The organism is Mycolicibacterium baixiangningiae (assembly GCF_016313185.1).
GTDB lineage: Bacteria > Actinomycetota > Actinomycetes > Mycobacteriales > Mycobacteriaceae > Mycobacterium > Mycobacterium baixiangningiae.
In genome coordinates, this window is record NZ_CP066218.1 from 227,188 (window position 1) to 457,873 (window position 230,686).

Genomic DNA, 230,686 nt, shown 5'->3' on the forward strand with positions numbered 1-230,686 from the left:
GTCGCGGCAGCAGCGTCGCGGCGGGTCTCCCGCGCGTCGCTCGTCAACGTCACCTCGCCTCCTCGAGCATGGCCACGGCCACCGACAGGCAACGCTGCCTGACCAGTGCCCAGTCGGACTCCGTGTCCGGGTCCGAGATCGCGGCGTCGTGCTCATCGGACGGCTGCGGATCGGCCAGGCGGCGCACCAACTGCGTGGCCACCCACTGCTTTTTCGGCTGTTGACCACAGTAATACCGGTCCATCCCGGACAGTACGATAGCGGCGGTTTGAGTTTCCATCGACTCCACCAGATCGGCGAACTCCGCGTAGTCGCGGCTGCTGTTGCGGCACATGATGAGGTAGCTCTTCAGGCGCAGGGTCTCCGCGCCCGTCGGGATCTGCAGCCGGTCACCGGTCGGCAGCTGCACAGTGGTGGTCTCGACCGGGCTGCGCCGTTCCACCGGGGCGGTCTCGGTCTCCGCCTCGGTCTCCAGCGCGTCGAGCGCCACCGAGAGCCTGCCGCGCCACAGCGTGACCGGGTGCACCGGCAGCGTTGTGCGCACCGTCGTGCCCCTGCCGTCGATGGCGCCGTCGATGTGCCCGTTGCGGCCGACACGCCGGAAGCCGGCGCCGGTGCGCACCTTCACAGTCTGGTCACCGCCGTTGCGGGCCACCAGCCGCTGTTTGATCGGCTGGCAGCCGCTGAACGCCAGCGGATCGGCGACGGTGACGGTCTTGGGCGCCAGGTTCTTCATGCGTGCGGCGGACTTCACCATCATCCGCAGGTCGGCACCCGAGGGTCCGAGCGCGGAGATGTCGTCGGGGATGATGACCAGATCGTCGATCTGCACCTTGGGCAGCGGCTTCTCGAAGTCCACCGACGGCAGGATCCGGTCCAGCCACTTGGGCAGCCACCAGTTCCACTGGTCGAACATCGCCATCAATGCGGGCACGAGCACCAGCCGCACGATGGTCGCGTCGACGGCGATCGCCACCGCACACGCCACGCCCAGCTGGGCGACCAGGGGCATCCCGGCGAACGCGAAGCCGATGAACACCGCGATCATGATCAGCGCCGCGCTGGTGATGGTGCGGGCGCTGGTGCTCACGCCGTAGGCGACCGCGTCGCGGGTGTTGCCCGTCTGCAGGAAGCGTTCCCGGATGCGGGTGAGCAGGAAGATCTCGTAGTCCATCGACAGACCGAACGTCATCGCCAGCACCAGCGGCGGGATCGTGCTGTCCAGCGACGGGATACGTTCGAAGCCGAGCGATTCCAGCCACCCCCACTGGAACACGGCGACAAGGCTGCCGTAGGCGGCGGCGACCGACAGCACGGTCATCACCACCCCCTTGAGGGCGAGGAACACCGACCGTATCGAGATGAGCAGCATCAGGAACGCGATCAGAGAGACGAACCCGAACACCAGGGGCTGCGTCACCGACACCCGGTCGTCGAAGTCCTTGATCAGCGCGGTGGGCCCGCCCACGTCGACGGATACGTTCGGGCCCGCGGCCGACGGCAGGTTGGCGCGCATCCAGTCGACGGTCTCGCGGGCGCCCATGTCCTCGGGGTCGACCGTCAGCACCGCCGACAGCAGGGCGCTGCGGTCGTCCTCTCCGAACACCGCGGGTGTGATCGCCGAGACGTTGGGCGCCTTGGTCATCTCGGCCCGCACGGCCTCCAGCGTCGGCGTCTGGCCCGCCGCGGATGCCGCGTCGCCGTCGGGGAAGGTCACGAGCACCCGGACCGGGCCCAGCGCACCCGGACCCAGCGCCTCCGCGGCCGCGTTCACGCCACCGCGGATCTCGTGGGTCGGCTCGAACTGGCGCTGCATGCTGTTGCCGAGCACCATCATCCAGGCCGGCGCCGCCATGCTGAGCAGCACGACGGTCGCCGCCGTCGCGGCCACCCATGGTCTGCGCATCACCCAACCGGTCCAGCGGGTCCAGAACCGGGACTGGGTGGTGTCGGGCCGCCGGGAGAAGTGCAGATACGACGAGCGTTTGGCGGCTGCCCGCCCGAATGTCGCCAGCACCGCGGGGGTCAGCGTCGTGGAGGTGAGCACCGCGACCGCGACCGCGAGGATCGCACCGGTCGCCATCGACGTCAGTACCGGGGTGTTGATCAGATAGATGCCCGTGACCGACGCGATCACGGTCATACCCGAGAGCAGCACCGCCAGCCCGGAGGTGGCCATCGCGGCGTCGGCGGCCTGCTCGGCGTCGCGGCCCGCGCGCAACTCTTCCCGGAACCGCATCAGGATGAACAGTGAGTAGTCGACGGCGAGGGCGATGCCGAACATCGAGACCGTCGAGGCGACGAACACCGACATCGTGGTGATCGTCGACAGCAGATAGACCAGTCCCATGGTCACGGCCACCGTGCACACCCCGAGTAGCAGCGGCATCGCGGCGGCTGCGAACGATCCGAACACGGCGAGCAGCACGATGAGGACGATCGGCAGGTTCCACTGCTCGGCCTGGGCGACGTCGGTCTTGATCGCCTGGGAGGCCGCCGCACCGAGGGCGCCCTGCCCGATCACGTACATCTTGACCTTGCCGTCGCGGAACTCCCCGGGGTCCTCGCCCTCGATCCCGATGCGGTTTCGGAGCTCTTTCGCCACGTCGGTGGCGCCGGTGTTGTTGAAGTCCAGCGACAGCGTGATCACGTACGGCCGGTCGGGCTGCGGCGCCGGCTGCTGCGGGTTGGGGCTGATCGTGACGCTGGGCACCTCGGCGGCGATCTCCTCGAGATGCGCGACGGCGGCGTTCATATCGTCGTACGACGCGTCAGCCCGGGGTGCGGCGACCAGCGCCAGCGGCGACGCCCCCTGATCGGGGAAGTGGTCCTCGAGTTCGTACTGCACGTGCAGCGACTGGGAGCCCTCGACCTCGAACCCGCCGCCGGTCAGATTCGACGAGTGATTGATCGCGAGATAGATCGAAGGGATGATGAGCAGCGCCCAGGCAATGAAGACCGCCCAGCGGAATCTGCGCAGGGTGCCGCTCAAGCGCATCATGAACTGCTGGATGGCGTCTCCCCAAGATCTCCCGGCGTTTCGCGGCCCGTCTGAGCGAGAGCGTACCCCAGCGTGCGGTAGGGTACCGCGCCCTCAACTCAGCTGAGAGCAAGCTGTGACCAAGCCTCTAACCTGCTCTGATTGCTTCTCGCACGCGAGGCCGACGGCGTTACGTCGGCGCCGTCGGGCCGGGTGGGCCGCCCGCTGAATTGGCGGGCGCCGCCGCGCAGATGGCAGGATGACCGTCGGCTGTCCATATGTCGGGGGACCACTGGGACGCCCGCCGACGGCGTCGTTCGTTGCCCGGCGGGCAGTCCGGAACTTTCCGAGGAGTGCCATGAAGTCGATTCCCCTGACCCGCCGAAGCCTTCACACCGCGTTCGCCGCCACCGCCGCGGTCGCGGTGTTGACCGTGCCCGCGCCGCCGGCGGGCGCGGCACCGGACCCATGTGCCGCCAGCCAGATCGCCAAGACCGTCGCCGCCGTAGCCACGAACACGTCCAACTACCTCGCGGCGAATCCGGAGACCGACCAGGCGCTGACCACCATCTCGCAGCAGCAGGCGGGCCCGGCCTCGCTGGCGGCGCTGAAGGGGTACTTCGACGCCAACCCGCAGGTCGCCTCGGACATGCAGAAAATCCAGCAGCCGTTGACGAACCTGTCCGGGCGGTGCAAGCTGCCCGTCACCATTCCCCAGGTGCTCGGTCTGATGCAGGCCGCCCAGCAGCCGGGCGGCGCCGCACTGCCGGCCGCCCCCGGCGCGGTGTCACCCGCCTCGCGGGCGCCAGTGACGGCCGTGACTCCGGGAGGGGGCCCGCTGCCCGGGCCCGGTACGGCCACCGACCGCTGACATCCCGGCCGCCGCCGATCACGTCGACCTGCTGATTTGAGACTTTTTCCTGCGCTTTGCACCTAAGGCAAGAAACTCCTCTCGAGTTCTGATTAGCTGTGCTGTGGCGACAACCATTGTGGTTTCGGCCTCTTGGATCAGACGAAGGAGCATGTCCATGTTGCTTCCTACGCGTATCGCTCGACGTGTGGTAGCTGGAGCCGCCGGCGCCGGTGCGGTTGCCGGTGCGATGATGTTCGGCGCGGTGCCCGCGATGGCCCAGCCGGCTCCGCCGCCGCCCCCGCCCCCGAACTGCACCGCGGCCGACCTCGCAGGGGTTTCGTCCGGGGTAGCCGCGTCCACATCGGGGTACCTGTTCACCCACCCGCCGGTGAACGACTTCTTCACCAGCCTCGAGGGTCTGCCCCGGGATGAGATCAGGCCCAAGGTGGAGGATTACCTCAACGCCAATCCGCAGGTGAAGGCCGATCTGACGGGCATCCGGCAGCCGCTGGTGGACCTGAAGAACCGCTGCGGGACGGCGACGCCGCCTGAAGACGTAGACAACCCGTAATCCGCGTGCGGACTGGATCCGGGGAGCAGTCCGAACACGCAGCGCATGACAGCACCGGTCGTACGGTGCTGATGGTCGATGACGACCCGGACGTCAGGACGTCCGTCGCGCGCGGGCTCCGACATTCAGGCTTCGACGTGCGCGTCGCGGCCGACGGTAAAGAAGCGCTGCGGATGCTTTCCGCAGAATCGCACGATGCGCTGGTCCTCGACGTGCAGATGCCCGAACTCGACGGTGTCGCCGTGGTGACCGCGCTGCGTGCGCTCGGCAACGACATTCCCATCTGCGTGCTCTCGGCGCGCGACACCGTCAACGACCGCATCGCCGGACTCGAGGCGGGCGCCGACGACTACCTCACCAAACCGTTCGACCTCGGCGAACTGGTGGCACGGTTGCATGCGCTGCTGCGCCGGGCCAGCCACTCCGACCGCCCGTCGGACACCATGACGGTCGGCCCGTTGACCATCGACACCGCGAGGCGTCTGGTGTTCGTCGACGGGGAGCGGGTGGACCTGACCAAGCGTGAGTTCGACCTGCTCGCGGTACTCGCGGAGAACAACGGGGTGGTGCTCTCACGCCAGCGGCTACTCGAGCTGGTGTGGGGTTACGACTTCGACGTGGACACCAATGTCGCCGACGTGTTCATCTCCTACCTGCGGCGCAAACTCGAACGCGATGGTCTGCCCCGGGTGATCCACACCGTGCGCGGGATCGGATACGTCCTGCGCGACGAGCCCTGACGTCGTGTGGTTGCCCCGCGTCTTTCGCTCGGCGTCGCTGCGCACCCGGGTGGCTGTGGCGTCGGCCGCCGCGGCGTCGGCGGTCGTCGCGGCGTTCACGATCCTCACCTCGGTGGTGCTGGCCAACAACGACGCCGCCCAGCTCGACCGCCGGCTCGATTCGATCGTCGACGCCAGCATGTACCCCGAGCAGCTGCAGGATCCGCGCCGCGGTGTGCTGACGACGGGGCGCTCCCGCTCTACCGGTGAGGTGGTGTTCCAGCGCGGGTTCCAGCTGCCGGAGCTGCCCTCGGGCACCGAGACCGTCGAGGTCAACGGGGTGGAGTACCGGGTGCGCACGCTCACCGTCGACCAGGAGGGCGGCGTGCTGGTGTCGATCGGCATCCGCGCCGACAGCATCCTGCTCAGCCGCGGCCGCATCCCGGAGTACGCGCTGGTGGGGCTGGTGACGGTGTTGATCGCCGGCGGCCTGGGGTGGCTGCTCGCCGGTCCCGCGATCCGGCCGCTGCGCAAGCTCACCGAGCAGACCTCCAAACTCGGCACGGGCACCGACGAGATGCCCGAGGTGCGGGGCGCGCGGGAGGCCGAGGAACTGTCCGAGGCGATGTCAGCGATGCTGCGCCGGCTCGCCGCCGCCCAGCAGGCCACGACCAACTCGCTGCAGGCCGCGCAGGACTTCGCCGCCAACGCAGCCCACGAGCTGCGCACCCCGCTCACCGCGATGCGCGCCGATCTGGACACGCTGCGCATCCACGACCTGCCGGACGACGAACGTGCCGAGGTGGTCGCGGACCTGTCGCGCGCGCAGCGCCGGGTGGAGGCCATCATCACCGCGCTGGGGCAACTGGCGTCCGGTCAGCTGGCCCAAGCCGCCGACCGGGAACTGATCGACGTCACCGACACCCTCGACCGGGTGGCCCGGGAGAACATGCGCGCGGCGCCGCAGGTCGAGATCGTGGTCGACGCCGACGATCTCGGCACGGTGTGGGGGTGGCCCGACGGGTTGCGCCTCGCCGTCGACAACCTGGTGCGCAATGCGATCGCCCACGGCGCGGCCGGCCGCGTGGTGCTGAGCGCGCAGCGCAGCAACGGGCGACTCACCATCATCGTGGACGACGACGGACGCGGGCTGCCGGCCGAGGAGCACCAGACAGTGCTCGGGCGGTTCCGCCGGGGCAGCACCGCGGCTTCCGGCGGGTCGGGCCTCGGGCTGGCGCTCGTCGCTCAGCAGGCCGAATTGCACGGCGGCACCATCGAATTGTCCGGCAGCCCGCTCGGCGGGCTGCGCGCCACGCTCACGGTGTCCACGTCACCGGAGCGCAGCGAACCTCAGGTGCTCTGAATCTGCCTGTGCCGCAATGCTGTTACGGCACCGCGCCACCCGAGCAGCAGGAGCGCGGTGACCAGTGACGCGACGATGACGAAGCTGACCGCCACGCCCTGGCCGCTCAGTTTGCGCAGCACCATGCCGACCGCGACGGTGCACACCCACACCAGCACACCGGTCGGGGTGAGCGACAGTGGCCGCCGCCAGGCGCGGGCGGCCAGCCACCCGACGGCGGTGCCGGTGAGGAAGGGCCATGCGGTTTCGGCGACGCCGGCGACCGACAGTCCTTCGGCATGGCTGCGGCGCCCGATCGTGCAGAAGATCACGACGCAGACCAGATCGGCCAGCAGGGCGAGTGCGGTGGTACGGCGGTCAGTCATAGGTCATCACGTCCAGGAACAGGGGGCTGACATCGGTTTCGTCGCGCGGGGGGAACCCCGGTTGCAGGCCCGCGGGTTGTCCGCCGACCAGCGTGTCCACCGCATCACTCCAGGCCCTCGCGGGCGGTCTGCGCTGGCCGGCTGCGGGTCGGCTCCGCGGCGTCGCTCCCGCCGTTGCCCGGCGCGTCCGGGTCGATGTCCTTCTCGGTACGGAACATGAAGAAGAACACCACCCAGCCGATGGCGGCGAGGAAGATCCAGCTGACCAGCCGGTAGATGAGCATGGCCGAGATCGCGCCAGCGAGCGTCATCCCGCTCGACACCAGGCCCGGCACCAGGACCGCCTCCACAACCAGCAGGCCGCCGGGCGTCAGCGGGATGGTGCCGACCGCGCGGGCGGCGGCGTACGCGACGGTCAGACCGGCCAGCGAGGGGTGACCGCCTGCGGCGTAACACGCGAAAGCCAGGCAGGCGACGTCGGCGATCCAGTTGAACAACGACCACCCGAACGCCATACCGAGGTCGCGCCGGCCCAACTGCACCGACTCCAACTGCCGCAGCAACTCCCGCCATTTCGCCAACCCGGTGTCGACGGGCTTGTTGCGCAACGAATTGAACCGGGCCAGCAGTCGCGCGCCGATGCCGTCGATCAACTCGGGCCGGCTCGCGACGGCCTGCGCGAGGATCAGCAGTGCGGCGAATCCGCCGAGGGTGAAGATCAGGGAGAGCGGGTTCTTGGTGGCGCCCAGCAGGAACGCACCGCCGAGGCCCAGTAACGCCAGACCGACACCCTGCAGCACCCCGGACATCACCAGCTGCCAGGACGCCACGACCGGGGTGGCGCCCCACAGCCGCTGCTGCCGGTAGAGGAACGTCGCCGACAGCACCGGGCCGCCGGGCATCGTGGTGCTCAGCGCGTTGCCCGCGTAGTACGCGGCCTCCGACCGCCACTGCCGCAGGTGCACACCGGCCGACCGCAGCAGCGTCCGTTGGATCTGGGCAAAGCTGTGCATGGACGCCAGGGAGGCGACGACGGCGGCGAGCACCCACCACCAGTTGGCGGAGAGGAGACTCTTCCAGGCCTTGGCCAGCTGGTCCCAGACCAGCACCACTTCGACGCTGAGCACGACGACCGCGACTGCGATGAGCACCCAGCGGACCCACCAGTACTTACCGCGGGTGGATCCTTCGGGGTCGGCCCGTCCTCGCTTGGCGTCGTTCGCCGGCGCGTCGTGGGACACGCCCTACAGAGTAACGGTGTGCCCCCGCGGAACGGCCCGGCCTGACGGGCGCGCCGCGGCGAGTGGGCCGGCAGTGACGGCGGTTACGCTCGTCGCATGTCAGAGGGTGCGTTCATGGACGATCAGTCGGTGTCGCCGCTCGTCCGGAAGGCGGCCGCGTGGTCGTGGCGGCTGCTGATCATCTTCGGTGCGCTGCTCGCGGTGCTGTGGGTAATCGGACAGATCGAGATCATCGTCGTGCCGGTGGCGTTGGCCACGATGCTGGCGGCGCTGCTCATGCCGGCGGTGGACTTCCTCGACCGCCGCGGCGCCCCGCGCGGCGGTGCCGTCGCGCTGGTGCTGCTCACCGGCATCGCGGTCGTCGGCGGCCTCCTCACCTTCGTCGTCAGCCAGTTCATCGAAGGTATGCCGGCGCTCGGTGAACAGATCACGCGAAGCATCGACGGGTTGCGGGTGTGGCTGGTCGAGGGTCCGCTGAACCTGAGCCGCGAACAGATCGACAACGCGGGCAACGCCGCGATCGAGGCGGTCCGCAACAATCAGGAACGGCTGACCAGCGGTGCGTTGTCGACCGCCGGCACCATCACCGAGATCGTCACCGGGGCGCTGCTGGTGCTGTTCACGCTGATCTTCCTGCTGCACGGTGGCCGCAACATCTTCAACTTCATCACCAAGGTCTTCCCGCCCGACGTGCGCACCCGGGTCCGCGGGGCCGGGCGCGCCGGGTTCCACTCGCTGATCGGCTACGTGCGGGCCACGTTCCTGGTGGCGCTGGTCGACGCGATCGGCATCGGTACGGGCCTGGCGATCATGGCTGTGCCGCTGGCGCTGCCACTGGCCTCGCTGGTGTTCCTCGGTGCGTTCGTCCCACTGATCGGCGCGGTGCTCACCGGTTTCCTTGCCGTGATCGTCGCACTGCTGACCAAGGGTTTGGTCTACGCGCTGATCACGCTCGGCCTGATCCTGGCTGTCCAGCAACTGGAAGGCCACGTCCTGCAGCCGCTGGTGATGGGCCGCGCGGTGTCGATCCACCCGCTGGCCGTGGTGCTGGCCATCACCGGCGGCGGTGTACTCGCCGGAATCGTCGGCGCGCTGCTCGCGGTGCCCGCCGTGGCGTTCCTCAACAGCGCCATCCGGGTGCTGCTCGCGCGCGACCAGGAGGCCGAGGTCGAGAACCTCGAGGCCGACGACGGACCCCGCATCCAGGCGGAACCCGACGACGTCGAGGAGAAGGTCGACTAGCTGTCGTGACCTGACACGTTGTTGTCAGGCGGCGAGCCGGCTGATGGGTGGTTTTCCGCCGAGGGCGGAGTGGCCTCGTTGAGTGTTGTAGCGGCGTAGGAATCGGTCAAGGCCTTGTGTGCGCAGACTGTTGGATGACCAGGGGCGCGCGTAGGCCCATTCGGTGAGCAGGGTCCGGTTGAATCGCTCAGCTTTGCCGTTGGTCCAGGGGCAACCTGGTCGGATGAATCGGCGTTTGAGTTGCCATGCCGAGCACACCCAGCCCCAGTTCGTGCCGCGCCGGTAGACCAGGGCGTTGTCGGTGAGTAGACGCCGCACACGCACACCGTGGTCGGCGAACCAGGCCAACGCCCGGTGCAGGAATCCGGCGCAGGTCAGGTCCTTCTCGTCGGGCAGCACTTCGCTGTAGGCCAGCCGGGTGTAGTCATCGATGGCGGTGTGGACGTAGTCGTAGCCGATCCTGGTCTTCTTGTGTCTGTGGGCAACTGAGACCGCAGCGTCGCGCCCGTGCAGCCGCCACCCGCCCCCTGCAGGGATGCGGCCGAGCTTTTTGACATCGACATGGACTAGTGATCCGGGTGTGCGGTGTTCGTAGCGGTTGGCGCTGCGCCGCGATGACCGCACCGCCTCTCCCGTGATCGGGTCGATCGCAGACAGATGGGGCACTTCGTGGCGTGCCAGGATCCGTCCGACCGTCGACGGATTGAGACCGAGTTCGGCGGCGAGCACCACCGCGCCCCGCTTGCGGCGTCGCCGAGCTGCCAGCACTTTCTGTTCGACCCGCCTACTGGTGCGCTGGGGCATCCGGATCGGCCGCGAGGACCGGTCGGCCAGCGCCGCGTCGCCGCCCTGGGCGTGCCGGCGTAGCCACTTGTACACCGTTGACCGCGAAACACCCAGCTGTTCAGCCACATGCGCGGGCGGCCAACCAGCAGCGACACGCTCAACGATCAGGCGACGAGCGAACAGGTTGGTACGGGCGTTAGCGTGAGACACGAGGACCTCCTACGGGTGAATGCCAGACACATCCACTCCGTCAGGAGGTCCTCCCAATTTCAAGCAGGCACGCCGTCAACAACCTCCCGGGTCACGACAACTAGCCGGGTTCAGGCGGCCGCGACGAGCCGCCGACGACGTGCCGTCCCACCGAGCAGCACACGTAGCTGTCGTCGCGCCCGGTGGAGTCGTGACATCACCGTCCCGAGGGGTGTGCCCATCATGTCGGCGATGACCGCGTACGGGTAGCCCTCGACATCCGCCAGGTATACGACCATCCTGAACTCGTCGCTCAAGGCGGCCATGGCTGACTGCACCTCGGAGTCTGGTTGTGCGACAAGAAATGTCACCTCGGCGGGCGCCGTGCTGCTTGCCTTGTGAAAGGCAGGCTCATCGGCGAAGTCCTCGATCGGCACTTCGCTCGGGCGCCGCTGCGCGGCTCGGTGGTTGTTGATCCAGGTGTTCTTCAGAATCCGGTACATCCACGCTCTGGTGTTCGTGCCGGGACTGAAGGTCGCGAAACTGCGGTATGCGCTAACGAACGTGTCCTGAACCAGGTCTTCGGCATCGGACGCGCGGTTGGTCATCCGCATCGCCGCGCGGAGCAACTCGGCGCGCAGTGGAATCACTTCTATCGCGAAACGCGTTGTGAGTGAGTCGGTGTCGTGGTCGAAGGCGGTGCTGTCACTTGATCTGTCTTCTGTCGCTACGGATCTCATGGGTCCGACGTTAGGCACCGCTCTGAGCGCAGGCAGCGTTCTCACACCGAACTCAAAGATCTGTAGGGCAAATATCTCTGGCGCAGAACAGATCTCACCCGACCAAGACATCCGGGACGACCCATATGGATCTCCTATGAGTTGTCGGGGCGAGCCACGTCTCGGGTGATAGTGGGCTGACCGAACCGTCCCCCGAGCAGCGCGGGGTCGGACACCTCGAAACAGCTCTATGAGATGTCTATGAAGACTGGTACAGGCCCCGGCGAAGGCGCGACAATGAGGCGATGACGTCCGCGCCCGTCAACGACCACCGACCCCGTCGCGCAATCCTGGGCCAGCTGCCGAGGATGTACCGCGCCGACGGATCGGCGATCCGCGTCCTACTCGTCGACGACGAACGCGCCTTGACGAACCTGGTCCGGATGGCTCTGCAGTACGAGGGCTGGGACATCGACGTCGCTCACGACGCCGCGGAAGCCGTCGACAAGTACACCGCCAACACCCCGGACGTCCTCGTGCTCGACATCATGCTGCCCGACACCGACGGGCTCGGCGTGCTTGCCCAGATCCGCGACTCCGGCACCTACACCCCGACCCTGTTCCTCACCGCGCGTGATTCGGTGGCCGACCGGGTCACCGGGTTGACCGCCGGCGGTGATGACTACATGACCAAACCGTTCTCGCTCGAAGAACTCGTGGCCCGACTACGCGGACTGTTGCGAAGGACGGCTTACCTCACTCCGGCCGACAATGAATCGCTGCGGGTCGGCGATCTCGCACTCGACGCCGCGAGCCACGAGGTGACCCGCGGCGGCGCGCCGATCTCGTTGACCTCCACCGAGTTCGAACTGCTCAGGTTTCTGATGCGCAATCCGCGACGGGCGTTGAGCCGCAGCGAGATCCTGCGGCGGGTGTGGGAGTACGACTTCGGCGGACGGTCCAGCATCGTCGACTTGTATGTGTCGTATCTGCGCAAGAAGGTCGACACCGGCCACCAACCGATGATTCACACCGTGCGCGGCGTCGGATACATGTTGCGGCCACCGGAATGAAACGTATGTGGCAGAGCTGGTCTCTGCTCCGGCAACTGTTGGTCGGTGTCTCGGTGGTGGTCATGATCGCCATGGCGACTGTCGGGGCGATGTCGGTGGTGACCCTGCGTTCATCGGTGCTCGGCGTCATCGACACGCAACTGGCAGCCTCGGCCGACGGGTTCGGCAAGACGGTCACCAAGTACCGGACCACGCCATTGCCCACGGGAGAGCTCCCACCACCGGGAACGATGAAACCGCTCGGGCTCGTGATGGGCCAGTCGCCGGGGAACGTCGTGGCGATGATCCGGGGCGGGGATGTCGTCGACTCGGCGCACTTCGCCGACGGTGAGGCGCAGGCGGTGCCGCCCACGGCTCTCGCGGCGATGGTTGCCGAGTCGTCGACCGGCGCCGCACCTCGCAGCGTCGAACTGCCCGGACTGGGTTGGTACCGGATGGTCAGTCAACCCGGCGACGGCGACGAGATCCTGGTGACCGGGGTTTCGTGGGCACCGGCATGGGACGCGATGATGCGGGTCACCGGCATCATCTCCGGGATCACGGTGTTCGCGCTGGTGCTCACGGCGTTGAGTACCGTCGCGATCGTGCGCTTCGCGCTGCGCCCGTTGCGCCGGGTCGCCGCGACCGCCGCGGAGGTGGCGACGCTGCCACTCGACCGGGACAACCATGCGATCGCGGTCCGGGTGCCCACCGGTGACACAGACCCCCGCACCGAGGTCGGCCTCGTCGGTGACACGCTCAACCGGTTGCTCGACCACGTCGAACAAGCACTGGCCGACGTGGCCGCATCCGACCGACGGATGCGCCAGTTCATCACCGATGCCAGCCACGAACTCCGCACCCCGCTGGCCGCCATCCACGGCTACGCCGAACTGACGCGCCAGGACAGTTCGGTGCTTCCCGAGACCACCGAGTACTCGTTGGCACGTATCGAATCCGAGGCGCGACGGATGAATTCACTGGTCGCCGACCTGCTGCTGTTGGCCAGGCTCGACGAAGGCGACGATCTCAACGCCACCGAGGTCTCTCTCACGCAGATCGTCGTCGACGCGGTCAACGATGCGGCGGTGTCCGCACCGACACACCGCTGGTTGACCGCGCTGCCCGATGCCGTGGTGTGGGTGCGCGGTGATCGGGCCCGGCTGCACCAGGCGCTGGCCAACCTGCTGTCCAACGCGCGCGTGCACACGCCGGCGGGCACCACGGTGGAGACCTCCCTCGAAACCGGACAGGCCGACGACGGCACGGCGTACGTCGAGCTGACGGTGACTGACGATGGCACGGGGATCGACGAAGACTTGCTGCCCCACTTATTCGAGCGGTTCGTCCGCGCCGACAAGTCGAGATCGCGCCAGGCGGGAAGTTTCGGATTGGGGCTGTCGATCACCGCGTCCATCGTCGAGGCACACGGTGGTTCTATTCATGCCCGATCCGACAGGGGGACAACGATGTTCACCGTGCGTATGCCGACAGTCTCGGCGGCTGTCGAGTACGCCACCTCAACGTGAATCGTCACCGCGGCCGTGGTGACGTCAGGGTCGAATGACCACCGCCGACAGCGGATCCGACTGCCCGGCGACGATGTCGCGCCACACCGGTTCGGTGGCGGTCAATCCGTTGACCGTCGTGATCCGCAGCCACCGCGCTGCCCACGTGGTCAGGTCCGCACGCGCGTCGTCGTACATGGCTTGCACCGCTTGCCAGCCGCGTTCACGCACCATGTCCACTTCGCGGTCACCGGTGTTGAAACGCGTCAGCGCAGGCCCCGGGGTCGACGGCAGTAAACGCAGATGTGTACCTCCGACGGCGATGCTCTCCACCAGCCGGCTGCCGAGCCGGTCGTGTACGGCGGTGGTGACCTCCGCCGATCCCGCGACATCCACGTACACGGACCCGTCGCGGATCTGGTCGACCTCGTCATAGCCGAGAACCTGGGTGTAGACGGCCAGCGACTGGGCAACCGGGCGGTGCCTGCTGCTGGTCAGTCCGATGACGTCGACCCCGGCGCGGGTCAGCAGTCGACTGAGCGCTGCCGCGCTGCGACTCGACGCGCTCGAGACCACCACGGTGCGCGCCCCGGTGGCGGTGACGTCGGCGGCCAACAGCGCGGCGAAGGGATGAACGGCCAGCAGCACCGTCTCGATGTCTGCCTCGATCGATCGAGGATCGCTGACGACGGGGGTGAGTCGACGGTAGATCGGGAGCATGCCGACGCGCTGCTCATCGATCGACAACAAGCCGGTCTCGGTCGAGGTGAGTCGCACCTCCGCATGTGTTGCCATCGGGAGGAAGCCCCCGACGCGGGTACCGACGGTGGCCACCGACGGGTCGGCGGCGATGACTTCGGCGATCCCCCATACCGGTACCCGCCCGCGGTCCGGCTTCGGTGACGGGAAGGCGTCCAGAGTCCGCAGCACGTCGTTGACGATGACGTAGGTGAGATTGTTGGCGGCAAGGCTGAACCGTTCGACGGCCAGGACCACGTTTCCCGTCAGGCCGGTGGGAAGCGGCTCCTGCACCGTCACGAACCCGTCGAACGGACTGTCACGGTGGACCTCCAGGACGGAGGATTCGCCGACGCCCGTCAGCCCCGGTGTGTCATGACTGCCGACCAATGAAGTGCCTTCCACGAGGGAACCTTGATCGGTGGAGCAATGTTCATGGACACGGTTATTCCTCGAACAGCTGACGAGGCGCGCTACGGCTGCGCGCTCCTACATCCGGCCCTCTCGGCGCAGCAGGTCGGCGGCGCTCATGCCACCACCGCGGCGCTTCGGATCCTCCGGGGTGTTGAGCTTCTCGGTCGACTCCGGATCCTTCTGGTTTGGATCCTTCTGGGCTGGATCCTTCTGGGCCGGGATCTTTGTCGTCGCGTCACCCTCGGGCTGCTGAGGCGGCTGCGGCTGAGGCGGACGCTGCACCGGGATCGCCGTCGTCGGCTCGTTGCCCTCGGGTTCGGGCTGCGGCGCCCCGGCCCGCATGGCCGTCGTCGGTTCGGCCGACGGCTGCGGTGGGCGCGGGGGCTGGCCGCCGGAACCGGACGGACCGCCACGCAGTTCGCCGAGCCACGACTCGATCTCGCGCTCTTCGCGCTTCGGCCCCGGCCCGGTGGGCCGCGGCGTGCGCTGCGTGGTCGCGGTGTTGACCGCACCCCGCACCGCGTTCTTCGCCACCGACAGCCGGGTGGTCGGCGGTTCCTGCGCGGGACCGGGCCGGTTGGTCGGGATCCGGGTTGTCCCCGCGACCGAGGGGCCGTTCAGCCGGGGCGGGCCCGGCGGAATGCGGGTGGGGCCGACGCGGCCCTCGACACCGGGGTGGGTCGGGTCGTGCGGCGGCCGCGGCCGCTGCGGCACCGGGGCGCCGGCGCCGACCAGCGCCTGATCGTCGGCGGGGTCGCGGACCAGCGGGCGCTTGCGCTCGTCGGGCAGTTCGGTCTCGCCGAGGCCGAGCCGTTCCTGGATCCGCTTCATCCAGCGCGGTGCCCACCAGCAGTCGTCGCCCAACATCTTCATGACTGCCGGCACCAGGAACATCCGGATGATCGTCGCGTCCAGCAGCAGCGCGAGGAGCAGGCCGAAGGCCAGGTACTTCATCATCACCAGATCGGAGAACACGAATGCTCCGGCGACGACGGCCAGCACCAGTGCGGCACCGGTGATCAGGCGGCCCGTGGTGGCCGTGCCGACCCGGATGGCCTCGGCCGTGGACAGTCCGCGGGCCCTGGCCTCCACCATGCGGGACACCAGGAACACCTCGTAGTCGGTCGACAGACCCCAGATGACCGCGATGATCAGACCGATCATCGGTGCCATCAGCGGCTGCGGCGTGTAGTTCATCAGCCCGGAGCCGTGCCCCTCGACGAACATCCACGTCAGGATGCCCATCGTCGAACCCAGCGTGAGGGCGCTCATCAGCGCGGCCTTGATCGGCAGCACCAGTGAGCCGAACGCCAGGAACATCAGGATCGTCGTGGTGACGATCAGGATGGCGACCATCAACGGCAGCTTGTCGAACAGGCTGTGGATGCTGTCCTGTTCGAGCGCCGGTGTGCCGCCGACCCACACGCTGACCCCGCGCGGTGGGGACAGGTCGCGCAGCTGGTCGATCTTCGCCGCCGCCTCGTTGCGGTTCTCCAGACCGTTCTGGATCACCCGCACCGACGGGTCCTCCGAGCCGCCCTCCTGGACCGAGCGCTCCTGCCACATCTTCGACGGATCGTTGTCCGGGTCGATGAACCCGTTGATCGTCATGGCCTTGGCGCGCATGTCCGCGAGCTGCTGATCGGTGATCGGCTCGCCGTTGTCGCTCTTGAGTACCAGCGTCAGCGGTTCGGTGCGGAAGCCGGGGAAGCTGCGGTCGAAGTCCTCCTGCGCCGAACGAACCGAGTTGTCCGGTGGCAGGTACTTCTCGCTGATGCCACCCAGGGAGAGCTGTCCCAGCGGAATGATCAGCAGGATCATCACGATGACGATCGGCACGGCGAACGCCGCGGGTCGCTTCATCACCCGGGTGACGAGCTTGCCCCAGAAGCCGTTCTCCACCTCTGCGCGCGTCTTGTTCTTCTGCGTCTTCTCCGCAAGCCAGTGCAGCCACCACACGATGGGGCGGCGCGCCAGCGGTACGTACCGCGCAAGGGCGAGGCCGAAGGTGACGACCACGAGGAAGATGACGATGCCGAGTAGCATCCAGTAGACGCCGCTGCCGATGACGCCGTTGTCCTTCAGCGCGATCACGCCGTAGGCCATCGCACCGTACAGCGCGGTATAGCCGAGGATCAGGCCGATCGTCGCCAAGTTGGCGCCCTGCTCACCTGTCTGCTTGATGCGCTTGCGGGCGATGTGGCCGAGCGCGATGCCCACGGGCGGCACCAGCAGCCCGAGCGGGATGGACGCGATGGCGAACGTGTTGGTCTTGTGGTTCGCAGGGTCGGCCTCGATCGGATCGGGCAGCGCGAACTTGATCAGCGTCTTGACGCCCAGCGCGTCGACCCTGGGGCCGAGGATCGCCAGCGCGGCGGCCAGCACGGTGATCGACAGAATCGCCGCCAGCATCACCGAGGCGATGATCGCGTACGTGATCGACTTCAAGAACCCCTGCGGGAACAGCAGCAGCGGGACGGACGAGGCGACCAGGATGACCGCGGAGAACATGACGGTGCGGCCGGATGTCATCACGGTGCGGCGTACTGCCGCCTCGGTGTCGTAACCTTCGGCGAGTTCCTCACGGAATCGGCTGACCATGAACAACCCGTAGTCGACGGCGATGCCCAGGCCCATGAGCGTCACCACCGGCTGGGCGAAGAAGTGCACGGGGATGAATTCGGCGATCAGCCGCATGATGCCCAGCGCGCCGGCGATGGTGAGGCCGCCGATGAGGCCGGGGAGCGCCGCGGCGATCACGCCGCCGAAGACGAAGAACAACACCACGCACACCAGTGGGATGGCGGCCACCTCGGCGCGCTTCTGGTCCTCGCCGATGCTGCCGGTCAGTTCGCTGGCCAGTGGGTTGAGGCCCGCCAGCTGGATGTCGCCGCCGTTGATCTGCTGCAGGTCGGGTTCGACGATCTGGTAGTTCTTCAGGATCTCGTCGTCGGTGTCGCCTTTGAGCGGGATGCTGACGAACGTCTTGGACAGATCGCCGGTCTTCATCTGCTGCACGGTCTCGCTGGCGGCGTCGGGCGCCCGCAGCCAGCCGACCCAGCTCACCACCTGATCCGGGTGGTCCTTGACGAAGGTGTCGAGTTCGCCGACGACTTCCCGCTGCCACTCCGGATTGTCGACCTTCTCACCGTCCGGCGGGGTCAGGATGGCGACGACGTGGCTGGTGCGGTCACGGCCGTACACCTCGTCGCCGGTCACCGAGGCCTTAACAGACTGGCTGCCCTCGTCGTAGAAACCACTCTGCGTGACGTTGTTACCGAGACTGATCCCGTAGATACCGCCGCCGACGCACAGTGCGACCATGACACCGATCACGATGTACCGATATCGGTATACGTTTCGACCCCACCAGGCGAACACGTAAGCTCCTCACCAATTCATTTCGACCGCGCTGTGGCCACAGTTGTCACACACGCGAGGTCAGCAGCGCGGACAGCGGCCGGAACGGCTGCAGCCATGCTCCCTGCTCAGGCAGCGAATCCAAGCCGATCCGCGGTAACGGTTCCCGGAAAACACCAGGAATGTCCTCCAGATCGACGAACTCCAAGGTATCCGACGCTAGTGCCCAGCTCGCATGTTCGCGAAATCCGAGCACCTGCACGGGGATCCCCTCGCGGGCGATCTCTTCCAAGGGTAGGCGGAACGCCTGGCCGTCCGCCGAGGCCACCAACACGGCGGCCAGCCCCTCGCGGCGGCGCAGGGCGATGTGCTCGAGCATGTCGCCGTCGACGTCGCTGTCTTCGTCGATCTTCGGTTTGGCGAAGACCGCGAAGCCCACGTTGCGCAGCGCCTCCACCCAGGGCCGGACGACGTCGGCGCTGCCCGGGGCGATGTTGGTGAACACCGTCGCCTCGGGTTCGAGCGCCACATCCTGCCGTCCGGCGGACAGATCGGCCGTGCGGGCGAGCAGCCAGCGGCCGAGCGCGTCGAACCGGGGCCGGTGCGCCGCCGTCGGCCTGCCGCCGATGATCGAGCCGAGGCCCATATCGAGGTTGGGGGCGTCCCACACCAGCAGCACCCGCTCGGTTCCGGGAGGCGGGCCTGCGGGCGGGGGCGGCGGCGCAACCTGCGGAATGTCCTCGGTGAGGCTCATGGCACCTTCTCCCAGAGCAGTTCGGTGATGTCGGGACCCGCCAGGGCCTTGCGCTCGTACTTGGTCACCGGGCGCTCAACCGAGATGGGCACCTCGTCGCCGGGGCTGACACGGCGCAGCAGCGGTTCGGCGTCGCCCACCTCCGCGATGTGTTCGGCGTAACCCTGATGGTCGGTCGCGGCGTGCAGGATGCCGCCGGGCCGTAAGCGGTCGGCGATCATCGCCACCGTCGCCGGCTGCAGCAGCCGGCGCTTGTGGTGGCGCGCCTTCGGCCACGGATCGGGGAAGAACACCCGCGCCCCGGTCAGGGAGGCGCTGGGGATCATGTACTCGAGAACGTCGACGCCGTCGCCGCGGATCATCCTGATGTTGCGCACCCCGGCGCGGTCGATGCCGGTCAGCAGCTGAGCGAGGCCGCGCCGGTACACCTCGACAGCGATGACGTCGATGTCCGGTTCGTCCTGCGCCATCGCCAGTGTCGAGGTCCCGGTGCCCGAGCCGATCTCCAGGACGAGTGGGGCGGACCGGCCGAACCACGCCGCGGTGTCCAGCAGGGCGGCGGGGTGTCCGTCGGCGTCCCGGGCCTCGGTGCCCAGCTCAGGCCAAAGCCGTTCCCACGTGGCCTGCTGGCCGCCGGACAGCGCCGCGCGGCGGGACCGGAAGCTCGTCACCCGCCGGAGCTGGTGTGCTGCGGGGGCGTCGTCTTCAGTCGGCGAGTGGCCCGCGGCCGGTGACCCGGCCGGGTCGACGGCCGGCTCGCTCGCATGCATCCGTCCATGGTGTCTCATCAGTGGCGGGGTACCCCCATCGTGGTACAGATTGATACCCAACAGTTGCCTTCAGCTGGTATGTGAAACATCCGTACGGGAGGCGCCCCGGCGGATGCCACGATGTCCCCGGGGCCCGAGTCCAGGACGGGCCGATGCAGGGAGGGCCTGTCATTTCCGTCGACGTGCTGACGCGGTTCGCGCAGGAGTGCGGAGACCCCGGGGTGCCGGAGGTCGCCGCCCGGCTGGCGGCGCCGCTGCGGGTGGCCGTCAGCGGTCGCGCCGGGGTGGGACGGACCACGGTCACGCGGGTCCTGACCAGCGCCGGATGGCTCGCTGTCGACAGTCCCGACAATCCCGACAATCCCGACAGTCCCGACGGTGCCGCCGATGTCGCGGTCGTCGTCGTCGCCGAGGCGGTGAAGCCGGAGGACCGGTCCTCGGTGGCGCGATGGCGTGGCAGCGGCGTGCCGGTGCTGGTCGTCGGCAACAAGGCCGACCTCACCGGAGCGGTGCCGCTGGAGGCGCTGCGACGGGCGGCCGGTGCGCCGGTGGTCTCCGCGGCGGCGCTGCTGGCCGACGTCACCCTTGACGACGACGCGGTCGGCGCATTGCGTGCCCTGGTCGCCCACCCGGCCGATCCGCGCTCACCGGACGCCTTCCTCGACGGCGCCCACCCGGTGGCCCGCGAGCCGCGCCTTCGGCTGCTGCGCCTTCTCGGCCGGACGGGCATCGCCCACAGTGTGCGCGCGCTGAGCGACGGTGCCGACCCCGGCGACCTGCCGGCCCTGCTGCGGGAGGCCAGCGGCGTCGACCGCGTCCTCGACCGGTTGGACTCCCTCGCGGCGCCGGCGCGGTACCGCCGGGTGCGCGCGGCGCTCGCCGAACTGCAGGCGCTGGCCGCCGGCTCCCGGCAGGTGGCCGAGTTCCTGGCCTCCGACGACGCTGTGCTCGCGACGATGACGGCGGCGGTCGACGTGGTGGAGGCCACCGGTCTCGAGGTGGACCCGGCTGACGACCCGGCCGCCCACCTGCGCCGGGCGGTGCGGTGGCGCACCTACAGCCGTGGGCCGGTGAACCCGCTGCACCGCGCGTGCGGTGCCGACATCTGCCGCGGATCGTTGCGACTGCTCGAGCGCCGCCGATGACCGGCGAACCGGGACCCGTCGAGGCCGCCGACGCGGTGGTCGCCGCCGTCGACCCCGCGCTGAGTTCGCCGGGCGTGCGCAGCAGCGATTCCGTGCTGGTCACCGGTCCGTGGCTGGCCGGGGTCAGCAGCGTGGTGGCGGTGCTGCGTGCCCGGCTGCCGGAGGTGTCGTTCGTCGAGGCCGACGAACTGGCCGTCGGCGCCGCACCCGTCGCCGTGGTGTTCGCGGTCTCGGCGGTCTCCCCGCTGACCGAATCCGACTGTGAACTCCTCGATCTGGCGGCAGACCACACCGACTGTGTCGTCGGTGTCGTGACGAAGATCGACGCGCACCACGACTGGCGTGAGGTGCTGGCCACGGACCGCGATCTGCTCGGCGCGCACCGTCAGCGATACGCGCGGTTGCCATGGGTCGGTGTGGCGGCCGCTCCGGAGGTCGGTGATCCGGTGGTCGACGAGCTGGTCGACGTGTTGGGTGGCACGCTCTTCGACCCCGATGTACTGCGACGAAACCGGTTGCGGGCGTGGGAAAGTCAGCTGGAGAAGGTGATCGCGCGCTACCGCGCCGACGGTGAGGGCGCCGACCGGCAGGCACGGGTGTCGGCACTGCGGGCCCAACGCGAGGACATCCGGCGTAGCAGGCGGATGGATAAGTCGCAGCGCGCCATCGCGCTGCGCAGCCAGATCCAGCAGGCGCGCGTGCAATTGACGTATTTCGCGCGCAACCGGTGTGCGTCGGTGCGCAGCGAACTGCAGGAGGACATCGGCGGGTTGGGCCGGCGCGGGTTCGCGGCGTTCGAAGACGGGGTGCGCCGACGCGCCGCCGAGGTGATGGCCGAGGTCGACGAAGGCGTCACCACTCACCTCACCGCCGTCGCGGCCGATCTGCACGTGGATCCCGTGCCGTCGCCTCCGCAGCCGACGCCGGTGCCCGACCTGCCGGGGCCGCCGCTGCGGTCACGCCGCCTGGAGACCCGGCTGATGATGGTGCTCGGCGCCGGCTTCGGGCTCGGTGTGGCGCTCGCGGTGAGCCGGCTGTTCACCGGTGTCGACCCGGGGCTGACTGTCGCCGGGGTGCTCGCCGGCGCGGCGGCGGGGCTGGCGGTGGCGGTGTGGGTGGTCGGTATCCGGGGCCTGCTGCACGACCGCGGCGTGCTGGACCGCTGGGTGGTGGAGGCGACCGCGACGTTGCGGTCGGCCGCCGAGGAGGCCGTCGCCACCCGCGTCCTGGCCGCCGAGGCGGCGCTGACCGGTTCGTTGGCCGCCGAGGAGTCGGCCGAGGCGGACGCCGCGGCCGGCCGGATCGCCGAGATCGACGACGAACTACGGGAACACGCAGCCGCCACGGCCCGCGCCGCCGCACAGCGCGACCGCAGGATCCCCGCCTTGGTGCGCGCGCTGGAGGCGGTGCGCCACGCCCTGTACGACAATTCGCCGGGTGAATTCACCGACCCGAGCGAACCGAATTCCGGGAAAACTGTCGGTTACTGATCAGTACGAGCGTTATTTGCTTTTCTGAATCGTTCCTGTGAGTCATCGGACATAGATCCGAATTCCTTCGGGTATGTCACCCACGTTAACCTCGAACAAGGGACGACCGTGATCGCCGTTGATCTCGTTCATCGGCGTCATCGTGGGCCTGCGTCCTGGCGGGAACCGAGTGCAGGAAGATGCAGGAGAATCACAGTATGACTTCAGCCACCATTCCGGGTCTGGACACCGCTCCGACGAAACACGAGGGACTGCTGGCGTGGGTTCGGGAGGTCGCCGCGCTGACCGAACCCGATCGCGTGGTGTTCGCCGACGGTTCTCAGGAGGAGTACGACCGCCTGGCCGCCCAACTGGTCGAGGCCGGCACCTTCCAGAAGCTCAACGACCAGAAGCAACCGAATTCCTACCTGGCGCTGTCCGACCCGTCGGACGTCGCGCGTGTCGAATCGCGCACCTACATCTGTTCGCAGCGGGAGATCGACGCGGGTCCGACCAACAACTGGATGGACCCGGCCGAGATGCGCGGCATCATGACCGACCTGTACCGCGGGTGCATGCGCGGCCGCACGATGTGGGTCGTGCCGTTCTGCATGGGCCCGCTGGACGCCGAGGACCCCAAGCTGGGCGTCGAGCTCACCGACTCCGAGTACGTCGTCGTCTCCATGCGCACGATGACCCGCATGGGCCAGGCCGCGCTGGACAAGATGGGTGACGACGGCTTCTTCGTGAAGGCGCTGCACTCGCTCGGCGCACCGCTCGAGCCGGGGCAGCAGGACGTGCCGTGGCCGTGCAACGACACGAAGTACATCACCCATTTCCCGGAGACCCGCGAGATCTGGAGCTTCGGGTCCGGCTACGGCGGTAACGCGCTGCTGGGCAAGAAGTGCTACTCGCTGCGGATCGCCTCGGCGATGGCGCACGACGAGGGCTGGCTCGCCGAGCACATGCTGATCCTCAAGCTGATCTCGCCGGAGAACAAGGCCTACTTCATCGCCGCGGCATTCCCCTCGGCGTGCGGTAAGACCAACCTCGCGATGCTGCAGCCCACCATTCCGGGCTGGCGCGCCGAGACCGTCGGGGACGACATCGCGTGGATGCGGTTCGGCAAGGACGGCCGGCTCTACGCCGTCAACCCCGAGTTCGGTTTCTTCGGTGTCGCGCCCGGCACCAACTGGGATTCGAACCCGAACGCGATGAAGACCATCGCCGCGGGCAACACCGTCTTCACCAACGTCGCCAAGACCGACGACGGTGACGTGTGGTGGGAGGGGCTGGAAGGGGAACCCGACCACCTGATCGACTGGAAGGGTAACGACTGGATCCTGCGGGAAACGGAAACCAAGGCCGCGCATCCGAATTCGCGGTACTGCACACCGATCTCGCAGTGTCCGACGCTGGCGCCGGAGTGGGACGATCCTCAGGGTGTGCCGATCTCGGCGATCCTGTTCGGCGGTCGCCGCAAGACGACCGTTCCGCTGATCACCCAGGCCCGCGACTGGCAGCACGGCGTGTTCATCGGGGCCACGTTGGGCTCCGAGACCACCGCTGCCGCCGAGGGCAAGGTCGGCACGGTGCGACGCGATCCGATGGCGATGCTGCCGTTCCTCGGCTACAACGTCGGTGACTACTTCCAGCACTGGATCGACATCGGCAAGAACGCCGACGAGTCGAAGATGCCCGCGGTGTTCTTCGTGAACTGGTTCCGCCGCGGTGACGACGGACGCTTCCTGTGGCCGGGCTTCGGTGAGAACAGCCGCGTGCTCAAGTGGGCGATCGAGCGCATCGAGCACAAGGCCGACGGCCGCACCACCCCGATCGGGATCGTGCCGACCGCGCAGGATCTCGACCTCGACGGCCTCGACGTCGAGCCGGCGGATGTGGATGCCGCGCTGGCCGTCCGTCCCGACGAATGGCGTAAGGAACTGCCGCTCATCGAGGAGTGGTTCGAGTTCGTCGGCGAGAAGCTGCCCACCGGCATCAAAGACGAGTTCGACGCCCTCAAGCACCGGCTGGCCGAGGAGGCCTAGCCGCGAGTAGACGCAAAAACCCCCGCACGCCCGGCCGGCGTGTCGGGGGTTTTTGCGTCTACGCGGCGCGTCGGCAGCCCTGTATTCCCCGCCACAGATGTGCTCTTGACACGTGTCAACTCACCCCTAGTACAGTCAGCGCATGCAGATCCGTGAGCATGTCAGCGCCGACAAGCCGGCAGTCATCCTCCACCCGTCGGGCACCGTCCTGACCTTCGGCGAACTGGAGGCGCGGGCCAACCGGCTCGCTCACTTCCTACGCGAACACGGTCTGCGGGAAGGCGATGTCGTCGCCATCCTCATGGAGAACAACGAGCACATGCACGCCGTGATGTGGGCGGCGCGCCGCGCGGGGCTCTACTACGTGCCCATCAACACCCACCTGACCGCGGCCGAGGCCGCCTACATCATCGACAACAGCGGCGCGTCGGCCGTGATCGGCTCGGCGGCCCTGCGCGCGACGTGCGAGGGTCTCGGTGAGCACCTTCCCAACGGTCTGCCGCGGGTGCTGTTGATCGCCGACGGCCGGTTGGACGGCTGGCTGAGCTACCCGGAATGCGTTGCAGATCAACCGGATACGCCGATCGAGGACGAGGTCGAGGGTGATCTGCTGCAGTACTCGTCTGGCACCACCGGCAGGCCCAAGGGCATCAAACGCGCACTGCCGCACCTGCCCCCGTCCGAAGTCCCCGGCATGATGTCGCTGCTCATCAGTGTGTGGATGCAACCCGACTCGGTGTACCTGAGCCCCGCGCCGCTCTACCACACGGCTCCTTCGGTGTGGTCGATGAACGTCCAGGCCGCCGGACACACCGTCGTGGTGATGGAGAAATTCGAACCCGAGAGCGCACTGCAGGCGATCCAGCGCTACGGCGTCACCCACGGTCAGTTCGTTCCGGCCATGTTCATCCGGATACTCAAATTGCCTGAGCAGGTGCGCAATTCATACGACGTGTCGAGCCTGCGCCGCGTCATCCACGCCGCCGCGCCGTGTCCGGTCGAGATCAAGAAGCAGATGATCGACTGGTGGGGGCCGATCATCGACGAGTACTACGCCTCATCCGAGGCCCACGGATCGACGATCATCAGCGCCGAGGAGTGGTTGACCCATCCCGGTTCGGTGGGCAAGCCGATGACCGGTGTCCTGCACATCCTCGACGAGGACGGCAACGAACTGCCGCCGAATCACGCCGGGGAGATCTACTTCGAGGGCGGCAACGCCTTCGAGTATCTCAACGACCCCGACAAGACCGCCGCATCTCGGCACGACAAGGGTTGGGCCACAGTCGGTGACATCGGCTACGTCGACGAGGACGGTTACCTGTACCTCACCGACCGCCGCCACCACATGATCATCTCCGGCGGGGTCAACATCTACCCGCAGGAAGCCGAGAACCTCTTGGTCACCCACCCGAAAGTGATGGACGCCGCCGTATTCGGCGTCCCCGACGACGACATGGGCCAGCGCGTCGAGGCTGCGGTGCAGACCGTGGACCCGACCGACGCCACCGACGCTTTCGCCGAGGAACTGCTCGGTTGGCTACGGGACCAGTTGGCGCACTATAAATGCCCGAAGTCGATCTCTTTCGAGACGCAGTTGCCCCGCACCGATACCGGCAAGCTCTACAAACAGGAGCTGGTACAGAAGTACTCGTGACCGTCATCGAGTTGCCTGCGGGCATCGTCGTCGGAGTCGAGACACCGGTCGACGATGCGGCGTTCACGCTGACCGAAAGTGCCTGCGGCGACCGCAGGACGGTCACGGTCGCATCCGTATCCCAGACGCTCGACGAACTGACCGAGCGGTGCGGGCGCTGGCCGCAGACCGCGGCCGTATGCGACGACGTCCTGCGCTCGGTGGATCCCACCGGCCCCACCCGGGCCGGTGTCGTCGCCGAATCGCTGGCGTACTCCACACTGCAGGCCGGAACGGAGTTCGCGCGGTGGCTCGCCGAACGCGGGCCCGCCACCGCGCCCCTGCTGCCCGACCCGGTGCGCGCCTCCCGCGTCGACGGCAGGCTCTCGGTGGAGTTCAACCGGCCCCAACGCCACAACGCGTTCTCCACCGACGCGCGCGCCGCCCTGCTCGAGGCGCTCGAGGTCGCCCGCCTCGACCCGTCGGTCGAGGAGGTGGTGCTCTCCGGTGCGGGGCGATCCTTCTGCAGCGGAGGCGATCTCGATGAGTTCGGCAGCTTCGCCGACCCCGCCAGCGCCCATCTCGCCCGCACCCGGCACAGCCCGGCCCTCGTGCTCGACGAGCTGACGGCCCGCCTCGGTCGGCGCTGCCGCGCACGGGTGCACGGTCAGGTGCTGGGCAGCGGGCTGGAGATGGCGGCCTACTGCGGGTGGGTGGTCAGCGCGCCCGACGCGGTGTTCGGACTACCCGAACTGAGCCTCGGGCTGATCCCCGGTGCGGGCGGCACCGTGAGTGTGACCCGGCGGATCGGCCGGTGGCGCACCATGTTCCTGGTGCTGTCCGGGCGCGCGATCGACCCGTCGACCGCGCTGGCCTGGGGACTCGTCGACGCCGTCGAGTGACGGCGCCGTCGAGCTGATCCGGACAAGGGACGAGGGGCGCCCGGGGGGGATTGGGCGCCCCTCGTCGTTCATGGGGAGGTCAGCGGACGGTGACGTACACCCGGCGGTCGCCGTTGTCGTAACGCACCGAGACGACGTCGGCGTGATCGAGTGCGCCGACGGCGCCCTGCTGGTTCACCGCGACGCGGTAACCGCGGCCCTCCAGTTGGCTGACGGTGTCCTGCGCATTGCCCGGACCACTCGGGGCCGCCTGCGCGGGCGCAGCGAAGCCGAGGAAGCCTGCGGCGAGTCCGCCTGCGGCGAGGGTGGCGAATCCGAACGTGTTCATGTCCCTACCTGATTCCTGTGCTGATGTTCGAGCCGTGGCCTTCAGTCGCGGTCCGGAAACCTCCTGGCGGCCGGTCCGTGGTGCCTGGCTGGTCTGTTTGTTCAAACGGTGTCGACCGACGGGTTGATTTCCGATGGCAGTAATTTATCGGTGGGTGGCAGTCTCGCCTCATCGCTGGCGCGCGGGCCGCACGATCACCTCGTTGACGTCCACCCCCTCGGGCTCTCCGATCGCGTACGCGATGGCGCGGGCGATCGCCTCCGGCGGGATCGCGGCGGCGCGGTACTCCCGCATCGCCGCCGCGGCGTGGTTGTCGGTGATGGACCCGGCGAGCTCCGACTCGACCACCCCGGGGGACACCGTGGTGACCCTGATCGACGGGTCGACCTCCTGGCGCAGGCCCTCGGTGATCGCCCACGCGGCGTACTTGGTGGCGCAGTAGACCGCACCGGTCGGCACCACCTCGTGGGCACCGATCGACGCCACGGTGACGAAGTGTCCTCCGCCGAGGCGCTGGAAGTGCGGCAGCGCCGCGGCGATGCCGTGGAGCAGGCCCCGGACGTTGACGTCGATCATCGCGTCCCACTGGTCGACGAGCAGTGCGTCCAGGCGCGACAGCGGCATGATCCCGGCGTTGTTGACGATGACGTCGATCCGCCCGTGCTGGGCCACCGCGGCGTCGACGAAGGCGGCCACATCGGCGCGGTCGGTGACGTCGAGCCGGCGTACGGATACGCTGCCCTCGGTGAGATCGGCAGTGCTGTCGGCGAGTTCGCGCAGGCGGTCCTCGCGGCGGGCTCCAGCGACGACGTGGTGACCTTCCCGGGCGAGGTGGGCGGCGACGGCGGCGCCGATACCGCTGCTGGCGCCGGTGACGAGGATGATCTTCGATTCGGTCATGGCTTCCAGCATCGACAGGCGCCCGAGCCGCCACCAGGACGCACTCATCCTGGGTGCGCCACACCCAGGCAGCGCCCCCGCCGGGGACCTATCGTGGGGGCATGTCCGAACTCGGTGAGTATCTGCGCAGCCGACGCGCGCAGGTGCGGCCCGAGGACGCCGGGTTGGTGTCGACGGGCATCAGGCGCGTCCCGGGCCTGCGTCGCGAAGAGGTGGCGTGGCTGGCCGGTTTGAGCGTCGATTACTACGTGCGGCTGGAGCAGGGCAGGGAGCGGTCGCCGTCGACGTCGGTGCTCGACGCGCTCGCCGCGGCGCTGCGGCTGGACCACGACGGTCACCGGCACCTCTTCCGACTGGCGGGTCTGGCGCCGCGCCTGGAGAGCACGCGGACACCCGACCGGGTCGATCCGGCGCTGTCGCGGCTGATGGCCGTGTGGCCGGACAGCCCGGCCCTGGTGTACAACCGCGCCTATGATGTGCTGGCCGCGAACCCGTTGGCGGAGGCCCTGTTCGGTGGTTTCGGTGCCGAGCAGAACCTGATGCTGCTGGTGTTCGGCGAGCCGCGCGCCCGCGAGTTCTACGTCGACTGGCAGGACATCGCGGAGAACTCCGTCGCCGGTTTCCGGCTGAACTACGTTGCCGCCCCGTCCGACCCGCGTGTCCAGGCGGTCCTCGCCGAACTGCTCAACGGCAGCGGCGAGTTCCGCACGCTGTGGGCACGCCACGAGGCGCGTGGAAAATCGCTGAAGAGCAAGGTGTTCCGGCATCCGTCGGTCGGGGTGCTCGAGCTGACGATGCAGACGTTCGACGTGCGATCCGCGCCAGGCCAGGAACTGGTGGTTTACGACGCCGAACCGGCCAGTCCGAGCGCCGACGCGCTGAAGCTGCTCGGCAGTATCGCGGCCACGGCCGCTACCCAGTGATTTCGGCGTGCGCAGTTGCGCTCAGCGCGACCAACCACGCCGAAATCGCCTCCACCTCAGCCCGAGCGGCGCAACGTCACCCGGTAGGTGTACTGCTCGGGCAGGAAGTGGCTGACCGCCAACTCGACCGGCCGGCCGGCACTGTCCGAGTACACCCGGTCGACGCGAAGCATCGCATGCCCCCGCGCACAACCCACCGCGTCGGCGACCGCGTGGTCTGCCGGTGCGACGGTGATCGACTGTGCCGCTTCGGCGATCGGGTCCGGCAGGTGCGGTTCGAGCAGTCCGATCACGGTGTGCGTGCTGACCGCACCGGTTCGTAACGCAGCCTCGCCGTCGATGGTGCGGGCGACGGAGGCGGGCAGGTGGACGGTCGTCGACACGAACGGAACCCCCTGCCCTGGCGGGCCGTGCAGCCGGCGGAACACCACCGTGTGCACCACGTCGTCGTCGAGGCGCAACCGGCTCGCCGCCTCGACGTCGACCCGTCGCATCAACCCGCACACCACCTCCATCGTGGTGTCCTGCGAGAGGCTCATCAGGTCCTCGATGGAGCCCAGCTGGCGCAGGTAGCGTCCGGACTCCCGCGCATAGGTGCCCCTCCCCGGAACCCGGTACACCACCCCTTCCGCGACGAGGTCCTGGAATGCCCGGCGAACCGTTTGTCGCGACAAGCCGTGCAGGGCAACGAGTTCGGATTCGGTGGGCAACCGGGTGCCGTCCCGGTAGCGGCCCGCGGCGATATCACCGCGCAACCGGTCACGCAGCAGCTGGTACGCCGGCTCGTGACGCACGGCCGCCTAGATCCCGCCCCTGGCGACCAGTTGGGCGGCGATCACATTGCGCTGGATCTCGTTGGTGCCCTCACCGACGATCATCAGCGGTGCGTCGCGCAAGTACCGCTCGACGTCGAATTCGGTGGAGTAGCCGTACCCGCCGTGGATCCGCACCGCGGTGAGCGCGATCTCCATCGCGACCTCGGAGGCGAACAGTTTGGCCATCCCGGCCTCCATGTCGGCGCGCTCACCGCTGTCGTAGCGTTCGGCGGCGTACCGGGTCAGCTGACGGGCCGCGGTCAACTTGGTCGCCATGTCCGCCAGGTAGTTGCCGATCGACTGGTGCTTCCAGATCGGCTGGCCGAAACTCTCCCGGTCCTGGGCGTAGCGCAGCGCATCCTCGAGCGCGGCCGTCGCCACCCCGAGCGCCCGCGAGGCCACCTGGATACGGCCGGTCTCGAGGCCCTTCATCATCTGCCCGAAGCCCTTACCGGGCACCCCGCCGAGAATCGCGGTCGCCGGGAGTCGGCAGTCGTCGAAGGTCAGCTCGCAGGTCTCCACACCCTTGTACCCGAGCTTGGGCAGATCGCGCGACACCGTGAGCCCCGTCGTGCCCTGTTCGACGAGCACCACCGACATACCCCGATGGCGCGGGGTGGCGGCGGGGTCGGTCTTGCACAGCAGCGCGATCAGCCCGGACCGGCGCGCGTTGCTGATCCACGTCTTGGACCCGTTGACGACGAGCCCGCCGCCGTCGGCCGGCAGGGCAGTCGTGCCCATGTTCTGCAGGTCCGAGCCGCCTCCCGGTTCGGTCAGCGCCATCGTCGCGCGGATCTCCCCGCTGGCCATCCCCGGCAGGTATGTGCGCTTCTGCTCCTCGGTGCCGAACAGGGTGAGCAGTTTGGCGACGACGGTGTGTCCACCCATCGCCCCGGCCAGGCTCATCCACCCGCGGGAGAGTTCCTGGGTGACCTCGACGTAGCAGGGGGTCGACACCGGGGAGCCGCCGTACTCCTCGGGGATCGCCAGCCCGTAGATGCCGATGCGCTTCATCTGCTCGATCCACGCCTCGGGGTATTGGTTGGCGTGTTCGACCTCGCGCACGGTCGGCTTGACGTCGCGGTCCACGAACGCCCGGACCGTCTCGACCAGCATGGTCTCTTCTTCGCTCAATGGGCTGCTCATGGTCCCCTGCCGCTCGTGCACACCGCAAATGTACGGCCATATTGACACAAGCGAACCGTGCGGTGCAGCATCGCCCTGTGACTTTGTACGGCCATATTGTAGGCGGCCCCTACTTCGACGACCTCACGGTGGGGCAGGTCTTCGACTCCGCGCCGTCCATGACGTTGTCGACGGGCGCCGCCGCCGTGCACCAGTCGATCCTCGGCGACCGGCTGCGCCTGGCGCTCGACGCCGATCTCGCTGCCGCGGTGACAGGCGCGACCGCACCGCTGGCCCACCCGGGTCTGGTGTGTGACGTCGCGATCGGACAGTCGACGCTGGCGACCCAGCGCGTGAAGGCCAACCTCTTCTACCGCGGGCTGGCATTCCACCGCTATCCCGTCCTCGGCGACAGCCTGTTCACCCGCACCGACGTGGTGGGCTTGAAGCAGAACGCGGCCAAACCGGGGCGCGCCCCGACCGGGCTCGCGGCGCTGCGGATGAGGACCGTCGACCAGCTCGGCCGCCTGGTGCTCGATTTCCACCGCTGCGCGATGCTGCCGTTGCGCGACGGCGCCCCGGACACCGGACACGCCGACGATCTGTCGGCCGTCGGCACCGGGACACGGGTGCCCGATCCGACCGCGGAGTGGGATGCGGACGCCTACCGGACCCGCGTGCCGTCCTCGGCGTTCGATCCGCAACTGGCCGGGACGGTGCTGCACAGCACCGCCGACGTGGTGAGCAGTGCACCGGAACTCGCCAGGCTCACGCTCAACATTGCCGCCACACATCATGATTCGCGAGTCGACGGCACCAGGAGGCTGGTCTACGGCGGGCACACCATCGGCTTGGCGCTGGCGCAGGCCACCCGCCTGCTGCCGGATCTCGCGACGGTGCTGGCCTGGGAATCGTGCGATCACACCGGCCCCGTGCACGAGGGCGACACGCTCTACAGCACCCTGCACGTCGACGGGGCCACGCCGCTGCCAGGCGGTCGCGGCGGCGTGCTGAGGCTGCGGTCGCTGGTGTACGCCGTCGACACCGAGGACCGCCAGGTGCTGGAGTGGAAGTTCTCCGCGCTCCACTTCTGACGGCGAGCAGACACAGAATCGCCCTCTTCCGTGCCTCCGAACGCGATTCTGCGACTGCTCGCGGGACAATGGTGCGGTGAGTGCGTTCGCGATCCCGGCCGCGGTGCTCACGCATGCCGCAGAGATCGCATCGGTCCTGCCTGTCGATGTCGACGTGCCCGAGCTACTGACCGGGCGGGCCGCACTGCTCAGCCTGCCGCCGCCCGGCCGGATCTCGGCGGGCGGCGCGTCGCGGCTGCTGGCGGCGCGCGACGGGTGGTGCGCGCTGACGCTGTCGCGGCCCGACGACCTCGCCGCCGTCCCCGCCCTGCTCGAATCCGACGAGATCGGTTCCACCCCGTGGCCGGCGATCGGCGACTGGCTGGCGTCCCGGCCCGCGGAGACCGCGGTCGCGCGGGCGCGGCTGCTGGGGATGCCGGCCGCGGTGCTCGGCGAGACGCCTGCCGCGCAGCCCGTGATCGCGCGCGTCGGGCCGCCCGCGCAGCCGCGTACCTGGGCCGACCTGCTGGTGGTCGAGCTGGCGTCGATGTGGGCCGGACCGCTGTGTGGCCGGATGCTGGCTCGCGCCGGTGCGACGGTGGTCAAGGTCGAGACCCCGGCGCGGCCGGACGGCACCCGCGCCGGATCGCCCGAGTTCTTCGACTGGGTGAACAGTGGAAAGCTTTGCGTGACGGCTGATTTCGATCTTCCGGTCGAAGTGCGGGCGTTGCTCGCCGCCGCGGACGTGGTGATCGAGGGCTCGCGGCCTGCCGCATTGGCCCGACGGGGGCTGGGGCCGGACACCGTGCCCGCGCGCGACGGCCGGGTCTGGGTGCGCATCACCGGCCACGGCACCGCGGGGGAATGTGCCGACCGCGTGGCGTTCGGCGACGACGCCGCGGTGTCCGGCGGCCTGGTGGGCGGCACGGATGCCGCGCCGCAGTTCATGGGAGACGCGATCGCGGACCCGCTCACCGGTCTGGGCGCCGCACACGCGGTGTTCGAGTCGCTGCGCCGCGGCGGCGGCGAGGTGCTCGACGTCGCCATGGCGGCCACCGCGGCACGTTACGCCACCCTGCCGGACCGGGGCACCGCCGAGGTGACGCCGCGCAAACCCGCCCCGTGCGCGCCCGCGTCGGGGCTCGGCGCCGACAACACCGTCGTCAGCGGGATCCTCGAAAGCCGTTCGCCCGCATGCTGATCCAGCGCGCCACACTGCTCGACGGGACGCGGGCCGACATTCGGGTGCACGACCGCATCCACATCGTCGCCGAGACATTGGTGCCCGAACCTGGAGAGACCGTCCTGGACGCCGCCGGCGCCACGGTGATCCCGGGTCTGCACGACCATCACGTTCATCTGCACGCCGCCGCAGCGGCCTTCGATTCGGTGCGCGTCGGGCCCGCCGACGTGGGGGACCGTGCCGGACTCATGCAGGCGCTGACGACCGCGACACCCGGCGACGACGGGTGGATCCGTGCCGTGGGGTACCACGAGGCGGTCGCCGGACCGCTGGACCGCGGGCTGCTCGACGACCTGACACCGTCGGTACCCGTGCGGGTGCAGCACCGCAGCGGGGTGCTGTGGACGGTCAACTCACCCGGGTTGGCGCGGCTCGGGCGCAGCGCTCACCCCGACGGCAGACTGCGCAGTGCCGATCCGGGGTGGAGCGCCGAACTCGAGCGCCGAGAGGTGCCGCTCGCGGAGCTCAGCCGGCAACTCGCGGGATTCGGCGTCACCGGGATCACCGACGCCACACCAGATCTCGAGGCCGACACACTTGCCGAAAGCGATATCGTGCAGCGCCTGCATGTCCTTGCCCCGGGTAAGCGCATCCTGCACGACGATGCCCTCGATCTCGACGAACTGGTGGCCTGGATCGCCGGCCGGCACGGCAGCGGTGTGCCCGTCGCGGTGCACTGCGTCACCGCGGCGCAACTGGTGGTCACGATCGCCGCGCTCCGCACCGCGGGCGTGCACCACCGGGATCGTGTCGAGCATGCCGCCGTGGTGCCCGACGACTGCATCCAGGGTCTGGCGGACCTGGGCGTGACGGTGGTGACGCAGCCGAACTTCGTCGCCGAGCGCGGTGACGAGTACCTCGCCGACGTCCCGGCGGGAGAACACCACGAACTGTGGCGTGTCGCAACGCTACTGACCGCGGGCATCAATGTGGCATTCTCGACCGACACTCCCTTCGGTGCCGGCGATCCGTGGGCGGCGATGCGGGGGGCCGTCGACCGGCGCACCCCCTCCGGCGCAGAACTGGGCGCCGACGAATGTATAGATGCCGCAACGGCATTGGCCCTGTTCCAGGGCACCGCCGAACACCCCACGACGCCGCGCACGATCACACCCGGACAGCCGGGCGACCTGTGCGTCCTGGACGGCTCGCCGCGGGCGGTCCTGGCCGAACTCGACCGTGACCGGGTGGCCGCCACGATCATCGGCGGCAAAGCCGTCTCGCGGTAACTCTTCGAGAGGCCGTGAGCGCGAATGCCGCTACCGGATGCCCCTGCTGCGCGATCTCGACCAGGTGAAGGCGGGGCGACGGGGGACCGGCGAAGGTCACCCGAGCGCGTCGGGGCGGGTGGCGACGATCTGCTCGACATCGGCGCGCACCCGGTCGAGTTCGGCCCGTTCCTCCTCGGAGTATTCGCGCGCCGTGTCATCCAAGACGCAGACGGTGCCCACGACGCGTCCCTCCCCGTCGTGCACAGCCACGCCCAGATAGTTGTGAAGGCCGAACTCGGTCTCGTCCTCGTTGCCGGCGAACGTCTCGCTCTCCCGGGAATCCCGCACATAGAGGGTCTCATCGGTGTCGACGACACGTTCGCAGTACAGCGGAGTGCGGCCGGCGTCCGCGCCGGCCTTCTTGCCGGCCGCCCCGACGGTGTAGTGCTGGGTGGCTTCCCCGGCGGTGGCGGCCACCACCATGGCGTCAGGCTCCGAACGCATCACCAGAACGGACTTGACCCCCAATGTGGCCGCCAGCGCTTCCATCTGCGGGGCGATCGCCGACAATGCCGGCGTCGAATCGGTTGTGAAGGGCTCCGCTGGGCTCATAGCCGTATTGTGCGCACTATCCGGATACGGCACAACCGACCCCCGGCGGTCACGAGGTTTTGGCGGGCCAGGGCTCCTTCGCCGTCGTGTGAGTCAGTCCTCTTTGCGGATCAGCCGCCCGAGCGCTTCGCGGTCCGACGCCAGCAGTTCCTCGATGCGCGCGTGGTTGACGTCGGCGACGATGATCTCCCCGACGTCTTTGTGCACATCGCTGAAGATGCCGTGCGACTTCATCTTCTCGGTCTGGTAGACGTTGTCGTCGGTCGGCGTCACGTAGTACACCGCGTCGGCCTTGAACCGGTGCACCAACCACAGGTGCACCAGCGTCATCAGCCGCTTCTGGCGCAGCTTCTCGGCGTAGGTGTTCTGGTCACGCACCGTGAGGATGCTGCGGCCGTACCGGTCCTTGATGGGGTCGACCAGCACGTCGGCGAGCTTCTCCTCGCCGTCGGCCCGCTCCCCGTAGATGCCGAGCTCGAGCACCTCACCGCCGGCGCGCCGCGGGCGCAGCTGCACGCGGAGTTTCTCGTCGAGGCGATAGTGCTCGCTCCACAGTGCGAGCCAGTCCTCCAGCAGCTTCTTCGGCACCTCGGTCTGCACCAGGTGCTGATGCTGTGTGGAGCCCTTGCCCATCGCCTTCGTGGTGGCGGTGCGGCCGGACGACGCCAGCAGTGCCGCATCGCTGCGGGGCCCGCCGACCAGCGTCTGCGGTGTGCGGTAAGGCGATTCGACCAGACGCATCTTGCGCTGCAGCCGGGCCAGCGCCAGCATGCCGTCCTGCCGCAGGGCGGTGGCGAACTCCTCGGAGGCCACCCCGTCGACCTGATGGCCGCCGTAGGTGATGAAGTTGAACACGAAGCCCATCCGGCCGAGTTCCTCGGGGAAGGCCCGCATCTCGTCGTCGGTCATACCGGTGGTGTCCCAGTTGAACGACGGCGAGAGGTTGTAGGCCAGCATCTTCTCCGGGTATTCGGCGTGGATGGCCTCGGCGAACTCCCTGGCGTCGGCGAGGTCGGCGGTCTTGGTCTCCATCCACAGGATGTCGGCGAACGGCGCGGCGGCCAGTTGTTTGGCGATCGCGTACGGAATGCCTCCGCGCAGTTGGTAATAGCCCTCGGGCGTCTTGGCGAGCTCGCAGTCCCACGCGACGTCGACGCCCAACTCCCTTGCCTTCTTCCCGGCGGTGTACAGCGACGCCCGCTTGGCGAACTGCGTCCACTCGTCGACGCCCATCGCGTACGCTTCGCCGTCGCCCTCGGCGAACTCGAGGCGGGCCGCCACCGCCTCGGCGTAGGTCTTGAGACCGGCGTCCTCCTCCCACGCGGCGATGAACTGCGATTCGACGTCGTCGTAGAGTGCGTCGTTGCTGGGGTCGCCGTCGTGCCGCCAGTGGTCGGCGGCCTTGGCGATGACGTCCGCAACACCGTTGCGCCGCAACCATTCCCGTGCCGTATCGTACTCGCCGTCGGGCAGCCAGTACACGAGGTGGCCGTTGAGCGCGGTGACGCCGGCGTCGTAGAAGCTGCGCATCATGGCCAGGAAGCACGACTTGTACGACGGGATCGACAAGTTCGTCGCGCCGAGCAGGAAGGGCTGGTCGCGCTCGTCGGCGCGGCTGTCGATCAGGTTGGCCGCCTCGGCGTCGGTGCGGGCCACGATGATGCCGGGCACGCCCATGATGTCGAGCTGGAAGCGTGCGGTGTTGAGCCGCTTGATCTGTTCGTCCGAGGGCACCAGCACCTTGCCGCCCTGATGGCCGCACTTCTTGGTACCCGGCCGCTGATCCTCGATGTGGTATCCGGGCACGCCGGCTTCGACGAAACGGCGAATCAGGTTGCGGATGTGCGGATCTCCGCCGTGCCCGGTGTCGGCGTCGGCGATGATGAACGGCCGGAAGTCGTACACCGGTGTGCTGGCACGCTGGGCCTCGTCCATGCGCAGCCGTAGGTACTGCTGGTTGCGGTCGGCGGTCAGCAGCGCCCGCACCAGGCCGGCGGCCTCGTCGGGCACCTGGCTCAACGGATAGCTGGCCAGGTCGGGGCCGGGATCCTCGTCTTTCGAGCCCTTGGCCGACGTCGCCCACCCGCCGAGGTAGATGCCCTCGATGCCCACCCGTTTCATGGTGACGGCCTGGCCGGGGGAGTAGGGGCCGAACGTCGTGATGCTCTTGCCGTGGGCGAAGAGTTCACGGAGGCGCGGGTAGAAGGCCGTCGCCGCCTCGCGCGCCACGGTGTGGTCGACGGGGATCGTGCCGCGCTGTTCGACGACCTGCCGGGCCGTGTAAAGCCGGATGATGCCCTCGAACCGCGGGCTGTCGACGTAGCGCTGAGTATCGGCGACGTCCCGGTCGAAGGACGATGTGCCTCCGGATGTCATGTCCTGAGATGCTGTTCTTGATTCCGCGATGGTCATCGTGGCGCTCCTCGTCGAGCAGTTCCGATCCGGCCCCGCGACCCGGAGCCCTCCATCTGCCCGACGATACGACGGTCGGTGCGCGCGGGTGGTTACCTTGGACCAATGAAGGTCGAACCATGAAGCTCGCCGGGTACACCGCACTCGTCACCGGCGCCAGCGGCGGCATCGGTGAAGAGTTCGCCACGCGGCTGGCGGCCGAGCGGGCCAATCTCATCCTCGTCGCGCGGCGCACCGATCGGCTCGAGGAGTTGCGCAGCCGGCTGCTCGGACGTCATCCCGGGATCGACATCGACGTCGTGTCGGCCGACCTGGGTGTGCCGGGGGCGGCGGCCGCGCTCGCACAGCAGGTGGAATCCCTCGGCCGCCACGTCGACGTCTTGATCAACAACGCCGGGATCGGGCTGCACGGCAGCTTCGCCGAACAGGACCCGGCGGCCAACGCCGCGCAGATCCAGCTGAACTGCGTCACCCTGGTCGAATTGACCGGCCACTTCCTGCCGGCGATGGTGGCCGCGAAGCGGGGTGTCGTCATCAACGTGGGGTCGACGGCCGCCTTCCAGCCCGTACCCAGCATGGCGGTGTACGGCGCGACCAAGGCGTTCGTGCTGTCGTTCTCCGAGGCGCTGTGGCAGGAGACCCGGGGCTCGGGCGTCAAGGTGCTGACACTGTGTCCCGGCGCCACCGAGACTGAGTTCTTCGACCGCACCGGCAAGAGTTTCATGACGCGCGGCCGCCAGACCTCCGCCCAGGTGGTCGACGTCGCGCTCAAGGCGCTCGACCGGCCGTTCCCCACCGTGGTCTCCGGACTGCAGAACCGGATTCTGGCGCTCGGCTACCGAATCGCCCCGCGTCCGGTGCTGGCGATGGTGTCCGAGCAGCTGATGAAGGCCAACGGGCAGGGCTGAAACGGTCCGGTCAGACGGCGAGTTGGCTCTGCAGCGTCACCGACGCGGTGTTGGCGTCCCGGCCCTTGCCGATGCCTCTGCCCTGTGCGGTGACGGCGAGGTAGATGCGGTCACCGCGGAACAGGTCGCGGGAGAATTCGCACGGCGTCCCGGCACTGTCATAGGTGATGCGTGTGATCAGCAGCAGCGCGGATTTCGGCTTCACCCCCAGCAGCGACGCCTCGCTGCTGGTGGCGGTGACGGCCTCGATGCGTTCGTCGGCACGTTCCGGCACCAGACCGTACCGGCTTTCCAGGATCTCGTAGATCGAGCCGCCGAGTTGCTGTTCGAGCAGACCGGGGAACGTCTCGGCGGGGAACTGCGCGAGTTCGAGCGAGATCGGCGACCCGTCGGCGAGCCGGAGCCGCTGGATCTCGACCACGAAATCGCTGGGCTGCAACCGCAATGCGGCCTGGGTGGCCTCGTCGACGGGTGCGATCTTCGTCGACAGCACCCGGGTCCCGGCGACGTACCCCTGATTCGCCAGGAACGCGGGAACGCCGACGACGTCGGCGAGGTTTCGTTCGACCTGCCCGTGGCTGATGAAGATGCCGCCGGCGCGCCCGATCACCCGGTGGACCATGCCGGCCTCCTCCAAGGCGGCCAGCACCTGCCGCAGGCTCGACCGGCTGGTGCCGTACCGCTCGGCGAGGTCGCGTTCGCTGCCCAGCTTCGCCCCGGGTGCACCCGCGTTGATGTCGGACACGATCCGGCGCCGCAACTCTTCGCTGTGCGTCGGCACCGGCTGACCTCCCCTGTCGCGGTGATTTGGTAGAACCAATTCTAGCGGCCGAACCTCGGCGGGCCGGGCTACAGCTCCGCCATCGCCTGATGCGATTCCGGAAGGATCTGCCCGCCGTCGACGATGAGGCTCTGGCCGGTGATGTAGGCCGCCTCGTCGGTGGCGAAGAACAGTGCGGCGTTGCCGATGTCGGCGACGCCGCCCAGCCGCCCGGCGGGGATCGCCGCCGCCATCTGGTTCATGTAATCCTCGCCCATGTCGACCAGGCCCTCGGTGATGATGTTGCCGGGCAGCACCGCGTTGATGGTGATGCGCTTGGGCGCCAACTCCATTGCTGCCGTCCGGATGAAGCCGAGCTGGGCGGATTTGCTCGCACCGTAGTGCGACCAGCCGGGGTACCCCGTGACGGGTCCGGTGATCGACGAGGTGACGACGACGCGGCCGTGGCCGCTGGCCGCGAGCGCCGAGAGCGCGGCCTGCACGATGTACACGGTGCCCTTGAAGTTCACCGACAGCACCTGCTCGATGTCCTCGGGGGTGAGTTCCTCGAGCCGGCCGGACGGGAAGATACCGGCGTTGGCGCAGACGATGTCGAGTCCACCGTGCCGCTCGACGGCCGTGTCGACCGCGCGGCGGCAGTCGGCCGGATCCGCCACGTCGGCGGCCAGGCCGCTGACGGTGCCGGCCCTTCCGCTCAGCTCGGCGACCGTGGTGTCGATATCGGCCTGTGTGCGACCGGTGATCAGCACGTCGACGCCGGCGTCGGCGAAAGTCTCGGCGATGCCCCGGCCGATGCCCTTGCTGCCGCCGGTGACGATCGCGGAACGGCCCTGCAGTGAGGTGAACATGTGTGTCCTAAAGATGAGGAGGGTGGGCGGTCAGACGAGTCGCTGACCGTTGGTGCTGAGATACCGTTCGGCGAGCGCGCAACTGCCCGCGGCGTAGCTGATGGCTTTGGTCTTCGATTCCCTGGAGTGGCTGTGGGTGCCCATCCAGGCGAGCAGCAGCAGTCGCCGCAGGAAGACGAACGAGGCCAGCATGTCCTCGTCGGCCGGGGTCATCGGGCGCCGGCTTCGATAGCCCTCGACCCAGGAGGCCTGCCATTCGGGAAGCGCCGGATCGTCTTCGATGAACGAGACCGCGGCGCCGAAATCGTAGAAGAACCAACCGAATCCGCAGTCGTCGAAGTCGATGACCGTGATCGTGGGCGGGTCTACCAGCAGGTTGGCCAACCGCAGGTCGGCGTGGACGAGGCCGTAACGGTCCGGCCCGGCGCCGTACTCGGACAGCCGCCGCTGCAGCAGATCTTGCGCGCGTTCGAGCAGGTGGGCTTCCTCGGGCCCGACGCCCTCGGCGTCGCGCCACCGTCCCCAGCGGGCGTTCTCGCCGAGGCAGTGCTCCCAGTCCCATGCGAACCGCCCGAAGCCGGCGGGCCGGGTCCACGACCGTGCGTGGTCGTGCAGCGCCGCGGTGATCTTTCCGAGGGTCCGGAAATCGTCGAGCGTGACCGATCCCTCGTCGGGTTCCGCGCCGCCGACCATACCGAAATGCACGATGTGCCGGTCTGTTCCGTTGTGGTCGACGGTCACCACCCGCCGACCGTCACGCGTGGGCAGCACCGTCGGGACCGTGACATCGCTGTCGCGGCGCAGCGCCTCGAGCCAGTCGAGTTCGGATTCGATCTCGTGCGGGTGGTGATAGTTCCGGCGATGCACGCGCAGAATCGACTTCGCGCCGCTGTCGGCGTCCTCGACCAGATAGGTGGCGTTCTCGGACAGGTTCAGCAATTGCAGGGTGGAGTTCGGCGGCAGGTCGTAGTCGGCGAGTGCGCGTTCGGCCACGTCGATGTCATCGGCGATGACCTCCGCCATCAGTGATCTCGCCCTTCGATCGCGGCGAGCACCGACGTGATGCGGTCCCGGGCGGTGGTGACGTCGGCGACCGAGCCGCCGATGTAGAGGCGGCCTGCCGCACCGATCATCTGCACGTCGACCACCGTAAGCCCCGGCGCGGCACGTTCGGCCTCGTTCGCGGCCACCGCCGCGAACAGAGCCGGCGTCATCTCGTAGACCAGCAGGGACTGTCCCGGCAGGATCATCGACGCCTGCCGGTTGCGGTTGAGGATCACCGCGTGCTGATCGGTGATGTCGGTGATGATGTCGTGGTAGAGGACCCGCGGCCGTAGCTGGTCGCTGGCCTTGTTCCCGGTGCCGGTGAGGATCGCCTCGCCGGCGCGACGGACATCGGACAGATTGGCGGAGTGGATCTCCAGGACACCGAATTGCCGCTCCACGTAGAGGATTCCGGGTTGGATGCCCGGTACCTCTCGCAGCGCCAGGTCGATCACCCGCTCGATGGCCAGCGCCGGGGACACCTCGACGATGAGCGCGTGCTCACCCGCGTAGGGCGGGTATCCCCTGGCGCGGGTCGGCGTGCCGAGATAGGCGGCGAACTGCCGTTGGAGATCCTCAACCAGCAGGTAGACGCGGATGTCGGTACGCGTCTCCGAAGCCGTCGCGGCCATGGCCGTCACTTCCTTACGAGATGGTGCGGCAGGGGGTTTACTGAGCGGAGACGGCGAAGTGCGCCCCGAGCTCGCTGTGCGGCCGCGGGATGACGTGGACGCTGATGAGCTCGCCGACTTGGGACGCCGCTTCGGCGCCGGCCTCGGTGGCCGCCTTGACCGCACCCACCTCACCGGTGACGACGACGGCGACGAGGCCGTCACCGACCTGCTGGCGATCGGTGATGGTGACGTTGGCGGCCTTCACCATGGCGTCGGCCGCGGCCAATGCTGCGACGTAGCCCTTGGTCTCGATGAGACCGATTGCGTTGCTGGCCATTGTTCTTCTCCTCTATCTCTCTGTCTGACCTTCTGCGGAGCTGGGGTCGTCGATGGATCCGATGATGAGTGCATCGACGGGTGGCGGGGTCCCGGTGAACCAGTTGGCGGCGACCGAGCCCTGTGCGATCAGCACCCGCTCGCCCACACCGCTGCCGAGCACGTCGAAGGCGATCATCCGGCCGCCGGACCCGTCGACCTCGACTTCCAGGAACGCGCCGGCAGGGATGCCGTCGATCCGGCGGGTCGACCACACGTTTCCGGTCACGGTCGCGGCTATCATCTGCGCTCCTTCTCGATCGACACCCCGAGTGCCCTGGCTTTCTCGCGTGCCAGCGGCGTCAGCACCGCCCGCGGGCCGAGCACCAGCCCGGCCCCGGCGGCCGCGACATCGGCGATGTGCCGTTCGGTGACGGCGCCGCTGTCGATGCGCTGGGTCTGCGCACGGCCGGGCGTCCCGTGCCCGTTGGTTCCCGCGCCGGCGAGCCGGAAAGTCAGCCTGCCCGCCTTGAGATCGGCGCGGGTCTTGGGGTTTTCGAAGAGTCTGAGCAATGTGCGGACGAAGGCGTCCAGCTCGCGGTCGGTGGTCAGCCGGACCGACTCGGCCCGGTGTTTCTGATCGGCGGCAAGCGGACCGCTCGGCGTGACGCCGAACTGGTCAGCCACCGTCAGCACGGGTGGTGGCGGGGGCACGGCCTTGGGCGCGCCCTTCGGGGCGATGGCGAGGTCCTTGACCGCATCGCGGACGACTTCGCGTACCAGAGCGCGCAATTCGGCGGGGTCGAGGGTGCTCATGCGGTGCTCCGGGCGAGGGCGTCCTGGGCCGCCTCGGCAGCCTGGCGGATGTCGGCCTCGCTGCCCGACAGGTAGACCCGGCCGGTGGCGCCGATCATCCGAAAGTCGACGACCTTGATGTCGGCGGCCTTCTCGGCTTCGTTGGTCGCCAGGATCGCGTACGACGCGGGGGCGACCTCGAGGACGAACAGCGATTCGCCGGCCAGCACCATGGACCCGATCTTGTTGCGGTTGATCAGGAATGCGTGCTGATGGTCGATGCTGGAGATGATGCGCGACGCGAGGATCGTGGGCCGCACCGCGGAATCGAGCTCCTGGCCCAAGGATTCGAGCGCAGCATCGGCGGCGGCCTTGACCGCACCCGTCTCACCGTGGAACTCCAGATAGCCGAACTGTCTTTCGACGACCAGGATTCCGGCCTTGACCTCCGCATGCTTGAGCGCGACGTCGGTGACGCCCTCGATGTCCAGACCGGGCGCGACCTCGATGATCTGGGCGGCCATGTTCGCCCGCGGCAGCGCACCCTTGATCCAGGTGCCCAGGTACGACATCGTCTGCGGCTGCAGCCGGTCGATGAAGATGAAGGAACGCAGTTCAGCCACGACTCACCTCTTGATCAATTGTGCGAGCTCTTCGACGACCAGCGCCCGCAGTTCGGCACGCAGCGCCTCGATGCCCGGGTCGGCCGGGCGGCGAGCCTGGGCGCCGCGGGACGGGGACACCGGTGGTGTGCCGCGATCGTTGGAGGGTCTGGGGTATTCGGGCACCGGGTCTGCCGGCGAACGCCAGGGGTCGACCCCGGCAAAATTCGGCATGACCACACCGGGAGCACTGTTGTAGGCGATGCGGGCCCAGTTCATCAGGTTGTCGGGGCGCAGGTTCTCGCCGATGGAGCTGCGGCCGATGAAACCGGTGCCGATCGTCATCGACGGCGCCAGGTTCGTCTCCAGGCCCGAGCTGCCGGTGCTGCTACCGACGTTGACCGACACCCGCAGCACCGGAACCTGGGTGGCGAATTCGGTGACGACGGCGGGGTTCTCACTGTGGATCGCCGCGGAGTGGCCGGCGCCGCCGATGCGCACCACCGCCCGGGCGGCGCGGATCCCGCGTGCCGCGTCGGGCACGGTTGTCATGCCGATGACCGGCGAGAGCTTCTCGTGGGCCAGCATCTCCTCGCTGATCACGTCCTCGAACGGAGCGACGAGCACCCGCGTCTTGGGTGTCACGCGGATGCCGGCCTGTGCGGCGATCCACGCGGCGTCGCGGCCTACGACATCGGTGTTGAGCTGACCATCGGCGAACATGTAGGCGCGCAGGCGTTCTGTGGCCTCGGCGTCGAGGATGTGCGCACCGGCGCGGGTGAGCGCCGAGCGCAGGGCGCCCGCGATCGACTCCTCGGCGATCAGCACCGATTCGTTGGTGCACAGCACCGAGTTGTCGAACGCCTTGCTGTCGACGATGCGCTTGGCGGCGGCGTTGATGTCGGCGCTCGCATCGACGAGGACGGGCACGTTGCCGGGTCCGACGCCGAGCGCCGGGGTGCCCGACGAATACGCGGCTCGCACCACGCCGGTGCCGCCGGTGGCCACGATGACGTCGGTGCGTTCGTCGGCCATCAACGCCTCGATTAGCGGGATCGACGGCTCCTCGACCACCTGGACGATGCCGTCGGGCGCTCCCGCGGCGACCGCGGCGTCGGCGAGCAGCTGGACGGCATCAGCGGAACACCGTTTGGCCCGCGGGTGCGGTGCGACGACGACGGCATTGCGCGTCATCAGTGCCAGCAGCACCTTGAAGTAGATCGTGGAGACGGGGTTGGTGGTCGGGGTCAGGGCCAGCACAACGCCTGCCGGACGCGGGATTTCGACGATCTTGTTGACCGCGTCCACCCGCGGGGAGACGTAATCCTGGCCGCGGTAGTAGTCGACGATGCCGCGCGAGCAGGCCTGGTTCTTGATCACCTTGTCGGCGACGACGCCCATACCGGTCTCGGCGACGGCTTCGGCGGCGAAGCGTTCGGCGGCACCGTAGGCGGTGTCGGCGACCGCGGTGACGACGGCCGCGACGGCGGCCTGGTCGTAGTCGGCGTATGCCCGCGCGGCCCACCGGGCGCGCTCGAGCAGGTGGCCCGCTGAAGCAAACTCCCGTCGCTCCGCTCGCCCTGGCGCAAACTCCGTCACGGTCTTCCCTTCCTGGCCGTGGTCATCGCCCGGCCCACCGCGACCTCCAGTCGGTCGAGCACGTCCTCGCACAGGTCACGCCCGAGCAGCAGGCCCGGTTTGAACTGCAGCACACGGGGATCGAGCGTGGAGAAGATCGCCCACACCCCGTTCTCGTAGAGTTCGCGCATCACGAACTTGGCGCCTTCGGGGTGGTCGAATTCCAACCCGATCACCACACCGTTCTGCCGGATGCCGATGAACCAGTCCGGGTAGTCCGCCTGGATCCGGCGCAGTCCGGTGTCGAAGATGTCGGCGATGTAGTGCACCATCGACCGCACCTCGGGCCGGGTGGTGATCTCGAGGGTCTTGATCGCCGCGACGCACCCGAGTTCGGCGCCGCCGAAGGTGGAGATGTGGGCGAACCCGTCCTGGTGGAGCCACTGCGAGGCCCGCTCACCCAGCAGTGCCGCGGTGATCGGGTAGACGCCGCCGGAGAGTCCCTTGCCGGTGACGAGGATGTCCGGTTCGATCCCGTGTTTGGTGATCGCCCACAGTTCGCCGGTGCGCATCAGCCCGGTCTGGACCTCGTCGGCGATGTAGAGGGAGCCGTACTTCTGGGCCAGCGCGTAGACCGCTTCGAGATAACCCGGTGGGGGAAGGGGGAACCCGTACGTCGCGGGGATGGTCTCCATGATGACTGCCGCGACGTCGTTACCCGACAGCGCCTGCTCCATCGCGGCGACGTCACCGAAGGGCACCTGGATGAACTCGTCGGGCCGGTCGGAGAGGAACAGCTTGGCGAACCGCTCGTCGCCGGTGGCGACGGCCAGCCCGGTGTGACCGTGGTAGGCCTTGATGATCGAGACGATCTTGCGGCGTCCGGTGGCGTGGCGGGCGCTCTTGAGCGCGATGTCGATCGCCTCGCCGCCGCCCGATCCGAACGCCACCTTGCTGATCGAATCGGGGGCGGTCTCGACCAGTCGCTGCGCCAGCGCGGTGCGCGCCACCGACGGGAAGTGGTGGTTACCGACGTCGAAGATCTCCATGCCCTGCGAAACAGCCTGCATCACTTCGGGATTGCGGTGTCCGAGGTTGTAAGTGCCGCCGTTGAGGTGCATGTCGATGAGCCGCCGGCCGCTCATGTCCCAGAGGAAGTAGTCCTCCCTGCGGTCGATGACCAGGTCCACGCCGGCGTCGGTCCAGAACTGAGTCTTGTCCGGATTCCAGAACGCCTTCGCCCGATCCAGCACCTGAGCCTTGGACTCGAACGAGAACGTGCCGTAGTCGTACACGCGGCCCACCGTAAAAGGTCTGAACCATTTATGTCAATGGTTCGCTCCACCGGTTGCGGGGATGTATTGGTAGTGCCAATATACGTAGCGGTCCAGATGTGGCTCAGGCCACACAGGCCTCCCCTTGGCAAGCAGGAAGGCATCCCGTAGATGACGGATCAAGCCGTTACACCAGAGAAAACGCCAGCTCAGGGCGTGCAACGACTCAAGCGTAACGCCGTGGGCACGCTCGGCGTGATCTTCATGGCGGTAGCCACCGCAGCGCCGATCACCGCAATGGTCGGCAACGTGCCGATCGCCGTCGGTTTCGGAAACGGTTCGCACGCCCCCGCCGGCTATCTTGTCGCAACCATCGTGCTCGGCCTGTTCGCGATCGGCTACGCGACCATGGCCAAGCACATCACCGCCACCGGCGCCTTCTACGGGTACATCAGCCATGGGCTGGGCCGCATCGTCGGGATGGCCAGCGGTCTGCTGATCACGATGGCCTACGTCGTGTTCGAAGCGTCGCTGATCGGCATTTTCTCGTTCTTCTTCAAGAACTTCCTGTCGACGCAGTTCGGCGTCGACATCCACTGGGTCGTGCCCGCGCTACTGATGTTGGCGCTCAACGCGATCCTGACCTACTTCGACGTCAACCTGACCGCGAAGGTCCTCGGTGTCTTCCTGGTCACCGAGATCATCATGCTCGCGCTCGGGGCGTTCGCCGTGCTGTTCCAGGGCGGCGGCCCCGACGGCTTCGCGGTGGCCGAGACGCTGAACCCCATCGGCGCGTTCACTCCGGCCGCGATCGCCGGCGCCAGCGCGGGCCTCGGCCTGTTCTTCGCGTTCTGGTCGTGGGTCGGCTTCGAGTCCACGGCGATGTACGGCGAGGAGTCCAAGGACCCGAAGCGGATCATCCCGCGTGCCACCATGATCTCGGTTCTGGGCGTCGGCCTGTTCTACGTGTTCGTGTCCTGGATGGCGATCGCGGGCACCGGTACGTCGAAGTCCGTCGAGCTCGCGCAGGATGCCAGCACGTCGTCGGAGATCTTCTTCGGGCCTGTGCGCACCACCTACGGCGAGTGGGCCATCACGCTGTTCAACATCCTGCTGGTGACGGGTTCGTTCGCGTGCGGTATGGCGTTCCACAACTGCGCCTCCCGGTACCTCTACGCGCTCGGTCGTGAGGGACTGTCGAGCCGGCTGCAGAACACGCTCGGTGCGACGCACCCCACGCACGGGTCGCCGCACATCGCGTCCTTCGTGCAGACCGGCATCACTCTGGTCATCATCCTGGCGTTCTGGGCTGCGGGCATGGATCCCTACGTGCACATGTACACGCTGCTGGCGATTCTCGGCACCATGGCGATCCTGATCGTGCAGTCGCTGTGCGCCTTCGCCGTCATCGCGTACTTCCACTTCCACAAGAACCATCCGTCGAGCGCGCACTGGTTCAAGACGTTCCTCGCACCCCTGCTCGGCGGGCTGGGCATGCTCTACGTCGTCTATCTGCTCTGGGAGCACAAGGAGTCCGCGGCGGGTACGGCGTCGGGCACTCTGCTGTTCCAGGTGACGCCGTGGATCGTGGTGGGACTGTTCGTCGTCGGTGCCGCGCTGGCCGCGTACCTCAAGTTCCGCGACACGTCCCGCTACGAGATGATCGGCCGCACCCATTTCGAGGATGCGGAGATTCGCGACTAGTACCGGTCGGTGAAGGCCTGCCGGAGCGTGTCGCACTGGCTTCGGAAGAACGCCCGCGACACATCGGCCTTCGGCAGGACTCCATCGAATCCGTGGAAGGCGCCCTGGACCACCTCGACCTGGCACGGCACGCCGGCGGCCCTCAGCCGCTCGGCGTAGGCCAGATCCTCGTCATGGAACAGGTCCAGGGTGCCGACCCCGATCCATGCCGGTGGCAACCCCGCGAGGTCCTCGCGGCGGGCAGGCACCGCGACGTCCCGATCGGCCTCACCGAGATAGGCCGACCAGCCGAACCGGTTGCTGGCCTGATTCCACAGCCGGTGGCCGGGGTTGTCCAAGCCGCGGCGCTCGACGGTGCGGTCGTCGATCATCGGATACACCAAAAGCTGTGCCACAGGCTGTAATTCGCCGCGGTCGCGGGTCAGTAGAGCGAGTGAAGCGGCCAGTCCGCCGCCGGCGCTGGCCCCGCCGATCGCCACCCGCTGCGGATCGACCGCCGGCAGGCGGGCCAACCAGGTCAGCGCCGCGTAGCAGTCCTCGACCGGTGTGGGGTAGGGACTCTCGGGCGCTAACCGGTAATCCACTGAGGCAACGGTGATTCCGAGCTGACGAGCGAACCGGCGGCACAGTTCGTCATCCTGTGCGGCGGTGCCGAGGATATAGCCGCCGCCGTGAATCCACAGCAGTGCGGGTGCGGGCACCGGCACGCCGGTAGGGCGGAAGAGCCGCACCTTGACGCCCGAGTTGAGCGTCAGTTCCTCGACGTCGGCCGGAGTGCGCTTCCCCTGCAGCCTCGTGACCATCCGGATGACGGGCAGCGTGACCGGGGTGACGACCTGTCGCGGCATGTAGCGGGCGACCTTGCGGAGGTCGGGGTGGAAGTCGGGGTTGTGCGCGCCGTGTGAGGACGTCGATGTGTCCGGCATCCGATCAGTATTACCGCACGCAAACGACGCCGAGGCTGCGTTGCGCGCGTTGACTCTGCGCTCGAGGCTTCGCTACTCGAACTTCTGAGCCGTCATCGCAGTGTCAATACGAAAAGGGGCGCCCCGGGTGGGGCGCCCCTTGGTCGTGTATTGGTCAGCGGGTGGTGACGTAGACGATGCGGTCGTCGTTGTCGTAGCGCACCGAGACGATGCTGGACTGGTCGAGAGGCTTGTTCATGCCCTGCTGGCTGACGCGAACGTCGTAGCCGCGGTCATCGAGCGAGCTGATCGCGTCCTGGGCGTTGCCCGGTCCGGCGGGGGCGGCCTGCGCGGGGGCGGCCAATCCGAGGAATCCGGTGGCCAGTCCGCCGGCGATGATGGTGGCGAATCCGAACTTGTTCATTTTCGTACCTCTTCGTGTCCGTTCGGTCTGGAGGGTTTTCCTGGCCGGTCTGACTGCAACAACCTGCAGGTCAGCGCCATCCATCCCGTTGGCAGTGATTGACCGACCGCTGGCAGGAAATGCGCGACGGACGCGATCACGCCACCCCGAATGCGCCGAAACTGCGGGGAGATCGCCGCGTCGGCCGATTCGGTGATCTCCCAGCGGTCTCGGCGAAGGGGGAGGGGCGAGGGGCGCTGACCGAAACCGCCCGGTCAGCGCAGGTGTGAGCGACATTACAAACCAGCCATCCACGGATGGGTAGACAAGTTCGCGATCTTGTCGTTTGGAAGTTCGCTACAGGGGTACAGTCGCGCCATGACGGTACGACCGGACACCCGGTACCCCGGTCCGACGATCTGGTCGCGCGCAAGGTGGTTGCTCAACGCCAAGCCCGCGGACCGCATGCTGGCGATGAGCGTCGCCTCGGCGTCGCTACCGGTCATCGGCAAGCACCTCGAACCACTCGGCGCGCTGGCCGCGATGGGGGTGTGGGGATACCGGCAGATGCCCGAACTCCTCTCCGCATCCGCCAAATCGTGGTTCGACCCCAATAACGCGGAGGTTCGCCAGCACGAGCGCGACCTGACGCACGCCGTGTCCAACGAGGCACTGCGAGGTGTGGTGCCCGCGGCGGACCTGGCGATCGAATGGCCGGCGCCGGAGAAGGCGCCGCCGCTGTGGAAGACGTTCGAGCATCGCCGCAACGTCCACAAGTCCTCGGTGCGCTACGGCCCGCTGCCTTCCCAGCTGCTCGACGTGTGGCGTCCGAAGGAGCTGCCGACCGAACCCGCCCCGGTGCTGGTGTTCGTCCCGGGTGGGGCATGGGTGCACGGCAGCCGTCTCCTGCAGGGTTACGCCCTGATGTCACACCTGGCCGAGATGGGCTGGGTCTGTGTGTCGATCGACTACCGGGTGGCGCCGCACAACCCGTGGCCGGCCCATCTGAACGACGTCAAGACCGCGATCGCATGGGCGCGGGCCAACGTCGACAAGTACGGCGGCGACCGCAACTTCGTCGCGATCGCCGGCACGTCGGCCGGCGGTCACCTCGCCGCACTCGCCGGGCTGACGATCAACAACCCCGAGATGCAATCCGAGCTGCCTGAGGGGTCGGACACCTCGGTGGACGCCGTGGTCGGCATCTACGGCCGGTACGACTGGGAGGATCGCTCCACCGCCGAGCGGGCCCGGTTCATCGACTTCCTCGAACGGGTCGTGGTGAAGCGCAAGATGTCTCGGCATCCCGAACTGTTCCGCAAGGCCTCGCCGATGGCGCAGGTGCATCCGGAGGCGCCACCCTTCCTGGTCATCCACGGCAGCGGTGACAGCGTGATCCCGGTGTGGCAGGCCCGCAGCTTCGTCGAGAAGCTCCGCGCGAAGTCGAAATCGGTGGTCAGCTACATGGAATTGCCAGGCGCAGGCCACGGTTTCGACATGATCGACGGTGCACGCACCGGGTCCATGGCCACCGCGATCGGGTTGTTCTTGACACAGATCCATCGAAACCGGACCCTGGTCGGCGCGCGAGAGGTTATATAGACGCCTCCGGGACAGGAGGAGGCTTCTACGTGAAACGGCTCAGCGGGTGGGATGCGTTTCTGCTGTACAGCGAAACCCCCACGGTGCACATGCACACCCTCAAGCTGGCGGTGATCCAGCTCGACGATCTGGGGGACCGCAACTTCGGCGTCGAGGAATTCAGGCAGGTCATCCACAGCCGGCTCTACAAACTCGACCCGTTCCGCTACGAACTGGTCGACATCCCGTTCAAGTTCCACCACCCCATGTGGCGGGAGAACTGTGAGGTCGACCTCGAGTACCACGTCCGCCCGTACCGGGTGGACAGCCCCGGCGGGCGCCGAGAGCTCGACGAGGCGGTCGGCCGCATCGCCAGCACCCCGCTGGACCGCACCAAGCCGCTGTGGGAGATGTACTTCATCGAGGGCCTGGCCGACGGCCGGATCGCGGTACTGGGCAAGATCCACCACGCTCTGGCCGACGGTATCGCCTCGGCCAACCTGATGGCCCGCGGCATGGATCTGCAGAGCGGTCCACAACACGACCGCGATTCCTACGCCACCGATCCGGCGCCGGGCCCAGGTGAGTTGGTCCGCACGGCGTTCCGCGACCACCTGCGCCAGATCGGCAAGCTGCCGGCGAACTGGCGCTACACCGCGCAGGGCCTGCAGCGGGTCCGGCACAGCAGCCGCAAACTCTCACCCGAGTTGACCCGGCCGTTCACCCCGCCCCCGACGTTCATGAATCACAAGGTCGACGGGGTCCGCAAGTTCGCCACTGCCACACTGGCTCTCACGGACATCAAACAGACCGCCAAACATCTCGGTGTGACGCTCAACGATCTGGTGCTGGCCATCTCGGCCGGTGCGCTGCGAAAGCTGTTGCTGAGCTACGACGGTCACGCCGAACACCCGCTGCTGGCGTCGGTTCCGGTGAGCTTCGACTTCAGCCGGGAACGCATTTCGGGCAACTACTTCACCGGTGTGCTGGTGTGCATCCCCGTCCACATCGAGGATCCGCTGCAGCGGGTGCAGGAGTGCCACAACGCAGCCGCGTCAGCCAAGGAGGGGCACCATCTGATCGGCCCCGAACTGGTCAGCCGGTGGTCGTCGTACTTCCCGCCCGCGCCGGCCGAGGCGCTGTTCCGGTGGCTGGCCAACAAGGACGGCCAGAACAAGGTGCTCAACCTGCCGATCTCCAACGTGCCGGGTCCGCGCGAACGGGGCCGGGTGGGCGGTGCGCTGGTCACCGAAATCTATTCGGTCGGTCCGCTGACCACGGGCAGCGGCCTCAACATCACGGTGTGGAGCTACGTCGACCAGCTCAACATCTCCGTGCTGTCCGACGGCGCGACCGTGGACGACCCCCACGAACTCACCGACGCGATGATCGATGCCTTCGTCGAGATCCGTTCAGCCGCAGGGCTTCCCGAGGAACTGACGGTGGTCGAGACGGCGATGGCGCAGTAGCGGGTCAGCCCCGCTGCGCGTGCACCCACGACAGGAAGCGTTCGATGGCCTCGGCGGTGTAGTGGCCGCGCGGCGAACCGTAGAAGTCGAAGGCGTGCTGTGCGTGCGGGATCTCCGAATACGCCACCGGTGATGTCGACACCTTGCGGAGTTCCTCGACGAATTCGCGGGCTTCCGGAACGGGGATGATCGAGTCGTCCTCGCCATGCAGCACGAAAAACGGTGGCGCGTCGGGTCGTATCTTCGTGATGGGGGAGGCCTCCAGGTAGTCGCGGCGGTTGCCGAGGAACGGCTTCTTGACCACGAACTTCTGCAGAAACGCGATGAACTGCGGCCGGCCCTCCCCGTCGGCCGAGAACCAGTCGTAGCGGCCGTAGACCGGCACGGCGGCGCGGACCGAGGTGTCGGCGTCGGCGAAACCGGGCTGCCACTGCGGATCGTTGGGAGTGAGTGCCGCCAGCGCCGTGAGGTGGCCGCCGGCCGAACCCCCGCTGATCGCCACGAAATCCGGGTCGCCGCCGTAGTCGGCGATGTTCTCCTTGATCCAGGCCAACGCCCGCTTGACGTCGACGATGTGCGCGGGCCAGGTGTGTCGCGGGCTGATCCGGTAGCCGATCGACACGCAGATCCAGCCGCGTTCGGTGAGGTGGCTCAGCAGCGGATAGGCCTGCGGGCGGCGCATTCCGATGGCCCAGGCCCCGCCGGGCACCTGCAACAGCACCGGCGCGCGCCCGTCGCGCGGGAGGTCGCTGCGCCGCCAGATGTCCGCGGTGTTCGCCTGGTGCGGGCCGTAGCGGACGGTGCCCGTCTTCTCGACGTAGCGCCGCCGCGACCACCCGGTCCGCAAGACGCCACCGCGGCGGCGTGCGGGTTGGGACTCCGCGGCCACCGACACGTAGTCCTCGCCGAGCGCTTCACGAAGTCCGGCCTCGAAGAACGGTTGCGACTTGACGTTTCGCCGCTGGATGAAGACCAGCAGACCCCACGTGATGACCTTGAGCACCAGCGCGGCGCGGCCGGTGCGGCTCGTGAACTGGCCCTGTAGCCCGCGGCGGACGGCGTCGAGCACCGAACCGGTCAGGTACAGGGGCGCGAGTTCGGAGGTCGGCCAGCCGAACGCGAACGTCGGAATGGTGACGTAACCCTTGCGGCCCAGCGGCTGTACGCCGTTGGCCGCGTTGAGCGCTTCGAAGCTCGTCGCGAGCAGCGGCCGGGGCTTAGGCATCGGCGGCACGGGACTGCAGGTCACGCCGGACGATCTTGCCGGTGCTGTTGCGCGGCAGCTCGTCGAGCACCGTGATGTCTCTGGGCACTTTGTAGTTCGCCAAATTCTCTCGGACGTGCTGTTTCAGTTCCTCGGGGATAACCGATGCGCCCGCAGTCAAAACCACGAACGCCGCGAGTCGCTGTCCGTACTGCTCGTCGTCCACCCCGATGACCAACGCCTCGGCCACCTCGGGGTGGGCCGAGAGCGTCTTCTCGACTTCGATCGGGTAGACGTTCTCACCGCCGGAGACGATCATCTCGTCGTCGCGCCCGACGACGAACAACCGGCCGGCCTCGTCGAGGTAGCCCAGATCCCCGGAAGACATGAACCCGTCGTGGAAGTCCTTCGTGGAACCGGAGGTGTACCCGTCGAACTGGGTGGAGTTGCGCACGAAGATGCTTCCGGTCTCACCGGCGGGGAGTTGGCGGAACTCGGGGTCGAGGATGCGAATCTCGGTGCCCTCGGCGGGTTTTCCGGCCGTATCGGGAGCGGCGCGCAGGTCGGCCGGTGTCGCGGTGGCGATCATGCCGGCCTCGGTCGCGTTGTAGTTGTTGTAGATGACGTCGCCGAACTGGTCCATGAACGCGGTGACGACATCGGGCCGCATGCGCGATCCCGAGGCGGCGGCGAACCGCAATGACCGGGCGCTGTAGCGGGCCCGCACGTCGGCGGGCAGTTCCATGATGCGGTCGAACATCACCGGCACCACGATCAGCCCGGTCGCGCGGTGCTCGTCGATCAACGCGAGCGTGGCCGCCGGATCGAATTTGCGGCGCGTGATGATGGGGCACGCCAGGGATGCGGCGAACGCCAACTGGGAGAACCCCCAGGCGTGGAACATCGGTGCGACGATCACCACCGGTTCCTCTGCCCGCCACGGCGTCCGGCGCAGGATCGCCCCGAGGATCTCCGGGCCTCCTCCGGAGTGCTTGGCGCCCTTCGGCGATCCGGTGGTACCGGAGGTGAGCAGGATGACCCGGGACCTGCTGCGCGCGCGTTGCGGGCTCTGCCCTCGATGCGCGGCGATCATCGACTCCACGGTCAGGCTGTCAGGCTGCTGGTCGGTCCACGCGATGATCCGGGTGATGCGGGCACCGCCGACGGCGCTGTCCACGGTGGGGGAGAACTCCTCGTCGTAGATCACCGCCTCCACACCCTCGCGTTCGACGACCTCGGCCAGCGCCGGCCCGGCGAACGACGTGTTGAGCAGCAGCACGTCGGCACCGATCCGGTTGGCCGCGATCAGCGACTCCACGAAACCGCGGTGATTGCGCGCCATGATGCCGATGACCTTCGGCCCGCCGCCGGGAAGCGCCTGCAGTGCGGCGGCCAGGGCGTCGCTGCGCTGGTCGATCTCGCGCCACGTCAGCGTTCCGCGCTCGTCGATCAGCCCCGGCGCATCCGGGCACCGCTGGGCCGCGCTGGCGAAACCGGATGTGATGCCCATGTTCTCGCGGCGCATCGCCGCCGCGATCCGCACGTACTTGTCGGGCCGCAGCGGCGCGATCAGCCGCGCACGCCGCATCGCATCGAACAGACCGAGAGCACCGCCGAGCCGGTCGGTCAGCTGCATCGCGCGCCTCAGCCCAGCACCGGGAAGCGGCGCTCGGCGGCGAGTTCGTCGAGCGCACGCTGCATCACGTGGCGGACGTGCGCGTCGACCTCGTCGACGTCGGGGTCCTCGCCGAACTCCGCGACGATGTCGATGGGCGCCAACACCCGGGTGACGATCTTGGTGGGCAGCGGCAGGTTGACCGGGAGCACCGCGGACAGCCCGAACGGGAAGCCGAAGGAGATGGGCAGGATCTTGGCCCGCAGCAGCTTGTCCAGCCGGATGGTCTTGGCCAGCCACTCACCGCGGCTGAGGTAGAACTGGCTCTGCTGGCCGCCGATGGAGACCGTCGGCACCAGCGGTACCCCTGCGTTCAGCGCGGCCCGCACGTAACCGGTGCGCCCGCCGAAGTCGATCTTGCTCTCGGCCAGCGTGGGCCGGTACACGTCGTAATCCCCGCCGGGGAACACGATCACCACACCCCCCGAGCGCAGTGCCTCGTCGGCGTTCTCGTGGTTGGCGCGGATGAAGCCGGTCTTGGTGAAGAACTCGGCGGTCGGCCCGGTCAGGATCAGGTCGTGCGACAGTGTGAAGACGGGCCGGTCGTAGCCGAACTGTTCGTAGAACCCGGCCGCGAAGACCGGCACGTCCATCGCGAACAGGCCACCCGAGTGGTTCGACACCACCAGCGCCCCACCTGCCTCCGGGAACGACTCGATTCCTCGCATCTCGGCGCGGTGATAAGTCTTGAGCAGCGGCCGCAGCACGCTCATCACCCGTTCGGTGAAGCCCGGATCCCATTTCGCGATGTCCGACGACGGCACGGCTCCCCCTCGGGGTCGAATTGAAACGTGTTCTAGTTTTGATGGTACCCAGCGTGGCGGCGCTTTATCCAACCGCCGGGCGCGGGTGCGATTACCGCACGGGCGGGGCGGGAACCCCTGGCGCATGGCTGATCGCGACGAACTCCCGCTGGCCGACTACGACCAGACATCGTTGTCGGATATTCGGCACCGCATCCGGTCCCTCGAGGAACCGCAGCTGCAGCAGCTGTTCGACCACGAGACCGAACACGGCAACCGCATCCCGGTGCTCGAGATCCTGCACGCCCGCCTCAAGGAACTGCACAACGGAGCCGAGCCGTCCGGCGGGGATCCGTCGAAGGCTCCCGGTGTGACACCGACGCCGCGCGGATAGACGGTGCAGGAATCGACCGCGGCGGAAGCGTATACGCCGTTGCGACACGGCGTCGCGAACCAGACGCCGTCGTGCGGGCGCCCCTGAGCGGCACGTAAGACTCTCGTCAGCACTCCGGGAGTTTGTGCGCACAGCGGCCGGTGAACCTCACGGTCATCAGCCGCTTGTCCCGCACTTGCCCAGGAGTGACCATGAAAGTCTCCGCCCGTTCCTATCTCATCGCCGGTGTGTCCCTCGCGAGCGCGGGCCTGATCGTCACCGGGTCGAACACTGCCGTCGTCGACCCGACGCGGGCCGATACGACTGTCGCGCCGATGGCGGCCACCTCGCCGGTGCCTCGGGTGAACCAACCGGCGGCGATCGTGCCGGCCGGGTCGGTGGCGGTCGGGGCGGCGTTCGTGGCGCCAACGCCGGAGCCGGACGTGGCCGCGCAGATCTCGGTTCCGGATCTCGGCGGCCTGGACCCCGAAGAGGGCCGGCCGGGAATCCAGCTCAGCCTGCTCACGGGCACCCCCAACCTCGGATACGGCAACGAAGGCCTGTTCAACGCAGGCGTCAACAACACCGGCGACTTCAACATCGGCGGCGCCAACGACGGTGACTTCAACATCGGCACCGGCAACTCCGGCGGCTTCAACATCGGTTACGACAACACCGGCGACTTCAACATCGGTGGCGACAACGACGGCAACTTCAACGTCGGGTTCGACAACGACGGCGGCGAACGCAACTTCGGCGCGGGCAACAGCGGTTCCTACAACGTCGGGTTGTTCAACACCGGTGCCTTCAACTTCGGTGTGGGCAACACCGGCGTCGGCAATGTCGGTTTCTTCAACACCGGGGACTACACCGTCGGCGCATTCAACGTCGGCATCCGCTACGCCGGCAACCCCGGAATCAGCACCGGCCGTACCACCGAGGCCGACGACGAGGACCCGGACACCAGCGCGTCGAAAACCCGCGGCGCACAGGAGGACGACGATTCCGACGAGGATGCGGCCACCACCCGGGCGGGCCGGAGGACGGCGGCCCAGGACGAGGGCGACGACAAGAAGGACGGTGCAGACGCATCCGGAAACTCCACCGCCGACACCACTGACGACGACACCACGGCCTCCGACACCACTGACGACGACACCACGGCCTCCGACACCACCGACACAACTGACGACGACGGTGCTGACGACGACGCCTGAGGGGACCGGCCGCTGAAGCACGTATTCGCCGGGCACATCGCCGGATTCGGGACCGCCGCCGGGGTGCGCATCGTGGTCGGCCGCTGGCAGGCGTCACCGTTCGGCGGTTTCACCGACGTGATGGTGCAACAACCTGACGAGCAGCGGGTGCTGCTGGCCCCCAACGACGCGGTCGCGGGCTTCGTCGCCTCGACCTACCACTTCGACCGCGTCGAAATCGGGCCGGTGGCCGCGACACTCGACTCCGATCTGCTGCGGGTGCGCAGTGCTGGCCTCGACCTCGATGTCGGCATCGGTGCACCGGCGCCACTGGACCGGCTGCTACGGCTGGTGCCGGACAGGGTTGCGACGGCGCCGTGGTGGCTGCGGGCCGTCGATCCGGTTGCGTCTCGCCTGGTTCGCGGTGTGCACACCGCAGGGACGGCGGGCAATGGCCGCCGGGAGTACTACGGGGTGCGCCGCTCCCGCCGGGTCATCTCGGTGGCGGGGCGGTACCGCGACACCGACCTGGGGGCGCTGCGGCCGCTGTCACCGCCCGTGGCTTTCGGTTTCGCCTCCGCACCGGCCGCACCGCAGATCGTCGCGGTCACCACGACGATTCTCGACACCGGGTTTTCGGATCGCCGGTCTTGGGCACAGTGACGGCATGGACACGGTGACTCGACTCCGGCACGCCCAACAGCGGATCCTCAAAGTGCAGCGCCGCCTGTGGCTGGCGCAGCTCGCGATGTGGCCGACGCTGGTGATCACCGGTGTGGCCACCGTCGCCGGTGTGGTCTGGCTGCTGCGACGACGGTCCGCCGGCGGGCGCCACGAACTGCCCGAGTCGCCCGGCGTACATCGTGTCGAGACCGCCGAGCACAACGGCCAAGTCACCGAAGGTGTCTCGCCCAGCTGACTCTCACATCCGCGCGTAGCGGGTGAGCGCGAAGCTGTACAACCCGTACGCGGCGAAGCCCGCCGCGGCGACCCCGATCAACACGGAGCCGAACGGCGCTTGGCCGAGCGCTTTGACCGCACCGTCGAGTCCGGTGGCCTTGGAGGGATCGGCCCGTACCGACGCGACCACGACCAGAGCGCCGGCGCCCGCGAGCACCAGCCCTTCCGCGACGTGTCCGCAGACCCCCAGCACCGTGAGCAGGCGCCCGCCGGAGATGGTCAGGTCATCGCGAAACCGGCGCGATGCCCCCTTGTAGGCGAAGTAACACCCCACGGCCATGACGCCGAGACCGATCACCGCGAGTACGGCCTTACCCTCCGGGGTGCGCATCAGCCAGGTGCTCAGCCCGATCGTTCGCTCGGCGCTCGAATCGCGGCCGCCGAGCGCGAACTGGACGGCCATCGAGGCGACCGCGGCGTACACCAGAGCGAGTCCGAGTGCCTTGAGGCGGTTGACCATCAGGAAGTCGTCGGGGTCAGGATGGGGGTCGTGGTGCTCGTTGGGATGCAGGCCGAGCACCGTCTCCGCCAGGCGCCACAGCGTCAGCGGGACGAGCGCCACCGCGACGCCCCAGAGCGCGAGGAACCCGCCCTTGGTCTCGGCGAGCGTGGCCAGCGCACCCGACTGATCGGCGTCGCCCTGGCCGGAGCCGATCGCGATGCGGAAGATGATGTAGGCGATCAGCAGGTGCAGCACGCCGTTGATCAGATAGCCGGTGCGTGCCGCGAGCTGTGCCCCCCGGTGATTCGTGGCGGTGCGAACCGCGCCGGCGGCGCCGGTCTCATCCGTCACCGAGGGGTGACCTGCTCAGTATCCGCGTGGCCGCCGGCGCGAACGGAATGCGTCCTTGACCTTCTCGCCGGCGTCCTTGAGATGCGCCATCCGCTCGTCGCCGCGGCCCCGCGCCTGCATGTTCCGATCGCCGATGGCGCTGCCCGTGGCGGCCCGCATCCGGCCCTGCAGCTGCTGCAGCTTGTTCTTCGCCTTGTCGCCCGCGCTCATGGTGTGTCCCTCGTGTGTCGGTGTCCCGGTTGTCGAGACGCGTAGAGGGGGGTTACCCGTTCCGGCGCGATGACACCGGAAAAGAAAGCGGGAGTTGACCTCAACCGCGATTGAGGGCCCAACATGGTGACATGACCGACACACCGGCGTACTTCACCAGGATCGGTTACCGGGGCACGGCCGATCCCACCGTCGAGACCCTGCACGCGCTGATCGCCGCACACAACCGGACGATCCCGTTCGAGAATCTCGACCCGTTGCTCGCCATCCCCGTCGCCGACCTCAGCGCCGCCGCGCTCACCGACAAGCTCGTGCACCGCAGGCGCGGCGGCTACTGCTACGAACACAACGGGCTCATGGGTTACGTGCTGGAGGACCTCGGTTTCGGGGTCGAGCGGCTCGCCGGGCGGGTCGTGTGGATGCGCGGCGACGACACTCTGCCCGCGCAGACCCACCAGTTGTTGGCGGTCACGGTGCCGGAGATGGCCGGGCGGTTCCTGGTCGACGTCGGCTTCGGTGGGCAGACGCTGTCGTCGGCGATCCGCTTCGACATCGGTGTCGAGCAGACCACGCGGCACGAGCCGTACCGGATCCGCGAACACGGCGAGAGGTATGTGCTCGAAGCGTGCATCCGGGGCGGATGGCAACCGCTGTACCTGTTCACCGACCGGCCGCAGCCCCTGATCGACCTCGAGGTCGGCAGCTGGTACGTCTCGACGCATCCCGCCTCCGGTTTCGTGGTCGGCCTGGCCGCAGCGCTGGTGACCGACGACGCCCGCTGGAACCTGCGCGGTCGCCACCTCGCGGTACACCGCGCCGACGGCACCGAGCGGGTCCGCTTCGACAGCGCCGCACAGGTTCTCGACACGCTCGGCGATCGGTTCGGCATCGACCTGGCCGACCTCGGTGACCGGGCAGAACTGGAGACGCGGGTGCACGAGGTACTCGACAGCTGAGCTCGCGGTTCGGTGCAGCAGGAATCGTCATGTCCCTTTGGGTACGCGGCGGCCATACTCGGTTTCGTGAGTACACCGGCGCGGCGGGATCGCCTGCGGGAACTGCTCGACGCCGTCGTCGACGCGGACAATCCCGACGTGGGTGACATGGCGCGCAGCACTCACGCCTCGGAGTTCCACTTCTCGCGCGAGGTGCGCCGGCTCACCGGCGAGCCACCGGCCGCGCTGCGCCGCCGGATCATGCTCGAACGCGCCGCGTGGCGGCTGCGCCGCGGCGAAACCGTCTCCGCCGTCGCCGCCGACGAGGGGTGGTCGTCACCGGAGGTGTTCTCCCGCGCGTTCCGCCGCACGTTCGGCGTACCCCCGTCGCGCGCCGGGGACGTCGAGTTCCGGGTGCCCGCACCCAACGGTCTGCACTTCCATCCGCCACAGTCGCTGTGGCTCGACGGCGACGGCAGCAGCAAGTCGCCCGACCCGGGCCGGCTCATGGTGGCCCATGACATCGCCGACACGGCCCACCTGATCGAGCGGGCGTGTGAGCTGACCGACGAGCAGTGGCGCCGCGAGGTCGCACCGGGTCAGGTGGTCCTCGACTGGGACGGGCCCGAACCCAGCGTCGGTGCGGTGTTGCGGGCGCTGGTCTGGAACAAGGTGGTCTGGCTGGCCACCGTCGAGGGCCGGGATCTCCCCGCCCGCGACGGGTCCACGACGGCAGAGCAGCTGGCCGTTCAGCACGATGACATCGGAAAGCATTGGGCGGCAATGATTGCGGAGTACTCCACCGCCGGACGGATGGGCGACACCGTGATCGACGCGCTCTGCGACCCGCCCGAGTCCTTCCAGCTGTACGGGATCGTGGCGCACGTGCTCACCTTCTCGGCGCACCGGCGCGCACTGGCGCGGTCCATGCTCGCCGGCATGGGCGTGGCCGCCGGACCGGGTGACCCGTTGGACTGGATGAGGAGGCACTGATGGCGACCGTGTACTACACCGCGTCGAGCCTGGACGGCTACATCGTCGACGAGGACGGCAGCCTGGACTGGCTGATCCACCGCGACATCGACCCCGACGGGCCGTTCCACTACGACGCGTTCGCCGCCACCGTCGGTGCGCTGGTGATGGGTTCGGCCACCTACGAGTGGATTGTGAAAAACCAGCCCGGCGAATGGATGTACACCCAGCCGACGTGGGTGATGACACACCGTTCCCACATCATCGCCGAGGGACACCCCGTGCAGACCTTCGACGGAGCGGTGACCGAACTGCATCCGACGCTGGTGTCCGCGGCGGCGGGTAAGGACGTGTGGGTGGTCGGCGGCGGAGAGGTGGCCGCGCAGTTCGTTTCCGCGGGGCTGGTCGACGAGATGATCGTCAGCTACGCGCCGTGCACGCTCGGCGGAGGCTCACGCGTCCTGCCGATCCGCTCGGAGTGGCGGTTCGTGGAATCGGCGGTCAACCGCGAATTCCTCTGTGGCCGTTGGCAGGTGGCCTGAGGTCAGCTGGTCATCGTGGGAATACCGTTGCGGCGGATGAACTCCCGCGATGTGATCAGGAACTCGAGTTGGGTGTGCACCTGGCGCAGTGGGTCCAGGCTGCGCGTCGCCCGGCACAGCACGACGGCGCCCTCGAGCGCGGCGATACTCGTGATCGCCAGCGAGGCCGCCTCGCTCTCCTCGCACCCGTCGACCACGAACGCGCGCCCCAGCGCATCGCGCCAGTGCCCGAAGATCGCCCCGGCGACCGTCGTCAGTTGCGGCCCGTCCTCGGCGGACCCGATCGCTGCGGCCACCACCGGGCAGCCCGCCGTGAAGTCACTGTCGGCGAGCACGCGGTCCCAGAACTCGACGAACCGGCGTACGAGGTGCAGACCGCCCTTGGTGGCCGCCTCGTCGATCAGCGAGGTGATGGACTCCCCGGCCAACTGCAGCGCTTCGGAGACGATCTGGTTGCGGCCTTCAGGAAAGTGGTAGTAGACGCTGCCGCGGGGCGCGCCGCTGCGCTGGAGCACTTCGTCGATGGTGACGCCGGCCGCTCCGCGCTCGCGGAGGACTTCGGCGGCGCCGATCAGCATGTTGGTGCGCGTCGAACCGCGCTTGGTGCGGGTGTTGGTCATCGGTGTCCGGTCAGGCGACACGAGGCGGGCGCTGCGGCGTCGTTCGCCAGGCGAGGCCGCGCGGTGAGAAGGCGAGGCGCACACGGCGCGGGTGGTGGACGAACCGCAAGCCGACGATGTTGATCTCGACCACCCACATGGCGTGCCTCTCTCTATGACGGAAATCATAGAACAGGGCATGAAGTGACACAACAGGCACATGTTTACGGAGGGAGTGGCGGGGGAATATGTGCGCGTGCATAATGATCCCCGGCGCCCGCCCCGGCGGCCCCGGGGCGAGCGCCACACCAACTTCGCGCCCACAAAAAGGCTCCCACCAGCGGTGGGAGCCTTTTTGCGTGGCCCGGCCGGCGCGACTACTCCGGGGTGTAGCCGAACGGAAGCAGCGTGCTCTTGGCCTGGCAGTACTGCTCGATGCCTTCGGGGCCGTTCTCCCGGCCGATGCCCGAGTTCTTGTAGCCGCCGAACGGCGCCCCGGGATCGAATGCGTACATGTTGACCGCGTAGGTGCCGGTGCGGATCTTGCTCGCCACCTCGAGCGCCTTCTTGTTGTCGGTCGTCCACACGCTGCCCGCGAGCCCGTACACCGAGTCGTTGGCGATGCGGATCGCGTCGTCTTCGGTGTCGTAGGGGATCACCGCCAGCACCGGCCCGAAGATCTCCTCCTGGGCGATGGTCATCGCATTGTCGACGTCGGCGAACACGGTCGGCTGCACGAACCAGCCGCTGTCCAGACCTTCGGGACGGCCGCCGCCCGCGACCACCCGCGCACCCTCCTCGGTGCCCTTCTTGATGTAGCTCTCCACGCGTTCGCGTTGCTTCTCGCTGATCAGCGGGCCGATGGCGGCGTTCGGATCGTCGGGCAGGCCGACGGGCATCGCGGAGACGAAGTTGGCCAGCTTCTCCACCACCTCGTCGTAGCGGGAGCGCGGCGCGAGGATGCGGGTCTGCGCGACGCACGCCTGCCCGGAGTTCATCACCCCGGAGAACGCGAGCATGGGCAGCGTCGAATCCAGGTCGGCATCCTCGAGCACGATCGCCGCGGACTTCCCGCCCAGCTCGAGCGTGCAGGGCTTGAGCTTCTCGGCGGCCAGCTTGCCGATCTCCTTGCCGACCGCGGAGCTGCCGGTGAACGTGTACTTGTCGATCTCGTCGCTGGCGGTCAGCGCGCGGCCGGTCTCGGCGCCGCCGGGCACCACCGACAGCACGCCTTCGGGCAGCCCGGCCTCGGCGAACATCTGGGCCATCGCGAACACCGACAACGGCGTCTCGGCGGCGGGTTTGAGCACGAGCGTGCAGCCGGCCAGCAGCGCGGGGCCCAGCTTGTTGGCGGCCAGGAAGAACGGCACATTCCACGCCGTGATCGCTCCGACCACACCGATCGGCTCGCGGGTGACCAGCGTCTGGCCGTAGATGCCGTCGCGGATCTCGCTCCAGCGGAACTTGTCGGCCGCGCCTGCGTAGTACGTGAACGCCGACATCGCCGCGCCGTACTGCATCATGTCGACGATCATCTGGGGCTGACCGGTCTCGGCGGCGAGCAGGGACTTCAGCTCGTCACCGCGCTCCTCCATGAGCTTGACCGCGGCACCGAGGATCGCCGCGCGCTCGTCCGGCGACATCCTCGGCCACGGGCCCTCGTCGAAGGCCTTGCGCGCGGCCGCGCAGGCCGCGTCGACGTCGGCCGCGGCCGCCAGCGGCACCTGACCGACCTTCTCGCCCGTCGCCGGGGAGTGCACGTCGATGACCTCGGAGGTCGACGGTTCGACCCACTGGCCGCCGATGAAGAGCTTGTCCCACGTGGACTTGTGCGTCGTGTCTGCGCCTGCCTGCACGGTTTGTGTCATGAGCGTCACACTACCTAGATTCGCGGGAAACGAGAACCTGTTGCAGTCAGCGCTGCAGGACCAGGACGAGGTTGCTCACCGCGAACTCCCGCAAACCCGGCACTTTTGTCGTCCGCCACGCCCATCGCGGGTGGTAGCGGGGGAATGCGGCGATTAGGGCGCCGGTGCTGGCACCCCACTGGAGGCCGTCGCGCGCGGACACCGCGAACAGTGACGATCCGTAGTCGTTCTTGGGTCGGTGGCCATGTCTGCGGGTGTACCGGGCGGCGGCCCGGGCGCCACCGAGGTAGTGCGTCAGGCCCATCTCGTGCCCGCCGAACGGGCCGAGCCACACCGTGTACGACAGGATCGCCAGTCCGCCCGGCCGGGTGACGCGCAGCATCTCGGCCCCGAGGCGCCACGGTTGCGGTACGTGCTCGGCGACGTTCGATGAGAGACAGATGTCGACACTGCCATCAGCGAATGGCAACGACATGCCGGAGGCGCGCACGTAGCGGCCGGCGCGCCCGGTGGCCGCCGGGCCTGCGTGCATCTCCCGCGGGTCGGGTTCGACGCCCACGTAGTCCATCCCGTGCCGAGCGAATGCGGCGGCGAAGAACCCGGGCCCGCCGCCGACGTCGAGGACCGTGCGGCCCGCGGCATCCTGCCCCGTCGCCCCCAGCCACAGGTCGGCCACCATCGCGGCGGTGTCGTCGGCGAGCGCGCCGTAGAACCGGGCCGGATCGGACTGTTCGAAGCGGAATTCACTGAGCAATCGAACCGACCGCGACAGGGTCGCGCGGCGGGCGAACAGCTCGGTAGCGGACACGCGATCGACCCTACGCAGCGGTTAGGCTGGCCCCCGATGTCCGCGCGCCCGCTTCGATCCGTCCTGCTGCTGTGCTGGCGGGATATCGGGCACCCGCAGGGCGGCGGCAGCGAGATGTACCTGCAGCGCATCGGCGAGCAGCTGGCCGCATCCGGCGTGCGGGTGGCGCTGCGCACGGCCTCGTATCCGGGCGCTGCGCGCCGCGAGGTGGTCGACGGTGTCCACGTCAGCCGGGGCGGCGGCCGCTACTCGGTCTACCCGTGGGCGCTGCTGGTGATGGCGCTGGCCCGCATCGGCCTCGGACCGCTGCGGGGGGTGCGCCCCGACGTCGTCGTCGACACCCAGAACGGCGTGCCGTTTCTGGCGCGGCTGATCTTCGGCCGCCGGGTCGTGGTGCTGGTGCACCACTGCCACCGCGAGCAGTGGCCGGTCGCGGGTCCGGTGCTGCGCCGGCTCGGCTGGTTCGTCGAATCGGTCGTGTCGCCCCGCGCGCACCGGCGGGCGCAGTACGTCACGGTGTCGCTGCCGTCGGCGCGTGATCTGACCGACCTCGGAGTCGACGGCGGGCGCATCGCCGTGGTGCGCAACGGGCTCGACGAGGCGCCGGCTGCCACGCTCACGCTTCCGCGCTCGGCCACACCGCGCATCGCGGTGCTGTCGCGGTTGGTGCCGCACAAGCAGATCGAAGACGCGCTCGACGCCGTCGTGGCACTGCGTCCGCAGATCCCCGACCTGCACCTCGACGTGGTCGGCGGCGGCTGGTGGCAGCAGAAGCTCGTCGATCACGCCCGGCTGGCGGGCATCTCCGATGCGGTCACGTTCCACGGTCACGTCGATGACGTCGCGAAGCATGAAGTACTGCAACGGAGTTGGGTGCATGTGCTGCCGTCACGCAAGGAGGGCTGGGGGCTGGCGGTCACTGAAGCCGGTCAGCACGCCGTGCCGACGATCGGCTACCGCTCGTCGGGCGGACTGACCGATTCGATCGTCGACGGGGTGACCGGTCTGCTGGTCGACGACCGCGACGAGCTGGTCGAGGCACTGGACCGGTTGCTGGGCGACCGGGTGCTGTGTGAGCAACTCGGCGCGAAGGCCCAGGCGCGAAGCGTCGAGTTCTCATGGCGGCAGAGCGCTTCGGGGATGCGTGAGGTGTTCGACGCGATGCTGTCCGGACGGTTCGTCAGCGGCGTGGTGTAGCTCCGCGCCGCAGCCCGATCACGCCGGCAAACAACGAACCCACCAGCAGCGCCAGCCACGCCCCATGCGCGGCGATCAGCAGGCCGCGGTGCGGCGACGCGGGCCGCTCACCCCCGACCCGGTAGACCGTCAACCCCTCGTCACGGTAGGCCAGCGGGAGATCCATTGCGGCGCTTCCGGATTCGACGACCACCCAGCCGACACCCGCGGCCGCCAACTCTGATACCGGCGCCCCCCGCAACAACAGCTCCTGCACGGCCCGCGCCCGCACCCCTTCGCCGGGCACCGTCGTCCCGCCGATCACCAGGTCCCCGGTGCTCAACACCTCGGCACGCACCCAGCGCGGCAGCGGGTCGAGCACCGGCGCCTCACCGGCCCAGTCGAACTGACGCATACTGTCCGGCGGCAACACCGCGACCGGACGGGGATCGGCGTTGATCATCGCCGCGGCGGCCACCCACCCGGGCGGGTACTGGACCGCCCGCATCTTCCCGCCGACGCCGAAGGCCAGATCGGGCAGCACCGCTATCAGCGCCGCACAACACACCGCGGCGGCCGCCACCGCGGGCACCCGCCGCCACACCAGAACCGCGCCGGCACCGGCGATCGCATAGCCCGGCAACGCCAGCGCCACCCACTTCTGCCCGTCCCGCAGCACACCCAGGCCAGGTAGCGCCCGCACCGTCTGCTCCACGGCCGCGAGCCCCGGACCGGTGGCCATCGCCGCGGGCAGCACCACCGCCGCAGCAGCCAGGACGAGCAGCGGTACCGCCGCCCGCCGCCGCCACACCACCGAAACCCCCGCCACCACCACCGCGAGCAGCGTAAGAGTCGCGACGACGGCGAAGCCCGATGCGCGCGAGCCGGGTACCGCATCCGCGTTCCAGATGCCGCCGAACCCGGCCAGGCTGCCGAGCGTCCCCAGATCCGGTTCGGCCCGCGCCGCGAACGCCGGTATCCCCGCGGCGGGTGACGCGGCCAGCGACCCCGACACCGCGGCCGCCACCAGCCACGGCATTGCGCTCACCACCGCCGCCACCAGCGTCACGGCCACCACCTTCAGGCGGCGGTCCGTACCCGGTGCGCACACGCTCACCAACGCCACCGTCGCGGCCAGCAGCAGACCCGTCGGCGTCAGCCCGGCCAGGGCGATCCAGAAGGGGAGCGGCCACCACCGGCCCGAGCCGTCCCGCAGGCGCAGCACCGCGGTCGCCACCCACGGCAGAGCGCCGTATCCGACCAGCAGGCTCCAGTGCCCCTGCAGCAGGCGCTCGGCGACGTACGGATTCCACACCGCGACCGTGACCGCGACGCACTGACCGGCCACCCCGGCGTCGGGCACCACCGTCGCAGCCAGCCGCGCGCCACCCCATCCAGCCAGCCACAGCCCGGCCACCAGCAGCGCCTTGACCACCACGCCGCCGTCGAGCACGTGCGACGCCAGCGCCAGAGCGAAGTCCTGCGGTAGCGCGCGCGGCGCGGCCTCGGACAGGCCGAGCGCCGCATCGGTCAGATAGGACCGCGGCGTCGACACCGCGTCGCGCAACAGTAGATAACCAGGTGCCAGCAGCGGCGCGGTCACGATCAGCGACAGCGCCAGCGCGTAGACCGGCGGGAGGTAGCGGGAGATCAGACCGGTCTGTCGGGCGGTAGATCGGTCGGCCGTTGGGCCGGCAACTTCTCGGTCTTGGCCTCCGCGCCCGGCACCGGCTCACCGGCGTCGTCGCGCTGGAAGAACCCGTGGTCGGCCTCGTCGAGGCCGGGGTCGATGAGCGCCGACTCCGCGCGCAGACTGAACGAGCCGAGCAGAGCCCCGCCGACCAGCAGCACCAGTCCGACCGCGGTGAACGTGATCGGCAGGATGCGGCCCCACAGCGCCACCCGGTCGCGCTCGCTGCGTGCGCTGGCGACCTGGGATTCGACCGATTCCTCGTTCGTCGTGACCGTGTAGTCCACGAACGTCACCTCGGGCCGCAGCGCGTCCCGTGCGTAGTAGTGGTAGGCGTGCTCGTCGGATTTGACGATGGTGCCCGACACCGGATCCACCCAGAGCGTGCGCTCCGCGGCGTAGAACCGGCTCATTGTGATCGGCTCCTGCGGATCACCCTCCACGCCCCACAGCTCGGCGCGGGCGGTGACCTGGCTGTCGGCGTCGTCCTCGTACAGCGAGGCGTACTTCACCGGTTCGACCAGCTTGCCCTCGGCGTCGTAACCGACGTTCTGGGTGAACTTGTAGGCGGTCAACCCGTTGACGTCTTCTTCACCGTCGTAGTTGGCGTCGTAGGCCTTCTGGGCGATGGGGTCGAACAGCGGGTAGGTCTTCTTCTCCGTGTCGAACGGGAAGCGATAGGTCAGCCCGTCGTGCGGGAGTGCGATGTTGGTCGGCGGCTGGTCGTCCGCGATGGCCCGCGGCTTCTGCACCGCACCACCCGGGTTGCTCTCGCTCGACACGGCCATCGCATTGCTGCGGTCCATCGTCACGGTGTCGACCATCGCCAGCAGCAGACCGTTCTCCTGCTGCTTGTCGGTGCGGCGCAGCGAGCTGCCGACCTGCAGGGTGACCACGTCGGCGTTGGACGGTGATTCCACGCTGATCTGCTGCTGGAACACCATCGGCACGTCACGGTCGACGACGAAGCGCTCGCCCAGGAGCGAGGCCGGATCGAAGGATGTGCCGGTTCCGTCACTGATCAACGTGGTGTCGATGTCCAGCGGAACCTTGGCGATCTTGCCCTCGGTATAGGTGGAAAGCAACAGCGCGGCGATCAGTAGGGCAGCACCGAGCCCCATGAGTCCGCACGCCGCGATCCGCAGCGCCACTGCGCGGTTCAAACCGTGCCTCCTTCGGCTCGGACCGGCAAAACCCGTTTGACCCTAACAGCAGACATTAAGGCGCGAATTTACTACGAGACCCTCGGAGCCGTCCGCGCCGACCTGCCTCGCTGGCACACTGGGCGCCGTGACGAGCACCGAGGAGATCGGCGGAACGCGGTCGTTCCTGCCCGCCGTCGAGGGCATGCGCGCCTGCGCGGCCATCGGCGTCGTCGTCACCCACGTCGCCTTCCAGACCGGTCACACCGGCGGGGTCGACGGGCGGTTCTTCGGTCGGTTCGACCTGGCGGTCGCGGTGTTCTTCGCACTGTCGGGTTTCCTGCTGTGGCGCGGCCACGCCGCCGCCGCGCGGGGACTGCGGACCGCCCCGCCGACCGCGCACTACCTGCGGTCGCGCCTCGTGCGCATCATGCCCGGCTATCTCGTCGCGGTCGTGATCATCCTGATGATGTTCCCCGACACCAAACCGGACCTCACGGTGTGGCTGGCCAACCTCAGCCTGGCGCAGATCTACGTGCCGCTGACGCTGACCGCGGGGCTCACCCAGATGTGGAGTCTGTCGGTCGAGGTGAGCTTCTACCTCGCGCTGCCGGTGCTGGCGCTGCTGGCGCGCCGGCTGCCCGCCGCGGCGCGGATCCCGGCCATCGTCGCCGTCGCGGTGGCGAGCCTGTTCTGGGTGTACATCCCGTTCGACCCCGACTCCGGGCACAACCTGTGGAACTGGCCGCCCGCCTTCTTCTCCTGGTTCGCCGCGGGCATGGTGCTCGCGGAACTGACCGTCATGCCGGTCGGCTGGGCCCACCGGCTGGCTCGGCAGCGCACCCTCATGGCGCTCATCGCGGTCGCGGCCTTCGCGATCGCCGCGTCACCGCTCGCCGGCCGGGAGGGTCTGCAGCCGGGCACCGTCGCCCAGGTCACGCTCAAGACCGCGATGGGCGCCGTGGTGGCTGCGGCACTGCTCGCACCCCTGGTGCTCGACCGGCCGGACACCCCGCACCGGATCCTGGGCAGCCGGGTGATGGTCACGCTCGGCCGATGGTCCTACGGCTTGTTCGTCTGGCACCTCGCCGCGCTGGCGATGGTCTTCCCGATGGTCGGCGCCTTCGCGTTCAACGGGCGCATGCCGCTGGTGTTGACGCTGACGTTGATGTTCGGCTTCGCGATCGCCGCGGTGAGCTACGCGCTGGTGGAAAGCCCGGCCCGAGAAGCGTTGCGGCGCTGGGAGTTCCGCCGCGCCACCCCGGCGCACAAGGCGCCGCCGCTCGACAGTGCGGTCAGCGACGTGCCCGAACCGATCTCGCGATGATCTAGGGGGCATGGCCCAGCCGGCGCAGTGTCACCCGAACCGCGTCGGCGATCGCGTCGTTGAACGGCCCGGCGTCCTTGCGATCGTCGAGGGAGCGGGTCAGCACGGTGACGACGAGGCGCTGACCGGCGGGACCGATCAGCAGCCCGGAGTCGTTGGTGGAGCCGTAATCGCCGCCTCCCGTCTTGTCGGCGCTGGTCCAGCCGCTCGGCAGCGCTGCTCGGAAACGTTTGCCAGAGGTGACGTTCTCACGCATCCAGTCCAGTAGGTGGTCCTTGGCGCCCGCGCTGAGCGCGCGACCGGTGAGCACTTCGCGGTAGCCGTGGCCCAGGGCCCGGGGGGTCGTGGTGTCCCGCGGGTCACCGGGTGTCGCACTGTTCAACTCGGTCTCCCAGCGGTCGAGCCGGGACTGGTCGTCGGCGACCGACCGGGCGAACGTGGTGATGGCGGGCGGCCCGCCAATCAGGCGCAGCAGCAGGTTGCCCGCGGTGTTGTCGCTGTGGACGAGCGCCGCCGAACACACCTCGGCCAGTGCCATGTCCGATCCCGCCCGCGGCGCGGTGACCGGCGAATAGGTCACTACGTCGCGCTCGGCAACGGGCACCGGGGTGTCGAGGCGCAACTGCCCGTTGTCGACTAGCTGCAGCACCCGCGCGGCGGCGTAGGCCTTGAAGGTCGAGCACATCGAGAACCGGTCGTCTGCCCGGTTGCTGACCGTCGCCGATGAGTTCAGGTCGATCGCGAACAGGCCGATCTTCGCGCCGTACCGCTGTTCGAGTCCGCGGAGTTCGTCATCGGGCAGATCGGGCACCGCGGTGGCGATGCGCTGGCAGGCCACGGTTCCGGCGGTCAGGGCGAGCAGGGCGCCAAGGGCTCGACGCCGGTTCAGCTGGGGGTTCATGGTGTGAAAGAACCACGCCCGCCGACCCGGCCGCCATGTCAGATGAGGCGCGCCGTCGATAGCCTCTGCGAATCACCGCTGCGGGTGGCCGGATTTCGGGCGCCTGATCCGACTCGGTGGCCGCACCGGATCGGCGCCGGTGTCGTGTTGTATAGAGGTGTGGATCTGGTCCGGCATCTGCAGTACTTCGTTGCCGTCGCCGAACACCGGCATTTCGGCCGGGCCGCGACGACATTGGGTCTCACCCAGCCGCCCGTGTCGCAGGGTTTGCGGCGTCTCGAGACCCACCTCGGCCTGCGGTTGATCGAACGCGCCCGCGACGGCGCCATGGTGACCGCGGAGGGAGCGGCCCTGCTACCGCGTGCCCGGCTCATCATCGAGGATTCGCGGCGGTTCCTCGACGACGCCGCAGACCTGCTCGGCGCGCTACACGTGCTGCGCTGGGGTGCGACACCGCAACTCGACGACGAGGTCGTGGCTCGCTGCGTCGACGGCCTCAGACGGGCGATGACGCCGGCCGGCGCCCCGGTGAGGACGGTGACCGCGGACACCGTCCAGCTCGTCTCCGATGTCCGGCGAGGCGTGCTGCAGCTTGCGGTCGTCGAACACCCGACACTGGTCGACGGCGTGATCGCGGGTCCGGTCGTGACGCTGAACCGCAGCGTGGTGCTGCCGGCCGGGCACCGGGCGGCGAAAGCGAAATCGCCACGCGCGCAGATGCTCAGCGACCTCGAGCTCGCGACCGTGCCCCGGGAGGCGAACCCGGCCGGATACGACCTGCTGTTGGACAGTTTGCGCCGGCGCGGCCTGGACGTCGTGATCCGGCCGGCCGCCACCCATCGCGACGTGTCCGCTGCGGTTGCCTCCGGCGGTTGTTTTGGGATGGCAACCGGTGGGGCGCCGGTGCACACCGGCACCGTCCACCGGCGGATGCTCGTCGACGAGGTCGCGATGCGGGTGCGTATCGTGGCCACGGCGGGCTTGGACCTCGATCACCTGGTGTACGCCGTCGACCGAGAATTGTTGCGGGCGAGTCGATGAGCGTGGAGGACGACATCGCAGCTGTATTCGCCGACGCCGGTTGCCGCGGCTGGCTGCGTGCAGAACTGGTCGGTCGACCGGGACCCGCCGTCGACCTCGGCGGGGAGTCGCCGGTGGTCGCCGCGTCGGTGTACAAGGTGCTGGTACTCCTCGCGGTCGGCCGCGCGTTCGACGCCGGCCAACTCGACCCGCACGCCACCGTCCGGGTGGTGCCGCGTGAATGCACCCCCGGCCCAACGGGGCTGAGCCTGTTCAGCGATCCGGTCACGCTGTCCTGGCTGGACCTCAGCCGCCTCATGATCACGCTGTCGGACAACGCGGCCGCCGATGTGCTGTTGGCGGCTGTGGGGCTGGACGCGGTGCACGCCCTGATCGACGAGCTGGGGTTGGCGGCGACCCGGGTGGTCGGCGGCACCGCCGCGCTGCAGAAGCAGGTCATCCATGACACCGGCGCCCTTTCCCTCGGCGAGGCGGTGGGCCTGCTGGCCAGCAACAACGCGATCCACGAAAGCGCGGCATTCGACCCGGCATACACGACCGCAACCAGCGCAGCGGACATCAACCGGGTGCTGGCCGGGATCTGGACCGATGCGGTGGCATCACCCGATACTTGCGCGACGATGAGATCCATCCTGGCCCAGCAGATCTGGCCGCACCGTATTCGGTCGGCGTTCCCATACGCCGACGTCACGGTCGCCGGAAAGACGGGCACGATCGGACCCATCCGCAACGAGGTCGCGATCATTGCATACCCGGACGAGGTCCCGATCGCGGTGTCGGTGTTCACCAGGGCCGCCCGGTCAGACGTCTACCTGCCGATCGTGGACCACGCCATTGGTCGTGCGGCACACCTCGCCGTCACGGCACTGCGCCGCGAGGCCAACGTCGAGAAGTTGCCCGTGTATGACCGAACCGTCAGCGACGTGCCCCAGCCGATCTCGCGATGATCTCCGCGCGCACCGCCGACCGGCGGGCCTTGCCCGCGTCGTCGCGTAGCGGATGGTCGGTGAACTCGACCGTGCGCGGCACCTTGTAGGCCGCCAGGCGTTCGGCCACGAACGCCGTCACCGCCGCCTCGTCGAGCGCCGATCCGGCCAGTGGCTGCACCAGCGCGTAGGGCACCTGGCCGAGGTCGTCGTCCGGGACACCGACCACGAGGCACGACAGCACCTCGGGATGCGCCGAGAGCGCCGACTCGATCTCGGCCGGGTACACGTTGCGGCCGCCGACGGTGAACATGTCGACGCGCCGGTCGTTGAGATAGAGGAAACCGTCGTCGTCGAAATAGCCGAGATCGCCCAGCGAGTCCCACCCGTCGCGGCTCTTGGCGGTGCTGCCGATGTACCGGTAGGTGGGCGCGGCGCCCGGCGAGCGGCGCATGTAGACCTCGCCGACGACGCCGGTCGGACACGGGTTGCCGTCGTCGTCGAGCACCGTCATCTCCCCGGCCACCACGACACCCACCGACCCGCGGTGGGCCAGCCACTGCTCACCGGAGATGAACGTCAGCGCCTGTAACTCGGTGCCGCCGTACAGTTCCCACAGCACCTGCGGCCCCAGCAGGTCGATCCAGGCCTCCTTGACCGCTGGCGGGCACGGCGCCCCGACATGCCAGAACCGCCGGATCGACGACAGGTCGTAGGCGTCGGGATCGGCTCGGTACACGGGCAGCAGCCGCTGCATGATCGTGGGCACCGTGGTCAGGAACGTGACCCGATGGTGGGTGACCAGGCGGAGGAACTCGTGCGGGTCGAACCGGGGCATCAGCACCAGGTGGTGGCCCATCAACAGGCCGATCGCGAACGTCGTGAACCCGGTGTTGTGGCTCATCGGCACTGAGATCAGGTTGACGTCGCCGGGTTCGGCGCCCAGCGGCAGACCGATCGCCGACGGCACCCGGCTGTCGCCGCCGGCCTCGATGAGCTTCGGTCTGCCGGTACTGCCGCCGGAGGCCATCGACTTCCACACCGGTGAGACGGCTGCGGCCAGCGGATCGGCCGACAGCGCCGGGTCCGGCACGAAGTCGACTGGCACACTGGGCGATACGCCGTTGGGATCGGTACGCCCGACCAGCAGGGCGGGTGGACGCAGCGCCAGCAGGCCGGCGAGCTCGGCGTCCGGTAGCCGGGCCGACAGCGGTTGCGGCACCGCGCCTAGCTTCCACGTCGCGAGCACCGCTTCCACCCACTCGATGGAGTTGGGCAGCAGCACCGTGACGTAATCACCCTGTCGCACACCCAGGTCGGCGTACGCGCGGGACAGGCGGTTGGTCGACGCGTCGAGTTCACCGCGGGTGACGGTGCGGCCGGCGCAGGTGAGCGCCGGTGCGTCGGGATCGCGCGCCGCCAGATCCGAGAACTGCGTCCCGATCGGGGGTACGCCGTCGACCACCTCAGTACCCGCCCGAGTGCTCGAAGATGCGCCGCGGATTGTCGACGAGCATGGTGGTGAGCTGCTCGTCGCTGACTCCGCGGGCGCGCAGCGCGGGCAGCACGTCGTTGTGGATGTGCAGGTAGTGCCAGTTCGGCATCACCGCCGACACCGCCTCCTCCGGCAGCGCGTCGAAGTAGCAGGAGGCGTCGTGGGACAGCACCAAGTGATCGGCGTGGCCGCGCTCGCACAGCGTCGCCACGGTCGCCACCCGGTCCTCGAACCCCAGGAACGCGTCGACCCCGAACCGGTCCATGCCGATGTAGGAGCCCGCCGCCATCAGCTCTTCGAGATAGTCCAGGTCGGTGGTGTCACCGGAATGCCCGATCACCACCCGCGACAGGTCGACGTCCTCCTCGGCGAAGACGCGCTGCTGCTCGAGCCCGCGCCGCGTGGCGGCGTGGGTGTGGGTGGAGATCGGCACCCCGGTCTGGCGGTGCGCCTGCGCGACCGCTCGCAGCACCCGCTCCACGCCCGGGGTGACGCCGGGTTCGTCCGTGGCGCACTTGAGGATCGCGGCCTTCACGCCCGTGTCGGCGATACCGTGCTCGATGTCACGGACGAACATGTCGGCCATGACCTCCGGACCGCCCAGTGCGGTCCCGGGGCCGGTGAAGTGGAAGAAGAACGGCACGTCGTTGTAGGTGTACAGCCCGGTCGCCACGACGATGTTGAGGTCGGTGGCCGCGGCGATGCGTGCAATGCGGGGGATGTAGCGGCCCAGCCCCACCACGGTGAGGTCGACGATGGTGTCGACCCCGCGTGACTTCAGTTCGTCGAGCCGGGCGATCGCGTCGGCTTCGCGCTTGCCCTCGTCACCCCACGCCTCCGGATAGTTGAGCAGGATCTCCGTGGTCATGATGAACACATGCTCATGCATGAGCGTGACGCCGAGGTCGGTGGTGTCGATCGCGCCCGCCGCGGTATTCAACTGTGGCACAAGCCCGATGCTAGGGCTGCGGCAGACGGGGTGTCGGCGTTTGATGGGATCGGCGCACGTCTGCTCTCACCGGCCGCCGCTCTTACCGGCCGCCGCAGTGGGTACCCGGTACCGACCTCAGGGAGGAACACCGCATGGCCACACCGCTACCACGACCCGTGGTGTCCTCGTGGGCGCCGCTGGCGTCGCCGGTCTACCGGGCGCTGTGGATCGCGCAGTTCGTGTCGAACCTCGGCACGTGGATGCAGACCGTCGGCGCACAGTGGATGCTCGTCGGCGACCCCGCGGCCGCGGTGCTGGTGCCGCTGGTGCAGACCGCGACGACCCTGCCGGTCATGCTGCTGGCGCTGCCCTCGGGGGTGCTCGCCGACCTGATCGACCGGCGGCGGCTGCTGCTCGCCACCCAGGGCGCGATGGCGTCCGGGGTGGCCACGCTGGCGCTGTTGAGCGGGTTCGGGCTGGCGACGCCGACCGTCCTGCTGCTCCTGCTGTTCGTGATCGGCTGCGGACAGGCGCTGACAGCCCCGGCCTGGCAGGCGATTCAGCCGGAACTGGTTCCGCGGGAACAGATTCCGGCTGCAGCGGCGCTGACCAGCATGAGCATGAACGGGGCGAGGGCGATCGGCCCCGCGATCGCGGGCGTCCTGGTGTCGCTGTGGGGTCCCACCACGGTGTTCGCGCTCAACACGTTCTCGTTCATCGGCATCGTCATGGTGTTGCTGGCGTGGCGGCGGCCCGCCACCGAATCGCTGATGCCCGTCGAGCGGCCGATGTCCGCGCTCAGCGCCGGCGGACGGTTCATCCGCAGCTCGCCGGTGATCCGGCGGATCCTGCTGCGTACCGTGCTGTTCATCGCTCCGGCCAGCGCCCTGTGGGGCCTGCTCGCGGTGATCGCCGCGAACCAGCTGAACCTGTCGTCGTCGGGATACGGGCTGCTGCTCGGTGCGCTGGGCGTCGGGGCGGTGCTGGGCGCGGTGGCCTTGTCGCGGCTGCAGGCCGTCTTCGGGCAGAACCAGCTGCTGGCGATGGCGGCGGTCGGCTTCGCGGCCGCGACCGCGGTGCTGGCGACGGTGCATGTCCTGGCCGTGGTCCTCGCCGCGCTGGTGCTCGGCGGGGTGTCGTGGCTGCTGACGCTGTCGACGCTCAACGCGTCGATGCAGCTGAGCCTGCCCGCCTGGGTGCGGGCGCGCGGCCTGTCGGTCTACCAGCTGGCGTTCATGGGTGGGCAGGCGATCGGCTCGCTCGTGTGGGGTCTGGTCGCGGGCGCGACGAGCGGTGTGACGTCGTTGCTGATCAGCGCCGGCCTTCTCGTCGGGTGCGCGGTGTCGGTCATCTGGTGGCCGCTGCACCCCGGCACCGGGCACATCGACGTCACCCCGTCGGCGCACTGGGGCGAACCCGCCCTGCTGTTCGAGCCCGACCCGCAGGACGGACCGGTCGTGGTGCTCCAGTCCTACTTGGTGACCCCGGAGGACGAAGCGGGCTTCCTGTCGGCGATGGATCGGGTTCGGCGGTCGCGGCAGCGCACCGGCGCGATGCAGTGGGGGCTGTTCCGCAGCGGCGAATCCGCCGACACCTTCGTCGAGTTGTTCGTCGTCCGGTCCTGGGACGAACACCTGCGCCAGCACCTCGTCCGTCAGACGGGTCTGGACCTCGCCCTCGAACAGGAACTCGAGCGGTTCGTGCACGGCGAGTCGACGTTGCGGCATTTCATCGCGGTGCGGACCGTCCGCTGAGCGGCACCGCTGAGGCGGCCAGCGCCGCCACCGACATCAGCGCCAGCAGCTGCACACCCGCCGAATGTCCGACGTACCCGTCCACTGAACGCCACGGGTTCTGGGACAGCACCGCACCGGCCAGCGTCAGTCCGCCGGCGCTCACACCGAGGGTGAGCCGGTCGAGGAGCCGTTCCCGGTGCCGCAACAGGAATCGTGCCCCGAGCGCAGCGCCGACCACGAGTAGCCCGGCCCATCCGGAGATCACCGCCCCGACGGTCAGCGCACCCGCCACGGCCACCGCCACCGGGGGCCGCCATGGACGCGCGGGCTCATCGTCGCGGCGGCGGCGCGCGGGGAGCCAGGCCAGCAGTGCGAGGACGGGCAGCAGCGCCAGTCCCGAGAGCAGTCCGGCGCGGTAGAGCGTGTTCGACGCGAAGGACAGCGTGACGGCCCCGTCGGCGTCCGCGGGTACCACCCACCCCTGCTGCCAGCCGTTGACCACCACGGGAGTCAGCGCGTCACCGCCCGGGCCGTGGGCCCGCCATCCCGGGTTGACGCTCTCGGGCACCACCAGCACGCGGTCGCGTGGCGCCCCGGTCACGGTCACCTCGCGCCGGTCGGCGCTCCACGCGCCGGTGTCGGCGGGGGTCGTCGGTGCGGGCGCGATGTCGCGGGCCGAGGGCGCGGCCAGCTGAACCCCGTCGACGACGAAGGTGGCGCCGGGGCTGATCAGCAGCTCCTGCTCGCCTGCGGGCAGGGGGATCGGCTCGGTGCGGCACGGCCGGGCGGGTACGGGTTCACCGTCGAGCAACGCCCCGACGGTGGTGGTCACCGAGGTGGGCACGAACTGTCCGGCGACGCCGATGATCGGACCCTGTCCGCACGGCACGCTCACGGTGCGGGCACGGTTCCCGGCCGCGTCGGCCGCCGCGATCGGGTTGCCACGCCGGTCCAGCACGGTCACTTCGGCCAGGCCGGGCGGTTTGAGCTGATCGAAGCCGAGCGAGGTGCGGTCGATGATGTCGTTCCAGTCCAGCAGCGACAGCTCGACGGTGTCGGTTCGGTGCGGTGCCAACGGGATGGTCTGCGTGTCGCTGTCACCGGAGAGGCGACGTGCCTGCGCGCCGTTACCGAGGTCGACCGCGACCATCGTCGGATGGGCGGGCGGCTCGGTCGCGCTCGGCGTGATCCGTAGCGCGGCGACCTCGGCCGGGGCTGGCAGCGTCAGCGTCAGCGTCGGTGCGCTGTGCTGCTGTACGACGCGCTGCGGGGCGGTCCACGCGGTGCGGGGGTCGCCGTCGCCGGCGGCGAAGGCCGACCCCAGGACGTCGAGGGCGTCGGCGTCACCGGCCACCAGGGTGGTGCCGGGCTGGCGGATCAGCTCGGCCAGTCGCGGACCCTGGCGCGCACGCACCCACACCGTCGGCCGCACCTCTGTCGGCTCCGGCACCGTCAGCGTCCGGCTCAGGTTCACCGGCTCCTCGGGGGAGAGCGCCATGGCGGCAGCGCATTTCACGCCGTCGGGACTGTCCACGCAGCCCGGCCGGCCCAGCAGCTCCGCGCCGAGGTCCCACAGCGCGACGGCGGAACCCGCGGGCGGCCCGGGCACCTCGACGGTGTGCCGCAGCTGGATCGGCGTCGCGAAACCGTTCGCGTCGTATTGGGTGACCGACAGGTCGGTGATGCCGAACTGCACGCCCGCCGAACCGTCGTCGGTCCCGGTCGCGGTGATCCGCACCCAGGGGGTCTCGCCGTAGGGGAGAGCCACCGTCAGCGGTTTGCCGGCCTCCTCGAAGCGCAGGGTGCTGGTGCCGTTGACGGTCGCCACCTCCATTCGCCGGATCTGCGCGCCGACCGCGGTGGCGCTGGGCGTGATGGTGATGGTGGCGTTGGTGACGGGTTTGTCGAAGTCGACCTGCAGCCACTGCCCGAGCGCGGCCTGCAGAGCGTTGGACACCCAGCTCGTCGACGTGTCGGCGTCGATGGCCGCGGTCGGACCGGTGGCGGGCGCGACGCTCGGCAGTGCGGTCGAGTCGGCCGCCGAACTCGACACGGACAACCGGCCGCCGGTCCACCGGCCGTAGACGAGGTCGGCACCGTCGGACGGGTAGTCGGGCACCCGGTTGAAGGTGTGCCGCGCATCGTCGGGGGTGCGGATCGCCGACGAATGGTCGTCGACGCGGCCGTAGTCGGTCTCCCGCGCGGCCGGGGTGTCGGTGACGGTCACCAGCGGCGCGGGTAGCCCGGCGCGTTCGGCGTCGGCGGTCAGCAGCATCGGGCCCAGGGGCGGCCGGTCGAGCAGGCGACGGCGTTCGTCGAGGCGCAGCAGTGCCTCGGGCGCACCGTCGACCCGTGCCATCGCCTCGGCGTCGACGAGGTACGGCGCCGACGGATTCTGTTGGGTGTCAACGCGATAGATCTCGACGGCCGGATAGGGGGGCCGCAGTCCGCTGTCGGAGACGAAGCCCTCGAGGGTGCCTGCGCCGACCGGGTCACCGAACTGCGCGACCCGCCTCAGTCCGGGTGAGCCGTCGATCGCGCGGTGCACCAGCACGGGCCGCGCGGAGCGGGACGACTCGGGGTCGAGGTCGTTGCGCACCACGATGTACGAAATTCCTTGGCGCGCAAGGGTGTCTGCGAGTCCCGCGGAGGGGCGGCCCGCGGCGAACAGGCGCTGCACCGAATCGAGGGCGCGGATGGTCTCCGGCGGGGTCAGCGGTATCGAATCCCGCACACCCCAAGGGCTTTGGCCGAGAACCTGCAGGGGTTCGTCGTGGCTGCTGCCCCACACCTGGGTGGCGAACGGTGCCCCCGGCGCCACCAGCACCCGCCCCGCCGTGGGGTCACCGGTGTTGTTGGCGTCCAGCCACGCCGCGGTCTCGTGCCAGTAGTCCGGGATGGCGGTGAACGCTCCCGGGGCGGTCAGCCGGCCCGTCCACGCCAGCGAGGTGCCCGCGGCCAGGGCGGCGAGGACGACGATGCCCACTGCCACCCGCCGGTCACGTTCGGGATGGGCGAACGCCTGCAGCCACACCGGCCGCGGCGCGCTGCCGGGCAAGGGGATGCGGGCCAGCAGATGGACCACGCCCAGCGCCAGCGGCAGCCGCAACACCGGGTCGAGCTTCTGCAGATTGCGCAGCGGGGTGCCGTCACCGTCGAGGAACGCCTGAACCGCCGACGCGATCGGCGAGCCCAGCCCACCGGAGTAACCCGCCGCGAGCAGCGCCACCCCGACCAGCAGCATGGTGATCAACCGGCCGCGGGCCGGCATCGACCGCAGCGCCAGACCGGCCAGCCCCGCCGCGGCCACCAGCGTCGTCGCCAGTACCGACAGCGTGCCGGTGACCAGCGTCGAACCGGCCGTCGCGGTGGGTGCGACGAACGGTGTCCAGCTGCCGGTGCCGCGCAGCATCTCCGTGAGCGACATCCACTGCGTGGTCACACCGGAGGATTCGATGAAGTCGAGGAACGGCGGGCTGATCTTGCCGAGCAGAAGCAGCGGGATCACCCACCACAGCACGGCGAGCGCGGCGCAGCCGAACCACCACGCGGTGAACCGCACCCACAGTCCGTTGGGCCGGTGGCACGCCCACCACAGCACCGCGGCCAGGCAGCCGGTGAGGGTGGCGACGGCGTTCACCGCACCCATCAGCGCGATCGCGCCCGCCGAGCGGGCGGCCAGCATCCGCGTCGAGCCCTGTCCGCGGAGGGCATAGATCACCGGCAGCAGCACCCAGGGCGCCAGCATCATCGGCAGCGTCTCCGACGACAGTGCGCCCAAGGTGGTCAGCACCCGCGGCGACAGGGTGTAGGCGACCGCACCGATGACGCGGGAGGTGGGGCTGCCCAGGCCGAGCGCCTCGGCGACCCGGACCACACCCCAGAACCCGACGGTCAGCAGCAGCGCCCACCACAGCCGCTGCGTCACCCATCCGGGCAGCCCGAGGAGGTCACCGGCGAGGAAGAACGTGCCGTGCGGGAACAGGTAGCCGTACGCCTGGTTCTGGGCCTGCCCGAACGGCAGGTCGCTGTTCCACAGGTTCGCGGCGCGGGCGAGGAACCTCAGCGGATTGGCGGTGAGATCGAGTTTGGTGTCGGGTGAGATCTGTCCGGGTGACTGGGCGAAAGTCAGGACGAGGGCCACCGCGGCGGCCACCCACAGCCATCGCCGCGACAGCGGCGGGACTGCGTCAGCGGCTACGGCCGAATGAGCCGCGACCCGGGAACTAACTTCTGTCGCCGTACTCGACCCTGTTGAGCACCGATGACGCCGGATCGCCCGCTTGCAGGGGAGGCTTACTGTCCTCCTGCACCATCAACGTCACCCCGAACACGGCCGCCGCCCCGAGCAGCAGGCCGACGACGATGCTGGCCGCGGCGGGGACGATGAACCGATCCATGGGGCCAAAACTAGCATGCGGCCGGTCAGCGGCCCGGAGGCACGATGAGCACCGGACGGTGCCCGTGCCGCAGCACCCGGTCGGCGACGCTGGACTGCAGCAGCGAGCGCAGGCCGGTGGTGCCGCGCGTGCCGGTGACGATCAGATCGGCGTCCAGCGCGTCGGCGGTCTCGATGATCGTGTTCCACACCGTGCTCATCGTCGGGACGCACAGTGGTTCGGCCGCCAGACCGGCGGAACGGGCGAGCGCGACGCCCTCGGCGTTGGTGCTCTGGGCGTCGGCGTGGGCGATGTCCACGTCGTCGACGTCCGCGGGGTCCGGCGGGCCGTCGAGATCGACCGCCACCGGTTCGGTCGCGCGCGACGCCGGGGTCCACACCGTGAGCAGGACCGCGCGATTGGCGGAGAGGAACCGGCCGGCGTAGTGCACGGCGCGGCGGGCGTTGCGGGTGCCGTCGTAGGCGATCATCATGACCTCAGGGGCGACCTCCGCGGCCAAGTCGTCGGCTTCGGCGGTCATCACACCTCCTGGTTCTCCTCAGACCTTAGGGGATCGACCCCTGCTGCCGGAGCCGTTAGTGTCAGGCCCCATGGCTTGGACCCGAGGACTGTGCGTACTGGTCGCGACGTCGGGAGTGCTGGCGTGTTCGTCGCCGTCACAGCAACCCGTGGCGGCACCGGCGCCCCAGGAAACCAGCAGCGCCGCCGTCCCGAACGTCCCGTTGAAGGCGCCGATCCCCCTGGCGCCCGGCGCCCCGGCGTGCGGACAGGGCGCCGCGGTGCTCTCCGAACTGTCGACGCGGGACAAGCTCGCCCAACTGCTGATGGTCGGCGTCTCCGATGCCGCCGACGCCCGCGCGGTGGTCGACACCCATCACATCGGCGGCATCATGATCGGCAGCTGGACCGATTTGTCGATGCTCGGTGCCCCGCTGGCCGAGATCGCGGGGGGCGCGGCGCCGCTTCCGCTGGCGGTCAGCGTCGACGAGGAGGGCGGCCGGGTGTCGCGGCTGGCCGGGCTGATCGGCAGCCAGCCGTCGGCGCGTGCACTGGCGCAGAGTTCGACGCCCGACGAGGTCTACGGCATCGCGCTGCAGCGCGGTCAGGCGATGCGGCGCCTCGGCGTGACGATCGACTTCGCACCCGTCGTCGACATCACCGACGCCGGGGCGAACACCGTGATCGGTGACCGGTCCTTCGGCGCCGACCCGCAGACCGTCACCGAATACGCCGGCGCGTACGCCCGTGGGCTGCGGGACGCCGGCGTCCTGCCGGTGCTCAAGCACTTCCCCGGCCACGGCAACGCCTCGGGCGACTCGCACGCCGAGGGTGTCGTCACCCCGCCGGTCGAGGAACTGCAGAACCGCGACCTCATCCCGTACCGCACGCTCACGTCGCAGGCGCCGGTCGGTGTGATGGTCGGCCACATGCAGGTCCCCGGCCTGACCGGCGGCGATCCGGCGAGCCTGAGCCCGGCGGCGTACGCGCTGCTGCGTTCGGGCGGTTACGGCGGCCCGCCGTTCAACGGCCCGGTGTTCACCGACGACATCTCCGGCATGCGGGCGATCACCGACCGGTACGGGGTGGCCGACGCGGCGTTGCGCGCTCTGCAGGCCGGTGCCGACACCGCGCTGTGGGTGACGACGGCCGAGGTGCCCGCGGTGCTCGACCGGCTCGAGCAGGCGTTGGCCGACGGCGAGCTGACGATGGCGCGGGTCGATCAGTCGGTGCTGCGGGTCGCGGCGGTCAAGGGCCCGAATCCGCGCTGCGGCGGCTGAGCGGCTCGCGGGCCCGTCGGCCGGCTGTGGTGACCGCACGGCACGTTGTCATGGTGTCGTCCGTCGGAGCTCGAAGAGCGGGATGACGCGTTCGGTGTGCTGTTGGTGCTGCGCAAGCGCCGGCGCGCGCTGGGCGAACGCCGCGAACAGCGCCTCCCGCTCGCCGTCGTGCAGTTCCCGCGCGATGACGTCGTACTCGTCCGTGCCGACCTCGACGCGGGCCTGCGGATTTGCCCGCAGGTTGTGCACCCACGCCGGGTTCTTGTCCGAGCCAAGCGACGAGCCGGGGACGACCCACCCGTGCTCGACGTCGAGATACGCCAGTGGCGTCAGCCGCGGTTCGCCTGACTTCGCGCCGGTCGTGTGCAGCAACAGCAACGCGCCGCCCGGCACGCTGGGAACGTCTCCTGCGTTGGTGCGGAACTCCTCGACGATGCGGCGGTTGAACGCACCTAGCGCCTCCGGATCCGCAGTCAGCGCGTCCTTGTCGAGTTCGGTCATCGGGCCCTCCTGTGCGTCGACGTCCCTAATCGGACTGTAGTCCACTTAGGTCAGACCGTACACCCGTGCTGCGTTGTGCACCCCGATCATGTCGACGATCCGGATGGCGTCTTCCTCGGTGCAGGCGCCGGTGCGGATCCAGTCGCCCAGCACCAGGCCCATCGCGCGCCGCCACAGCACCGACCCCAGCAGGTGCAGCTCCGGTGGCCCGAACGCGTCCGACGAATACAGCTGTTTGGCGAACGGCGCAGTATCCAGTGCTTCCGCGACCAGCGACGTCGACCGCACGCCCAGGAAGTTGATCGCCAACCCGACGTCGAAGTGCACGTGGTCGAACGCCTGGGCGAGGTAACCGGCCTGGCGGTGGAACGGGTAGCAGTGCAGCAACATGACGGGAACCGGGGTGATCGTGCGCAGCAGCGGCAACAGCAGCAGCGGATCGGTGCGGTTCAGGTCCAGATCGCGGTCACCGAATCCGACGTGGACCTGAATGGGCCGCCCGCGCTCGGCGGCCTCGTGCACCCCGAACGCGATCAGCACGGGATCGTCGACGCGCAACTCGCCGCCCCGCGCCACGAGCCGGTCCGCCGCCGCGGCGACATCTGCGTCCGGCGGACGTGACCAGTCGACGTCGAATCCGGTGCGATACGCGGCAATGGTCTTCACCCCGACGGTGTGCGGGTCCGTGACGGCGTCGTCGAGTGCTGCCCGGAACGCTTCGGGGTACTCCTGCGGCGAGATCCCGGCTTCGAGGAGGTCCTCGGTCAGCCGTTCCAGCCGTAGGACCGACGACGACGGGATGTCGCTGAGTGCCGTCATCTGTGCGGGTGTGGTGATCTGGTCACCCTTGAATCCGGTGTCGACCACCCAGCGCGCCACGCCCGCTGCCCGCAGGAAACGCTCCGTCAGCTCGTCCGGCCCGAATTGCGCCCTCCGAAACCAGTATTCGTCGGCGCCGGTGAGTGATTCCAGGCCGAGCACCGGGGCGCACCACCGGCGAATTGCCAGGCCGAGCGGTGAATCGAATTGCGTCATGAACGCGGGCACCGGATCGGTGGACCCCTCGTTGATCGCCGCCTCGAAACCGGCCCGGTCGACGGCCCGGGTGAAGGTGCCGTGGACGTGGTGGTCGATGAGGTGGACGGCGCGCAGGTGCCGGGCGAGCGCGTCGGGCACGTCGTCGCGCACGCCGGAGAATACGTCGGGGCGGTCACCAGTCGGCGTAGCTTCACCGATCATCCGCCGGCCCTCCCTCACCCATGCGCGCCCTTGTTCTCGTCTTCGTCACCATGGTCGTTGAATCAGCCTTCTCCAAGCGTTTGCACAACCCTGGTGTCGAAAATGCGCACAAGGCGCGCGGCGTATGGTCCGCCCGGAGTTCGCGACACTGAGTCGGCCCCGGGGCGGCCGATTGCTTACCCTTGAACGATGGCCGGTGGGACGAAGCGTTTGCCACGCGCGGTGCGCGAGCAGCAGATGCTCGACGCGGCCGTTCAGATGTTCTCGGTGAACGGTTATCACGAGACCTCGATGGACGCCATCGCCGCCGAGGCGCAGATCTCCAAGCCGATGCTCTACCTCTACTACGGCTCCAAGGAGGAGCTCTTCGGTGCCTGCCTGGACCGCGAGCTCAGCCGGTTCGTCGACGAGGTGCGCAGCAAGATCGACTTCTCGCAGGGTGCGCGGGACCTCCTGCGCAACGCGGTGCTGTCGTTCCTGACCTACATCGACACCAACCGCGCATCGTGGATGGTGCTGTACACGCAGGCGACCAGTTCGCAGGCCTTCGCCCACACCGTGCGCGAGGGCCGCGAACGGATCATCGAACTGGTCAGCCGGCTGCTGCAGGAAGGCACCCGTCATCCGGAGCCGGACACCGATTTCGAGATGATGGCGGTGGCGCTCGTGGGCGCGGGTGAGGCGATCGCCACCCGGGTCAGCACCGGCGACGCCGACGTCGACGAGGCCGCCGAGCTGATGATCAACCTGTTCTGGCGCGGCCTGAAGGGCACGCCGTCGGACACCGGCGGGCAGGAGCGCAGCGACTCGGGGAAGACCAGGGACGCCGCCGTCGCCTCGGGGTAGCCGCTAGACCGCCCTGCCCTCGATCAGGCTGATCGGGGCGACTGTCGGCACCACGCGGGTCAGCTGAAAACCCGCCTCCTCGTACAGTTTTCGATACTCCGCTTCGGTGCGCTCCCGGGCGGCGGTCGCCATCAGCATCTCCATGTCCGTCCAATTCCCGATGAACGCACGGTGGTGGTCGGGGATGACGAACTCGGCCAGCAGCAGGACGGCGCCCGGGTCCGCGGCGGCGCGCACATTGCGCAAGATGGTCAGCGCCTGGTCGTCGGGCCAGTCGTGGATCACGTTCTTGGCGACGTAGGCGTCGCCGCCGGCGGGGACGCTGTCGAAGAACGAGCCGCCGGCGATCTCGACCCGGTCGGCGACCCCGTGCCTGCGCAGCAGTTCGGGGGCTCCCTCGACGACCTGCGGAAGGTCGTAGAGCACACCGCGCGCCGACGGAGTGGCCTCCAGGATCGCCGAGAGAAACCGGCCGTGGCCGCCACCGACGTCGACGACCGTGCCGAACGGAGTGAAGTCGTAGGCGGCGGTCAGCGGCACCACCGCAGCCTCGGAGAGGTTGGTCATGGCGTGGTTGAAGATCTCGCCGAGTTCGGGGTTTGCGACGAGGTACTCGAAGCCGGGCATACCGCGCAGCTTGGGCATGGTCGCCTCACCCGTGCGGATCGCGTCGAGCAACTGGCTCCAGTGCTCCCGGTGCGAGGGGTGGCCGACCATTCGCGCCATCCCGGCGACCGACATGGGCCCATCGGTGCGCAGGGTGGCGCCGAGGGCGTTCAACGCGTATCGGCCGTCGCGGCGCTGCGCGAAGACGCCCTCACCGATCAGTGCCCGCATCAACCGCGCCAGCGCGTCGGGATTCGCGCCGACCCGCCGGGCCAGGTCGTCGATCGACAACGGCCCATCGGCGAGCGCGTCGGCCACCTTCAGGTCGGCCGCCACCGTGATGCCCTGGGCAATCCACGCGCCGAGGATCTTCTCCAGCATCACCGCAGACGGGGGTGCGCTGCGCTGGTGCAGGCGGTCGAGGACGTACCGGAACCGCTCGACAGCACGGGCCAGGCGAACCGGTGGAACCTTTGCTGTGGTCACCGCAGCACTGTAAAAGATCGAGGCCGGGCGGTTCTGCTGTTTCCCGAGTTTCGGTGCTAGAGAGCGCGCACCGTGCCCGTCAGGTGCGGTTCACCCTTCTTGTTGCGCAGCGTGAGGTCCCAGCCGCCGTCGTTGGTGCGGTCGACGTAGAGCCCCGCCTTGGCGGGCAGCACCACCGGTTTGCCGAAGCGCACCGAATACTGCACCGCCTTGGGCAGTTGGCCCTCGATGTTGGCCAGCACCGCCGCCGCCGAGAACATCCCGTGGGCGATCACCGTGGGGAACCCGAACAGTTTGGCCGCAATGGGATTCGTGTGAATCGGGTTGTGGTCGCCGCCGACCGATGCGTAATGCCTGATCTGGCCGGCGGTGATGTTCAGCAGCGCGTTCGGCGGAGGTAGCTTGGGCTGTTTCTGCGGCGGTGGCTTCGGCTGATCGGACAGGCTGGTGCGCTGCTGGTGCAGGAACGTCGTCACCTGATGCCACGCCAGGTCGTCGCCGACGTTGACGTCGGTCACCACGTCGACCAGCAGACCGCGCCGGTGCTCACGCAGGTTCTCCGCGTGCACCTCGGCGGAGACGGTGTCCCCGACGGAAATCGGCCGGTGCTGGGTGATGTGGTTCTCGATGTGCACCGATCCCATTGCGGCGAAAGGGAAGTCGAATCCCGTGATCAGTGACATGACCGTCGGGAACGTCAGCGCGAACGGGTAGGTCAGCGGCACCGTGTCGCCGAACTGCAGTCCCGTGACATCGGCGTAGGCGGCGACGTTGGCGGGTTCGATCGCCAACTCGTCGACGGTCAGCGTGCGATCCGGCAGCGATTCGCCGCGGGGGATGAACGGCAGCGCCCCGGCCGCCGCGCGCAACAGGTTCCGGGTGCCGCTGGGCTGTCCGCTCACGTCAGGCCCCCAGCATGGCTTGGCCGCACACCCGAATGGTGTTGCCGGTCACCGCATTCGACGCGGGGCTGGCGAAGTAGGCGATGGTCTCGGCGACGTCGACCGGCTGACCGCCCTGGTAGAGCGAGTTGAGTCGACGGCCCACCTCACGGGTGGCCAGCGGGATCGCTTCGGTCATCTTCGTCTCGATGAACCCGGGTGCGACGGCGTTGATGGTGATGCCCTTGTCGTGCAGCTTCTCCGCGAGCGCATCGGTGAGACCGATCATCCCGGCCTTGGTGGTCGCATAGTTCGTCTGACCGCGGTTACCGGCGATCCCCGCCATCGAGGACAGGCCGATCACCCGGCCGCCTTCGCCGAGCGTTCCGCTGTCGACCAGGCCTTCGGTCAATCGCAGCGGCGCGAGCAGGTTGACGGCGATGACCGCGTCCCAGCGTCCCTCGTCCATGTTGGCCAGCAGCTTGTCGCGGGTGATGCCGGCGTTGTTGACCAGGACGTCGAGCTTCCCGCCGTGATGGTCGCGCACATGCTCGGCGATGCGGTCGACGGCGTCGGGCGCGGTCACGTCGATGGTCAGCGCGGTGCCGCCGACCTTCTCGGCGACCTTGGCGAGATCCTCGGCGGCTCCCTCGACGTCGACGGCCACGACCTGCGCGCCGTCCCGGGCGAACACCTCGGCGATGGTCGCGCCGATTCCGCGCGCTGCGCCCGTCACCACGGCGACCTTGCCCGCCAGCGGCTTGTCCCAGTCGGCCGGCGGGGCGGCGTCGTCGGCGCCGACCCGGTAGACCTGGCCGTCGACGTAGGCGGATTTCCCGGACAGGATGAACCGCATCGTCGACTCGAGGCCGGTCGCGGCCGGTTTGGCCTGCGGTGACAGGTACACCAGCGAGGCCGTCGCCCCGCGCCGCAACTCCTTGGCCAGTGAGCGGGTGAAGCCCTCGAGCGCGCGCTGCACGATCTGCTCGTGCGCGGTGGCGGCCTCCTCGGGGTCGGATCCGACGACGACGAGGCGGGCGTTCGGCGTCAGGTTGCGCAGCAGCGGCGTGAAGAACTCGTAGAGCCCCTTGAGGCCCTCCGGTTCGGTGATGCCGGTGGCGTCGTAGACCAGGCCGCCGAACTTGTCGGCCCACCGGCCGCCGAGGTTGTTGACGACGACGTCGTAGTCCTCGGCCAACGCGGCGCGCAGGGGTTCGACGATGCGGCCCTCACCGGCGATCAGCAGGGCGCCGGGCAGCGGCGCCTCACCCGCCCGGTAACGGCGCAGCGTTTCCGGCTGGGGGATGCCCAGCTGTTTGGCGAGGAACGAACCGGGGCCCGAGTGCACAATCTGGGTATAGATGTCGGAGGCCACTTCTGCTGCCTTTCGTCCGCGGAGTGGAGGATCCCACCGAACTTACTCCTGAGTAATAACGGTGGGTAATATCGGGTGTTACATAGCCGGAACGACAGTGGAGGCAAACGTGGCTGACAGCAGAACGATGCGACGGGTCGCCGTCCTCGGCGGCAATCGGATCCCCTTCGCGCGCTCGGACGGCGCCTACGCGAACGCGTCCAACCAGGACATGTTCACCGCGGCGCTGGGTGGGCTGATCGATCGGTTCAACCTGCAGGGCGAGAAGCTCGGCGCGGTCATCGGCGGTGCGGTGCTCAAGCACAGCCGCGATTTCAACCTGATGCGTGAGTGTGTGCTGGGCAGTGCGCTGTCGTCGTACACGCCCGCCTTCGACATCCAGCAGGCCTGCGGGACCGGCCTGCAGGCGACCATCGCCGCGGCCGACGGCATCGCGGCCGGACGGTACGAGGCGGCGGCGGCCGGCGGAGTCGACACCACCTCGGACGCCCCGATCGCCTTCGGTGACGACCTGCGCAAGACCCTGCTGGGCCTGCGGCGCGCCAAATCCAACCTCGACCGCCTCAAACTCGTCGGCAAGCTGCCCGCTGCCGTCGGCATCGAGATCCCCGTCAACAGCGAACCCCGCACCGGCATGTCCATGGGTGAGCACGCCGCCATCACGGCCAAGGAGATGGGCATCAAGCGCGTCGAGCAGGACGAGCTCGCCGCGGCCAGCCACCGCAACATGGCCGCCGCCTACGACAGGGGCTTCTTCGACGATCTCGTCACGCCGTTCCTCGGCGTCTACCGCGACAACAACCTGCGCGCGGATTCGTCGGCCGAGAAGCTGGCCAAGCTCAAGCCGGTCTTCGGCGTACGCCACGGCGACGCCACCATGACCGCGGGCAACTCCACGCCCTTGACCGACGGTGCGTCGGTGGCGCTGCTGGCGTCGGAGGAGTGGGCACAGCAGCATTCGATCGAGCCGCTGGCGTACTACGTCGACGGGGAGACCGCCGCGGTGGACTACGTCAACGGACGCGACGGCCTGCTGATGGCGCCCACCTACGCGGTGCCGCGGCTGCTCGCCCGCAACGGCCTGACCCTGCAGGACTTCGACTTCTACGAGATCCACGAGGCGTTCGCGTCGGTGGTGCTGGCACACCTGCAGGCGTGGGAGTCCGAGGAGTACTGCAAGGAGCGGCTGGGGTTGGACAGCGCGCTGGGGTCTATCGACCGCAGCAAGCTCAACGTCAACGGGTCGTCGCTGGCGGCCGGGCATCCGTTCGCCGCGACCGGCGGGCGCATCGTGGCGCAGCTGGCCAAGCAGCTGGCGGAGAAGCGGAAGCAGACCGGCCAGCCGGTGCGCGGCCTGATCTCGATCTGTGCCGCAGGCGGGCAGGGCGTGGCCGCGATCCTCGAGGCCTGAGAACGTTGCTGAAAGTTTTCCGCGCAGACGTGTAACGCCCCCGTCGCCCCCGCCGATACACCGGATAGCTCCGTGTTGTCGTCTGACCCCCCGACCCGACGGCAACACGGGGCCACCTTCTTGCGGTCGACCGCGTGCACCTCTGGTCTGAGGGGATCCTGAGGCGTAGAATCGAGCGCACGACGGGTTCGGGAGTGACTGATCCAAATAGCCGGTGCAGGGGTGAAGAACCGGCGGCGCGAGACACAGTGAAGACGCCCCCAATGTCCTCCCGGACCCGCCCTTATGCGCCCACATAGCGTGGGATCAGCCTCCTGACCCTTCCGCGAGCAGACACAGAATCGCGTTGCGCGACGAGGAATCACGCGATTCTGCGTCTGCTCGCGGAGATCCGGCCCCACAACGCAAGAGGCCCCCGCCGCAGCGGGGGCCTCGAGCGCGTGAAGACGGATCAGAAAGCGGCTTCGTCGAGTTCCATGATCTCGTTGTCGAGGGTCTCGACGACCTGACGGGTGCTGGTCAGCTGCGGCAGGAAGTTCTTCGCGAAGAACGACGCCACCGCGAGCTTGCCCTCGTAGAAGGACTTCTCGCCACCGGTCGCACCGGCGTCGAGTGCCTCGATCGCCACAGCGGCCTGCTTCTGCAGCAGCCACCCGATGACCAGGTCACCGACGCTCATCAGGAACCGGACCGACCCGAGCCCGACCTTGTACAGCTCCTTCGGGTCCTCCTGGGCCGCCATCAGGTAGCCGGTCAGCGAGGCCGCCATCGACTGCACGTCGGCCAGCGCGGTCGCCAGCAGAACACGCTCGGCCTTGAGCCGGCCGTTGCCCGTCTCGGACTTGACGAACTCCTCGATCTGCCCGGCGACGTGGGCCAGCGCCACACCCTTGTCGCGGACGATCTTGCGGAAGAAGAAGTCCTGCGCCTGGATGGCGGTGGTGCCCTCGTAGAGAGAGTCGATCTTCGCGTCGCGGATGTACTGCTCGATCGGGTAGTCCTGCAGGAAGCCCGAACCACCGAAGGTCTGCAGCGACTCGGTCAGCTTCGCGTAGGCCTGCTCCGAGCCGACACCCTTGACGATGGGCAGCAGCAGGTCGTTGACCCGAAGAGCGAGATCGCTGTCGACACCGTGGACGGCCTGGGCCACCTCGACGTCCTGGTAGGTGGCGGTGAACAGGTACAGCGCACGCAGACCCTCGGCATAGGCCTTCTGGGTCATCAGCGAACGGCGCACGTCCGGGTGGTGGGTGATGGTCACGCGAGGGGCGGTCTTGTCGGTCATCTGCGTCATGTCGGCGCCCTGGATGCGCTCCTTGGCGTACTCGAGCGCGTTGAGATAACCGGTCGACAGGGTGGCGATGGCCTTGGTACCGACCATCATGCGCGCCTGCTCGATGACGTCGAACATCTGCGCGATGCCGTTGTGCACCTCGCCGACCAGCCAGCCCTTGGCGGGAATCCCGTGCTGGCCGAAGGTCAGCTCGCAGGTGGCCGAGACCTTCAGGCCCATCTTGTGCTCGACGTTCGTGACGAAGGCGCCGTTGCGCTCGCCCAGTTCACCGGTCTCGAAGTCGAAGAGGAACTTCGGCACGAAGAACAGCGACAGACCCTTGGTGCCCGGGCCTGCGCCCTCGGGGCGGGCCAGCACCAGGTGGAAGATGTTCTCGAACAGGTCATCGGAGTCGGCGGAGGTGATGAACCGCTTGACGCCGTCGATGTGCCACGAGCCGTCAGGCTGCTGGACGGCCTTCGTGCGACCGGCGCCGACATCGGAACCGGCATCGGGCTCGGTGAGCACCATCGTGGCACCCCAGCCGCGCTCGGCGGCCAGCGTGGCCCACTTCTTCTGCTCGTCGGTGCCGTTGTCGTGGAAGATTTGTGCCATACCGCCGCCCATGGCGTACATGTACGCGGCGGGGTTGGCGCCGAGGATGTGCTCGATCAGGGCCCACTGCAGCGCCCGGGGCATCGGAATGCCGCCGAGGTTCTCTGGCATGCCGACCTTGTCCCAGCCGCCCTCGAACAGGGTGCGCATCGACTTCTTGAACGCCTCGGGGAGCTTCACCGTGTGGGTCTCGGGGTCGAACACCGGGGGGTTGCGGTCGCCGTCGACGAACGATGCGGCGATCGGACCCTCCGCCAGGCGTGCGATCTCGCCGAGCATCTCGCGGGTCGTATCGGCGTCCAGGTCGCTGTATTCGCCCTGACCGAGAGCCTTGTCGACGCCGAGCACCTCGAACAGGTTGAACACCTGGTCACGAACATTGCTCTTGTAGTGGCTCATGTTGCCTCCTCGATGAGAAAATGCCACCTGCGGTTGGGTACTCATGGCTAAGTTACCCACCAGTAACTGTGCCCGACTATACCGTCCGGTAACTGCAACGCAAAGCGGTGCCGAGCAATTTTCACCGTCTAATCAACCGGGCAGTTGGCCGAGCCCGCCCACTTGTCCGGAATGCCGCGCTGAGCAGCAGGTTCTCATGAGTGTGACACTCATCACGCCGACGCTGGTTAGCGGTTTCCGGGCTCCTACCGCACCGCAGATAACGGCGTCACGACCGCTCAGCCGTCCGCCGGCTCCGGATCCGGACCGGGTTTCTCCTCCTGCGACGGTTCCGGAGTCTCGGCATCCGGCAACTGACCCACGAGATACTCGGCAAGCCCTCCGATGGTCGGGTAGTCGAACACCGCGGTGGCGTTGATCGTGAACGCGCCGCCGAACTGGCTATGCAACCGGTTGCGCAGTTCGATCGCCATCAGTGAATCCGTGCCCAGGTCGAGGAACCGGCTGGTGGCGGCGGGCGGCTGCGCCAGCCGCAGGAAGTTCTGCACCTCGCGCTGCAGGAACTCGGTCACGAAACCGGCGCGCTGCGGCACCGGTATCTCCTGCAGCTGCCGAAGCAGTTCGCTGTCACCGGCCGGCTCCCCGGCGGCGCTCGGCAGCACGAGGTCGAGGATCGGGGGACGCGAACTGCCCAGCACCTTCGCGGCCCGCTGCCAGTTGGCCTTGATGACGGCGGCCTGGCCGGTGCCGTTGGCGACGACCCCGGCGAGGGCGCCGAGCGCGGCCGTGGGCTCCAGCGGAATCAGGCCCTGGGCACTGATATTGGCGGTCGCGGCCTCCGACGAGGCCATGCCGCCCTGAGCCCAGGGACCGAAGTTGACGCCGGTGGCGGGCAAGCCGTGCGCCCTTCGCTGCGCGACCAGGCCGTCGAGCAGCGCGTTGGCGGTGGCGTAGTTGGACTGACCGGGCGAACCGAACAGGCTGGACACCGAAGAGGACACGATGAAGAAGTCCAGATCGTCGTCGCGCGTCAGACGGTCCAGGTGCCAAGCGCCGAACGCCTTGGGCGCCAACGTCGTCCGGAATCGATCCATGCTCTGCTGCGACAACAGCGCGTCGTCGAGCACACCGGCCAGATGTGCCACACCGGCGAGCGGAGGCAACTCTGCGCGGATGCGCTCCAGCAGCTCGACGACCTGGGACTCTTCGCCGACGTCGGCCGTGAAGGTGTGGACGCGGCAACGGTGGCGCTCGGCGATGTCGTCGATCGCCCGTTGGGCGTCCGCGTCGGGGGCGCGCCGGCTGGTCAGCACGATGTCGCCGGCACCGAGTTGGGCCAGGTATGACGCGGTGTGCAGGCCGATCGCACCGAGTCCGCCGGTGATCAGGTAGGTGCGGTCGGCGCGCGGCTGCAGCGGGTCGGGCATCTGAAGCACGATCTTGCCGATGTGCCGCGCCTGCTGCATGCGGCGGAACGCCGCCCTGGCCTCGGTCACGGGGTAGATCTCGGCAGGCAGAGGCGCCCACTCACCCTTGTCCAGCCCGTGTGACACCTCACCCAGGAGGCCCCGGATGCGGTCGGGCTCCATGAGCGTCACCGTGTCGAGCGCCACGATCTCGTAGGAGATGTCCGGACGGGCCGCAGCCATCTGCTCATGCGTCCAGATGTCGCGTTTGGCGATCTCGGCGAACCGGCCGTTCTCGGCGGTGGCGCGCACGGTCGCCTCGATGAACCCCTCGTTTGTCAGGCTGTTGAGCACAACGTCGACACCGGCACCGCCGGTGTCCGCCAGGATCTGGTCGGCGAAATCCGTTGTGCGCGAGTCATATACGTATTCCACACCCATCTTGCGCAGCGTTGAGCGCTTGTAGGTGCTCGCGGTGGCGAAGACGACGGCGCCCTGCTGCTGGGCCATCTGGATGGCGGCCAGCCCGACGCCACCGCTGGCAGCGTGGATGAGCACTCGGTCGCCGGGCTCGAGCTGCGCCCAGTCGAAGGCCAGCCGGGCCGTCAGCGCCGCGGCGGGAATCGTGGCGGCATCGACCGCGCTCACCCCGTCGGGAATCGGCGCCAGCAGCTGGGCCGGCACATTGAACCGGCTGGAGAACGCGCCCTGCATGAAGCCGTAGACGCGCTGACCCACCTCGAGTCCGGTGAAGCCGTCCCCCAGCTGGGTGACGGTGCCGGCGAAGTCGCCGCCGATCGGCCCGGGATCTCCCGGGTAGAGACCGAGCACGTTGAGCACGTCCCGGAAGTTGAGGCCTGCGGCCTCGACCCGGACCTGCACGTAACCCTCGGCCGGCGGCACGACGTCCGTCTCGGTCAGCCGCAGGTTGTCGATGGCGCCACGTTCGGTCGGAGCCAGCACGTAGTCGGTCGATCGCGGCACCGTGAGATGGCCGCTGCGTGCCCAGGGCAACAGCCGCGAAGCGAGCAACTTCCCTTGTCGCATCGCGAGTTCCGGCTCGTCGATCGGTGTCGCCAGCAGGCCGGACAGCGCGCGGACCGCTTCCGGTGAGCCGTCACAGTCGACGAGTTTGCAGCGCAGCGCCGGTTCCTCGTTGACCACGGTCCGCCCGAAGCCCCACAGCGCCGCCTGTACCGGGTCGACGGGCTCGCCGGATTCGCATGCCACGGCCCGGTCGGTGAGGATCCACAACCCCCCGGGCAGTTTGACTTCGCCGCGTTGCACGGTGTGCACAGCGCTGAGCAGGTTGGAGATCTCGGTCTCGAGCCGGGTGGTGACATCTGCACTCGACTCTGCCGCGCCCGGCGCGGCGCTGCGCCACACGACGCCGGAGAACGGGATACCGCGTTCGTGGGCCTGTGCCAACAGCTGTCCCAGGGGCTCCGGATCGGTGGTCCGGTCGAACGGGATGCAGCCCGGCAGCGTCGCGGCCAGCTCGTCGAATCCGGCGATCAGCCAGGTACCACTCACCGTGGCCCCCCCCGGTGATGCCGGCGGCGGCACCTCGTGCCAGCCGAGGGTGTAGAGCAGCCGGGTGGCATCCCCGCCGAGGCCGCGAAGCAACGCCTCGCGGGGGGCGCGTTTGACCGTGAACTCGCGAATCCCCCCGAGCGGGCGGCCATCCCGGCTGACGAAATCGAGGTCGAAAACCTGTGTTTCGCTGTCCAGTTCGCTGTTGTGCCACCGGGCGCGGCAGTAGAACCGCCGAGGCATCCGCTCGCGAAGTGTCACCTGCCCGTACCGCAGGGGCAGGAACAGATCGCTCACCCCCTGCTCGGCCGCGAGAAGCGCCGGGAACGCCGGGAAGGCGACGCCGGTGCACAAATCCATCAGCACCGGGTGCATCGGTTCGCTGCCGAGTTGTTCGGCGAGTTTCTCACCGACAAGGACGTCGCCGATCGCCTCACCCTCGCCCAGCCACAGCGACTTCAGGGAACCCGACCAGGTCGGGCCCCATGCCAGCTCCATGTCGGCGAAGGTCTCGAACAACTCCTGCGGGCGCATGCGGTGGCACCGCTCGATCGCCTCGTCGACCGGATCATCCTGGGACGCAGACTCGTCGGTGCGCTCGGCGACACCGCTCGCGACGGTGCCGTCGGCGTTCAACGACCACTCGGCGCCGCGCTCACCGTGCGGGCGGCTGTGAACCTGGAAACTCCATTCGCCGTCACCGTCGAGCGGATGCAGCGTGAGCTGCACCTCGCGGGAGCTCTTCTCGGGCAGGATGATCGGCTCGTAGAAGAATACGTCCTTCACATGCGCCGGTGGACCGGCCGCGGCCAACGCCATCGCCGCGTACGTCGCCCCGGGGACGACGACGGTGCCGTAGATGACGTGGTCGGACAGCCACGGCTGCGATTTGACCGACAACCTGCTGGTGTACACGGTGTCGCCGGAGGCGAGCTCCTTTGCGCTCCCGAGGATTCCGGACACGGCGGGACCGTCAACGGAGATGCTGGACGTCTTGGGCCAGAACCGGCGACGCTGGAACGGGTAGGTGGGCAGTTCGAGCGCGGCGCGGGTCCCACGGTGCAGCGCGGCGAAGCCGGGTCGGTGACCGCCGACGTAGGCCCCGGCCAGTGCCTCGGCCATCTGGCGACGGTCGCCGACGCCTTTGCGCAGCGAGGCGACCGCCCGCGGAGCCGCCACGTGCTCCGGCCAGACCTGCACTGCGGCACCGGTCAACACCGGTTGCGGACCGATCTCCATCAGCACCGAGCATCCCAGCGCCGCAGCGGTGCGAACACTCTCGGCGAACTGCACCGGCTGGCGGGAGTGCCGCCGCCAGTATTGCGCGTCGAGCGGTGTCTGAGGCGTGAGCACGGCACCGGTGCGGTTGCAGATCAGTGGCAGCGTGGGGGCTGCGAACTCGAACTGCGCTGCGAAGGACTCGAAGTCGTCGAGTACCGGATCCAGCAGTTCCGAGTGGAAGGCGTGGCTGGTCTCCAGCCAGGTGCAGCGGATGCCGTCGTCGGTGAATCTGTCCACGACCTGCGACAGATCCTCGCCCGGACCCGACAGCACGGTGTTCGGTCCGTTGTAGGCGCCGACCGACACCCGCGGGAACTCGCCGGCGATCTCCTCGACGTGCTTGGCGTCGGCGAATATCGCCACCATCCGTCCACCGTCGGGCAGGCTGCCGAACATCCGGCCGCGTTCGGCCATCAGTCGTGCGCCGTCTTCGAGGCTGAACACTCCGGCCACGCAGGCCGCCGCGTACTGGCCCACGCTGTGGCCGAGCACCACGTCGGGCTGGATGCCCCACGACTGCCACAGGCGCGCCAGTCCCATTTCGACGGCGAAGAGCGCAGGCTGCGCATACGACGTGTGCCGCAACCGTTCTCCGGTCTCGCGGTCGGTGGCGAACAGCACCTGCAGCAAGGGCTGCGGCAGCAAGTCCGCGACAGCGTCCGCGCACCGCGTCACGGTGTCGGCGAAGACCGGTTCGGCGTCGAACAGCTGACGCGCCATCCCCGGGTACTGGCTGCCCTGCCCGGTGAACAACCACGCCGTCGTCGGACGGTGGGTGTGCTCGCCGCGCAGGACACCGGGTCGTGTGCGGTTGTCGGCGAGGTCGGACAGACCCTGGCGCGCGCTCTCGACCGAATCCACGACCATCGCGGCGCGGTGCTCGAAGTGCGAACGGCCCGCCCCTGCGGTAAAGCACACGTCGGCGATGTCGACATCCGGGTGGGCACTCAGCCAGGATTCATAGCGCTGTGCCAACGCCACCAGCGCTTCCGGTGACCGCGCGGACAGCGGGAGCACGTGGACGGGCTGGTCGCGGGCGTCCGGTTCCTCACTCGCGGTGACCGGTCGTGGTGGCGCCTCTTCGATCAACACATGCGCGTTCGTGCCGGTGAAGCCGAAGGAACTCACGCCGGCACGCCGTGGCCGGCCGTTGGCGTGCCACGCAACGGCCTCGTCCACGACCCGCACCGGCAGCGAGGCCCACGGAATGTGGGGCGACGGGTTCTCGAAGTGCAGGCTCTGCGGCAGTACCTCGTGCTGTAGTGACAACACGACCTTGATCAGACCTGCTGCCCCAGAAGCGGATTCGAGGTGGCCGATGTTGCTCTTGACCGATCCCATCAACAGTGGTCGGTCCGCGTCGCGTGAGGCGCCGTAGGCGGCGGCGGCCGCCTGCACCTCGATCGGATCACCCAGCGGGGTACCCGTCCCGTGGGCCTCGAGGTAGTCGACATCCCCGCCCGTCAAACCGGCACGAGCCAGCGCCGTTCCGATGAGCCGTTGTTGCGCACCACCATTGGGCACCGTCAGTCCGCTGGAGGCACCGTCCTGGTTCACCGCGCTGCCGGGGATGACGGCACAGACACGATCGCCGTCACGCACCGCGTCGCTGAGCCTCTTGAGCACGAGGAGTCCGCAGCCCTCGCTGCGCACATAGCCGTCGGCGGAAGCGTCGAAAGTCTTGCACCGCCCCACGGGGGACAGCATCCTGGCGCGTGACGCGGCGACGGTTGTCACGGGGCTCAGCAGGACGTTCACACCGCCGGCCAGCGCCAGATCGCAGTCCCCGGAATGCAGGGCCTGTACGGCCTGATGCACAGCCACCAGAGCCGAGCTGCATGCGGTGTCCACGGCGACTGCCGGTCCTTCGAGTCCCAGCGCGAAGGCGACACGCCCGGAGATGGCATTGAGCGCATTGCCGGTGATGAAGTGCGGCTCGATCTTGTCGATGGACTCCGACGACAGCAGGTGGGCGTACTCGTTGGCGGCCACGCCGACGAAGACGCCGGTTCGGCTGCCGCGTAGGCTCGCCGGAGAGTACCCGGCGCGTTCCAGTCCCTCCCATGCGGTTTCGAGCATCAGCCGCTGTTGCGGTTCGATCCAGACGGCCTCTCGTGGGGAGATGCCGAAGAACTCGGGGTCGAATCCGTCGATGCCGTCGAGGAATCCGCCGAATCGCGTGTAGGTCTTGCCGGCGGCGTCCGGGTCCGGGTCGTAGAACTCGTCGATGTCGAAGCGATCCTCCGGGATCTCCCGGATCGCGTCGACGCCGCCGGAGAGCACCTCCCAGAAGGCTTCAGGGTCGGGGGCGCCGGGGAACCGGCACGACACCGCGACGATCGCGATCGCTTCGTCCGTTCGGGAGGTTCCCGCTGACGTCGGCAGAGTTCCCGATCTGGCGGGTACGGGCTCGCTGAGCCCGAGCACCTCGCCGAGCAGGTAGTCGGCCGCGTCGGACAGCCGGGGATGGTCCATGACCAGGGTGACGGGGATGTCTTTGCCGACTCCCTGTTCGAGGCGGCGCCGCAATTCGACGGCCATCAGCGAATCCATTCCGAGGTCGAAGAACCCGGCGTCCTCGCGGATCTCCGCGGCGTCGACCCGCGTCACCTCGGCGACCGCGTCGCGCAGGTAATCGGTGAGGAGCCTCTTACGCTGCTGCACGGGGGCACCTGCGAGCCGCTCGACCAACTCGGTCTTGCCGGACGGCGTCAACACCGGCGCCGTGTCCTGCGCCACGGGCACCTCGCGGGCCAACTCGGTCAGGAACCCGCGCCGGCCCGCCTGCTGGTAGAGCGGGAGGAACCGGGCCCAGTCGATCCGCGCGATGACGCCCTGCGCCGCAGGACCCGCCACGACATCGGCCAGACCGACGAGCGCATCGGCAGGTGCCAGCGCCCGGACTCCGCGCTGCTCGAGTCGCGCCCGCGATTCCGCGTCGGCCATGCCCGCTGACCAGGGGCCGAAGTTGACGCTGGTGCCGGCGATGCCCTGCTCGCGCAGGCGCCAGGCCAGTCCGTCGAGGAAGGCGTTGGCCGCCCCGTAGGCGGTCTGACCGTATCCACCCCAGACCGAGGCGATCGAGGAGGTGCTGATGAAGAAGTCCAGCTGTAGGTCAACCGCTGCTTCACTCAGGTGCCATGCGCCCCAAACCTTCCCGGAGAAGACCCGATCGACCTCGGCTTGCTGGGAGTCGAAGTCGAGGGTGCTCATCGGAGTGGTGCCGATCTCGCCCGCGGCGTGGACGATGCCGGCCAACGGCGGCAGCTCGGCCTGTGCGGTGGCCAACAGGCGTGCGACGTCGTGTGCATCGGCGACGTCGGCGGCGACGACGCGGATCTCACAGCCGTGCTGTTCGCCCAGCGCGTCGATGCGCAGTTGCGTGGCATCGCTGGGCGCGCGCCGGCTGGTCAACACCAGATGGCCGGCGCCGTGGGCGGCGAGGTATCCGGCGATCTCCAGGCCGATCGACCCGAGCCCACCGGTCACGAGATACGTTGCGTCGGAACGCAATTGCAGCGGGGCACCGCTGGGTTCCCCCGCCCGCCGAACCAGTCGGGGCGCGTAGACGGCGTGACCGCGCACCGCGACCTGGTCTTCGGTGATGTCCGAGTGGCGCGGTGCGGAGATCCGGTCGAGGAGTATGGACCACTCGCTCGCCCCGGTGACATCCCCCGTCGCTTCGCTCGCCCCGGTGACATCCCCCGACAGGTCGGCCAGCCCGCCCCACACGTGCGGAAGCTCCAGCGATGCGGCCCGGCCGAACCCCCACAGGGCGCTCTGATCCGGCGCGACGGTGTCCGCGTCGGTGACGCGCTGTGCGCCGCGGGTCACCAGCCATACCGGGCTGCGCAGTTCCGCGGCGGCCACGGCGCGGAACAGTCGCCGGGTTCCGCCGAGGATCCGGTGCTGCATCCGCAGCAGGGACCGCATGGACGGTGCAGGTCCGGAGTCGAGCGCCGCCACATGCACGATCCGCAGCGACGAACCGTCGACGACCGCAGCGCGCAACGTGTCCGCGAGTTGTGCTTCGTCCGCGTCCGATGCCGGCAACCGCACGATCTGGTGGCGGTGGCCGCGTGCGGTCAGCACATCGACCACGGGCACGGCGGTGCCGCTGTCGTCGCCGACGAGAATCCACACGGGCTGCTCGCCGGCGGCGGTCCCGGACCGGGGAGCGGTGAGCTTCTCCCAGCAGATCTCGTAGCGGTCGTCCGCGATCGACTGAGTCGTGCGTTGCTGATTGTGTTGTGCCGCGAATCTGGTCAGCACATCGAGGGTCTGCTGGTCACCGCTTGCACCGTCGAGAAGGGTTGCCAGTTCGGAGATCCGGCCGTCCTCGAGGAGGCGGACGGCGTGGGTGCGCGCGGCGGGCTGCGGCTGCGCGATCTCGCCGCCGGTGTCCGCCCGATTGTCCCGGAACGAATACTGACGGTGCTCGAACGGGTAGGTGGGCAGGTCGAGCTTTCGCGCGTCGGGCCGCCGAACGGCGGCGAATTCGGGCAGGTGGCCCAGAACATAGGCGTCGGCGAGGGCTTCGGTGATCTGCCGGTGGTCGGACGTGTTGCGGCGCATCGACGCGATCGCCCGCGGGGCGGTGACCGGGTCGGGCCACGCCGCCAGGGCCGCCGCGGTGAGCACCGGACGCGGGCCGATCTCCAGCAACAGCTTGCAGTTCAGATCGGCCAGCGTCCGCACGCTCTTGGCGAACTCCACTGGTTGGCGTGCGTGTCGGCGCCAGTAGGCGCCATCGATCTTCACGCTCCTGCCGAGTGCGGCGCCGGTGCGGTTGTCGATCAGGATGCGTCGGGGCGCCGCGTAGTCGAACCGCTGCGCGTACGACTCGAACTCGTCGAGAATCGGGTCCAGCAGCGCCGAGTGGAACGCGTGGCTGGTATCGAGCCGGTCGCACCGGACACCGTCGGCCGCCAGTGCGGCCACCGCCTTCTCCAAAGGCTCCGCCGGACCTGACAATACGGTGTTGGCGCCGTTGTAGGCGGCGACCGAAAGACTCGGGAACTCGTCGGTGAGGCCTTCGACCCGCTCGGCCGCGGTGAACACCGCGACCATCCGGCCACCCGCGGGCAGGCTGCCGAAGAGGCGGCCGCGTTCGGCCATCAGCCGCGCGCCGTCCTCGATACCGAACACGCCCGCGACGCAGGCCGCCGAGTACTGTCCGACGCTGTGGCCGAGCACCACGTCAGGTTCGAAGCCCCACGACTGCCAGAGCCGGGCCAGACCCATCTCGACCGCGAACAGCGCGGGCTGGGCGTAGGAGGTCTGCCGCAGCGTCTCCTCGCTGTCCGGGCTGTCCACGTCGAAAATCACGTCGAGCAAAGGCTTTTCGAGAACATCGGCAACCGCGGCCGCGCACCGCTCCACGGTCTCGGCGAACACGGGCTCGGTGTCGAACAGCTCACGGGCCATGCCGGGGTACTGGCTGCCTTGACCGGTGAAAAGCCACGCCGTCTTCGGTGTGTCGTGCGATTCGCCGCGAACCAGGCCGGGTGCCGGACGGTCGTCGGCGAGTGCGCCGAGTAACTCGACAACTGATTCTCTGGAGTCGGCCACCAACGCGGCCCTGTGCTCCAGGTGTGCTCGCCCCGTCCCTGCGGTGAAGCAGACGTCGGCCAGCGTGGCCTCGGGGTGCGCGGTCAACCATCTGCGGTACTGATCGGCGACCTGAACCAGGGCGGCGGGCGTCCGGGCCGAGAGCGGAAGAAGGCTGGACCGGTCGACACCGTCCGGCGCTGCAGTGGGCACCCGGGCCGGCGGGGGAGCTTCTTCGAGGATGACGTGCGCGTTGGTGCCGGCGAACCCGAACGAGCTCACCCCGGCGATCCGGGGCTGCCCGTTGCGCTCCCAGGGGGTGGTCTCCTTCACCACTTCCACCGGAAGCCGGTCCCAGGGAATGTGGGGCGACGGGTTGGTGAAGTTGCGATGCTTCGGCAGCGTCTCGTGCTCCATCGACAGGATGACCTTGATGACGCCCGCGATCCCCGCGGCCGCCTCGAGGTGCCCGATGTTCGTCTTCGCCGAGCCGATCAACAGCGGCCGGCCGGGTTCGCGTCCGGTGCCGAACGCCGCACCTGCGGCCTGGGCCTCGATCGGGTCCCCCAGCGATGTCCCGGTACCGTGTGCCTCGAGGTATCCGACGTCTTTCGCGGCGACCCCGGCGCGCATCAGCGCATCGGTGATAACCCTCTGCTGGGCAACGCCATTCGGCACGGTCAGGCCGCCCGATGCGCCGTCCTGGTTGATCGCGCTGCCGCGGATGACCGCCCTGATCCGGTCACCGTCGCGGAGAGCGTCCTCGAGACGCTTGACGACGATGACGCCGCAACCCTCGCCTCGCACGTAACCGTCGGCGGCCGCGTCGAACGTCTTGCACCGGCCGTCGGGCGCGAGCATGCGCGCATTGGAGAACGTGATCATCGTCGCCGGGGTGAGCAGGACGTTCGCGCCGCCGGCCAGTGCGAGGTCGCATTCACCCAGGCGCAGCGCCTGGCATGCCTGATGGATGGCCACCAGCGACGAGCTGCACGCGGTGTCCACGGCGACCGCGGGACCCTGCAGTCCCAACCGGTAGCTGATCCGGCCCGCTGCTGCGGCATTCGACGTCCCGATGGCCATGTAGGCCTCGATCTCGGGGTAGGTGAGCTCGTCCGACGCCATTCCCAGGTAGTCGTGGGTGGCCAGACCGACGAAGACACCGGTGTTGGTGCCGGCCAGAGCAGTTGGCGCGGTACCCGAATGTTCTACCGCGCGCCACGCCGTCTCCAGCAACAACCGGTGCTGCGGGTCCATCAACCTGACCTCGCGCGTCGACATGCCGAAGAACGGTGCGTCGAACCCCGTCACGTCGTCCACGAAACCCGCACGACGGGTCACGACCTTGCCGGGCGCACCCGGTTCTTCGTCGAAGAATTCGTCGACATCCCAGCGGTCTGCGGGCACCTCCGAGATCGCCTCGCGGCCCTCTCGTAAAAGATCCCAGAACTCATCGGCGTCCTGGGCGCCGGGGAATCGCGCTGCGTATCCGACAATTGCGAAACGAGTAGCCGGCTTGTCGGTGTTTGCAGCGGATTCCATGCCGTTTTTGCCCTCCCTGGCATCGGCGGTCGGAACACGACCGCTCCCGGGAAACTCAATCGCGAGCGAAAGCAGATGTCCCCGAACGCACACTATGGCATGTAGCTACTGCACGCGCGTGGTGCCGCTGCCCGCGATTCGGCGGCCCCGTGGCGGGCGCCTGCGGCCGGAGCCAGAGTATGTTGATCCGGCAGCAACTACCCCTGCTGGTCCGGAGCCGGCAGAAAAGGGTAGGACTGGGGAGGGGCCAAGCTTTGCGCATAGGCAAGATCACGGTTGGCCCACTCGATGAATGGGCGCTGAAACCGGGCTCTGTCACGTCTTGGCATCCGACCGCCGCCGCTGCCGAAAAGGCACGACAAGCGCCGGTGAGTTCGGTGCCGATCAGTTACATGCAGCGCCAACATCTTCGGAATTACCGCGAGCGGACGGCCGCGGGATTGAACTTCTCCCGGCAGATCATCGCGAGCTGCGAAGTGGCCGGTGAGTGCGAGATCGCTGCGATGGACCACGCCGTGAATACCTATCTACGTCGGCACGACACTTTCCGCAGCTGGTTCGAAGACGCCGGGGATGGTGAGTTCATCAGGCACGCCCTGACGGATCCGGCCGACATTGAATTCGTGCCGATCGATCACGGCAGCATGACGATCGATGAGATACAGGCCCATGTCGTGGGTATCCCGAGTCCGCTGGAGTGGGCCTGCTTCACTTTCGGAATCATCCAGAATGACGGACATTTCACGTTCTTCGCGGCCATGGATCACGTCCACGGCGACGCGACACTGATCGGCACGACAATGTTGGAAGCAAACGGGATGTATTCCGCGCTGAGCGGGGGCGGTGCCGCTCTCACACTTCCCGATGCCGGTAGCTTCGACGAATTCTGTGTTCGCGAGAAAGAGCGCACGGCGGACCTGACCGTGGACTCCAACGATGTGCGGGCGTGGGTCGACTTCGCGGAGAGCAACGGTGGTGGGTTCCCTGAATTCCCCCTTCCGCTGGGCAATCCGCAGGAATCGACCAGAAGTAGCATGGCCACCGAAGTCCTGTTGGACGTTGCCCAGACGGAACGCTTCGACGCGGCGTGTTCGGCAGCCGGTGCGCGTTTCGTCGGTGGCCTGTTTGCCTGCCTCGCCCAGGTGGAGCATGAATTGACGGGCGCGCTCACGTATTACGGCCTCACTCCGAGGGATTCGCGCAACGCCACCGACAATTTCATGACCCAGGGTTGGTTCACCGGTCTGGTCCCGATAACCGTGCCGATAGGCGCGGGCTCCTTCGCCGATGCCGCGTGGTCCGCGCAAGCCTCTTTCGACTCGAATTTGAATATGGCCAAAGTGCCGTACTACCGGGTGTTGGAATTAGCGCCCTGGTTGAGTTGGCCGCAGCCGAATTTCCCGGTGTCCAACTTCTTCCACGGCGGTGCCGCGCCGCTCAACGCCGTTCTCGCCGCGGCCGATATGGGCCTTGCGGACAATATCGGGATCTACCCGGACGGCCGGTTCTCCTATCAGCTCACCATTTACATATTCCGATACGGCGAGGGCACGGTGATGGCGATCATGCATCCCGACAATCCGGTCGCGGAGAAATCGGTTACCCGATATATGCAGGCGATGAGGTCCGTGTCCGCGCTGGTTGCGGACAGCGGGCACTGGGGACGCGTCGCATAGCGTGAAGCGGCGAGGGTGAGGGCGATATGCGGCGGCTAGCCGATTTTGTGGTGCGGTGGCCATGGGCGGTGATCGGCCTCTGGATCGCCATGGCCATCGCCCTGCCGCTGACCCTCCCGTCCCTCGGCGAGATGGCCGAGCGGCATCCACTCGTCATCCTGCCCAGCGACGCACCGTCGAGTGTCACCGCCGGAAAGATGGCGGAGGCCTTCCAGGAATCGGGCAACGACGACCTCCTGCTGGTGGCGTTGATCAACGAGAACGGGCTGACACCGGCTGACGAGGCTGCCTACCGCAAGCTCGTGGACGCGCTGCGCGACGACGTCACCGACGTCGTGTCCGTGCAGGATTTCGTCAGCACACCCCAACTGCGGCCGTTCCTCACCAGCGAGGACAAGACCACGTGGGTGTTGCCGGTCAGCCTCGAGGGCGAGTTGGGCACACCGCGGGCCTTCGACTCCTTCAACCGCGTGTCCGACGTCGTCGAACGCACCGTCCCCAACGGCGACGGCCCGTTGACCGTGTACCTGACCGGTCCCGCGGCCACCGTCGCGGACCTCACGGTCGCCGGTGAACAGGACCGGCTGCCCATCGAGATCGCGATCGCCGTCCTGGTCCTCGCCGTCCTGCTGGTGGTGTACCGCAGCGTGGTCACGATGCTGCTGCCGCTGATGACGATCGGATCGTCACTGGTGATCGCCCAGGCGGTGGCGGCCGGCTACTCCGAGCTGACCGGCTCGGGTGTCTCGAATCAGTCGATCATCTTCCTGAGCGCGATCATGGCGGGCGCCGGAACGGACTACGCGGTCTTCCTGATCAGCCGCTATCACGACTATCTGCGGTCTGGTCACGACGACGACCAGGCGGTCAAGGCGGCGATGATCTCGATCGGGAAGGTGATCACCGCATCCGCCACCACGGTGGGGCTGACCTTCCTGCTCCTGAGCTTCGCGAAGATGGGGGTGTTCAAGACGGTCGGCGTGTCGTCGGCGATCGGGATCGGCGTCGCCTTCCTCGCCGGAGTGACACTCCTCCCCGCCGTGCTGGTCCTCGCCGGGCCGCGCGGCTGGGTCACACCGCGACGCGAATTGACCGCCCGGTTCTGGCGACGCTCCGGTGTTCGCATCGTTCGCCGGCCGGTGGCACATCTGGTGAGCAGTCTGCTCGTCCTGGCCCTGCTGGCCGGCCTCGGAATCTTCGCGCGCTACAACTACGACGATCGCAAAGTCGTCCCGGCCTCGGCGTCGAGTTCGGTGGGGTACGCAGCGGTCGAACGCCATTTCCCCATCAGCCAGTCCATCCCCGAATACATCCTCATCCAGTCACCGCGAGACCTGCGCACGCCCCGGGCACTCGCGGACCTGGAGCAGCTGGCGTCGCGCGTCGCGCAACGGCCGGACGTGGGTCGGGTCAGCGGGATCACCCGACCTCTCGGCGAGGTGCCGCCGGAGTTCCGGGCCACGTTCCAGGCGGGTCTCGTCGGCGACCGGCTGGCCGACGGCTCCACCCAGATCAGTCAGCGCACCGGCGACCTGAACCGACTGACCGACGGGGCCACCACGCTGGCCGACAGCCTCGCCGACGTGCGCGGCCAGATCAACACGATCGCGCCGAGTATCCAGGAGCTGGTCAACACCTTCTCCTCGGTGAGAGCCGAATACGGGGGCGACGCACTGGTGCGGGACGTCGAGATCGCGGCCAAGCTGGTCGCCAGTGTCAACGCGCTCGGGAACGCCATGGGCGTGAACTTCCGGGCCGTCAAAGACCTGTTCGCGTGGATCGGCCCGGTCCTGACCGCGCTTCAGGGCAACGCGGTCTGCGATACCAATCCCTCCTGCCGCGACACCCGCCTGCAGTTCGAACGGCTCGTCGCCGCCCGTCAGGACGGCAGCCTCGACGAGATCAACGGTCTCGCGCAGGAGCTCCAGGGCGTCGAGGACAGGCAGACCCTCAATACAGCGGTCAAGAAGCTCAACGCCGCCATGGCGAATGTCGCCAAAGCGGTCAACGCCATGGGACTGGACCGGCCCGGCGGCCCGCAGGCGGGCCTGGCTCAGCTGCAGCAGGGCGCCAACCGGTTGGCGGGCGGCAGCCGGGAAGTGGCCGGCGGGGTCGACGAACTGGTCGAGCAGGTCAAGGTGATCGCCGCCGGGCTCAACGAGGCGTCGACCTTTCTGTTGACGATGCGGAGCAACGCCGCGGATCCGGCGCAGGCCGGGTTCAACATCCCGGACCAAGTGCTGAACCTGCCGGACTTCCAGAAGGCCGCCGAGGCCTACATCTCGCCGGACGGCCGCTCGGTGCGCTATCTGGTCCAGACGAAGCTCAACCCGTTCAGCCCCGAGGCAATGGATCAGGTCAACGAGATCACCGACATCGCCCGGGGCGCCCAGCCGAACACCACGCTCGCCGACGCGACGATCTCGATGGGCGGATTCCCCGTCTCACTACGGGATACGCGCGATTACTACCAGCAGGACATCCGTTTCATCATCGCCGCCACCCTGTTCGTCGTCCTGCTGACGTTGATGGTGTTGCTGCGCGCGGTCATCGCACCCCTGTACCTCGTGGGATCGGTGGTGGTCTCGTACTTCGCGGCGATCGGACTCGGTGTCCTGATGTTCCAGGTGATACTCGGTCAGGAGTTGCACTGGAGCGTCCCGCCGCTGGCTTTCGTGGTGCTGGTCGCGGTGGGAGCCGACTACAACATGCTCTTCGTATCGCGATTGAAGGACGAATCCCCGCACAGCGTGCGGTACGGCGTCATCCGCACCCTGGGTTCCACGGGTGGTGTGATCACCGCGGCGGGCCTGATCTTCGCCGCCTCGATGGCCGGTCTGCTGTTCTCGAGTATCGGGCTCGTGGTCCAAGGCGGTTTCGTGATCGGAGTGGGAATCCTGTTGGACACCTTCGTGGTCCGCACCATCACGGTGCCCGCCATCGCCGCACTGGTGGGGCGGGCGAACTGGTGGCCGTCCCGGGTGAACTCGGGTACCAGCGAGCGGATCGGCGCGGATGCGTGATGACGACAACGGCTGAGTCCTCGATCCTGTCGATGCTGCACGGACGGGCGAGCATGCGCCCCGACGACGTCGCCTTCACCTTCACCGAGTACGACCGTGACCCGGCGGGCGTGTCCGAAAGCCTCACGTGGTCGCAACTGGCGCGGCGAACGATGAACGTGGCGCGCGAGATTCGGCTCCGCGGGGCGGGCGGTGACCGGGCGGTGATCCTCGCCCCTCAGGGGCTGGAGTACATCCTGGCGTTCCTGGGATCAATGCAGGCCGGACTCATCGCGGTGCCGCTCCCGTTGCCCCATCCCGGTTCGGGTCATGACCGGGTCAATGCGGTCCTCGTCGACACCGAGCCCTCGGTGGTCCTCACGACATCAGCGGCCGCGGCCAATGTCGGCGACTACGTTGCCGGGTCCGGTCTGGGCACCGCGCCGACGATCGTCGCGATCGATTCACTGGATCTGGACGCCCAGGGGGCGACGGGCCTCGAATCGGCCGAACTGCCGAAAGTGGCCTATTTGCAGTACAGCTCGGGTTCGACGCGACAGCCGACCGGGGTCATGATCTCGCACCGCAACCTCACGGTGAACTTCGAGCAGCTCATGCGGACATTCTTCGCGGGTATGTCCACCGATGCGACGTTCGTGTCGTGGTTGCCCTTCTACCACGACATGGGTCTGGTTCTGGGCGTCTGCGCACCGATCCTGAGCGGCTATCCCGCTGCCCTCACGAGTCCAACCGCCTTCTTGGAAAGGCCGGCCAGATGGATACGGGCGCTGGCGCAGAATCCTCGTGCATTTTCGGCGGCGCCCAACTTCGCCTTCGACCTGGCCGCCCGCAAGACCACCGACGACGATCTGGACGGGCTCGACCTCGGTGGGGTGCACGGCATCATCAACGGCGCCGAACGGGTGGAGCCGGCCACGTTGGCGCGATTCGCCGATCGGTTCGCCCACTTCAACTTCCAGGACCGCATGCTGCGTCCGTCGTACGGGCTGGCGGAGGCGACCGTCTTCGTCGCGGCCGGAACCTGGAGTGACTCGTCGGAGACTCCTCGGTTCGATGTCGACGCGTTGTCGGCGGGCCGCGCGCAGCGGTGCGCGGCCCGAGCGGGCTCGGCTCTCGTGCGATACGCGATGCCGCAGTCACCCGTGGTGCGAGTCGTCGACGTCGATACGAACCGGGAATGCGCGAAGGACGTGGTCGGCGAGATCTGGGTGCACGGTGAGAACGTCGCCGAGGGCTATTGGCACAGGCTGCCGGAGCAGCAGAACTGTTTCGGTGCAACGCTTCTCGATACGTCGCCGGACGTACCGGACGGGCCGTGGTTGCGCACCGGGGATCTCGGCTTCGTCCACGAGGGCGACCTGTTCATCGTCGGCCGTATCAAGGATCTGCTGATCATCCGGGGTCGCAATCACTATCCCGAGGACATCGAGGCGACGGTGCAGGAAATCACCCGCGGTCGGGTCGCGGCGATCTCCGTTCCGGTGAACAGCACCGAGCGGCTGGTGACCGTCATCGAGGTCAAACAACCGGGCGACCCCGGCCTCAAAGACAAAGTGACCGCGGCGATCTCGAATGTCCACGGCCTCAGCGTCGAGGACCTCGTGCTGGTGGCGCCCGGATCGCTGCCCACGACGACGAGCGGCAAGATCCGTCGCGCCGCTTGTGTCGAGCAGTACCGGCAGGATCAGTTCGTTCGGTTGGACGCCTGAGCCGTTCAACGGGATTCGCCCTCGCGCCACCCAGACTTGTCAGACCGTTCTGCGATGATGGGGTCATGTCCTCGAGCGCACCGTCTTTCGTCCCCAGCGCGCCTCGCGTTGCGCGGCTCGAGGTGTTGTTCGAGAAGTTGGCGGAGCTGACCGGGCAACGCAACGCCATCGACGGGCAAATCGTGGAGATCGTCGCCGAGATCGACCGCGACGGATTAGGCGGCATCACCGGCGCGAGATCCATTCCAGCGCTGGTGGCGTGGAAGACCGGGACGTCGTCGACGAACGCCAAGACCATCACCGCCGTGGCGCGGCGACTCGATGAATTCCCGCGCTGCATAACAGACCTGCGGGAGGGTCGACTGTCGCTGGATCAAGTCGGGGTCATCGCCGAAGGCGCAAGTCCCGGATCCGATAAGCACTACGCCGAACTCGCCGCGGTCGCCTCGGTCAGTCAGTTGCGCACCGCGATCAAACTCGAACCCAAACCGGAACCCGCACCCGCACCCGAAGACGAAGACGACGACGAGCCGGCAGCCCAACCCGAGCCCGAGCCGGCTTGCTCGATCACCACAACCACCGACGACCAGTACACCTACTGGCGGATCAATCTCGAACACGCCGAGTCGGCCAAGTTCGAGGCCGCCCTGCAGTCCCACCACGACGGGTTGATCGCCCAGTGGAAACGCGACCACGGCCAAAGCGCCGCCGCTGACCGGCCGCCAATGCCCACCCGCGCCGATGCGTTCATAGCGTTGGTCGAAGCCGGCTGGGACACCGAAGCCGCCCGCCGTCCCCACGGGCACCGCACCACCGTAGTCGTGCACGTGGACATCAAGGACCGTATCGCCGCGCTGCATCTGGGTCCGTTGCTTTCCGATGCTGATCGGCGCTACCTGACTTGTGATGCCACCTGTGAGGTGTGGTTCCAACGCGACGGCCAGGTCATCGGGTCCGGGCGCACCACCCGGCTGATCAGCCATCGACTGCGGCGGGTGCTCGAACACCGCGACCGCACCTGCGCGGTCCCCGGGTGTGGCGCCACGCGGGGTTTGCACGCCCACCACATCCAGCACTGGGAAGACGGCGGCCCGACTGACCCGGACAACCTCGTGTTGCTCTGCCCCTACCACCACCGCCTGCACCACCAAGGTGTCATCACCATCACCGGACCCGCCACCCGCCTGACCGTCACCGACAGCACCGGCCGACCATTGACGTCGGGGTCGCTGGCCCGCCCACCCAACCAACCCCCGCCCACGGTTGCGCCCTACCCGGGACCGTCCGGAGAGCGCGCCGACTGGTGGTGGTACACAGCCTTCCAACCCCCACCACCCACCACGAACTGACCCGCCCCGGCGGCGCTCGCCGCACTCCCCGTCAGGCGGATGGACAGGTAAGGTGCGGGACAGTGCAGTACAGCCGGGCGGGAAAGGTGTGAGAAGGATATGAAACGACTTCTCGCATTCGGCTCTGCGCTGACAATCATCGGAGCGGCAGGCGGTTTCGGCCTGGGGAGCGCCTCGGCCGACGAGTCACCGGTCCCGCCGCCGAACCCCGCCACCCCGACCGACGGTCCGCCGCCGCTGGGCACCCCGGGCAGGGCGTACGCCCTGGGTGGCGCCCACGTCCTGGGCATTCCGTACGACGAATACATCATGCGCACCGGCTCCGACTGGTTCCCCGGACTGGACCGGCAGATCGTCGACTACCCTGCCGGGCAGGTTCAGGGCCACACGCTGGAACGCCTGTTCCCGGGAATCGGCCGGCTCGACGACTCCTTCCCGGGCCTGGGTATCGACGGCCCCAGCGTCGGTGAGTCGGTCGACATCGGGACGCCCAACGTCATCAATGCGGTCCGTGAGGGTGGTCGCGGCACCGCGATCGGCCTGTCCGAGGGCGCGATGGTGCTCAACGACGTGCAGGCGAAGCTGGCATACGATCCGGCCGCCCCGCCGCCGGATCAGTTGAGCTTCGCGACGTACGGCGACCCGGTGGCACGGCACGCCTTCGGTGAGAGCTTCCTGACCCAGATGTTCCCCGTCGGCAGCGTCGTGCCCTCACTGGACTACCGCATCCCGCCTCCGGTGGAGAGCCAGTACGACACCTACCAGTTCGTCTCGGCCTACGACAGCATCGCCGACTGGCCGGACCGTCCGGACAACTGGTTGTCCGTCGGCAACGCGATCGTGGGTCTGGCGACCGGTCACACCGCGGTCGCGTTCACCAACCCGAGCATGGTTCCGCCGCGGAACATCCGCACGACCGTCAACTCCCGCGGCGCGAAGACGACGACGTTCATGATCCCCGAGGAGCACCTTCCGCTGGTGCTGCCCTTCAAGTACCTCGGGGTGGACCAGGCGACGCTGAGCAAGCTCGACGCGGTGCTGATGCCGTACGTGGATGCGGGTTATTCGCGTAACGACGACCCGCTGACCGCGCCGATCACGGTGGACCCGGTGAACGGTTACGACCCTGCAGAGGTCACCGCGCCTGCCACCCAGGCCGCCTTCGGCGGCGCCGCCGATCCGGTGTCGCAGCTGCTCTCCGGGCTGCAGTACGTGCTCAACAACCCGCCCAAGCCCTGACCCCGGGACTTCGGCGTGGTTAGTCGCGCTCACCGCGACCAACCACGCCGAAATCGCCTGGCGGCTACATACCGGCGAACCCCACCCCGAGGAGCACGCAACCGATCACGGCCAGCAGGGCGCCGGCCCCGCGACGGCCGTGCGAACGCAGCCGCTCGTAGAGTGCCGACAGCGTCGCGCGCGTGCGGTCCGGCGCCACCAGGTAGCACAGCAGCGGAATCTCCACGAGCGCGAACGCCACCACGTTGAACAGCATCAGGGCGCCGAGTTGAACGCCGGTCGCGGCGCCGGAGGCGACGATGATCGCCAGCGCGGCAAGGTAATCGACGGACGGCAGCGCGATACCGAGACCGGCGATCCCCGCCATCCACGGCGAAGGGCCGTTCACCACTCGCCGTGCGCGCGCCGCGAGCGGGCCGAACCGCGTTTCTGCCAGGCTCGCGGCGTCTCGGCCGCGCCCCCACACGCCCGTGGCCACCAGCGCAGCGTTGACGAGCACGACGGCGCCGACCACGATCTGCACCGTGGGGAGGGTGAAGTGGGCGGATCCCAGCGCCGGCCGAAGGACGAACAGCACGACCACGCCCACGGCCGTGCCCATCGCGAAACCGCCGGCGAGTAAGGCGAGCAGCTGCCGCCGCGGCTGCGGGCGGTTGATCATCAGAACCGTCATCCCGACCCGGAACGGCTCCAAGCTGACCGCGACGGCCATCAGCAGGAGCGGGATCCACATGATGCGCGTCACGCTACCGCCCCCGGCTTTCCGCTCACAGTGTTTGGCGCGATGGCGAGCGAGCACCACCACGTGTGAAAATGGACTGGCTATGAGTCGCACAGATCTGGACCCGGCCACGCTCCGCGAGGCCTTCGGTCACTTCCCCACGGGTGTCATCGCGATCGCCGCGGAAACCGGCGGCACGCGGGTCGGCCTTGCCGCGAGCACGTTCGTGCCGGTGTCCCTCGACCCTCCGCTGGTGTCCTTCTGCGTGCAGAACACCTCGACGACGTGGCCGAAGCTCAAGGACCTCCCGCGCCTGGGCATCAGCGTGCTGGGCGAGTCCCACGATGCGGCCGCGCGCACGTTGGCGGCCAAGGCCGGCGACCGGTTCGCCGGCCTCGAGACGACGTCGACGGACGAGGGCGCCGTGTTCATCAACGGCACCAGCGTGTGGCTGGACAGTTCGATCCATCAGCTCGTCGAGGCGGGCGATCACACGATCGTCGTCCTGCGGGTCGAGGACATCAGCGTCCACCCGGACATCGCGCCGATCGTGTTCCACCGCAGCACGTTCCGCCGACTCGGCGGTTGACGCGAGGAGATCAGGGGCGCGTGGAGAGTTCCTCGCGATAACCCTGGATACGTCGCTCGATCTCGGCGGCGTCGCCGGGCCGGCCCTCCTTGCGGGCCAGATCGGCGCGCGCTGACAGCTGGCGGATCGCCGTGCGGATGTCGTTGAGGCTGTGCGTGTGACTGAGGGTCATCAGGCTGCCTTTCGTTGTTGCTTGGCCGCTCGACACGAGGCTACCCGACGGTGTGACACGGCTCACTTCCTTCGGAAAAGCTTGTCGCCCAGCCACACCACCGGGTCGTACTTGCGGTCCGCCGCACGCTCTTTCATCGGGATCAGCGCGTTGTCGGTGATCTTGATGTGCTCGGGGCAGACCTCGCTGCAGCACTTGGTGATGTTGCAGTAGCCGAGCCCGTGGACTTCCTGGGCGTCCTCGGCGCGGCGCTCGTGGACATCGAGCGGATGCATGTCCAACTCCGCCATCCGCATCAGGTAGCGCGGACCCGCGAACGCCTTCTTGTTCTCCTCGTGGTCGCGTACGACGTGGCAGACGTTCTGGCACAGGAAACACTCGATGCACTTCCGGAACTCCTGTGACCGGTTGACGTCCTCCTGAGCCATCCGGTACTCACCCGGCTGCAGATCCTTCGGTGGTGTGAATGCCGGGATCTCCCTGGACTTCTCGTAGTTGAACGACACGTCGGTCACCAGATCCCGGATCACCGGGAATGCGCGCAGCGGGGTGACGGTGACGGTGTCCTCCTCGCCGAACGTCGACATCCGCGTCATGCACAGCAGCCGCGGGCGGCCGTTGATCTCCGCTGAACACGATCCGCACTTGCCGGCCTTGCAGTTCCACCGCACCGCCAGGTCACCGGTCTGGGTTTGCTGCAGGCGGTGGATGATGTCGAGCACCACCTCGCCCTCATTGACCTCGACGGTGTAGTCCTGCAGTGCGCCGCCCTCCTCGTCGCCACGCCACACCCGCAACTTCGCTTGGTAGCTCATGAGCTTCTCCTCGAGGGGTGGTTGGCGAGTTCGTCGTCGGTGAAGTACTTCTCGAGCTCGTCGAGCTCGAGCAGCTCCAACAGGTCGTCGCGCATCGGCACCTGGTCCTCCTGGGTGACGGTCACGCTCGGGACCACGACGTCGTCGTCCTGCGCGCGGCACACCAGCAGCGTCTTGCGCCATTTCGCGTCCATCGCCGGGTAGTCATCGCGGGTGTGACCACCGCGGCTCTCGGTGCGCTCGAGCGCCGCCTTGGCCACACACTCGCTGACCAACAGCATGTTGCGCAGATCGATGGCCAGATGCCAGCCCGGGTTGAAGTGCCGGTTGCCCTCGACCTTGACGCGCGTGAAACGCTCCCTCAGCTCGTCGAGCTTGTCCTGGGCTTCGATGATCTCGTCGGCCTTGCGGATGATGCCGACCAGCTCGTTCATGGTGTCCTGCAGGTCGAGTTGCAGGGTGTAGGGGTTCTCCGGCTCGCCGCTGTCCGGACCGTCGAACGGTGCCAGCGCAAGCTTCTTCGCCGCGTCGACCTGCTCCTCCGACACCGTCGGCCGGTTGTCCAGCGCCCGCACGTAGTCGGCGGCGCCCAGCCCGGCACGGCGGCCGAAGACGAGCAGATCCGACAGCGAGTTACCGCCCAACCGGTTCGACCCGTGCATACCGCCCGCGCACTCGCCGGCGGCGAAGAGGCCGGGCGTCTTGGCGGCGCCGGTATCCGGGTCGACCTCGATGCCACCCATCACGTAGTGGCAGGTGGGTCCGACCTCCATCTCGTCGGTGGTGATGTCGACCTCCGCGAGCTCCATGAACTGGTGGTACATCGACGGCAGCCGGCGCCTGATCTCCTCGGAGCTCATGCGTGACGCGATGTCGAGGTAGACACCGCCGTGCGGGGTGCCGCGGCCCTCCTTCACCTCGGTGTTGATGGCGCGGGCCACCTCGTCGCGGGGCAGCAGGTCGGGGGTGCGGCGTGCGGAGTCGTTGTCCTTGAGCCACTGGTCGGCCTCATCCTCGGATTCGGCGTACTGCCCTTTGAACACGTCAGGGATGTAGTCGAACATGAAGCGTTTGCCGTCGGAGTTCTTCAGCACGCCACCGTCGCCGCGCACACCCTCGGTGACGAGGATGCCTTTCACGCTGGGCGGCCACACCATCCCGGTCGGGTGGAACTGGATGAACTCCATGTTGATCAGCGTCGCGCCCGCCCGCAGCGCCAGCGCGTGCCCGTCGCCGGTGTACTCCCACGAGTTCGACGTGACCTTGTAGGACTTGCCGATTCCGCCGGTCGCGAGCACCACCGCCGGTGCGTCGAACAGGATGAAGTTCCCGCTCTCGCGCCAGTAGCCGAACGCCCCTGCGATCCGGTCGCCATCCTTGATCAGGTCGGTGATGGTGCACTCGTGGAACACCCGGATCCGCGCGTCGTAGTCGCCGAGTTCCTTTTTGTCCTCCTGCTGCAGCGACACGATCTTCTGCTGCATGGTGCGGATGATCTCCAGGCCGGTGCGGTCACCGACGTGGGCCAGCCGCGGATAGGTGTGGCCACCGAAGTTGCGCTGGCTGATCCGGCCGTCCTTGGTGCGGTCGAACAGTGCGCCGTAGGTCTCGAGCTCCCACACCCGGTCGGGTGCCTCCTTGGCGTGCAACTCGGCCATCCGCCAGTTGTTCAGGAACTTGCCGCCGCGCATGGTGTCGCCGAAGTGGACCTGCCAGTTGTCTTTCGGGTTGGTATTGCCCATCGATGCGGCGCACCCGCCCTCGGCCATCACCGTATGCGCTTTGCCGAACAGCGATTTGCAGACCACGGCTACCTTCAGGCCCCGCTCCCGGGCCTCGATCACCGCTCGCAAACCCGCGCCGCCGGCACCGATCACGACGACGTCGTACTGGTGCCGTTCGACTTCAGCCATGAAACCTCACTTGTCCTCGAAGAACTGATCCGGTTGTCTTGTCAGCCAATGAATCTCAGGTCAGAGATGGTGCCGCTGGCGACCAGCATGACGTAGAAGTCGGTCAGCACCAGCGTCCCGAGCGTGATCCACGCGAACAGCATGTGCCGGGTGTTGAGCTTGCTGACCTGCGTCCAGGTCCAGTAACGGATCGGGTGCTTGGAGAAGTGCTTGAGACGACCGCCGGTGACGTGACGGCAGGAATGGCAGGACACCGTGTAAATCCACAGCAGGACCACGTTGGCGACGAGGATCACGTTGCCGAGTCCGAACCCGAATCCGGTGGGGGAGTGGAACGCCAGGATCGCGTCGTAGGTGTTGATCAGCGAGATGAGGACGGCGATGTAGAAGAAGTAGCGGTGCAGGTTCTGCACGACGAGTGGCAACCTGGTCTCACCGGTGTATTTCGAATGCGGTTCGGCCACACCGCATCCCGGCGGCGACTGCCACACCGACCGGTAGTACGCCTTGCGGTAGTAGTAGCAGGTCAGCCGGAACAGCAGCAGGAACGGCAGTGAGAACGCCGCGTACGGCAGCCACCAGACGTCGGGCAGGTACTGACCGAAGTGGCTGGCCTCGGGGATGCACCCCTTGCTGACGCACGGTGAGTAGAACGGCGTCAGATAGTGGTAGTCGGCCACCCAGTAGGCACTCTGCCAGAACGCCCGGACCGTCGCGTAGATGACGAACGCGGCGAGGCCGAGGTTGGTCAGCAGCGACGACACCCACCAGCGGTCGGTGCGCAGGGTCCGCTGCGGGATCTCTGCGCGTCCCGCGGAGTAGACGCCGGTGCCGTCACGGTCTGCGGTCGGTGCGCTCACGGTTGCCTTTCGGGAAGATTCGGTGACGGCATGCGGTTACCCGGCGGCGCTGTCGCGCCGTGATGGTGTGGGCGGCGGTCGGGTTAGCGGGTGCCGCCGAGGCCTTCGTCGTCGACACCACGCCAGAAGTCGGAGTCGTACTGGGTGTCGGGGATCGGGATCTTCTCCCCGACGTGGTGGTGCCTGCTCAACCCCCGGCCGAGTTCGAGTTCCTCGGCGTCGATGTCGAGACGGTCGATGTCGTTGAGGATCCGTTCGGCGTCGTTGACGATGCGGCGCATCGCGGGGGAGTCGCCGTATTGAGACGCCAACGCCGTGACGCAGCGTCGCAGGCCGCCGATGAGTTCGTGCAGTTCGGCGAGATCGGTCGTGGTGGACAAGTGACCTCCTTGGGCTGAAGGGTGTCGTGAATCACATTACGCACCTGATGCTAGCCACATCACTGACTTGGAAGTGAGACAGATCACGTCTGAGGGGGGAGGATGGGCGCGTGCCGAACCCAGATCTGCAGCAGCGGGCCGCCGCGCTGCTCGCCCTGCATCAACCCGGAAACCCCGTGGTCCTGCCCACCGTGTGGGATGCGTGGTCGGCCAGGCTCGCCGTCGGAGCGGGCTTCTCGGCGCTGACCGTCGGCAGCCACCCCGTCGCCGATTCTGTCGGGCGCGCCGACAACGAGGGCATGACGTTCGACGAATTGCTCACGCGCGTCGCGCAGATCACCGAGGCCCTCGAGGAGTTCGGAGACGCGCCGGTGTCGGTGGACATCGAATCGGGTTACGGCGAGGCGCCGGCCCGGCTCGTCGACGGGCTGCTCGGCGTGGGCGCGGTCGGGCTGAACATCGAGGACACCGTGCACAGTGAGGGCGGCCGGCTCCGGTCGTCCGGTGAGCACGCCGACCTGGTCGGGGCACTGCGCGCCGCCGCGGACGCCGCCGGTGTGCACGTGGTGGTCAACGCCCGTACAGACCTGTTCCTGCGTAAGGACGGCGACGACGCCGACCGGGTGGACCGCGCCGTCGCGCGACTGAAGGAGGCCGCCGCGGCGGGTGCCGACGTGCTGTACCCGGTCGGTCGCCACGATGCGGAGACGCAGCGCCGCCTGACCTCCGAGTTGCCGCTGCCGGTCAATGCGATCGGCGTGCCGGACCAGGACGACCCGGCGTCGTTCGGCCCGCTCGGGGTCGCGCGCATCAGCTTCGGCCCGTTCCTGCAGGCGGCGCTGGCCACGAGGGCGAACGAAATCCTCGACCGCTGGAAGTAGCCGCGTCCCGGTCCCCGTCCGTCCATCCATCCGTCCAGACAGCAGTCAGGGTCGTCAACCACGACGGTTCACGACCCTGACGTCATTCTCGGCGGCGCAGGGAGCGCGCGGACTACCCGTTCTCGATCGCGATGCGCTGCGGCTGGGCGCCGGCATACGACCTCGCTCATGTTCCCGCGTGGGTCGTTTCGCTCGAGGTGAACGCGTCGTGCGGTCTCACAACCGCTCCCGAAGCGAGGTGAGCACACCGTGATGGCGCCTTCACACGAGGCGACATCGCGGCAATATCGGCTTCCTAGCCTTGCGCCCATGCCCTCAACGAAGAACGTCGTGGTCATCGGCCACGGCATGGTCGGGCACCGGTTCGTCGAAGCGCTGCGCGCGCGCGACACTGCGGGTGCCTGGCGGATCACCGTGCTCGCCGAGGAATCCGACGCCGCCTACGACCGGGTGGGCCTGACCGGTTACACCGAACACTGGGACCGGACATTGCTCGCGCTCGCGGGGAACGACTACCCCGGGGACGATTTGATCGAGTTGCGCCTCAGCAGCCGCGTCACCGAGATCGACCGGGACGCGCGGACCGTGCGGACCGCAGACGGTGCGAGTCTCGGGTACGACGCCCTGGTGCTGGCCACCGGTTCATACGCCTTCGTGCCGCCGGTGCCGGGACGCGACCTGCCGTCGTGTCACGTCTACCGCACTCTCGACGATCTCGACGCGATCCGCGCCGACGCGCAGCGCAGCCTGGCCGCGGGGAACGCGCCGGTCGGCGTGGTGATCGGTGGTGGCCTGCTGGGCCTGGAGGCGGCGAACGCGCTGCGGGCGTTCGGGTTGACGGCGCATGTCGTGGAGAGATCACCGCGGCTGATGGCCCAGCAGCTCGACGACGCCGGGGGTGCCCTGCTGGGCAGGATGATCACTGATTTGGGCATCGAGGTTCACCTCGGCGTCAGCACCGACGCGATCAAGCCGGCGCAACGCAACCGGCCCCTGCGGCGCTCCGCCGACGACGACTCGCTGCGGGTGATGCTGGGCGACGGGACGCACATCGATGCGGGTCTGGTCGTGTTCGCAGCCGGTGTCCGGCCGCGCGACGAGCTGGCCCGCGACGCAGGGCTCGAAACCGCCGAGCGTGGTGGCGTGCTCACCGACCTCGGTTGTGTCACAAGCGATCCCCACATCTACGCAGTCGGGGAGGTCGCCGCGATCGAGGGTCGTTGCTACGGCTTGGTGGGGCCGGGGTACACCAGCGCCGAAGTCGTGGCGGACCGGCTTCTCGGCGGTGTCGCGGAGTTTCCCGAGGCCGACATGTCGACCAAGCTCAAGTTGCTCGGCGTGGACGTGGCCAGTTTCGGCGACGCGATGGGCAACACCCCGAACTGCCTCGAGGTCGTCGTCAACGACGCGGTCAACCAGACCTACGCCAAACTGGTGCTCTCCGATGACGCCAAGACACTGCTCGGCGGCATCCTGGTGGGCGATGCGTCGGCCTACGGCGTCCTGCGGCCGATGGTGGGCGAACAGCTGCCCGGCGACCCGATGGCGCTCATCGCGCCCGCGGGCCCCGGCGGAACCGACGGGGCGCTCGGCGTCGGTGCGCTACCTGCCGCCGCGCAGATCTGTTCGTGCAACAACGTCACCAAGGGCGACATCTCGGAAGCGATCACCGGTGGCTGCTGCGACGTCGCCGGACTCAAGGCGTGCACCAAAGCGGGCACGTCGTGCGGATCGTGTGTGCCGCTGCTCAAACAGCTGCTCGAAGCCGAGGGCGTGACCCAGTCGAAGGCCTTGTGCGAGCACTTCAGCCAGTCGCGCGCCGAACTGTTCGAGATCGTGTCGGCGACCGACATCCGCACCTTCTCCGGTCTGCTCGAGCGGTTCGGCACCGGAAAGGGTTGCGACATCTGCAAACCCACCGTGGCGTCCATCCTCGCCTCGACGAGTTCCGACCACATCCTCGACGGTGAGCAGGCTGCGCTGCAGGACTCCAACGACCACTTCCTGGCCAACATCCAGCGCAACGGCAGCTATTCGGTGGTGCCGCGGGTGCCCGGCGGCGACATCAGACCCGAGCATCTGATCCTCATCGGCGAGATTGCCAGGGACTTCGACCTGTACACCAAGATCACCGGCGGCCAGCGCATCGACATGTTCGGCGCGCGCGTCGAGCAACTACCCGAGATCTGGCGCCGCCTCGTCGAGGGCGGGATGGAGTCCGGCCAGGCCTACGGCAAGTCGTTGCGCACCGTGAAGAGCTGTGTCGGCAGCGACTGGTGCCGCTTCGGCCAACAGGATTCGGTGCAGATGGCCATCAACCTGGAACTTCGCTACCGCGGGCTGCGCGCCCCGCACAAGATCAAGATGGGGGTGTCCGGTTGCGCCCGCGAATGCGCAGAGGCACGCGGCAAGGACGTCGGTGTCATCGCCACCGAGAACGGCTGGAACCTCTACGTCGGCGGCAACGGCGGGATGACGCCGAAGCACGCTCAGCTGCTCGCCGGTGACCTCGACGACGACACGCTGATCCGTTACATCGACCGGTTCCTGATGTTCTACATTCGCACCGCCGACCGGTTACAGCGCACCGCGCCGTGGGTGGAATCGCTCGAGGGGGGCATCGACCATCTGCGCGAGGTGGTGTGTCACGACTCTCTGGGCCTGGCGACCGAATTCGAGGCGGCGATGACGCGGCACGTCGACGGCTACTCCTGCGAGTGGAAGGGCGTGCTCCAGGATCCCGACAAGCTGTCGCGGTTCGTCTCGTTCGTGAACGCACCGGACGTGCCCGATCCGACAATCGCCTTCACCGAGAACGCCGGTCGCAAGGTCCCGGTGCAGATCGGAATGCCCACCGTCCGACCGCTTCAGGAGACGCAGTGACATTGCTCGACGACCGCGAAGACGCTGACCTACTCCCCGCCGAGTGGACGGTGGCGTGCCGCTACGAGTACCTGATCCCGTGCCGCGGCGTGGGGGTGCTGCTACCCGACGGGTCGCAGGCGGCGTTGTTCCGTCTCGAGGACGGCAGCCTGCACGCGGTCGGCAACATCGACCCCTTCTCCGGCGCCGCGGTGATGTCGCGTGGCATCACCGGCGACCGGGGTGGGCGTTCCACCGTGCAGTCGCCGATCAAGAAGCAAGCCTTCGCCTTTGACGACGGTACCTGCCTGGATGACCCCTCGGTGGCGCTGCCGGTGTACCGGACCCGGCGCACCTCCGACGGTTTCGTCGAGATCGCGTCGTAGGACTCAGGCCGCGCGTAGGTGCTCGACCGGGTTGCGGTGGGTGACCGCGCGCAGTGGCTGCCAGCGGAACATGCCCGCACCCTGTGCGTAAGACAGGTGACCGCCGAGGGCGCCGCCGACGCTGATCGCCGCCAGTCCCAGCAGGCTGTACACCCGCGCTGCGCGCACCTTCTCCTTGCCGTACGCCCGGTAGGCCAGCCCGAACAGCGTCACCCCGGCCGCGTTGGACACCGCGTGCGCCAGGCCGACCCGCTGCTGGCGTTTGTTGAGCAGCACGTAGTCCGCCCAGCCGGCCAGCACGGTGGGCGGTGTCGCGGCCAGCCCGACGCCGACGAGTCGGCGCGCCGTGGCGACATCCTTGAAGACGACGTCGAAGACCACCGACGTCATCCAGGTGCCGATCGGCAGGGTGATCAACAGCGGGTGGACGGGGTGGCCCAGCCAGGAGCCGCGCAGGATCCGGCCGAGCCGGGCACCGTCGACCACCCGGCCCGCGATGCGCGCGCTGGCCTCAGCCGGTGCGTCGAGCGACTTCACCTCTTCGACACTGGCGAGGATGCGATGGATGTTCATGCTCGTGGAAGTACCCCGTGATCAATCGGCGAACCCTCCGTTTCGGGGTCACGACCGCTTCGACGAGTCGCTCGCAAGGGTGGCCGCGTACGTCGTGAACGTACTGACATGGGAGCAGCGCGGCAGGCCCACTCACGCCGTTACCGCCGGCACGGCCCCCTGCTCACTGATCGGCCGCACCATACCTGGATGGTTGCCGGCGAGACGGACCGTATTAATAGGCAGGCATTCGCGGCGCGCCCCTAGGCGGCGAGCGGAAGCCGGGCCCGCCGGAACCGGCTGGCGATCAGCCGCACGAGCCCGGGGTGCGTGCCGAGCGGGTCGGTGACGATATCGGCGCCGCTCGCCCGCAGCCGATCCTGAAACAAGCCCTCGGACAGAAGATATGACGCCACCACCACACGGCGGCCGCCACGGCGGCCGCCACGGCGGCGCACCGCGGTGACCGCGTCACCGATGCGCGGCCGGCCGGTGGCGGCGAACGCGAGATCGACCCGTGCGCCGGTGACCGCGGACAGCGATGTGGCCGTGGTGTGCAGATCACGAAATGCCGAACGATCCGAGGTGCCCGCCGCCGCGAGGATCACCGAATCATCGGGACGCCAGCCGGATTCGACCAGACGGTCGGCCAGTACCCGCACCAGTTGAGGGTCAGGCCCCAGCGCCGGGGCGACCGTGACGTCCGGATGGCCGCTGGCCTCGACGTGCCCGGGGATGTCGCTGCGCACGTGGTAGCCGCGTGACAGGAACGCGGGCACCAGAACGGCGGGACGGTCGGGCATCGTGCTCAGCACGTCGGCGGGTGTCGGGCCGAGTACGTCGACGAAGGCGATGTCGACGGGCGCCGACAGGGCTGCGGCGACGCGGTCGGCGATGTCACCGATCAACGCGACACCGCTGGCCTTGCGGGTGCCGTGCGCGACGAGGATCCGGTTCACAGCGCTCCCGCCAGGTCGTCGTCGACGGTGAGGCGGTATCCGCGTTTGACGACGGTGGACACGATCTGCTTGTCACCCAACGCGGTTCGCAGGCGCAGCACCGCAGTCTCGACGGCGTGCGTGTCGGTGCCGCTGCCGGGCAGGGCGCCCAGCAGGTCGGTGCGTGACACCACCGACCCGGGCCGGTGGGCGAGAGCGCGGATGGTCGCCATCCCGGCCGGGGACAGGGATTTGACCACGCCGTCGACCAGCACGCAGGTGCCGCGGATCTCCAGCAGGTGTCCCGCCACCCGCAGGGTGCGGGCCTGCAGCAAGGGCAGTTCGTCGGTGATGTGGCGGGCCAGCGCGCCCAGCCGCATGCGTTCGGGTGCTGACGTCGGCACGCCGAGCCGGACCAGCGGGCGCGCGGTGACGGGCCCGACGCACATCGCGTGCACGGTCGTCCGCATCGCCGACAGCACCCGATCGGCCACGCCCATCTCGGTGGCCCGCATCAGCACCGACGCCACGGCCGGCGCGGAGGTGAAGCTGACGGCGTCGAACTTCTCCTCGGCGATACCGGCCACCAACTGGTCGAACTCACCGTTGCGGGGGGCGGGCCGCCAGCGGTATACACGGATCGGCACCACGTCGGCGCCCGCGGCGCGCAGTTCGTCGAGGAATTCAGGAAAAGGATCCCAGTCGTCGGTCGCACCGTGGAGTTGCACGGCGATGCGCTTGCCGGCGATGCCGCCGTCGAGCAGGTAGCGCAGCACTTCGCGGGACGACTCGGACTCGGGCGACCATTCCTCGGGCAGGCCGGCGGCGCGCAACGCGCCGGTGGCCTTCGGCCCCCGGGAGACGATGCGGGCCCGCTCCAGTGCGGCGGTCAGGTCGGCGGCGACGCCCCAGCCGTCGGCGGCGGCAATCCAGCCGCGGAGTCCGATGCCGGTGGTGGCGACCACGATGTCCGGCGGCGTGTCGATCAGCGCGTGGGTGTGGGCCCGCAGCTCGTCGTCGTCGGGGAGCGGGACCATCGCGATCGCGGCCGCGCTTGTGACGGTTGCGCCCCGGCGGCGCAGCAGTGCGCTCAGCTCTTCGGCGCGGCGGGCGGAGGTCACCGCCACCCGGAATCCGGTGAGCGGCAGCCAGTCGGGCTCACTCATGACTTCTGTGTATGCAGGTTGTGTTTCGTTTGTGTTTCACAGCCATTGCCATGGTATAGCCGGAAGCCCTGGGGTGGCCGGTGTGGGCAGGGCGACGCCGTTGTCACCCTGCCCACGGATCCGGTGGTCACGCTCGGGCCAGGTCGAGCTGCTGTGTGCGCTCCGGGATCCCAGTCGGTGATGCGGTGCGCCATGGCGGCAACGGTAGGAAGGCTTCGTTACCCCGACGCTGCCCGCGGTGACCCCGCCGTGAAATTCCGCTCACCACCGCGGACGGTGCGGTGTGAGGTCACCAGACGTCGCCGTGGCGCCAATCGCAGGTGAGTTCCGCCGTGATGTCGAGGCCGACGCTGACGGGAAAGACGAACACCGAGCCGTCGTCGTCGGGTGTCCGGATGCGGCCGCCGGGGGCCAGCACCGACGTCGGACCCCGCCACGGCGTCCAGCCCCGGTCGACATACATGGGCCGGGCCATGTCCGAGGTCGCGAGCGCACCCAGTTGGTAGGCGCCGCGCAACACCTGCTCGCAGGCGTCCATGACGGCGCTGCCCAGGCCCTGCCTGCGGCAGTCCTCCCGCACCGCGACGGCTTCGAGGTATCCACACCGCAGCACCGCGTCACCGCAGAGCAGCCGGCGCTGCACCACCGCGGCGTGCGCGATCAATGCGCCGTGGCTGCAGATCAATGCGTGCATCCCGCCGAGCGCATGCTCCCAGTCGTCGTCGGTGAAATCCCCGCCGAAGACATCGGTGACCATGCGGCGGGCGCCTTCGCGGGTCTCGTTGTCGAGATCGGCGGTGTGGACCAGCCGCGCGGTATGGACGTCACGCACGCGCAGGGGTGCGGACAGATCTCCGGGCTGCACACTGCCGTTCTACCAGTGTTTGCGTGGCCGCGACCAGTGCAGCCGCACCGTCTGGCCGGGGCGGGCCTGTGACGCCGCGTCGATGTCCTCGTCGGTCACGACGCCGACCACCGGGTAGCCGCCCGTCACGGGATGGTCCGGGCCGAGGATGACCGGTAAACCGTTGGGCGGCACTTGGATTGCCCCGCGGGTCGCGCCTTCGCTGGGCAGCTGCCGGTCGGGCCACCGGTACTCCAGCGGCATGCCGACCAGCCGCATGCCGACGCGGTCACTGCGGTTGGTCACCTGCCAGTTGGTGCGGATCAGCACATCGGGGTCGACGAACCAGTCGTCACGCGGGCCCGGCACGACGACGAGGTCGAGCACGTCGTCGTCGATCGCCGCCACCGGGGCCTGGTCGAGCTCGGGGAAGTCGGCCGTGTGGTCGCCGACGGGCAGCACGTCGCCGGGTTTGAGCGGTTGCGGCCCGATCGCCGACATCACGTCGTAGCTGCGTGACCCGAGCACCGGCGCCACGTCGATTCCGCCGCGCACCGCGAGGTAGCTGCGCAGACCGGAGTGCGGTATCCCCAGCGAGATCACGTCGCCATCGTGAGCGTAATGGATGCTGTTGGTGCCGAACGGTTTTCCGTTGATCGCGGGGTCGGTGTCGGCGCCGGTCACGGCGACGGCGATGTCGCCGCCGCACACCCGGGCGGTGAAGCCACCGAACATCACCTCGACGGTCGCCCGGTCACCGGGGTTGGCCACCAGACGGTTGGCCAGGGCGTGTGCGCGGCGGTCCGCCGCACCCGACCGGGTGACGCCGATGTGCGCCAGCCCGGGCCGGCCGAGGTCTTCGACCAGCGCCAGCGGCCCGGTGTCGAGGATCTCCAGAGTCGCCATCATCGCCTCCTCATCCCACTGTGCTCATCCCACGGCGCGGAACTCGACCCACGCACCCAGGGTGAGTAGCGCGGGGCTTTCCCGGTTCACGTCCCAGAGCACGGCGTCGGTGTGCCCGATCAACTGCCAGCCGCCGGGCGATTCACGCGGGTAGACCCCGCTGAACTCGCCGGCCAGCCCGACGGCTCCGGCGGGCACCTTCGTGCGCGGCTCGGCGCGACGCGGCACCTGCAGCCGCTCGTCCCCGCCGACGAGGTAGGCGAATCCCGGTGCGAAACCGCCGAACCCGACCCGCCACAGGGTTCCGGTGTGGGCCGCGACGACCTGGTCGGGGTCCATACCCGTCAGCCGGGCCACTTCGGCGAGATCGGCCCCGTCGTAGACCACGTCGATGGCGATGTCGGCGGCGCGGTCCTGCGGGCTGGCGGATTCGCGGAGCGCGCCCCGGTCGAGGCGCACAGCAGCCAGCCGTTGGCGGGTCGGCGCCTGGCGGTGCGAGCCGTCGAGCTTGATCAGGACGGTGCGCGAGCCGGGCACGATGTCGACCACGCCGGGGAGTCCGGCGTCGCGCACCGCGTCGGACCACGCCAATACCTCGGCGCTGCTGTCGAACTGGAGGAGAAGTGCCCGGTCGCCGTAGTCGAGCACGGTGTCGAGAACCATCGGGTCCATCACATCCGGTACTGCGGTCATACCCAAAGCTACCGCCGGGTAAGGTCGGCGGCCGCTCCCTGAGGAGCCTTGCCAGAGGTGTTTTAAAGAAGGCTCAGGTCGCAGGCTCGTAAGTCGGTTCACGGCGCTTGATCGCGGCGATCACGCGGTAGGTCACCGGCAGCATCGCCGCCTCGATGAGCGTCTTGTAGACCCAGCCGATCGCCGCGTAGACGGCGAATGACCCCATGTTCCCGAACCCGATGATCGGTGCGGCGATCGCACAGAAGACGAGGGTGTCGGCGAACTGCCCGACCACGGTCGACCCAAGCAACCGCGCCCACAGGTGGTGTTCCTTGGTGCGCTGTTTGATCCGCACCACCATCCACGCGTTGACGAGCTGACCGACGAGGAAGCCGGACAACCCCGCGATCGCCAGCCCCGTGATCGCGGCCACGGTGGTGGCCAGCGCGTCCTGGTTGGCGTAGTCGGGGGCGCCGGGCAGGCGCACGGTCACCCACAGTACGAGCACTGCGAGTGTCTGCATGGCGAAGCCGATGAACACCGCTCGGCGGGCGGCGCGGAAGCCGTACACCTCGCTGAGCACGTCGCCGATGACGTAGGTGAGCGGGAAGACCAGGAAGCCGCCGTCGGTGAGCAGCGGTCCGAAGGCCACGCCTTTGGTGGCGGCGACGTTGGAGATCAGTACCAGCCCGGTGAACACGGCGAGCAGCGTCGGGTAGTAGGCGGAGCCCACCGCCGCGGAACCCCGGTGGGCTGTCTCGGTCACCGCGCCATTCTGGCAGGCACCGTCAGGGCAGGCGCACGTCAGGCCAGGATTTGCGCCAGCAGCGGGGGCAGCCGGTCGGCGACCAGGGGATAGGACAGCGGGGAGGCGAAGGCGATCGCGCCGGCGAGTTCCTTGTCGGTGAAGATGGTGCGCCCGCCGGCGACTGCCTTCAGCCCCGCGATGGTGGGGTCGGCCAGTATCGCGCCCTGTTCCTGGTCGCTCTCGGTGGTCCAGATCAGGACGTCGGCGGCGTCGAGCACCGACGCCATCCGGTCGCGCGGGATCAGCGGATCGCCGGGGTCGGCGACGGTGAACCCCATCTGGGTGAGGAAGTCGGTGCGCCAACCGGGCGGCACGGCCTGCACGTTGTCGCGGTAGAGCGGGCCGCGCAGCAGCAGCGCCTTCTTACCGGCGAACTGCGGATTGGCCGTCGCCGCGTTGGTGAATCTCTCGTCGACGCGGGTGATGGCGGTCTGCATCTCGTCGGCCTTGAACACGGCCTGGCCGATGACGGTGGCCTGGTCTTTCCACGGTTCGAAGAAGGCGGCGGACCCGTTCTGCGCCACCGTCGGGGCGATCTCGGAGAGCGTGGCGTAGGTGTCGGCGTCGAGGCCGGCGTTGGTCGCGACGATCAGGTCGGGGTTCAGGCCGCGGATCGCCTCGATCTGGACACCGTCGGCGAGGCTGAGCACGGTCGGCTGGGCCGGCCCGAGTTGGCTTCGCGCCCATGGCCACACGCCGAACGGCTCACCTCCGAACCAGTCGGTGACGGCGATCGGCACCATGCCGACAGCCAGCAGGTCGTCCTGTTCGGTGAGGCCGGCACTGACGACGCGCGTGGGCGGGGCGGGGATGCGGGTCTCCCCGAATGCGTGGGTGACGGTGACCGAGCCGTCCTTCGCGACGGTGCCGGGTTCGTCGCCTGAACACGCGGCCGGTGCCGACGCGGCCGCGGCCGTCATGGCGAGAAAGCTTCGCCGCGACCAGGCAGTTGACACGCGGCGAGCGTAACCGCTAACCCACCTCGAAGCTGTCGAACAACACAGGGCCAGGCCGAGCGCCACCACGGGCGCACCGTGAGGCCGACCTCAGGAGTGCGCGAGCTTCTTGTTGACCAGTCGGGTCAGCCATGCGGGCGAGAAGCGGGCCCCGGAGGAAATCACTTTGGATTGGACGCCGACGGGGAAGTGCACCTGGTGTAGTGCGCGGCGCAGCGCCGACGGTTCGACAGCGGCGACGATCGCGTCGGCGACGTCCTGGGCGGTCAGCCGGATGCCGAGCGAGTCGGTGGTGCCGGTCTTGATGTTGTCGGTCATCGCGGTCTGGACGTACAGCGGCCACATCGCGATCACCCGGATCCCGTACCGGCTCCATTCGAGGTCGAGCGCCTCGGTGATGCCGCGGACGAAGAATTTCGTGGCGCTGTAGTTGGCCAGTTCGGCCTGCCCGTAGATGGCACTGGCCGAGGCGAGGTTGACGACGACCGACCCCGGGGTGTTACGCAGGTGGGGGAAGGCGGCGTAGAGACCGCTGACGACGCCTTTGGTGTTGATGTCGATCTCCCTGAAGTGACCGGCGAGGTCGAGTTCCTCGAACCGGCCGGCCCGCAGGATTCCCGCGTTGTTGATCATTACGTCGAGGCGGCCCCCGGTAGCCTCGGTGAACTCGGCGACCCGCTGTGCCATCTCGTCGCTGTCGGTGACGTCGAGGTGGCCGGCGATGACGGTGGTCTGTACCCGGTCCAGTTCTTCGGTGAGGGTCTTGAGCCCGACGTCGTCGATGTCGAAGGCTCCGACGGTGTAGCCCCTACGGGCGAAGGCGATGGCGGTCTTGCGACCGATGCCGGCGGCGGCGCCGGTGATGAATACGGATTTCGGGGTGTTCATGCGACTCGGGGTGTTCATGCGACTCGGGGTGTTCATGCGACTCGGGGTGTTCATACGACATAGTCACCCATCGAAAGTCACTCGCAAACGCGGATCGCCCCACGCAATGTCAAGATCGGATTAACCAAGGTAGTAAATATTTGCCGCAAATTGCCGGGGTCGACGTGCCAGGAGTGGCTGATGTGACTCACGGGACATGTCTGATGCCGCAAAAGATGCTGAATGGCCTGGAACCCCCCTCCGCGGCGCTAGGGAGAGAACCACTCAGGAGAGTCCCAGGCCTGTTCTCCACGGTACGCGCCGAATTCGCTGATGCAATATTTTTTCAGGGAATTCTGCTCGAAAAGAATGACGTCACCCGAGCGCGACGGTGATACCGAGACCGATCATGGTCACCGCGATCAATGCGTCGAGCACCCGCCACGTCGTCGGCGAGGAGAACAATCCGGCGAGGCGTCGGGCACCGAATCCGAGGCACACGAACCACACGGCGCTCGCGGTGACTGCTCCGACGCCGAAGAGCCAGCGTTCTTCGCGGTGCTCGTTGGCCAGCGCGCCGAGCAGCACGACCGTGTCGAGGTAGACGTGCGGGTTGAGCCAGGTGAGCGCCGCACAGGTGAGGAGGACGCCGACGAGGCGCGCGGGACCTTCTTCGGAAGGGGTGAGCGCTGATGGCCGGACGGCGCGCCGGGCGGCGAGGGCGCCGTAGCCGATCAGAAACGCCGCGCCCCCGAACCGCGCGACGCTCAGCGCCTCGGGGTGGGCGGTGACCAGCGCGCCGAAACCGGCGATACCCGCGACGATCAGCACCACATCGCTGACCGCGCACAGGGCGACGACGGCCGCGACGTGCTCGCGGCGGATGCCTTGGCGCAGCACGAACGCGTTCTGCGCGCCGATGGCGGCAATCAGCGTGAGCGACGACAGGAAGCCGAAGACGACGGGGGAGGTCACGGCTTCGACGGTACGAACGCGGCGGCGATCAGTACAGCTAAAGATTCTTCGGCTGCATTAGAAATTTGCATGCGAGGTCAAGCGGTGACGATCTCGTTGCCTTCGGGATCCAGTTCAGGAAGTGCGGTGCCGTCGACCACCAGGTGCAGTCGGTTACGCACCGTCTTGGGTTCGTCGACCCGGATGAACTCCACCCAGAACCGCGACTGGTGACGCAGCGATGCGTACGCCGGATGTGCGCGGGTGACCGGCAATCCCGTCATGTCAGACCAGTACCGGGCTTGCGCGGACGGATCGCGCGCATCGAACACGACCGCCGCGATCGGACCGATGTCGCGGTATTCGTCGCGGGGTTCGAGCACGCAGAATTCGTTGCCCCAGGATCGGACAAGACCACCCACGGCACGTCACCCTGGCCGATGTCGACCGGTTCCGCGCCGAGTGCCCGAGCCCTGCGGACCATATCGGCCTGGTGGTCAGCCGATGTGGAGGCCAGGTCGAGGTGTAGCCGGTTCTTGACCCGCTTCGGTTCGTCGGTCGTCGCGAAGCGCAGGCACATGTCGTCGTCGTAGAGGCGACCCGCGTTGTCCCCGGCTGTCGGCAGCTGCAGGAGCTCCGACCAGAACGTGACGAGCGGGGCCGGGTCGGTCGACTCGATCAGTACCTCGCGGATCCCGGTCATCCCTGCGCCGCCCCTCTGACAGCGGAGAAGGCATCCACCAACTCGGGGATCTCACGAAGGTGCCGGCGAAGAACGTCGACGCTGGCCTCGGCGTCATTGCGGTCAAGGGCGGCGACGAGTTCGCGATGCTCGCGTTCGATGGTGGCCAGCCGGGCCGGCGCCTCGACGAGGGTACGAGTTCCGAGTCGGACCTGACGTGGTTGCAGCGCGTCGTAGAGTTCGGCGATGACCGCATTGCGTTGATGACGGACGATCTCGGAATGAAACAGTTGGTCCAACTGGGCGAACCTGTTCCAGTCGTGGTCGCGTCCGGCCTGCGCCATCTCTTCGATCAGCCCCCGCGCGCTTTCGGGCATGCCGGCCTGACGCTGACAGATTCTTCGCAGCGCGTCGGACTCGAGCACGAAGCGGGCCTGGTAGATCTCCCGCATTTCTGCCGCCGTGACGACGCGCACCTGCGCCCCCCGGCGCGGCAGGAGGTCGACGTAGCGTTCCACCTGGAGCCGCTGCAGAGCTTCTCGGACGGGGGTTCGGGAGGTGTTCACCCGCGCGGCCAGGGCCACCTCGTCGATGAACTCGCCCTCCGCGAACTCGCCGTCGAGGATTGCGTCGCGGATCCACTCGTAAGCGCGCTGGCCGGCGGAGGTCTTGGCCGCCCCCGCGCCTGAACGGCTTCCCACGGTGGACATGACTCATTGAACCATTTACACCTTGCGCATTCTTCGTGTATACAACATGTCTACACGTGTGTTCTGCTGTCTGAATCGCTTTTGCGCGTTCGAGTCACCGAGAAGAGGCACCGCGATGGCATCACCACCCCGACACGGCTTGGGACCGGACCAGCCGTCGGTCTCGATATGGCTCACCGAACCCTCGGCGGCGGCCGTCGAAATGGGTCACCTGGCCGGTTACGACACCGTTGTGCTCGACATCGAGCACGGGCTGTTCGACCTGCGCGCGCTGGACTGGATCATCCCGCTGATCCGCGCCAAGGGGATGCGGGTGGTCGCGAAAGTCCTTGGGCCGGAGCGAGGCCCGATTCAGCAGGCGCTCGACTTCGGCGCCGATGCCGTCGCCATCCCGCACATCACCTCCGCCGAGCACGCGGTCGAGATCTGCGGGTTCGCGAAGTTCCCGCCGCTGGGCGATCGGTCGTTCGCAGGCGGCCGGACCTCCGAGTACCGGGGGTTCACCGACGACTGGGTGACGGCTCAGGACCGCAGGACACACTGCTACCCGATGATCGAGGATGCCTCCGCGTTCGAGGCAGTGGAGGAGATCCTGGGTCTCCCCGTGGTCGACGGGATCTTCATCGGGCCCTCTGACCTGTCGCTGCGCCGGGAGCGCGGCGCCTACGGCGTAACCGAGGCAGACCTCGCCGACATCCGCCGCCTCGCCCGCGCCGCCAACGCCGCCGGGAAGCCGTGGTTGCTCCCGGCGTGGAGCGGCGCGGAGCAGCGCCTGGCCGTGGAAGAGGGTGCGCACACGATCGTCGCCGCCATGCAGTACGGCGCCATGCTGGCGGGGTTCACCGCGACCATGCAGAACCTGCAGGGAATCACTGCGGACGCGAGGAGCGCCCGATGAGCCTGACCGCCGCGGTTGCACAGTTCGCGCCTTCCGACGACAAGGCGGCGAACGTCGACGTGATGATCGGTCTGATCCGGCAGGCCGCGGCGTACGGCGCCGAACTCCTGGTGCTCCCCGAGTACGCGGTGTTCACCGTGCCCACGATGGACGACCGTTTCGTGCACTCCGCCGAACCCATTGTGGGACCGTCGGTTTCACGGCTGGTCGAGTCCGCAGCCGAATCCGGCGTGACCGTCATCGTCGGTGTCAACGAGTCTGCCGAGGATGGCAAGATCCACAACACCCTGGTCGGGATCCAGGACGGCGAGGTCGCCGCCGTGTACCGCAAGGTCCACCTCTACGACGCTTTCGGCTACCAGGAGTCTGATCGAGTGATCGCGGCCGACCCCTCGGCGCCCCAGCTGTTGCAGGTCAACGGATTCACGGTCGGCATGCAGACGTGCTACGACCTCCGCTTCCCGGAGACGTCGCGCGTTCTGGTCGATGCGGGCGCCGACGTGATCGCCCTGCCTGCCGAGTGGGTTCCCGGACCGCTCAAGGAATATCACTGGAACACCCTGCTGCGGGCGCGGGCCATCGAGAACACGGTCTATGTCCTCGCCGCTGATCAGATCGCCCCCGCCGGTTCCGGGAACAGCGTCATCCTCGATCCGATGGGCATCCCGTTGGCCGCGCTCGGTGAGGCCGCCGACATCGGCGTGGCCCGCCTCGAGCGCAGTCGCCTCGACAGCGTGCGCACCGTCAACCCGGCGCTCGCACTCCGGCGCTACCGCGTCGAACCGGAGGCGTGACATGACCCCGGGTGCCCGTGTGCTGCGCCGGTTGCGCCGCTGCGCAGCAGTTTGCGCGGTGGCTCTGAGCGTGACCGCGCTGTCGGGCTGTGCGGGAGACGACGGAACCTACGTCCTGCACTACACGACGTACTCGTCGCCGACCTCGGACCAGTCCCGAACGGTTCAGCGGTGGGCCGAGGAGGTCGAGGAGCGCACCAACGGCGGCGTGCGGGTGAAATTCCACTACTCCGAGAGCCTCATTGGCGCGGACGAGTCGCTGCAGGCGACCCTCGACGGTCGAGCGGATCTGGCCCAGGTCGGCTCGCTCTACTCGGCATCGGATCTCTCGATGTTCACCGTGATCGAGTTGCCGTTCGAGACCAACAACCCCCAGGTCCAGATGACGGCCATCGAGCGGCTCTACGAGGAGAACGAGACCTACCGGCAAGACTTCGACCGGCAGGGCGTGCAACTCCTCTTTCCCCTGCCGCTCGGGATCAACCTCATCGGTGTGGAGGAGCCTGCCCCGACACCAAAGGATCTGGCGGGCCGCAGTATTCGGTCGGGTGGCCTCACCTCCGAGGCGCTGCTCGCGGTGGGCGCCAACCCGGTTGCGATGACCGCGACCGACATCTACGAGTCGATGGAGCGCGGCGTCATCGACGGATACACCTCGTTGGCGATCGCCAATCTGTCCACGTTCGGGTTGTCGACGAGTACGCCATACCTGGTTGACCCCGGCATCGGAAGCTACGCATCGTCGATCGTGGTGGTCAACTCCGAGCTGATGGAGTCGATGCCCCCGGAGTTCCAGGACGCGATCGCCGAGGCGTCCGGCCACGCCGTCGCCAATGGGTTGTCGGAGATGGACGCGCTCGGCGAGGAGGCCTGCGGCGACCTGCGCAGCACCGGCGCGAATCTGACCACGATGCCGCCCGGGGATGTCGAGGCGTGGAAGGAGCGCGCCGGGATCGCCGAGGGATGGGTCGACCGCTATACCGAGCGCGGCTACGACGCGGAAAGTGTGCTCGCCGACTACCGCCGGATCGTCCGTGAAGAGTCCGCGCGATCGCGCTATGCCGATCCCTTCTACGCGTGCCTCGAAGGAGTAGAACGATGACCGAGGACGTCACCCTTCCGCGGCCGGTGACGCTGGTCGCGCAGGCGCTGAGCATCGTCGCAGGAGTCCTGCTGTTGGGACTCATCCTGTTGACCATCGCGGATGTGGTGAGCCGCAACGCCGGTGACCGTTCGATCGTCGGAACCGTCGACATCGCCACGATGCTGCTCGTCGCCATCGCATTCCTGGGCCTGGCCGCCGCCGAGGCCGACGGCCGCCACGTCGCCGTCGAGCTGTTGGAGAGCCGCTTGGGGGTTCGCACGCGGCTGGTGTTGTCGGTTGTCCGCACGCTTCTCCTGATCGGGCTGGGCCTGCTGCTCACCTGGGGTCTGAGCGAGGTCCTGGTCAGCTCGACGGCTCGCGGTGAGACGACGAACGACATCCTCAGGCTGCCGACGTGGCCCGCGAAGTTGGTGCTGCTGGCCTCTTTCGCCGTCTTCTTCGTCGTCGCCGTGTGGAAGGAACTGCTCACCTTCGCCGCGCTTCGGACCGAGCCGAGTGGGAGAAACCGATGACCGCGACCACCGGCGTGGTACTGATCGTCGTACTGCTGCTGTTCTTCGCCCTCCTGGCTATCCGGCTGCACGTGGGCCTGTCGCTGATGGCCTCGGCCTTCGTCGGAGTGCTCCTGCTGCGTGGCACCGGCGCCGGGGTCAGCACAGTGTCCAACCAACCCTTCTCGACCGCGGCCAACTACTCGCTGACGATCATCCCGCTGTTCATCGTGATGGGGATCTTCGCCGTCCGAGCCGGGCTGGCCCAGGCCGGCTTCGACCTGGCCTCGGCGGCGTTGCGGCGACTCCCCGGCGGACCCGCACTCGCCTCACTGGCCGGGTCCGGCATGTTCGCCGCCGTCACAGGATCGAGCGTGGCCACGGTGGCCACCATGGCTCGCGTCTCCACCGACGCGATCCTGCGCGCCGGGTACGGCATCCGCCTCGCCGCCGGGGTGGTCTGCGCCGGAGGGACTCTCGGTGTTCTGATCCCACCCTCGATCGTTCTCGTCCTCTATGGAGTGGTCACCGAGGAGAGCATCGGCCAGCTGCTCATCGCCGGGATCGGCCCCGGGTTGGTCACCATCGCGGTCTACGCGGTCACCATCGTCTCGCTGGTCACGTGGCAGCGTCGGCGCGCACGCGCCGGCGGGCCGCGCGTGGACAGCGAACAGGGCGTGAACAGTACGGCGGACAGCACCGCTCAGCCCTCCGAGTCGGTGGAACCCGGCCGTCTCGACATCGCGGGGTTTCTCTACCTGGCGGTCATTTTCGCCGTCTCCATCGGCACCATCTATCTGGGGGTCGCGACCCCGACGGAAGCGGCCTCCTTCGGTGCGCTTGCGGCGCTGCTGATCCTGCTGCTGCGGACGCGGCCGCCGACGTGGCTCAGAGAGCTCGCCGAAGCGTCGAAGGAGGCGATCGGCCTCACCGCGATGACCTTCCTCCTGATGGTCGGCGCTGGAGTGTTCACCTACGTGCTGGCGCTGAGCGGGGCAAGCACGTCGCTGGTGAGCGCGGTGACCGAGGCGGAGCTGCCGCCGTATCTGGTGTTGGTGTTGTGCCTGGCCATTCTGCTGCCGATGGGCATGTTCCTCGACGGCATCTCGATGATCCTGATCGCTGCGCCGCTGCTGCACCCCATCCTGATCGGTTACGGATTCGACGGGATCTGGCTCGGCGTCATCGTCGTCAAGGTCGCTGAAATGGCGCTGATCACGCCGCCGGTCGGGATGAATGCGTTCGTGTACTCCGGTGCGGTGCGCGAGGCGGGGCTGGGCCGCGTCTTCCGCGGCATCGTCCCGTTCATCGTGGCCGATCTCGTCGTGGTGGCCCTGCTCATCGCCTTTCCCCCGCTCGTCACCTTCCTCCCGTCCATGTCGGGCGCCCAGTGATCCAGACGGCCGCCGCGTCCTGATCGCGCTGACCGTCCCTCTCACTGTTGGCGCAGCCCCTCGACGAACAGGCCGACCATCCGTCGATTGAATTCAAGATCCTGCCCCGGCACCGGCTGACACAGCAGCACGACCGCGTGCAGGAGATCGTGGGCGGTGACATCGTCGCGGCTGTCGCCGGCCGCGCTCGCGGCGTCGAGTAGGGATGCGACAACCGGTTCGACGCGCTGCATGAAGTAGGCGGGCAGCGCGTCGAACGCGGGGTCACCGGAGTGCAACGCCGCGGCGAGACCCTGTTTGGTGCCGATGAATTCGGTGAAGCGGTCCACCCATCTGGTGAGCGCCACCCACGGTTCGTACTCGTCGGCGAGCGCTGGCCCGGCGTTGGCACAGGCATCGATCTCGCGCTGCAGCACGGCGGCGACGAGATCGGACCGGCGGGGAAAGTGGCGATACAGCGTCCCCACCCCGACTCCGGCACGGTCGGTGATCTCCTTGGCGGGTGCGTCCACGCCGGACTCGGCGAACACGGCTCTGGCCGCTTCGAGCAGGGCGCCGACGTTGCGCTGCGCATCGGCACGCTTGCGCCGCCCAGGCACATCCGAAGAGTCCGCGTCCATCTCGCCACCACCCCTGTCGGCATCAAGCGTTGCTATCCGGAATGATATTCCATATAGTACCGGAATAACATTCCGCTTAGGCCGCGGCCGAGAACAGAGGAGCCCAACCATGCAGTACCGCACCCTCGGCCGCACCGGGATCAAGGTCAGCCCCTATGCGCTCGGCACGCTGATGCTCGGCGCATCGATAGGAAACCCCGATCACGACGACTCGGTCCGCATCGTCTACCGCGCACTCGACGCGGGGATCAACTTTGTCGACACCGCTGACGCCTACTCGCTGCCGCCGCACGGGGGATCGGAGGTGGTGGTGGGCAAGGCGCTCAGGGGGCGACGTGAAAGTGTGGTGCTGGCAACGAAGTTCAGCCGTCCGATGGGTGAGGATCCCAACCGCCAGGGTGCGTCGCGCCGCTGGATCATGACCGCGGTCGAGGAATCGCTGCGCCGTCTGCAGACCGATTACATCGACCTCTACCAGGTCCACCGCCTCGATCCGGACACCGACATCGAGGAAACCCTGTCGGCCCTCTCGGACCTCGTCCGCAGCGGGAAGGTGCGCGCGATCGGGACGTCCAACATGCCTGCCTCCGACATCGTCGAGGCGCAGTGGGCGGCCGAACGACAAGGGCTGCAGCGGTTCCGCACCGAACAACCACCCTATTCGCTTCTCAACCGTGGCATCGAAAGCGAGGTGCTGCCCACCGCGCAGCGCTTCGGTATGGGCGTGGTGGTGTGGGGTCCGCTCGGCCAGGGCATGCTCACCGGTCGCGCCCGCAGAGGCAAGGAGTCCGATCTGGTCCGGGCGGGCCTCTTCAGGGCGATGAGTGACGAGTGCCGCCTCGACGCCGTTGAACAGCTCATCCCGGTAGCCCAGGACGCCGGATTACCGCTGGTGCACCTCGCGATGGCGTTCGCGATCACCCATCCCGGTGTCACCAGCGCGCTGATCGGGCCCCGCACCATGGAACAGCTCGAGGACCTGCTCGCCGGCGTCGACGTCACGCTGTCGGATGACGTCCTCGACCGGATCGACGAGATCGTCCCGCCCGGTGCCGATATCGGCACGCTCGACCAGGCGTACGTACCGCCTGCCCTGCAGCACCTCGACCTCCGGCGCAGGCGCCTCCACGAGCGCGGCGCGGCCTGAGCCCGTCGAGCAGTTCGATGAGCCGCGCGAGCAGCGGTGAGGCTGTTCCCCGCAGACGCGCCATCCCGATGGGCGGGACGGACGATGTGCCCCAGCTCACCCGGGTGCCAGTGTTGCCCGTCGAACCACCGCCGGTCACTGCGTGGTGGGAACCGAGGAGGCGCACTGGTGAACCGGGCAGATCTGAATCGACCGCTCGGGGCGGCCGGCGGATTGTTCGGCATGACCCTCGATGCCGTTCGGTTCGCGTTCCGTCGGCCGTTCCAGGCCAGAGAGTTCCTGGAGCAGTCATGGTTCGTCGCACGGGTCTCGCTGGCGCCCACGCTTCTGGTGGCGATCCCCTTCACGGTGCTCGTCAGCTTCACCCTCAACATCCTCCTGCGCGAACTCGGCGCCGCAGACCTCTCGGGCGCCGGCGCGGCGTTCGGCGCGGTCACCCAGGTGGGTCCCCTCGTGACGGTGCTGATCGTGGCCGGTGCGGGGGCGACCGCGATGTGCGCCGATCTCGGTTCGCGCACCATCCGCGAGGAGATCGAGGCTATGGAGGTGCTGGGCATCAATCCTGTTCAGCGCCTGGTGACTCCGCGGATGCTGGCATCGGGGCTGGTGGCGCTGTTGCTCAACAGCCTCGTGGTCATCATCGGCATACTCGGCGGCTACGCCTTCTCGGTGTTCGTGCAGGACGTCAACCCCGGTGCGTTCGCCGCGGGCATCACCCTCCTGACCGGCATCGGCGAGGTCATCATCTCCTGTGTGAAGGCCGCATTGTTCGGTCTGATCGCCGGACTGGTCGCGTGTTATCGCGGATTGACGATCAGCGGAGGTGGTGCGAAAGCCGTGGGCAACGCGGTCAATGAGACCGTCGTCTACGCCTTCATGGCGCTGTTCGTCATCAACGTGGTCGTGACCGCGATCGGTATCCGAATGACGACGGGCTAGCGGATGGGGGCACTCGCCACGCTGGGATCCGCCTATCCCCGCGTCGTCAGTCAGGTCAGGAAGCCGGTCTCCCTGGTGGGGCGCCTCGGTGACCACATCCTGTTCTACGGCCGCGCGTGTGCCGGAATACCGCACGCCGCGATGAACTACCGCAAGGAGATCATTCGGCTGATCGCCGAGATCAGCATGGGCGCAGGAACATTGGCGATGATCGGCGGCACGGTGGTCATCGTCGGATTCCTCACCCTTGCCGCGGGCGGCACACTCGCGGTGCAGGGCTACAGCTCGCTGGGCAACATCGGGATCGAGGCGCTGACCGGATTCCTCGCCGCGTTCATCAACGTGCGGATCTCCGCACCCGTGGTGGCCGGCATCGGATTGGCCGCGACGTTCGGCGCGGGGGTCACCGCCCAGCTCGGCGCCATGCGCATCAACGAGGAGATCGACGCGCTGGAGACCATGGGCATCCGCCCGATCGAGTATCTGGTCAGCACGCGCATCATCGCCGGCATGATCGCGATCACCCCGCTGTACTCGGTGGCGGTGATCCTGTCCTTCCTGGCCAGTCAATTCACGACCACGGTGATCTTCGGTCAGTCCCCGGGGCTCTACGACCACTACTTCGCCACCTTCCTCAACCCGATCGACCTGCTGTGGTCGTTTCTGCAGGCGATCCTGATGGCGCTGACCGTGTTGTTCATCCACACGTACTTCGGCTACTTCGCGACCGGGGGCCCGGCCGGTGTCGGCGTGGCCGTCGGCAACGCGGTCCGCACCTCACTGGTCGTGGTCGTGGCGGTGACCCTGCTGGTCTCGCTGTCCGTCTACGGCGCCAACGGCAACTTCAACCTGTCGGGATAGGCGTGTTGTGGCGATGAAGTCGATTTCCGCGCGGAGCGTCGTGGGCACGGTCACCGTGGTGTGCATCGCCGCGATCGTCGCGTTGGCGGTGGGATTGTTCAACGGGTCGTTCACCAGGAGTGCGACGGTGACGGTCGTCTCCGACCGCGTCGGACTGGTGATGAACCCCGATGCCAAGGTCAAACTGCACGGCGCCCAGGTCGGCAAGGTCGCCGCCATCGAGGCCCTCCCCGACGGTCGGGCCGCCATCCAGCTCGCGATGGATCCGACCCAACTCTCCATCATCCCGTCCAACGTCCTGGTCAACGTCGGGTCGACCACGGTATTCGGTTCCAAGACAGTGGAACTGGTGCCGCCGGCTGATCCCTCGCCCGACCCGTTGCGCGCCGGTCAGGTGCTCGACGCCGGGCACGTGACCGTCGAGATCAACACGGTCTTCGAACAACTCGTGTCCGTACTGGCGAAGGTCGAGCCCGCCAAGCTCAACGAGACGCTGGGCGCACTGTCCCAGGGCCTCGACGGGCGGGGCGAGAAGTTCGGTCAGACACTGGCGGACCTCGACACCCTGCTCGCAGACCTCGATCCCAGTATGGACAACCTCAGCCGCGACATCGCCGTCGCCCCAGAGGTTCTCAACGCTTACGCCGATGCCGCCCCCGACCTCCTCGCCACCGCCGACCATGCGTCGCGGATCAGTGACACGCTGGTGGAGCGGCAGAGCGACCTCGACGCCCTGTTGGTCAGCGCCATCGGACTCGCCGAGGTCGGCAACGACGTGGTGGCGACCAATCGGGGCTCGTTCACCGACGTCATGCGCCTGCTGGTGCCCACCCTTGATCTCACCAACCAGTACCATACCGCGCTCACCTGCGGTCTGGCCGGAATGCTGCCTCTGGCGATGGCCCCGCCACCGCCGGTTCCCGGTGTGCTGCTGCTCGATTCATTCGTCCTGGGCACCGAGCGCTACCGGTATCCCCAGAACCTGCCGAAGGTGGCGGCGCGCGGCGGCCCGCAGTGTGTGGGCCTGCCCGACGTGGGCTACGAGACCCACGCGCCGTTCGTCGTCTCCGACATCGACGCCAACCCGGCGCAGTACGGCAACCAGGGCATCCTGCTCAATTCCGAAGGGCTCAAACAGATGCTGTTCGGACCCCTCGACGGGCCGCCCCGCAACAGCGCGCAGATCGGTCAGCCGGGATGAGGCGCCTGGGCCCCACCGTGGTGAAGTTCGGCGTGTTCGCCGTGGTGATGGTGCTGTTCACTGCAGCCCTGTTCGCGATTTTCGGCCAGTACCGCGCCGGATCGGCCGACGAGTACTCCGCGGTGTTCACCGACGCCTCGAGCGTGAAAACCGGGGACTCCGTTCGCATTGCGGGGATCCGGGTCGGCTCGGTCAACGGTGTCTCGCTGCAACCGGACAACACGGTGGTGGTGGACTTCGATACCGGCAGCGACGTCGTGCTGACCACCGGGACGAAGGTGGCCGTCCGATACCTCAACCTCGTCGGCGACCGCTACCTCGAACTCATCGACGGGCCCGGATCGACGCAGATCCAACCCGCCGGATCGCGGATCCCCAAGGACCGCACCGAACCTGCGCTCGATCTCGACCTACTGCTGGGCGGTCTCAAACCGGTGATTCGGGGGCTGAACCCCGAAGACGTCAACGCGCTGACCCACTCGCTGATCCAGATCCTGCAGGGCAGCAGCGGTGACATCGAGTCTCTGTTCGCCAGGACCTCGTCGTTCGCCAACTCGATCGCCGCCAACGGCGAGACGGTCCGGCAGATGATCGACAGCCTCAACACCGTGGTCGACACGATGTCGCGGGACGGCGACAAGTTCTCCGGTGCGGTCGCGCGCCTCGAGGAACTCGTCACCGGCCTGGCGCAGGACCGCGATCCCATCGGTGCGGCCATCGAATCCCTTGACAACGGCACCGCATCGCTGGCCGACCTCATGACCGAGGCCCGGCCCCCGCTGGCGGGATCCGTCGACCAGCTCAACCGTGTCGCGCCGCTGCTCGAGACGGACAAGGAACTGCTCGACCTCTCCTTGCAGAAGGCTCCGGCCAACTATCGCAAGCTGGTGCGCCTCGGCGCCTATGGCAGCTGGCTCAATCAGTATCTCTGCGGGTTGTCCGTACGAGTCACCGATCTGCAGGGACGCACCGCGTACTTCCCATGGATCAAGCAAGACACCGGAAGGTGTGCTGAGCCCTGATGCTGAAATATCGTGGATCATCGCTCGTCCGTACCGGTTTCATCGGCCTGGTGCTCATCGTGCTGGTCATCGTCGTCGGCCTCCAGCCACAGCTGCTGTGGTCGATGGCGACATCGGTGAAGTACCGGGCGGTCTTCGCCGAGGCCGGCGGACTCGCCGCCGGCAACGACGTCAAAGTCTCCGGCGTCACTGTCGGAACGGTGTCCGACGTGGTGCTGGACAACGGCAAGGCGCTGGTGACCTTCTCTCTCGACGGGAAGGTGCGACTGGGTTCGGATTCGACCGTCCACATCCGCACCGGCACCCTGCTGGGCGAGCGGATGATGACGGTGGAGCCCAAAGGCTCACGAGCGCTCAAATCGCTGGAGACGATTCCGCTCTCGCGGACGTCGTCGCCGTATTCGCTGACCGATGCCGTCAGTGACTTCACCGCCAACACCGCCGACACCGACACCGCCACACTGAACCGGTCGCTGGACACCCTGTCCGAGACGATCGACCGGCTGGCTCCCCAACTGGGGCCCACCTTCGAGGGGCTGACCCAGCTCTCCCGGTCTCTCAACGACCGCGATGAGACACTGGGTGACCTGCTCGCCGGTGCCGCCGACGTCACGGGAATCCTGTCCGAACGAAGCCAGCAGGTGAACTCGCTGCTGCTCAGCGCCAACGACCTGCTGGCGGTACTCGAACAGCGCCGCTACGCCATCGTCAACCTGCTCGCCAACACCTCCGCGATGTCGCAACAGCTGACCGGTCTGGTGCGGGACAACGAACAGGAGCTGGCGCCGACCCTGGAGAAACTCAACTCGGTGTCGGAGATGCTGGAGCGCAACCGTGACAACATCGGCAAAGCCCTCAACGGACTCGCCAAATACCAGGTGACACAGGGCGAAGCGGTCAACAACGGGTTCTACTACAACGCCTTCATCGGCAACCTGCTGCCGGGTGGGGCGCTGCAGCCGTTCCTCGACTACGCGCTCGGGTACCGACGCGGGGTCAACGCCGGCCAACCGCCGGACAACGCCGGCCCGCGCGCCGAATTCCCGTTCCCCTACAACGGCATCCCGGGTGGTTCGCGATGACCGGCCGCACCAGGTTCGCCAAGGTCCTCACCGTCGCACTGGTGGCGTTGCTCGTCGCCGGCGTCGCGGTCATCGTGCGGCAGGCGTTCTTCGCGCCACGGATCATCACGGCCTACTTCTCCTCCGCCACGTCGATCTACCCCGGTGACGAGGTGCGCGTCGTCGGAGTCCGGGTCGGCACGATCGAGTCCATCGAACCCGTGGGCGAACAGGCCAGGTTCACCCTCGCGGTCGACCGTGGTGTGTCGGTCCCGGCAGATGCCAAGGCGATCATCGTGGCACCGAACCTGATCGCCGCCCGCTACGTCCAACTCACACCGGCCTACGAGTCGACCGGTCCGGTGATGCCCGACGGCGCCGTCATCGGTGCGGAGCGGACCGCGATCCCGGTCGAGTGGGACGAGGTCAAGGAGCAGTTGGCCCGACTGGCAAGTGAACTCGGCCCGTCCGGCGGAGTGTCCGACACCTCGGTCAGCCGGTTCATCGACAGTGCGGCCAATGCGATGGACGGTAACGGTGAGAAGCTGCGGGAGACGATCGCCCAACTCTCCGGGGTGGGGCGCATCCTCGCCGACGGTAGCGGCAACATCGTCGACGTCATCAAGAACCTGCAGGTCTTCGTGACCGCCCTGCGGGACAGCAACGTTCAGATCATCCAGTTCCAGGACCGTCTCGCGACCGTGAGCAGCGTGGTCGACGGTGGCCGAGCCGAGATGGACTCGGCGCTGACCCACCTCGCAGAAGCTGTCGGGGAAGTGCAGCGGTTCATCGCCGGCAGCCGCGATCAGACCGCCGAGCAGATCCAGCGCCTGGCCAACGTGACGCAGAACGTCGCGGACAACCGCGTCACCCTCGAGAACGTGCTGCACGTTGCGCCGAACGCATTCGGCAACGGCTACAACATCTATCACCCGGATACGGGCACGATGCTCGGCGGATTCGCGATGGGCAACTTCGCCAACCCGGTGCAGCTCATCTGTTCGGCGATCGGCGCGGTCCGCAACGCGACAGCACCCGAGACCGCGAGAATCTGCGCGGAATACCTGGGACCCGCGCTGCGCCTGCTGAACTTCAACTACCTGCCCATGCCGATCAACGCGTATCTCAAGAAGTCGCCGAGTCCCGAGAACCTGGTCTATTCAGACCCTGCACTGGCTCCAGGCGGCGCCGGGGGGAGCCCGACGCCGCCCGAGACACCGCCCGCGGTGTCCGCCTTCAGAGGTGCCGGCGACGTTCCGCCCCCGGCGGGGTGGGGGACACCGCCGGGTCCGCCGGGGGCGTACGCACCCAACGGTCTACCGGCGAATCCCACCCCGGCGTTGTTCCCGGGTGCGCCCGTACCCCCGGGTGTGCCGGCACCTCCGCCGTCCGCCCCGACGACACTGCCCGAGATGTTGCTTCCGGCCGAGGCGCCGCCGGTACCACCGCAGGAAGGCCCACCCGCATGATCGGCCGCTGTTCGACCCACCGCGTGGCAGCGGTCGCCGCATGCGTGACGGTCGCCGCCTCCGGGTGCACCTTCGACGGTCTGAACTCGATTCCGTTGCCGGGCACGGTGGGCACCGGTTCCGATGCGACGACGTATCACGTCGAGCTCGCCAATGTCGGCACGCTGGAGTCCAATTCACCGGTGATGGTCAGCGATGTGGTGGTCGGCACCGTGGGGAAGATGACTCTGCGTGGCTGGCACGCGGACGTCGAGGTGACGGTGCGGCCCGACGTCGTGATCCCGGCCAACGCGGTCGCCACCGTGGGTCAGACCAGCCTGCTCGGGTCCATGCATCTGGCATTGGATCCGCCGGTGGGCACGTTGCCGGGCGGTCGCCTGCAGCCGGGAACCACCATCGGGCTCGACAGGTCCTCGACCTATCCGTCGACAGAGCAGACGCTGTCGTCGCTGTCGGTGGTCGTCAACGGCGGCGGACTGGGTCAGGCGGGCGACATCATCAGGGAGTTCAACGCCATCCTCAACGGCCGCGAAGATCAGTTGCGCGACCTGCTGGTGCGGCTCAACGACTTCGTCGGCATGCTCGACCGCCAGCGTGACGACATCAACGCGTCCATCGCCGCGCTCAACCGGCTCGCCGGCACGCTCGCCGGGCAGCGCGATGTCATCACCTCTGCACTGCAACGCATCCCACCCGCACTCGACGTGCTGATCGCAGAGCGGCCCAGGCTCACGACCGCACTGGACAAGCTGCGGATCTTCAGCGATACGGCCACCGGACTGATCAAGGACACCCAGGCCGACCTCGTGCGCAACCTGAAGAACCTGGAACCGACGCTCAAGGCGCTCGCCGACGTGGGCCCGAATCTCGGCACGGCGCTGGCCTACGCCCCGACGTTCCCCTACACCCAGGGCTTCATCGACCGGGCCATCCGCGGTGACTACATGAACCAATTCATCATCTTCGACTTCACCATCCCGCGCCTGAAGCGCGGCCTGTTCCTCGGTACCCGCTGGGGGCAGGAGGGCACGCCGATGGTGCCCGCGCCGGGAGACCCGTGGTACCTCAACTACACACTGGATCCGCTCAACGCCCCGGTGACGCCTCCGCCGGCGGTGGCGCCGGTTCCGGAGCTGACCGAAACGGCCGACGGGATCGACACCGTGGACACGTCCTCCGCGGAGGCCGATCCTTCCACGAGCGCAGGGGGTAACTGATGCTCACGCGTTTCGTCCGAACGCAGTTGATCATCTTCGCGATCACCGGTGTGGTGGCGATGGGTGTGATGGTCTTCGGATACCTGCAGGCCCCCACCCTGCTCGGGATCGGGCGGATGACTGTGACCGTCGAGCTGCCGGGCACCGGCGGGCTGTACCGGTTCTCGAACGTCACCTACCGCGGTGTCGAGGTCGGCAAGGTCACCGACGTGCGCGCCACCCGGGAGGGCGCGCAAGCCACCCTGTCACTGACCACCGGATCGGACATCCCCGCCGACCTGCACGCGGCGGTGCGTAGTGTGTCGGCGGTCGGCGAGCAGTACGTCGATCTGCAGCCGCGCACCGAATCCGGGCCGTACCTGCGGGACGGTTCGGTCATCTCCGTGGCGAACACGTCGATTCCTCAGGCGGTCGGGCCGATGCTCGATCAGGTCAGCGCGCTCATCGACAGCGTGCCCAAGGACACGATCAGCCGGCTGCTCGGCGAGTCGGCCACGGCGCTCAACGGCTCCGCATACGATCTCGGATCGATGCTCGACTCCTCGTCGACCGTCGTCGGCGATGCGAAAGGCGTTACCGCCGAGATGCGTTCGCTCATCGACGACAGCGGGCCGCTGCTCGAGGGGCAGGCGCAGACCGCCGATCAGCTCCGCACCTGGGCCCGCAGCATGGCCGGTGTCACCGGTCAGCTTGCGGACAACGACCCGCAGGTGCGGACCCTGCTCGACACCGGGGCGGGGGCCGCGGACGAGGCGTCGCGGCTCTTCAACGCCGTCAAACCCACGCTGCCGGTGCTGTTGGCCAACCTCACCACCATCGGCCAGGTCGCGGTCACCTATCACGCGTCCATCGAACAACTTCTCGTGCTGCTTCCGCCGTACGTGGCAGCTACCCAGACCGTGGGCGTCTCGCGGAACAACCCGACGGGAATGTCGCTGGGCGACTTCACGCTCAACCTCAACGATCCGCCCGCGTGCACCGTCGGCTTCCTACCACCGTCGTCGTGGCGCTCACCCGACGACGAGAGCGACATCGACACCCCGGACGGCCTGTATTGCAAACTGCCGCAGGACTCTCCGATCGGTGTGCGCGGCGCCCGCAACTATCCCTGTATGGCTCAGCCGGGTAAGCGGGCGGCTACCGTCGAACAGTGCGCCGGCGACCGGCCGTTCGAACCGTTGGCCATGCGCCAGCACGCGCTCGGGCCCTATCCGTTCGACCCGTCCCTCGTCGCGCAGGGCATTCCGCCGGACGATCGCGTCGACTCCGACGAACAGATCTACGGCCCGGTCGGTGGTACCCCGCCCCCGCCGCCGAGTCCCGCTGCGCCGAGTCCCGCGCCATCGCCGCCGCCCGGTGGTCCCACCGTCGCGCCGAGCGCCTTCGCCCCGGGTGACTCCGGTGGACCGTCGGTGGCGATCGCCACCTACGATCCGCAGACCGGAAAGTACGCCACACCCGACGGCAAGGTGTTCACGCAGCCGGCACTCGGATCGAATCCCGCTGCAGGACAGAGCAAGACTTGGCAAGACATGCTCCCGACGGGAGCCTGACTCAGCTCACCTTGACGAGTTTGAACGGCATCGAGATGAACAGCGGTCTGCTGATCCCGCAGGCACCGCTGGGGCCGGTCGTCTGGTCTTCGCCGACCAGCATCGTCGAGGTCGGGTCGGTCATGCTGCCGTCGGGCACCGTCGGGACGAACCGGAACACCTGGAGTCCGTCGGCCGCCGTACCGTCCGGGCAGGGCTCCCAGCGCGGCACGGTGTGCTTGACGTACCAGATGCCGCCCTTCTTGTAGATCGGTGCCTCCCAGCCCTGGTCACTGCGGACCGTGCCGGTGCATTCGGTGGGGTAGCTGCACACGGTGTCGATCGTCCAGGTGGCCCGGACGGTGGCTTCGTCGCGGAAAACCTCGTTCTTCTTGGCCCACTCGCCGTTCGAGGTGGCGGAGTAGGTGCCGTTGAGACCCCACTCCGCGTCCGCCGATGCGGTCGGCGGATGCGCGAGGCTCGCGACAGCTGCCAGTGCGCCGATCGTGGTGACCATGCCCAACACCCGCAACGCTCTCTCCTCAGCACTCGTCGATGGGCGACGCTAACAGCGGCGCTCCCGGCCCGGGCGGCGCGTCGGCCGCTGAGCGGGACGCAAAACTGTCCGCCCACAGGGATATTGCAGGGTCCCACGAGGCCGAGGGTGTCACAGTGAGGCCGTGCGCACGACCGTCTTCGCCGCTTTCCTCGTGGTCACCGCGGCCGTATTCGTCTCTGCCCCGGCCGGTGCGGACCCGCTCGGATGCGAGGAGCCCGCGTGCGTTCCGGGTATCGCCGGCAACGTCACGCTCGGCGCTTCGTGCGGCAACACCACCCACTATGTGTTCGGCACCACGGACTGGGGGAGACTCGTCTTCTGCGGCTCGCCGCGCCGGTACGCGCCGCGGTACTTCCGGTCACCGCCCATGGAAGGCATCCGGGTGGAGAACACCAACTGCACGGGCTTCGAGAGTTCGGTGGCTCAAGCACCCGACGGGCTCTTCCTCAGTTGCGTGGCCTCCAGCGGTGAGAGCCTCTGGGTGCGCGGAGACAACGCATGACCCGTTTCGGTGTGCTGGCAGCGCTGGCCGGTCTGATCCTCGGGATGGCCCCGCAGGCACCTGCCCAAGGCCCGGTGCCGCATCACGTCCGCTACACCGTGACCGCGGACCAGCCGACCCGGGCCGACATCTACTACCGCGCCGTCGATCCGCCCAACTGGGCCGACTACAGCCACAATCCGTACCAGTTCAGTCCGAAGGCGGAGGTCGTCCTCGACCCGGTCCGGCCGTGGGTCTTCGAGGCCACGCTCGTCGATCCGAACCGCTGGGCGATGGTCACCGCCACCAGCGGCGTCGGTCCCGACCGGCCGAACTTCCGGTGCGAACTCGCCGTCGACGGTGTCGTGGTCGCCTCTCACGAGGGCCCGAAGGGGGCCCTGTGTTCCCTGCGGACCTGGTGACCGGTCAGCGGGACGGCGGATGAGGGCTCCGCAACCGGGTGACTAGCGTGCCGCTGACGTAGTGAATCGGAAGGAGGCCGTGGTGCCTCACGGCAAGAACTCTGTGCTGCCGCGCGACGACGCGCCGGGCACCCCCGGCGATGTCGAGCGGGACTCCGACTCGCTCGAAGCCCGCGCGCTCGCCGAAGAGGCGGACGCCGAAGCCGCCGAGGCGCTGGCGGTCGCGGCCCGCGCCCGTGCACGTGCGGCGCGCCTACGGGAACGCGCCGAGGCCTTGACCCCCGGAACCTTGACCCCCGGAACCTTGTCCCCCGGGACTGTCACCCCCGAGACCGTCACCGACGATTCGGGGGACGAGCCACCGCCAGAGCCGAAACGCCGCCGCTTCAGCCGTCCAGGCTGGAGCACCGTCGTCGCGATCCTCGCCGTGTTCGTCACCGCCGCGTCGCTGGCGGCGAGCGGATATGTGACATGGCACCACCGGGACGCGACCCGCGAACACCAGCAGTCGGCCGAATTCGCGGCCGCAGCGCGGCAGATCGCGTTCACACTCATGTCGATAGACGCTGCCAAAGCCGAGGAGAGCGTCAAGCAGATTCTCGACAATTCGACGGGACAGTTCCACGAAGAGTTCAAGACGGCCTCAGAGGATTTCGTCAAGCTCGCGCAGGACGGCAAGGTCGTCACCGACGTCAAGGTCAAGGCCGCCGCCGTCGAATCCATGACGAACGACTCGGCGACCGTCCTCGTCACCACGACGTCGACGGTCACCAACGCCGCCGGCGCCGACAAACAACCCCGGTCGTGGCGGCTGAGCGTCGACATCGTCAGGGATGCAGGAAAACTCAAGATGTCGAAGATGGAGTTCGTCCCGTGAGCGGCGACAGCGCAACCCTCGATGAGGTGAGCACGGACTCCGCCGCGGCGGCCCCCAAGCGGCGGGTCCCGGCACGCTGGCGGCTGATCCTGACCGTCCTGGTGGCCGCGGCGTCCGTCGGGCTGGCCGGCGTCCTCTATCTCACCCAGTACCGGACCGATGTGCAGACCGACGAAGCCGCCACCTCGGCGGCGGTCCGGGCGGCGTCGGAGGGTACCGTCGCCCTGCTGTCCTACAAACCCGGCAGCGCCGACACCGATCTGGCGGCCGCGAAAACTCATCTGACAGGCGAATTCCTCAACTACTACGGCACGTTCAGCGACGAGATCCTGCTACCGGCGGCGAAGGAAAGAGCGGTGAGTACCGAGGCGTCGGTCGTCCGTGCCGCAGATGCCGAGATCCACCCGGACACGGCGAAAGTACTGGTCTTCGTGAACCAGACGACGACGAGCCGGGAGCGGCCGGACGCGTCGCAGACCGCGAGCAGCGTCATGGTCAGCCTCATGAAAGTCGATGGCCGGTGGTTGATCTCGGCGTTCGACCCGATCTAGCCGGCTGGTCGGTTCTTCCTGGGCCGGATGAAGATGCCCTGGGCCTCCACCGTGGTCAGGCCGGCGCACAGGATGCGGCCGCGGGCATAGGTCTTGCGTCCGTCCTCGTGCTCCACCCAGGCCTCGGCGCGCAGTCGGCCCAGCGGTGTGGGACGCACGTACCGTAACTGCAGGGTGCCGGTGAACGCCGGGCGGTCCGGCCGGTGCGCGGTGGCGCCGAGCAGGTGGTCGAGGATCAGTGAACACACGCCGCCGTGGACGTGGCCGGCGGGCCCCTCGTACGCCGCGCCGAGGGTGACATCGGTGCTGACCAGGCCGGCATCGTCGCGGTCCACGGTCAGCGGCGGAGCGATCGCGTTCCGCTGCCCGATGAGGACGTTGCCGCAGGGCGCGCTGCCTCCGTCGGGTGTGACACGTACGCCGAACGACCCCGGCATCAGGTGTTCACCGAGTATCTCGAGGGCCGCTGCGACGTGGGCGTGCGCGGCGGCGATCCTGTCGGAGTCGACTTCGGTGCGGATGACGGCGTCGATCAACGACCGAACCGACTGTGTCAACGGTTCGTGCGGGTCGTTCACCGCGGCTCCGCGCACGCCATGTCCATCGCGGCGAGATGGCTGAAGAGCAGGGAGGCGCCGATCGGGTTGCCGCCACCGGGGTATGTCGTGCCGCTGACGGCGGCCATGGTGTTACCCGCGGCGTAGAGACCGGGGATCGGCCGGCCCTCGGTATCGAGCACACGTGCGCTGGCGTCGGTACACAATCCGCCCTTGGTGCCCAGGTCCGACACCCCGAATGCCGCGGCGTGGAACGGCGCCCGGTCGATCGGCACCATCGGTGACCTGCCGCCCGAGAACGCGCGGTCATACGGTTCGCCACCGCGGCCGAAGTCGGTGTCGCGCCCGTCGGCGACCATCGCGTTGAATCGGGCGACGGTGGCGGTCAACGCGTCGGCCGGCACACCGATCAGATCCGCCAGTGCCTCCAGCGTGTCCGCGGTGCGCCACAGGCCGGCGTCCTGATACCGCTCGGCCTCGACCATCGAGACGTTGGTGGCCTTCACCGGCGGCACTTGTCCGTCGCGGTCGTCGTAGATCATCCAGAACGGCAACGTCATTCCCCGCGAATCGATCTCGTCGAGAACGGCACGGCCCAGCCGGTCGTACGGGGCCGATTCGTTGACGAATCGCTCGCCGCGCTGATTGACGAAGATGCCGCCGGTGAACCAGAGCGCGAACGCCGAACGACCGTCCGGGTGGGTGAGCCCGGGCGACCACCAGGCCTGGTCCATCAGGTCGGTGCCGGCGCCGAGCCGGATCGCCGCCTGATGGGGAGCACCGGTGTTGCCGGGGCATCCCATGCTGTCCTCGGATCGCCCCGGGACACCCCAGGTCTCACGCATGTGGGGATTGTGCTCGAATCCGCCCGCCGCGAGGAGAACACCCCGGCGCGCGCGGACTCTGACCTGTTCCCCTTCGAGGTTGATCACCGCGCCGACGACCGCGCCGTTGACGTCGATGAGGTCGACCAGCGGTGCATCCAGATGAGTTCGGGCATGGGGGAATTCAGCGAGTGCGGCGAGGAAACGCCCGATCAGTGCCCGTCCTCCGGTCAGCAGCGCGGGGGTGGGATGCCCGAGGCGCTCGGTGTCGAGAGGCCCGCGAATCTGCGCGGCCACCTCTCCGACGTCGGAGGCGGGTAGCGGCACCGGCACGAGGTGGCGGCGGCCATCGGCGCGAGCGTGTTCGACCGCTCCGTAGTAGTCGGGCCAGGGGAGTTCGGCGAACTGGAAGTGCTCGTCTCGTTCGAGGTACTCGATGAGGCGGGGGCCGCCCATGATGTAGGTCCGCTGCAATTCGTAGGGCGTCCGATCACCCACCACCTGATGGAAGTACGCGAGCGCGTCGGCCGGTTTGTCGTCGACGTCTGCCCGCTGCGCCACCGGGTTGCACGGGAACCACATCCCGCCGCCTCCGGAGTACGCGGTGGTTCCGCCGAAGCGGTCGGTCGCCTCCACCAGTGCCACGGACAGGCCCTCGCGGGCCGCGGTGTAGGCGCCCGCGACGCCGCCGCCGGACCCGACGACGATGACATCGACCTCGTCATCGAACCCAGGCATGTGGAATGCTGACATGACGCTCACCCTGCCGGTGGCGGCAACGTTCGGCAAGTGTGGGTCCCGATCAGTGGATCGCGCGAATGCGCTGGTCACGGCGCGTTGCTACCCTGGATGGGTGAAATCCGCCGACGGCCCGAACGTGACCGCGACAGGTTGGGCCCTGCTCGGTGTTCTGTCGTACCAGGATGAACTGACCGGTTACGACATCAAGAAATGGACCGAGTGGAGCCTGCGGTTCTTCTACGGCAGCCCCGCCTACAGCCAGATCTACACCGAGCTGAAGAAGCTCGAGAACATCGGCCTGGTGACGTCGAGGGTCGAGACCGACGGTGGCGCCCGCAGCAAACGACTCTACAAGGTCACCAAGGCGGGACTGGACGCGTTGAGCGACTGGGCTGACGCGGGACCGGTGGATCCGCCTCAGCTCAAACACAACCCACTGCTGAGAGTGACGTTCGGGCATCTGACGAACCCGGGTCGGCTCAAGGAGATCATGCAGGACCACGTCGCCTACGCCGACCGGATGCAGCGCGAGGCGGCACTCGATGCGCGCTGGGCGGAGGTCGAGCCGGCCTGGGCGTACGGCCGCGTCGCCCTGAAATGGGCGGAACGGTACTACGCCGCCGAGCGCGAGCTCGCGCTCGAACTGATCAAGGATCTCGACGAGGCCGAGGAGTCCTTCACGAAGGCGTCCGCGGAGACCGGACAGCGCACGCCGCCGCTGTCCCGCGAGTACTGGTACGAGATCGAGCGCAAGGTGCAGGCAGAAGAAGGCGAATAGCCCGCTGTTCCGGTGAGCGGACGGACAGTCCGCTGCTCGCGCGCCCCGCTGTTAGAACCGACGCATGGGACCTGAATCGACGACGGCCGGAGAGGATGTCGACCCGCTGCAGCCGGCGATGCTCGGTCCCGTCAGGCTGCGAAACCGCATCATCAAGGCGGCGACGTCGGAGGGCAGGTCACCGGACGGCCTGGTCACCGACGATCTGATCGCCTTCCACAAGCGCTTCGCCGACGGCGGCGTCGGCATGACCACCGTCGCGTACTGCACCGTGGCCCAGGACGCCGCCAGTGCGCCCGGCCAGATCCTGATGAGCGCACGCGCCGTCCCGGGTCTGCGCAAGCTCGCCGACGTCGTCCATGACGCCGGAGCGGCGGTCTCGGCGCAGCTCGGCCACGGCGGTGTCGTCGCGACCCGCAAGGTCAACAAGGTCACCCCGAAGGCGCCGAGCCGGTTCGTCAACCCCCAGTCGTTCGACTACTGCCGCCCGATCAGCCGCGACGAGATCCTCACCGTGGTCGACCAATTCGGCGTGGCGGCACAGGTGGCCGTCGATGCCGGGTTCGACGCGGTCGAACTTCACCTCGGGCATCTCTATCTGCCGAGTTCGTTCCTGAGCCCGCTGATGAACCGGCGCAGGGACGAGTACGGCGGCAGCATCGAGAACCGCGCCCGGTTCGCCCGCCTGATCGCCCAACGCGTCCGCGAAGTCGTCGGGAGCCGCATCGCGGTCATCGCGAAACTCAGCATGGAGGACGGGAAGCGGGGCGGGATCGCGCTGAGCGAATCGCTGCGTGTGGTCCAGTTGCTCGACGCCGACCGCAACCTCGACGCGATCGAACTCACCCAGGGTTCGTCGGTGTTCACACCGATGTACCTGTTCCGCGGTGACACCCCGGTCGACGAGTTCGCGGCCGTGATGCCGCCGCCGATGAACCTCGGGGTGCGGATGGTGGGCAAGCGGGTGCTCGGAACCTTCCCCTATCGCGACCTGTACATGCTCGACTCCGCGCGTCAGTTCGTCCCGGTCGCCGAGCACACACCGCTGATCCTGCTCGGCGGCATCACCACCGGCGAACACATGCGGGATGCGATGCGCGCGGGCTTCGGGTTCGTGGCCCTGGGGCGCGCATTGCTGCGAGAACCGGATCTGGTCAACCAGATTCGCGAGCAGCCGTCGAAACGCAGCCTGTGCAACCACAACAACAAGTGCATGGTGACGGTCTTCGGTAAGACGCACTGCGTGCTGGACCCCGACCAGCGCTACGGACCGCCGGCGCAGAGCCCGTTCACCGTCGCGCGACAGATCCCGGTCGCGGTGAGTCACGCGTGAAGAGCGTGCTGCTGGGCATGGCGTTGGCGCTGACCGCGGTGTTGTCGCCCCCGACGGCACAGGCCGAGACGCCGTACGGGAACTTCGAGATGCAGATCCAGGGTAGATACGACTTCCACACGTGGTTGTGGGCGGTGTCCCGGTGCCCCGGCGAGTGTCTTCATGTGCGGGCGATCGCGCAGCCGGTCGCGAAGGCGTTCCCGTTCCGGGCGGATGCGCACCTGACCGACGGCCGCTACACCATGACTGTTGACGTTCCTGACGGATTGCGGTGCGGCAACGTGTATTACGGCCCCGTCATCCCCACCCGCGACGTCTACACCTGGGATGCCGCCACGCGGTCGGGAACGCTGGCCTCGTCTTTCGCCACCGGGTGTGACGGCGCCCCGGGTGGGACGTTCACCTACCCGTTCCGGCTCGTGCGGTTGTAGGTCTCACATGTGGGGCCGCGGTCGACCCGCAGCTCGGTGCCGGTGACGAAGAAGGCGTCGTCAGGGCTGACGCCGCGCGGCGTCCTGTGCGGCGATGTAGCCGTACACCAGGCCTTGGGCGATCGTCGCCCCGGCGCCAGGATAGGTTGTGCCGAATGCGTTGGCGGCCGTGTTCCCGATCGCGTACAGACCGTCGATCGGGGTGCCGTCCTCCCGCATGACGCGGGCGCGCTCGTCGGCGCGCAGACCACCGCAGGTACCCAGGTCGCTGAGCACCATCTTCACCGCGTAGAACGGTCCGCGGTCGAGCGCCCGCAGATTCGGGTTCGGTGTCACAGTGAGGTCGCCGTAGTACCGGTCATAGGCGCTGCGGCCGCGCTCGAAGTCCGAATCCTGTCCGGCACGGGCCATTTCGTTGAACCGCGCGGCCGCGGCCACGAACTGCGATTGCGGCACGCCCATCTTCCGGCCGAGCTCGGCGAGGCTGTTCGAGCGGTGTGCGATGCCGGCGTCGTACCACGCTTTCGGGACCGCCATCCGCGGGAACAGCTCGGCAGCGAAGACGTAGCTGTTGCGGTACTGCTGGTCGAACACGATCCACATGGACTCGACCGGGTTGCCGGCGCGTTCCCGGTCGAGTACGCGCTGTCCGAAGGACATGTAGTCGGTCGCTTCGTTGACGAATCGGCTGCCCGTCTGGTCGACGATGAGCGATCCCGGGAGCGACCGTTCGGCCAGCATCACCTTCGGGTCGGCATCGGGGAGCGCCGCCACCGCCGGGAACCACCACGACTGGTCCATGAGATCGATTGCCGCGCCGAGTTCTTGGGCGACTCGGATGGCGTCACCGGTGTTGGTCTCCGCACCGAGGCTCGCGTGTTCGCCCAGCTTCTCGGACTGGAACTTCCAGCGCATGTCCATGTGGTGGTCGAAGCCACCGGCAGCGAGTACGACGCCGTGGCGCGCGGTCACGGTGATCTCCTGACCCAGGTGGTCGACGACCGCGCCGGTGACCCGTGCACCGTCGCCGGTGACGAGACGCTGCAGCGAGGTTTCGGTCCAGATCGGGATGCCGGCGCGCAGCACCCCGGCGAACAGGCCGGCCGCCAACGCCTGACCGCCTGCCGCGTACCGGCGGCCGAGCAGCAGACCACCGACGCCCTGCCCGAGTCGCTTCGCCACCAACGGGATCCCTTTGCGCGGAACGCGTGACATCAGGTTCAGCCAGCGGTAGTCGGCACCGGTCGTGGGCATGGGAATCTTGACTTCCATGACCCCCGGTCGCAGCTTCGGCAGATACTCGCCGAGCACCGCGGTGTCGAGCGGTCGGCACTCGCACGTGCGGCCCGCCGCCGTACCACCCGGGCGCTCCGGGTGGTAGTCGGAGTACTCCCTCGCCCAGAACAGCCGCATCGGTGTGGTGCGCCGCAACAGGTCGACGGTGGCATCGATGTGTTCGAGGTACGCGGCGGAACGCGCAGCGGGCGCCGTGCCGCCCACCACCGCGTCGAGGTAGGTCGCGGCCCGCTGCGATGTGTCACCGCCACCGTCGCCCGCGATCACGTCACTGGCGGGCAGCCACAGCGCACCGCCGGAACGCGCCGTCGACCCGCCCACGTACTGCGACTTCTCGACGATCAGTACGGACAGCCCACGGGCGTGGGCGGCGAGCGCCGCGCCCATCCCGGTACCGGAGCCCACCACCAGGAGGTCGACAGTGGTGTCGAGGACCGGCAGTCCACTGGGAATGGTCGCCGTACGCGCAGCCGTCACCGGGGTGACGCTAGGGCGTCACCCGTCACAGCAGCACGGACCCTCTCGGTCAGCGGAACACCCGGCAGGGGGGACCCACCGTGTTGGATTGCTCCTATGACTGACCGCGAAGATCCTGCTCGAGTCCACATGGTGATCCAACGGCTCATCGGAGCGCAGCCGTGACCGCGGGAGGCGAGCCCGCCGAAGCGAGGATCGCCGCGCTCGAGGCGAGGTTGCAGCGACTCGAAGAGGAGCGCGACATCCAACGGCTCATCGCGAGCTACGGCCCGTGTGTGGACGCCGCGAACTCCGCCGGCGCCGCCGAACTGTGGGCCGAGGACGGCAGCTACGACGTCGAGGGCTGGCGCATGACCCGCCGTGAGGACATTCGGGCGATGGTCGACTCGGAAGGCCACCGGGCGCTCGTCGACCGGGGGTGTTGCCACTTCCTGGGACCCGCAGTCGTCAGTGTCGACGGGGATGAGGCGGTCGCAGTGTGTGAGTCGCTGGTGCTGCGGGCCGCGGACGAGGGGCCGACCGAGTACGTGGTGTGGCGCGCGGCAGCCAACCACTTCCACCTGCAGCGGGTCGCGGGCAGGTGGCGGATCGTGGCGCGTACGACTCGTCTGCTCAACGGCAACCCGGAGGCGCACAGACTGCTCACGGCCGGCCTCGCGGGGGAGCGGCTCGACCTGTCCTGATGAGCGGAACATTCGGTGTTCGCGCCCCCGTCAACAGCGGTAGAACAGTCACATGACGGTTCCCGATCTCGACGAAGTCCGGCAGATCGAAGCCGATGCGGCGCCGACCCGATTCGCCCGCGGATGGCACTGCCTGGGTCTGACGCGGAACTTCGGCGACGGAAAGCCCCATACGGTCAACGCGTTCGGGCAGAAGCTCGTCGTCTTCCGCGGCGGCGACGGGAAGATCAACGTGCTCGACGGCTACTGCCGCCACATGGGCGGTGACCTGAGCCAGGGCGAGGTCAAGGGCAACGAGATCGCCTGCCCGTTCCACGACTGGCGCTGGGGCGGCGACGGCCGCTGCAAGCAGGTCCCCTACAGCAAGCGGGCGCCGCGCCTCGCGCGCACGGCGACGTGGGCCACGCTCGAGCAGGACGGCATGCTGTTCGTCTGGAACGACCCCGAGCGCAAGCCGCCGCCGGAGGACGTGACGATCCCGCGGATCGAGGGTGCCACCAGCGACGAGTGGACGGACTGGCACTGGTACACCACGGTGGTCGACACCAACTGCCGTGAGGTCATCGACAACGTCGTCGACATGGCGCACTTCTTCTACATCCACGGATCCTTGCCGACGCACTTCAAGAACATCTTCGAAGGGCACGTCGCGACCCAGTACATGAACAGTGCCGGCCGGGCGGACCTGCAGCTTCCGGAGGGCCCGCGGATGCTGGGCACCACCTCCGTCGCCTCGTACCACGGCCCCTCGTTCATGATCGACGACCTGACCTACCACTACGAAGAAGCCGATCACCACACCGTACTGATCAACAGCCACTACCCGATCGACACGAATTCCTTTGTGCTGCAGTACGGGATCATCGTCAAGAAATCCGAAGCTCTGCCTGACGACCTGGCGGTGCAGACCGCGGTCTCCCTGGGTGATTTCGTCAAGATGGGTTTCGAGCAGGATGTCGAGATCTGGAGGAACAAGGCCCGCATCGACAATCCGCTGCTCTGTGAGGAGGACGGGCCGGTGTACCAGTTGCGGCGCTGGTACGAGCAGTTCTACGTGGACGTCGCCGACGTCACTCCCGACATGGTCGACCGGTTCGAGTACGAGATCGACACCACCCGCCCGCGGGAGGAGTGGATGAAGATCGTCGATGCGAACGTGACTGCGCGCGCATCGGCAACGAGCGCGGGATGAGCGTTCGGCCGGACAACCGGCTCGACGACACCCCCATGGCGCCGGTGACCTGCCGCGCCTGCGGCGCAGACGTGCTGGCGCGCAAGAGCAGCTGGCAACAGACCAGCGTGCAGTGGAGTGCCGCGGCAGCGCAACGCTGCCCGCAACGGCAGGATAACGAGGCGCTCACCTCTCACGGTCGCAAGACAGTGTTCCTGTCCTGCTCGGAACTGTCCGAGTCGATCGCCGAGGCAGTGCGCACGGGCCGCTTGACCATCGTCGACGAAACGGTCGACGCGGCGCCGTAGTCTCGCGTCGTGGACGAACACATCGACGCGCCGGTCGCCGTGGTGACGGGGGCCAGCCGCGGCGCGGGCCGAGGGATCGCACGAGCACTCCTCGACTCCGGCTGGCGGGTGTACGCGACCGGACGCACGGTGGCGGACATGGGTGACGGCTCGGTCGCGGTGCCGTTAGACCACCGTGACGACGCCGCGGTGGCCGCACTGTTCGATCGGGTAGAGCGTGAGAGCAGCCGGCTCGATCTGCTGGTCAACAACGCCGCCGCGGTACACGACGCCCTGGCCGACCGAGAACCGTTCTGGCGCAAGCCCGTCGAGCTGGGCGATGTTCTCGACGTCGGGCTGCGCTCGTCGTATGTGGCGTCGTGGTACGCGGCGCCCCTGCTGCTGCGCGGCCCGCGAGGGTTGATCGTGTTCACCTCGTCACCGGGGTCGGTCTGCTACATGCACGGCCCCGCCTACGGAGCCCAGAAGGCCGGTGTCGACAAGATGGCGGCCGATATGGCCGTCGACTTCCGCGGCACACCCGTCCATACCGTCTCGGTCTGGATGGGCATTCTGCTGACCGAGAAGCTGCGCGGGGCGTTCGACGGCAATCCGGAGGGGCTGGCCGCGATGGCCCAGCACGCCGAGACGCCCGAGTTCACCGGCCGCGTGATCGACGCGCTCTACCGTGACCCGGCGCGCGAGGAGTTGAGCGGACACACCCTGATCGCGGCGGAACTGGCTGTGCGCTACGGGATCACCGACGAGGGCGGCAGGCAACCCGTGTCGCATCGCGACATGCTGGGCTCGCCGCGGACGCCGAGTGATGTGGTGGTGCGTTGACTTCGTGGCCGAACGTGAGCTCGTGTGCGAGTTCTCGGCGAAATCTCGCGCACAAGCTCAGTTTCGCGGGAACTCAGGCCAACTGGAAGGCCGACAGCGGTGCTTCCTCCGGGTAGACCGCAGGACCACCGAGGTCGTACGCCGCGTTCAGCGTGCCGATGAACTGTGGGTCGTGCAGCGGATTGTCGGGCATGGTGAGGGAAATACCCTGCGCGTTGACGTCTTTCACCAGTGTGTCGATCGCGCGCTCGATGGTCAGGTCGTCGGAGTGGTCCATGTTCTTCTTCAACTCGTCGTAGTCGCTGAACACCTCGGCCGACCAGTGCACCAGGAATCGCAGCTCATCGGTGTGGTGGCGGGCGACGACTTCGTCGCCGTTCTTCAGCAGCCAGTGATCACGGTCGCCCGGATCACCCGTGAACACGGTGTCGAATGCGAGGCCGGCGGGCATCTGCTGCTCGAGTGGGCCGTTGGCTTCGCCGCGGTGCACCAACATCTCGTTCTGCACCACCACGCCCCGGTTGTACACCGGCGGCAGCAGGCGCTGAGGCTCCTTGAGTGGGCCTTCGGGCCAATAGGTGAACCCGCTGCCCTCGTCCAGGGAGAACCAGGTGATGACCTGCGCCATTTTGATCAAATAGTCCTGGAACAGACCGGATTTGCCCATCACGCTGGTGAGCCAGGTCGGTGCGTTCTCGTGGCGCACACCCCGGAAGCTGGGCGAGTCGAGGTGTCCCGGGTCGCGGTTGGCGCACGGCCCGTTGATGTTGAACAGCATGATTTCTGGCTTCGCGTACTCGGCGTTCCAGTAACTCTTGGCGTAGTCCAGGAACGTCTCGTTGTAGAAGCAGTCGTGCAGTTCGGGATAAAGCACCGTCGAATAGTTCGCGAGATATCCGCGGAAGGTGGGGGTCAGGAAGAGGTCGAGCGACGGCTCGAAACCCTCGGGAAAGGCGCCGCTCATGGTGGCCATCAGCTCGTCGGCCGACGCGAAGTGCTGGGCGATGATCAGCTTCCAAGGCCCTTGATCCCGAACGACATTCAATAGTCGCTGGAGCTGGTCGTCGGTGTACACGCTGTCGATCTCCCTCGGCGGCGCGGCCGGCCGCAGGACATCGGACAGTTTCATTCGCCGATCGTCGGTCAGCATGAGGTCTCCTTCTCGCCTGGCACCCGAAGTGTCGCTACGGCAGAGTGTGGCGGCACTGTGCCGCCCCCACCGCGACGGTGACCGCTGATCGGGAGGACAGTTCGAGGGCGCTTCAGGGGCGGAAGCGGTACCCCATACCGGCTTCGGTCAGCAGATGGATGGGATGAGCGGGGTCGTCTTCGAGCTTGCGACGGAGTTGGGCCAGGTACACGCGCAGGTAGTGCGTCGACTTGGCGTAGGTGGGGCCCCAGATCTCGGTCAGCAGGTGTTCTCGGCCGACGAGCTTGCCGCTGTTGCGCGCGAGGATCTCGAGCATGCCCCACTCGGTAGGCGTCAGGTGCACCTCGGCACCGTTTCTGGTAACGGTTTTGGTCGCCAGATTGACTGTGAAAGAGGCTGTTTCGATCACCGGCTCGGGGGAATCGGCAGCTGCGGCCGCGCGGCGGGCAGCGGCGCGCATCCGTGCGAGGAACTCGTCCATCCCGAACGGTTTGGTGACGTAGTCGTCGGCGCCGGCGTCGAGGGCTTCCACCTTGTCGGCGGTGTCGGTGCGCGCCGAGAGCACGATGACGGGTGCGGCCAGCCAGCCGCGCAGACCGGCGAGGACCTCGATGCCCGACATATCGGGCAGCCCGAGGTCGAGCACGATGACGTCGGGTCTGTGGTCGGCGGCCGAGCGCAGCGCCTCGGCGCCGGTTGCGGCGGTGGTGACGTCGTAGCCGCGCACCGACAGGTTGATGCGCAACGCCCGCAGAATCTGCGGCTCGTCGTCGATGACCAGTACGCGCGTCACGGCGCGGCCTCCGTGGGAGCGGCGAGGTCGATCTCGACAGTGAGGCCACCGCCGGCGGTGTCGCCGATCGTGATGGTGCCGCCCATCGCCTCGACGAAACCTCGTGCGACCGACAGCCCGAGTCCGATGCCAGTGGTGGTGTCCTGGTCCCCGAGCCGTTGGAAGGCGCCGAACATCTGCTCGTCGGCGCCGCGCGGGGTGCCGGGCCCCTCGTCTGCGACGGTGATCAGCACTCGGTCGCCCACGGTGCCCGCGGTGATCCGTACGGGTCCGTTCGGGGCGTAGCGCAGCGCGTTGTCGATCAGGTTGGCCAGCACCCGTTCGAGTAAGCCGCTGTCGGCCAGGACGATGCACCCGCCGACGTCGACCTTGATCCGGTCGACGCTCAATCGGTTGAGGCCGGTCGCACCCCGGCTGATGCTCAGCAGCGCGCGCTGCACGGTCTCGTCGAGGTAGACGTGGTGACGCTCCGGGCGCACCACCCCGGCCGCGAGCCGTGACGAGTCGAGCAGGTTGCCCACCAAGGCGGTGAGCTGGTCGATCGACTCTTCGATGGTGGCCAGCAGTTCGCCGGTGTCCTCGGCGGAGAAGTGCACATCGTCGCTGCGCAGGCTGGACACCGCGGCTTTCGCCGCGGCGAGCGGGGTGCGCAGATCGTGGCTGACCGCCGACAGCAGGGAGCGCCGCAATTCGTCGGCGCGGGTGACGGCTTCGGCCTTCCCGGCCTCTTCGGCGAGTTCGCGCTGACGCACCAGTCCGGCGGCCTGCCGGGCCACCGCCGAAAGCACCCGGCGGTCGCGGGCGGGCAATTGCCGACCGGCCATCAGTAACCAGAACTCGTCGTCACCGACTTCGACGGCGGTGCCTGCGGCGTCCACGTCGACACACGCATCGGTCCCCACCCAGGCCACCACCCCGCTGCCGCGCCTCAGCAGGCTGACAGCCCGCTGGCCGTAGGTCTCCCGGACACGCTCCAGCAGCATGGTCAAGTCCGCGCCGCGCAGGATACTGCCGGCGAACAACGCCAGCAGTTCGGCTTCCCGGGAGGCCAGGCGTGCCTCGCGGGCCCTGTTGGCCGCGCTGTCGACCAGCGCGGCGACGGCCACCGCGACCGCGAACAACACCACGATGGTGATCGCGCTGTCGGGATCGGCGATGGTGAAGGTGTGCCTGGGGGTGACGAGGAAATAGTTGAGCAGCATCCCCGAGAGCACCGCGGACAGCGCCGCCGGCAGTACACCTCCGAGCAGGGCAACGACCAGGACACCGACGAAGAACAGCGCGCTCTCCCCGCCGACGCCGAGAACGGGGTCGAGCAGCGCGACGGCGACCGCACAGATCGCAGACGGCACCAGCACCGCGGCCGCCCATGACGCGATATGCCGGTGGCGATGCGGCGCCGACGCCCGGGCGGCGCCGCGCCGGGCCTCCTCGTGGGTCACCATGTGCACGTCGATCGTGCCGGACTGCTGCACCACCGCAGCGCCGATGCCTTCGTCGAAGATGCGGGCCCACCGGGATCGGCGCGACGTGCCGATGATCAATTGGGTGGCGTTGATGTCGCGGGCGAACTCGAGCAGCGCGGCGGGCACGTCGTCGCCGACGACGGTGTGCACCGTGCCACCGAGGTTCGAGACCAGCTCACGCACGCGGCCCATCTGCGGAGCAGAAACTCCGGCCAGACCGTCGCCCCGCACGACATGGACGACCATCAACTCGGCGCTGGACTTCGACGCGATGCGGGATGCGCGGCGCACCAGAGTCTCCGACTCGGGCCCGCCGGTGACGGCGACCACCACCCGTTCACGGGCTTCCCAGGTGGCGGTGATGTGGTTGTCGGCCCGGTACTTGGTCAGTGCGGCGTCGACCTGGTCGGCCAGCCACAGCAGCGCGAGCTCACGCAGCGCGGTGAGGTTCCCGCGGCGAAAGTAGTTGCTCAGTGCGGCATCGATGCGTTCGGCGGGATAGACGTTGCCGTGAGACAGTCTGCGCCGCAGCGCCTCTGGGGTGATGTCGACCAGTTCGATCTGATCGGCGGCGCGAACCACCTCGTCGGGCACCTTCTCCTGCTGCTCGATGCCGGTGATCCGGGTAACGACGTCGTTGAGGCTCTCCAGGTGCTGCACGTTCACCGTGGAGATGACGGTGATACCCGCGGCGAGGAGTTCTTCGACGTCCTGCCAGCGTTTGGAGTGTCTGCTGCCCGGGGTGTTGGTGTGCGCGAGCTCGTCGACCAGCACCACCTGCGGGCGGCGGGCCAGCACCGCGTCGACGTCGAGTTCGGGGAAACGGCCACCGCGGTAGCCGACGTGGCGCGGGGGAATGACCTCGATACCCGCGAGCAGTTCGGCAGTGCGCTTGCGGCCGTGGGTTTCCACGACACCGGCCACCACATCGGTGCCGCGTTCAAGCCGCCGCTGCGCCTCACCGAGCATTGCGAAGGTCTTCCCGACGCCGGGAGCTGCGCCGAGGTAGATGCGCAGCTCCCCGCGTTTCGGGCGGTCTGACTCACTCACCCTTGCCGTCGAGCGCCAGGTTCAACTCGAGGACGTTGACCCTCGGTTCGCCGAGGAACCCGAGCGTGCGGCCTTGGGTGTGGGCGGCGACGAGCGCCCGGACCTGCTCCGGGTCGATCCCGCGCGCCGCCGCGACCCGGTCGACCTGCAGGTCGGCGTAGGCCGGTGAGATGTGCGGATCGAGGCCGCTGCCGCTCGCGGTGACCGCATCGGCGGGCACCTGCGGCCCGGCCGGGGCGCTCCCGTGGACGGGCACGATTTGGCCGAGGCTGTAATCCTCACCGGGATCGGCACATTCGACGCGCACGCCCGCGTAGGTGTCGAGGAACGGGCGGTCCGTCGTCTCACACGGCTCGTTGACGCTGACGACCCTGGTCGGGTTGGTGACGTTACCGTCCGCGCCGCGGGGACCGATGACCGACAGCACGGCTCCCACACCGGCGCCGGTGCAGAACGGACGCGAGCCGTCGACGCCGTCCATCTCGCCGATGGCCTTACTGCGTTCGCAGACCTGTGTGAGCAGACTCGTCCGGTCGGGTGTGTCGACGATGTCCTCGGGTCCGAGGTTGCCGGCACTCGTGGCCATTGGATCGTAACCGTCGCCGGCGGCCGAGGGCCTGCCCTGGAAGTACTGCGGCAGCGGGTTGCCGTCGGCGTCGGTGTAGAGCTGTCCGATCAAGCTGCTGCCCACGGGTTTTCCGTCGACCTCGATGATCGAACCGTTGGCGTTGTCGCGGAACCCCGGAAGTTGCGCGACCAGCCAGATGAGCGCGGGGTAGGCCAGGCCCAGCAGCACGGTGAGCACCAGCAGTGCCCGCAGCGCCGCGGTGTGTTGACGAACGATCGTGGAGAACGGCATGGTCACATTCCTGGGAAGAGTTGGACGACGAGATCGATGAGTTTGATCCCGATGAACGGTGCGATGATTCCGCCGAGACCGTAGACGCACAGGTTGCGGCTCAACAGCTTCGACGCGCTGCTCGGCGTGTAGCGCACACCGCGCAGTGCCAGTGGGATCAGCGCCACGATGACGACCGCGTTGAAGATGACGGCGGACAGGATCGCGGACTGCGGGCTGTGCAACCGCATGACGTTGAGCAGGTCGAGTCCGGGGAACAGGCCGACGAACAGCGCCGGGATGATGGCGAAGTACTTGGCGATGTCGTTGGCGATCGAGAAGGTCGTCAACGCCCCACGGGTGATGAGCAACTGCTTGCCGATCTCGACGATCTCGATCAGCTTGGTCGGGTCCGAGTCGAGATCGACCATGTTGCCGGCCTCTTTGGCCGCCGACGTGCCGCTGTTCATCGCGACGCCGACATCGGCCTGGGCCAGGGCGGGCGCGTCGTTGGTGCCGTCACCGGTCATGGCGACGAGCTTTCCGCCGGCCTGCTCCTTCTTGATCAGCGCCATCTTGTCCTCGGGCGTGGCTTCGGCGAGGAAGTCGTCGACACCCGCCTCGTCGGCGATGGCCTTCGCGGTCAACGGGTTGTCGCCGGTGATCATCACCGTGCGGATGCCCATCCGACGCATCTCGTCGAAACGTTCGCGCATGCCCTGTTTGACGACGTCCTTGAGGTGGATGACGCCCAGCACCGCCGCTTTGCCGTCGCGTACCTGCCCGACGACCAGCGGGGTGCCGCCGGCTGCGGAGACATCGTTGACGATGTCGCCGAGTTGGGTCGAGACGGTACCGCCCTGTGCGCGAATCCACTCGGCGACCGATCCGGCGGCGCCCTTGCGGAGCTGTAGTCCGTTCAGATCGACGCCGGACATCCTTGTGGTGGCGGTGAATTCGACCCAGCGGGCGTTGGCGAGTTCACCGGGGGTGCGAGCCCGCAGCCCGTACTCCTGTTTGGCGAAGACGACGATCGAGCGGCCCTCGGGGGTCTCGTCGGCCAGGCTCGACAGCTGCGCCGCATCGGCGAGCTGGTCGTCGGTGACTCCGTCAAGCGGGACGAATGCCGAGGCCTGGCGGTTCCCGAGTGTGATGGTGCCGGTCTTGTCGAGCAGCAGCGTGTTGACGTCACCGGCCGCCTCGACCGCCCGGCCCGACATGGCCAGCACGTTGCGCTGCACCAGCCGGTCCATGCCGGCGATGCCGATCGCCGAGAGCAGGGCGCCGATGGTGGTCGGGATCAGGCACACCAGCAGCGCGACCATCACGATCCCGGTGACGCCGTTACCGTCGAGCGCCAGCGTGTCCGGGACGCCCGGATTGTTCGCCTTGGAGAAGATGGCCAACGGCTGCAGTGTCGCCACCGCGAACACGAAGATGATCGTCAGCGCCGACAGCAGGATGTTCAGCGCGATCTCGTTGGGGGTCTTCTGCCGGTTGGCGCCTTCGACGAGGGAGATCATCCGGTCGATGAAGCTGTCTCCCGGCTTCTGGGTGATCTTCACGACGATGCGGTCCGACAGCACCGTGGTGCCGCCGGTGACCGCCGACCGATCACCGCCCGACTCCCGGATCACCGGCGCGGATTCACCGGTGATCGCCGATTCGTCCACCGAGGCAATGCCTTCCATCACGTCACCGTCACCGGGGATGACCTGGCCGGCCTCCACCACGACGATGTCGCCCTGCCGTAGCAGGGGTGCGGCGACCTCTTCTTCGCGCCCCGGTGTGTTCGGTGACCAACCGGTGAGGCGGCGCGCGGTTGTCGACGCCTTGGTCTTCCGCAGACTTTCGGCCTGGGCTTTCCCCCGCCCTTCGGCGACGGCTTCGGCGAGGTTGGCGAAGACCACCGTCAACCACAGCCAGGCCACGATGAGCCAGCTGAACCAGCTGGGGTCGGCGACCGCGAGCACGGTGCTCCACACCGCACCGATCTCGACGATCAGCATGACCGGGTTGTGCCACAGCGTGCGGGGGTCGAGTTTGCTCAGCGCCTGGGGCAGTGAACGCCAGAGCATCGTCGGGTCGAGCAGCCCACCCTCGATGCGTTTGGGGGCGGTGCTCGCCGGCGCGGGTGATGACACCGGAGCGATTGTGGGAGTGGACATCAGTGGATTCCTTCGGCGAGCGGGCCCAGCGCGAGCATGGGCAGGAAGGTCAGCGCGACCAGGATCAGCGTGACGCCGGCGACCATGCCGACGAACTGTGGCCGGTGCGTCGGCAGGGTGCCGACCGAGGCCGGCGTCTTCGCTTGTCTGGCCAGCGATCCGGCCAGGGCGAGCACCAGGATGATCGGCAGGAATCGTCCGAACAGCATTGCCAGACCCAGTGCGGTGTTGTACCACTCGGTGTTGACCGTGATGCCGGCGAATGCCGATCCGTTGTTGTTGGCCGCCGAGGTGAACGCGTAGAGCACTTCCGACAGGCCGTGTGGGCCGGTGTTGAGCATCCCCGCGCGTTGCCCGGGCATGGCCATCGCGATGGCGGTGCCGGTCAACACGATGAGCGGCGTCACCAGGAAATACGCTGCGGCCAGCTTGATCTCACGGGGAGTGATCTTCTTGCCGAGGTACTCCGGGGTGCGGCCGACCATCAATCCGGCGACGAACACGGTGATGATGGCCAGCACGAGCATGCCGTAGAGGCCCGATCCGACGCCGCCGGGGGCGACCTCGCCGAGCTGCATGTTGAACATCGTCATCATGCCGCCGAGGCTGGTGTAGGAGTCGTGGAACGAATCGACCGCACCGGTGGACGTCAGGGTGGTGGCGGCCGCGAAGACCGCCGAGTTCGCGACGCCGAAGCGTTGTTCGACACCTTCCATCGCCCCACCGACCGCGGTCGGGACCGTGCCGTGCGCCTGCAACTGGAAGAACATCGTCAGGCTCACGCTGGTGAGCGCGATCACGGCCATCACCGCGGTGATCGCCAGTCCCTGTTTACGGCTGCCGACCATCCGGCCGAACGTGCGAGGCAACGAGAACGGGATCAGCAGGATCAGGAAGATCTCGAACCAGTTGGTGAAGGAGTTGGGGTTCTCGAACGGGTGCGCCGAGTTGGCGTTGAAGAAACCGCCGCCGTTCGTGCCGAGTTCTTTGATGGCCTCCTGGCTGGCCACCGGGCCGCCCGGCACGGTCTGTTGCGCGCCGGCGAGGGTGTTGACGACCTGGTCGTGCAGGCCGAAGTTCTGGATGACCCCGGCCGCGACGAGTACGAGTGCGCCGATGATCGAGATCGGCAGCAGCACACGGAGGGACCCGCGGACCAGATCCACCCAGAAGTTGCCGAGTTCGCCGGTGCTGCGTCGGGCCAGACCACGCACGAAGGCCATGGCGACGGCCATCCCGACCGCGGCGGAGACGAAGTTCTGCACGGCCAGACCGGCCATCTGCACCAGGTGGCCCTGGGTGGACTCACCCGAGTAGGCCTGCCAGTTGGTGTTGGTCACGAAGCTGACCGCGGTGTTCCACGCCAGCGCCGGTGTCATCTCGGTGCCCGGCTCGTTCAGGTGCAGCGGCAGCTTGCCCTGCACCAGTTGGAACACGAACAGGAATAGGACGCTGACCGCCGAGAAGGCCAGCACTGCGCGGGCGTAACCGCCCCAGGTCTGCTCGGCCCTGGGGTCAGCGCCGATCAACCGGTACACCATCCGCTCGGCACGTAAGTGCCTGTCGGACGAGTAGACCCGGTACATGTAGTCGCCCAGCGGCACGTGAAGGGCCGCGATCACGGCGATGAGGGAGGCGAGGAAGACGATCCCCGACATGGTCGATGTCACTAGAACCTCTCCGGGAACAGCAGCGCGGCGGCCATGAACAGCGCGATCAGAATCGCCAGTCCAAGGCCGATGCCGTTGGCGGCGCTCATAATCGCTCGACCATCTTCTGGACCAGGCCGAACAGGGCGAAGATCGCCACCGTCAGCACCAGGTAGACCACTACGGACACCATGACTCCCGTTCAACTCGATATCGGACTAGCCGAAGCTAGACCCGCTTTGCAGCCGGAAGCTGGGTCTTGACGGTTTGTTGACGCCCCCGGGGGGTTCCTTTACGGGAATCGATTCGGACGAGCTGACCGGGCCTGGCGCCGCGTCAAGATCGGTACCCGGCACCCTCGACACCAGCCGGGTCGTTCGCCGGCAGCATGCCGTAAAGAATCGACGGCTCGCCGTAAAGGTCCCGTAGGAACCGGCGGTCGCACCGCCACCAGCGATTAGACCGGTACCCATGGATGGGATCACTTCTCGACGCACCCTGCTCACACGGGCCTGGCACCGACTGGCCGACGGCGATGCACCGTGGGGCGCATTCGACATCTGGCCGGATCGCTTCGGCACGACAAGGTTTCGGCTAACCGTCTACCCGCCCGGTATCAGCGCCCGCGAGCGGCGCCTACTCCGCGCATGGCGCGGGTGGCCGGCATGGGGGGGCTTGCTCTGGGCCGTGACGATGATCACCTCCGTTTCGGTGGTCCCGCCGGTGATCTCGTTGTTCGTCTCCGCCGCCGTGTTCCTCGGCACCGGCGTCGCCGCGCTCCTTCTGGTCGGTGACGCGCGTCGTCGCGTGCGGACCGCTATCGCGTCGGTCACCGTCGGCTTCTACCACCCCGCCGCGCATCAAGAGGCGCGCCACCTGCAGCGCCTCGCCCAGCGACTTGCAGCCGCGGATATCGAACGGCGAGAAGGGACACTGACACCGGTGGCCTACGAGGCGACGTGGTGGGAGGTGTACAACGATCTGACCGCTGATGACGCGGACGCCCCAGTTCAGAAATGAAGCGGGTGTGCGAATTTGGCTCGCAGCAAGGCACCTGTCTCCGCGATGGCCAGCCGGCCCCGCGCCGTCGCATCCGAGCGCATCAGGAAGCCGTGATAGGCACCGGGATAACGGGTCTGGGTGGTCTGCACGCCGGCCTCACGCAGCCGCCCGGCGTACCGGTCACCCCAGTCGCGGATCGGGTCGCATCCGGCGGTCACGACGATGGCCGGCGGCAGCGCGGTGAGATCTGTTGCGAGAGCTGGAAACCGGTATGCGTCCGGCGTTGTGGTGACCCCGCGATCGGCCAGTTCGTGCATGTAGTCGATGTCGTCGCGGTTCAGCATCGGCGCATCGGTCAGAAGTCGCATCGACGCGCAGGTCATATCGCGGTCCAGGCCGGGATACATCAGCACCTGGCAGAAGATCGCGGGACCGCCACGGTCGCGGGCGGCCAATGCCACTGCGGCCGCCAGCGATCCACCCGCGCTGTCGCCGGCGACCGCCAGTCGGTGCGCGTCGACCCGCAGCGTGTCGGCGTTGTCGGCGACCCACGCGGTGGCGGCGTAGGCGTCGTCGAACTGCGCAGGGGCCGGTGCCTCGGGAGCCAGACGGTAGTCGACGGAGACGATCGTCGCGCCGCTCGCGGCAGCCAGCGCCCGCGCGAGCGGCTCGAAGGCGCGGTTGGACCCCATGACCATTCCGCCGCCGTGGAAATAGACGACCACCGGAGCCTGATCGTCCTCGGCCGGACGATAGATCCGCAGCGGAATCGCGCCCGCCGGGCCCGGAACCGTTCGGTCCTCGACGCCCGCCATCGCCGGCATGTCCTCGGGGTGCGGCGTGGCGTCGACGGCGTGCCGCACCGCGTCGAGACCCCGCTGCCGCATCGGTGGTATCACGCCGAAGGACGCGACGCGCGCGGCGGCATCGGGGTCCAGGGAGGGGATGGTCATGGCGGGCCTAGTGCTGGGCGGGGTCGAACCGCGGTGCGGTCCGCAGCGCCGGCGCCCGTTGTGTGCGCAGCACGTCCGCGCGTTCGGCCATCGCGGACCCCACGTACTCCGGTTGGGTCAGCAGGTAGAACCGTCCTTCGGCGGCCTGGTCGAACACCACCTCGGCGGCGGCAAGCGGGTCCATCGCAGCGGCCTTGATGTCCAGCATCGCGTGGCGCTGGGACTCGGCCGCGTCGACGTCCCCGTCGGTGACGCCGCCGGCTGATTCGAAGATGTTCGACGCGACGGCGCCGGGCAGCACCGCCTGCACGTGGATGTGGTCGTGCCCGGCGTGTTGCACCTCCAGCGCAAGACATTCCGTCAGGGCGAGCACGGCGTGCTTGCTCATGATGTAGGGCGCCTGCAGGGGGACGACGGCGACGCCACCGATCGAGCTGAGGTTCCACACCCACGCCGGCGTCCCGGCATCGATCATCATCGGCAGAAACGCCCGAACGCCGTGGAAGACGCCGCTGACGTTGATGTCGACGACGCGCTGCCAGTTCGCGACCGGGGTGTCCCACAGATAACCGAACTGTTCGACACCGGCGTTGTTCACGAGCAGACGCACAGGGCCGACGTCGCGTCGGACCTGCTTCGCCAGATCGTCGACGGCAGCGAAATCCCGCACGTCGCAGCAGATGTCAAGGGCTTGGGCACCCTGTTGGCACAGTTCGTCGCGCAGAGCCGCGATCGCGGCGGCGTCGATGTCGGCGAGCACCACCGTCATCCCGAGGTGGGCGGCCCGGCGTGCCAGTCCGGCACCGATACCCGCGCCGGCACCGGTGATGACCGCGACACCGCCGGAGAAGGCTTCCCGGGCGTCCACGACCTAGGCGCCCGCGGTGGCGGTGTCGGCCGAGAGTTCGGAGAGCAGAGCCGAATTCGTGGTGTCGAGAATGACCTCCATCTCGGTGAACTCCAGCCCGCGTTCGCCGCGCCGCACAGTGACCTCGGCCACGCCGCTGGACACCGCGAACGGCACAAAATTCGCGATCTGGTTGACGAAGATGTAGAAGCGCGCCCGGGTGACCTCATCGTCGGTTCCGGTGCGGTGCAGGTTGGTGGCGTGGTGCCGCAACGGGTACGGGCTCTGCTTGCGGTGCTCGGACAGCCACTCCATGACCGTGTCGCGCCCGACGAGCTCCGGCGACATCAGTTCCTCGAAGGGGCTGGCGCCTGACTCACTGCGACTGACGTAGCGGATGTCGTCGGAGTAGGCGGCGGCCATCTCGTCGTAGTGGGCCTCGTCGTAGTGGTACCAGAAGCCGGCGATGAACTCCTGCAGTTCAGTCAGCGCGATGTCGTTGCTCATGCCGGTCAGTCAACCGCCGCGTGAGCTCACCGACACCCGGCCCGCCCGGTCAGCGGAACACGGTCACGCGGGCAGTTGGAGGGACCGGTAGTTGGAGAGACTTGGTCTGCAGGAACTCCTCGAAACCTGCCCGGCCGAGTTCGCGGCCGATGCCGGACTTCTTGTACCCGCCGAAGGGCGCCAGCGGGTTGTACGACCCGCCGTTGAGGTCGAGTTGGCCGGTCTGCACACGGCGCGCGAAGGCGACGGCACGATCGAGATTCTCGGCCCACACCGCACCGGAAAGCCCGTACGCGGTGCCGTTGGCGATCCGGAGGGCGTCGTCCTCGTCGCGGTACGGGATCACCGCGAGCACGGGACCGAAGACCTCCTCCTGGCCGAGCTCGGAGTCCGGGTCCACGTCGGCGAAGACAGTGGGTGCGACGTAGTAGCCGACGTCGCGGATCTTCTCCGCGCCACCGATGACCAGCCGGGCACCATCCCGCTGAGCACGCTCGATGAAGCCGCGCACCGTGGCGAACTGGGACGCCGAGGCCGACGGGCCGATGCGGGTGGCCGGGTCGAACGGGTCGCCCACGGTGTATCGGGCGGCCGCCGCCTCGATGAGCCCGAGCGCCTCTGCGTAGCGGTTCTCGGGCACCAGCATCCGCGTCCACGCCATGCACGTCTGGCCGCTGTTGAGGAACGCGTTGCCGACGCCGACCTTCACCGCGGTCGCCAGGTCACCGCCGTCCAGGATCACGTTGGCCGATTTCCCGCCCAGCTCGAGGGCGACCTTCGTCACCGACTGCGCGGCGAGCTCCGCGACCCGCCGGCCGACGGCCGTGGACCCGGTGAAGGAGACGAGGTCCACATCCGGATGCTCGGCCATCCGTTCGCCCACCACCCGGCCGCTGCCGGAGACGAGGTTGACCACCCCGGGTGGCAACCCGGCCTCGTCGACCGCCTCGATGAGTTCGAACACCGACAGCGGCGCCTCGTTGCTCGGTTTGAGCACAACCGGGCAGCCCGCCGCGATCGCAGGCAGCACTTTGGCGACCACCTGGTACAGCGGGTAGTTCCACGGCGTGATGGCTGCGACGACGCCATAGGGTTCCCGCAGGATCAGCGAATTATCGACGCGCTCTTCGAATTCGAAGGTCTCGAGGACATCGGCGAATCCACGGGCCACGGCCAGCGGGACCTGGGTCTGCACGCCCTGGGCGATCCGCACCGGGGCACCCAACTCCCGGGTGATGGTCTCGGCGATGTCCGGCAGGCGCTTCTCCATGGCGGTGATCACGCGAGCCAGGCGGTCCCGGCGCTCGGCCACGGTGATCAGCGGGTCGAATGCGCGGCGTGCTGCGGCCACCGCGGCGTCGACATCGGACGCCGTGCCGTCGGGGACGGATCCGATCACCGTCTCCGTCGCGGGATCGATCACCTCGATCGTGTCGGTACCGCCAGGAGCCACCCACTGTCCGTCGATGAACAAGTTCTTCCGGTCGTACTCGTGCATGAATGTCCTCCTGTGTCAGGGCACGATGCTCGCGCGGACATCGCGCTTGCCCTCGGCGGCGGCGAACGCCTCGTTGATGTCGTCGAGCGGATACTGGGCGGCGGCCAGACGGTCCAGCGGCAGGTGGTCCCGGTGCCGTTCGAGGAAGGTCAGCGCTCGCGACAGGACGGACGGCTCGTACAGGGAGACACCGACCATCGTCTTGTTGCCGAAGACGAACCGGGACGGGTCGAATTCGAAGGTCTTACCGATGTTGATGTTGCCGATCTCGGCGTAGCGGCCGAACTGACCGAGCAGTTTGAGGCCCTCGTCGATGGCGGACGGGTGACCGACGACCTCGACCACCACATCGGCGCCGTGACCGCCGGTCAGCTCGCGCACGATCTTCGCGCGGTCCTTCACCGTCGCCGCCTCGTTGATGTCGATCACCGCATCCGCGCCGAATGCCGTGGCCAACTCGAGGCGGTCGGGTACCCCGTCGATCGCGATGACCGTGTCGGCGCCGCGGGCCTTGGCCACCGCGACCGCGTAGAGGCCGAGCGCACCGGCACCCTGCACCACCACGATCTCGCCGAGTTGCAGGTCGACCCGGTCGAGTCCGTACATGACCTGTGAGAGAGCGCAATTCGCGCCGGAGGCGATGTCGTCGGAGACGGTGTCGGGCACGGTGTACACGACCGCGCCTGCGGGTAGCAGGAAGTAGTCGGCGTAACCACCGACGAAGTAGGGCGGTTGGTCGGCGCGGCCGAGCATCGCCATCGTCAGGTTCAGGCAGGCGTTGCGCCGCCCCATCAGGCAGTTTCGGCAGCGGTGGCACGAGAAGAAGTAGGGGAACACCACGCGGGTGCCCTCGGTGAGCGGTTTGCCGTTGGAATCGGTGTCGACGCCGTCGCCGAGCGCGGCGACCGCCCCCACCATCTCGTGGCCGAGGACGGTGGGGAGTTGGCCACCGAGCCCGCGGGTCGCGAACGTGCCGTGCCAGGCGTGCAGATCCGATCCGCAGATGTTGGTGCGGGTCACCTTGACAAGGATCTCGCCGGGTCCGACCTCGGGCAGCGTGACGGTCTCGATCACGAACGGTGTGCCGGGCGCGTCGAAACGAGCGATCCGTCCTTCGAACACAAAGGTGTTCCTTTCAGTGACTGAGCGATTCGGCGCTGAATCGCTCGCGCAGAGCGCGTTTGAGGAGCTTGCCGCTCGGGTTCTTCGGCAGGCAGTCGACGAAGAAGACCTGCTTCGGTGTCTTGTATCCGGCGAGATGTCGCCGGCAGTGCGCGGTGATGTCGTCCTCGGTGAGGGTGACACCGGCGCGGGGCACCACCGCGGCCACCACCGTCTCCACCCACACCGGGTGGGACAGTCCGAACACCGCGGCCTCCTGGACACCGCCGTGCCGGTACAGGACTTCCTCGACCTCCCGGCTGGCGACGTTCTCGCCGCCGGTCTTGATCATGTCCTTCTTGCGGTCGACGACGTGCAGCAGTCCGTGTGCGTCGTAGTATCCGAGGTCGCCGGAGTGGAACCATCCGCCGCGGAACGCTTCTGCGGTCTTCACCGGGTCGTCGAGGTAGCCGAGCATCAAATGCGGACTGCGATGGGCTATCTCGCCCACCACTCCCGCCGCCACGGGTTCGTCGTCCTCGCCGAGGATCACGGTCTCCACGTTGACCACCGGGCGCCCGGCCGATCCGGCGTGTGCGTCCTGTTCGTCGGGTCCCAGCGCCGAGGCCAGAGGGGCCATCTCGGTCTGGCCGTAGAAGTTCCACAGCCGCAGATTCGGCAGGCGGTCCCGGATCTCGGCGAGGATCTCCGTCGGCATCGCCGAGGCGCCGTAATAACCCTTGCGCAGGCTGGAGAGGTCGACCTCGTCGAAGACCGGGGAGCGCAGCAGGCTGATCCAGACTGTGGGCGGTGCAAAGTAATTGGTGGCGCCGTAGCGTGCGATGGTGCGCAGGACCGACTCGGGGTCCGGTCGCGGGAGGATGATGCTCGTCGCGCCGAGGTAGACGTCGGTGGCGAGGAAGTTGTCCAGCTGCGCACAGTGGTAGAGCGGCAGGGAGTGGATCTCGACGTCGTCGGCGGCCATGGACCCCGCCACGATGGTGCTGACGTACTGCCACATCAGACTGCGGCTGGTGTGCATCACCGCCTTCGGGCGTGATTCCGTGCCGCTGGTGTACATGAGGCGCAGCAGCTGGTCGTCGTCGATGTGGGGCCTGGGTGCGGCGGTGTCGGTGGCCGGCCACCGGGCGAAGTCGTCCCAACCAGGTGGGGGCGTGGCTCCGGCCGGTACGAGCGCGACTCTCGTCGTCACCGGTGCGCCCTGTTCGCGTGCGAGGCAGATGGCCTCATCGGCCGTCGGTGTCAGTTCGGCTTCGACGACGATGCCGCGGACCTTGCTGTGTGCCAGCAGATAGGCGATCTCCTCGGCGGTGAGCATGAAGTTGATCGGCACCAGCACCACCCCGGCGCGCGCGGTGGCGAACGCGAGGACGGCGTACTGCCAGCAGTTGTGGGACAGCAGCGCGAGGCGATCGCCCGTTCGGAACCCGTTGTCCTGCAATGCCGCAGCGGTCCGGTCCACGAGGTGTTCGAACTCGGCGAAGGTGAGAACCACCTCACCGTCGACGATCGCCGTCTTGTCCGGCTGTCTGCGGGCCGACCTCCGGGGGATGTCACCCAGTGCGTGACTGCGCGCCTGCGCGACGACGCTGTCCAAGGCGTCACGGTTGCGCTCCATGTCGGCCACGTAAGCACGCCCGGTCGCCTGCTACGGATCCCTGTCCCGCTCAGTAGGCAGGACAGTGCCGGGTCTCACTCGGCGGTTCGATACTCGGCGGCGTGACGACTGATGCGGACGCCAGTACGGCGGAACTCAAGCGGTATCTGCGTCAGGCCGACCCGGGTGTGCTCGTGGCGGTGTTGGCCCAGTTGACCGGCGACCTCTCGGTGGTCGACCGGTTCGCCCCCGCGATCTCCCATGTGCCCGATCCTCCGGAGCGGGTGGGCATCACCGATCCCGACACCATGGAGGCGTTGGTTGCCAGTCTCGTCGAGGCCCTCACCGCACCGGCCCGCCACGGCGGGCCCGCCGCCGACGATCCGGAGTTCTTCGCCCGCCTGCTACCGGTGGCGCTCGGCGCTGACGTCGAGGACGAGTTCATCCCACTGCTGCTGGAGCAGGGCGGTTTTCAGCTCTCGCAGCCCACCCTGCCGCGTGAGGTGCCCATCCCGGCGACGACCACCGTGGCGATCATCGGCGCAGGTATCGCGGGCATCGTCACCGCACTGGCCGCCGCCGACGCCGGGGTCGCGTTCGAGATCTTCGATCGCAACGACGAGGTCGGCGGTACCTGGCTGACCACGAAGTACCCCGGGATCGGGGTGGACACCCCGTCGGCGTACTACTCGCTGTCACGGGAAGTGAACCCCGACTGGACGAATTACTACCCGCAGGGTGCGGAGTACCAGGCGTATCTCGTGTCGTTGGCCGACAAACACGGTCTGCGGGAGCACACCCGGTTCGGCACCGAGGTCGAGGCACTCTGGTGGGACGACGACCGCAAGCAGTGGCAGATCCACGCCGTGGACCGCGACGGCAACCGCGGTGTCAGCTACGCCCGCGCGGTGATCACCGCCGCCGGCTACCTCAACCGGCCCCGGTGGCCGGACGTGCCCGGCCGCGGCACCTTCGCCGGTACCAGCGTCCACTCGGCGCAGTGGGATCCGTCGCTGGATCTGGCGGGTAAACGGGTCGCGATCATCGGCGCGGGTTGCACAGCGGTGCAGATCGTCGACGCCTGCGTCGACCAGGTGGAGCATCTGACGATCTTCCAGCGCCAGCCCCACTGGGTGGCGCCGCGCAAGCGGCTCTCCGACGACGTCCCGGAGTTCCGCCGCTACCTCGGCCGCCGCCTGCCGTACTACGCGAACTGGCACCGGCTGAAGTCGTACTGGGCCACGGCCGACAACAACTATCCGGTGATCCTGCGGGATCCGGACTGGGCGAACGACCACCTGTCGATCTCGCCCGCCAACGACATCCTGCTGCAGATGTGTATGGAGTACATTCGCCAGACCTTCGGTGAGGGAACGGAACTGGCGAAAAAGGTCGCACCGGACTTCGCGCCGTACGGTAAGCGGATCATCCGCGACCCGGGTGGCTACTACGCCGCACTGACCCGCGAGCACGTCGACGTCGAGGCGAGCGAACCCGCGGAGGTCAACGCGAAGGGCATCGTCACCCCCGACGGGCGGCAGATCGACCTCGACGTGATCATCTACGCCACCGGTTACCATCTCGACTTCCTGTCGACCGTGGACATCCGCGGCCGCGACGGACGGACCCTGCGCCAGGAGTGGGGCGACAGCCCGCGCGCCTATCGCGGCGGCACCGTACCGGGCTTCCCGAACCTGTTCATCACCTCGGCGCCGAACTACAGTCCCGGCCACGGCGCCGGCGCCAACTTCTCGATGGAGGTGCTGGCCCACTACATCACCGAATGCCTACAGCTCATGGCGCTGCGGGGCGCCACGACCATCGAGGTGACCCGGCAGGCCTACGACGACTACGTGGCGCAGATCGACGAGGCCATGTCACGCACCGTGTGGTGTCACACTCCCAACGCCCACACCTACTACCGCTCGGGATCGGGGCGGGTGGTGGTCGCCACCCCGTACCGCTTGATCGACGTCTGGCGGCAGCACCGGGCACCCATCGAGGAGCACTTCACGCTCGGCGGCTCGGAGGGGGGTTCCGATGGCGGAGTTGCTACGCGGTAGAACGGCTCTCGTCACCGGAAGCAGCCGGGGGATCGGCCGGGCCGTCGCCCAGCGACTGGCCGCCGAGGGCGCGACCGTGGTCGTCACCGCGCGTTCCCACACCCCGTCGCCGTCCGTGCGCGCCGGGGCGGCGACCGCCCTGCCCGGCACCATCGGGGAGACCGTCGCGTTGATCGAAGCGGCAGGCGGCACCGCGTACGCCGTCGCCGCCGACCTCGAGGATCCGCAGCAGCGACAGCGACTGGTCGACGACGTTCTCGACCGCACCGGCCGGCTCGACATCCTGGTCAACAATGCCGGTTACGCCGACTACTCGGTGGTCGAGACCATGGACATGGACACATTCGACCGCACGGTGGAGCATTATCTGCGCACACCGTTCGTGTTGTCGCAGCGCGCGATTCCGCACATGCGGCGACAGGGTGGGGGCTGGATCGTCAACATCGGCTCGGTCACCGGCATGGCGCCGGTGCGGCCGTTCCGTGAGTACAACAAGTCATCGGGCGACGTCGTGTACGCCTCGATGAAAGCCGCGCTGCACCGGTTCACCCAGGGTCTGGCGGCCGAGGTGCTCGACGCCGGCATCGCCGTGAACTGCGTGTGCCCGTCCACAGCGGTCCGTACTCCCGGTGCGTCGCAACTCATTCCGGAGTCGTTCCCGACCGAACCCGTCGAGTACCTCGCCGAGACCGTGCTGGCGATGTGTCATCTGCCTGCCGCCGAACGCACCGGTCTGGTCGCGTTCAGCCTGCACTATCCGTGGTCGCAGGGACTCCCGGTGCACACCCTCGACGGCGGCGGGGTGCTGCCGCCGCTGGAACCGCCCGCGACCGCGAACCCGAACATCCGGCCCGCGGGGCTGTAGGGCCGATCAGCGGTCGTTCCGGCAGAAGCTGTGGCAGACCCGTTCCCGCACAATCATGTCCGGGCACTCCGGGTCGAACCACCGGTCGACGTAGGCCCAGTGAATCGGATGCATGAGGTACGGGCCCATCAGTCCGTCGAGGTCGGTGAACTCCTGTTCGAAGACATGTGTCCACGGCGATGTTCCGATGGCCTCGGCGACCCGGCTGAGCTGCCAGGAGTGAATGGTCCGCACGTAGCGGGGGAGCAGCCGCAGGTCGTCCTCGAAGCGGCGGACGGTGGCCTCGTCGGCCTCCTCGCGCACGCGGAGCAGCAGGGTCCGATAGACCGTGCCTGATCCGTTCGCGCCGGGAGTCGGGGCGCCGCGGTAGGTGGCGCCGTTGACGTGCCGGACGGCCGGATCGGTCAGCACACTGTCCAAAAGTGCTGTGTGACGGTCCCATTGCTCGCGCTCGGAAAACCGCAGATGCAGCAGGATGTCCCCGCCGTTTCGCACTCCCGGCAGCGTCGGCTCCACGAGACACCGCTGGGCGTCCCACGCGGCGGTTCCCTCACGCAGCGCGTCGAGCAGCCGGTCACGGCCCGCCTCGTCGGCTGTCTCGATCAGCCGGATGACGTTATACATCGCAGAGGGCGTCCACGTCAGCGGCGTCGGCTGCCACGCTTCTGCTGCGTTCGGCGATCAGGTCGTCGACTCCGGCCCACCACGCGCCGAGACCGGGGTCGGGCCTGCCCTGCCATGTCATCTCCCACCAGGCCCTGGCGCTGGGCAGAGACCACGTGACGGTGACGGTGTTGGGCTGGTCGTCGAACCAGACCGGTGGGCTGACGAGCACGTGCTGCAGCGTCATCCCGCGGTTGCGCGCGCCGGGGGCGTATTCCGACAGGTACGTGTCGACGAATCGGCGGCCACATCCGGCTCGGGTGACCACCCGGTCGACCACGAACACCGCGCCGTCAGCCACCTGCCGGGACTCCTGCCATGAGAGTCGCAGCATCGCTGCACAACTGGGCACGCGCGGACTGGGCGATGTCCAGGCTCGGCATCGTCATGAACCCGTGGATTCCACCGTCGAACCGGCGCACCACCGTGGGCACACCGGCAGCGGTCAGCGCGTCCCCGTAGGCGAGGCCTTCGTCGCGAAGTGGATCGTGACCGGCGATCACCATGACGGCCGGCGGCAGCCCGCGCAGATCGGCGTGCAGCGGTGACGCGTACGGGTGCGTGCGGTCGGATTCGTTGGGTGCGTACTGATCCCAGTACCACCGAAGGGCCTGCGCCGGGTTGTAGTACCCCGAGCCGTACAACCGGTACGACTCAGTGGTGAAGTCCGCGGCGATCATCGGGTAGACGAGCAGCTGCGCCATCAGCGGTGGACCACCGCGGTCACGCGCCATCAATGCCGTCACGGCGGCGAGGTTGCCGCCCGCGCTGTCGCCACCGACCGCGATCCGGCCGGCATCGCCACCGAGTGCGGCGCAGTTCTGGGAAAGCCATCGGGTGACCGCGTACACGTCCTCGGCCGCGGCCGGCCAGGCGTGTTCCGGGGCCAACCGGTAGTCGACCGAAACAACGATCACCGCAAGCCGATTCGTGATGTCGCGGCACAAGCCGTCGTGACTGTCGAGGTCGCAGAACACGAAACCGCCGCCGTGGGCGTACACCAGGACCGGCAGCGGGTCCGCAGCTGACGCGGCCGGATGGTAGATCCGGACCCGGAGATCGCCGCCGGGCCCGTCGACAAACCGGTCCTCGACCCCGCCGACCTCCTCCGGTGCGGCGGCTGACACGAATCGCGAGCGGATGGTGGCCCGTGCCTGCGCACCCGTCATCTCGTGCACCGGCGGGAAGCCACGGTCGAGCGCCTCGATGATCCGCGCGATCTGGGGATCGAGCTCACCGCTCATGCGAGTTGCAGCGCAGCCGACTCGTGGGCCGGACGCGGCGTGGGCCCACTGCGAAGCGGCCGCACCTGCTGCAGGGTCGGCGCAACGCGCTGCGGCCCTCCCTCGATGTTGCGCCACACACCCATCGCGGTCATGCGTACCGGAGCGGCGAGGCGCTGGTCGAAGGCCATGCGACCCATGGGACCGCACACGGACAGTGCCGCGACGGCCTCACCGGGCGCGCCGATCGGTGCGGCGACACAACCGAATCCGGGAAGTGACTCCTCCCGGTCGAACGCGACACCGTGTGCGCGCGTCTTGGCCAGTTCGGCGGCCAGTTGCGCAGCCGTGCCGATGGAGTACTTCGTGCGGCGGCTGTCGAGATCGACTGCATCGCACGCGTCCTCGTTGTAAGCGAGCAGTGCCTTGCCGATCGCGGTGCAGTGCGCGGGCTGGCGGCCGCCGACCCGGCTCGGCATGGCCGCCACCATCCGGTCGCCGATCTTCTCGAGGTAAACCACGTCGGCGCCGTCGAGCACCGCGAGGTGGGCGACGAGACCGGTGGCCCGGTGCAGATCGTGCATGAGCGGCGCCGCCGCGCGATGCAGGCGGTCCTGGTGGACGGCCAGCGATCCGAGCTCGACCAGGCGCATGCCCAGTTCGTAGTCGCGGCCGTTGCGGCGCAGCCAGCGCAATTGGACCAGGCGCTCGAGCATGCGGTGGGCCGACGAGCGGGGGAGTCCGGTGCGCCGGACGATCTGGGCCAGGGTCAGCCGACCGGGGCCGTCGAAGGCGTCGAGCACCAGCGACACCCGGTCGATGACCGCGCTGGGAGTGGTGGTTTCCGGGGTGGCCGGGGCTGTGGTCATGACGCCTCCTCGGGGCAGTTGGCATATTCCTATTAGGAATATGCCTTTTTGTACCATAAGGGTGTGCGCGCTGTCACACGGTTGGCCGACTGCGATGCGGAGCACACGTCACGCCTTGGCGGCGGAGCCTCCGGCGCGGCGACCGTAGAAGCTGCCGTCTCCCAGCGACACACCGCTGGCGTAGCCCCACGCTGCCAGCCCAGCAGTCGAGCGGCCCGCGGCGAACAGCCCGGGAATCGGCTCGCCGCTGACGTGCAGCACCTCTGCGTCCAGTGAGGTCCGCAGACCGCCGAGAGTGAAGCCGCCGGTACTCTCGCGAAGATCGATCGCGCCGACCGGCGAGCCGATGGGCCGCAACCACTGCGGCTTCTTGTGCAGCAGAGGGTCTTCGCCCCGTGCCGCGCCCTCGTTGTAGGCGGCCACGGTGGCCTGCAGCGATCCCGGAGGCAACCCGATCTCGCCTTCGAGTTCGGTGACGGTCTCGCACACCCACGTGGGCGGCCGCATCATCAGCTGCGGTGAGAGCGAGGCCATCGCCTCCTCCTGGGCGTCGCCGTCGATGATCAGGTACGCGGTGTTGTTCTGGTGGTACAGCGTCAGCTGCCCCACGCGGCCCGGGTAGGTGTCCTCAGCGACGTACCGTTGGCCACGCTCGTTGACCAGGACACCGCGCACCAACTGCTGCGGGTCGATGAAAACAGCGACCTCGGTGGCGTCCATGTGGGCCAGATCGGCACCCAGCGCCTGCGCCATCCGGATCGCCTGACCGTCGTGTTGTTCGATCGATGCCGCGGGCCGCCCGGCGATCCGCGGCGCGTACTGAGCCACCATCGCGTCGTTGTACGCGAAGCTGCCGGTGGCCAGTACCACGCCACGGCGGGCGCGGATCGTGACATCGGTGCCGTACTGCCGGGCGCAGATGCCGGCCACCCGACCGTCGGACTCGACCACCAGACGCTGTACCCGCACGTCGTAGAGCGCCCGGGCGCCCGCCGCGGTGGCCGTCTCGACGAGGGGCTTCATCAGCATGTAGCCGGCGCTGGCCTCACCCTGCTTCTTGTCCGACATTTGCGGAACGTGGCCGCGGGGCGCCGGAGTGGCGATGGTGTTGAACGGATACGAGTTCTCACCGCCGCTGTACATCAGGCCCTGGTCGCCCATCGGCTCCCAGCCGGGCTCGCCGAAGAACTCGGCCTTGAACGGCACCCCGCATTCGACGAGCCAGTCGAAGTGGGCGACGCTGCCTGCGCAGTAGTCCGCGATCCGAGCCGGGTCGGCACCCGGCCCCATCGCCACGTTGAGGAAGGCGGCCATGTTCTCGACGGAATCCTCGAAACCACAGTCTTTCTGGAGTGCGGTGCCACCGCCGAGATAGATGAATCCGCCGGCCATCGACGCGGCTCCACCCCACGAGCCGGTCCGTTCGAGGACCAGGACGTCGGCCCCCGCCTTGGCCGCTTCCACGGCCGCGGCCGCACCGGCGATCCCGTAACCGGCGATGACCACGTCGGCCTCGTGGTCCCAGGAGGTGATCGACGAGGCCGGGACGGGCCTGACGTCGTCGATCGTCATGGTCTCATCGCGGCAGGCAGGTCACCGACCCACTGGTGCCCCCAGTAGCTGTCGGCGGTGATCTCCTCTGCGGTGTAGTGATCTTCGTCGACCCGCATACCCTCGGTGCCGAATTCGATGTCCCAGTCACCCGGCGCCCGGACGTAGAACGACACCATCTTGTCGTTGGTGTGCCTGCCCAGCGTCGACGACAGCTGGTAGCCGTCGGCGGCGACCCGGTCCAGCGCCTGTCCGACCGCGTCGAGGCTGTCCACCTCCACCATCATGTGCACGAGACCCGGGTCTCGAACGGTCGACGCGGGACAGATCGCCAGGCTGTGATGACGCTCGTTGATGCCGAGGAACCGCACGCGCACCGGACCGAACTCGGGCGGCACCGGCACCCGGAACGCTCCGCGCGACCTGAATCCCAGTACCTCGGTGTAGAACTCGAAGAGTCCGTTCACGTCGAGGGCGGGAAGCACCACGTGGCCCAAACCCTGTGCGCCGGTGACGAATCGGGCCCCGAACGGGGTCACCACGGGGCTATGGTCGAGGACCGCCCCGTGGAACACCTCGAGCGCGGTGCCCGCGGGGTCGGTGAAGGCGATGACCTCCTCGACCCGGCGGGCGTCGGCCTCTTCCAGCGTGAGCTGTTTGAACGGCACCCCTGCCGCGTCCAGATCGCGCTTGACCTGTTCGAGCGCCGTGCGGTCGCGCACCTCCCAGCCCACGGTGACGATCCGGTCGGCGTCACCGGGTTTGACGATGATGCGGGCGGCCCGCTCGTCCATTCGCAGGTACAGGCAGGACTCGTCGGGTCCGCTGCCCTCGGCGAAGCCGAGCACCTGGAAGGCGAAGTGCCGCCAACGCTCCATGTCGGCTGTCTGGACGGTGACGTAGCCAAGACTCTTCAACGCTGTCATCTGTTCTTCCCTCAGATCATCGCCCGCAGCGCACCCTGGGGGTCGATGCCCAGTGAGCTCAATGCCGACGCGTGGTAGATGGTGCCGGGTGTGTGAATGGCGTGTGCGACACCGGCATGCGCGTCACGCCAGTACCGCTGCAGCGGCTTGTCCATGCGAAGTGCATTGCCGCCGGAGCGGGCGAAGATCTGGTCGACGGCGGCCACGGCCCGCCACACCGCCCTGATCTGGTCGCGGCGCACAGCGGCGCGGTCTGCGAAGGTCACCTCCCGGCCGGCGTCGACCATGTCGTAGATGCGGTCGACGTTGGCCAGCAGTGCCTGGCGCGACGCCTGGATGTCGGCAGCGGCGTCACCGACCGCGTACATCACGTACGGATCGTCCTTGACGGCGACGCCGCTGGCGTTGACCCGTTCCCGTTGATAGTCCAGGTGCGCGGCCAGTGCACCCTCGCAGATGCCGATGGTCGCGGAGCTGATGCCGAGCGGGAACATCGTCGACCACGGCATCTTGTAGAGGGTCTTGGTCATCCCCGCCTCGATCTGCGCGGTGCCGTCCATCACCTTGAGGCCGTCCATGGTGCGGTAGGCCGGGACGAACGCATCGCGGACGATGACGTCTTTGGATCCGGTGCCGCGCAGGCCGACCACGTCCCATGAGTCGTCGACGATCTCGTAGTCGCTGCGGGGCAGGATCATGTGCAGGATCTGCGGCGGCATCACCGGAGTGCCGTCGGCATCCCCGACCATCGCGCCCAGGATGATCCAGTCGCACGCATCGGTTCCCGAGCTGAACTGCCAGCGTCCGGTGAACACGTATCCGCCGTCGACGGGCCTCGCCACGCCCTGCGGGGCATACGGCGAGGCGATCCACGTGTCGACGTCGTCGGCCCAGATCTCCTGTGCGACGCGCGGATCGGCATATGCCAACTGATAAGGGTGTACGCCGACGACGCCGTTGACCCATCCGGCCGCGGGATCGAGCGCCGCCGTGGCCATCACGGTCTCGGCGAATTCGCGCGGATGGACCTCGTACCCGCCGTGCTCGACGGGTTGCAGCAACCGGATCGAGCCGACGGCCTTCATGTTCTTGACGGTGGCCTCCGAGAGGTGGCCGAGCCGCTCGGCTTCGGCGGCCTGCTCGGCGAACTGGTCAGCCAGTTCCATCACCCGGTCGATTACCCGCTCGGTCATGAAGGTGTCCTTCTCTCGTGTGGCTGTCTCGATGGTCTACCGCGATGCGGGTCCGCTCGGAAGCGATTCCCGGTGAATGGACGGCGACGCGTCAGAACTCGATGTGGATCTCGTCGGATACGGGCCTGGCCTGGCAGCCGAGGATGGTGCCCTCGGCGATGTCCTCGGGTTCGAGGATCTCGGTGGCGGGCATGTCGACCCGGCCGTCGACCAGGGTCGCGGCGCAGGACCCGCACTGCCCCTCCCGGCAGGAGTACGGCACATCGATGCCCGCGGCGATCATCGCGTCGACGAGAGTCGATCGGTGGGGCCATCGGAGGTTGTGCTCGCGGCCGTCCAGGGCCACCCGCAGGTCGGCCGCCTCACCCTCGGTGGTGGCATCCGGTGGTGTGACGTCGGCGAACGGGTCACCGTCCAGTGATCGGAATACCTCGGTGTGCACGGCCTCGCGGGGAAGACCCGCGTCGTGCAGCGCCGCCCGCACGGTGGCCATGAACGGAGCAGGTCCGCAGATGTAGGCGTCGCCCTCACCGAATCGGCGTGCCAGGGTGGTGAGCTGGCCCCGGTGCGGCAGGCCCTGCACCGATTCCAGCCAGTGCACCACCGACAACCGGTCGGGGTGGCGGGCGGTCAGCTCGCGCAGTTCGGCGGCGAAGATCACCGACCGCTCGTCGCGGTTGGCATAGAACAACATGACCTGTCCGCTGCCCGCGGCAAGCTCCGATTTCAGGATCGACATCACCGGGGTGATGCCGCTGCCGCCGGCCCACAAGAGAAGGTCGCTGTCGAGGTCGTCCGGGGTGAACATGCCCGCCGGCGGTAGCGCCTCGATCACGTGGCCGGTGATCACGTTGTCGCACAACCAGTTAGACCCGTACCCACCATCGACGCGCTTGATCGTGACTTGCAGCGCCGCATCGGTGTGCGGCGAGCTGGCCAGTGAGTAACAGCGGGCCACCGCACCACCGTCCGCACCGGGCACCCTCAGCGTCAGGAACTGGCCGGGCCGGTACCCGATGCGGTGCCGATCCTGTTCGGCGACCGCGAAGACCAACGAACGGGCGTCGTGGGTCTCCTCGATGACGTCGGTCACCGTGAGTTCCACGCTGCGGGGTTCCGATGGCGAATTCACGTGCGCGATCATGGAGGCACACCACGGGTGACCGGAACGCGGCGTCCGTTGACCGGGACGGACCCCACCGTCGGGACCCGCCCCCCGCCAAGCTCGAACATCGTGGACACCTCTGCTGATCAGCTGCCCCACCACGTCGATGCGGTGGTGGTCGGCGCCGGCTTCGCGGGGCTGTACGCCCTGCACAAACTGCGGTCGCAGGGTTTGACCGTCCGGGTGTTCGAGGCGGCTCCCGACGTCGGCGGTACCTGGTACTTCAACCGGTATCCGGGCGCCCGGTGTGACGTCGAGAGCGTCGACTACTGCTATTCGTTCTCCGACGAATTGCAGCAGGAGTGGAACTGGAGCGAGAAGTACGCGACGCAGGCGGAGATCCTGCGGTACATCAACTGGGTGGCCGACAAACTCGATCTGCGGCGCGACATCACCTTCGACACCAGCGTGCGCTCCGCGGTACTCGACGAAGTCACGTTGCGCTGGACGGTGACGACGAACACCGGCACGGTGCTGACGGCCAGGTTCTGCATCATGGCCACCGGCCCGCTCTCGGCGGCGCTCACACCGCAGTTCGACGGGCTGGACACGTTCGACGGTGCGATCTACCACACCGCGGACTGGCCGCACGAGGGTGTGGATTTCACCGGTAAGAGGGTGGCCGTCATCGGCACGGGATCCTCAGGCATCCAATCGATTCCGATCATCGCCCAACAGGCCGCGCAGCTCTACGTCTTCCAGAGAACGCCCAATTACAGTGTGCCGGCGGGCAACCGGCCGCTCACCGACGACGACATCGCCGCCGTCAAGGACGATTACGACGAGCGGAGGCGGCTGTCGTGGCGCAGCGGCGGTGGGTCACCGCACATCGCGCACCCGAAGCTGACGATGGAGGCCTCGGCCGAGGAGCGCAGGGCCGCGTTCGAGAAACGCTGGGAACTCGGCGGCGTGTTGTTCTCGAAGACCTTCCGAGACCAGATGATCGATGCGGAGGCCAACGACGAAGCCCGCAGATTCTACGAGGAGAAGGTCCGCGCCGTCATCAACGATCCGGAGGTGGCCGACCTGCTGATCCCCACCGACCACCCCATCGGCACGAAGCGGATCTGCACCGACACCAACTACTTCCAGACCTTCAACCGGCCCAACGTCGAACTGGTCAGTGTCCGCACGACACCGATCCAGTCCGTGGACCCCACCGGGATCAACACCTCCGAGGCGCATTACGACGTCGACATCATCGTGCTGGCAACGGGATTCGACGCGATGACCGGAGCGTTGGCGAAGATGGACATCGTCGGGCGCGCCGGGGAGGCACTCGCCGACGACTGGCGCGGCGGGCCCAGGACATATCTCGGGCTCGGCGTCGACGGATTCCCCAACCTGTTTCTCGTGTCGGGTCCCGGGGCGCCGGCGGTGCTGGCGAACATGGTGCTGCACGCCGAAGCCCACGTGAACTGGATATCTGACTGCATCCGGTATCTGAACGACCACGGCTACCAGGCCGTCGAAGCCACCTCTCAGGCCGTCGACGACTGGGGCGCCGAATGCACCCGCCGGGCCGAGGCGACGCTGTTCACGCAGGCGAACTCGTGGTACATGGGCGCCAACGTGCCGGGCAAGCCCCGGGTGTTCATGCTCTTCATCGGGGGCTTCGGGGTCTACCTCGACATCTGTGCCGAGGTCGCCGAAGCCGGGTACAAGGGCTTCGAGTTACTCAAGGCGCCCTGACCAGCGAGCGGACCCTGCTCGCGCGGCGAGTATTCACTCGCGCAGCAGGAACGACAGCACGGTGGCCTCGAACGCCGCCTTCGCCTCGATCATCGCCCAGTGCCCGCAGTTGGGGAACACGTGCAGTTCGGCGTTCGGGATCGTGCGCATCGGGAGCAGCGCCATGTCCAACGGGCTGACGCGGTCGTCGCGCCCCCAGGTCAGCAATGTCGGGGCGGCGACCTTGTGCATCTGCGCCCAGGGCAGGGGCGCATCCGATTTGCGCATGAATGCCATCATCTGGGCGAACGCCGCCTTCCCGTACATGCGGCGGGCGGCGGCCAGCGTCTCCGGATCGGTCGCGAGTTGCCAACGCTCCTCGATCAACTGCTCGGTCACCAACGCGGGGTCGTAGACCATCGAGTGCAGCCAGTCGACCAGTCGCTGACGGGTGGGGTCCTCGGTGAACTCCTGCAGCAGTCGGATGCCTTCGCTCGGTCCCGGGCTGAAGACGTTGGTGCCGATGCCCCCGATGGTGACCAACCGCCGGAGGCGATCCGCGTGGTGGATGGCGACGTTGATGCCGACACCACCGCCCATGGAGTTGCCGACGATGTCGACGCGGTCGACGCCGAGGGCGTCCAGGAACGGGGCCACCGCGGTCTGTGCGGTGATCATCGGGTGTCCACCGGTGTCGTCGCTCACCCCGAACCCGGGGAATTCGAGGATGAGGCAACGGAAGTGGGCGCTGAAGGTGGGAAGTACGCCACGGAAGTTGCGCCATCCCGTGACGCCTGGGCCCGAGCCGTGCAGGAACAGGACCGGTGGTCCGTCACCGGTGTCGTAGTACCGCAACGTTCCCGTCTGTGTCGCCACTTCCCGCAGCGGCAGGTCCTGGTCGGATGTCGCGGTCATACAAGCTCCTCATCTCGCTGGTGGTGTCTGGGCGCTCAGCCTGCCGCACTACCGGAAGCCGCGAGGCACCGGCCGGCATCATGTCGGCTGAGGACCGCGATGGTCCTCCGCAGCCGGATTCTCGAATCAGCTGTCGTGGAACGCTGTTGGACGAGCGCTAGCAAGGTCGACGACAAGATGTCGGCAACGAGCTCACCGATCTGCCGCTGGCCAAGAGTCGGTTGGTCACGGCCCATCGCTGCCGCCAGCATCCGGCTGAGGCTGTTGCGCACGAGGTCGGCGTTCGTCGCGGCGCCACTGTCCGCGCACAGGTAGGCCCGCGTGAGCGCATCGGCGAGCGCCGGTTGCGCCCACAGTCGCGCGGTCACGAAATCGGCAAGCTGCAGTAGCCGGTGATACGGGTCCTCGAGCCCGTCCACAGCGGCGTGCGCGTGGGGTTCGCATGTCGAGAGCCACTGCAGAAGGCAGGCCACCAGTACGTCATCCTTCGAGGAGAAGTACTGGTACACGGTGCTCGGCGCCACATCGGCCAGTCCCGCGACCGTTCTGATGTGGACCGCGTCGTAACCGTCGGTTGCCAGGTGCAGCGCAGCGGCGACGATGCGTTCGCGGCGGTCCACACGGACCATCGTGCCGTCTGGCGATCGGCACGGGCGAGGGACATTCCGCTCATCGAGACGTCAGCCCTCGGCGGGGAACGGGTGTACAGCAGGATGAGGTGACATGGCGACCGAGCGAGGGGCCCACGGCATGGATGACACGGCAAGGCCTGATCCGGCGCTGCTGCGCCGGGTCGCCATCTCCAGCCTGCTCGGCACGGCCATCGAGTACTACGACTTCCTGGTCTACGGCACGATGAGCGCGCTGGTCTTCGGGACCGTGTTCTTCCCCGAATCCGATCCCGCGGTGGCCACCATCGCCGCATTCGGCACTCTCGCGGCCGGATATGTCGCCCGTCCCGTCGGGGGAATCCTGTTCGGGCACTTCGGAGATCGTCTCGGCCGCAAGTCGATGCTCGTGCTGACGATGGGGTTGATGGGCGTGGCCAGCTTCCTGGTCGGCGTGTTGCCGACGTTCGCGGCCATAGGCGTGGCGGCGCCGATCCTGCTGGTCGCGCTGCGGGTGATCCAGGGCATCGCGATCGGCGGTGAGTGGGGTGGAGCCACCCTCATGGTCACCGAACACGCCGAACCGCATCGCCGCGGCGCCTGGAACGGCGTCATGCAGATGGGATCGCCGATCGGTTCACTGCTGTCGGTGGCGGTCGTCACCGCGATCACCCTGATGCCGGACGAATCGTTCACCTCTTGGGGCTGGCGGGTGCCGTTCCTGCTCAGCCTGCTGCTCCTCGCGCTCGGCATCTATGTGCGGTTATCCGTCACGGAGAGTCCGGTGTTCGAAGAGGCCAGACGTGCCGACCGCCGTCCGGATTCCGCACCGCTCGTCCAGGTGCTGCGGCGTCCCCGGAACCTCGTCTTGGCGTGCGCCGTGGGAATCGGTCCGTTCGCGCTCACAGCGTTGATCAGCACGTACATGATCAGCTATGCCACCGCAATCGGGTACCACCGCACCGATGTGATGACCGCTCTGATCTTCACGTCGACGACGGCACTGGTCACGATCCCGCTCTTCTCGGCGCTGTCGGACCGGGTGGGTCGGCGGGCGGTGATCGTCGCAGGGGGGATCGGCATCGTCTGCTACGCGTGGCCGTTCTATGCGTTGGTCGACGTGGGGTCGGTGGCGGTGCTCGTGGTGGCCATGGTGATCGCGCAGGTGCTCCAGTCCTTGATGTACGCCCCTCTCGGCGCGCTGTTCTCGGAGATGTTCGGCACGCGGGTCCGATACACCGGTGCATCGATGGGTTATCAGTTCGCCGCGCTGCTGGGAGCCGGTTTCACACCGCTCATCGCCAGCAGCATGATGGCCGACGGGATGTCCCGCACACCCCTGGTGATGTTGGCGGCCGGTTGCGGGCTGGTGACCGTCGTCGCGATCTGGCGCGTCAGCGAGACGCGTGGCAGCGACCTGGCGGATGCGGGAACCCGTCCGGCACGGCTCTAGTTGCGGAACCGCTTCAGATACGACACCAGTCGGCGCGCGGGGACCGGCCGCGGCCAGTCCTCGGTGCGGAAGTGGGCGTCTGTGCCACCGTCGACGAAGATGATGCTGCCGCACAGGAATTCGGCCGCATCGGAGAGCATGAACCGGACCCACTCGGCGAGCTGACCGGCGTCTCCGAAACCGCCCACCGGGACGGGGAACCGCTGCACAGCCTTGGCCTGCCGCGGCGACGCCAACTGCTCTTCGAGCAGCGGCGTCATGATCGCACCGGGGGCCAATGCGTTCAGCCGGATACCGGCGCCCGCCCACTCCGGCCGGATCGCGTGGCGCCGCACCCAGTGGCTGACCGCGAGTTTCGAGGCCGCGTACATGATCGCCGGTGCCACCGGTCCGAACAGCCGCACGGCGCGCACCGCCTTGTCGACGTCACCGGCGAGCAGCGCCTTCACCGCGCGGTCGGGCACAGCGGGCGTGGTGGTGGTCGAATTGCTGGATATGACAACGACTTTCGCGTTACCGGCAGCAGCAAGCGCCGGTCGCCATCCGGCGAGCAGTTCCACCACCCCGCGATAGTTCACCTCGGCGATCAGCCGGACCCGGCCCGCCCCGGAGCTCGGGCCGATGCCCGCGGCGAGTACGGAGCCGTCCAGATGGCCGTCCGCGGCGGTGATCACCTGCGCGACCGCGCGCGCCCGTCCGTCCGGAGTGGACAGGTCGGCCACCACGTCAGCGTCTTTGAGGTCGACGCCGATGACGCGGTGACCGTCCGCACGGAGCCGCTCGGCGGTCTCACGTCCCATTCCCGACGCCGAACCCGTGATCGCATAGGTGCCCATGACCGACTGTGGCACACGGGGCGGGCGGGCGGCACTTCGGGGCACCCCGGTCGCCCTACACTCGATCAGATCGCGGAACCGTCGACCACCGACCCCGCATCCTGATGTCCCAGCGCCGGGCGCGGTGGCAGGCCGACGTACCCATGCCCGGCCGATCGTAGGATCGGCCGATGACGACGACCGAACTCTACGAGGACTTCACGAGCACCTACGGGCCGTGGGCTGTCGTCGCCGGCGGTTCGGAGGGCGTCGGCAGCGCCTTCGCCACTCGACTCGCGCGAGCCGGCGTGCACCTGGTGCTGATCGCCCGGGGTGCTGACGCGCTCGAGGAGGTCGGTGCGCAGTGCCGCGAGCACGGCGTCGAGGTGCGGACCCTCGCGGCCGACCTGACCTCCGCTGACGACGTCGCTCGGATCTGCGCGGCTACCGACGATCTCGAGGTCGGACTGCTGGTGTACAACGCCGGATCCCATTCGAACCGAACCGATTTCCTTGACAGCGACCCCGCCGCGGCGCAGCGGGTCATCGACCTCAACATCACCGCACCGCTGGCGATGACCCGGCACTTCGGTGCGCGTATGCGCGAGCGGCGACGCGGCGGCATCCTGCTGGTCGGGTCGCTGGCCGGCCACCTGGGCGCCGCCCACCAGGTCGTCTACTCCGCGGCGAAGGCATTCAGCCGGATCTTCAGTGAAGGTCTGTGGCTGGAGCTGCGCGACCACAATGTGCACGTCCTGCACCTCGTCCTCGGTGTCACGAGGACCCCGGCCATGGTTCGGGCCGGGTTGAACTTCGATATCCCCGGCATGCCGGTGTCCGAACCGGACGAGGTGGCCGCCGTCGGGCTCGCGGAACTCGCCAACGGACCCGTGGTCCACATCGGTGACAACGCCAGTAACCCGGCGCTGCGCGGCGATCTGGATCGCGCCAAGGTGGTGCTCGGATCGCACAAGATGCTGCAGAAGCTCACCGAGCGGGCCCGGCAGCGGGTCCAGGACTAGCTTCATGCGTCTCGGACTGTCGACCCCGGTGGTGGTGCAGGTACCCGGTGTGGCGTCGGAGTGGGAACGCGACGCCGGTGTGGAGGAACTCGCCGGCATCGTGACGCTGGCCGACGAGCTCGGATTCGACTTCCTGACATGTTCCGAACACATCGCGGTGCCGGCCGCGGACGCCGCGGGCCGGGGCAGCACCTACTGGGATCCGCTGTCGACGCTCGGCTTCTTCGCCGCCCGCACCGGCCGCATCCGCCTCGCCACGTCCGTGGTGGTGCTGGGCTACCACCACCCGCTGGAGATCGCGAAACGGTTCGGCACCCTCGACCGCCTCAGCGGGGGCCGTCTCGTCCTCGGCGTCGGGGTCGGATCGCTGGCGGAGGAGTTCGCGCTGCTCGGCGCCGACTGGGAGAACCGAGGCGCGAAAGCCGACGAAGCGATGCGCGCGTTGCGTGCCTCGATGTCGACCACTCACCCGCAGTTCGACGGGGCCCATTTCCGATACGACGGCTTGGTGGTCGACCCGTGTGCGGTCCAGCCGCGGGTGCCCATCTGGGTCGGCGGGCGCACGATGCGCTCACTGCGCCGCGCTGTCGAACTCGGCGACGGGTGGATGCCCTTCGGTCTCGGCGCCGACGAGATCACCGCCATGCTCGGCTCGGTGGGGATCCCGTCCGGGTTCGACGTCGTCCTCAGCACGGGGAGGGCGCTGGACCCGATCAACGAACCCGACGGCACCGCCGCACGCCTGCGACGGCTGGCCGCGGCCGGCGCGACGGCCGTCACGTGTGCGGTGGCCGCGCGGTCGGCGGCGCACTATCGCGAACAGCTGTCCGCGCTGGCCGCGACGATCGATGATGTGGAGACGACGTCGGCGTGACTGACATGGCCGACCGCGAACGCCGGAGGGACAGATATGCCTGAACGCAACACCCCGGTGATCGTCGGTATCGACGGCAGCGACAGCGCGCTGCAGGCCGCCCGGTGGGCCGGGGCGGTCGCCGACGTCTGCGGTGCACCGCTGCACATCGTGCACGCCATGCCCAGCATCGGGCGCAACCTGACGGAGACCGCCGTGGCCATCCAGGCGGCGATCATGTCCTATCAGCACGACTCCGCGCTGATCTTCCTGCGGGCCGCGACCGACGCCGTCCAGCAGGATCAGCCAGACCTGTCCATCACCACCGAGGCCAGCGAGACACCCGTCGACGAGGCACTCATCGATGCCAGCGCTACGGCGCGGCTGATCGTTCTCGGCGGGAAGGACGTCACCGGGGCGGCCGCGCTGCTCCTGGGGTCGACGACCCTACGGGTGGTGACCAATGCGGCGTGCCCCGTGGTCGCGTTCCGCGGCGACGTAGTCGGTGTGTCCGACAAGCCGATCGTCGTCGGGGTCGACGGCACCGCGGCGGGTGACGGCGTGCTGGCGACGGCGTTCGAGTTCGCGAAGGCCATGGCGGTCAAGCTCATCGCCGTCCGGTCGTGGACGACACGGGCACCGGCAGGTGACGTCACCATCCCGTTCCTGATCGACTGGGATGCGCTGGAGGCCGCCGAGTGGTCCGCGCTGACCGGCCAGGTGGACCAGTGGCGTCAGCGCTATCCCGAGGTCGACGTGGAAGGTGTGGTGGAGACCATGTCGCCGGGCCGGGCCCTGCTGCGCCACGCCGAGGATGCGCAACTGGTCGTGGTGGGCAGCCGGGGCCGAAATGCGTTGACAGGCTTGGTACTCGGGTCGACCAGCATGAACCTGCTGCACCACAGCCAGGTGCCGGTGATGGTGACGCGGGCGCAGCCCGAGTGATCACGGCACCTGCGGTCTGATCTCCTCGACCACCCACTGGGCGTAGTCGAGATATTCGTCGACGCCGCTCACCGGAGGCAGCGGTACGGCGCTGACGGTCACACCCTGCTCACCCAGCCAGCAGAGGCGGTCGACGATCTCGGCCGCGGTCATCCCGGGCCGCCCACGCGGATCGTCGCGTGCGACATGCCCTTCGCCGACCCGGGTCGTGCCCAGGCCGTGGACGACGTCGAACGGCCTGCCGTCGTAGGCCGGTTGGGATTTGATGAACTCGACGCGTTCGGCGATCTTGTCGGGCGGTGTGAGGAACGACCACCACCCCGACGCGTATTTCGCCGCCCGGCGCAGCGCCGCATCGGCGTCACCGCCGATCCAGATAGGCAGATGCGGCTTCTGGACCGGCTTGGGTTCGAAGGCGACGTCGTGGAAGGACACGAACTCGCCGTCGAAAGTGGGGGAGTCGCTGGTCCACAGTTCGACGATCGCCGCCAGATACTCGTCCGCGATGCGGCCGCGCTTGTGGAAGGGCACCCCGAGCAACTCGAATTCTCTTTCCAGCCAACCCACTCCGAACGTCACCATCATCCTGCCGCTGCTCATCCAATCGGCGGTGGCGAGCGCCTTGGCGAGGACGATCGGATGCTGGAGCGGCAGCACGGTGATGCAGGAGTTGAGCCGGATCCGTTCCGTGGCGCCGGCGAGATAGGCCTGAGCCACCGTGGACTGCAGATAATGCGGACCCGAGAGTTCCACGTGCTCGTCGGGGATCACGAAATGCTCGGGGACCGCGATCATGTCGTAGCCCCACGCGTCGGCGCACTTGGCCATCCGGGTCTGATCGGCACCCGTGACCTCTGCTTCCCAAGGCTGCATCATCGCCTTGAGTCGCAGCATGTGCGGCAGGTTGAAAACGAGCTTCACGCGGACCTCCTGCGCTACTTGAGCATGCTGCCGGCGTCCTCTCCGGATCGACCGACCCAGACTGATCGACCGATCAGGAGCGTGACACCGAGGGCATGGGTTGTCAAGCCTCGTGCGGCGTTCCGGTGAGCCTGCTCAATTGGCGTTCCATGAACCGGCGCAGCTCGTCGTGGCCCAGCGTGACACCGACCGCGCTCTCGTTGCACAGGCTGCGTGCCGTCTGCGCGATGAGCATCGAGACCGCGACGGGCGGGTACTTCTCCAGGTCGACGCCGCGGGCGCGCAGTGCCACGGTGACCGCCGCCGCCTCGATGTCCCGGACCCGTTCGGCGTAGGACTTGAGTTCGGCGCGGATCGCCTTGCGGTGGTTGGCCAACGCCATGAACTCGGCGTTGAGGCCGGTCAACCGCAGGTCACTGTTCATCGCCCAGAGGGTCTGGAGCGGTTCGTCGTCGGTGAGTGCCTCGCGCATCCGCTCCAGCGACGCCTCCGCACCCGCCCGCAGGACTTCGACGAACAGGTCGTCCATGGTGGGGAAGTAGTAGTAGACCAGCGCCTGTTTGACGCCCGCCTCAGCGGCCACCCGGCGTGACGTCGCCGCGGCGTAGCCCTCGTCGCGCATGATCTTCGCGGTGGCCTCGATCAGGCGGTGCCGAGCTCCGGTGTCCACTCGGGATTGTCGGGCAGTCGGCATTCAGCGCGCCTTCGCTCGGGGGTTTCTTGACCGCCCGTCGAGCACCGTGGTAAGCATGGCTCATTCTATCAACCTGATCGATCGACCAGGATGTGCACTGAAGGAACTGATCGTCCGTGACCGATCTCGCCTCAATCGACTACTTCTCCGATCCGGTGGTCAGCCAGAACCCGTACGACTATTGGGATTTCCTGCGCGAGCAGGGCCCGGTCGTGCGGGAACCGCACCACGGTGTGGTGGCGGTGACGGGTTATCAGGAGGTGCTGGCGGCGTTCAAGGACCACGACCACTTCTCGGCGGTCAACGCGATCGGCGGGCCGTTCCCGCCGCTGCCGTTCGAGCCCCGAGGTGACGACATCACCGAGCAGATCGAGGCGCACCGCCATCTCTTCCCCATCCACGAGCACATGGTCGTGATGGATCCGCCCGCACACGAGCGTGCCCGGTCGCTGCTGGCCAAACTCCTCACTCCGCGGCGCCTCAAGGAGAACGAGGAGTTCATCTGGCAACTCGTCGATCACCAGATCGACCAGTTCATCGACAACGGTCGCTGCGAATTCCTGTCGGAGTACGCGAAGCCGTTTGCCACATCGGCCATCATCGATCTCCTCGGGGTTCCCGAAGCCGACCGTCCCGCATTCCTCGCCGCACTCGGCGCCGAACAACCGAGGGGCAACCGGGTGGGGTCGCTCGACGGTGAACCCGTGGGGCTGGACCCGCTGCAGTACCTGGACGACAAGTTCGCCGGCTACCTCGCCGATCGCCGCCGCGAACCCCGGGATGACGTCTTGTCCGGGATGGCGGGCGCGACCTATCCGGACGGGTCGACCCCGGAACTGATGGAGGTGGTCAAACCGGCTACCTTCCTGTTCGCCGCGGGACAGGAGACCGTCACCAAGCTGCTGAGCGCGGCCGTCCAGACCCTCGGCGACAGGCCGGAGTACCAGGAAACCCTCCGCGAGAACCCGGACCGGATACCGGCTTTCATCGAGGAGTCGCTACGGATGCACGCGCCCACGAAGGTCGATTTCCGATTGGTCCGCAAGACCACCACGCTGGGGGATATGCGCTTGCAGGCGGGGACCGTCGTGATGCTGTGCCTCGGTGCGGCGAATCGCGACCCGCGGAAGTTCGACTCTCCCAACGAATTCCGGCCCGACCGTAAGAACGTGCGTGAACACATCGCGTTCGGTCGCGGCATCCACACCTGCGCGGGCGCGCCGTTGGCGCGGGTGGAGGGCAAGGTCACCGTTCGCCGACTGCTGGATCGCCTGCGCGACATCACCATCGACGCGAGTGTGCACGGTCCGGCGGAGCGACGGAACTACTCCTATGAACCGACGTTCCTGCTGCGTGGGTTGACTGAGCTGCACATCGAGTTCACGACGGCGGGCTAGAGCGGCTCAGCGGTTTCCGTACATGCGCGCGATGTCCGGTGAATCCAGCCAGCCCGAGTAGGTGGGCCGCTTCGGCCACCCGTCCGGGGAGTCCTGCCACTCCTCCTGGCGGCCCCACGGCAGGAGGTCGATCAGCGGGAAAGTGTGGCTGAGTTGTTCGGTGCCACGGCCGTTGGTGTGCCAGGTGCGGAAGACGGTGTCGCCGTCGCGCAGGAAGACGTTGACGCCGAACCCGCCGCCGGGCGGTGCGTCGACATCGGCGCCGAACGAACTCTCCGACGACGAGTACCAGTCCATCTTGTTGCCGACCTTCTCGCGATAGGCCAGCGCCTCCTCGATGGGGCCGTTCGTCACGATGACGAACCTGGCGTCATAGCTGTCGAGGAAGTCCAGCCGGGTGTATTGCGATGTGAGACCGGTGCATCCACCGCACTGCCACTCCTGACCGTCGGTCCACATGTGGTTGTAGACGATCAGCTGGGAACGGCCCTTGAACACGTCGGCCAGCCGGACCGGCCCCTCCGCCCCGATCAGGGTGTAGTCGGGCATCCGCACCATCGGCAGGCGCCGGCGTTGCGCGGCGATCGCGTCCAGTTCCCGGGTGGCGGCCTTCTCGCGTATGCGGAGCTCCTCGAGCGCCGCCCGCCAGGTCTGTTCGTCGGCTTCGGGCGGAAGCGCCGGGGCGGCGTCCTGCATGGGGCGGTTTGGCGTTCCAGTGGTCATCGCGGTCTTCCCGTCGTCGTGCGATCTGTCTCTGGTACAGACCCAGTGTCGCCGCGAAACTCATCGCCCGGCGCGTTTTTGGGCGACCGAATTTGTCGGTGGATCGAACTAGTGTTCGATGTATGGATGGGGAGTTCAGCACCGCGGTCGACCGCCTGTTGGCGGCCGTCACGGAGATGCAGGCCGCCTCCATCAACGACCTGACCCATCCGCAGATCGTGGGGGAGCTGGACCGGATCAAACAGGCCGTCTGGGCGGTGCCCAGCGTGGAGCATCGGTTGACCGCGCGGCTGGTCGAGGAAGCCAACCCCCACGACCTGGGTGCGACGTCGATGAAGAAACTGCTCGCCGACCGGTTACGGATCACGGAGAAAGACGCCGGTGAACGGCTCACCGACGCCCGCCAGTTGGGTCCTCGCTACACGCTGACCGGCGAACGCGTGAAAACTGACCTGGCCCACACCGCCGCCGCGGTGGCCCGCGGGGACATCGGGCACGCCCATGTGCGCGTCATCCAGGAGTTCGTCAAGAAACTCCCCGTCTGGGTGTCCTTCGCCCGCCGCGACGACTACGAACACACCCTCGTCGGCCACGCGAAGGAGTTGCGACCCGACCAGTTCAAGAAGGCCGCCAAAGCCCTGCTGGACTTCATCGACCAGGACGGCACCGAACCCGACTACCGAACCCAGCAGCGCCGCCGCAGCCTCAAAATGGGTCGCCAGCAAGCCGATGGGATGAGCCGCGTCGAGGGCTACATCGACGCCGAAACCCGCGCCCTATGGGATGTGGCGGCCGCCAAACACGCCGCCCCCGGGGTCAACCTGCCCCACGACGACACCCACACCGGACGCGATGACCGCACCCCCGAACAACGCCACCACGACGCGTTGAAACGGGTCCTGCGTGACACCGTGGAATCCGGGACCCTCGGACAGGTCGCCGGGGTGCCCGCCACCATCGTCGCCACCACCACCGTCAACGAACTCGAACGTGCGGCGGGGTGGGCCGACACCGGCGGCGGCAACAAACTCCCCATCCGGGATCTGATCCGGATGGCCGCACGCTCCCGGCACTACCTGGCAGTGTTCGACGACCACACCGAAGAAATCCTCTACCTCGGCCGCGCCCGCCGCAACGCCACCACCGCCCAGAGATTGGCCCTGTTCGCGAGAGACAAAGGCTGCACCCACCCCCACTGCACCGTGCCGTTCTACTGGACCGAAGCCCACCACACCCACGACCACGCCAAAGGCGGGCGCACCGACATCCCCGACCTCACCCTGGCCTGCCAACCCGGCAACCTCATGGTCGAGAAAACCGGATACACCACCGTGCGCCCCGGCAACGGCCGCACCCACTGGATCCCACCCAAACACCTCGACACCGGCCAACCCCGAGTCAACAACTACTTCCACCCCCACCGCTACCTCACCGATCACAAGGACCAGGACGATGATCCCGAGTAGCGGTGCAGGCCAATATATTCCACGCTCCGGTGCGCTGCCCGTACCGGCTGGCGAGGTGTGCGCTTTTGCTGCTAGCCCCCATTGGCTGGGCCGGCCGCATCGGGTGGAATCAGTTCACCGCAAAAGAAACTCGACAGGAGATACGCCATGCCCGCTCGAAAGTCCCGCGGCGCCGCAGACGAAGGCGTAACCCGTGCTCAGCCGTGGCCTGGCAGCTCCTCGATGAGCTCCTCCAGGAAGCCGCCGGCTTCCCGGCCCGCCCGTTCGACATCCCCGGCGGCGATGGCCTCGACGAGTCCGTCGTGTGGGATCCGTTGTAACGCATGGGATTCGAATGTCGTCGCGACACTCGCGGTCACCACCTCGGTAAGACCTCGGTACAGCTCGGTCAGCACTGTGTTGTGCGAGGCCCGCACCACGGCGAAGTGCAATTCGGCATCGGCCAGGACGAACTGGTCGTGGGCGTCGAGCGCGTCCCGGCGGGCGAGCAGATCACGGATCCCGGCGAGGTCCTCGTCGGTACGGGCGGTGGCCGCCAACCGCGCGCTTTCCACTTCGAGGCAGCGCCGCACCTCGAGTACCTCGCGCAGTTCCGAGCCGCACAGTCTGCGCAAGGCCCCGGAGACCTCGCTGGTGGCCCGAACGTAGGTGCCGTCGCCCTGTCGGACTTCGAGGATCCCGCTGTGCGCCAGCGCGCGCACCGCTTCGCGGACCGTGTTGCGGCCGACGCCGAGCGCGGCGACCAGCGCAGGCTCCGTCGGAATCCGCGCACCGACCGGCCATTCGCCGGCGGACACCGACTCACGCAGTTGGGCGATCACCTGGTCGACCAGACCCGCGCGACGGGTGGTGACGAGCGGCACCCGAAACCTCCATTCATCCAATCATGGGATGTATGGGAGGATACCGCGGTGAAGGGCACCTCGCGCATCGACGCCACACCCGGTCAGGCGGGCCTCACCGAGGCTCCCGGCGCCCGGGCTGCCGGCGGCGTCCTGCTCACGATCGCGGTCATCCTCACGGCGCTCAACCTGCGTCCCGCGATCACCAGCATCGGGCCGCTGCTCGGCGATATGCGCGAATCGATGGGCGCGACCGCCACCTGGGCCGGCGTACTGACCACCCTGCCCGGCTTGTGTTTCGCCGCCGCCGGAATGACGGCGCCGTGGCTGTCCCGGCGGATCGGGCTCAGCCGGGCCATCAGCGCGGCGTTGACCATCCTCATCGCCGGTCTGCTCATCCGTGTCCTCGACGGTCCCTACGTGGTCCTCGGCGGAACCCTGGTGGCCACCGCGGGTATCGCGCTGACCAACGTCCTGATCCCGGTGGTGATCAAAGGGTCCTTCCCGGCCCGCGTCGGGCTCATGACCGGCGTCTACACCGCTGCCCTCCAAGGCGGCGGCGCGCTCGGCTCGGCGGTGACACCCGGACTGGAAGGCGTGTTCGACGACTGGCGGGTGGCGCTCGCCGCGTGGGCGGCCGTGGCGCTCGTGGCGCTGCTCGTCTGGCTCGTGGCCTCCCGCGGGATCCCCGGAGCCAAGCCGTCGACGGTCCGGATCAAGGGACGGTCCCTGCTGCGCAATCGCTTGGCGTGGACGGTGACGCTGTTCTTCGGATGCCAGTCGCTGCTGGCCTACGTGATGATGGGCTGGCTACCCGAAGTGTTCATCGACAGCGGCGTGAGCAAGTCGACCGCGGGGCTGCTCGTTGGGCTGATGTCTCTCATCGCGGTCCCGATCAGCATCTTCATCTCACCGCTGGCTGCCAGGTCGTCGAGCCAGAGTCCGTGGATCGTCGGGCTGGGGGTCATCGGTGTGGCCGGCGTGATCGGGTTGCTCATCGACCCCGGCGCCGCCCCGCTGCTGTGGACCGTTCTCGTGGGGCTCGGTCTCAGTGTGTTCTCGCTGGCACTCACCGTGATCGCGTTGCGCGCCCGCACCACGGAGGACACCGCCCAGCTGTCCGGCATGGTGCAGGGCTTCGGCTACCTGCTGGCCGGCCTCGGTCCGTTCCTGTTCGGGCTCCTCCATGACCTCACCGACGGCTGGACTGTGCCGTGGACCATGGTGCTGATCGTCTATCTGGTGCAGATGTTCATGGGCGCGTTGGCCGGCCGCAACCGGTACGTCTGACCGCCCCCGTGTGAAAACTACTCAGCCCACGCCGAGTTCTTGATCACGTCGACGAAGTCGATCCGCCGGAAGCCGGGGACGAAGTGTTCGAGCACATCGGCGTTGACGGTGCCGAACGTCGTATCCGGGCGGTCCTGGAATCCCTCGGTGAACGCCTGCAGGATGCGGTTTTTGAAGTCCGGCCGCGGATGCGCCTCGGTCACGGCGGTCAGAGCGGCGGAGTCGATGACGTCCAGGCGCAGTCCCAGCACGTCGGTCTCCACTCCTGCGGTGGTCGCCGCGATCACCGGATCCAGCTTGTACGGCACTTCGGGCGTGGTGTGCAGCGCGATCGCCGTCCACACCACATCGGCGGGCTCACCCGTGACATCTCGCGAGGCCAGGAAGTCCCGCGCTGCGTCGGCGCTGTCCATCTCGAAACGCTGGCTGGTTCCCCGGTAGGGCGGCACCAGACCGGTGTCGTGGAACAGCGCTGCGACATAGAGCAATTCGTCGTCGGGATGCAGATCCAGCGCGCGGGCCTGCAGACTTCCGAAGAGGAACACCCGGCGGGAATGGTGGAAGATCAACTCATTGGTGGTGTCGCGGATCAACTCCGTGGCCTCCTTGGCCAATCGGCTGTCCGGGATCGTCACGCCGGCGATCACATCTGTCATCGGTTCGTCCTTTCTGTGCACTCGGTCGGCGGGATCAGCCGACCCTCGCTTCCGACTATCCGCCGCACGCCCCCACCGGCACCGCACGCAACTGGCCGAAAACCGTTCACATCAGGACACGGAGCGCGCTATGACTGAGAAGGTGACCAGCCCGGCAGCCCACCACGTGGTGGTGCTGCTCTACGACGGTATTCAGATGCTCGACGCCACCGGCCCCGTCGACGCGTTCGCCTCGGCCAACACCGTCGGCGGCCGCTATCAGGTCACCCATGCATCGATCAGCGGCGACGACGTCACCGCGAGCTCCGGCGCGCGCCTGGGCGTCGATGTCGCGGCTGCCGGCATCACCTCGCCGATCGACACGCTGCTCGTCCCCGGAACCCCCGACTGGCAGGCCGGAATCTCCGATGACGCGCTCGTCGACACCGTGCGCACCCTTGCCCTGCGCAGCGCACGGACCGTGGCGATCTGTGCCGGCGCCTTTCCACTTGCCGCGACCGGACTGCTGGCCGGGCGCAGGGCCGCGACGCACTGGCGGCTCGCCAGGCACCTCGCGGCCCGCTTCCCCGACATCACCGTGGATCCGGCGGCCATCTTCGTCACCGATGGCCCGTACACCACGTCGGCCGGCGTGACCGCGGGGATCGACCTCGCCCTGTCGCTCATCGAGCGCGACCACGGCCCGTCCATGGCCAGGGACGTCGCCCGCGACCTCGTGGTGTTCATGGCACGCCCGGGTGACCAGTCCCAGTTCAGCGTGCGCACCGAAGCCATCCCGACCACGAACACCGTCGTCCGCGCCACGATGGACACCATCACCGCCGACCCCGCGGCCAACCACTCGCTCGACCGCCTCGCCGCTGCCGCCGCCGTAAGCGCGCGACACCTCAGCCGGCTCTTCCACGATGAAACCGGCTACACCCCACAGCGTTTCGTCGATCGCGTCCGGCTCGAATCCGCTTGCAACCTGTTGACCGGCGGGCAGCACTCCCTCGACCACATCGCCGAACGCACCGGAATCGGGTCGAGCGCCTCGCTGCGGCGGCTGTTCCACCGGGAACTCGGCATCACGCCGGGCGCCTACCGGCAGCGGTTCCGCAGCACGCACGCAGGCGGTCACCGCTGATCGGGTGACGGCTCAGCCGCACAGCCCGTCGAGGGTGGCGTTGAGGCCGTCGAGGTCCCGTTTGAGCGCCCGCTGGCCGGGGTCGTCGTCCGGCGCACCCGCCGTGGCTGCGGCGCCGAACTCCATCAGCTTCATGCCGAACTGCCGCAACGGCTCGGCGAGTTCGGGCGGCGTCGCAGGCTCCATGCTGGCGAGCAGGTACTGGCCGCCGCCCATCAGCGCCACCCGGGCGTTCGCGGCCACCGCCATGACTCCGGTGACATCGGAGTCACCACCGGGCGATTCCAGATGTGTGTTCGTGGCGACGCCGGTGCGCACCTGGGCGAACGCCGCGCAGGCCGAGTCCTTGGCGGCCGTCTGGTCGGCGGCGTCGTAGGTGGGCGCGGTCCGGACCTGCCACCATGTCCACCCCGACAGGGCCAGTGCGGCGGTGGCGATCAGGCAGGCGACGACGGCCAGCGCCGTGGACCGGGAGCGGGCGGCGCCGTTCGGCTGTGGTCCCGGCGGCATGGGGGAGATCGTAGTGCGACCGCACGCGCCGGCTGGCATGGTGGCAGGGTGAGCGTGCGCAGGAAGGTGCCCCGGCTGACCGTGGTTGCGGTCGGCTGCGCGTGCGCCGCGCTGCTCGGCGCCGCCCCGTCGCAGGCAGACCCCGGCACCGACGACACGCTGGTCGGGCCGTCGGCGACCGCGGCGGAACCCTCCGGGGAACCGCTCGGCATCGGCCCGACGGCGACGGACACCTTCGGGGGATACCTGCCCGAAGGGGCGACGCTGACCGCCTTCGACGTCGAGAACCCGACCGTCGGCCGGCTCGACCCCCCACTGCTCGCCGCGGTCCAGGAGGCCACCCGCCGTGCGGCGTCGGACGGTATCGCGGTCGAGATCAACTCCGGCTGGCGCTCGGTGGGGTTCCAGCAGCGGCTGTTCGACGACGGGGTGCGCACGTACGGGAGTGTGGAGACCGCCCGGCAGTTCGTGGCCTCCCCGCAGACGTCGATGCACGTGGTCGGCCGGGCGGTCGACGTGGGCGGGCCCGACGCCGCCGCGTGGATGGCGCGCAACGGCCCGCGCTTCGGACTGTGCCAGGTGTACGCCAACGAGCTGTGGCACTACGAGTTGACCGCGGACGCCGCCGGCGCCTGTCCGCCGATGAAGCCGAACGCGACCGGCTGATGACCGTGTCGGGATACTCCGCAGAGACCGCAGGCGTCGCGGGGTCGCTGATCCTGACGACGGACTACCGGGTCCCCGACCCGTCCCGGGTGTGGCCGCTGCTCGAGGGGCGCCGGCAGGAACTCGCGGCGCTCGGCGCCCACCACGTGTTCGTCCACACCTCGGTCGGTGAAGCCGACCGGGTGCTGGTCACCATGGCGCTGCACACGGCCGAACCGGTCGCGAATCTGCTGCGCTCGCACGCCTTCTTCGACTGGTTCGACGCGGTGGGTGTGCAGGACCTCCCCGCCGTCTTCGCCGGCGAACTGGTGGACCGCTTTCACGTCGAACACTGGACCGCCACTGCGCCCGCGGTGGTGATCGCGGGCGTCACCGTCGTGCAGGATGTCGGCTCCCTGCTCGATCAGGTGCACCGCACGCGCACGCTGTTTCGCCGCAACGGAATTCAGAACGTGTGGATCTTCCGCGCGCTCGACGATCCCAACGAGATCATGTTCCTGCAGGACGTCGCCGACGAGGCCAGCGCCCGGCGCTGGCTGGAACGCCCGGAGACGGCGGCGAAGTGGCTCACCGAAGCCGGGGTCGGCGCGTATCCGCCCGTTTTCGTCGGCACACTGCGGCACGTGATGCGCATCGACGTGGTCGAGCGGGCGAACGGCGGTTAATCCAGCGCCGCGAGGTGTCGTCCCAATCCTCTTGTCTGCCAGACGTTGAGGACGTTGGTCAGCATCTGCAGCGGGGCGCGGAGGCCTTCGTCGTCGCGGATGCGGGGATCCGATCTCGTGGTGCTCGCATCGGCGTCGGGCAGGCGGTGGTGGATGCGCGCGGGTACGTCGAGCAGCCAGGTGATGCCCATCAACGCCATGTAGAGCAGCACGTGTCGCTCCAGCATCTCCGGGTCGGGGCGTGGCCCACCCGCGGCTTCCGTCTCGCGGCAGAACAACGCCAGCAGGTCTTCGAAATGGTTGTTCCACAGCGCGGTTTCGGCACCGGACAACGCTCCCCAGAGGGCCATCGCGACGTTCATCCGGCTGACGCAACCCCAGTCCATCAGGCCGCAGTGCAGGACGTCGCCGCCGTCCCGCCAGAACCAGGCGTTGTCGACGTTGGCATTCCAACGACACAGCGCGATGTGATCCTCCGCATCGCGCAGCGAGCGCCAGATCTGCTCTTCCCGACTCAACACCTCGTGCGCCTCGTCGCCCAGGCACGCCAGGAACTCCAGGAACCGAACGTGGGCCGGCAGCAGTCCGGGGTGCGATTCGGCGAACTCCCCGAGCCGTGACAGCCGGCGCTGCAACCTGTCCGGCGACATCACGACGGGTTCACCGACCGTGGCGGCGCGCAGGTCGACCGGGAACGCCGCGGACAGCTCCGTCGGTAGTTCGCCCGACCGATGGGTGCCCGCCAACCGTGCCACCGCCGTCACCAGCGCCCGGTAGTGCTCCTGCGGCCGGGGCATGTCCTCGTCGAGGCACTTGTGATACTGCCGCTCGATACCGTTGTCTCCGAACGTGATCCGGTCGGTGATCAGGATGCCCGTTCCGGAGTCGGCGTGATAGTCGGCGAACCGGGGATGTGGCACCGCGATCGGAAACCCGGGTGCGCGCGCCAGAGCGGCGAACACCACTTCCGGCGCCATCTGGGTGCGGCCGCGATCACGCACGGGGTCGTCGAAGTCACGGGAGAACTTGACGAACAGATCGGTGCGCAGGTCCGGCTGCGGGTCGGCATATGCGACGTCGAGCAGCAGTTTGCGGCCGGTGCTTCCGCCGGCGAGCTCCTCGCAGCGATCGATCCGTACCACCCGGTTGTCCCCGCCGAGGGCCCCGAAAGCCCGGAATGCGTTGGTGAGGAATACTTCTCCGCCGTCGCGGAGCGCGTCCGCGGTGGCGGGGATCGGCAGGCTGTAGTGGTCGCCGATAACCCAGTGGTCGCCGATAACCCAGCGGTCGCCGATAACCCAGTGGTCGCCGATAACCCAGTGGTCGCCGACCACCCAGTGGTCGCTCACCAGGCCCACTCGGCGGGTTCGGGCATGTGTCATCTCCGTCTGCGCCGCAGGGCAATCCGCCGTCAGTCTGTCAGCGCAGCCGGGAGTTCGGGTCGTTTACACTTTCCGCTTAATACCGATGACGCCGCTACAGCGCGGCGACCTCGTCGGGAGTCACCTCGACCAGCAGGGCCATCCCGTGATGCGGGGGCATCTCGACGGTGAAGCTGTGCAGGTCGTCGACCGTGGCGAAGACGTTGCCGGTGAACATGTCCGACACCGAGGCGCCGGGCGGCAGTGCCTCCGAGCGCACGGTGCCTGCGACCTCTTCGTTGGCGAAGTTCAGCACCGTCAGCTGGTAGCGGCCTTCCTCGGCCAGTTCGTGCACCAGCACGAGCATGCCGCGGTGTGACACCTCGGGGATGTCGACCTGGCGACTCGTCGCGATGCCGTAGTGCGACCGCACCCGCAGGATGGCCTGTAACTGGCGCAGGAAGCTGGTCTCGTCCGCGAGTTGCTCGGGGATGGAACCGTAGAGGCTGCGCCCTCGCGGCATACCCGCCAATGACTTTGTGGCATCGGGGTTCACACCCATCAGGTCGTGCGCGGCCCGATGGATCCAGCGCGTGTCCCCCTCGCGCAGGAGTTCGGCGACCTGCGCCGGCGGCAGGGTGAGCATGCCGCACAGATCCCAGCCCGACAGCGCGAACACACCCGGCTGCAGGGCGTTGAACATCGCCAGCAGCAGATGTGCTCGGCGGATCTGGTCGATCTGGTTCGAGTCGGGGTCGATCTCGTCGAGGTCGGTGACGCCAAGGATGGCCGCGATGACCGTCGCGCTGGTGCAGGCGATCCCGTTCGTGGTGAACACCAGGTTGTAGGGCGCATTCTCGCCGGTGAGCCGCTCGGAAAGATCCCCGCGGATGGCCTCGCCGAGTGCCTCGCCGGTGATCTCCTCACCCTTGTAGGTGTAGATGTCGTCGCGGTGGCCCGTCGACCAGTGCACGAGTTCGTAGGTCAACTCGTCGTGGTTCTGCAGGGCGTGGATCAACGATGCCGGGTCGACACCGAGTTCCAGTGTGGTGCGCAGGGTCAGCCGGAGGAATTCGGTGTCGGCCGTCGCCAGGGCGTGGTGGTAGGCGGGCCGGTTGATGAAGTCGTAGGACAGGTCTGCCCCCGCTTCGCCGATCTCGCGGATGTCGTCGATGGTGAGGTTGAGCTCCTGGAACGTGAAACCGCCCACCTTGCGCACCATGCTGGCGATCAGGTGGTTGGCCGCCTCGGACAGTGGGTGGCCCTCCGACCATGCGGTGCTGTCCTCGGCGGCGGTCTTCTCGGCACCGAGAAACCCGTTGGCGTCCAAGCGGAGTCCGCCGGTGCCCAGGTCCGCGAGCGAGTGCAGGGCGTCACCGATCACCAACCGCATCCCGGCGAAGGACGGGTCCAGCCAGTTGATCGACGGCTGACCGTCCTTGAAGTAGTGCAGGTAGACCCAGCGGCGCTCCACCCCGTCCACGCCCAGCACCGGCCGGGTGACGCTCCAGTTGGTCTCCTTGATGCCCTCGGCGTAGAAGATCACCCGCTGTAGCCGGCCGATGATGTAGCCGGCCTTGTCGAGCCACTCCTCGGTGGCCGGGTCGATGTTGACCGAGTCGGCCCCGGCAGGCACCTCGGGCAGGTGTTCCCAGTCGCGTCGGTCCACCTCCACCATGTGGTAGATCCCCGGGTAGTCGGCGTACTTCATCTCGGCGAGCCGGAAGTCGGCGCCCTTGCCGGTGTGGCCGGGCACGATGTCGTCGATGACGGTACCGCCGTACCAGTTGGCCGTCCCGCACATCTTGCGGAACTCCTCTTCGGTGCCGAACGCCGGGTCGATCTCGGTGCTGATGCGGTCGAAGTGGCCGTCGACGCTCGGGGTGGTCTGCCATCCGGAGATGCCGCCCGCCCGTTTGACCGGCCCGGTGTGGATGGCTTCGATGCCTATGTCGGCGAACGCCTTCCACATGTCGTCGTCGGCGAGGGCTGTGAGGAACGACTCGTTGGGCCGGGTGATCAGCGACAGCGGGTAGGCGGTGAACCAGACCGACGCCGTCTCCACCGCCCCGCGGGGACTCGGCGTGGCGTACGGGTTCTGCCACATCGAGCCCTGCCCGGAGAACTGCTGACTGATCTGGTTGGCGTCGGCGAGCATCGACTGCGACAACAACCACGACACGTACGCCGGGTTGTCCGCGCGCGCCGGACCGTCCTGGGCCACCGAACGGCGGGTGAACGGAGCCTTCACACGGGGACGGAACCTCAGTGACCGCGGACGCGCGGGGTGCAGGTATTCGTCGAAGGTGATCTCGCTGGGCTCGTTGGCCTGATCGTCGGTGCTCGACTCGGTCTCGTCGTCGAAATCCGACGCTGGCGCCTCAGACATGCATCCCCTTCACGAACTGATCTCGGTGGTTCGACTTTCGCCGAGGTAGTTCCACGCTGCCGCCATGTCGAAACGGCGCGCCGTTGCGCACGTACCGAAAGGTTGGTCGCACCAACCCTACGGATGCGGGGGCGGTGACGTATCCCTACGAGCGGTTGTCAGGGGCGGTTCACAGGTGTGAGTCCGCGACGGCGAGTGCCTGATCGAGGATCGCCAGCCCCTCGCGGGCTTCGTCGGCGGTGACCGTGCACGGCGGAACGGCGTGGATCCGGTTGAAGTTCGCGAACGGCAGCAGACCGTTGTCCTTGCACGCCGCGACCACGGCGTTCATCGCCGCACTGCTCGCGCCGTAGGGGGCCAGCGGTTCCCGGGTCTGCCGATCGGCGACCAGTTCGATCGCCCAGAACACTCCGGTGCCGCGGACCTCGCCGACGCTGGGATGGCGGGCGGCGATCTCGGCCAGACCGGGCCCGAGCACCTCGGCCCCGACGCGGGCGGCGTTGCCGACGATGTCCTCGTCCTCCATCGCGGTGATGGTGGCCACCGCCGCCGCCGTCGCGAGCGGATGGCCGGAGTAGGTGAGTCCGCCGGGGTAGGGGCGGTGGGCGAACGTCTCGGCGATCGCCGGGCCGATCGCGACGCCACCGAGCGGCACGTAGCCGGAGTTGACGCCCTTGGCGAAGGTCAGCAGGTCCGGGGTGACGTCGAAATGGTCGATGGAGAACCACTTTCCGCTGCGCCCGAAGCCGGCCATCACCTCGTCGGCGATCATGACGATGCCGTACCGGTCGCAGATCTCGCGCACGCCGGCGAGGTAGCCGGGCGGTGGCACCATGATGCCTGCGGTGCCGGGGATCGTCTCCAGCACGATCGCGGCGATGGTCGACGGGCCCTCCAGCCGGATCAGCTCATCGAGGTAGGCCAGCGCGCGCTCGGACTCCTCGGCCTCGGTGGTGGCGTGGAATCGCGAGCGGTACAGGAACGGCCCGAAGAAGTGCACGACCCCGGCGTTGCCGTGGTCGTTCGGCCACCGGCGGGGATCACCCGTCAGGTTGATCGCCGTCTCGGTGCCGCCGTGGTAGGCGCGGTAGCGGCTGAGCACCTTGTACTTACCGGTGTGCAGCCGGGCCATCCGCACCGCGTGCTCGACGGCGTCGGCGCCGCCGTTGGTGAAGAAGATCCGGTTCAACTCGCCGGGGGTGCGTTCGGCGATGAGCCGGGCGGCCTCCGAACGGGCGTCGTTGGCGTGCTGCGGCGCGACCGTGCACAGCTTGGCGGCCTGCGCCTGGATCGCGGCGACGACCTTCGGGTGCTGATGGCCGATGTTGGTGTTGACCAGCTGCGAGGAGAAGTCCAGTAGGCGATTGCCCTGGCCGTCCCAGATGTAGCTGCCCTGCGCGGCGGTGATCGTCATCGGCGTGATCTCGGCCTGCGCCGACCACGAGTGGAAGACGTGGGCGCGGTCGAGTTCGTAGGTGCGGGCCGCCTCCGCCCGGGCGTCGTCGACCGTCAGGCCGTTGGGCAGGGTCTTCTCGTTGGTGAGAGTCATGGGTTTCTCCTCCTACGCCGAAAGTACGGTTGTCGACGCCGCTACTCGGGCGATGCGTGCAACAACCGTACTCGCGGCGGCTTGCGGGCTGCTGCTACTGGTTCTGGGGGAAGCCGAGGTTGATGCCGCCGTGGCTGGGGTCGAGCCAACGCTGGGTGATGGCCTTGCCCCGGGTGAAGAAGTGCACGCCTTCGGTGCCGTGGGCGTGGCTGTCGCCGAACAGCGAGTTCTTCCAGCCGCCGAAGCTGTAGTAGGCCATCGGGACGGGGATGGGCACGTTGATGCCGACCATGCCGACCTCGACCTCGTTCTGAAAGCGCCGGGCGGCGCCGCCGTCGTTGGTGAAGATCGCGGTGCCGTTGCCGTAGGGGTTGGCGTTGATCAACTCCAGCGCCTCGTCGTAGGTCTCGACGCGGACGACCGACAGGACGGGGCCGAAGATCTCGTCGGTGTAGACGGTCATCTCGGGCGTGACGTTGTCGATCAGGGTCGGGCCCAGCCAGAAGCCGTCCTGCCCACCGTCGGCCGTGACGTTGCGGCCGTCGACGACGATCTTGGCGCCGTCGTTCTCGCCGGCGTCGATGTAGCCCGCCACCTTGTCACGATGAGCCTTGGTGACCAGCGGTCCCATGTCGGAGTCCTTGGTGCCGTCGCCGATCTTCAGCGGCGTGGTGCGCTCGGCGATCTTGGCGACGAGGTCGTCGGCGATGGGGCCGACGGCCACGCAGGCGGAGATCGCCATGCAGCGCTCGCCGGCCGAACCGAACCCGGCGTTGACCATGGCGTCGGCGGCCAGGTCGAGGTCGGCATCCGGCAGCACCACCGCGTGGTTCTTGGCGCCGCCGAGGGCCTGGACGCGCTTGCCCGCAGCGGTGCCGGTGGCGTAGACGTACTGGGCGATCGGGGTGGATCCGACGAAGCTGACGGATTTGACCTTCGGGTGGGTCAGGAGTTCGTCGACGGCGGTCTTGTCGCCCTGCAGGACGTTGAACACGCCGGGCGGCAGGCCGGCCTCGGCCCACAGGCGGGCCAGCCACAGTGCTGCCGACGGGTCCTTCTCCGACGGCTTGAGCACGACGGTGTTGCCGGTGGCGATGGCGAGGGGGAAGAACCACATCGGCACCATGGCGGGGAAGTTGAACGGGCTGATGATGCCGACGACCCCGAGCGGCTGGCGGATGGAGTACACGTCGACGTTGGTCGAGGCGTTCTCGGTGAAACCGCCCTTGAGCAGGTGGGGGATACCGCAGGCGAACTCGACGACCTCCTGGCCGCGGGTGACCTCACCGAGTGCGTCGGAGAGCACCTTGCCGTGTTCGGCGGTGATGATCGCGGCCAATTCACCCTTGCGGGAGTTGAGCAGTTCGCGGAAGGTGAACAGGATCGCGGTGCGCTTGGCCAGGGAGGTGTCGCGCCAGGCGGGGAACGCCGCCGCGGCCGCCTCGATCACCGCGCGGGCGTCCTCGACGCTGGCCAGCGCCACCTGACCGGTGACCTCACCGGTCGCCGGATTGGTGACCGGGGCGGTGGCCTGCGAACCACCCGCGAAGATCTCGTTGTTGTACCAGTGCTGCACTGCGTTCGCCATACCCCGAGTCTGAGGGACGGGCACCGTTGCTGACGGTTGCACAGTGTCACCAAAACCGGGCTCAGCGATACATTGTGTCAATGGCGATGACCGTGGCGGAGGTGATCGGGCTGCCGGTCGTGGCGCGCGGGGCGCCGGAGGTGCTCAGCGCATGCCGCTGGGACGATCCCATCCGCTGGGTGCACGTCGGCGACGTGGCCGATCTGTCCGCACTGCTGCAGGGCGGCGAGCTGGTGCTGACCACCGGCGGCGCGCTGAGCAGCGACCCGCACCGCTATCTGCAGGGGCTCGCCGACGCCGGCGCCGTCGGGGTGGTCGTCGAACTGGGGACCGCGATGGCGGCGGTGCCCGGATCGGTCGCCGAACACGCCGCGCGGCTCGGCCTCGCCCTGGTCGCACTGCACCGGCAGATCAAATTCGTCGACGTGACCGAGGCGGTGCACCGGCGCATCGTGGCCGCCCAGTACGACGAGATGGCGTTCGACCGCCGCGTGCACGAGACGTTCACCGAGCTGAGCATGAAACGCGCCTCCGCGGCCGGGATCGTCGGCGCCGCGGCGCGGATCCTCGACGAACCGGTCGTGCTCGAGGACCTCGCCCACCGGGCGCTGGCCGTCGCGCCGGGCGGTGACGCCGCGGCCACACTGTTGCAGGACTGGGAGCGGCGTTCCCGGATGACCCCCGCCGACGGTGACTGGGCCGTCACCTCCGTCGGGCCGCGCGGTGAGGAATGGGGGCGGTTGATCGTTCCGGCAGTGCCCGCCGACCGCGCCCGCGCGACGATGGTCCTCGAACGTGCGGCCGCGGCGCTGGCGCTGCACCGCATGATCGAGCGGAGCCGCAGCGGACTGCACCAGCAGGCGCAGAGCGGGCTCATCGACGACGTGGCGCAGGGCCGCATCACCGACGAACGCGAGGCCGCGGCGCGGGCGCACGCACTGGGACTACGCAAGGCCACCCGGTACCTCCCGGTCGTCGTGCGCGTCGACCGCGGCGCCGCCATCGTGGATCCCGTTGTCGCACAACAGCGCAACGTCGCGCTGCTCGACGCCGTCGCGCACACCGTCAACGCCTCGGGGCACACCGCCCTGTGCTCGATCCGCCGCGACGGAGAGATCGGCGCGCTGCTGGCGCTCAACTCCGCGCGGGGCGGATGGGACCGGGCGCTCGGTGTGCTCGGCGAACAGCTCAACGCCGAACTGCGGCGCCTCGACGGCAATGCCCGTTCGGTGTGCGCGGTCGGTGACCCGGCGACCGAGATCGTCGAGGCGATCGGAGGCCTGAGCGAAGCCGCCCACATCGGGGAGGTCGCGATCGCGATGCAGGGGAAAGCCCAGGCGGTCTACCGCGCGTCCGACGTGCGACTGCGCGGTCTGCTCGCGCTGTTGCGCGACGATCCGCGGGTGCAGCAGTTCGCCGAGACCGAGCTGAGGGCGCTGCTGGTCGACGACGACGACCGCGCCCTGTCGAACCTGGACGTGCTGCGCCAGTATCTGCAGGTGGCCGGTAACAAGGCGGCCCTGGCGCAGCGGCTGCACATCAGCCGCCCGGCGCTCTACCAACGGTTGGCGGTGATCGGCCGGGCCCTCGGCGTCGACCTCGACGATGCGGAGTCGATGACCTCGCTGCACGTGGCGATGCTGATCCTCGACGCCCACCGCCACGCCGCCCCCGCCGCGCTCACCCGGGGTGGATGACGAGCCCTCCCCGGTGGTTTCACATCCGCCGTCTCTGGGCAGCCTGCAGCCACGGATGACTCCGTGGGGACGTACGGCGCCGCGACCGCGGCGCCGCGCCACGAGGTGACGCTCATGCCTGGCGCCGATCGGCGGGCCCGGCCGGCGTCGAACGCCTTGGTGCGCCGGCCCGGGCAGTGAGAGGGATGTCGGGTGGGTGTGGAGGACGCTGAGGCGGCTTCGTCGGCCTCGTCGCCGGACGCGCTGTTCGGCGCGGACCCCGATGTCGGCAGGCACCTCGCCGAGGTGGACTGGACGGCGACCGCCCTGGGTCCGCCTGCCGCATGGCCGCAGAGCCTGCGCACCGCCGTGAGCATCCTGCTGTCGTCGCGTTTCCCGATGTGGATGGCGTGGGGTCCGGAGCTGACGTTCTTCTGCAACGCCGCCTACCGGCGCGCCACACTCGGCCGCAAATACCCGTGGGCACTGGGCCGCCCGGCCAGCGAGGTGTGGGCGGAGATATGGCCCGACATCGGCCCGCGGATCGAATCGGTGCTGTCGACCGGCCAGGCCACCTGGGATGTCGCGCTGATGCTGTTCCTCGAACGGTCCGGCTACTCCGAGGAGACCTACCACACCTTCTCCTACAGCCCGCTGCGCGACGACGGGGGCCACGTCGTCGGCATGCTCTGCGTGGTCAGTGAGGACACCGAACGCGTCATCGCCGAACGCCGGATGGCGACCCTGTGCGACCTCGGGTCCGATCCGAGCGTCGTGCGCACCGAGCGCCAGATGCTGGGCTTCGCCGCCGAACAGCTCAACCACAACCCCTACGACCTGCCGTTCACGCTGACCTACCTGTTCGGTGACGACGGCGAGGCGCGGCTCGCCGCCACCAGCGGTATCGAGCGGGGACATCCGGCGGCACCGGAAATGCTGTCGCCGGACGGCCTGTCGGTGTGGCCGCTCGAGCTGCCGGCCCAGGGTGAATCAGTCCTGCTCGACGTCGACGGCGAGTCGCTGCACCTGCCGCGCGGGGGGTGGCCGGATCCACCCGCACAGGCGCTGGTGGTCCCGCTGCTGCAGCAGGGCGCCGACCCGGTCGGATTCCTGGTCGCGGCGTTGAACTCGCACCGGTGGCTGGATGCGAACTACCGCGGGTTCGTCGAACTCGTCGCAGGCCACATCGCCGCCGGTATCGGCAGTGCGCGCAGCTACCGCTCGCAACAGCGGCGGGCCGATGAGCTGGCGGAGCTCGACCTGGCCAAGACCACCTTCTTCTCCAACATCAGTCACGAGTTCCGCACGCCGCTCACGCTGATCCTCGGGCCGCTGGCCGAGCTGCGCAACCATGCCGAGGGTCTCGACACGAAGGCGCGCGAGGAGCTCGAGCTCGTGCACCGCAACGGTTTACGGCTCGCCAAGCTGGTCAACACGCTGCTGGACTTCTCGCGCATCCAGGCCGGCCGGATGCAGGCCCGGTTCGAACCCGTCGACCTGTCCGCGGTGACCGCCGAATTGGCCAGCGTGTTCCGTTCGGCCGTCGAGCGCGCGGGGCTGACGTTCACCGTCGCCTGTCCGCCGTTGGTCGAACCGGTGTACGTGGACCGTGACATGTGGGAGAAGGTGGTCCTCAACCTGCTCTCCAACGCCCTGAAGTTCACCCTCGAAGGCGAGATCACGGTGCAGGTGACCCACGAGGACGGCGCCGCGGTGGTCACCGTCGCCGACACCGGGGTCGGGATCTCCGCCGCGGACATGCCCCGGTTGTTCGATCGGTTCCATCGGGTCGAGACGGCCTATGCCCGGTCGACGGAGGGCAGCGGGATCGGACTGGCGCTCGTCAAGGAACTCGTCGGCCTGCACGGCGGCACGATCGGTGCGCAGAGCGAAGAAAGTCGCGGCACCGCCTTCACCATCCGACTGCCTTTCGGTGCAACGCATCTCCCTCCCGACGACGTCGCGCCGCCGGGGCGTGCCTCCGCCGTCTCCGACATCGCGGACCCGTATGTGCAGGAGGCGCTGCGCTGGTTGCCCAGCGATTCCGACACCGCCGTCGACACCGGTGTCACCGGGGCTGTCGCAGCGGCCGCCGGGGCACGGGTGCTGATCGCCGACGACAACGCCGATATGCGGGCGTACCTCACCGGACTGCTCCGCGGCGCCGGATACGAGGTGACGGCGGTGAGGGACGGCCGCCAGGCGCTCGAGTCCGTCCGCGCGGATCTGCCCGACCTCGTCGTCAGCGACGTCATGATGCCCGGACTCGACGGTCTGGGTCTGGTCACGGCGCTGCGCACCGAACCGCGGACCGCCGCGCTGCCGGTGCTGCTGCTCTCCGCGCGGGCGGGCCAGGAATCGTCCATCGAGGGATTGCAGGCCGGCGCCGACGACTACCTCGTGAAACCGTTTGCCGCAGCGGAGCTCTTGGCTCGGGTCCGGGCGAATGTCGCACTGGCGAGGTTGCGCAACGACCACAGCCGCTGGCGCACCGCCCTGATCGACTCCCTGCAGGAAGCGTTCTTCGTCTGCGACGAAGACGGTGCCATCATCGAGATCAACACCGCGTTCACCGACATCCTCGGCTACGGCCCCGAAGGACTGCCGTACCAACCCGTGCAACCGTGGTGGCCGGACCCCGACGCCGATCCGGAGGGTCACCGCAAGACCAGCCGGGCGTTCTCCGGGGTGCTGAACCAGGGCCCTGGCGACTACACGTTCCCGGTGGTGCACCGCGACGGGCATCGGCTGTGGGTCAGCGCGAGCTTCAACCCGGCCGAAGATCCCGACACCGGCCGACGGGTCATGGTCGGCACCTTTCGTGACGTCACCGCGGAGCACTACACGGTGCAACGCGAAACCGCGCTCGCGGCACTCAACGCGCAACTCGTCGACGCCGACACGCTCGACGGGGCGCTGCAGGCCACCGTCGGGGAATTACTGCGGCTGTGGCGGGCGCGTCGTGTGGTGGCCGTCACCTTCCCCAACCAGGACCCCGACGCGGTCCCCGAGATCATCTGTGCCGGTGAACCCGTGCAGTGGGCGGAGCTCCCGCCGCGGCGGCGCAGCGTGATCACCGCCCTGCGCAGCGCCGATCTGCTCATCACCCACACCGAGGAGTACGGCACCGCGGGTATCGCGCTGCAGCATCCGCGCGGCGGCGTCCTCGTCCTGTGGATCGAGCTGTTGGAGCAGCGTCCGTTCACGCCGGAGGACCACACGCTGCTCACGGTTCTCGCAGGTCGCCTGGGCCAGGGTCTGCACCGCGTGTACCAACTCGACCAGCAGCGGGAGACCGCGCTGACGCTGCAGCACGCGATCCTCGGTCCGGCCCGGCTGCCCGGTGGCTTCGCCGTCCGCTATCACCCCGCGACGCGGCCCCTCCAAGTCGGCGGCGACTGGTACGACGTCGTCGACCTCGACGGCGGGCGCATCGCGCTGATCGTCGGCGACTGTGTCGGCCACGACCTGGAAGCCGCCACCGTCATGGGTCAGCTGCGCAGCGCGTGTCGCGCGCTGCTGCTCGACCACCCGAGCCCGGGCGCCGCCCTGGCCGGTCTCGACCGGTTCGCGGCCAGGCTGCCGGGAGCCCGTTGCACCACGGTGTGGTGTGCGGTGCTCGCGCCGGACACCGGCGAACTGGTCTATTCCAGCGCGGGCCACCCGCCGCCGATCCTCGTCGAGGCCGACGGCACCACCCGGGTGCTCGACGACGCGCGCGGCTTCGCCCTGGCGTTGCGGCCCCACCAGGACCGGCCCGAAGCCAGGGTGACCCTGTCCGCCCGCGCCACCCTGCTCCTCTATACCGACGGTCTGGTGGAGCGCCGCCGCGCCGCACTGGACACGGGCATCAGCCGTGCTGCCGACCTCGTCGCCGAAGGTCGTTCCGCCGTCCTCGACGACGTCGCCGACCAGCTGATGTCCCGGCTGGCGCCCGACGGCGGGTATCAGGACGATGTGGCGTTGTTGCTCTACCGCCAGCCCGCCCCCCTGGACATGGTCTTCCCGGCTCGCAACGAGTTCCTCGCGAGTTCCCGTGGCGCGCTTCGGCGTTGGCTGACGCAGGCCGGCGTGGGAGCGGACCAGGCGATGAATGTGCTCATCGCGGCGGGCGAAGCCGTCGCCAACGCGATCGAGCACGGGCACCGTAACCGTCCCGACGGGTACGTCACCTTGCGGGCGACGGCGATGGTCGACCGGCTCCGGGTCTCGGTCCTCGACACCGGTGAGTGGGAGACCCCACGGACCGAGGTCGACACCCGGCGGGGGCGGGGCGTGGCGCTGATGGAGGGTCTCATGGACGACGTCACGATCAGACCCGGTGACGACGGCACCGCGGTCCACCTCAACGCGAGGATCCTCTGATGGCCACACCGCTCACCGTCAGCGCCGACCGGCACGACGACGGCACCCCGCTGCTGGTCGCGGCCGGCGAGATCGACCGGAGCAACATCGAGACCTTCACCCGGGCCCTCACCACGGTGATCGCCTCCGCAGACGGCACCGGCGGCCCCGGCGGCCCGGTGACCATCGACCTCACCGCGGTCGAATACCTGGACAGCGCCGCGATCGGCGCGCTGTCGGTGCACGCCGATCAGGCGCCGGGGATGCGTCTCCTCGCCAATCCGTACCTGATTCCGGTGCTCCGGATCAGCGGCATCGACCAACTGGCCACCGTCCAAGCCGCCGGCGTCGACCCGGCCGAGGCAGATCCGAGCTGACCCCGGGTAGTAGGGCGGGCCGAATTGGTGGTGTTTTTCCCGGTCGCAGGGGGTATGCCGGGCGCACTACTGGCGCGGGGAAGGTGCTGCGGTGATCGGTTGGCTCGACAGGCTGCAGCAGCGCAGTCGGGTGATGGGCTACATCATCGCGGTCATCTACAAGTACGTCGATGATCAGGGCGGCTACCTCGCGGCGCTGATCACCTACTACGCGTTCGTCTCGCTCTTTCCGCTGCTGCTCCTGCTGACCACAGTGCTCGGCGTGCTACTCGTCGGCCGCCCGGAGTTGCAGCAGCAGGTCGTCGAGGCGACCGTCAGCCAGTTCCCGCTGATCGGTCAGCAACTGGCCGAGCCCGAGAAACTCAGCGGCGGGGTGGCCGCCATCGTGATCGGCATCCTGGGGGCGCTCTACGGTGGCTCCGGGGTCGGACAGGCCATCCAGAATGCGATGGACTCGGTGTGGGCGGTGCCCCGCAACAAGCGCCCCGATCCGTTCCGGTCCCGCTTCCGCAGCCTGCTGCTCCTGCTCGTGCTGGGGACGGCGGCGATCGCGGCGACGGTGCTGTCGGCGTTCGGCCGCGCCGTCGACGATTTCGGCGCGTTCGGCAGGTCGGGGATCCTGGTGGCGACCATCGCGATCAACACCGGGATCTGTCTGGTGGCGTTCCGGATGACGACGAGCCGCAAGCTGACCTACCGGCAGGTGTTGCCGGGAGCCCTTGCCGCAGCGGCGGTCTGGCAGTTCCTGCAGTGGTTCGGAGCAGGATTCATCGCGCGGATTGCGAGCTCTTCGAGCGCCACCAACACCGTGTTCGCCCTGGTCCTCGGGCTGTTGGCGTTCCTCTACCTCATCTCGGTCAGCCTGGTGCTGTGCGCGGAACTCAACGTCGTGCGGGTCGACCGGCTGTATCCGCGCGCGCTGCTCACCCCGTTCACCGACGAGGTGACACTGACCTCGGCGGATCGCCGCACCTACACCGGTAAGGCGAAAGCCGAGCGGGTCAAGGGTTTTCAGCACGTCTCGGTGACGTTCGAGGAGAGCCGGTCAGACGCCCATGAGGTTCTCGATCCAGCCGCGGGCGAAGTAGACGAGGAAGCCGGCGGCCACGACCCACAGCAGCGGGCTGATCTCACGGGCCTTGCCGGCGCCGGAGCGGACGACCACCCACGAGATGAACCCGACGCCGATCCCGTTGGCGATCGAGTAGGTGAAGGGCATGGCCGCCACAGTGAGGACCACGGGCAACGCCACTGAGAACTCGGACAGTTCGATGTGCCGAAGGTGCGACACCATCATCGCGCCCACCACCACCAACGCGGCCGCCGCCACCTCGGTCGGCACGATGGACGCCAGCGGCGCGACGAACATCGCCGCGAGGAACAGGCCACCGGTGATCAGGTTCGCCAGGCCGGTGCGCGCCCCTTCCTCGATGCCCGCCCCGGACTCGATGAAGACCGTGTTCGACGATGCCGACGTCGCACCGCCGACCGCGGCGCCGGCGCCTTCCACGATCAGCGCCGACTTCAGTCGCGGGAACGTGCCGTGCTGATCGGCGAGACCGGCCTCCCGAGAGAGCCCGGTGAAGGTGCCCATCGCGTCGAAGAAGTTCGCGAACACCAACGTGAAGACGAGCATGACCGCCGCGAGGATCCCGATGCGTTCAAAGCTGCCGGCCAGGCTGAACTCGCCGATCAGAGAGAGGTCGGGCAGGGCGAACGGCGAACCGGACAGCTGCGGCACCGACAAACTCCAGCCGCCGGGGTTGTCCTGGGCCGATCCGAGATCCCAGATCGCCTCGACGATGACCGCGACGACGGTGCCGGCGACCAGGCCGATGAGGATCCCGCCCCGCACGCGTCGGGCGACCAGCACGCCGGTGACGAGCAGCGTGACCACGAAGATGACCGTCGGGACGGTGCTGATCGAGCCCAGCCCGCCTGCGCCCAGCCCGACCGGCGGTGAGGCCAGCCCGGTGGAACTGACAAAGCCCGCGTCGACCAGACCGATGAACAGGATGAACAACCCGATACCCGCGGTGATCGCCAGCTTCAGCTGCATGGGAACCGCGTCGAAGACCAGTCGGCGCAGACCGGTCACCGCCAGCAGCACGATGATCAGGCCGTTGATGACCACCAGGCCCATCGCCTCGGCCCAGCTGACCTCACCGACCACCGTGGTGGCAAGGAAGGAGTTGATACCCAGGCCGGCGGCGAAGGCGAACGGCAGCCGCGCGATCAGGCCGAAAAGGATGGTCATGACGCCCGCCGCGAGCGCGGTGGTGGCCGAGACCTGCGCGAACTGAAGCGAATTCCCCTCGACGTCCTCCGCGCTGGACAGGATGATCGGGTTCAGCACGATGATGTAGGCCATCGCGATGAACGTGACGAGGCCGCCGCGGACCTCGGCGCCGAGGGTGGACCCGCGTGCCGAGATCTCGAAGAAGCGGTCGAGGCGATTCATGGGACGACCCTAAGATGAACCGCCGCAGACGGCGAGTTACCACGTCGGGCGCCCGGAATTCCTACATTGGGGCGGTGACCACAGCCCATCCCCGCATGCGCGACGAGACCCGCCTCGGTGCCGATCAGCTCGCCGCCCTCGCCGCGGTGATCGAGTTCGGCAGCTTCGACGCGGCCGCCGACCACCTGCACGTGACACCGTCCGCGGTGAGTCAGCGCATCAAGACTCTCGAGCATCGGGTGGGCCAGGTGCTGGTGGTACGTGAGAAGCCCTGCCGCGCAACGGCATCGGGTGTACCACTGTTGCGCCTCGCGGCGCAGACCGCGCTATTGGAGGCCGAGGCGCTCGGCGAACTGGGCGGCCCGGGCACCGCGCAGCGCCCTCGGGTGGCGCTCGCGGTCAACGCGGATTCGATGTCGACATGGTTCACCGCGGTGCTCGGCGACGTCTCGGAGGTCCTGTTCGACATCCGGATCGAGGACCAGGATCACTCGGCGCGGTTGCTGCGCGAAGGTGTGGTGATGGGTGCGGTCACCACCGAACGCCGCCCGGTGCCCGGCTGCCGCGTCCAATCACTCGGGCTGATGCGCTACCTCCCTGTCGCGAGCGCGGCGTACGTCGAACGGTATCTGCCCGACGGGTTCACTCCGGGTGCCGCCGCGCACGCGCCGTCGCTGGCGTGGAACCGCGATGACGCGCTGCAGGACATGTTGCTTCGCAAGGGGTTTCGTCGCACGGTCCCGCGGCCGGTGCACTACGTGCCGACCGCCGAGGGGTTCGGCGCTGCGGTGCGCGCCGGGTTGGGGTGGGGGATGTACCCGGAGCAACTGGCGGCTCCCCACCTGGCCGACGGATCCTTCGTCCGCATCGCCGACGTCCACCTCGACGTCCCGCTGTACTGGCAATGCTGGAAACTCGACAGCCCGCTCGTCAAGCGGGTCACCGGCGCGGTGCGTTCGGCGGCGACCGGCCTGGCGCGCCGGAAGGTCAGATCCGCCGCCGGAGGATGACGCGCCGGTAGGCGCGGGGGCGTTCCGCGTCACGCATGGAGGTATGGACGTGTTGCGGCTCGATCAGCGCCACGCCGGTCACCCGTTTGCGGAGCAGCCGCGCGGCCGCGCTCACCCCTTGCCGCTGGGCCTCGGCCGGTCAGCTCGGGTGTGCTGGGTTAGGCTGCGGCGAACACCGCCAGTGTTGCTGCGAGCTAGCGGGGGCAGCGAGGGGAAGGGGGATCGCGGTGCACTGGCTTCGACGTTGGTGGCGGCAACCGGACCATTTCGACTGGATCACCGGGTACCTGCGGGCGCGTGGGATGCTCGGGATGGCGCGCTTGAATCTGGCCTGCAGCACGGCCGCACTCGCCCTCATTCCCGCGGTGCTGACCATGAGTTCCCGCGGGCCCCACGGCGGGATGGCCCAGGCGGTGACCTGGCTCTCGGTGCTCGGCGGGCTGGGCGCCGCCGCGATGTGGGTGGGCCGCTGGCCTACCCGCCGCCTCTCGGTCGCCTACATCGTGTCCGCAAACCTGTTCATCGCGCTGGCCTGCTACGTGCAGGACGACCCGATGATCGGGCTGATGGGCTGCACGGTGTTCGCCACCACCGGCGGGTACATCGCGCTGTTCCACACGCCCGGATACATGATCTACAACTTCGCGGTCGCGCTGTATGTCGGTGTGCTGCAGTCGGTTCGGCTCGCGACGGAAAGTGCCGACACCGCATTGGCGGCCGCCCTGCTCCTGCTGGTGGTCGTGCTCAACATCGCGGTGCCGTTCGCCGTCCAGGCAGTGGTGCACGTGCTCGGCGTGGATCTGCTGCGGGCGAACCGCGACCCGCTGACAGGTCTGCTCAACCGCCGCGCGGTGTACCAGCAGATCGAGCACCTGTTGACCGCGCATCGCGACCAGCACGTCCACCTGGCTGTCGCCGTCGTCGACCTCGACGATTTCAAGTTGCTCAACGACAGTCACGGCCACGCGGCGGGCGACCAGGCGCTCGTCGCCGTCGCCCGCGCCCTGCGCACCGGGGTCAGCCAGACCGCGGTCGTGGGCCGGCTCGGGGGTGAGGAATTCCTACTCGCCGACCTCCTGGAGGCCGGGGACATCGACGAGTGGGCGCAGCGCATGTGCGCGGCCGTGGCGATCGTCCCGTTCCGCCTCACGGCCAGCGTCGGCGTGGCGGCGGTCTGCCTTCCGCTGTTCGACGAGGACGGGCAGGCCGTGATCCACACGCTCATCGGCGCTGCCGACCACGCGATGTACGCGGCCAAACGCGCCGGCGGCAACCAGTTCCGCCACGATGACCGAAGCGCCTGCCGCTGATACGTTGGCGGCGATGAACGCGCCTGACGAATCGACGCAACGCTGGTCGCTGCGGCTGTGGAACGAGATCGAGTCCGTCTACTCGGCGATCCTGGCTCACCCGTTCTCATCCGGGCTCACCGACGGGACCCTGGACCCGCAGGTGTTCGCGCACTACGTCGCCCAGGATGTGCACTACCTGCGGGATTATGCCCGGGCGCTGGCGGTCGTCGGGGCGAAGGCGCCGACCCTGGCGGATACCGCGATGTTCTCCGGCCATGCCGCCGACGTGTTCGAGGTCGAACTGTCGTTGCACGAGGTCCTGCTGCCCGAACTGGGGTTGGACCCCGCGGACCTCGCCCGCGTGCCGGTGGCGCCCACGACTCGCGCCTATACGAGCTATCTGCTCGCGACCGTGTACAGCGGCAGCTTCGCCGACGGGCTGGCCGCGGTCCTGCCCTGCTACTGGATCTACGCCCGGATGGGTCAGGAGTTGATCGCCCGGGGCTCATCCGACGCCCGCTATCAGCGGTGGATCGATAGCTACGGCGGTGAGGAGTTCGCGGCCACGGTCGCCCAGGTGGTCGAGCTCGCCGACCGCACCGGCCCCACATTGACGCCGCAGCAGGACGCCGAGGCGCGGGCCCACTTCCTCACCACGTCGCGCTATGAGTGGATGTTCTTCGACGCGGCGCACCGTCTCGAGCAGTGGCCGGTCTGAGCATGGCTACCGATCAATACGGCCACGCCCTGGACGGCCCCGTCCGGCGGTGGGAGGACATCCCGGGGTGGTTCGGCTGGCGGCAGGCCCAGGAGGAGGCCGTCGAGCATTTCGGGGACAGTGCGCATTTCGGGGACAGTGCGCATTTCGGTGGCAGTGCCCAGTTCGTCGCCCCTCGTTTCGTCGAGGTCGGCAGTTACCTCGGTCGGAGCCTGTGCTCGTTGGCCGAGGTGGTGCAGCAGTCCGGGCACCGGATCGGCATCGTGGGTGTGGACACCTGCAGGGGCAGCGGTCCGGAAGGCAATAGCCAGGTCAACGCCCACGGCCCGGCGGTCGAGTTCGGGGGCGGGACCTTCGCGGGCCTGCTGCACCGCAATGTCATCGCGTGTGGATTCGCCGACGCGGTCGCGCTGCTGATCACCGACTCGGTGTCAGCGGCCGGGATGTTCGACGACGAATCTCTGGCGTGGGTGCACATCGACGCCCGCCACGACTACGAGAGCGTGTGCGCCGATATCGCCGCGTGGGCGCCGAAGGTGGCCCGTGGCGGGTGGCTTTCGGGCGACGACTACCACCCGGACTGGTGGCCGGGTGTCGTCGCGGCTGTTGACGAGACACTGCCCCAGGCCCGTGAATGGACGCCCGGGCAGTGGCGCTGGATCAAAGGAGACGCGGCGCCGGTGTCGTCGAGTTAATTGCTCACGATGCCGGTGCAGCGCCCGCTCCCGTCCTGGCAGCGACCCCGAATATGCCGATGCGCCGCCACGATGCTCTGTGGCGGCGCATGCGGGAGAGAGAAATCAGGCGGTTGCGGGATTCGCGTGATGCAACGAATGCCGACGACGCTTGAGGAGGTATGAGAGCCAACGAACATCTATGAGCATGGCGGTCGCCTTTCCGGGTCAGGCTGTCTTGGTCAGGAGGGGGAGCAGGCGGCGCCGGGCCAGGATGCCTTCGCTGAAGTGATGCAAGGCTTCCGGAACCGACGCGGTCACCGGCATGTCATTGAGGGTGCCGGAGGCGCGCAGCACCTGGAGAACAGGCTGGCTGCCGATCACCGACCATTCGACCCCGGCGTCGGCGCACCGGCCGTCGATGTCGTAGAACAGTGAAAGTGCCTCTGCGCCAAATGAACTGACGGCAGTGAGGTCGAGGATGAACGGCTTCTCCGCGAGGACGAACCGCATTGCGTAGTCCGCGACGCACGACAGGTTGCCGGCGCCGATGTCGCCCGTGACCGAGACGACCGTTGCGAGTTGACGGCAGCGGGCCCGCATCCGGACACCGTCGCAGTCGAACGACGGGTTTCCGTAGTGGAAGGCATCGGCTGAACCAGTGGACGTGCTCGTGAGTGTCATGAGCGGCCTCCCGTCGAGGTTTCGCTGGAATGGCTTTTCTGTTTTGCCACCTCAACGTGACCCCAAAGTTATGCGCCGAATTTAAGGCCGCTGGGAGCTACCGCTAATACTTTGGTAAGAACCTGCATTCGCGTGACTCGTGATGCGATTGTTACTGGTCGGTATCGGGGCCACGGCGCACCTGGTGGCCGGTGTAGTGCTCCCAGGGGCTGTAATCGGCCAGCAGGGGCTCCTGCGGGGGACGCTGCCCCTCGGGCACGTGCTGGAGATTGATCCGGATGCGGTACCAGATCGAACTCGGTCCCCGCATCCCGTCGACCAGCACATCGAGCGGTTCGAGCAACGCGGCCGCATCGGGATGGCGCTCGCGCCAGGTGTCGAGCGCGGCGAGCGCCTCGTCCTTGGTCTTGGTCCGGGCGATCTCGATCAGTGGCATCACGGACTGCCGCCGGCCGGTGCCGTCGTTGCGTTTGGCACCGCGGGGGGCCTTCTCGGGCGGGCCCAGGCGGTCGCCGAGGTCGAGCAGCGCGTCCAGCCGGCCGGGGTGATCGTCCATCGACTCCCACGGATCACCGAGCTCGGCGAACCGGGCGGGCACCGTGGCCACGGTGAAGGCCTCCGGCCGGCAACCCGGTACCTCGTCCCAGCGCAGGGGGGTGGATACCCGGGCGTCCGGCGTCGCCCGCACCGAGTACGCCGACGCGACGGTGCGGTCGAAGGCGTTCTGGTTGAAGTCGACGAACACGCCTTCCCGCTCTTCCTTCCACCAGCGGCTCGTCGCCAGCTCGGGTGCGCGCCGTTCGACCTCTCGGGCCACCGTCTGGGCGGCCAGCCGCACGAACTTGAACGGCCAGCGCGGTTCGATCCGGGCGTAGATGTGGAAGCCGCGGGAGCCCGACGTCTTCGGCCACGCGGTGAGCCCGTGATCCTCGAGGACTTCGCGCGCCACCATCGCGACGTCGACGATCTGCCGCCAGTCCACCCCGGGCATCGGGTCGAGGTCCACCCGTAGTTCGTCGGGGTGGGCGAGGTCGCCTGACCGCGTCGGATGGGGGTTCAGGTCGACGCAGCCGACGTTGACCGCCCACGCCAGACCGGCGGCATCGTGGATCACCGCCTCCTGGGCCGAGGTGCCCGAGGCGTACTTCAACTCCGCGACGTCGACGTAGTCGGGGCGCTTGGCCGGCGCGCGCTTCTGGAACACGGCCTCTTCGGTGATGCCTTTGACGAATCGCTTGAGGATCATCGGTCGGTCCGCCACGCCGCGAAGCGCACCGTCGGCGACCGCAAGGTAGTACTCGATCAGGTCGAGTTTGGTGACCGGCGGTCGGTCCCCGTACGCCTCGAAGACGACCTTGTCCGGGTGGGTGACGGTCAGCGCGCGCCCGGCGATGTCCATCGAGAGGCCCTGCGCTCGGGATCCGGCCATGTCAGCCATGGTAGGGACTGATAGATACCCGCCTCGGGTGCGACATGGGTCACATAGTGTGTGGCCATGCCGAAGCTCACTGAACTTCCGTCGCAGGTGGCGGCAAAGGCCAAGCTGTATCTCGACCGCGGCTCCGCCGAATTGCACTACGCCCGCAAGATGTTCGAAGCCGGTGCGCTCCAACTCGAACCGCCGCAGAACATGGCCGCCTTCGTTGCCGACATGCGCCGCTGGGGTGAGTTCGGGATGATCCCGGCGCTCAACGCCCGTCGTGCCCCGGACCGCAAGGCGGTCATCGACGACGAGGGCGAGATGACGTACGCCGAACTCGACGAGGCCGCGCACGCGGTGGCGCACGCGCTGCTTGCCAAGGGGGTCAAGGGCGGCGACGGGGTGGCGATCCTCGCCCGCAACCACCGCTGGTTCCTGGTCGCGGTCTACGGGGCGGCCCGCACCGGCGCCCGCATCATCCTGCTCAACAGCGAGTTCTCCGGCCCCCAGATCAAGGAGGTGTCCGAACGCGAGGGCGCCAAGCTGATCATCCACGACGACGAGTACTCCAAGGCGGTGTCGCAGGCGAAGCCGGAATACGGATACCTGCGCGCGCTCGGCACCAACCCCGACAACGAGGAGCCGTCGGAGAGCGACGCCAAGACGCTGGCGGAAATCGTTGCCGCGGGGGACAAGTCGCCCGCGCCGAAGGTGACCAAGCATTCGTCGGTCATCATCCTCACCAGCGGCACCACCGGCACGCCCAAGGGTGCCAACCGCAAGCCGCCGCTGTCGCTGGCGCCGATCGGCGGTGTGCTGTCGCACGTGCCGTTCAAATCCGGCGAGGTCACGCTGCTGCCCGCGCCGATGTTCCACGCGCTGGGCTACCTGCACGCCACCATCGGCATGATGCTGGGCTCGACGCTGGTGCTGCGCCGCCGGTTCAAGCCGGCCACCGTGCTCGCCGACATCGAGAAATACAAGGCGACCGCCATGGTGGTGGTGCCGGTGATGCTGTCGCGGATCCTGGACCACATCGAGAAGATGGACACCAAGCCCGACCTGTCGTCGCTGCGCATCGTGTTCGTCTCCGGGTCGCAGCTGGGCGCCGAGCTGGCCACCCGGGCGATGAAGGATCTCGGACCGGTGATCTACAACCTGTACGGGTCGACCGAGATCGCCTTCGCCACCATCGCCCGTCCGGAGGATCTGCAGAAGAATCCGGCCACGGTCGGCCCGGTGGTCAAGGGCGTGCGCGTCAAGCTCTTCGACGACAACGGCAAGGAGGTCCCGCACGGCGAGGTGGGCCGGATCTTCGTGGGCACCACGTTCCCGTTCGAGGGCTACACGGGCGGCGGCCACAAGCAGATCATCGACGGGTTGATGTCCTCCGGCGACGT

The 230,686-nt window shown here is 68.3% G+C and carries 203 protein-coding genes and 1 pseudogene (2 of these 204 running past the window's edge); 92 read left to right on the top strand and 112 right to left on the bottom strand.

Annotation, left to right across the window (positions count from 1 at the left end; translation table 11 throughout):
- Both I7X18_RS01130 and I7X18_RS01135 read right to left on the bottom strand, forming a co-directional pair.
- On the bottom strand, positions 1-53 hold the beginning of the coding sequence (locus I7X18_RS01130; RefSeq protein WP_193045064.1) for an XRE family transcriptional regulator. Its footprint begins 475 nt before the window's first position; the window shows 53 of its 528 coding nt (coding positions 1-53); the start codon lies at positions 51-53; its stop codon lies off the left edge, out of view.
- The gene (locus tag I7X18_RS01135; RefSeq protein ID WP_193045062.1) at positions 50-3,001 is read right to left on the bottom strand and encodes an MMPL family transporter; all 2,952 of its coding nucleotides are present in this window, start codon (positions 2,999-3,001) and stop codon (positions 50-52) included. The genes I7X18_RS01130 and I7X18_RS01135 overlap by 4 nt, the downstream gene beginning before the upstream one ends.
- 337 nt (positions 3,002-3,338) lie before the next feature.
- On the opposite strand from I7X18_RS01135, the gene I7X18_RS01140 reads away from it, so the two are divergent.
- The 4 genes from I7X18_RS01140 (at position 3,339) to I7X18_RS01155 (ending at position 6,486) form a co-directional block, all read left to right on the top strand.
- Positions 3,339-3,851 (top strand): hemophore, encoded by a 513-nt coding sequence (locus I7X18_RS01140; protein WP_193045060.1) that lies wholly within the window; start codon positions 3,339-3,341, stop codon positions 3,849-3,851.
- 157 nt (positions 3,852-4,008) lie between these two features.
- Positions 4,009-4,404: a heme-binding protein gene (locus tag I7X18_RS01145; protein WP_193045058.1), complete on the top strand. Its 396-nt coding sequence runs from the start codon at positions 4,009-4,011 to the stop codon at positions 4,402-4,404.
- A gap of 71 nt (positions 4,405-4,475) precedes the next feature.
- A complete protein-coding gene (locus tag I7X18_RS01150) occupies positions 4,476-5,144 on the top strand; it encodes a response regulator transcription factor (protein ID WP_193045057.1) in 669 nt (222 codons plus the stop codon).
- 4 nt (positions 5,145-5,148) lie between these two features.
- Positions 5,149-6,486, top strand: coding sequence for a sensor histidine kinase (locus I7X18_RS01155; RefSeq protein ID WP_193045056.1), 1,338 nt, complete (start codon positions 5,149-5,151; stop codon positions 6,484-6,486).
- Here the strand turns inward: I7X18_RS01155 and I7X18_RS01160 are convergent.
- On the bottom strand, positions 6,474-6,851 hold the full coding sequence (locus I7X18_RS01160) for a DUF3054 domain-containing protein (protein WP_193045054.1): 378 nt from the start codon (positions 6,849-6,851) through the stop codon (positions 6,474-6,476). The genes I7X18_RS01155 and I7X18_RS01160 overlap by 13 nt on opposite strands.
- A 104-nt stretch (positions 6,852-6,955) precedes the next feature.
- Entirely contained in the window at positions 6,956-8,092 is a 1,137-nt protein-coding gene (locus I7X18_RS01165) for a lysylphosphatidylglycerol synthase transmembrane domain-containing protein (RefSeq protein WP_193045053.1), read from the bottom strand.
- Positions 8,093-8,188: 96 nt separating this feature from the next.
- On the opposite strand from I7X18_RS01165, the gene I7X18_RS01170 reads away from it, so the two are divergent.
- On the top strand, positions 8,189-9,334 hold the full coding sequence (locus I7X18_RS01170; protein WP_193045051.1) for an AI-2E family transporter: 1,146 nt from the start codon (positions 8,189-8,191) through the stop codon (positions 9,332-9,334).
- Between the two features lie 24 nt (positions 9,335-9,358).
- Here the strand turns inward: I7X18_RS01170 and I7X18_RS01175 are convergent, their stop codons facing one another.
- Together I7X18_RS01175 and I7X18_RS01180 are read right to left on the bottom strand one after the other, a co-directional pair.
- Positions 9,359-10,330, bottom strand: a complete 972-nt coding sequence (locus tag I7X18_RS01175; RefSeq protein WP_193048679.1) for an IS481 family transposase — start codon at positions 10,328-10,330, stop codon at positions 9,359-9,361.
- Positions 10,331-10,440: 110 nt separating this feature from the next.
- Complete coding sequence (locus tag I7X18_RS01180) at positions 10,441-11,094, bottom strand: sigma-70 family RNA polymerase sigma factor (protein WP_232375379.1); 654 nt, start codon at positions 11,092-11,094, stop codon at positions 10,441-10,443.
- A gap of 239 nt (positions 11,095-11,333) precedes the next feature.
- On the opposite strand from I7X18_RS01180, the gene I7X18_RS01185 reads away from it, so the two are divergent.
- Complete coding sequence (locus tag I7X18_RS01185) at positions 11,334-12,101, top strand: response regulator transcription factor (RefSeq protein WP_269751289.1); 768 nt, start codon at positions 11,334-11,336, stop codon at positions 12,099-12,101.
- The gene (locus I7X18_RS01190; protein ID WP_193044947.1) at positions 12,098-13,609 is read left to right on the top strand and encodes a sensor histidine kinase; all 1,512 of its coding nucleotides are present in this window, start codon (positions 12,098-12,100) and stop codon (positions 13,607-13,609) included. Before I7X18_RS01185 ends, I7X18_RS01190 begins: the two co-directional genes overlap by 4 nt.
- A gap of 24 nt (positions 13,610-13,633) precedes the next feature.
- Here the strand turns inward: I7X18_RS01190 and I7X18_RS01195 are convergent, their stop codons facing one another.
- From I7X18_RS01195 to trmB, 4 genes are all read right to left on the bottom strand, one after another.
- Positions 13,634-14,731 (bottom strand): DUF2855 family protein, encoded by a 1,098-nt coding sequence (locus I7X18_RS01195; RefSeq protein ID WP_193044946.1) that lies wholly within the window; start codon positions 14,729-14,731, stop codon positions 13,634-13,636.
- A gap of 84 nt (positions 14,732-14,815) precedes the next feature.
- Positions 14,816-18,121, bottom strand: coding sequence for an MMPL family transporter (locus tag I7X18_RS01200; protein ID WP_193044945.1), 3,306 nt, complete (start codon positions 18,119-18,121; stop codon positions 14,816-14,818).
- A gap of 46 nt (positions 18,122-18,167) precedes the next feature.
- Positions 18,168-18,854 carry an NYN domain-containing protein gene (locus I7X18_RS01205; protein ID WP_193044944.1) on the bottom strand — a complete coding sequence of 229 codons (687 nt, stop codon included), beginning with the start codon at positions 18,852-18,854 and terminating at the stop codon, positions 18,168-18,170.
- Positions 18,851-19,642: a tRNA (guanosine(46)-N7)-methyltransferase TrmB gene (trmB, locus tag I7X18_RS01210; RefSeq protein ID WP_193044943.1), complete on the bottom strand. Its 792-nt coding sequence runs from the start codon at positions 19,640-19,642 to the stop codon at positions 18,851-18,853. The genes I7X18_RS01205 and trmB overlap by 4 nt, the downstream gene beginning before the upstream one ends.
- A gap of 134 nt (positions 19,643-19,776) precedes the next feature.
- Between trmB and I7X18_RS01215 the strand changes: the two genes are divergently transcribed.
- From I7X18_RS01215 to I7X18_RS01235, 5 genes are all read left to right on the top strand, one after another.
- Positions 19,777-20,769 (top strand): hypothetical protein, encoded by a 993-nt coding sequence (locus I7X18_RS01215; RefSeq protein ID WP_193044942.1) that lies wholly within the window; start codon positions 19,777-19,779, stop codon positions 20,767-20,769.
- Positions 20,766-22,259: a hypothetical protein gene (locus I7X18_RS01220; protein ID WP_193044941.1), complete on the top strand. Its 1,494-nt coding sequence runs from the start codon at positions 20,766-20,768 to the stop codon at positions 22,257-22,259. The genes I7X18_RS01215 and I7X18_RS01220 overlap by 4 nt, the downstream gene beginning before the upstream one ends.
- A 197-nt stretch (positions 22,260-22,456) precedes the next feature.
- Complete coding sequence (locus tag I7X18_RS01225; RefSeq protein WP_193044940.1) at positions 22,457-24,286, top strand: phosphoenolpyruvate carboxykinase (GTP); 1,830 nt, start codon at positions 22,457-22,459, stop codon at positions 24,284-24,286.
- Positions 24,287-24,428: 142 nt separating this feature from the next.
- Positions 24,429-25,943 (top strand): fatty-acid--CoA ligase FadD4, encoded by a 1,515-nt coding sequence (gene fadD4, locus I7X18_RS01230; RefSeq protein WP_193044939.1) that lies wholly within the window; start codon positions 24,429-24,431, stop codon positions 25,941-25,943.
- Between the two features lie 5 nt (positions 25,944-25,948).
- On the top strand, positions 25,949-26,824 hold the full coding sequence (locus I7X18_RS01235; RefSeq protein ID WP_404822760.1) for an enoyl-CoA hydratase/isomerase family protein: 876 nt from the start codon (positions 25,949-25,951) through the stop codon (positions 26,822-26,824).
- Positions 26,825-26,903: 79 nt separating this feature from the next.
- Here I7X18_RS01235 and I7X18_RS01240 read toward each other — a convergent pair whose 3' ends face one another.
- Entirely contained in the window at positions 26,904-27,152 is a 249-nt protein-coding gene (locus tag I7X18_RS01240) for a hypothetical protein (RefSeq protein WP_193044937.1), read from the bottom strand.
- Between the two features lie 168 nt (positions 27,153-27,320).
- Entirely contained in the window at positions 27,321-28,052 is a 732-nt protein-coding gene (locus I7X18_RS01245; RefSeq protein WP_198730513.1) for an SDR family oxidoreductase, read from the bottom strand.
- 101 nt (positions 28,053-28,153) lie between these two features.
- Between I7X18_RS01245 and I7X18_RS01250 the strand changes: the two genes are divergently transcribed.
- Entirely contained in the window at positions 28,154-28,975 is an 822-nt protein-coding gene (locus I7X18_RS01250) for a helix-turn-helix transcriptional regulator (RefSeq protein WP_193044936.1), read from the top strand.
- 56 nt (positions 28,976-29,031) lie between these two features.
- On the opposite strand, the gene I7X18_RS01255 is transcribed toward I7X18_RS01250, so the two are convergent.
- The gene (locus tag I7X18_RS01255; RefSeq protein WP_193044935.1) at positions 29,032-29,769 is read right to left on the bottom strand and encodes a GntR family transcriptional regulator; all 738 of its coding nucleotides are present in this window, start codon (positions 29,767-29,769) and stop codon (positions 29,032-29,034) included.
- A 6-nt stretch (positions 29,770-29,775) separates the two neighbouring features.
- Complete coding sequence (locus I7X18_RS01260) at positions 29,776-30,936, bottom strand: acyl-CoA dehydrogenase family protein (protein ID WP_193044934.1); 1,161 nt, start codon at positions 30,934-30,936, stop codon at positions 29,776-29,778.
- A 77-nt stretch (positions 30,937-31,013) separates the two neighbouring features.
- Between I7X18_RS01260 and I7X18_RS01265 the strand changes: the two genes are divergently transcribed.
- From I7X18_RS01265 to I7X18_RS01275, 3 genes are all read left to right on the top strand, one after another.
- Entirely contained in the window at positions 31,014-32,009 is a 996-nt protein-coding gene (locus I7X18_RS01265; protein WP_193044933.1) for a hotdog family protein, read from the top strand.
- Between the two features lie 76 nt (positions 32,010-32,085).
- Positions 32,086-33,189, top strand: a complete 1,104-nt coding sequence (locus I7X18_RS01270) for a CoA transferase (protein WP_193044932.1) — start codon at positions 32,086-32,088, stop codon at positions 33,187-33,189.
- On the top strand, positions 33,183-34,460 hold the full coding sequence (locus I7X18_RS01275; RefSeq protein WP_193044931.1) for an amidohydrolase family protein: 1,278 nt from the start codon (positions 33,183-33,185) through the stop codon (positions 34,458-34,460). Before I7X18_RS01270 ends, I7X18_RS01275 begins: the two co-directional genes overlap by 7 nt.
- 96 nt (positions 34,461-34,556) lie before the next feature.
- Here the strand turns inward: I7X18_RS01275 and I7X18_RS01280 are convergent, their stop codons facing one another.
- Positions 34,557-35,054, bottom strand: coding sequence for a GAF domain-containing protein (locus I7X18_RS01280; RefSeq protein ID WP_193044930.1), 498 nt, complete (start codon positions 35,052-35,054; stop codon positions 34,557-34,559).
- 93 nt (positions 35,055-35,147) lie between these two features.
- Entirely contained in the window at positions 35,148-37,430 is a 2,283-nt protein-coding gene (aceA, locus tag I7X18_RS01285; RefSeq protein ID WP_193044929.1) for an isocitrate lyase ICL2, read from the bottom strand.
- A 155-nt stretch (positions 37,431-37,585) separates the two neighbouring features.
- On the opposite strand from aceA, the gene I7X18_RS01290 reads away from it, so the two are divergent.
- Positions 37,586-38,374 carry an SDR family NAD(P)-dependent oxidoreductase gene (locus I7X18_RS01290; RefSeq protein WP_193044928.1) on the top strand — a complete coding sequence of 263 codons (789 nt, stop codon included), beginning with the start codon at positions 37,586-37,588 and terminating at the stop codon, positions 38,372-38,374.
- Positions 38,375-38,384: 10 nt separating this feature from the next.
- Here the strand turns inward: I7X18_RS01290 and I7X18_RS01295 are convergent, their stop codons facing one another.
- The 10 genes from I7X18_RS01295 to I7X18_RS01340 form a co-directional block, all read right to left on the bottom strand.
- Positions 38,385-39,155: a GntR family transcriptional regulator gene (locus tag I7X18_RS01295; protein ID WP_193044927.1), complete on the bottom strand. Its 771-nt coding sequence runs from the start codon at positions 39,153-39,155 to the stop codon at positions 38,385-38,387.
- A 68-nt stretch (positions 39,156-39,223) separates the two neighbouring features.
- Positions 39,224-40,003 carry a 3-oxoacyl-ACP reductase FabG gene (gene fabG / locus I7X18_RS01300; protein WP_193044926.1) on the bottom strand — a complete coding sequence of 260 codons (780 nt, stop codon included), beginning with the start codon at positions 40,001-40,003 and terminating at the stop codon, positions 39,224-39,226.
- Positions 40,004-40,033: 30 nt separating this feature from the next.
- On the bottom strand, positions 40,034-41,026 hold the full coding sequence (locus I7X18_RS01305) for a phosphotransferase enzyme family protein (protein WP_193044925.1): 993 nt from the start codon (positions 41,024-41,026) through the stop codon (positions 40,034-40,036).
- Positions 41,026-41,679, bottom strand: coding sequence for a microcompartment protein (locus I7X18_RS01310; RefSeq protein ID WP_193044924.1), 654 nt, complete (start codon positions 41,677-41,679; stop codon positions 41,026-41,028). Before I7X18_RS01310 ends, I7X18_RS01305 begins: the two co-directional genes overlap by 1 nt.
- A 37-nt stretch (positions 41,680-41,716) precedes the next feature.
- Positions 41,717-41,998, bottom strand: coding sequence for a BMC domain-containing protein (locus I7X18_RS01315; RefSeq protein WP_193044923.1), 282 nt, complete (start codon positions 41,996-41,998; stop codon positions 41,717-41,719).
- Positions 41,999-42,010: 12 nt separating this feature from the next.
- On the bottom strand, positions 42,011-42,280 hold the full coding sequence (locus I7X18_RS01320) for a EutN/CcmL family microcompartment protein (RefSeq protein ID WP_193044922.1): 270 nt from the start codon (positions 42,278-42,280) through the stop codon (positions 42,011-42,013).
- Positions 42,277-42,792, bottom strand: a complete 516-nt coding sequence (locus I7X18_RS01325; RefSeq protein ID WP_193044921.1) for a hypothetical protein — start codon at positions 42,790-42,792, stop codon at positions 42,277-42,279. The genes I7X18_RS01320 and I7X18_RS01325 overlap by 4 nt, the downstream gene beginning before the upstream one ends.
- On the bottom strand, positions 42,789-43,394 hold the full coding sequence (locus I7X18_RS01330; RefSeq protein WP_193044920.1) for a BMC domain-containing protein: 606 nt from the start codon (positions 43,392-43,394) through the stop codon (positions 42,789-42,791). Before I7X18_RS01330 ends, I7X18_RS01325 begins: the two co-directional genes overlap by 4 nt.
- A gap of 3 nt (positions 43,395-43,397) precedes the next feature.
- A complete protein-coding gene (locus I7X18_RS01335; RefSeq protein ID WP_193044919.1) occupies positions 43,398-44,972 on the bottom strand; it encodes an aldehyde dehydrogenase family protein in 1,575 nt (524 codons plus the stop codon).
- Positions 44,969-46,246, bottom strand: coding sequence for a class-III pyridoxal-phosphate-dependent aminotransferase (locus I7X18_RS01340; RefSeq protein WP_193044918.1), 1,278 nt, complete (start codon positions 46,244-46,246; stop codon positions 44,969-44,971). The genes I7X18_RS01335 and I7X18_RS01340 overlap by 4 nt, the downstream gene beginning before the upstream one ends.
- 150 nt (positions 46,247-46,396) lie before the next feature.
- Between I7X18_RS01340 and I7X18_RS01345 the strand changes: the two genes are divergently transcribed.
- Positions 46,397-47,929: an APC family permease gene (locus tag I7X18_RS01345; protein ID WP_193044917.1), complete on the top strand. Its 1,533-nt coding sequence runs from the start codon at positions 46,397-46,399 to the stop codon at positions 47,927-47,929.
- On the opposite strand, the gene I7X18_RS01350 is transcribed toward I7X18_RS01345, so the two are convergent.
- On the bottom strand, positions 47,926-48,855 hold the full coding sequence (locus I7X18_RS01350; protein ID WP_193044916.1) for an alpha/beta hydrolase: 930 nt from the start codon (positions 48,853-48,855) through the stop codon (positions 47,926-47,928). The two genes, I7X18_RS01345 and I7X18_RS01350, sit on opposite strands and share 4 nt — an antisense overlap.
- 154 nt (positions 48,856-49,009) lie before the next feature.
- On the bottom strand, positions 49,010-49,258 hold the full coding sequence (locus I7X18_RS01355) for a hypothetical protein (RefSeq protein ID WP_193044915.1): 249 nt from the start codon (positions 49,256-49,258) through the stop codon (positions 49,010-49,012).
- Positions 49,259-49,615: 357 nt separating this feature from the next.
- Between I7X18_RS01355 and I7X18_RS01360 the strand changes: the two genes are divergently transcribed.
- Together I7X18_RS01360 and I7X18_RS01365 are read left to right on the top strand one after the other, a co-directional pair.
- A complete protein-coding gene (locus I7X18_RS01360) occupies positions 49,616-50,839 on the top strand; it encodes an alpha/beta hydrolase (RefSeq protein WP_193044914.1) in 1,224 nt (407 codons plus the stop codon).
- 29 nt (positions 50,840-50,868) lie between these two features.
- Positions 50,869-52,287 carry a WS/DGAT/MGAT family O-acyltransferase gene (locus I7X18_RS01365; protein WP_193044913.1) on the top strand — a complete coding sequence of 473 codons (1,419 nt, stop codon included), beginning with the start codon at positions 50,869-50,871 and terminating at the stop codon, positions 52,285-52,287.
- Between the two features lie 4 nt (positions 52,288-52,291).
- Here I7X18_RS01365 and I7X18_RS01370 read toward each other — a convergent pair whose 3' ends face one another.
- The 3 genes from I7X18_RS01370 to I7X18_RS01380 are packed head-to-tail and all read right to left on the bottom strand — an operon-like array spanning position 52,292 to position 55,879.
- Positions 52,292-53,512, bottom strand: coding sequence for an alpha/beta hydrolase (locus I7X18_RS01370; RefSeq protein ID WP_193044912.1), 1,221 nt, complete (start codon positions 53,510-53,512; stop codon positions 52,292-52,294).
- Complete coding sequence (gene fadD12 / locus I7X18_RS01375; protein WP_193044911.1) at positions 53,505-55,127, bottom strand: acyl-CoA ligase FadD12; 1,623 nt, start codon at positions 55,125-55,127, stop codon at positions 53,505-53,507. Before fadD12 ends, I7X18_RS01370 begins: the two co-directional genes overlap by 8 nt.
- Before the next feature lie 8 nt (positions 55,128-55,135).
- Positions 55,136-55,879, bottom strand: a complete 744-nt coding sequence (locus I7X18_RS01380; protein ID WP_226863253.1) for a 1-acyl-sn-glycerol-3-phosphate acyltransferase — start codon at positions 55,877-55,879, stop codon at positions 55,136-55,138.
- A gap of 175 nt (positions 55,880-56,054) precedes the next feature.
- On the opposite strand from I7X18_RS01380, the gene I7X18_RS01385 reads away from it, so the two are divergent.
- The 4 genes from I7X18_RS01385 (at position 56,055) to I7X18_RS01400 (ending at position 58,397) form a co-directional block, all read left to right on the top strand.
- Entirely contained in the window at positions 56,055-56,303 is a 249-nt protein-coding gene (locus tag I7X18_RS01385; RefSeq protein ID WP_193044909.1) for a DUF8129 domain-containing protein, read from the top strand.
- Positions 56,304-56,494: 191 nt separating this feature from the next.
- Positions 56,495-57,499, top strand: coding sequence for a pentapeptide repeat-containing protein (locus I7X18_RS01390; RefSeq protein WP_193044908.1), 1,005 nt, complete (start codon positions 56,495-56,497; stop codon positions 57,497-57,499).
- Positions 57,500-57,562: 63 nt separating this feature from the next.
- Complete coding sequence (locus I7X18_RS01395; RefSeq protein WP_404822748.1) at positions 57,563-58,141, top strand: hypothetical protein; 579 nt, start codon at positions 57,563-57,565, stop codon at positions 58,139-58,141.
- A gap of 4 nt (positions 58,142-58,145) precedes the next feature.
- Positions 58,146-58,397, top strand: a complete 252-nt coding sequence (locus I7X18_RS01400) for a hypothetical protein (RefSeq protein WP_193044907.1) — start codon at positions 58,146-58,148, stop codon at positions 58,395-58,397.
- A gap of 3 nt (positions 58,398-58,400) precedes the next feature.
- On the opposite strand, the gene I7X18_RS01405 is transcribed toward I7X18_RS01400, so the two are convergent.
- The gene (locus I7X18_RS01405) at positions 58,401-59,231 is read right to left on the bottom strand and encodes a DUF1206 domain-containing protein (RefSeq protein ID WP_193044906.1); all 831 of its coding nucleotides are present in this window, start codon (positions 59,229-59,231) and stop codon (positions 58,401-58,403) included.
- A 15-nt stretch (positions 59,232-59,246) separates the two neighbouring features.
- Complete coding sequence (locus I7X18_RS01410; protein ID WP_193044905.1) at positions 59,247-59,441, bottom strand: CsbD family protein; 195 nt, start codon at positions 59,439-59,441, stop codon at positions 59,247-59,249.
- 131 nt (positions 59,442-59,572) lie between these two features.
- Between I7X18_RS01410 and I7X18_RS01415 the strand changes: the two genes are divergently transcribed.
- The 3 genes from I7X18_RS01415 (at position 59,573) to I7X18_RS01425 (ending at position 61,890) form a co-directional block, all read left to right on the top strand.
- Positions 59,573-60,397 carry an arylamine N-acetyltransferase family protein gene (locus I7X18_RS01415; RefSeq protein WP_193044904.1) on the top strand — a complete coding sequence of 275 codons (825 nt, stop codon included), beginning with the start codon at positions 59,573-59,575 and terminating at the stop codon, positions 60,395-60,397.
- Between the two features lie 66 nt (positions 60,398-60,463).
- Complete coding sequence (locus I7X18_RS01420) at positions 60,464-61,369, top strand: helix-turn-helix domain-containing protein (protein WP_193044903.1); 906 nt, start codon at positions 60,464-60,466, stop codon at positions 61,367-61,369.
- Positions 61,369-61,890, top strand: coding sequence for a dihydrofolate reductase family protein (locus I7X18_RS01425; protein ID WP_193044902.1), 522 nt, complete (start codon positions 61,369-61,371; stop codon positions 61,888-61,890). Before I7X18_RS01420 ends, I7X18_RS01425 begins: the two co-directional genes overlap by 1 nt.
- A gap of 2 nt (positions 61,891-61,892) precedes the next feature.
- On the opposite strand, the gene I7X18_RS01430 is transcribed toward I7X18_RS01425, so the two are convergent.
- The 3 genes from I7X18_RS01430 to I7X18_RS01440 all read right to left on the bottom strand — a co-directional run bounded on the left by I7X18_RS01430 (position 61,893) and on the right by I7X18_RS01440 (position 65,165).
- Positions 61,893-62,510: a TetR/AcrR family transcriptional regulator gene (locus I7X18_RS01430; protein ID WP_193044901.1), complete on the bottom strand. Its 618-nt coding sequence runs from the start codon at positions 62,508-62,510 to the stop codon at positions 61,893-61,895.
- Between the two features lie 356 nt (positions 62,511-62,866).
- Positions 62,867-64,357 (bottom strand): aldehyde dehydrogenase, encoded by a 1,491-nt coding sequence (locus I7X18_RS01435; protein ID WP_193044900.1) that lies wholly within the window; start codon positions 64,355-64,357, stop codon positions 62,867-62,869.
- Between the two features lie 46 nt (positions 64,358-64,403).
- Complete coding sequence (locus I7X18_RS01440) at positions 64,404-65,165, bottom strand: class I SAM-dependent methyltransferase (RefSeq protein WP_193044899.1); 762 nt, start codon at positions 65,163-65,165, stop codon at positions 64,404-64,406.
- A 36-nt stretch (positions 65,166-65,201) separates the two neighbouring features.
- Here I7X18_RS01440 and I7X18_RS01445 point away from each other — a divergent pair, with 36 nt between their 5' ends.
- The gene (locus I7X18_RS01445) at positions 65,202-66,362 is read left to right on the top strand and encodes a glycosyltransferase family 4 protein (RefSeq protein WP_193044898.1); all 1,161 of its coding nucleotides are present in this window, start codon (positions 65,202-65,204) and stop codon (positions 66,360-66,362) included.
- On the opposite strand, the gene I7X18_RS01450 is transcribed toward I7X18_RS01445, so the two are convergent.
- Positions 66,346-67,944: an MmpA family trehalose lipid delivery protein gene (locus I7X18_RS01450; protein ID WP_232375381.1), complete on the bottom strand. Its 1,599-nt coding sequence runs from the start codon at positions 67,942-67,944 to the stop codon at positions 66,346-66,348. The genes I7X18_RS01445 and I7X18_RS01450 overlap by 17 nt on opposite strands.
- A 47-nt stretch (positions 67,945-67,991) precedes the next feature.
- Positions 67,992-69,194 (bottom strand): cell envelope lipid trafficking protein PgfA, encoded by a 1,203-nt coding sequence (locus tag I7X18_RS01455; RefSeq protein WP_193044897.1) that lies wholly within the window; start codon positions 69,192-69,194, stop codon positions 67,992-67,994.
- A gap of 127 nt (positions 69,195-69,321) precedes the next feature.
- Between I7X18_RS01455 and I7X18_RS01460 the strand changes: the two genes are divergently transcribed.
- A complete protein-coding gene (locus I7X18_RS01460) occupies positions 69,322-70,500 on the top strand; it encodes an acyltransferase family protein (protein WP_404822747.1) in 1,179 nt (392 codons plus the stop codon).
- A gap of 1 nt (position 70,501) precedes the next feature.
- Here the strand turns inward: I7X18_RS01460 and bla are convergent, their stop codons facing one another.
- Positions 70,502-71,401: a class A beta-lactamase gene (gene bla, locus I7X18_RS01465; RefSeq protein ID WP_193044896.1), complete on the bottom strand. Its 900-nt coding sequence runs from the start codon at positions 71,399-71,401 to the stop codon at positions 70,502-70,504.
- A 159-nt stretch (positions 71,402-71,560) separates the two neighbouring features.
- On the opposite strand from bla, the gene I7X18_RS01470 reads away from it, so the two are divergent.
- Together I7X18_RS01470 and I7X18_RS01475 are read left to right on the top strand one after the other, a co-directional pair.
- Positions 71,561-72,442, top strand: a complete 882-nt coding sequence (locus tag I7X18_RS01470; protein WP_193044895.1) for a LysR family transcriptional regulator — start codon at positions 71,561-71,563, stop codon at positions 72,440-72,442.
- Positions 72,439-73,389, top strand: a complete 951-nt coding sequence (locus tag I7X18_RS01475) for a serine hydrolase (RefSeq protein WP_193044894.1) — start codon at positions 72,439-72,441, stop codon at positions 73,387-73,389. Before I7X18_RS01470 ends, I7X18_RS01475 begins: the two co-directional genes overlap by 4 nt.
- Here I7X18_RS01475 and I7X18_RS01480 read toward each other — a convergent pair.
- Together I7X18_RS01480 and I7X18_RS01485 are read right to left on the bottom strand one after the other, a co-directional pair.
- Positions 73,358-74,833: an AMP-binding protein gene (locus I7X18_RS01480; RefSeq protein ID WP_193044893.1), complete on the bottom strand. Its 1,476-nt coding sequence runs from the start codon at positions 74,831-74,833 to the stop codon at positions 73,358-73,360. The genes I7X18_RS01475 and I7X18_RS01480 overlap by 32 nt on opposite strands.
- Before the next feature lies 1 nt (position 74,834).
- A complete protein-coding gene (locus I7X18_RS01485) occupies positions 74,835-75,812 on the bottom strand; it encodes a phosphotriesterase family protein (protein ID WP_193044892.1) in 978 nt (325 codons plus the stop codon).
- A gap of 134 nt (positions 75,813-75,946) precedes the next feature.
- Here I7X18_RS01485 and I7X18_RS01490 point away from each other — a divergent pair, with 134 nt between their 5' ends.
- Positions 75,947-77,548: an MFS transporter gene (locus tag I7X18_RS01490; RefSeq protein ID WP_193044891.1), complete on the top strand. Its 1,602-nt coding sequence runs from the start codon at positions 75,947-75,949 to the stop codon at positions 77,546-77,548.
- Here the strand turns inward: I7X18_RS01490 and I7X18_RS01495 are convergent.
- The 3 genes from I7X18_RS01495 to I7X18_RS01505 form a co-directional block, all read right to left on the bottom strand.
- A complete protein-coding gene (locus tag I7X18_RS01495; RefSeq protein WP_232375382.1) occupies positions 77,523-81,686 on the bottom strand; it encodes an alpha-(1->3)-arabinofuranosyltransferase in 4,164 nt (1,387 codons plus the stop codon). The genes I7X18_RS01490 and I7X18_RS01495 overlap by 26 nt on opposite strands.
- Before the next feature lie 70 nt (positions 81,687-81,756).
- Entirely contained in the window at positions 81,757-81,930 is a 174-nt protein-coding gene (locus tag I7X18_RS01500; protein WP_011557654.1) for a DUF2613 domain-containing protein, read from the bottom strand.
- A gap of 25 nt (positions 81,931-81,955) precedes the next feature.
- Positions 81,956-82,450 (bottom strand): universal stress protein, encoded by a 495-nt coding sequence (locus I7X18_RS01505; RefSeq protein ID WP_193044890.1) that lies wholly within the window; start codon positions 82,448-82,450, stop codon positions 81,956-81,958.
- 70 nt (positions 82,451-82,520) lie between these two features.
- On the opposite strand from I7X18_RS01505, the gene I7X18_RS01510 reads away from it, so the two are divergent.
- Entirely contained in the window at positions 82,521-83,708 is a 1,188-nt protein-coding gene (locus I7X18_RS01510) for a glycoside hydrolase family 3 N-terminal domain-containing protein (protein ID WP_193044889.1), read from the top strand.
- Between the two features lie 48 nt (positions 83,709-83,756).
- Here the strand turns inward: I7X18_RS01510 and I7X18_RS01515 are convergent, their stop codons facing one another.
- Both I7X18_RS01515 and I7X18_RS01520 read right to left on the bottom strand, forming a co-directional pair.
- Positions 83,757-84,209: a nitroreductase/quinone reductase family protein gene (locus I7X18_RS01515; RefSeq protein ID WP_193044888.1), complete on the bottom strand. Its 453-nt coding sequence runs from the start codon at positions 84,207-84,209 to the stop codon at positions 83,757-83,759.
- A 45-nt stretch (positions 84,210-84,254) separates the two neighbouring features.
- On the bottom strand, positions 84,255-85,448 hold the full coding sequence (locus I7X18_RS01520) for an amidohydrolase family protein (RefSeq protein WP_193044887.1): 1,194 nt from the start codon (positions 85,446-85,448) through the stop codon (positions 84,255-84,257).
- Between the two features lie 189 nt (positions 85,449-85,637).
- Between I7X18_RS01520 and I7X18_RS01525 the strand changes: the two genes are divergently transcribed.
- A complete protein-coding gene (locus I7X18_RS01525; protein WP_193044886.1) occupies positions 85,638-86,294 on the top strand; it encodes a TetR/AcrR family transcriptional regulator in 657 nt (218 codons plus the stop codon).
- Between the two features lie 3 nt (positions 86,295-86,297).
- On the opposite strand, the gene I7X18_RS01530 is transcribed toward I7X18_RS01525, so the two are convergent.
- Genes I7X18_RS01530 through I7X18_RS01540 form a run of 3 tightly spaced genes read right to left on the bottom strand, consistent with a single transcriptional unit; the run spans position 86,298 to position 89,642 of the window.
- On the bottom strand, positions 86,298-87,386 hold the full coding sequence (locus tag I7X18_RS01530; RefSeq protein ID WP_193044885.1) for a methyltransferase: 1,089 nt from the start codon (positions 87,384-87,386) through the stop codon (positions 86,298-86,300).
- 56 nt (positions 87,387-87,442) lie between these two features.
- Positions 87,443-88,288: a MaoC/PaaZ C-terminal domain-containing protein gene (locus I7X18_RS01535; protein WP_193044884.1), complete on the bottom strand. Its 846-nt coding sequence runs from the start codon at positions 88,286-88,288 to the stop codon at positions 87,443-87,445.
- A gap of 1 nt (position 88,289) precedes the next feature.
- Complete coding sequence (locus I7X18_RS01540; protein WP_193044883.1) at positions 88,290-89,642, bottom strand: 3-oxoacyl-ACP reductase; 1,353 nt, start codon at positions 89,640-89,642, stop codon at positions 88,290-88,292.
- A gap of 109 nt (positions 89,643-89,751) precedes the next feature.
- Here I7X18_RS01540 and I7X18_RS01545 point away from each other — a divergent pair, with 109 nt between their 5' ends.
- Positions 89,752-91,053: an acetyl-CoA C-acetyltransferase gene (locus I7X18_RS01545; RefSeq protein WP_232375383.1), complete on the top strand. Its 1,302-nt coding sequence runs from the start codon at positions 89,752-89,754 to the stop codon at positions 91,051-91,053.
- A gap of 451 nt (positions 91,054-91,504) precedes the next feature.
- On the opposite strand, the gene I7X18_RS01550 is transcribed toward I7X18_RS01545, so the two are convergent.
- Positions 91,505-93,340, bottom strand: a complete 1,836-nt coding sequence (locus I7X18_RS01550) for an acyl-CoA dehydrogenase (protein WP_193044882.1) — start codon at positions 93,338-93,340, stop codon at positions 91,505-91,507.
- A gap of 278 nt (positions 93,341-93,618) precedes the next feature.
- Positions 93,619-104,652 (bottom strand): type I polyketide synthase, encoded by an 11,034-nt coding sequence (locus I7X18_RS01555; RefSeq protein ID WP_193044881.1) that lies wholly within the window; start codon positions 104,650-104,652, stop codon positions 93,619-93,621.
- 254 nt (positions 104,653-104,906) lie between these two features.
- Between I7X18_RS01555 and I7X18_RS01560 the strand changes: the two genes are divergently transcribed.
- The 5 genes from I7X18_RS01560 to pe all read left to right on the top strand — a co-directional run bounded on the left by I7X18_RS01560 (position 104,907) and on the right by pe (position 113,648).
- A complete protein-coding gene (locus I7X18_RS01560) occupies positions 104,907-106,328 on the top strand; it encodes a condensation domain-containing protein (protein WP_193045034.1) in 1,422 nt (473 codons plus the stop codon).
- A 26-nt stretch (positions 106,329-106,354) separates the two neighbouring features.
- Positions 106,355-109,351: an MMPL/RND family transporter gene (locus tag I7X18_RS01565; protein WP_193044880.1), complete on the top strand. Its 2,997-nt coding sequence runs from the start codon at positions 106,355-106,357 to the stop codon at positions 109,349-109,351.
- Positions 109,351-111,060, top strand: coding sequence for an AMP-binding protein (locus I7X18_RS01570; RefSeq protein WP_193044879.1), 1,710 nt, complete (start codon positions 109,351-109,353; stop codon positions 111,058-111,060). Before I7X18_RS01565 ends, I7X18_RS01570 begins: the two co-directional genes overlap by 1 nt.
- A 65-nt stretch (positions 111,061-111,125) precedes the next feature.
- Positions 111,126-112,409 (top strand): HNH endonuclease signature motif containing protein, encoded by a 1,284-nt coding sequence (locus I7X18_RS01575; RefSeq protein ID WP_193044878.1) that lies wholly within the window; start codon positions 111,126-111,128, stop codon positions 112,407-112,409.
- Positions 112,410-112,508: 99 nt separating this feature from the next.
- Positions 112,509-113,648: an acyltransferase PE gene (gene pe / locus I7X18_RS01580; RefSeq protein ID WP_193044877.1), complete on the top strand. Its 1,140-nt coding sequence runs from the start codon at positions 112,509-112,511 to the stop codon at positions 113,646-113,648.
- Positions 113,649-113,712: 64 nt separating this feature from the next.
- Here the strand turns inward: pe and I7X18_RS01585 are convergent, their stop codons facing one another.
- Complete coding sequence (locus tag I7X18_RS01585; RefSeq protein ID WP_193044876.1) at positions 113,713-114,381, bottom strand: GAP family protein; 669 nt, start codon at positions 114,379-114,381, stop codon at positions 113,713-113,715.
- Positions 114,382-114,472: 91 nt separating this feature from the next.
- On the opposite strand from I7X18_RS01585, the gene I7X18_RS01590 reads away from it, so the two are divergent.
- Positions 114,473-114,958, top strand: coding sequence for a flavin reductase family protein (locus I7X18_RS01590; RefSeq protein WP_193044875.1), 486 nt, complete (start codon positions 114,473-114,475; stop codon positions 114,956-114,958).
- A gap of 10 nt (positions 114,959-114,968) precedes the next feature.
- Here the strand turns inward: I7X18_RS01590 and I7X18_RS01595 are convergent, their stop codons facing one another.
- The 5 genes from I7X18_RS01595 to I7X18_RS01615 form a co-directional block, all read right to left on the bottom strand.
- A complete protein-coding gene (locus I7X18_RS01595; RefSeq protein ID WP_193044874.1) occupies positions 114,969-115,130 on the bottom strand; it encodes a hypothetical protein in 162 nt (53 codons plus the stop codon).
- A gap of 62 nt (positions 115,131-115,192) precedes the next feature.
- Complete coding sequence (locus I7X18_RS01600) at positions 115,193-115,945, bottom strand: succinate dehydrogenase/fumarate reductase iron-sulfur subunit (RefSeq protein WP_193044873.1); 753 nt, start codon at positions 115,943-115,945, stop codon at positions 115,193-115,195.
- Complete coding sequence (locus I7X18_RS01605) at positions 115,942-117,858, bottom strand: fumarate reductase/succinate dehydrogenase flavoprotein subunit (RefSeq protein WP_193044872.1); 1,917 nt, start codon at positions 117,856-117,858, stop codon at positions 115,942-115,944. The genes I7X18_RS01600 and I7X18_RS01605 overlap by 4 nt, the downstream gene beginning before the upstream one ends.
- Before the next feature lie 41 nt (positions 117,859-117,899).
- Positions 117,900-118,718, bottom strand: coding sequence for a succinate dehydrogenase subunit SdhC (locus I7X18_RS01610; protein WP_193044871.1), 819 nt, complete (start codon positions 118,716-118,718; stop codon positions 117,900-117,902).
- An 83-nt stretch (positions 118,719-118,801) separates the two neighbouring features.
- Positions 118,802-119,098, bottom strand: a complete 297-nt coding sequence (locus I7X18_RS01615) for an Rv0250c family protein (RefSeq protein WP_193044870.1) — start codon at positions 119,096-119,098, stop codon at positions 118,802-118,804.
- A gap of 110 nt (positions 119,099-119,208) precedes the next feature.
- Between I7X18_RS01615 and I7X18_RS01620 the strand changes: the two genes are divergently transcribed.
- The 3 genes from I7X18_RS01620 (at position 119,209) to nirD (ending at position 123,227) form a co-directional block, all read left to right on the top strand.
- Positions 119,209-119,979 (top strand): isocitrate lyase/PEP mutase family protein, encoded by a 771-nt coding sequence (locus I7X18_RS01620; protein WP_193044869.1) that lies wholly within the window; start codon positions 119,209-119,211, stop codon positions 119,977-119,979.
- A gap of 309 nt (positions 119,980-120,288) precedes the next feature.
- Entirely contained in the window at positions 120,289-122,862 is a 2,574-nt protein-coding gene (gene nirB, locus I7X18_RS01625) for a nitrite reductase large subunit NirB (RefSeq protein WP_193044868.1), read from the top strand.
- Positions 122,859-123,227 carry a nitrite reductase small subunit NirD gene (gene nirD / locus I7X18_RS01630; RefSeq protein ID WP_193044867.1) on the top strand — a complete coding sequence of 123 codons (369 nt, stop codon included), beginning with the start codon at positions 122,859-122,861 and terminating at the stop codon, positions 123,225-123,227. The genes nirB and nirD overlap by 4 nt, the downstream gene beginning before the upstream one ends.
- Before the next feature lie 3 nt (positions 123,228-123,230).
- Here nirD and I7X18_RS01635 read toward each other — a convergent pair whose 3' ends face one another.
- The 13 genes from I7X18_RS01635 to I7X18_RS01690 all read right to left on the bottom strand — a co-directional run bounded on the left by I7X18_RS01635 (position 123,231) and on the right by I7X18_RS01690 (position 133,285).
- Positions 123,231-123,800, bottom strand: a complete 570-nt coding sequence (locus tag I7X18_RS01635) for a DUF2231 domain-containing protein (protein ID WP_193044866.1) — start codon at positions 123,798-123,800, stop codon at positions 123,231-123,233.
- Positions 123,801-124,042: 242 nt separating this feature from the next.
- Entirely contained in the window at positions 124,043-124,738 is a 696-nt protein-coding gene (locus I7X18_RS01640; RefSeq protein ID WP_193044865.1) for a sirohydrochlorin chelatase, read from the bottom strand.
- Positions 124,735-125,883, bottom strand: a complete 1,149-nt coding sequence (locus I7X18_RS01645; RefSeq protein ID WP_193044864.1) for a uroporphyrinogen-III synthase — start codon at positions 125,881-125,883, stop codon at positions 124,735-124,737. The genes I7X18_RS01640 and I7X18_RS01645 overlap by 4 nt, the downstream gene beginning before the upstream one ends.
- 289 nt (positions 125,884-126,172) lie before the next feature.
- Positions 126,173-126,721: a GNAT family N-acetyltransferase gene (locus I7X18_RS01650; protein ID WP_404822759.1), complete on the bottom strand. Its 549-nt coding sequence runs from the start codon at positions 126,719-126,721 to the stop codon at positions 126,173-126,175.
- Between the two features lie 36 nt (positions 126,722-126,757).
- Positions 126,758-127,636 carry a 5-oxoprolinase/urea amidolyase family protein gene (locus I7X18_RS01655; RefSeq protein WP_193044863.1) on the bottom strand — a complete coding sequence of 293 codons (879 nt, stop codon included), beginning with the start codon at positions 127,634-127,636 and terminating at the stop codon, positions 126,758-126,760.
- 21 nt (positions 127,637-127,657) lie between these two features.
- Positions 127,658-128,326, bottom strand: a complete 669-nt coding sequence (locus I7X18_RS01660) for a 5-oxoprolinase subunit B family protein (protein ID WP_193044862.1) — start codon at positions 128,324-128,326, stop codon at positions 127,658-127,660.
- A 73-nt stretch (positions 128,327-128,399) separates the two neighbouring features.
- Entirely contained in the window at positions 128,400-129,074 is a 675-nt protein-coding gene (locus I7X18_RS01665; RefSeq protein WP_193044861.1) for a queuosine precursor transporter, read from the bottom strand.
- A 38-nt stretch (positions 129,075-129,112) separates the two neighbouring features.
- Positions 129,113-130,072 (bottom strand): ABC transporter substrate-binding protein, encoded by a 960-nt coding sequence (locus I7X18_RS01670; protein ID WP_193044860.1) that lies wholly within the window; start codon positions 130,070-130,072, stop codon positions 129,113-129,115.
- Between the two features lie 90 nt (positions 130,073-130,162).
- Positions 130,163-130,960 (bottom strand): SDR family oxidoreductase, encoded by a 798-nt coding sequence (locus I7X18_RS01675; RefSeq protein ID WP_193045032.1) that lies wholly within the window; start codon positions 130,958-130,960, stop codon positions 130,163-130,165.
- Between the two features lie 354 nt (positions 130,961-131,314).
- Positions 131,315-131,914 (bottom strand): L-lysine exporter, encoded by a 600-nt coding sequence (lysE, locus tag I7X18_RS01680; RefSeq protein WP_193044859.1) that lies wholly within the window; start codon positions 131,912-131,914, stop codon positions 131,315-131,317.
- Positions 131,915-131,991: 77 nt separating this feature from the next.
- A complete protein-coding gene (locus I7X18_RS29435) occupies positions 131,992-132,177 on the bottom strand; it encodes a VOC family protein (RefSeq protein ID WP_226862973.1) in 186 nt (61 codons plus the stop codon).
- Complete coding sequence (locus I7X18_RS01685) at positions 132,174-132,596, bottom strand: VOC family protein (protein WP_193044857.1); 423 nt, start codon at positions 132,594-132,596, stop codon at positions 132,174-132,176. Before I7X18_RS01685 ends, I7X18_RS29435 begins: the two co-directional genes overlap by 4 nt.
- On the bottom strand, positions 132,593-133,285 hold the full coding sequence (locus I7X18_RS01690; RefSeq protein WP_193044856.1) for a GntR family transcriptional regulator: 693 nt from the start codon (positions 133,283-133,285) through the stop codon (positions 132,593-132,595). The genes I7X18_RS01685 and I7X18_RS01690 overlap by 4 nt, the downstream gene beginning before the upstream one ends.
- Before the next feature lie 115 nt (positions 133,286-133,400).
- On the opposite strand from I7X18_RS01690, the gene I7X18_RS01695 reads away from it, so the two are divergent.
- From I7X18_RS01695 to I7X18_RS01715, 5 genes are read left to right on the top strand one after another with little or no spacing between them, the layout of a single operon-like run.
- The gene (locus I7X18_RS01695) at positions 133,401-134,183 is read left to right on the top strand and encodes an HpcH/HpaI aldolase family protein (protein WP_193044855.1); all 783 of its coding nucleotides are present in this window, start codon (positions 133,401-133,403) and stop codon (positions 134,181-134,183) included.
- Positions 134,180-134,977 carry a carbon-nitrogen hydrolase family protein gene (locus I7X18_RS01700; RefSeq protein WP_193044854.1) on the top strand — a complete coding sequence of 266 codons (798 nt, stop codon included), beginning with the start codon at positions 134,180-134,182 and terminating at the stop codon, positions 134,975-134,977. The genes I7X18_RS01695 and I7X18_RS01700 overlap by 4 nt, the downstream gene beginning before the upstream one ends.
- 1 nt (position 134,978) lies before the next feature.
- A complete protein-coding gene (locus I7X18_RS01705; protein WP_193044853.1) occupies positions 134,979-136,079 on the top strand; it encodes a C4-dicarboxylate TRAP transporter substrate-binding protein in 1,101 nt (366 codons plus the stop codon).
- The gene (locus I7X18_RS01710) at positions 136,076-136,594 is read left to right on the top strand and encodes a TRAP transporter small permease subunit (RefSeq protein WP_193044852.1); all 519 of its coding nucleotides are present in this window, start codon (positions 136,076-136,078) and stop codon (positions 136,592-136,594) included. Before I7X18_RS01705 ends, I7X18_RS01710 begins: the two co-directional genes overlap by 4 nt.
- Complete coding sequence (locus I7X18_RS01715) at positions 136,591-137,967, top strand: TRAP transporter large permease (RefSeq protein ID WP_193044851.1); 1,377 nt, start codon at positions 136,591-136,593, stop codon at positions 137,965-137,967. Before I7X18_RS01710 ends, I7X18_RS01715 begins: the two co-directional genes overlap by 4 nt.
- Positions 137,968-138,008: 41 nt before the next feature.
- On the opposite strand, the gene I7X18_RS01720 is transcribed toward I7X18_RS01715, so the two are convergent.
- Positions 138,009-138,587, bottom strand: coding sequence for a TetR/AcrR family transcriptional regulator (locus I7X18_RS01720; RefSeq protein WP_193044850.1), 579 nt, complete (start codon positions 138,585-138,587; stop codon positions 138,009-138,011).
- Positions 138,588-138,696: 109 nt separating this feature from the next.
- On the opposite strand from I7X18_RS01720, the gene I7X18_RS01725 reads away from it, so the two are divergent.
- The 9 genes from I7X18_RS01725 to I7X18_RS01765 all read left to right on the top strand — a co-directional run bounded on the left by I7X18_RS01725 (position 138,697) and on the right by I7X18_RS01765 (position 149,057).
- Positions 138,697-139,734, top strand: a complete 1,038-nt coding sequence (locus I7X18_RS01725) for an aldo/keto reductase (protein ID WP_193044849.1) — start codon at positions 138,697-138,699, stop codon at positions 139,732-139,734.
- A 222-nt stretch (positions 139,735-139,956) separates the two neighbouring features.
- On the top strand, positions 139,957-140,673 hold the full coding sequence (locus I7X18_RS01730; protein WP_226863236.1) for an MlaE family ABC transporter permease: 717 nt from the start codon (positions 139,957-139,959) through the stop codon (positions 140,671-140,673).
- A gap of 3 nt (positions 140,674-140,676) precedes the next feature.
- Positions 140,677-141,534 (top strand): MlaE family ABC transporter permease, encoded by an 858-nt coding sequence (locus I7X18_RS01735; protein WP_193044847.1) that lies wholly within the window; start codon positions 140,677-140,679, stop codon positions 141,532-141,534.
- Between the two features lie 13 nt (positions 141,535-141,547).
- Positions 141,548-142,735: an MCE family protein gene (locus I7X18_RS01740; RefSeq protein ID WP_193044846.1), complete on the top strand. Its 1,188-nt coding sequence runs from the start codon at positions 141,548-141,550 to the stop codon at positions 142,733-142,735.
- On the top strand, positions 142,732-143,757 hold the full coding sequence (locus I7X18_RS01745; protein ID WP_193044845.1) for an MCE family protein: 1,026 nt from the start codon (positions 142,732-142,734) through the stop codon (positions 143,755-143,757). Before I7X18_RS01740 ends, I7X18_RS01745 begins: the two co-directional genes overlap by 4 nt.
- Positions 143,757-144,839, top strand: coding sequence for an MCE family protein (locus I7X18_RS01750; RefSeq protein ID WP_193044844.1), 1,083 nt, complete (start codon positions 143,757-143,759; stop codon positions 144,837-144,839). The genes I7X18_RS01745 and I7X18_RS01750 overlap by 1 nt, the downstream gene beginning before the upstream one ends.
- Positions 144,836-146,287, top strand: coding sequence for an MCE family protein (locus tag I7X18_RS01755; protein ID WP_193044843.1), 1,452 nt, complete (start codon positions 144,836-144,838; stop codon positions 146,285-146,287). Before I7X18_RS01750 ends, I7X18_RS01755 begins: the two co-directional genes overlap by 4 nt.
- Positions 146,284-147,504 carry an MCE family protein gene (locus I7X18_RS01760; protein WP_193044842.1) on the top strand — a complete coding sequence of 407 codons (1,221 nt, stop codon included), beginning with the start codon at positions 146,284-146,286 and terminating at the stop codon, positions 147,502-147,504. The genes I7X18_RS01755 and I7X18_RS01760 overlap by 4 nt, the downstream gene beginning before the upstream one ends.
- Entirely contained in the window at positions 147,504-149,057 is a 1,554-nt protein-coding gene (locus I7X18_RS01765) for an MCE family protein (RefSeq protein WP_193044841.1), read from the top strand. Before I7X18_RS01760 ends, I7X18_RS01765 begins: the two co-directional genes overlap by 1 nt.
- Before the next feature lies 1 nt (position 149,058).
- Here I7X18_RS01765 and I7X18_RS01770 read toward each other — a convergent pair whose 3' ends face one another.
- Positions 149,059-149,553: an Rv2253/PknI dimerization domain-containing protein gene (locus tag I7X18_RS01770; protein WP_193044840.1), complete on the bottom strand. Its 495-nt coding sequence runs from the start codon at positions 149,551-149,553 to the stop codon at positions 149,059-149,061.
- A 163-nt stretch (positions 149,554-149,716) separates the two neighbouring features.
- On the opposite strand from I7X18_RS01770, the gene I7X18_RS01775 reads away from it, so the two are divergent.
- The 4 genes from I7X18_RS01775 (at position 149,717) to I7X18_RS01790 (ending at position 151,926) form a co-directional block, all read left to right on the top strand.
- Entirely contained in the window at positions 149,717-150,097 is a 381-nt protein-coding gene (locus I7X18_RS01775; RefSeq protein ID WP_193044839.1) for a hypothetical protein, read from the top strand.
- Positions 150,094-150,498 (top strand): Rv2576c family protein, encoded by a 405-nt coding sequence (locus I7X18_RS01780; protein ID WP_193044838.1) that lies wholly within the window; start codon positions 150,094-150,096, stop codon positions 150,496-150,498. Before I7X18_RS01775 ends, I7X18_RS01780 begins: the two co-directional genes overlap by 4 nt.
- A 304-nt stretch (positions 150,499-150,802) precedes the next feature.
- The gene (locus I7X18_RS01785) at positions 150,803-151,375 is read left to right on the top strand and encodes an Rv1363c family protein (protein WP_404822758.1); all 573 of its coding nucleotides are present in this window, start codon (positions 150,803-150,805) and stop codon (positions 151,373-151,375) included.
- A complete protein-coding gene (locus I7X18_RS01790) occupies positions 151,372-151,926 on the top strand; it encodes a twin-arginine translocation pathway signal (protein WP_232375386.1) in 555 nt (184 codons plus the stop codon). The genes I7X18_RS01785 and I7X18_RS01790 overlap by 4 nt, the downstream gene beginning before the upstream one ends.
- Here I7X18_RS01790 and I7X18_RS01795 read toward each other — a convergent pair.
- Together I7X18_RS01795 and I7X18_RS01800 are read right to left on the bottom strand one after the other, a co-directional pair.
- Positions 151,923-152,504, bottom strand: a complete 582-nt coding sequence (locus tag I7X18_RS01795) for a PaaI family thioesterase (RefSeq protein WP_193044837.1) — start codon at positions 152,502-152,504, stop codon at positions 151,923-151,925. The two genes, I7X18_RS01790 and I7X18_RS01795, sit on opposite strands and share 4 nt — an antisense overlap.
- On the bottom strand, positions 152,501-154,045 hold the full coding sequence (locus I7X18_RS01800; protein ID WP_193044836.1) for an FAD-binding protein: 1,545 nt from the start codon (positions 154,043-154,045) through the stop codon (positions 152,501-152,503). Before I7X18_RS01800 ends, I7X18_RS01795 begins: the two co-directional genes overlap by 4 nt.
- Positions 154,046-154,160: 115 nt before the next feature.
- Here I7X18_RS01800 and I7X18_RS01805 point away from each other — a divergent pair, with 115 nt between their 5' ends.
- The 3 genes from I7X18_RS01805 to I7X18_RS01815 all read left to right on the top strand — a co-directional run bounded on the left by I7X18_RS01805 (position 154,161) and on the right by I7X18_RS01815 (position 156,590).
- Positions 154,161-154,826: a PadR family transcriptional regulator gene (locus I7X18_RS01805; RefSeq protein WP_232375387.1), complete on the top strand. Its 666-nt coding sequence runs from the start codon at positions 154,161-154,163 to the stop codon at positions 154,824-154,826.
- Between the two features lie 64 nt (positions 154,827-154,890).
- A complete protein-coding gene (locus I7X18_RS01810) occupies positions 154,891-156,159 on the top strand; it encodes an NADH:flavin oxidoreductase (protein ID WP_193044834.1) in 1,269 nt (422 codons plus the stop codon).
- Positions 156,160-156,176: 17 nt separating this feature from the next.
- The gene (locus I7X18_RS01815; protein WP_226863232.1) at positions 156,177-156,590 is read left to right on the top strand and encodes a hypothetical protein; all 414 of its coding nucleotides are present in this window, start codon (positions 156,177-156,179) and stop codon (positions 156,588-156,590) included.
- 60 nt (positions 156,591-156,650) lie between these two features.
- On the opposite strand, the gene I7X18_RS01820 is transcribed toward I7X18_RS01815, so the two are convergent.
- Positions 156,651-158,363: a 3-ketosteroid-delta-1-dehydrogenase gene (locus I7X18_RS01820; RefSeq protein WP_193044833.1), complete on the bottom strand. Its 1,713-nt coding sequence runs from the start codon at positions 158,361-158,363 to the stop codon at positions 156,651-156,653.
- A gap of 161 nt (positions 158,364-158,524) precedes the next feature.
- Here I7X18_RS01820 and I7X18_RS01825 point away from each other — a divergent pair, with 161 nt between their 5' ends.
- The 4 genes from I7X18_RS01825 to I7X18_RS01840 are packed head-to-tail and all read left to right on the top strand — an operon-like array spanning position 158,525 to position 161,347.
- On the top strand, positions 158,525-159,046 hold the full coding sequence (locus tag I7X18_RS01825) for a nuclear transport factor 2 family protein (protein WP_232375388.1): 522 nt from the start codon (positions 158,525-158,527) through the stop codon (positions 159,044-159,046).
- 52 nt (positions 159,047-159,098) lie between these two features.
- Positions 159,099-160,238 carry a 3-ketosteroid-9-alpha-monooxygenase, oxygenase component gene (locus I7X18_RS01830; protein WP_193044832.1) on the top strand — a complete coding sequence of 380 codons (1,140 nt, stop codon included), beginning with the start codon at positions 159,099-159,101 and terminating at the stop codon, positions 160,236-160,238.
- Positions 160,235-160,525 carry a ferredoxin gene (locus tag I7X18_RS01835; RefSeq protein WP_193044831.1) on the top strand — a complete coding sequence of 97 codons (291 nt, stop codon included), beginning with the start codon at positions 160,235-160,237 and terminating at the stop codon, positions 160,523-160,525. The genes I7X18_RS01830 and I7X18_RS01835 overlap by 4 nt, the downstream gene beginning before the upstream one ends.
- 9 nt (positions 160,526-160,534) lie before the next feature.
- Positions 160,535-161,347: an SDR family NAD(P)-dependent oxidoreductase gene (locus I7X18_RS01840; RefSeq protein ID WP_193044830.1), complete on the top strand. Its 813-nt coding sequence runs from the start codon at positions 160,535-160,537 to the stop codon at positions 161,345-161,347.
- A gap of 73 nt (positions 161,348-161,420) precedes the next feature.
- On the opposite strand, the gene I7X18_RS01845 is transcribed toward I7X18_RS01840, so the two are convergent.
- The 7 genes from I7X18_RS01845 to I7X18_RS29440 all read right to left on the bottom strand — a co-directional run bounded on the left by I7X18_RS01845 (position 161,421) and on the right by I7X18_RS29440 (position 170,571).
- Positions 161,421-162,497 carry a hypothetical protein gene (locus tag I7X18_RS01845; RefSeq protein ID WP_193044829.1) on the bottom strand — a complete coding sequence of 359 codons (1,077 nt, stop codon included), beginning with the start codon at positions 162,495-162,497 and terminating at the stop codon, positions 161,421-161,423.
- A gap of 112 nt (positions 162,498-162,609) precedes the next feature.
- Positions 162,610-163,290: a response regulator gene (locus tag I7X18_RS01850; RefSeq protein WP_193044828.1), complete on the bottom strand. Its 681-nt coding sequence runs from the start codon at positions 163,288-163,290 to the stop codon at positions 162,610-162,612.
- Positions 163,287-165,806: a DUF4118 domain-containing protein gene (locus tag I7X18_RS01855; protein WP_193044827.1), complete on the bottom strand. Its 2,520-nt coding sequence runs from the start codon at positions 165,804-165,806 to the stop codon at positions 163,287-163,289. Before I7X18_RS01855 ends, I7X18_RS01850 begins: the two co-directional genes overlap by 4 nt.
- A complete protein-coding gene (locus I7X18_RS01860; RefSeq protein ID WP_193044826.1) occupies positions 165,799-166,665 on the bottom strand; it encodes a potassium-transporting ATPase subunit C in 867 nt (288 codons plus the stop codon). Before I7X18_RS01860 ends, I7X18_RS01855 begins: the two co-directional genes overlap by 8 nt.
- Positions 166,666-166,667: 2 nt before the next feature.
- Positions 166,668-168,812, bottom strand: a complete 2,145-nt coding sequence (gene kdpB, locus I7X18_RS01865; RefSeq protein WP_193044825.1) for a potassium-transporting ATPase subunit KdpB — start codon at positions 168,810-168,812, stop codon at positions 166,668-166,670.
- Complete coding sequence (kdpA, locus tag I7X18_RS01870; protein WP_226863227.1) at positions 168,812-170,470, bottom strand: potassium-transporting ATPase subunit KdpA; 1,659 nt, start codon at positions 170,468-170,470, stop codon at positions 168,812-168,814. Before kdpA ends, kdpB begins: the two co-directional genes overlap by 1 nt.
- An 11-nt stretch (positions 170,471-170,481) precedes the next feature.
- A complete protein-coding gene (locus I7X18_RS29440; RefSeq protein WP_134058035.1) occupies positions 170,482-170,571 on the bottom strand; it encodes a potassium-transporting ATPase subunit F in 90 nt (29 codons plus the stop codon).
- Between the two features lie 361 nt (positions 170,572-170,932).
- Between I7X18_RS29440 and I7X18_RS29915 the strand changes: the two genes are divergently transcribed.
- Positions 170,933-171,481 (top strand): DUF6611 family protein, encoded by a 549-nt coding sequence (locus I7X18_RS29915; protein ID WP_319017971.1) that lies wholly within the window; start codon positions 170,933-170,935, stop codon positions 171,479-171,481.
- On the opposite strand, the gene I7X18_RS01885 is transcribed toward I7X18_RS29915, so the two are convergent.
- Genes I7X18_RS01885 through I7X18_RS01910 form a run of 6 tightly spaced genes read right to left on the bottom strand, consistent with a single transcriptional unit; the run spans position 171,472 to position 178,008 of the window.
- Positions 171,472-172,416 carry an alpha/beta hydrolase gene (locus tag I7X18_RS01885; protein ID WP_193044822.1) on the bottom strand — a complete coding sequence of 315 codons (945 nt, stop codon included), beginning with the start codon at positions 172,414-172,416 and terminating at the stop codon, positions 171,472-171,474. The two genes, I7X18_RS29915 and I7X18_RS01885, sit on opposite strands and share 10 nt — an antisense overlap.
- A 7-nt stretch (positions 172,417-172,423) precedes the next feature.
- The gene (locus I7X18_RS01890; protein WP_193044821.1) at positions 172,424-173,284 is read right to left on the bottom strand and encodes an SDR family NAD(P)-dependent oxidoreductase; all 861 of its coding nucleotides are present in this window, start codon (positions 173,282-173,284) and stop codon (positions 172,424-172,426) included.
- A gap of 3 nt (positions 173,285-173,287) precedes the next feature.
- Entirely contained in the window at positions 173,288-173,770 is a 483-nt protein-coding gene (locus I7X18_RS01895) for a nuclear transport factor 2 family protein (RefSeq protein ID WP_193044820.1), read from the bottom strand.
- Positions 173,771-173,819: 49 nt separating this feature from the next.
- Positions 173,820-175,268 (bottom strand): aldehyde dehydrogenase family protein, encoded by a 1,449-nt coding sequence (locus I7X18_RS01900; RefSeq protein ID WP_193044819.1) that lies wholly within the window; start codon positions 175,266-175,268, stop codon positions 173,820-173,822.
- A gap of 15 nt (positions 175,269-175,283) precedes the next feature.
- Positions 175,284-176,390 carry a zinc-binding dehydrogenase gene (locus I7X18_RS01905; RefSeq protein WP_193044818.1) on the bottom strand — a complete coding sequence of 369 codons (1,107 nt, stop codon included), beginning with the start codon at positions 176,388-176,390 and terminating at the stop codon, positions 175,284-175,286.
- A 13-nt stretch (positions 176,391-176,403) separates the two neighbouring features.
- Positions 176,404-178,008 (bottom strand): acyl-CoA synthetase, encoded by a 1,605-nt coding sequence (locus tag I7X18_RS01910; protein ID WP_193044817.1) that lies wholly within the window; start codon positions 178,006-178,008, stop codon positions 176,404-176,406.
- A 101-nt stretch (positions 178,009-178,109) separates the two neighbouring features.
- On the opposite strand from I7X18_RS01910, the gene I7X18_RS01915 reads away from it, so the two are divergent.
- Both I7X18_RS01915 and I7X18_RS01920 read left to right on the top strand, forming a co-directional pair.
- Positions 178,110-180,050 carry a flavin-containing monooxygenase gene (locus tag I7X18_RS01915; protein ID WP_232375389.1) on the top strand — a complete coding sequence of 647 codons (1,941 nt, stop codon included), beginning with the start codon at positions 178,110-178,112 and terminating at the stop codon, positions 180,048-180,050.
- Positions 180,028-180,915 carry an SDR family NAD(P)-dependent oxidoreductase gene (locus I7X18_RS01920; protein ID WP_193044816.1) on the top strand — a complete coding sequence of 296 codons (888 nt, stop codon included), beginning with the start codon at positions 180,028-180,030 and terminating at the stop codon, positions 180,913-180,915. Before I7X18_RS01915 ends, I7X18_RS01920 begins: the two co-directional genes overlap by 23 nt.
- Positions 180,916-180,921: 6 nt before the next feature.
- Here the strand turns inward: I7X18_RS01920 and I7X18_RS01925 are convergent, their stop codons facing one another.
- The 8 genes from I7X18_RS01925 to I7X18_RS01960 form a co-directional block, all read right to left on the bottom strand.
- Positions 180,922-181,539 carry a Dabb family protein gene (locus I7X18_RS01925; protein WP_193044815.1) on the bottom strand — a complete coding sequence of 206 codons (618 nt, stop codon included), beginning with the start codon at positions 181,537-181,539 and terminating at the stop codon, positions 180,922-180,924.
- Positions 181,532-181,879: a hypothetical protein gene (locus I7X18_RS01930; protein WP_193044814.1), complete on the bottom strand. Its 348-nt coding sequence runs from the start codon at positions 181,877-181,879 to the stop codon at positions 181,532-181,534. Before I7X18_RS01930 ends, I7X18_RS01925 begins: the two co-directional genes overlap by 8 nt.
- A complete protein-coding gene (locus tag I7X18_RS01935; RefSeq protein WP_193044813.1) occupies positions 181,872-182,822 on the bottom strand; it encodes a LipP1 family hormone-sensitive lipase in 951 nt (316 codons plus the stop codon). The genes I7X18_RS01930 and I7X18_RS01935 overlap by 8 nt, the downstream gene beginning before the upstream one ends.
- Positions 182,819-183,670 carry an IclR family transcriptional regulator gene (locus I7X18_RS01940; protein ID WP_193044812.1) on the bottom strand — a complete coding sequence of 284 codons (852 nt, stop codon included), beginning with the start codon at positions 183,668-183,670 and terminating at the stop codon, positions 182,819-182,821. Before I7X18_RS01940 ends, I7X18_RS01935 begins: the two co-directional genes overlap by 4 nt.
- Positions 183,671-183,778: 108 nt before the next feature.
- The gene (locus I7X18_RS01945; RefSeq protein ID WP_193044811.1) at positions 183,779-185,242 is read right to left on the bottom strand and encodes an FAD-dependent oxidoreductase; all 1,464 of its coding nucleotides are present in this window, start codon (positions 185,240-185,242) and stop codon (positions 183,779-183,781) included.
- Positions 185,239-186,147 (bottom strand): biphenyl-2,3-diol 1,2-dioxygenase, encoded by a 909-nt coding sequence (bphC, locus tag I7X18_RS01950; protein ID WP_193044810.1) that lies wholly within the window; start codon positions 186,145-186,147, stop codon positions 185,239-185,241. The genes I7X18_RS01945 and bphC overlap by 4 nt, the downstream gene beginning before the upstream one ends.
- 11 nt (positions 186,148-186,158) lie before the next feature.
- Positions 186,159-187,340, bottom strand: coding sequence for an acyl-CoA dehydrogenase family protein (locus I7X18_RS01955; RefSeq protein WP_193044809.1), 1,182 nt, complete (start codon positions 187,338-187,340; stop codon positions 186,159-186,161).
- Positions 187,341-187,431: 91 nt separating this feature from the next.
- Complete coding sequence (locus I7X18_RS01960) at positions 187,432-188,484, bottom strand: ferredoxin--NADP reductase (RefSeq protein ID WP_193044808.1); 1,053 nt, start codon at positions 188,482-188,484, stop codon at positions 187,432-187,434.
- Positions 188,485-188,574: 90 nt separating this feature from the next.
- Between I7X18_RS01960 and I7X18_RS01965 the strand changes: the two genes are divergently transcribed.
- Positions 188,575-190,197 carry a flavin-containing monooxygenase gene (locus I7X18_RS01965; RefSeq protein WP_193044807.1) on the top strand — a complete coding sequence of 541 codons (1,623 nt, stop codon included), beginning with the start codon at positions 188,575-188,577 and terminating at the stop codon, positions 190,195-190,197.
- Between the two features lie 33 nt (positions 190,198-190,230).
- On the opposite strand, the gene I7X18_RS01970 is transcribed toward I7X18_RS01965, so the two are convergent.
- Both I7X18_RS01970 and I7X18_RS01975 read right to left on the bottom strand, forming a co-directional pair.
- Positions 190,231-191,091 carry an alpha/beta fold hydrolase gene (locus I7X18_RS01970; protein ID WP_193044806.1) on the bottom strand — a complete coding sequence of 287 codons (861 nt, stop codon included), beginning with the start codon at positions 191,089-191,091 and terminating at the stop codon, positions 190,231-190,233.
- Positions 191,092-191,126: 35 nt separating this feature from the next.
- Complete coding sequence (locus I7X18_RS01975; protein ID WP_193044805.1) at positions 191,127-191,720, bottom strand: TetR/AcrR family transcriptional regulator; 594 nt, start codon at positions 191,718-191,720, stop codon at positions 191,127-191,129.
- A 121-nt stretch (positions 191,721-191,841) separates the two neighbouring features.
- Here I7X18_RS01975 and I7X18_RS01980 point away from each other — a divergent pair, with 121 nt between their 5' ends.
- The gene (locus tag I7X18_RS01980) at positions 191,842-193,152 is read left to right on the top strand and encodes an MFS transporter (protein WP_193044804.1); all 1,311 of its coding nucleotides are present in this window, start codon (positions 191,842-191,844) and stop codon (positions 193,150-193,152) included.
- Here I7X18_RS01980 and I7X18_RS01985 read toward each other — a convergent pair.
- Positions 193,149-193,988 carry an SDR family oxidoreductase gene (locus I7X18_RS01985; protein WP_193044803.1) on the bottom strand — a complete coding sequence of 280 codons (840 nt, stop codon included), beginning with the start codon at positions 193,986-193,988 and terminating at the stop codon, positions 193,149-193,151. The genes I7X18_RS01980 and I7X18_RS01985 overlap by 4 nt on opposite strands.
- 170 nt (positions 193,989-194,158) lie before the next feature.
- Between I7X18_RS01985 and I7X18_RS01990 the strand changes: the two genes are divergently transcribed.
- From I7X18_RS01990 to I7X18_RS02000, 3 genes are read left to right on the top strand one after another with little or no spacing between them, the layout of a single operon-like run.
- The gene (locus tag I7X18_RS01990; protein ID WP_193044802.1) at positions 194,159-194,989 is read left to right on the top strand and encodes an SDR family NAD(P)-dependent oxidoreductase; all 831 of its coding nucleotides are present in this window, start codon (positions 194,159-194,161) and stop codon (positions 194,987-194,989) included.
- Positions 194,990-194,993: 4 nt separating this feature from the next.
- The gene (locus I7X18_RS01995) at positions 194,994-195,863 is read left to right on the top strand and encodes an LLM class F420-dependent oxidoreductase (protein ID WP_193044801.1); all 870 of its coding nucleotides are present in this window, start codon (positions 194,994-194,996) and stop codon (positions 195,861-195,863) included.
- Positions 195,864-195,899: 36 nt separating this feature from the next.
- Positions 195,900-196,787, top strand: a complete 888-nt coding sequence (locus I7X18_RS02000) for a universal stress protein (protein WP_193044800.1) — start codon at positions 195,900-195,902, stop codon at positions 196,785-196,787.
- Here the strand turns inward: I7X18_RS02000 and I7X18_RS02005 are convergent, their stop codons facing one another.
- Entirely contained in the window at positions 196,788-197,708 is a 921-nt protein-coding gene (locus I7X18_RS02005) for a TIGR03619 family F420-dependent LLM class oxidoreductase (RefSeq protein WP_193044799.1), read from the bottom strand. It abuts the gene before it with no gap.
- A 103-nt stretch (positions 197,709-197,811) separates the two neighbouring features.
- Positions 197,812-198,402, bottom strand: coding sequence for a TetR/AcrR family transcriptional regulator (locus tag I7X18_RS02010; protein ID WP_193044798.1), 591 nt, complete (start codon positions 198,400-198,402; stop codon positions 197,812-197,814).
- 116 nt (positions 198,403-198,518) lie between these two features.
- Here I7X18_RS02010 and I7X18_RS02015 point away from each other — a divergent pair, with 116 nt between their 5' ends.
- On the top strand, positions 198,519-199,799 hold the full coding sequence (locus I7X18_RS02015; protein ID WP_193044797.1) for a cytochrome P450: 1,281 nt from the start codon (positions 198,519-198,521) through the stop codon (positions 199,797-199,799).
- Between the two features lie 6 nt (positions 199,800-199,805).
- On the opposite strand, the gene I7X18_RS02020 is transcribed toward I7X18_RS02015, so the two are convergent.
- Positions 199,806-200,522: a DUF899 domain-containing protein gene (locus I7X18_RS02020; protein ID WP_404822746.1), complete on the bottom strand. Its 717-nt coding sequence runs from the start codon at positions 200,520-200,522 to the stop codon at positions 199,806-199,808.
- A gap of 122 nt (positions 200,523-200,644) precedes the next feature.
- Between I7X18_RS02020 and I7X18_RS02025 the strand changes: the two genes are divergently transcribed.
- Positions 200,645-201,988, top strand: coding sequence for an HNH endonuclease signature motif containing protein (locus tag I7X18_RS02025; RefSeq protein ID WP_193044796.1), 1,344 nt, complete (start codon positions 200,645-200,647; stop codon positions 201,986-201,988).
- Between the two features lie 197 nt (positions 201,989-202,185).
- Here I7X18_RS02025 and I7X18_RS02030 read toward each other — a convergent pair whose 3' ends face one another.
- Complete coding sequence (locus I7X18_RS02030) at positions 202,186-202,851, bottom strand: FadR/GntR family transcriptional regulator (RefSeq protein ID WP_193044795.1); 666 nt, start codon at positions 202,849-202,851, stop codon at positions 202,186-202,188.
- 48 nt (positions 202,852-202,899) lie between these two features.
- Between I7X18_RS02030 and I7X18_RS02035 the strand changes: the two genes are divergently transcribed.
- On the top strand, positions 202,900-204,120 hold the full coding sequence (locus I7X18_RS02035; protein ID WP_193044794.1) for a CynX/NimT family MFS transporter: 1,221 nt from the start codon (positions 202,900-202,902) through the stop codon (positions 204,118-204,120).
- 17 nt (positions 204,121-204,137) lie between these two features.
- On the opposite strand, the gene I7X18_RS02040 is transcribed toward I7X18_RS02035, so the two are convergent.
- Positions 204,138-204,776, bottom strand: a complete 639-nt coding sequence (locus I7X18_RS02040; RefSeq protein ID WP_193044793.1) for an HD domain-containing protein — start codon at positions 204,774-204,776, stop codon at positions 204,138-204,140.
- Positions 204,777-204,906: 130 nt separating this feature from the next.
- Here I7X18_RS02040 and I7X18_RS02045 point away from each other — a divergent pair, with 130 nt between their 5' ends.
- Positions 204,907-205,902, top strand: coding sequence for a GlxA family transcriptional regulator (locus I7X18_RS02045; RefSeq protein WP_193044792.1), 996 nt, complete (start codon positions 204,907-204,909; stop codon positions 205,900-205,902).
- A 12-nt stretch (positions 205,903-205,914) separates the two neighbouring features.
- Here the strand turns inward: I7X18_RS02045 and I7X18_RS02050 are convergent, their stop codons facing one another.
- On the bottom strand, positions 205,915-206,412 hold the full coding sequence (locus I7X18_RS02050; protein ID WP_193044791.1) for a hypothetical protein: 498 nt from the start codon (positions 206,410-206,412) through the stop codon (positions 205,915-205,917).
- Positions 206,413-206,460: 48 nt separating this feature from the next.
- On the opposite strand from I7X18_RS02050, the gene I7X18_RS02055 reads away from it, so the two are divergent.
- Both I7X18_RS02055 and I7X18_RS02060 read left to right on the top strand, forming a co-directional pair.
- Positions 206,461-207,078, top strand: coding sequence for a M15 family metallopeptidase (locus I7X18_RS02055; RefSeq protein ID WP_193044790.1), 618 nt, complete (start codon positions 206,461-206,463; stop codon positions 207,076-207,078).
- Positions 207,078-207,743, top strand: coding sequence for a fatty-acid--CoA ligase (locus I7X18_RS02060; RefSeq protein ID WP_193044789.1), 666 nt, complete (start codon positions 207,078-207,080; stop codon positions 207,741-207,743). The genes I7X18_RS02055 and I7X18_RS02060 overlap by 1 nt, the downstream gene beginning before the upstream one ends.
- Here I7X18_RS02060 and I7X18_RS02065 read toward each other — a convergent pair.
- The 4 genes from I7X18_RS02065 to I7X18_RS02080 all read right to left on the bottom strand — a co-directional run bounded on the left by I7X18_RS02065 (position 207,740) and on the right by I7X18_RS02080 (position 214,630).
- Positions 207,740-209,020: a hypothetical protein gene (locus tag I7X18_RS02065; RefSeq protein ID WP_193045024.1), complete on the bottom strand. Its 1,281-nt coding sequence runs from the start codon at positions 209,018-209,020 to the stop codon at positions 207,740-207,742. The two genes, I7X18_RS02060 and I7X18_RS02065, sit on opposite strands and share 4 nt — an antisense overlap.
- Before the next feature lie 199 nt (positions 209,021-209,219).
- The gene (gene treS, locus I7X18_RS02070) at positions 209,220-211,493 is read right to left on the bottom strand and encodes a maltose alpha-D-glucosyltransferase (RefSeq protein WP_193044788.1); all 2,274 of its coding nucleotides are present in this window, start codon (positions 211,491-211,493) and stop codon (positions 209,220-209,222) included.
- A gap of 169 nt (positions 211,494-211,662) precedes the next feature.
- A complete protein-coding gene (locus tag I7X18_RS02075; protein ID WP_193044787.1) occupies positions 211,663-213,042 on the bottom strand; it encodes an aspartate aminotransferase family protein in 1,380 nt (459 codons plus the stop codon).
- 94 nt (positions 213,043-213,136) lie between these two features.
- Complete coding sequence (locus tag I7X18_RS02080; RefSeq protein WP_193044786.1) at positions 213,137-214,630, bottom strand: CoA-acylating methylmalonate-semialdehyde dehydrogenase; 1,494 nt, start codon at positions 214,628-214,630, stop codon at positions 213,137-213,139.
- A gap of 80 nt (positions 214,631-214,710) precedes the next feature.
- On the opposite strand from I7X18_RS02080, the gene I7X18_RS02085 reads away from it, so the two are divergent.
- From I7X18_RS02085 to I7X18_RS02100, 4 genes are all read left to right on the top strand, one after another.
- Complete coding sequence (locus I7X18_RS02085; RefSeq protein ID WP_193044785.1) at positions 214,711-216,327, top strand: PucR family transcriptional regulator; 1,617 nt, start codon at positions 214,711-214,713, stop codon at positions 216,325-216,327.
- A gap of 192 nt (positions 216,328-216,519) precedes the next feature.
- On the top strand, positions 216,520-220,671 hold the full coding sequence (locus I7X18_RS02090) for a SpoIIE family protein phosphatase (RefSeq protein ID WP_193044784.1): 4,152 nt from the start codon (positions 216,520-216,522) through the stop codon (positions 220,669-220,671).
- Positions 220,671-221,027 (top strand): STAS domain-containing protein, encoded by a 357-nt coding sequence (locus I7X18_RS02095; protein WP_193044783.1) that lies wholly within the window; start codon positions 220,671-220,673, stop codon positions 221,025-221,027. The genes I7X18_RS02090 and I7X18_RS02095 overlap by 1 nt, the downstream gene beginning before the upstream one ends.
- A gap of 91 nt (positions 221,028-221,118) precedes the next feature.
- On the top strand, positions 221,119-222,282 hold the full coding sequence (locus I7X18_RS02100; protein WP_193044782.1) for a YihY/virulence factor BrkB family protein: 1,164 nt from the start codon (positions 221,119-221,121) through the stop codon (positions 222,280-222,282).
- Here I7X18_RS02100 and I7X18_RS29445 read toward each other — a convergent pair.
- A pseudogene (locus I7X18_RS29445) lies at positions 222,280-223,488 on the bottom strand (NCS2 family permease); the annotation flags it as partial. The gene I7X18_RS02100 and the pseudogene I7X18_RS29445 overlap by 3 nt on opposite strands.
- Before the next feature lie 95 nt (positions 223,489-223,583).
- On the opposite strand from I7X18_RS29445, the gene I7X18_RS02105 reads away from it, so the two are divergent.
- The 4 genes from I7X18_RS02105 to I7X18_RS02120 all read left to right on the top strand — a co-directional run bounded on the left by I7X18_RS02105 (position 223,584) and on the right by I7X18_RS02120 (position 227,203).
- Positions 223,584-224,498 carry a LysR family transcriptional regulator ArgP gene (locus I7X18_RS02105; RefSeq protein WP_193045023.1) on the top strand — a complete coding sequence of 305 codons (915 nt, stop codon included), beginning with the start codon at positions 223,584-223,586 and terminating at the stop codon, positions 224,496-224,498.
- A 227-nt stretch (positions 224,499-224,725) separates the two neighbouring features.
- Positions 224,726-225,808, top strand: a complete 1,083-nt coding sequence (locus I7X18_RS02110) for a GGDEF domain-containing protein (RefSeq protein ID WP_193044781.1) — start codon at positions 224,726-224,728, stop codon at positions 225,806-225,808.
- A gap of 13 nt (positions 225,809-225,821) precedes the next feature.
- The gene (gene tenA / locus I7X18_RS02115; RefSeq protein WP_193044780.1) at positions 225,822-226,508 is read left to right on the top strand and encodes a thiaminase II; all 687 of its coding nucleotides are present in this window, start codon (positions 225,822-225,824) and stop codon (positions 226,506-226,508) included.
- Between the two features lie 2 nt (positions 226,509-226,510).
- Positions 226,511-227,203: a class I SAM-dependent methyltransferase gene (locus I7X18_RS02120; RefSeq protein ID WP_193044779.1), complete on the top strand. Its 693-nt coding sequence runs from the start codon at positions 226,511-226,513 to the stop codon at positions 227,201-227,203.
- A gap of 207 nt (positions 227,204-227,410) precedes the next feature.
- On the opposite strand, the gene I7X18_RS02125 is transcribed toward I7X18_RS02120, so the two are convergent.
- Together I7X18_RS02125 and I7X18_RS02130 are read right to left on the bottom strand one after the other, a co-directional pair.
- Positions 227,411-227,866 carry an STAS domain-containing protein gene (locus I7X18_RS02125; protein WP_193044778.1) on the bottom strand — a complete coding sequence of 152 codons (456 nt, stop codon included), beginning with the start codon at positions 227,864-227,866 and terminating at the stop codon, positions 227,411-227,413.
- 151 nt (positions 227,867-228,017) lie between these two features.
- Positions 228,018-229,304, bottom strand: a complete 1,287-nt coding sequence (locus tag I7X18_RS02130) for a DNA polymerase domain-containing protein (RefSeq protein ID WP_193044777.1) — start codon at positions 229,302-229,304, stop codon at positions 228,018-228,020.
- 57 nt (positions 229,305-229,361) lie between these two features.
- Here I7X18_RS02130 and fadD2 point away from each other — a divergent pair, with 57 nt between their 5' ends.
- Positions 229,362-230,686 carry the 5' portion of a long-chain-fatty-acid--CoA ligase FadD2 gene (gene fadD2, locus I7X18_RS02135; protein ID WP_193044776.1) on the top strand. The gene runs 367 nt beyond the window's last position, so the window shows 1,325 of its 1,692 coding nt (coding positions 1-1,325); it begins with the start codon at positions 229,362-229,364; its stop codon lies off the right edge, out of view.

What these genes read in the sequence shown, in the direction of transcription:
- I7X18_RS01135 (WP_193045062.1), bottom strand. Translation starts at nt 3,001, where the DNA reads ATGATGCGCTTGAGCGGCACCCTGCGCAGATTCCGCTGGGCGGTCTTC.
- I7X18_RS01140 (WP_193045060.1), top strand. Translation starts at nt 3,339, where the DNA reads ATGAAGTCGATTCCCCTGACCCGCCGAAGCCTTCACACCGCGTTCGCC.
- I7X18_RS01145 (WP_193045058.1), top strand. Translation starts at nt 4,009, where the DNA reads ATGTTGCTTCCTACGCGTATCGCTCGACGTGTGGTAGCTGGAGCCGCC.
- I7X18_RS01150 (WP_193045057.1), top strand. Translation starts at nt 4,476, where the DNA reads ATGGTCGATGACGACCCGGACGTCAGGACGTCCGTCGCGCGCGGGCTC.
- I7X18_RS01160 (WP_193045054.1), bottom strand. Translation starts at nt 6,851, where the DNA reads ATGACTGACCGCCGTACCACCGCACTCGCCCTGCTGGCCGATCTGGTC.
- I7X18_RS01170 (WP_193045051.1), top strand. Translation starts at nt 8,189, where the DNA reads ATGTCAGAGGGTGCGTTCATGGACGATCAGTCGGTGTCGCCGCTCGTC.
- I7X18_RS01185 (WP_269751289.1), top strand. Translation starts at nt 11,334, where the DNA reads ATGACGTCCGCGCCCGTCAACGACCACCGACCCCGTCGCGCAATCCTG.
- I7X18_RS01190 (WP_193044947.1), top strand. Translation starts at nt 12,098, where the DNA reads ATGAAACGTATGTGGCAGAGCTGGTCTCTGCTCCGGCAACTGTTGGTC.
- I7X18_RS01205 (WP_193044944.1), bottom strand. Translation starts at nt 18,854, where the DNA reads ATGAGCCTCACCGAGGACATTCCGCAGGTTGCGCCGCCGCCCCCGCCC.
- trmB (WP_193044943.1), bottom strand. Translation starts at nt 19,642, where the DNA reads ATGAGACACCATGGACGGATGCATGCGAGCGAGCCGGCCGTCGACCCG.
- I7X18_RS01215 (WP_193044942.1), top strand. Translation starts at nt 19,777, where the DNA reads ATGCAGGGAGGGCCTGTCATTTCCGTCGACGTGCTGACGCGGTTCGCG.
- I7X18_RS01220 (WP_193044941.1), top strand. Translation starts at nt 20,766, where the DNA reads ATGACCGGCGAACCGGGACCCGTCGAGGCCGCCGACGCGGTGGTCGCC.
- I7X18_RS01225 (WP_193044940.1), top strand. Translation starts at nt 22,457, where the DNA reads ATGACTTCAGCCACCATTCCGGGTCTGGACACCGCTCCGACGAAACAC.
- fadD4 (WP_193044939.1), top strand. Translation starts at nt 24,429, where the DNA reads ATGCAGATCCGTGAGCATGTCAGCGCCGACAAGCCGGCAGTCATCCTC.
- I7X18_RS01240 (WP_193044937.1), bottom strand. Translation starts at nt 27,152, where the DNA reads ATGAACACGTTCGGATTCGCCACCCTCGCCGCAGGCGGACTCGCCGCA.
- I7X18_RS01245 (WP_198730513.1), bottom strand. Translation starts at nt 28,052, where the DNA reads ATGACCGAATCGAAGATCATCCTCGTCACCGGCGCCAGCAGCGGTATC.
- I7X18_RS01250 (WP_193044936.1), top strand. Translation starts at nt 28,154, where the DNA reads ATGTCCGAACTCGGTGAGTATCTGCGCAGCCGACGCGCGCAGGTGCGG.
- I7X18_RS01260 (WP_193044934.1), bottom strand. Translation starts at nt 30,936, where the DNA reads ATGAGCAGCCCATTGAGCGAAGAAGAGACCATGCTGGTCGAGACGGTC.
- I7X18_RS01275 (WP_193044931.1), top strand. Translation starts at nt 33,183, where the DNA reads ATGCTGATCCAGCGCGCCACACTGCTCGACGGGACGCGGGCCGACATT.
- I7X18_RS01280 (WP_193044930.1), bottom strand. Translation starts at nt 35,054, where the DNA reads ATGAGCCCAGCGGAGCCCTTCACAACCGATTCGACGCCGGCATTGTCG.
- aceA (WP_193044929.1), bottom strand. Translation starts at nt 37,430, where the DNA reads ATGACATCCGGAGGCACATCGTCCTTCGACCGGGACGTCGCCGATACT.
- I7X18_RS01290 (WP_193044928.1), top strand. Translation starts at nt 37,586, where the DNA reads ATGAAGCTCGCCGGGTACACCGCACTCGTCACCGGCGCCAGCGGCGGC.
- fabG (WP_193044926.1), bottom strand. Translation starts at nt 40,003, where the DNA reads ATGTTCACCTCACTGCAGGGCCGTTCCGCGATCGTCACCGGCGGCAGC.
- I7X18_RS01305 (WP_193044925.1), bottom strand. Translation starts at nt 41,026, where the DNA reads ATGGCGGAGGTCATCGCCGATGACATCGACGTGGCCGAACGCGCACTC.
- I7X18_RS01310 (WP_193044924.1), bottom strand. Translation starts at nt 41,679, where the DNA reads ATGGCCGCGACGGCTTCGGAGACGCGTACCGACATCCGCGTCTACCTG.
- I7X18_RS01315 (WP_193044923.1), bottom strand. Translation starts at nt 41,998, where the DNA reads ATGGCCAGCAACGCAATCGGTCTCATCGAGACCAAGGGCTACGTCGCA.
- I7X18_RS01320 (WP_193044922.1), bottom strand. Translation starts at nt 42,280, where the DNA reads ATGATAGCCGCGACCGTGACCGGAAACGTGTGGTCGACCCGCCGGATC.
- I7X18_RS01325 (WP_193044921.1), bottom strand. Translation starts at nt 42,792, where the DNA reads ATGAGCACCCTCGACCCCGCCGAATTGCGCGCTCTGGTACGCGAAGTC.
- I7X18_RS01345 (WP_193044917.1), top strand. Translation starts at nt 46,397, where the DNA reads ATGACGGATCAAGCCGTTACACCAGAGAAAACGCCAGCTCAGGGCGTG.
- I7X18_RS01350 (WP_193044916.1), bottom strand. Translation starts at nt 48,855, where the DNA reads ATGCCGGACACATCGACGTCCTCACACGGCGCGCACAACCCCGACTTC.
- I7X18_RS01355 (WP_193044915.1), bottom strand. Translation starts at nt 49,258, where the DNA reads ATGAACAAGTTCGGATTCGCCACCATCATCGCCGGCGGACTGGCCACC.
- I7X18_RS01360 (WP_193044914.1), top strand. Translation starts at nt 49,616, where the DNA reads ATGACGGTACGACCGGACACCCGGTACCCCGGTCCGACGATCTGGTCG.
- I7X18_RS01370 (WP_193044912.1), bottom strand. Translation starts at nt 53,512, where the DNA reads ATGCCTAAGCCCCGGCCGCTGCTCGCGACGAGCTTCGAAGCGCTCAAC.
- fadD12 (WP_193044911.1), bottom strand. Translation starts at nt 55,127, where the DNA reads ATGCAGCTGACCGACCGGCTCGGCGGTGCTCTCGGTCTGTTCGATGCG.
- I7X18_RS01380 (WP_226863253.1), bottom strand. Translation starts at nt 55,879, where the DNA reads ATGAGCGTGCTGCGGCCGCTGCTCAAGACTTATCACCGCGCCGAGATG.
- I7X18_RS01385 (WP_193044909.1), top strand. Translation starts at nt 56,055, where the DNA reads ATGGCTGATCGCGACGAACTCCCGCTGGCCGACTACGACCAGACATCG.
- I7X18_RS01390 (WP_193044908.1), top strand. Translation starts at nt 56,495, where the DNA reads ATGAAAGTCTCCGCCCGTTCCTATCTCATCGCCGGTGTGTCCCTCGCG.
- I7X18_RS01400 (WP_193044907.1), top strand. Translation starts at nt 58,146, where the DNA reads ATGGACACGGTGACTCGACTCCGGCACGCCCAACAGCGGATCCTCAAA.
- I7X18_RS01410 (WP_193044905.1), bottom strand. Translation starts at nt 59,441, where the DNA reads ATGAGCGCGGGCGACAAGGCGAAGAACAAGCTGCAGCAGCTGCAGGGC.
- I7X18_RS01415 (WP_193044904.1), top strand. Translation starts at nt 59,573, where the DNA reads ATGACCGACACACCGGCGTACTTCACCAGGATCGGTTACCGGGGCACG.
- I7X18_RS01425 (WP_193044902.1), top strand. Translation starts at nt 61,369, where the DNA reads ATGGCGACCGTGTACTACACCGCGTCGAGCCTGGACGGCTACATCGTC.
- I7X18_RS01430 (WP_193044901.1), bottom strand. Translation starts at nt 62,510, where the DNA reads ATGACCAACACCCGCACCAAGCGCGGTTCGACGCGCACCAACATGCTG.
- I7X18_RS01435 (WP_193044900.1), bottom strand. Translation starts at nt 64,357, where the DNA reads ATGACACAAACCGTGCAGGCAGGCGCAGACACGACGCACAAGTCCACG.
- I7X18_RS01445 (WP_193044898.1), top strand. Translation starts at nt 65,202, where the DNA reads ATGTCCGCGCGCCCGCTTCGATCCGTCCTGCTGCTGTGCTGGCGGGAT.
- bla (WP_193044896.1), bottom strand. Translation starts at nt 71,401, where the DNA reads ATGAACCCCCAGCTGAACCGGCGTCGAGCCCTTGGCGCCCTGCTCGCC.
- I7X18_RS01475 (WP_193044894.1), top strand. Translation starts at nt 72,439, where the DNA reads ATGAGCGTGGAGGACGACATCGCAGCTGTATTCGCCGACGCCGGTTGC.
- I7X18_RS01490 (WP_193044891.1), top strand. Translation starts at nt 75,947, where the DNA reads ATGGCCACACCGCTACCACGACCCGTGGTGTCCTCGTGGGCGCCGCTG.
- I7X18_RS01500 (WP_011557654.1), bottom strand. Translation starts at nt 81,930, where the DNA reads ATGGATCGGTTCATCGTCCCCGCCGCGGCCAGCATCGTCGTCGGCCTG.
- I7X18_RS01505 (WP_193044890.1), bottom strand. Translation starts at nt 82,450, where the DNA reads ATGACCGCCGAAGCCGACGACTTGGCCGCGGAGGTCGCCCCTGAGGTC.
- I7X18_RS01510 (WP_193044889.1), top strand. Translation starts at nt 82,521, where the DNA reads ATGGCTTGGACCCGAGGACTGTGCGTACTGGTCGCGACGTCGGGAGTG.
- I7X18_RS01515 (WP_193044888.1), bottom strand. Translation starts at nt 84,209, where the DNA reads ATGACCGAACTCGACAAGGACGCGCTGACTGCGGATCCGGAGGCGCTA.
- I7X18_RS01520 (WP_193044887.1), bottom strand. Translation starts at nt 85,448, where the DNA reads ATGATCGGTGAAGCTACGCCGACTGGTGACCGCCCCGACGTATTCTCC.
- I7X18_RS01525 (WP_193044886.1), top strand. Translation starts at nt 85,638, where the DNA reads ATGGCCGGTGGGACGAAGCGTTTGCCACGCGCGGTGCGCGAGCAGCAG.
- I7X18_RS01550 (WP_193044882.1), bottom strand. Translation starts at nt 93,340, where the DNA reads ATGAGCCACTACAAGAGCAATGTTCGTGACCAGGTGTTCAACCTGTTC.
- I7X18_RS01555 (WP_193044881.1), bottom strand. Translation starts at nt 104,652, where the DNA reads ATGGAATCCGCTGCAAACACCGACAAGCCGGCTACTCGTTTCGCAATT.
- I7X18_RS01565 (WP_193044880.1), top strand. Translation starts at nt 106,355, where the DNA reads ATGCGGCGGCTAGCCGATTTTGTGGTGCGGTGGCCATGGGCGGTGATC.
- I7X18_RS01570 (WP_193044879.1), top strand. Translation starts at nt 109,351, where the DNA reads ATGACGACAACGGCTGAGTCCTCGATCCTGTCGATGCTGCACGGACGG.
- I7X18_RS01575 (WP_193044878.1), top strand. Translation starts at nt 111,126, where the DNA reads ATGTCCTCGAGCGCACCGTCTTTCGTCCCCAGCGCGCCTCGCGTTGCG.
- pe (WP_193044877.1), top strand. Translation starts at nt 112,509, where the DNA reads ATGAAACGACTTCTCGCATTCGGCTCTGCGCTGACAATCATCGGAGCG.
- I7X18_RS01585 (WP_193044876.1), bottom strand. Translation starts at nt 114,381, where the DNA reads ATGTGGATCCCGCTCCTGCTGATGGCCGTCGCGGTCAGCTTGGAGCCG.
- I7X18_RS01590 (WP_193044875.1), top strand. Translation starts at nt 114,473, where the DNA reads ATGAGTCGCACAGATCTGGACCCGGCCACGCTCCGCGAGGCCTTCGGT.
- I7X18_RS01595 (WP_193044874.1), bottom strand. Translation starts at nt 115,130, where the DNA reads ATGACCCTCAGTCACACGCACAGCCTCAACGACATCCGCACGGCGATC.
- I7X18_RS01600 (WP_193044873.1), bottom strand. Translation starts at nt 115,945, where the DNA reads ATGAGCTACCAAGCGAAGTTGCGGGTGTGGCGTGGCGACGAGGAGGGC.
- I7X18_RS01605 (WP_193044872.1), bottom strand. Translation starts at nt 117,858, where the DNA reads ATGGCTGAAGTCGAACGGCACCAGTACGACGTCGTCGTGATCGGTGCC.
- nirB (WP_193044868.1), top strand. Translation starts at nt 120,289, where the DNA reads ATGCCCTCAACGAAGAACGTCGTGGTCATCGGCCACGGCATGGTCGGG.
- I7X18_RS01635 (WP_193044866.1), bottom strand. Translation starts at nt 123,800, where the DNA reads ATGAACATCCATCGCATCCTCGCCAGTGTCGAAGAGGTGAAGTCGCTC.
- I7X18_RS01645 (WP_193044864.1), bottom strand. Translation starts at nt 125,883, where the DNA reads ATGAGTGAGCCCGACTGGCTGCCGCTCACCGGATTCCGGGTGGCGGTG.
- I7X18_RS01655 (WP_193044863.1), bottom strand. Translation starts at nt 127,636, where the DNA reads ATGATGGCGACTCTGGAGATCCTCGACACCGGGCCGCTGGCGCTGGTC.
- I7X18_RS01660 (WP_193044862.1), bottom strand. Translation starts at nt 128,326, where the DNA reads ATGACCGCAGTACCGGATGTGATGGACCCGATGGTTCTCGACACCGTG.
- I7X18_RS01675 (WP_193045032.1), bottom strand. Translation starts at nt 130,960, where the DNA reads ATGAACACCCCGAAATCCGTATTCATCACCGGCGCCGCCGCCGGCATC.
- I7X18_RS29435 (WP_226862973.1), bottom strand. Translation starts at nt 132,177, where the DNA reads ATGACGGGATTGCCGGTCACCCGCGCACATCCGGCGTACGCATCGCTG.
- I7X18_RS01685 (WP_193044857.1), bottom strand. Translation starts at nt 132,596, where the DNA reads ATGACCGGGATCCGCGAGGTACTGATCGAGTCGACCGACCCGGCCCCG.
- I7X18_RS01690 (WP_193044856.1), bottom strand. Translation starts at nt 133,285, where the DNA reads ATGTCCACCGTGGGAAGCCGTTCAGGCGCGGGGGCGGCCAAGACCTCC.
- I7X18_RS01695 (WP_193044855.1), top strand. Translation starts at nt 133,401, where the DNA reads ATGGCATCACCACCCCGACACGGCTTGGGACCGGACCAGCCGTCGGTC.
- I7X18_RS01700 (WP_193044854.1), top strand. Translation starts at nt 134,180, where the DNA reads ATGAGCCTGACCGCCGCGGTTGCACAGTTCGCGCCTTCCGACGACAAG.
- I7X18_RS01705 (WP_193044853.1), top strand. Translation starts at nt 134,979, where the DNA reads ATGACCCCGGGTGCCCGTGTGCTGCGCCGGTTGCGCCGCTGCGCAGCA.
- I7X18_RS01710 (WP_193044852.1), top strand. Translation starts at nt 136,076, where the DNA reads ATGACCGAGGACGTCACCCTTCCGCGGCCGGTGACGCTGGTCGCGCAG.
- I7X18_RS01715 (WP_193044851.1), top strand. Translation starts at nt 136,591, where the DNA reads ATGACCGCGACCACCGGCGTGGTACTGATCGTCGTACTGCTGCTGTTC.
- I7X18_RS01720 (WP_193044850.1), bottom strand. Translation starts at nt 138,587, where the DNA reads ATGGACGCGGACTCTTCGGATGTGCCTGGGCGGCGCAAGCGTGCCGAT.
- I7X18_RS01725 (WP_193044849.1), top strand. Translation starts at nt 138,697, where the DNA reads ATGCAGTACCGCACCCTCGGCCGCACCGGGATCAAGGTCAGCCCCTAT.
- I7X18_RS01730 (WP_226863236.1), top strand. Translation starts at nt 139,957, where the DNA reads ATGACCCTCGATGCCGTTCGGTTCGCGTTCCGTCGGCCGTTCCAGGCC.
- I7X18_RS01735 (WP_193044847.1), top strand. Translation starts at nt 140,677, where the DNA reads ATGGGGGCACTCGCCACGCTGGGATCCGCCTATCCCCGCGTCGTCAGT.
- I7X18_RS01740 (WP_193044846.1), top strand. Translation starts at nt 141,548, where the DNA reads ATGAAGTCGATTTCCGCGCGGAGCGTCGTGGGCACGGTCACCGTGGTG.
- I7X18_RS01745 (WP_193044845.1), top strand. Translation starts at nt 142,732, where the DNA reads ATGAGGCGCCTGGGCCCCACCGTGGTGAAGTTCGGCGTGTTCGCCGTG.
- I7X18_RS01750 (WP_193044844.1), top strand. Translation starts at nt 143,757, where the DNA reads ATGCTGAAATATCGTGGATCATCGCTCGTCCGTACCGGTTTCATCGGC.
- I7X18_RS01755 (WP_193044843.1), top strand. Translation starts at nt 144,836, where the DNA reads ATGACCGGCCGCACCAGGTTCGCCAAGGTCCTCACCGTCGCACTGGTG.
- I7X18_RS01760 (WP_193044842.1), top strand. Translation starts at nt 146,284, where the DNA reads ATGATCGGCCGCTGTTCGACCCACCGCGTGGCAGCGGTCGCCGCATGC.
- I7X18_RS01765 (WP_193044841.1), top strand. Translation starts at nt 147,504, where the DNA reads ATGCTCACGCGTTTCGTCCGAACGCAGTTGATCATCTTCGCGATCACC.
- I7X18_RS01770 (WP_193044840.1), bottom strand. Translation starts at nt 149,553, where the DNA reads ATGGTCACCACGATCGGCGCACTGGCAGCTGTCGCGAGCCTCGCGCAT.
- I7X18_RS01780 (WP_193044838.1), top strand. Translation starts at nt 150,094, where the DNA reads ATGACCCGTTTCGGTGTGCTGGCAGCGCTGGCCGGTCTGATCCTCGGG.
- I7X18_RS01800 (WP_193044836.1), bottom strand. Translation starts at nt 154,045, where the DNA reads ATGCCTGGGTTCGATGACGAGGTCGATGTCATCGTCGTCGGGTCCGGC.
- I7X18_RS01810 (WP_193044834.1), top strand. Translation starts at nt 154,891, where the DNA reads ATGGGACCTGAATCGACGACGGCCGGAGAGGATGTCGACCCGCTGCAG.
- I7X18_RS01815 (WP_226863232.1), top strand. Translation starts at nt 156,177, where the DNA reads ATGGCGTTGGCGCTGACCGCGGTGTTGTCGCCCCCGACGGCACAGGCC.
- I7X18_RS01830 (WP_193044832.1), top strand. Translation starts at nt 159,099, where the DNA reads ATGACGGTTCCCGATCTCGACGAAGTCCGGCAGATCGAAGCCGATGCG.
- I7X18_RS01835 (WP_193044831.1), top strand. Translation starts at nt 160,235, where the DNA reads ATGAGCGTTCGGCCGGACAACCGGCTCGACGACACCCCCATGGCGCCG.
- I7X18_RS01845 (WP_193044829.1), bottom strand. Translation starts at nt 162,497, where the DNA reads ATGCTGACCGACGATCGGCGAATGAAACTGTCCGATGTCCTGCGGCCG.
- I7X18_RS01860 (WP_193044826.1), bottom strand. Translation starts at nt 166,665, where the DNA reads ATGCCGTTCTCCACGATCGTTCGTCAACACACCGCGGCGCTGCGGGCA.
- kdpB (WP_193044825.1), bottom strand. Translation starts at nt 168,812, where the DNA reads ATGTCCACTCCCACAATCGCTCCGGTGTCATCACCCGCGCCGGCGAGC.
- kdpA (WP_226863227.1), bottom strand. Translation starts at nt 170,470, where the DNA reads ATGTCGGGGATCGTCTTCCTCGCCTCCCTCATCGCCGTGATCGCGGCC.
- I7X18_RS29440 (WP_134058035.1), bottom strand. Translation starts at nt 170,571, where the DNA reads ATGAGCGCCGCCAACGGCATCGGCCTTGGACTGGCGATTCTGATCGCG.
- I7X18_RS29915 (WP_319017971.1), top strand. Translation starts at nt 170,933, where the DNA reads ATGGATGGGATCACTTCTCGACGCACCCTGCTCACACGGGCCTGGCAC.
- I7X18_RS01885 (WP_193044822.1), bottom strand. Translation starts at nt 172,416, where the DNA reads ATGACCATCCCCTCCCTGGACCCCGATGCCGCCGCGCGCGTCGCGTCC.
- I7X18_RS01895 (WP_193044820.1), bottom strand. Translation starts at nt 173,770, where the DNA reads ATGAGCAACGACATCGCGCTGACTGAACTGCAGGAGTTCATCGCCGGC.
- I7X18_RS01900 (WP_193044819.1), bottom strand. Translation starts at nt 175,268, where the DNA reads ATGCACGAGTACGACCGGAAGAACTTGTTCATCGACGGACAGTGGGTG.
- I7X18_RS01910 (WP_193044817.1), bottom strand. Translation starts at nt 178,008, where the DNA reads ATGGAGCGCAACCGTGACGCCTTGGACAGCGTCGTCGCGCAGGCGCGC.
- I7X18_RS01920 (WP_193044816.1), top strand. Translation starts at nt 180,028, where the DNA reads ATGGCGGAGTTGCTACGCGGTAGAACGGCTCTCGTCACCGGAAGCAGC.
- I7X18_RS01925 (WP_193044815.1), bottom strand. Translation starts at nt 181,539, where the DNA reads ATGTATAACGTCATCCGGCTGATCGAGACAGCCGACGAGGCGGGCCGT.
- I7X18_RS01935 (WP_193044813.1), bottom strand. Translation starts at nt 182,822, where the DNA reads ATGAGCGGTGAGCTCGATCCCCAGATCGCGCGGATCATCGAGGCGCTC.
- I7X18_RS01940 (WP_193044812.1), bottom strand. Translation starts at nt 183,670, where the DNA reads ATGACCACAGCCCCGGCCACCCCGGAAACCACCACTCCCAGCGCGGTC.
- I7X18_RS01945 (WP_193044811.1), bottom strand. Translation starts at nt 185,242, where the DNA reads ATGACGATCGACGACGTCAGGCCCGTCCCGGCCTCGTCGATCACCTCC.
- bphC (WP_193044810.1), bottom strand. Translation starts at nt 186,147, where the DNA reads ATGACAGCGTTGAAGAGTCTTGGCTACGTCACCGTCCAGACAGCCGAC.
- I7X18_RS01955 (WP_193044809.1), bottom strand. Translation starts at nt 187,340, where the DNA reads ATGACCGAGCGGGTAATCGACCGGGTGATGGAACTGGCTGACCAGTTC.
- I7X18_RS01960 (WP_193044808.1), bottom strand. Translation starts at nt 188,484, where the DNA reads ATGATCGCGCACGTGAATTCGCCATCGGAACCCCGCAGCGTGGAACTC.
- I7X18_RS01970 (WP_193044806.1), bottom strand. Translation starts at nt 191,091, where the DNA reads ATGACCGCGACATCCGACCAGGACCTGCCGCTGCGGGAAGTGGCGACA.
- I7X18_RS01975 (WP_193044805.1), bottom strand. Translation starts at nt 191,720, where the DNA reads ATGGTCCGTGTGGACCGCCGCGAACGCATCGTCGCCGCTGCGCTGCAC.
- I7X18_RS01980 (WP_193044804.1), top strand. Translation starts at nt 191,842, where the DNA reads ATGGATGACACGGCAAGGCCTGATCCGGCGCTGCTGCGCCGGGTCGCC.
- I7X18_RS01985 (WP_193044803.1), bottom strand. Translation starts at nt 193,988, where the DNA reads ATGGGCACCTATGCGATCACGGGTTCGGCGTCGGGAATGGGACGTGAG.
- I7X18_RS01990 (WP_193044802.1), top strand. Translation starts at nt 194,159, where the DNA reads ATGACGACGACCGAACTCTACGAGGACTTCACGAGCACCTACGGGCCG.
- I7X18_RS01995 (WP_193044801.1), top strand. Translation starts at nt 194,994, where the DNA reads ATGCGTCTCGGACTGTCGACCCCGGTGGTGGTGCAGGTACCCGGTGTG.
- I7X18_RS02000 (WP_193044800.1), top strand. Translation starts at nt 195,900, where the DNA reads ATGCCTGAACGCAACACCCCGGTGATCGTCGGTATCGACGGCAGCGAC.
- I7X18_RS02010 (WP_193044798.1), bottom strand. Translation starts at nt 198,402, where the DNA reads ATGCCGACTGCCCGACAATCCCGAGTGGACACCGGAGCTCGGCACCGC.
- I7X18_RS02020 (WP_404822746.1), bottom strand. Translation starts at nt 200,522, where the DNA reads ATGACCACTGGAACGCCAAACCGCCCCATGCAGGACGCCGCCCCGGCG.
- I7X18_RS02025 (WP_193044796.1), top strand. Translation starts at nt 200,645, where the DNA reads ATGGATGGGGAGTTCAGCACCGCGGTCGACCGCCTGTTGGCGGCCGTC.
- I7X18_RS02040 (WP_193044793.1), bottom strand. Translation starts at nt 204,776, where the DNA reads ATGACAGATGTGATCGCCGGCGTGACGATCCCGGACAGCCGATTGGCC.
- I7X18_RS02045 (WP_193044792.1), top strand. Translation starts at nt 204,907, where the DNA reads ATGACTGAGAAGGTGACCAGCCCGGCAGCCCACCACGTGGTGGTGCTG.
- I7X18_RS02050 (WP_193044791.1), bottom strand. Translation starts at nt 206,412, where the DNA reads ATGCCGCCGGGACCACAGCCGAACGGCGCCGCCCGCTCCCGGTCCACG.
- I7X18_RS02060 (WP_193044789.1), top strand. Translation starts at nt 207,078, where the DNA reads ATGACCGTGTCGGGATACTCCGCAGAGACCGCAGGCGTCGCGGGGTCG.
- treS (WP_193044788.1), bottom strand. Translation starts at nt 211,493, where the DNA reads ATGTCTGAGGCGCCAGCGTCGGATTTCGACGACGAGACCGAGTCGAGC.
- I7X18_RS02075 (WP_193044787.1), bottom strand. Translation starts at nt 213,042, where the DNA reads ATGACTCTCACCAACGAGAAGACCCTGCCCAACGGCCTGACGGTCGAC.
- I7X18_RS02080 (WP_193044786.1), bottom strand. Translation starts at nt 214,630, where the DNA reads ATGGCGAACGCAGTGCAGCACTGGTACAACAACGAGATCTTCGCGGGT.
- I7X18_RS02085 (WP_193044785.1), top strand. Translation starts at nt 214,711, where the DNA reads ATGGCGATGACCGTGGCGGAGGTGATCGGGCTGCCGGTCGTGGCGCGC.
- I7X18_RS02095 (WP_193044783.1), top strand. Translation starts at nt 220,671, where the DNA reads ATGGCCACACCGCTCACCGTCAGCGCCGACCGGCACGACGACGGCACC.
- I7X18_RS02105 (WP_193045023.1), top strand. Translation starts at nt 223,584, where the DNA reads ATGCGCGACGAGACCCGCCTCGGTGCCGATCAGCTCGCCGCCCTCGCC.
- tenA (WP_193044780.1), top strand. Translation starts at nt 225,822, where the DNA reads ATGAACGCGCCTGACGAATCGACGCAACGCTGGTCGCTGCGGCTGTGG.
- I7X18_RS02120 (WP_193044779.1), top strand. Translation starts at nt 226,511, where the DNA reads ATGGCTACCGATCAATACGGCCACGCCCTGGACGGCCCCGTCCGGCGG.
- I7X18_RS02125 (WP_193044778.1), bottom strand. Translation starts at nt 227,866, where the DNA reads ATGACACTCACGAGCACGTCCACTGGTTCAGCCGATGCCTTCCACTAC.
- I7X18_RS02130 (WP_193044777.1), bottom strand. Translation starts at nt 229,304, where the DNA reads ATGGCTGACATGGCCGGATCCCGAGCGCAGGGCCTCTCGATGGACATC.